The 226,186-nt window shown below is 62.8% G+C and carries 207 protein-coding genes, 1 tRNA gene, 5 rRNA genes and 3 riboswitches (2 of these 216 only partly in view); of the genes, 99 read left to right on the top strand and 114 right to left on the bottom strand.

The window, feature by feature from the left end; genetic code table 11:
• Both LDN82_RS20140 and rrf (LDN82_RS20135) read left to right on the top strand, forming a co-directional pair.
• Positions 1 to 1,977, top strand: a 23S ribosomal RNA gene (locus LDN82_RS20140); it begins 1,179 nt to the left of the window's first position.
• Positions 1,978 to 2,124: 147 nt separating this feature from the next.
• Positions 2,125 to 2,241 (top strand): 5S ribosomal RNA (gene rrf / locus LDN82_RS20135).
• Positions 2,242 to 2,318: 77 nt separating this feature from the next.
• Here rrf (LDN82_RS20135) and LDN82_RS20130 read toward each other — a convergent pair.
• A complete protein-coding gene (locus LDN82_RS20130; protein WP_224165594.1) occupies positions 2,319 to 2,696 on the bottom strand; it encodes a nuclear transport factor 2 family protein in 378 nt (125 codons plus the stop codon).
• A gap of 92 nt (positions 2,697 to 2,788) precedes the next feature.
• Here LDN82_RS20130 and LDN82_RS20125 point away from each other — a divergent pair, with 92 nt between their 5' ends.
• From LDN82_RS20125 to LDN82_RS20090, 8 genes are all read left to right on the top strand, one after another.
• Positions 2,789 to 3,745 carry an RNA polymerase subunit sigma-70 gene (locus LDN82_RS20125; RefSeq protein WP_224165593.1) on the top strand — a complete coding sequence of 319 codons (957 nt, stop codon included), beginning with the start codon at positions 2,789 to 2,791 and terminating at the stop codon, positions 3,743 to 3,745.
• 463 nt (positions 3,746 to 4,208) lie between these two features.
• Positions 4,209 to 5,731 (top strand): 16S ribosomal RNA (locus LDN82_RS20120).
• A 518-nt stretch (positions 5,732 to 6,249) separates the two neighbouring features.
• Positions 6,250 to 9,405: ribosomal RNA gene (locus tag LDN82_RS20115) — 23S ribosomal RNA — on the top strand.
• A 147-nt stretch (positions 9,406 to 9,552) separates the two neighbouring features.
• Positions 9,553 to 9,669, top strand: a 5S ribosomal RNA gene (gene rrf, locus LDN82_RS20110).
• Together the 16S, 23S and 5S rRNA genes form the textbook arrangement of a ribosomal RNA operon.
• Before the next feature lie 81 nt (positions 9,670 to 9,750).
• A complete protein-coding gene (locus LDN82_RS20105; protein ID WP_224089444.1) occupies positions 9,751 to 10,314 on the top strand; it encodes a GNAT family protein in 564 nt (187 codons plus the stop codon).
• A 252-nt stretch (positions 10,315 to 10,566) separates the two neighbouring features.
• Complete coding sequence (locus LDN82_RS20100) at positions 10,567 to 10,854, top strand: HU family DNA-binding protein (RefSeq protein WP_011776355.1); 288 nt, start codon at positions 10,567 to 10,569, stop codon at positions 10,852 to 10,854.
• A 218-nt stretch (positions 10,855 to 11,072) separates the two neighbouring features.
• Positions 11,073 to 13,385 (top strand): cytochrome c oxidase assembly protein, encoded by a 2,313-nt coding sequence (locus LDN82_RS20095; RefSeq protein WP_224167587.1) that lies wholly within the window; start codon positions 11,073 to 11,075, stop codon positions 13,383 to 13,385.
• Positions 13,385 to 15,358: an NHL domain-containing thioredoxin family protein gene (locus LDN82_RS20090; RefSeq protein ID WP_224089442.1), complete on the top strand. Its 1,974-nt coding sequence runs from the start codon at positions 13,385 to 13,387 to the stop codon at positions 15,356 to 15,358. The genes LDN82_RS20095 and LDN82_RS20090 overlap by 1 nt, the downstream gene beginning before the upstream one ends.
• A gap of 359 nt (positions 15,359 to 15,717) precedes the next feature.
• Here the strand turns inward: LDN82_RS20090 and LDN82_RS20085 are convergent, their stop codons facing one another.
• From LDN82_RS20085 to LDN82_RS20070, 4 genes are all read right to left on the bottom strand, one after another.
• The gene (locus tag LDN82_RS20085; protein ID WP_224167586.1) at positions 15,718 to 16,746 is read right to left on the bottom strand and encodes a hypothetical protein; all 1,029 of its coding nucleotides are present in this window, start codon (positions 16,744 to 16,746) and stop codon (positions 15,718 to 15,720) included.
• Between the two features lie 115 nt (positions 16,747 to 16,861).
• On the bottom strand, positions 16,862 to 18,589 hold the full coding sequence (locus LDN82_RS20080; protein WP_224165592.1) for a helicase HerA-like domain-containing protein: 1,728 nt from the start codon (positions 18,587 to 18,589) through the stop codon (positions 16,862 to 16,864).
• 9 nt (positions 18,590 to 18,598) lie between these two features.
• Positions 18,599 to 19,102, bottom strand: a complete 504-nt coding sequence (locus LDN82_RS20075; RefSeq protein WP_224089439.1) for a GNAT family N-acetyltransferase — start codon at positions 19,100 to 19,102, stop codon at positions 18,599 to 18,601.
• Positions 19,103 to 19,158: 56 nt separating this feature from the next.
• A complete protein-coding gene (locus tag LDN82_RS20070) occupies positions 19,159 to 21,105 on the bottom strand; it encodes an FAD/NAD(P)-binding protein (protein ID WP_224165591.1) in 1,947 nt (648 codons plus the stop codon).
• Between the two features lie 265 nt (positions 21,106 to 21,370).
• Between LDN82_RS20070 and LDN82_RS20065 the strand changes: the two genes are divergently transcribed.
• From LDN82_RS20065 to LDN82_RS20035, 7 genes are all read left to right on the top strand, one after another.
• Positions 21,371 to 22,336, top strand: a complete 966-nt coding sequence (locus LDN82_RS20065; RefSeq protein WP_224165590.1) for an amino acid ABC transporter permease — start codon at positions 21,371 to 21,373, stop codon at positions 22,334 to 22,336.
• Positions 22,333 to 23,223, top strand: a complete 891-nt coding sequence (locus tag LDN82_RS20060; protein WP_224165589.1) for an amino acid ABC transporter ATP-binding protein — start codon at positions 22,333 to 22,335, stop codon at positions 23,221 to 23,223. Before LDN82_RS20065 ends, LDN82_RS20060 begins: the two co-directional genes overlap by 4 nt.
• A gap of 8 nt (positions 23,224 to 23,231) precedes the next feature.
• Positions 23,232 to 24,224 carry an ABC transporter substrate-binding protein gene (locus tag LDN82_RS20055; RefSeq protein ID WP_224165588.1) on the top strand — a complete coding sequence of 331 codons (993 nt, stop codon included), beginning with the start codon at positions 23,232 to 23,234 and terminating at the stop codon, positions 24,222 to 24,224.
• A gap of 66 nt (positions 24,225 to 24,290) precedes the next feature.
• Positions 24,291 to 25,124, top strand: a complete 834-nt coding sequence (locus LDN82_RS20050) for a DUF1684 domain-containing protein (RefSeq protein WP_224165587.1) — start codon at positions 24,291 to 24,293, stop codon at positions 25,122 to 25,124.
• On the top strand, positions 25,121 to 26,188 hold the full coding sequence (locus LDN82_RS20045; RefSeq protein WP_224165586.1) for an LLM class flavin-dependent oxidoreductase: 1,068 nt from the start codon (positions 25,121 to 25,123) through the stop codon (positions 26,186 to 26,188). The genes LDN82_RS20050 and LDN82_RS20045 overlap by 4 nt, the downstream gene beginning before the upstream one ends.
• A gap of 9 nt (positions 26,189 to 26,197) precedes the next feature.
• Entirely contained in the window at positions 26,198 to 27,550 is a 1,353-nt protein-coding gene (locus tag LDN82_RS20040; protein WP_224165585.1) for an NtaA/DmoA family FMN-dependent monooxygenase, read from the top strand.
• 17 nt (positions 27,551 to 27,567) lie between these two features.
• Positions 27,568 to 27,711: a hypothetical protein gene (locus LDN82_RS20035; RefSeq protein ID WP_224165584.1), complete on the top strand. Its 144-nt coding sequence runs from the start codon at positions 27,568 to 27,570 to the stop codon at positions 27,709 to 27,711.
• 13 nt (positions 27,712 to 27,724) lie between these two features.
• On the opposite strand, the gene LDN82_RS20030 is transcribed toward LDN82_RS20035, so the two are convergent.
• From LDN82_RS20030 to LDN82_RS20020, 3 genes are all read right to left on the bottom strand, one after another.
• Positions 27,725 to 28,921 carry a VCBS repeat-containing protein gene (locus LDN82_RS20030; RefSeq protein ID WP_224165583.1) on the bottom strand — a complete coding sequence of 399 codons (1,197 nt, stop codon included), beginning with the start codon at positions 28,919 to 28,921 and terminating at the stop codon, positions 27,725 to 27,727.
• Positions 28,922 to 28,991: 70 nt separating this feature from the next.
• Positions 28,992 to 29,432 carry a GNAT family N-acetyltransferase gene (locus LDN82_RS20025; protein WP_224165582.1) on the bottom strand — a complete coding sequence of 147 codons (441 nt, stop codon included), beginning with the start codon at positions 29,430 to 29,432 and terminating at the stop codon, positions 28,992 to 28,994.
• Positions 29,433 to 29,453: 21 nt separating this feature from the next.
• Positions 29,454 to 30,335, bottom strand: coding sequence for an aldo/keto reductase (locus LDN82_RS20020; RefSeq protein WP_224165581.1), 882 nt, complete (start codon positions 30,333 to 30,335; stop codon positions 29,454 to 29,456).
• Between the two features lie 223 nt (positions 30,336 to 30,558).
• On the opposite strand from LDN82_RS20020, the gene LDN82_RS20015 reads away from it, so the two are divergent.
• The gene (locus LDN82_RS20015) at positions 30,559 to 31,440 is read left to right on the top strand and encodes a helix-turn-helix transcriptional regulator (protein WP_224165580.1); all 882 of its coding nucleotides are present in this window, start codon (positions 30,559 to 30,561) and stop codon (positions 31,438 to 31,440) included.
• A gap of 112 nt (positions 31,441 to 31,552) precedes the next feature.
• A complete protein-coding gene (locus LDN82_RS20010) occupies positions 31,553 to 32,482 on the top strand; it encodes a threonine/serine dehydratase (protein WP_224165579.1) in 930 nt (309 codons plus the stop codon).
• 90 nt (positions 32,483 to 32,572) lie between these two features.
• Here the strand turns inward: LDN82_RS20010 and LDN82_RS20005 are convergent, their stop codons facing one another.
• Positions 32,573 to 33,556, bottom strand: a complete 984-nt coding sequence (locus tag LDN82_RS20005) for an ABC transporter substrate-binding protein (protein WP_224165578.1) — start codon at positions 33,554 to 33,556, stop codon at positions 32,573 to 32,575.
• Between the two features lie 282 nt (positions 33,557 to 33,838).
• Between LDN82_RS20005 and LDN82_RS20000 the strand changes: the two genes are divergently transcribed.
• Complete coding sequence (locus LDN82_RS20000; RefSeq protein ID WP_224089414.1) at positions 33,839 to 34,828, top strand: LLM class flavin-dependent oxidoreductase; 990 nt, start codon at positions 33,839 to 33,841, stop codon at positions 34,826 to 34,828.
• Between the two features lie 111 nt (positions 34,829 to 34,939).
• On the top strand, positions 34,940 to 37,576 hold the full coding sequence (locus LDN82_RS19995) for a trehalase-like domain-containing protein (RefSeq protein ID WP_224165577.1): 2,637 nt from the start codon (positions 34,940 to 34,942) through the stop codon (positions 37,574 to 37,576).
• Between the two features lie 79 nt (positions 37,577 to 37,655).
• Here the strand turns inward: LDN82_RS19995 and LDN82_RS19990 are convergent, their stop codons facing one another.
• Positions 37,656 to 38,582 (bottom strand): AEC family transporter, encoded by a 927-nt coding sequence (locus LDN82_RS19990; RefSeq protein WP_224165576.1) that lies wholly within the window; start codon positions 38,580 to 38,582, stop codon positions 37,656 to 37,658.
• A gap of 145 nt (positions 38,583 to 38,727) precedes the next feature.
• A complete protein-coding gene (locus LDN82_RS19985; RefSeq protein WP_224165575.1) occupies positions 38,728 to 39,318 on the bottom strand; it encodes a TetR family transcriptional regulator in 591 nt (196 codons plus the stop codon).
• A gap of 207 nt (positions 39,319 to 39,525) precedes the next feature.
• Between LDN82_RS19985 and LDN82_RS19980 the strand changes: the two genes are divergently transcribed.
• Genes LDN82_RS19980 through LDN82_RS19965 form a run of 4 tightly spaced genes read left to right on the top strand, consistent with a single transcriptional unit; the run spans position 39,526 to position 43,535 of the window.
• The gene (locus LDN82_RS19980; RefSeq protein WP_224165574.1) at positions 39,526 to 40,977 is read left to right on the top strand and encodes an APC family permease; all 1,452 of its coding nucleotides are present in this window, start codon (positions 39,526 to 39,528) and stop codon (positions 40,975 to 40,977) included.
• A 39-nt stretch (positions 40,978 to 41,016) separates the two neighbouring features.
• Positions 41,017 to 41,823: a MoaF C-terminal domain-containing protein gene (locus tag LDN82_RS19975; protein ID WP_224165573.1), complete on the top strand. Its 807-nt coding sequence runs from the start codon at positions 41,017 to 41,019 to the stop codon at positions 41,821 to 41,823.
• 43 nt (positions 41,824 to 41,866) lie between these two features.
• On the top strand, positions 41,867 to 42,199 hold the full coding sequence (locus LDN82_RS19970) for a cupin domain-containing protein (RefSeq protein ID WP_224165572.1): 333 nt from the start codon (positions 41,867 to 41,869) through the stop codon (positions 42,197 to 42,199).
• A gap of 13 nt (positions 42,200 to 42,212) precedes the next feature.
• The gene (locus LDN82_RS19965) at positions 42,213 to 43,535 is read left to right on the top strand and encodes an NAD(P)/FAD-dependent oxidoreductase (protein WP_224165571.1); all 1,323 of its coding nucleotides are present in this window, start codon (positions 42,213 to 42,215) and stop codon (positions 43,533 to 43,535) included.
• A gap of 72 nt (positions 43,536 to 43,607) precedes the next feature.
• Here the strand turns inward: LDN82_RS19965 and panD are convergent, their stop codons facing one another.
• Positions 43,608 to 44,042, bottom strand: coding sequence for an aspartate 1-decarboxylase (gene panD, locus LDN82_RS19960; protein WP_224165570.1), 435 nt, complete (start codon positions 44,040 to 44,042; stop codon positions 43,608 to 43,610).
• Between the two features lie 140 nt (positions 44,043 to 44,182).
• Between panD and LDN82_RS19955 the strand changes: the two genes are divergently transcribed.
• The gene (locus LDN82_RS19955) at positions 44,183 to 46,144 is read left to right on the top strand and encodes an FG-GAP-like repeat-containing protein (protein WP_224165569.1); all 1,962 of its coding nucleotides are present in this window, start codon (positions 44,183 to 44,185) and stop codon (positions 46,142 to 46,144) included.
• Between the two features lie 7 nt (positions 46,145 to 46,151).
• On the opposite strand, the gene LDN82_RS19950 is transcribed toward LDN82_RS19955, so the two are convergent.
• From LDN82_RS19950 to LDN82_RS19935, 4 genes are read right to left on the bottom strand one after another with little or no spacing between them, the layout of a single operon-like run.
• Positions 46,152 to 47,648 (bottom strand): rhamnulokinase family protein, encoded by a 1,497-nt coding sequence (locus tag LDN82_RS19950; RefSeq protein ID WP_224165568.1) that lies wholly within the window; start codon positions 47,646 to 47,648, stop codon positions 46,152 to 46,154.
• Positions 47,649 to 47,655: 7 nt separating this feature from the next.
• Positions 47,656 to 49,695 (bottom strand): bifunctional aldolase/short-chain dehydrogenase, encoded by a 2,040-nt coding sequence (locus LDN82_RS19945; RefSeq protein ID WP_224165567.1) that lies wholly within the window; start codon positions 49,693 to 49,695, stop codon positions 47,656 to 47,658.
• 4 nt (positions 49,696 to 49,699) lie between these two features.
• Positions 49,700 to 50,881, bottom strand: coding sequence for an L-rhamnose isomerase (rhaI, locus tag LDN82_RS19940; RefSeq protein WP_224165566.1), 1,182 nt, complete (start codon positions 50,879 to 50,881; stop codon positions 49,700 to 49,702).
• The gene (locus tag LDN82_RS19935; protein ID WP_224165565.1) at positions 50,878 to 51,243 is read right to left on the bottom strand and encodes an L-rhamnose mutarotase; all 366 of its coding nucleotides are present in this window, start codon (positions 51,241 to 51,243) and stop codon (positions 50,878 to 50,880) included. The genes rhaI and LDN82_RS19935 overlap by 4 nt, the downstream gene beginning before the upstream one ends.
• Positions 51,244 to 51,368: 125 nt before the next feature.
• Here LDN82_RS19935 and LDN82_RS19930 point away from each other — a divergent pair, with 125 nt between their 5' ends.
• Positions 51,369 to 52,385, top strand: a complete 1,017-nt coding sequence (locus tag LDN82_RS19930; RefSeq protein WP_224165564.1) for a LacI family DNA-binding transcriptional regulator — start codon at positions 51,369 to 51,371, stop codon at positions 52,383 to 52,385.
• Between the two features lie 80 nt (positions 52,386 to 52,465).
• Here the strand turns inward: LDN82_RS19930 and LDN82_RS19925 are convergent, their stop codons facing one another.
• The 7 genes from LDN82_RS19925 to xylA all read right to left on the bottom strand — a co-directional run bounded on the left by LDN82_RS19925 (position 52,466) and on the right by xylA (position 61,233).
• The gene (locus LDN82_RS19925; protein ID WP_224165563.1) at positions 52,466 to 53,362 is read right to left on the bottom strand and encodes an aldose 1-epimerase family protein; all 897 of its coding nucleotides are present in this window, start codon (positions 53,360 to 53,362) and stop codon (positions 52,466 to 52,468) included.
• Complete coding sequence (gene araA, locus LDN82_RS19920; protein WP_224167585.1) at positions 53,359 to 54,879, bottom strand: L-arabinose isomerase; 1,521 nt, start codon at positions 54,877 to 54,879, stop codon at positions 53,359 to 53,361. Before araA ends, LDN82_RS19925 begins: the two co-directional genes overlap by 4 nt.
• 35 nt (positions 54,880 to 54,914) lie before the next feature.
• Positions 54,915 to 55,622, bottom strand: a complete 708-nt coding sequence (locus tag LDN82_RS19915) for an L-ribulose-5-phosphate 4-epimerase (RefSeq protein ID WP_224089380.1) — start codon at positions 55,620 to 55,622, stop codon at positions 54,915 to 54,917.
• On the bottom strand, positions 55,619 to 57,322 hold the full coding sequence (gene araB, locus LDN82_RS19910) for a ribulokinase (RefSeq protein WP_224165562.1): 1,704 nt from the start codon (positions 57,320 to 57,322) through the stop codon (positions 55,619 to 55,621). The genes LDN82_RS19915 and araB overlap by 4 nt, the downstream gene beginning before the upstream one ends.
• 130 nt (positions 57,323 to 57,452) lie before the next feature.
• On the bottom strand, positions 57,453 to 58,436 hold the full coding sequence (locus tag LDN82_RS19905) for a LacI family DNA-binding transcriptional regulator (protein WP_224091174.1): 984 nt from the start codon (positions 58,434 to 58,436) through the stop codon (positions 57,453 to 57,455).
• Positions 58,437 to 58,504: 68 nt separating this feature from the next.
• Entirely contained in the window at positions 58,505 to 59,935 is a 1,431-nt protein-coding gene (gene xylB, locus LDN82_RS19900) for a xylulokinase (RefSeq protein ID WP_224165561.1), read from the bottom strand.
• A gap of 110 nt (positions 59,936 to 60,045) precedes the next feature.
• A complete protein-coding gene (gene xylA / locus LDN82_RS19895) occupies positions 60,046 to 61,233 on the bottom strand; it encodes a xylose isomerase (protein WP_224165560.1) in 1,188 nt (395 codons plus the stop codon).
• Between the two features lie 142 nt (positions 61,234 to 61,375).
• Here xylA and LDN82_RS19890 point away from each other — a divergent pair, with 142 nt between their 5' ends.
• The 3 genes from LDN82_RS19890 to LDN82_RS19880 all read left to right on the top strand — a co-directional run bounded on the left by LDN82_RS19890 (position 61,376) and on the right by LDN82_RS19880 (position 64,046).
• Positions 61,376 to 62,578, top strand: a complete 1,203-nt coding sequence (locus tag LDN82_RS19890; protein ID WP_224165559.1) for an ROK family transcriptional regulator — start codon at positions 61,376 to 61,378, stop codon at positions 62,576 to 62,578.
• 132 nt (positions 62,579 to 62,710) lie between these two features.
• Positions 62,711 to 63,826 carry a YihY/virulence factor BrkB family protein gene (locus LDN82_RS19885; RefSeq protein WP_224165558.1) on the top strand — a complete coding sequence of 372 codons (1,116 nt, stop codon included), beginning with the start codon at positions 62,711 to 62,713 and terminating at the stop codon, positions 63,824 to 63,826.
• A complete protein-coding gene (locus LDN82_RS19880) occupies positions 63,807 to 64,046 on the top strand; it encodes a hypothetical protein (protein ID WP_224165557.1) in 240 nt (79 codons plus the stop codon). Before LDN82_RS19885 ends, LDN82_RS19880 begins: the two co-directional genes overlap by 20 nt.
• Positions 64,047 to 64,068: 22 nt before the next feature.
• On the opposite strand, the gene LDN82_RS19875 is transcribed toward LDN82_RS19880, so the two are convergent.
• From LDN82_RS19875 to LDN82_RS19860, 4 genes are all read right to left on the bottom strand, one after another.
• On the bottom strand, positions 64,069 to 64,248 hold the full coding sequence (locus LDN82_RS19875) for a hypothetical protein (protein ID WP_224089363.1): 180 nt from the start codon (positions 64,246 to 64,248) through the stop codon (positions 64,069 to 64,071).
• A 273-nt stretch (positions 64,249 to 64,521) separates the two neighbouring features.
• Complete coding sequence (locus LDN82_RS19870) at positions 64,522 to 65,361, bottom strand: sugar phosphate isomerase/epimerase family protein (RefSeq protein WP_224165556.1); 840 nt, start codon at positions 65,359 to 65,361, stop codon at positions 64,522 to 64,524.
• Positions 65,358 to 66,572 carry a dihydrodipicolinate synthase family protein gene (locus LDN82_RS19865; RefSeq protein WP_224165555.1) on the bottom strand — a complete coding sequence of 405 codons (1,215 nt, stop codon included), beginning with the start codon at positions 66,570 to 66,572 and terminating at the stop codon, positions 65,358 to 65,360. The genes LDN82_RS19870 and LDN82_RS19865 overlap by 4 nt, the downstream gene beginning before the upstream one ends.
• Positions 66,572 to 67,741 (bottom strand): Gfo/Idh/MocA family oxidoreductase, encoded by a 1,170-nt coding sequence (locus tag LDN82_RS19860; RefSeq protein ID WP_224165554.1) that lies wholly within the window; start codon positions 67,739 to 67,741, stop codon positions 66,572 to 66,574. The genes LDN82_RS19865 and LDN82_RS19860 overlap by 1 nt, the downstream gene beginning before the upstream one ends.
• A 197-nt stretch (positions 67,742 to 67,938) precedes the next feature.
• Here LDN82_RS19860 and LDN82_RS19855 point away from each other — a divergent pair, with 197 nt between their 5' ends.
• Entirely contained in the window at positions 67,939 to 68,979 is a 1,041-nt protein-coding gene (locus tag LDN82_RS19855) for a LacI family DNA-binding transcriptional regulator (protein WP_224165553.1), read from the top strand.
• Positions 68,980 to 69,166: 187 nt separating this feature from the next.
• On the opposite strand, the gene LDN82_RS19850 is transcribed toward LDN82_RS19855, so the two are convergent.
• Together LDN82_RS19850 and LDN82_RS19845 are read right to left on the bottom strand one after the other, a co-directional pair.
• Positions 69,167 to 69,940 (bottom strand): TIM barrel protein, encoded by a 774-nt coding sequence (locus tag LDN82_RS19850; protein ID WP_224165552.1) that lies wholly within the window; start codon positions 69,938 to 69,940, stop codon positions 69,167 to 69,169.
• Between the two features lie 63 nt (positions 69,941 to 70,003).
• A complete protein-coding gene (locus LDN82_RS19845; RefSeq protein WP_224165551.1) occupies positions 70,004 to 70,342 on the bottom strand; it encodes a metalloregulator ArsR/SmtB family transcription factor in 339 nt (112 codons plus the stop codon).
• Positions 70,343 to 70,409: 67 nt separating this feature from the next.
• Between LDN82_RS19845 and LDN82_RS19840 the strand changes: the two genes are divergently transcribed.
• Positions 70,410 to 70,535, top strand: coding sequence for an NAD-dependent epimerase/dehydratase family protein (locus LDN82_RS19840; RefSeq protein WP_224165550.1), 126 nt, complete (start codon positions 70,410 to 70,412; stop codon positions 70,533 to 70,535).
• Between the two features lie 26 nt (positions 70,536 to 70,561).
• Complete coding sequence (locus tag LDN82_RS19835; protein WP_346347102.1) at positions 70,562 to 71,338, top strand: NAD(P)H-binding protein; 777 nt, start codon at positions 70,562 to 70,564, stop codon at positions 71,336 to 71,338.
• Here the strand turns inward: LDN82_RS19835 and LDN82_RS19830 are convergent.
• Complete coding sequence (locus LDN82_RS19830; RefSeq protein ID WP_223934726.1) at positions 71,335 to 72,189, bottom strand: LysR substrate-binding domain-containing protein; 855 nt, start codon at positions 72,187 to 72,189, stop codon at positions 71,335 to 71,337. The genes LDN82_RS19835 and LDN82_RS19830 overlap by 4 nt on opposite strands.
• A gap of 153 nt (positions 72,190 to 72,342) precedes the next feature.
• Between LDN82_RS19830 and LDN82_RS19825 the strand changes: the two genes are divergently transcribed.
• Entirely contained in the window at positions 72,343 to 73,728 is a 1,386-nt protein-coding gene (locus LDN82_RS19825) for an MFS transporter (protein WP_224089353.1), read from the top strand.
• A 75-nt stretch (positions 73,729 to 73,803) separates the two neighbouring features.
• Here the strand turns inward: LDN82_RS19825 and LDN82_RS19820 are convergent, their stop codons facing one another.
• The 5 genes from LDN82_RS19820 to LDN82_RS19805 all read right to left on the bottom strand — a co-directional run bounded on the left by LDN82_RS19820 (position 73,804) and on the right by LDN82_RS19805 (position 77,510).
• Positions 73,804 to 74,979: a N(5)-(carboxyethyl)ornithine synthase gene (locus LDN82_RS19820; protein WP_224165549.1), complete on the bottom strand. Its 1,176-nt coding sequence runs from the start codon at positions 74,977 to 74,979 to the stop codon at positions 73,804 to 73,806.
• Positions 74,976 to 75,110 carry a hypothetical protein gene (locus LDN82_RS22605; protein ID WP_263422272.1) on the bottom strand — a complete coding sequence of 45 codons (135 nt, stop codon included), beginning with the start codon at positions 75,108 to 75,110 and terminating at the stop codon, positions 74,976 to 74,978. The genes LDN82_RS19820 and LDN82_RS22605 overlap by 4 nt, the downstream gene beginning before the upstream one ends.
• 83 nt (positions 75,111 to 75,193) lie before the next feature.
• Complete coding sequence (locus LDN82_RS19815) at positions 75,194 to 75,655, bottom strand: nuclear transport factor 2 family protein (protein WP_224165548.1); 462 nt, start codon at positions 75,653 to 75,655, stop codon at positions 75,194 to 75,196.
• A gap of 173 nt (positions 75,656 to 75,828) precedes the next feature.
• Positions 75,829 to 75,902 (bottom strand) — tRNA-Gly (locus LDN82_RS19810).
• A gap of 78 nt (positions 75,903 to 75,980) precedes the next feature.
• On the bottom strand, positions 75,981 to 77,510 hold the full coding sequence (locus LDN82_RS19805) for a M15 family metallopeptidase (protein WP_224165547.1): 1,530 nt from the start codon (positions 77,508 to 77,510) through the stop codon (positions 75,981 to 75,983).
• Between the two features lie 214 nt (positions 77,511 to 77,724).
• Here LDN82_RS19805 and LDN82_RS19800 point away from each other — a divergent pair, with 214 nt between their 5' ends.
• Entirely contained in the window at positions 77,725 to 78,168 is a 444-nt protein-coding gene (locus LDN82_RS19800) for an SRPBCC family protein (protein ID WP_224089345.1), read from the top strand.
• Positions 78,169 to 78,199: 31 nt separating this feature from the next.
• Here the strand turns inward: LDN82_RS19800 and LDN82_RS19795 are convergent, their stop codons facing one another.
• The gene (locus LDN82_RS19795; protein ID WP_263422314.1) at positions 78,200 to 79,378 is read right to left on the bottom strand and encodes a CAP domain-containing protein; all 1,179 of its coding nucleotides are present in this window, start codon (positions 79,376 to 79,378) and stop codon (positions 78,200 to 78,202) included.
• Positions 79,379 to 79,412: 34 nt separating this feature from the next.
• Here LDN82_RS19795 and LDN82_RS19790 point away from each other — a divergent pair, with 34 nt between their 5' ends.
• Together LDN82_RS19790 and dcd are read left to right on the top strand one after the other, a co-directional pair.
• The gene (locus tag LDN82_RS19790; RefSeq protein WP_224165546.1) at positions 79,413 to 79,700 is read left to right on the top strand and encodes a hypothetical protein; all 288 of its coding nucleotides are present in this window, start codon (positions 79,413 to 79,415) and stop codon (positions 79,698 to 79,700) included.
• A gap of 627 nt (positions 79,701 to 80,327) precedes the next feature.
• Positions 80,328 to 80,903, top strand: coding sequence for a dCTP deaminase (gene dcd, locus LDN82_RS19785; protein ID WP_216927188.1), 576 nt, complete (start codon positions 80,328 to 80,330; stop codon positions 80,901 to 80,903).
• A gap of 45 nt (positions 80,904 to 80,948) precedes the next feature.
• On the opposite strand, the gene LDN82_RS19780 is transcribed toward dcd, so the two are convergent.
• The 3 genes from LDN82_RS19780 to LDN82_RS19770 form a co-directional block, all read right to left on the bottom strand.
• Positions 80,949 to 82,148: a cation:proton antiporter gene (locus LDN82_RS19780; RefSeq protein ID WP_224165545.1), complete on the bottom strand. Its 1,200-nt coding sequence runs from the start codon at positions 82,146 to 82,148 to the stop codon at positions 80,949 to 80,951.
• Positions 82,149 to 82,154: 6 nt separating this feature from the next.
• Complete coding sequence (locus LDN82_RS19775) at positions 82,155 to 82,637, bottom strand: cation:proton antiporter regulatory subunit (RefSeq protein WP_216927152.1); 483 nt, start codon at positions 82,635 to 82,637, stop codon at positions 82,155 to 82,157.
• Between the two features lie 65 nt (positions 82,638 to 82,702).
• Entirely contained in the window at positions 82,703 to 84,106 is a 1,404-nt protein-coding gene (locus tag LDN82_RS19770; protein ID WP_224165544.1) for an MFS transporter, read from the bottom strand.
• Positions 84,107 to 84,322: 216 nt separating this feature from the next.
• Between LDN82_RS19770 and LDN82_RS19765 the strand changes: the two genes are divergently transcribed.
• The 6 genes from LDN82_RS19765 to mnhG are packed head-to-tail and all read left to right on the top strand — an operon-like array spanning position 84,323 to position 90,595.
• Positions 84,323 to 87,325 carry a Na+/H+ antiporter subunit A gene (locus LDN82_RS19765; RefSeq protein ID WP_224165543.1) on the top strand — a complete coding sequence of 1,001 codons (3,003 nt, stop codon included), beginning with the start codon at positions 84,323 to 84,325 and terminating at the stop codon, positions 87,323 to 87,325.
• On the top strand, positions 87,322 to 87,822 hold the full coding sequence (locus LDN82_RS19760; RefSeq protein ID WP_224165542.1) for a Na(+)/H(+) antiporter subunit C: 501 nt from the start codon (positions 87,322 to 87,324) through the stop codon (positions 87,820 to 87,822). The genes LDN82_RS19765 and LDN82_RS19760 overlap by 4 nt, the downstream gene beginning before the upstream one ends.
• A complete protein-coding gene (locus LDN82_RS19755; RefSeq protein WP_224165541.1) occupies positions 87,819 to 89,387 on the top strand; it encodes a Na+/H+ antiporter subunit D in 1,569 nt (522 codons plus the stop codon). Before LDN82_RS19760 ends, LDN82_RS19755 begins: the two co-directional genes overlap by 4 nt.
• A complete protein-coding gene (locus LDN82_RS19750) occupies positions 89,384 to 89,950 on the top strand; it encodes a Na+/H+ antiporter subunit E (RefSeq protein WP_224165540.1) in 567 nt (188 codons plus the stop codon). The genes LDN82_RS19755 and LDN82_RS19750 overlap by 4 nt, the downstream gene beginning before the upstream one ends.
• Complete coding sequence (locus tag LDN82_RS19745) at positions 89,947 to 90,225, top strand: monovalent cation/H+ antiporter complex subunit F (RefSeq protein WP_224089332.1); 279 nt, start codon at positions 89,947 to 89,949, stop codon at positions 90,223 to 90,225. Before LDN82_RS19750 ends, LDN82_RS19745 begins: the two co-directional genes overlap by 4 nt.
• Positions 90,215 to 90,595 (top strand): monovalent cation/H(+) antiporter subunit G, encoded by a 381-nt coding sequence (mnhG, locus tag LDN82_RS19740; protein ID WP_224165539.1) that lies wholly within the window; start codon positions 90,215 to 90,217, stop codon positions 90,593 to 90,595. The genes LDN82_RS19745 and mnhG overlap by 11 nt, the downstream gene beginning before the upstream one ends.
• Here mnhG and LDN82_RS19735 read toward each other — a convergent pair.
• Together LDN82_RS19735 and LDN82_RS19730 are read right to left on the bottom strand one after the other, a co-directional pair.
• Positions 90,592 to 90,852, bottom strand: coding sequence for a DUF4235 domain-containing protein (locus LDN82_RS19735; RefSeq protein WP_224089327.1), 261 nt, complete (start codon positions 90,850 to 90,852; stop codon positions 90,592 to 90,594). The genes mnhG and LDN82_RS19735 overlap by 4 nt on opposite strands.
• Before the next feature lie 36 nt (positions 90,853 to 90,888).
• A complete protein-coding gene (locus tag LDN82_RS19730) occupies positions 90,889 to 91,566 on the bottom strand; it encodes an NUDIX hydrolase (RefSeq protein WP_224165538.1) in 678 nt (225 codons plus the stop codon).
• A gap of 205 nt (positions 91,567 to 91,771) precedes the next feature.
• Positions 91,772 to 91,908, top strand: a riboswitch (TPP riboswitch).
• A gap of 79 nt (positions 91,909 to 91,987) precedes the next feature.
• Between LDN82_RS19730 and LDN82_RS19725 the strand changes: the two genes are divergently transcribed.
• From LDN82_RS19725 to LDN82_RS19715, 3 genes are read left to right on the top strand one after another with little or no spacing between them, the layout of a single operon-like run.
• Entirely contained in the window at positions 91,988 to 92,608 is a 621-nt protein-coding gene (locus tag LDN82_RS19725; protein WP_224089324.1) for an ECF transporter S component, read from the top strand.
• Positions 92,608 to 94,206, top strand: coding sequence for an ABC transporter ATP-binding protein (locus LDN82_RS19720; protein ID WP_224165537.1), 1,599 nt, complete (start codon positions 92,608 to 92,610; stop codon positions 94,204 to 94,206). Before LDN82_RS19725 ends, LDN82_RS19720 begins: the two co-directional genes overlap by 1 nt.
• Positions 94,203 to 94,997: an energy-coupling factor transporter transmembrane component T gene (locus LDN82_RS19715; protein ID WP_224165536.1), complete on the top strand. Its 795-nt coding sequence runs from the start codon at positions 94,203 to 94,205 to the stop codon at positions 94,995 to 94,997. Before LDN82_RS19720 ends, LDN82_RS19715 begins: the two co-directional genes overlap by 4 nt.
• Here LDN82_RS19715 and LDN82_RS19710 read toward each other — a convergent pair.
• Both LDN82_RS19710 and LDN82_RS19705 read right to left on the bottom strand, forming a co-directional pair.
• Positions 94,994 to 95,587, bottom strand: coding sequence for a GNAT family N-acetyltransferase (locus LDN82_RS19710; protein WP_224089321.1), 594 nt, complete (start codon positions 95,585 to 95,587; stop codon positions 94,994 to 94,996). The two genes, LDN82_RS19715 and LDN82_RS19710, sit on opposite strands and share 4 nt — an antisense overlap.
• A 114-nt stretch (positions 95,588 to 95,701) precedes the next feature.
• On the bottom strand, positions 95,702 to 97,834 hold the full coding sequence (locus LDN82_RS19705) for a penicillin acylase family protein (RefSeq protein ID WP_224165535.1): 2,133 nt from the start codon (positions 97,832 to 97,834) through the stop codon (positions 95,702 to 95,704).
• A gap of 203 nt (positions 97,835 to 98,037) precedes the next feature.
• Between LDN82_RS19705 and LDN82_RS19700 the strand changes: the two genes are divergently transcribed.
• Positions 98,038 to 99,561 (top strand): UDP-N-acetylglucosamine 1-carboxyvinyltransferase, encoded by a 1,524-nt coding sequence (locus LDN82_RS19700; protein ID WP_224165534.1) that lies wholly within the window; start codon positions 98,038 to 98,040, stop codon positions 99,559 to 99,561.
• Positions 99,562 to 99,669: 108 nt separating this feature from the next.
• Complete coding sequence (locus tag LDN82_RS19695; protein WP_224167582.1) at positions 99,670 to 100,884, top strand: glutamate--cysteine ligase; 1,215 nt, start codon at positions 99,670 to 99,672, stop codon at positions 100,882 to 100,884.
• Here the strand turns inward: LDN82_RS19695 and LDN82_RS19690 are convergent.
• The 4 genes from LDN82_RS19690 to LDN82_RS19675 are packed head-to-tail and all read right to left on the bottom strand — an operon-like array spanning position 100,881 to position 103,370.
• Positions 100,881 to 101,477, bottom strand: coding sequence for a hypothetical protein (locus tag LDN82_RS19690; RefSeq protein WP_224165533.1), 597 nt, complete (start codon positions 101,475 to 101,477; stop codon positions 100,881 to 100,883). The two genes, LDN82_RS19695 and LDN82_RS19690, sit on opposite strands and share 4 nt — an antisense overlap.
• Before the next feature lie 10 nt (positions 101,478 to 101,487).
• Positions 101,488 to 102,696 carry an O-succinylhomoserine sulfhydrylase gene (locus LDN82_RS19685; RefSeq protein WP_224165532.1) on the bottom strand — a complete coding sequence of 403 codons (1,209 nt, stop codon included), beginning with the start codon at positions 102,694 to 102,696 and terminating at the stop codon, positions 101,488 to 101,490.
• On the bottom strand, positions 102,697 to 103,107 hold the full coding sequence (locus LDN82_RS19680) for a rhodanese-like domain-containing protein (protein ID WP_216926789.1): 411 nt from the start codon (positions 103,105 to 103,107) through the stop codon (positions 102,697 to 102,699).
• The gene (locus LDN82_RS19675; RefSeq protein ID WP_216926788.1) at positions 103,104 to 103,370 is read right to left on the bottom strand and encodes a DUF1737 domain-containing protein; all 267 of its coding nucleotides are present in this window, start codon (positions 103,368 to 103,370) and stop codon (positions 103,104 to 103,106) included. Before LDN82_RS19675 ends, LDN82_RS19680 begins: the two co-directional genes overlap by 4 nt.
• Positions 103,371 to 103,384: 14 nt before the next feature.
• Positions 103,385 to 103,496, bottom strand: a riboswitch (SAM riboswitch).
• Positions 103,497 to 103,662: 166 nt separating this feature from the next.
• On the opposite strand from LDN82_RS19675, the gene LDN82_RS19670 reads away from it, so the two are divergent.
• The 3 genes from LDN82_RS19670 to LDN82_RS19660 are packed head-to-tail and all read left to right on the top strand — an operon-like array spanning position 103,663 to position 107,656.
• Positions 103,663 to 104,991: an NtaA/DmoA family FMN-dependent monooxygenase gene (locus LDN82_RS19670; protein WP_309928582.1), complete on the top strand. Its 1,329-nt coding sequence runs from the start codon at positions 103,663 to 103,665 to the stop codon at positions 104,989 to 104,991.
• A 2-nt stretch (positions 104,992 to 104,993) separates the two neighbouring features.
• A complete protein-coding gene (locus LDN82_RS19665; protein ID WP_224165530.1) occupies positions 104,994 to 106,607 on the top strand; it encodes an aromatic amino acid ammonia-lyase in 1,614 nt (537 codons plus the stop codon).
• A complete protein-coding gene (locus tag LDN82_RS19660) occupies positions 106,604 to 107,656 on the top strand; it encodes a cysteine synthase family protein (protein WP_224165529.1) in 1,053 nt (350 codons plus the stop codon). The genes LDN82_RS19665 and LDN82_RS19660 overlap by 4 nt, the downstream gene beginning before the upstream one ends.
• Positions 107,657 to 107,853: 197 nt before the next feature.
• Here the strand turns inward: LDN82_RS19660 and LDN82_RS19655 are convergent, their stop codons facing one another.
• From LDN82_RS19655 to LDN82_RS19645, 3 genes are read right to left on the bottom strand one after another with little or no spacing between them, the layout of a single operon-like run.
• Complete coding sequence (locus tag LDN82_RS19655; protein WP_224165528.1) at positions 107,854 to 108,441, bottom strand: cupin domain-containing protein; 588 nt, start codon at positions 108,439 to 108,441, stop codon at positions 107,854 to 107,856.
• Positions 108,434 to 108,838, bottom strand: coding sequence for a PAS domain-containing protein (locus LDN82_RS19650; RefSeq protein ID WP_224165527.1), 405 nt, complete (start codon positions 108,836 to 108,838; stop codon positions 108,434 to 108,436). Before LDN82_RS19650 ends, LDN82_RS19655 begins: the two co-directional genes overlap by 8 nt.
• The gene (locus LDN82_RS19645; RefSeq protein ID WP_224165526.1) at positions 108,835 to 110,502 is read right to left on the bottom strand and encodes a GMC oxidoreductase; all 1,668 of its coding nucleotides are present in this window, start codon (positions 110,500 to 110,502) and stop codon (positions 108,835 to 108,837) included. The genes LDN82_RS19650 and LDN82_RS19645 overlap by 4 nt, the downstream gene beginning before the upstream one ends.
• Before the next feature lie 431 nt (positions 110,503 to 110,933).
• Here LDN82_RS19645 and LDN82_RS19640 point away from each other — a divergent pair, with 431 nt between their 5' ends.
• Positions 110,934 to 111,422: a carboxymuconolactone decarboxylase family protein gene (locus tag LDN82_RS19640; RefSeq protein WP_224165525.1), complete on the top strand. Its 489-nt coding sequence runs from the start codon at positions 110,934 to 110,936 to the stop codon at positions 111,420 to 111,422.
• Positions 111,423 to 111,521: 99 nt separating this feature from the next.
• Here LDN82_RS19640 and LDN82_RS19635 read toward each other — a convergent pair whose 3' ends face one another.
• On the bottom strand, positions 111,522 to 112,970 hold the full coding sequence (locus LDN82_RS19635; RefSeq protein ID WP_224165524.1) for an amino acid permease: 1,449 nt from the start codon (positions 112,968 to 112,970) through the stop codon (positions 111,522 to 111,524).
• 251 nt (positions 112,971 to 113,221) lie between these two features.
• A complete protein-coding gene (locus tag LDN82_RS19630; RefSeq protein WP_224165523.1) occupies positions 113,222 to 114,163 on the bottom strand; it encodes an aminodeoxychorismate lyase in 942 nt (313 codons plus the stop codon).
• 96 nt (positions 114,164 to 114,259) lie between these two features.
• On the opposite strand from LDN82_RS19630, the gene cls reads away from it, so the two are divergent.
• The gene (gene cls / locus LDN82_RS19625) at positions 114,260 to 115,732 is read left to right on the top strand and encodes a cardiolipin synthase (protein ID WP_224089291.1); all 1,473 of its coding nucleotides are present in this window, start codon (positions 114,260 to 114,262) and stop codon (positions 115,730 to 115,732) included.
• A 3-nt stretch (positions 115,733 to 115,735) separates the two neighbouring features.
• On the opposite strand, the gene pabB is transcribed toward cls, so the two are convergent.
• From pabB to LDN82_RS19610, 3 genes are all read right to left on the bottom strand, one after another.
• Positions 115,736 to 117,769: an aminodeoxychorismate synthase component I gene (pabB, locus tag LDN82_RS19620; protein ID WP_224165522.1), complete on the bottom strand. Its 2,034-nt coding sequence runs from the start codon at positions 117,767 to 117,769 to the stop codon at positions 115,736 to 115,738.
• Positions 117,766 to 118,347 carry a low molecular weight protein-tyrosine-phosphatase gene (locus LDN82_RS19615; protein ID WP_224165521.1) on the bottom strand — a complete coding sequence of 194 codons (582 nt, stop codon included), beginning with the start codon at positions 118,345 to 118,347 and terminating at the stop codon, positions 117,766 to 117,768. The genes pabB and LDN82_RS19615 overlap by 4 nt, the downstream gene beginning before the upstream one ends.
• A 98-nt stretch (positions 118,348 to 118,445) precedes the next feature.
• Complete coding sequence (locus tag LDN82_RS19610; RefSeq protein WP_224089284.1) at positions 118,446 to 119,084, bottom strand: TetR/AcrR family transcriptional regulator; 639 nt, start codon at positions 119,082 to 119,084, stop codon at positions 118,446 to 118,448.
• A 99-nt stretch (positions 119,085 to 119,183) separates the two neighbouring features.
• On the opposite strand from LDN82_RS19610, the gene LDN82_RS19605 reads away from it, so the two are divergent.
• Positions 119,184 to 119,501, top strand: coding sequence for a hypothetical protein (locus tag LDN82_RS19605; RefSeq protein WP_224165520.1), 318 nt, complete (start codon positions 119,184 to 119,186; stop codon positions 119,499 to 119,501).
• A 19-nt stretch (positions 119,502 to 119,520) separates the two neighbouring features.
• Here the strand turns inward: LDN82_RS19605 and LDN82_RS19600 are convergent, their stop codons facing one another.
• From LDN82_RS19600 to LDN82_RS19590, 3 genes are read right to left on the bottom strand one after another with little or no spacing between them, the layout of a single operon-like run.
• A complete protein-coding gene (locus tag LDN82_RS19600) occupies positions 119,521 to 120,492 on the bottom strand; it encodes a ribokinase (RefSeq protein ID WP_224165519.1) in 972 nt (323 codons plus the stop codon).
• Positions 120,489 to 121,952: an MFS transporter gene (locus LDN82_RS19595; protein ID WP_224165518.1), complete on the bottom strand. Its 1,464-nt coding sequence runs from the start codon at positions 121,950 to 121,952 to the stop codon at positions 120,489 to 120,491. The genes LDN82_RS19600 and LDN82_RS19595 overlap by 4 nt, the downstream gene beginning before the upstream one ends.
• The gene (locus LDN82_RS19590; RefSeq protein WP_224165517.1) at positions 121,952 to 123,013 is read right to left on the bottom strand and encodes a nucleoside hydrolase; all 1,062 of its coding nucleotides are present in this window, start codon (positions 123,011 to 123,013) and stop codon (positions 121,952 to 121,954) included. The genes LDN82_RS19595 and LDN82_RS19590 overlap by 1 nt, the downstream gene beginning before the upstream one ends.
• A 159-nt stretch (positions 123,014 to 123,172) precedes the next feature.
• Between LDN82_RS19590 and LDN82_RS19585 the strand changes: the two genes are divergently transcribed.
• The gene (locus LDN82_RS19585; RefSeq protein WP_224165516.1) at positions 123,173 to 124,207 is read left to right on the top strand and encodes a LacI family DNA-binding transcriptional regulator; all 1,035 of its coding nucleotides are present in this window, start codon (positions 123,173 to 123,175) and stop codon (positions 124,205 to 124,207) included.
• Between the two features lie 17 nt (positions 124,208 to 124,224).
• Here LDN82_RS19585 and LDN82_RS19580 read toward each other — a convergent pair whose 3' ends face one another.
• From LDN82_RS19580 to LDN82_RS19570, 3 genes are all read right to left on the bottom strand, one after another.
• A complete protein-coding gene (locus LDN82_RS19580; protein ID WP_224165515.1) occupies positions 124,225 to 124,848 on the bottom strand; it encodes a LysE family transporter in 624 nt (207 codons plus the stop codon).
• Positions 124,849 to 125,044: 196 nt separating this feature from the next.
• A complete protein-coding gene (locus LDN82_RS19575) occupies positions 125,045 to 125,905 on the bottom strand; it encodes a hypothetical protein (RefSeq protein WP_224165514.1) in 861 nt (286 codons plus the stop codon).
• Positions 125,906 to 126,134: 229 nt separating this feature from the next.
• On the bottom strand, positions 126,135 to 126,590 hold the full coding sequence (locus tag LDN82_RS19570) for a hypothetical protein (RefSeq protein ID WP_224165513.1): 456 nt from the start codon (positions 126,588 to 126,590) through the stop codon (positions 126,135 to 126,137).
• A 192-nt stretch (positions 126,591 to 126,782) separates the two neighbouring features.
• Between LDN82_RS19570 and LDN82_RS19565 the strand changes: the two genes are divergently transcribed.
• Positions 126,783 to 127,874: a DNA polymerase IV gene (locus tag LDN82_RS19565; RefSeq protein ID WP_224165512.1), complete on the top strand. Its 1,092-nt coding sequence runs from the start codon at positions 126,783 to 126,785 to the stop codon at positions 127,872 to 127,874.
• Positions 127,875 to 127,897: 23 nt separating this feature from the next.
• Here LDN82_RS19565 and LDN82_RS19560 read toward each other — a convergent pair whose 3' ends face one another.
• From LDN82_RS19560 to LDN82_RS19540, 5 genes are all read right to left on the bottom strand, one after another.
• Positions 127,898 to 128,881, bottom strand: coding sequence for an aldo/keto reductase (locus tag LDN82_RS19560; protein ID WP_224165511.1), 984 nt, complete (start codon positions 128,879 to 128,881; stop codon positions 127,898 to 127,900).
• Between the two features lie 18 nt (positions 128,882 to 128,899).
• Positions 128,900 to 130,120 (bottom strand): DUF6596 domain-containing protein, encoded by a 1,221-nt coding sequence (locus LDN82_RS19555; RefSeq protein ID WP_224165510.1) that lies wholly within the window; start codon positions 130,118 to 130,120, stop codon positions 128,900 to 128,902.
• A gap of 1 nt (position 130,121) precedes the next feature.
• Positions 130,122 to 130,481 (bottom strand): YciI family protein, encoded by a 360-nt coding sequence (locus LDN82_RS19550; RefSeq protein ID WP_224165509.1) that lies wholly within the window; start codon positions 130,479 to 130,481, stop codon positions 130,122 to 130,124.
• Between the two features lie 119 nt (positions 130,482 to 130,600).
• Positions 130,601 to 131,416 carry a class I SAM-dependent methyltransferase gene (locus LDN82_RS19545; RefSeq protein ID WP_224089272.1) on the bottom strand — a complete coding sequence of 272 codons (816 nt, stop codon included), beginning with the start codon at positions 131,414 to 131,416 and terminating at the stop codon, positions 130,601 to 130,603.
• A gap of 29 nt (positions 131,417 to 131,445) precedes the next feature.
• Positions 131,446 to 131,970, bottom strand: a complete 525-nt coding sequence (locus tag LDN82_RS19540) for a MarR family transcriptional regulator (protein ID WP_224165508.1) — start codon at positions 131,968 to 131,970, stop codon at positions 131,446 to 131,448.
• 165 nt (positions 131,971 to 132,135) lie between these two features.
• Between LDN82_RS19540 and LDN82_RS19535 the strand changes: the two genes are divergently transcribed.
• Positions 132,136 to 134,307, top strand: coding sequence for an MMPL family transporter (locus LDN82_RS19535; RefSeq protein ID WP_224165507.1), 2,172 nt, complete (start codon positions 132,136 to 132,138; stop codon positions 134,305 to 134,307).
• Between the two features lie 4 nt (positions 134,308 to 134,311).
• On the opposite strand, the gene LDN82_RS19530 is transcribed toward LDN82_RS19535, so the two are convergent.
• The 4 genes from LDN82_RS19530 to LDN82_RS19515 form a co-directional block, all read right to left on the bottom strand.
• The gene (locus LDN82_RS19530) at positions 134,312 to 136,600 is read right to left on the bottom strand and encodes a PEP/pyruvate-binding domain-containing protein (protein WP_224165506.1); all 2,289 of its coding nucleotides are present in this window, start codon (positions 136,598 to 136,600) and stop codon (positions 134,312 to 134,314) included.
• A gap of 36 nt (positions 136,601 to 136,636) precedes the next feature.
• Positions 136,637 to 137,119 carry a GNAT family N-acetyltransferase gene (locus LDN82_RS19525; protein ID WP_224165505.1) on the bottom strand — a complete coding sequence of 161 codons (483 nt, stop codon included), beginning with the start codon at positions 137,117 to 137,119 and terminating at the stop codon, positions 136,637 to 136,639.
• A 131-nt stretch (positions 137,120 to 137,250) separates the two neighbouring features.
• Positions 137,251 to 137,598, bottom strand: a complete 348-nt coding sequence (locus LDN82_RS19520; RefSeq protein ID WP_224089258.1) for a metalloregulator ArsR/SmtB family transcription factor — start codon at positions 137,596 to 137,598, stop codon at positions 137,251 to 137,253.
• 101 nt (positions 137,599 to 137,699) lie between these two features.
• Entirely contained in the window at positions 137,700 to 138,440 is a 741-nt protein-coding gene (locus tag LDN82_RS19515) for an MIP/aquaporin family protein (protein ID WP_224165504.1), read from the bottom strand.
• A gap of 45 nt (positions 138,441 to 138,485) precedes the next feature.
• On the opposite strand from LDN82_RS19515, the gene LDN82_RS19510 reads away from it, so the two are divergent.
• From LDN82_RS19510 to LDN82_RS19495, 4 genes are all read left to right on the top strand, one after another.
• The gene (locus LDN82_RS19510; RefSeq protein ID WP_224165503.1) at positions 138,486 to 139,160 is read left to right on the top strand and encodes a helix-turn-helix domain-containing protein; all 675 of its coding nucleotides are present in this window, start codon (positions 138,486 to 138,488) and stop codon (positions 139,158 to 139,160) included.
• A 173-nt stretch (positions 139,161 to 139,333) separates the two neighbouring features.
• Positions 139,334 to 139,756, top strand: coding sequence for an arsenate reductase ArsC (locus LDN82_RS19505; RefSeq protein WP_224165502.1), 423 nt, complete (start codon positions 139,334 to 139,336; stop codon positions 139,754 to 139,756).
• A gap of 26 nt (positions 139,757 to 139,782) precedes the next feature.
• Positions 139,783 to 140,772, top strand: a complete 990-nt coding sequence (trxB, locus tag LDN82_RS19500) for a thioredoxin-disulfide reductase (protein ID WP_224165501.1) — start codon at positions 139,783 to 139,785, stop codon at positions 140,770 to 140,772.
• A gap of 26 nt (positions 140,773 to 140,798) precedes the next feature.
• Complete coding sequence (locus LDN82_RS19495; protein ID WP_224167581.1) at positions 140,799 to 142,172, top strand: FAD-dependent oxidoreductase; 1,374 nt, start codon at positions 140,799 to 140,801, stop codon at positions 142,170 to 142,172.
• 3 nt (positions 142,173 to 142,175) lie between these two features.
• Here the strand turns inward: LDN82_RS19495 and LDN82_RS19490 are convergent, their stop codons facing one another.
• The gene (locus tag LDN82_RS19490; protein WP_224089247.1) at positions 142,176 to 143,033 is read right to left on the bottom strand and encodes a prephenate dehydratase; all 858 of its coding nucleotides are present in this window, start codon (positions 143,031 to 143,033) and stop codon (positions 142,176 to 142,178) included.
• A gap of 144 nt (positions 143,034 to 143,177) precedes the next feature.
• Complete coding sequence (locus LDN82_RS19485) at positions 143,178 to 144,590, bottom strand: aldehyde dehydrogenase family protein (RefSeq protein WP_224167580.1); 1,413 nt, start codon at positions 144,588 to 144,590, stop codon at positions 143,178 to 143,180.
• Positions 144,591 to 144,752: 162 nt separating this feature from the next.
• Here LDN82_RS19485 and LDN82_RS19480 point away from each other — a divergent pair, with 162 nt between their 5' ends.
• Positions 144,753 to 145,403: a LysE family translocator gene (locus tag LDN82_RS19480; protein ID WP_224089244.1), complete on the top strand. Its 651-nt coding sequence runs from the start codon at positions 144,753 to 144,755 to the stop codon at positions 145,401 to 145,403.
• A gap of 15 nt (positions 145,404 to 145,418) precedes the next feature.
• Here the strand turns inward: LDN82_RS19480 and LDN82_RS19475 are convergent, their stop codons facing one another.
• Positions 145,419 to 146,009: a TetR/AcrR family transcriptional regulator gene (locus tag LDN82_RS19475; RefSeq protein ID WP_224165500.1), complete on the bottom strand. Its 591-nt coding sequence runs from the start codon at positions 146,007 to 146,009 to the stop codon at positions 145,419 to 145,421.
• A 123-nt stretch (positions 146,010 to 146,132) separates the two neighbouring features.
• Here LDN82_RS19475 and LDN82_RS19470 point away from each other — a divergent pair, with 123 nt between their 5' ends.
• The 4 genes from LDN82_RS19470 to LDN82_RS19455 all read left to right on the top strand — a co-directional run bounded on the left by LDN82_RS19470 (position 146,133) and on the right by LDN82_RS19455 (position 150,802).
• Positions 146,133 to 148,124 (top strand): primary-amine oxidase, encoded by a 1,992-nt coding sequence (locus LDN82_RS19470; RefSeq protein ID WP_224165499.1) that lies wholly within the window; start codon positions 146,133 to 146,135, stop codon positions 148,122 to 148,124.
• 16 nt (positions 148,125 to 148,140) lie between these two features.
• Positions 148,141 to 148,602 (top strand): hypothetical protein, encoded by a 462-nt coding sequence (locus LDN82_RS19465; RefSeq protein WP_224165498.1) that lies wholly within the window; start codon positions 148,141 to 148,143, stop codon positions 148,600 to 148,602.
• Positions 148,603 to 148,710: 108 nt separating this feature from the next.
• Positions 148,711 to 150,015 carry an amino acid permease gene (locus LDN82_RS19460; protein WP_224165497.1) on the top strand — a complete coding sequence of 435 codons (1,305 nt, stop codon included), beginning with the start codon at positions 148,711 to 148,713 and terminating at the stop codon, positions 150,013 to 150,015.
• Entirely contained in the window at positions 149,990 to 150,802 is an 813-nt protein-coding gene (locus LDN82_RS19455; RefSeq protein WP_224165496.1) for a hypothetical protein, read from the top strand. The genes LDN82_RS19460 and LDN82_RS19455 overlap by 26 nt, the downstream gene beginning before the upstream one ends.
• A gap of 51 nt (positions 150,803 to 150,853) precedes the next feature.
• Here LDN82_RS19455 and LDN82_RS19450 read toward each other — a convergent pair whose 3' ends face one another.
• Both LDN82_RS19450 and LDN82_RS19445 read right to left on the bottom strand, forming a co-directional pair.
• Positions 150,854 to 151,747: a sigma-70 family RNA polymerase sigma factor gene (locus LDN82_RS19450; protein ID WP_224165495.1), complete on the bottom strand. Its 894-nt coding sequence runs from the start codon at positions 151,745 to 151,747 to the stop codon at positions 150,854 to 150,856.
• Between the two features lie 17 nt (positions 151,748 to 151,764).
• Positions 151,765 to 152,223 (bottom strand): carboxymuconolactone decarboxylase family protein, encoded by a 459-nt coding sequence (locus LDN82_RS19445; protein ID WP_224089223.1) that lies wholly within the window; start codon positions 152,221 to 152,223, stop codon positions 151,765 to 151,767.
• A 92-nt stretch (positions 152,224 to 152,315) separates the two neighbouring features.
• On the opposite strand from LDN82_RS19445, the gene LDN82_RS19440 reads away from it, so the two are divergent.
• A complete protein-coding gene (locus LDN82_RS19440; protein ID WP_224165494.1) occupies positions 152,316 to 153,353 on the top strand; it encodes a zinc-dependent alcohol dehydrogenase family protein in 1,038 nt (345 codons plus the stop codon).
• 77 nt (positions 153,354 to 153,430) lie between these two features.
• Here the strand turns inward: LDN82_RS19440 and LDN82_RS19435 are convergent, their stop codons facing one another.
• From LDN82_RS19435 to LDN82_RS19375, 13 genes are all read right to left on the bottom strand, one after another.
• Positions 153,431 to 154,657: a pyridoxal phosphate-dependent aminotransferase gene (locus tag LDN82_RS19435; RefSeq protein WP_224167579.1), complete on the bottom strand. Its 1,227-nt coding sequence runs from the start codon at positions 154,655 to 154,657 to the stop codon at positions 153,431 to 153,433.
• Between the two features lie 52 nt (positions 154,658 to 154,709).
• Positions 154,710 to 155,639: a PASTA domain-containing protein gene (locus LDN82_RS19430; protein ID WP_224165493.1), complete on the bottom strand. Its 930-nt coding sequence runs from the start codon at positions 155,637 to 155,639 to the stop codon at positions 154,710 to 154,712.
• Positions 155,640 to 155,693: 54 nt separating this feature from the next.
• The gene (locus LDN82_RS19425; RefSeq protein ID WP_224165492.1) at positions 155,694 to 156,167 is read right to left on the bottom strand and encodes a hypothetical protein; all 474 of its coding nucleotides are present in this window, start codon (positions 156,165 to 156,167) and stop codon (positions 155,694 to 155,696) included.
• Positions 156,164 to 156,730: a phage tail protein gene (locus LDN82_RS19420; RefSeq protein ID WP_224165491.1), complete on the bottom strand. Its 567-nt coding sequence runs from the start codon at positions 156,728 to 156,730 to the stop codon at positions 156,164 to 156,166. The genes LDN82_RS19425 and LDN82_RS19420 overlap by 4 nt, the downstream gene beginning before the upstream one ends.
• Complete coding sequence (locus LDN82_RS19415; protein WP_224165490.1) at positions 156,717 to 159,344, bottom strand: baseplate J/gp47 family protein; 2,628 nt, start codon at positions 159,342 to 159,344, stop codon at positions 156,717 to 156,719. Before LDN82_RS19415 ends, LDN82_RS19420 begins: the two co-directional genes overlap by 14 nt.
• A complete protein-coding gene (locus LDN82_RS19410; protein WP_224165489.1) occupies positions 159,341 to 159,775 on the bottom strand; it encodes a GPW/gp25 family protein in 435 nt (144 codons plus the stop codon). Before LDN82_RS19410 ends, LDN82_RS19415 begins: the two co-directional genes overlap by 4 nt.
• 13 nt (positions 159,776 to 159,788) lie before the next feature.
• On the bottom strand, positions 159,789 to 160,127 hold the full coding sequence (locus tag LDN82_RS19405; protein WP_224165488.1) for a hypothetical protein: 339 nt from the start codon (positions 160,125 to 160,127) through the stop codon (positions 159,789 to 159,791).
• Positions 160,128 to 160,130: 3 nt separating this feature from the next.
• Positions 160,131 to 161,651 carry a phage baseplate assembly protein V gene (locus LDN82_RS19400; protein ID WP_224165487.1) on the bottom strand — a complete coding sequence of 507 codons (1,521 nt, stop codon included), beginning with the start codon at positions 161,649 to 161,651 and terminating at the stop codon, positions 160,131 to 160,133.
• Positions 161,652 to 161,664: 13 nt separating this feature from the next.
• A complete protein-coding gene (locus LDN82_RS19395; protein WP_224089204.1) occupies positions 161,665 to 162,423 on the bottom strand; it encodes a hypothetical protein in 759 nt (252 codons plus the stop codon).
• Positions 162,424 to 163,607: 1,184 nt separating this feature from the next.
• Positions 163,608 to 164,084 carry a phage tail protein gene (locus LDN82_RS19390; protein WP_224089202.1) on the bottom strand — a complete coding sequence of 159 codons (477 nt, stop codon included), beginning with the start codon at positions 164,082 to 164,084 and terminating at the stop codon, positions 163,608 to 163,610.
• Between the two features lies 1 nt (position 164,085).
• The gene (locus LDN82_RS19385) at positions 164,086 to 165,558 is read right to left on the bottom strand and encodes a phage tail sheath subtilisin-like domain-containing protein (RefSeq protein ID WP_224165486.1); all 1,473 of its coding nucleotides are present in this window, start codon (positions 165,556 to 165,558) and stop codon (positions 164,086 to 164,088) included.
• 37 nt (positions 165,559 to 165,595) lie between these two features.
• Positions 165,596 to 166,258 (bottom strand): hypothetical protein, encoded by a 663-nt coding sequence (locus tag LDN82_RS19380; protein ID WP_224165485.1) that lies wholly within the window; start codon positions 166,256 to 166,258, stop codon positions 165,596 to 165,598.
• A gap of 165 nt (positions 166,259 to 166,423) precedes the next feature.
• A complete protein-coding gene (locus LDN82_RS19375) occupies positions 166,424 to 167,377 on the bottom strand; it encodes an NAD-dependent epimerase/dehydratase family protein (protein WP_224165484.1) in 954 nt (317 codons plus the stop codon).
• A 136-nt stretch (positions 167,378 to 167,513) separates the two neighbouring features.
• On the opposite strand from LDN82_RS19375, the gene LDN82_RS19370 reads away from it, so the two are divergent.
• The 3 genes from LDN82_RS19370 to LDN82_RS19360 are packed head-to-tail and all read left to right on the top strand — an operon-like array spanning position 167,514 to position 170,084.
• Entirely contained in the window at positions 167,514 to 168,266 is a 753-nt protein-coding gene (locus tag LDN82_RS19370; RefSeq protein WP_224165483.1) for a TetR/AcrR family transcriptional regulator, read from the top strand.
• 41 nt (positions 168,267 to 168,307) lie between these two features.
• Positions 168,308 to 169,114: an oxygenase MpaB family protein gene (locus LDN82_RS19365; protein WP_224165482.1), complete on the top strand. Its 807-nt coding sequence runs from the start codon at positions 168,308 to 168,310 to the stop codon at positions 169,112 to 169,114.
• Entirely contained in the window at positions 169,107 to 170,084 is a 978-nt protein-coding gene (locus tag LDN82_RS19360; protein WP_224165481.1) for a DUF817 domain-containing protein, read from the top strand. Before LDN82_RS19365 ends, LDN82_RS19360 begins: the two co-directional genes overlap by 8 nt.
• Before the next feature lie 21 nt (positions 170,085 to 170,105).
• On the opposite strand, the gene LDN82_RS19355 is transcribed toward LDN82_RS19360, so the two are convergent.
• On the bottom strand, positions 170,106 to 170,696 hold the full coding sequence (locus LDN82_RS19355) for a hypothetical protein (protein WP_224165480.1): 591 nt from the start codon (positions 170,694 to 170,696) through the stop codon (positions 170,106 to 170,108).
• 232 nt (positions 170,697 to 170,928) lie between these two features.
• Here LDN82_RS19355 and dnaK point away from each other — a divergent pair, with 232 nt between their 5' ends.
• The 6 genes from dnaK to LDN82_RS19325 all read left to right on the top strand — a co-directional run bounded on the left by dnaK (position 170,929) and on the right by LDN82_RS19325 (position 176,335).
• Positions 170,929 to 172,794, top strand: coding sequence for a molecular chaperone DnaK (gene dnaK / locus LDN82_RS19350; RefSeq protein WP_224089174.1), 1,866 nt, complete (start codon positions 170,929 to 170,931; stop codon positions 172,792 to 172,794).
• A gap of 2 nt (positions 172,795 to 172,796) precedes the next feature.
• Entirely contained in the window at positions 172,797 to 173,477 is a 681-nt protein-coding gene (locus tag LDN82_RS19345; RefSeq protein ID WP_224165479.1) for a nucleotide exchange factor GrpE, read from the top strand.
• A 154-nt stretch (positions 173,478 to 173,631) separates the two neighbouring features.
• Positions 173,632 to 174,606 (top strand): DnaJ C-terminal domain-containing protein, encoded by a 975-nt coding sequence (locus LDN82_RS19340; RefSeq protein ID WP_224165478.1) that lies wholly within the window; start codon positions 173,632 to 173,634, stop codon positions 174,604 to 174,606.
• A gap of 10 nt (positions 174,607 to 174,616) precedes the next feature.
• Positions 174,617 to 175,036, top strand: a complete 420-nt coding sequence (locus LDN82_RS19335; RefSeq protein WP_224089172.1) for a helix-turn-helix transcriptional regulator — start codon at positions 174,617 to 174,619, stop codon at positions 175,034 to 175,036.
• A gap of 93 nt (positions 175,037 to 175,129) precedes the next feature.
• Entirely contained in the window at positions 175,130 to 175,897 is a 768-nt protein-coding gene (locus tag LDN82_RS19330) for a carboxymuconolactone decarboxylase family protein (protein ID WP_224165477.1), read from the top strand.
• A gap of 135 nt (positions 175,898 to 176,032) precedes the next feature.
• Positions 176,033 to 176,335 carry a DUF3040 domain-containing protein gene (locus LDN82_RS19325; protein ID WP_224089170.1) on the top strand — a complete coding sequence of 101 codons (303 nt, stop codon included), beginning with the start codon at positions 176,033 to 176,035 and terminating at the stop codon, positions 176,333 to 176,335.
• 85 nt (positions 176,336 to 176,420) lie between these two features.
• On the opposite strand, the gene LDN82_RS19320 is transcribed toward LDN82_RS19325, so the two are convergent.
• Together LDN82_RS19320 and LDN82_RS19315 are read right to left on the bottom strand one after the other, a co-directional pair.
• Positions 176,421 to 176,879 carry a hypothetical protein gene (locus tag LDN82_RS19320; protein WP_224089167.1) on the bottom strand — a complete coding sequence of 153 codons (459 nt, stop codon included), beginning with the start codon at positions 176,877 to 176,879 and terminating at the stop codon, positions 176,421 to 176,423.
• An 86-nt stretch (positions 176,880 to 176,965) separates the two neighbouring features.
• The gene (locus LDN82_RS19315; RefSeq protein ID WP_224089166.1) at positions 176,966 to 177,586 is read right to left on the bottom strand and encodes a hypothetical protein; all 621 of its coding nucleotides are present in this window, start codon (positions 177,584 to 177,586) and stop codon (positions 176,966 to 176,968) included.
• Between the two features lie 109 nt (positions 177,587 to 177,695).
• Between LDN82_RS19315 and LDN82_RS19310 the strand changes: the two genes are divergently transcribed.
• The 3 genes from LDN82_RS19310 (at position 177,696) to LDN82_RS19300 (ending at position 180,359) form a co-directional block, all read left to right on the top strand.
• Positions 177,696 to 178,034, top strand: a complete 339-nt coding sequence (locus LDN82_RS19310; protein ID WP_224089164.1) for a hypothetical protein — start codon at positions 177,696 to 177,698, stop codon at positions 178,032 to 178,034.
• A 484-nt stretch (positions 178,035 to 178,518) separates the two neighbouring features.
• Positions 178,519 to 179,184 (top strand): GntR family transcriptional regulator, encoded by a 666-nt coding sequence (locus tag LDN82_RS19305; RefSeq protein WP_224089162.1) that lies wholly within the window; start codon positions 178,519 to 178,521, stop codon positions 179,182 to 179,184.
• On the top strand, positions 179,181 to 180,359 hold the full coding sequence (locus LDN82_RS19300) for an MFS transporter (protein WP_224165476.1): 1,179 nt from the start codon (positions 179,181 to 179,183) through the stop codon (positions 180,357 to 180,359). Before LDN82_RS19305 ends, LDN82_RS19300 begins: the two co-directional genes overlap by 4 nt.
• A 190-nt stretch (positions 180,360 to 180,549) precedes the next feature.
• On the opposite strand, the gene LDN82_RS19295 is transcribed toward LDN82_RS19300, so the two are convergent.
• The gene (locus LDN82_RS19295; RefSeq protein ID WP_224165475.1) at positions 180,550 to 182,721 is read right to left on the bottom strand and encodes an FG-GAP-like repeat-containing protein; all 2,172 of its coding nucleotides are present in this window, start codon (positions 182,719 to 182,721) and stop codon (positions 180,550 to 180,552) included.
• A 70-nt stretch (positions 182,722 to 182,791) separates the two neighbouring features.
• Positions 182,792 to 186,247, bottom strand: coding sequence for a DEAD/DEAH box helicase (locus LDN82_RS19290; protein WP_224165474.1), 3,456 nt, complete (start codon positions 186,245 to 186,247; stop codon positions 182,792 to 182,794).
• A gap of 165 nt (positions 186,248 to 186,412) precedes the next feature.
• On the opposite strand from LDN82_RS19290, the gene LDN82_RS19285 reads away from it, so the two are divergent.
• Both LDN82_RS19285 and LDN82_RS19280 read left to right on the top strand, forming a co-directional pair.
• A complete protein-coding gene (locus tag LDN82_RS19285; protein ID WP_224165473.1) occupies positions 186,413 to 187,261 on the top strand; it encodes a hypothetical protein in 849 nt (282 codons plus the stop codon).
• A 298-nt stretch (positions 187,262 to 187,559) separates the two neighbouring features.
• Positions 187,560 to 188,510, top strand: a complete 951-nt coding sequence (locus tag LDN82_RS19280) for a hypothetical protein (RefSeq protein ID WP_224165472.1) — start codon at positions 187,560 to 187,562, stop codon at positions 188,508 to 188,510.
• A 92-nt stretch (positions 188,511 to 188,602) separates the two neighbouring features.
• Here the strand turns inward: LDN82_RS19280 and LDN82_RS19275 are convergent, their stop codons facing one another.
• A complete protein-coding gene (locus tag LDN82_RS19275; protein ID WP_224165471.1) occupies positions 188,603 to 189,151 on the bottom strand; it encodes a hypothetical protein in 549 nt (182 codons plus the stop codon).
• Positions 189,152 to 189,302: 151 nt separating this feature from the next.
• Here LDN82_RS19275 and LDN82_RS19270 point away from each other — a divergent pair, with 151 nt between their 5' ends.
• Positions 189,303 to 189,800: a sigma-70 family RNA polymerase sigma factor gene (locus tag LDN82_RS19270; RefSeq protein ID WP_224165470.1), complete on the top strand. Its 498-nt coding sequence runs from the start codon at positions 189,303 to 189,305 to the stop codon at positions 189,798 to 189,800.
• Positions 189,797 to 190,471 (top strand): zf-HC2 domain-containing protein, encoded by a 675-nt coding sequence (locus LDN82_RS19265; RefSeq protein ID WP_224165469.1) that lies wholly within the window; start codon positions 189,797 to 189,799, stop codon positions 190,469 to 190,471. The genes LDN82_RS19270 and LDN82_RS19265 overlap by 4 nt, the downstream gene beginning before the upstream one ends.
• Before the next feature lie 36 nt (positions 190,472 to 190,507).
• Here the strand turns inward: LDN82_RS19265 and LDN82_RS19260 are convergent, their stop codons facing one another.
• From LDN82_RS19260 to trmB, 3 genes are read right to left on the bottom strand one after another with little or no spacing between them, the layout of a single operon-like run.
• Entirely contained in the window at positions 190,508 to 190,990 is a 483-nt protein-coding gene (locus LDN82_RS19260) for an SRPBCC family protein (protein WP_224165468.1), read from the bottom strand.
• Positions 190,991 to 191,380 carry a hypothetical protein gene (locus tag LDN82_RS19255; protein ID WP_224165467.1) on the bottom strand — a complete coding sequence of 130 codons (390 nt, stop codon included), beginning with the start codon at positions 191,378 to 191,380 and terminating at the stop codon, positions 190,991 to 190,993.
• 21 nt (positions 191,381 to 191,401) lie between these two features.
• Complete coding sequence (gene trmB / locus LDN82_RS19250) at positions 191,402 to 192,307, bottom strand: tRNA (guanosine(46)-N7)-methyltransferase TrmB (RefSeq protein ID WP_224165466.1); 906 nt, start codon at positions 192,305 to 192,307, stop codon at positions 191,402 to 191,404.
• 166 nt (positions 192,308 to 192,473) lie between these two features.
• Between trmB and LDN82_RS19245 the strand changes: the two genes are divergently transcribed.
• Positions 192,474 to 193,727, top strand: a complete 1,254-nt coding sequence (locus tag LDN82_RS19245; protein WP_224167578.1) for an MFS transporter — start codon at positions 192,474 to 192,476, stop codon at positions 193,725 to 193,727.
• Between the two features lie 71 nt (positions 193,728 to 193,798).
• On the opposite strand, the gene LDN82_RS19240 is transcribed toward LDN82_RS19245, so the two are convergent.
• A complete protein-coding gene (locus LDN82_RS19240) occupies positions 193,799 to 195,091 on the bottom strand; it encodes an MFS transporter (protein WP_224165465.1) in 1,293 nt (430 codons plus the stop codon).
• 31 nt (positions 195,092 to 195,122) lie between these two features.
• The gene (locus LDN82_RS19235) at positions 195,123 to 196,340 is read right to left on the bottom strand and encodes a M20 family metallopeptidase (protein WP_224165464.1); all 1,218 of its coding nucleotides are present in this window, start codon (positions 196,338 to 196,340) and stop codon (positions 195,123 to 195,125) included.
• Between the two features lie 140 nt (positions 196,341 to 196,480).
• Between LDN82_RS19235 and LDN82_RS19230 the strand changes: the two genes are divergently transcribed.
• Positions 196,481 to 197,518 carry an Lrp/AsnC family transcriptional regulator gene (locus tag LDN82_RS19230; protein ID WP_224089131.1) on the top strand — a complete coding sequence of 346 codons (1,038 nt, stop codon included), beginning with the start codon at positions 196,481 to 196,483 and terminating at the stop codon, positions 197,516 to 197,518.
• 77 nt (positions 197,519 to 197,595) lie between these two features.
• On the opposite strand, the gene LDN82_RS19225 is transcribed toward LDN82_RS19230, so the two are convergent.
• Entirely contained in the window at positions 197,596 to 198,396 is an 801-nt protein-coding gene (locus LDN82_RS19225; protein ID WP_224165463.1) for a class I SAM-dependent methyltransferase, read from the bottom strand.
• A gap of 123 nt (positions 198,397 to 198,519) precedes the next feature.
• Between LDN82_RS19225 and LDN82_RS19220 the strand changes: the two genes are divergently transcribed.
• Positions 198,520 to 200,481 carry an FG-GAP-like repeat-containing protein gene (locus LDN82_RS19220; protein ID WP_224165462.1) on the top strand — a complete coding sequence of 654 codons (1,962 nt, stop codon included), beginning with the start codon at positions 198,520 to 198,522 and terminating at the stop codon, positions 200,479 to 200,481.
• On the opposite strand, the gene soxR is transcribed toward LDN82_RS19220, so the two are convergent.
• On the bottom strand, positions 200,478 to 200,948 hold the full coding sequence (soxR, locus tag LDN82_RS19215; protein WP_224165461.1) for a redox-sensitive transcriptional activator SoxR: 471 nt from the start codon (positions 200,946 to 200,948) through the stop codon (positions 200,478 to 200,480). The two genes, LDN82_RS19220 and soxR, sit on opposite strands and share 4 nt — an antisense overlap.
• Before the next feature lie 68 nt (positions 200,949 to 201,016).
• On the opposite strand from soxR, the gene LDN82_RS19210 reads away from it, so the two are divergent.
• Both LDN82_RS19210 and LDN82_RS19205 read left to right on the top strand, forming a co-directional pair.
• Positions 201,017 to 202,411 (top strand): MFS transporter, encoded by a 1,395-nt coding sequence (locus LDN82_RS19210; protein ID WP_224165460.1) that lies wholly within the window; start codon positions 201,017 to 201,019, stop codon positions 202,409 to 202,411.
• Between the two features lie 290 nt (positions 202,412 to 202,701).
• Positions 202,702 to 204,447 carry a DEAD/DEAH box helicase gene (locus LDN82_RS19205; protein ID WP_224165459.1) on the top strand — a complete coding sequence of 582 codons (1,746 nt, stop codon included), beginning with the start codon at positions 202,702 to 202,704 and terminating at the stop codon, positions 204,445 to 204,447.
• Between the two features lie 17 nt (positions 204,448 to 204,464).
• On the opposite strand, the gene LDN82_RS19200 is transcribed toward LDN82_RS19205, so the two are convergent.
• The 5 genes from LDN82_RS19200 to LDN82_RS19180 all read right to left on the bottom strand — a co-directional run bounded on the left by LDN82_RS19200 (position 204,465) and on the right by LDN82_RS19180 (position 207,840).
• On the bottom strand, positions 204,465 to 205,115 hold the full coding sequence (locus LDN82_RS19200) for an MBL fold metallo-hydrolase (RefSeq protein ID WP_224165458.1): 651 nt from the start codon (positions 205,113 to 205,115) through the stop codon (positions 204,465 to 204,467).
• Between the two features lie 9 nt (positions 205,116 to 205,124).
• On the bottom strand, positions 205,125 to 206,132 hold the full coding sequence (locus LDN82_RS19195; protein ID WP_224165457.1) for an aldo/keto reductase: 1,008 nt from the start codon (positions 206,130 to 206,132) through the stop codon (positions 205,125 to 205,127).
• 227 nt (positions 206,133 to 206,359) lie between these two features.
• Positions 206,360 to 206,743 carry a multidrug efflux SMR transporter gene (locus LDN82_RS19190; protein WP_224089120.1) on the bottom strand — a complete coding sequence of 128 codons (384 nt, stop codon included), beginning with the start codon at positions 206,741 to 206,743 and terminating at the stop codon, positions 206,360 to 206,362.
• A 2-nt stretch (positions 206,744 to 206,745) separates the two neighbouring features.
• Positions 206,746 to 207,060, bottom strand: coding sequence for a multidrug efflux SMR transporter (locus LDN82_RS19185; protein ID WP_224165456.1), 315 nt, complete (start codon positions 207,058 to 207,060; stop codon positions 206,746 to 206,748).
• 9 nt (positions 207,061 to 207,069) lie between these two features.
• A riboswitch (guanidine-III (ykkC-III) riboswitch) is annotated at positions 207,070 to 207,135 on the bottom strand.
• A 57-nt stretch (positions 207,136 to 207,192) separates the two neighbouring features.
• On the bottom strand, positions 207,193 to 207,840 hold the full coding sequence (locus LDN82_RS19180; RefSeq protein WP_224165455.1) for a HutD family protein: 648 nt from the start codon (positions 207,838 to 207,840) through the stop codon (positions 207,193 to 207,195).
• Positions 207,841 to 207,935: 95 nt separating this feature from the next.
• Here LDN82_RS19180 and LDN82_RS19175 point away from each other — a divergent pair, with 95 nt between their 5' ends.
• From LDN82_RS19175 to LDN82_RS19165, 3 genes are all read left to right on the top strand, one after another.
• On the top strand, positions 207,936 to 208,532 hold the full coding sequence (locus LDN82_RS19175) for a phosphoribosylanthranilate isomerase (protein ID WP_224165454.1): 597 nt from the start codon (positions 207,936 to 207,938) through the stop codon (positions 208,530 to 208,532).
• Between the two features lie 309 nt (positions 208,533 to 208,841).
• The gene (locus LDN82_RS19170; protein ID WP_224165453.1) at positions 208,842 to 209,291 is read left to right on the top strand and encodes an SRPBCC domain-containing protein; all 450 of its coding nucleotides are present in this window, start codon (positions 208,842 to 208,844) and stop codon (positions 209,289 to 209,291) included.
• Between the two features lie 68 nt (positions 209,292 to 209,359).
• The gene (locus LDN82_RS19165; RefSeq protein WP_216926600.1) at positions 209,360 to 209,761 is read left to right on the top strand and encodes a YccF domain-containing protein; all 402 of its coding nucleotides are present in this window, start codon (positions 209,360 to 209,362) and stop codon (positions 209,759 to 209,761) included.
• A 71-nt stretch (positions 209,762 to 209,832) separates the two neighbouring features.
• Here LDN82_RS19165 and LDN82_RS19160 read toward each other — a convergent pair whose 3' ends face one another.
• The 3 genes from LDN82_RS19160 to LDN82_RS19150 all read right to left on the bottom strand — a co-directional run bounded on the left by LDN82_RS19160 (position 209,833) and on the right by LDN82_RS19150 (position 212,929).
• Positions 209,833 to 210,597, bottom strand: coding sequence for a 2-phosphosulfolactate phosphatase (locus tag LDN82_RS19160; RefSeq protein ID WP_224165452.1), 765 nt, complete (start codon positions 210,595 to 210,597; stop codon positions 209,833 to 209,835).
• The gene (locus tag LDN82_RS19155) at positions 210,594 to 211,463 is read right to left on the bottom strand and encodes a DUF4031 domain-containing protein (RefSeq protein ID WP_224167577.1); all 870 of its coding nucleotides are present in this window, start codon (positions 211,461 to 211,463) and stop codon (positions 210,594 to 210,596) included. Before LDN82_RS19155 ends, LDN82_RS19160 begins: the two co-directional genes overlap by 4 nt.
• A 131-nt stretch (positions 211,464 to 211,594) precedes the next feature.
• Positions 211,595 to 212,929, bottom strand: coding sequence for an FAD-binding oxidoreductase (locus LDN82_RS19150; protein WP_224165451.1), 1,335 nt, complete (start codon positions 212,927 to 212,929; stop codon positions 211,595 to 211,597).
• Between the two features lie 203 nt (positions 212,930 to 213,132).
• Between LDN82_RS19150 and LDN82_RS19145 the strand changes: the two genes are divergently transcribed.
• From LDN82_RS19145 to LDN82_RS19130, 4 genes are read left to right on the top strand one after another with little or no spacing between them, the layout of a single operon-like run.
• The gene (locus LDN82_RS19145; RefSeq protein WP_224165450.1) at positions 213,133 to 213,543 is read left to right on the top strand and encodes a TOBE domain-containing protein; all 411 of its coding nucleotides are present in this window, start codon (positions 213,133 to 213,135) and stop codon (positions 213,541 to 213,543) included.
• Positions 213,540 to 214,325: a molybdate ABC transporter substrate-binding protein gene (modA, locus tag LDN82_RS19140; RefSeq protein WP_224165449.1), complete on the top strand. Its 786-nt coding sequence runs from the start codon at positions 213,540 to 213,542 to the stop codon at positions 214,323 to 214,325. The genes LDN82_RS19145 and modA overlap by 4 nt, the downstream gene beginning before the upstream one ends.
• A 19-nt stretch (positions 214,326 to 214,344) precedes the next feature.
• Positions 214,345 to 215,163, top strand: a complete 819-nt coding sequence (locus LDN82_RS19135) for an ABC transporter permease (protein WP_224165448.1) — start codon at positions 214,345 to 214,347, stop codon at positions 215,161 to 215,163.
• Positions 215,160 to 216,239: an ATP-binding cassette domain-containing protein gene (locus tag LDN82_RS19130; protein WP_224165447.1), complete on the top strand. Its 1,080-nt coding sequence runs from the start codon at positions 215,160 to 215,162 to the stop codon at positions 216,237 to 216,239. Before LDN82_RS19135 ends, LDN82_RS19130 begins: the two co-directional genes overlap by 4 nt.
• Positions 216,240 to 216,242: 3 nt before the next feature.
• Here the strand turns inward: LDN82_RS19130 and LDN82_RS19125 are convergent, their stop codons facing one another.
• On the bottom strand, positions 216,243 to 216,860 hold the full coding sequence (locus tag LDN82_RS19125) for an MSMEG_1061 family FMN-dependent PPOX-type flavoprotein (RefSeq protein ID WP_224165446.1): 618 nt from the start codon (positions 216,858 to 216,860) through the stop codon (positions 216,243 to 216,245).
• Positions 216,861 to 217,035: 175 nt separating this feature from the next.
• Here LDN82_RS19125 and clpB point away from each other — a divergent pair, with 175 nt between their 5' ends.
• Positions 217,036 to 219,693, top strand: coding sequence for an ATP-dependent chaperone ClpB (clpB, locus tag LDN82_RS19120; RefSeq protein ID WP_224165445.1), 2,658 nt, complete (start codon positions 217,036 to 217,038; stop codon positions 219,691 to 219,693).
• Positions 219,694 to 219,701: 8 nt separating this feature from the next.
• Here the strand turns inward: clpB and LDN82_RS19115 are convergent, their stop codons facing one another.
• Positions 219,702 to 220,589, bottom strand: a complete 888-nt coding sequence (locus tag LDN82_RS19115) for a hypothetical protein (RefSeq protein ID WP_224165444.1) — start codon at positions 220,587 to 220,589, stop codon at positions 219,702 to 219,704.
• A gap of 243 nt (positions 220,590 to 220,832) precedes the next feature.
• Between LDN82_RS19115 and LDN82_RS19110 the strand changes: the two genes are divergently transcribed.
• The 3 genes from LDN82_RS19110 (at position 220,833) to LDN82_RS19100 (ending at position 222,956) form a co-directional block, all read left to right on the top strand.
• Complete coding sequence (locus LDN82_RS19110; protein ID WP_024818182.1) at positions 220,833 to 221,057, top strand: DUF3073 domain-containing protein; 225 nt, start codon at positions 220,833 to 220,835, stop codon at positions 221,055 to 221,057.
• A 349-nt stretch (positions 221,058 to 221,406) separates the two neighbouring features.
• The gene (locus LDN82_RS19105) at positions 221,407 to 222,189 is read left to right on the top strand and encodes a VOC family protein (protein WP_224165443.1); all 783 of its coding nucleotides are present in this window, start codon (positions 221,407 to 221,409) and stop codon (positions 222,187 to 222,189) included.
• Entirely contained in the window at positions 222,186 to 222,956 is a 771-nt protein-coding gene (locus LDN82_RS19100; RefSeq protein WP_224165442.1) for a VOC family protein, read from the top strand. The genes LDN82_RS19105 and LDN82_RS19100 overlap by 4 nt, the downstream gene beginning before the upstream one ends.
• A 131-nt stretch (positions 222,957 to 223,087) precedes the next feature.
• On the opposite strand, the gene purM is transcribed toward LDN82_RS19100, so the two are convergent.
• The 3 genes from purM to LDN82_RS19085 form a co-directional block, all read right to left on the bottom strand.
• On the bottom strand, positions 223,088 to 224,245 hold the full coding sequence (gene purM, locus LDN82_RS19095) for a phosphoribosylformylglycinamidine cyclo-ligase (protein ID WP_224089090.1): 1,158 nt from the start codon (positions 224,243 to 224,245) through the stop codon (positions 223,088 to 223,090).
• Complete coding sequence (gene purF, locus LDN82_RS19090) at positions 224,242 to 225,867, bottom strand: amidophosphoribosyltransferase (protein WP_224089088.1); 1,626 nt, start codon at positions 225,865 to 225,867, stop codon at positions 224,242 to 224,244. Before purF ends, purM begins: the two co-directional genes overlap by 4 nt.
• Before the next feature lie 134 nt (positions 225,868 to 226,001).
• A protein-coding gene (locus tag LDN82_RS19085; protein ID WP_224165441.1) for a hypothetical protein crosses the window boundary here: on the bottom strand, positions 226,002 to 226,186 show its 3' portion. 160 nt of this gene lie beyond the right edge of the window; the window shows 185 of its 345 coding nt (coding positions 161-345); its start codon lies off the right edge, out of view; it ends in the stop codon at positions 226,002 to 226,004.

Genomic DNA, 226,186 nt, shown 5'->3' with positions numbered 1-226,186 from the left:
CAGCCATCCTTGAAAGAGTGCGTAATAGCTCACTGGTCAAGTGATTCCGCGCCGACAATGTAGCGGGGCTCAAGTACACCGCCGAAGTTGTGGATTTCACACAGTACCCTAGCCTTCGTGGTTCAGGGGTGTGGAGTGGTAGGGGAGCGTCGTGTGGGCAGTGAAGTCGCGGTGGAAACCAGCGGTGGAGCCTACACGAGTGAGAATGCAGGCATGAGTAGCGAAAGACGGGTGAGAAACCCGTCCGCCGAATGATCAAGGGTTCCAGGGTCAAGCTAATCTGCCCTGGGTAAGTCGGGACCTAAGGCGAGGCCGACAGGCGTAGTCGATGGACAACGGGTTGATATTCCCGTACCGGCGAAAAACCGCCCATGCCAAGCGGGGGATACTAACCGCCCGGAGCCTGCCCGCCCACCCTTGTGGTGTGTGGGTTTTGGCCGAGCGCGGGACCTGATCCCGGGAGGTAAGCGTATTAACAGGTGTGACGCAGGAAGGTAGCCGGGCCGGGCGATGGTTGCCCCGGTCCAAGGATGTAGGGTCAGGGATAGGCAAATCCGTTCCTGTGTGTTTCGAGCACGATCCTGAGATCTGATGGGACTCCCGTTCGGGGGGATCCGGTGATCCTATGCTGCCTAGAAAAGCATCGACGCGAGGTTTTAGCCGCCCGTACCCCAAACCGACACAGGTGATCAGGTAGAGAATACCAAGGCGATCGAGAGAATTATGGTTAAGGAACTCGGCAAAATGCCCCCGTAACTTCGGGAGAAGGGGGGCCTGCCCCGTGATGGAGACTTGCTCTCCGTGAGCGGGTGTGGGCCGCAGAGACCAGGGGGAAGCGACTGTTTACTAAAAACACAGGTCCGTGCGAAGTCGCAAGACGATGTATACGGACTGACTCCTGCCCGGTGCTGGAAGGTTAAGAGGACCGGTTAGCCCCTTGTGGGCGAAGCTGAGAATTTAAGCCCCAGTAAACGGCGGTGGTAACTATAACCATCCTAAGGTAGCGAAATTCCTTGTCGGGTAAGTTCCGACCTGCACGAATGGAGTAACGACTTCCCCGCTGTCTCAACCATAAACTCGGCGAAATTGCAGTACGAGTAAAGATGCTCGTTACGCGCAGCAGGACGGAAAGACCCCGAGACCTTTACTATAGTTTGGTATTGGTGTTCGGAGTGGCTTGTGTAGGATAGGTGGGAGACGTTGAAGCCCGGACGCCAGTTCGGGTGGAGTCATCGTTGAAATACCACTCTGGTCACTTTGGACATCTAACTTCGGCCCGTGATCCGGGTCAGGGACAGTGCCTGATGGGTAGTTTAACTGGGGCGGTTGCCTCCTAAAAAGTAACGGAGGCGCCCAAAGGTTCCCTCAGCCTGGTTGGCAATCAGGTGTCGAGTGTAAGTGCACAAGGGAGCTTGACTGTGAGAGAGACATCTCAAGCAGGGACGAAAGTCGGGACTAGTGATCCGGCGGTACATTGTGGAATGGCCGTCGCTCAACGGATAAAAGGTACCTCGGGGATAACAGGCTGATCTTGCCCAAGAGTCCATATCGACGGCATGGTTTGGCACCTCGATGTCGGCTCGTCGCATCCTGGGGCTGGAGTAGGTCCCAAGGGTTGGGCTGTTCGCCCATTAAAGCGGTACGCGAGCTGGGTTTAGAACGTCGTGAGACAGTTCGGTCCCTATCCGCTGCGCGCGCAGGAAATTTGAGAAGGGCTGTCCTTAGTACGAGAGGACCGGGACGGACGAACCTCTGGTGTGTCAGTTGTACTGCCAAGTGCACCGCTGATTAGCTACGTTCGGATGGGATAACCGCTGAAAGCATCTAAGCGGGAAGCTCGCTTCAAGATGAGATTTCCATACACAATACGTGTGAGAGGCCCCCAGCCAGACCACTGGGTTGATAGGCCGGATGTGGAAGCGAGGACCAAAGACTCGTGAAGCTGACCGGTACTAATAGGCCAACAACTTACACCACACACAACACACTGCACGCGTCCACTATGTGGTTCCCGAACAACAACCGTTCCAGGAACCAACAACTAAATACACAACACCACAGTTGTAACCACACAGTCTTCCCACCCCACACCCCAAAACCGGTGCGCGGGACGGGTAACAAGGTTACGGCGGTCATAGCGTGGGGGAAACGCCCGGTCCCATTCCGAACCCGGAAGCTAAGACCCACAGCGCCGATGGTACTGCACCCGGGAGGGTGTGGGAGAGTAGGACACCGCCGGACAAACATTAACGGGAAGCCCCGACCACCACGGTCGGGGCTTCCCCACTTTAACCACACCTAACAACCCAACCAGGCGCTCAGGTCCTAACGACGTCGCCACGTGCCAAGGCGAAAGGCAGACGATCGAAGATGATGTGGATCTCGGCGATCTGATCCTTGTGAATGCGATACAGTTCTGCGCCTGGAGCGCTTGGAACTGCCCGATTGGCTGTGTCGTACATGAGCATTGCTTGGTCGTCGGACCCGTAAGCCGCAAGAAGCGCGGATTTTGTGAGGGTAGCAGCGAAGGGCTCCATGAATGCCCGGACAGCGGCATTACCGCTGATGGTGCCGGACGGTGCATGGCAGACGACATCCTCGGCTAAGTGCTTGATTGCTGACTCCAGGTTCCCGGACGTCCATGCCCGGTGGTATGCGATTGCGATGTCAACGGCTATGGCCTGTTTTTCAGACATGGTCTGATTCCTTTCGTAGGCGGATACTCCTGTTTAGACACCACCTCGCAGCAGATCGGAACGCCCTGGTGGGTCCGTGCCAATATTGAACCGTGACTTCAGCCGAGTTGGAGGCTGCCCGGTCCGGTGATGAGGAGGCTTTTGCCTCGCTCGTAGCCCCCTTTCGCCGGGAGCTTCATCTGCATTGCTACAGAATTACAGGATCTGTTGATGATGCAGATGATCTGCTGCAGGAGGTTTTGCTTGCGGCATGGAAAGGGCTGCCTGGATTTGCCGGCCGATCGTCCTTGCGTACGTGGCTCTATCGGATTGCCACTACACGTTCGCTTAATGCTCTGAGGGAACAACGTCGAAGACCTCGCCCGGCCCCTGTACCTCCCTTCGAGCCACCAAACCCGAACGACCGATTCGATCTACCGCATTTGCAGCCTTACCCCGACGCCTTGGTCGACGAGCTTGATCCTGCTGCGCAGGCGGTTGCCCGCGAAAGTGTCGAGCTCGCGTTTGTTGTTGCGCTTCAACGGATGCCGCCGCGCCAGGCTGCAACGTTGATCCTGTGTGATGTCTTGGACTTCACCGTTACCGAAGCTGCTGAGCTGCTCGCGATAGGCCCGACGGCGGTTAAGGGCCTTCTTCAGCGCGCTCGCTCCTCCGGGCCTTCTTCAAGGCCAATCACCACCGGACAACGCCACCACGAATTAGCCCGTAAGTTTGCGGATGCCTTCTCGCGGGACGACGTCGATTCCGTCCTTGAGCTCCTCACAGATCAATGCTGGCTAGCCATGCCCCCGGCCAGCGAACTTTACGTGGGCCGGCACGCCGTCGGGGCTTTCCTCCGTGCCAGTGCGGCTGGCCGGCCTGGCGGCAACTACGCGCTGACCGCTGTCACTGCCGGTGGCAGGCCGGCGTTCGTTTGCTATCTGCAAGGCCGGGCCCGCGGACTGTTGGTGATCGAGCCAACCCAGTCTGGCGACAGGATCGCATCGATCATGCGATTCCTCGACGATGGTCTGCATGGGCACTTCGGAATGCCTGACCTTCTTGCCTGAAGTTGAAGCGCAACTGGCTCATTGACGCGTGCGGAGTAGTGCTCGACGGCGGTGCTGGCGCGGGTTTTTGGGGGTGTGTTTGGGTGTGTTGGGGTGGATTTGCGTTGGGGGTGTGGGGCGTGTATTGTTTTCTGAGTCGCCGGGTGCGAAACGGAAAGCCGGAAGGTGTGTACGGTTCGGTAGGCGGCCAAAAATAACTCTTCTTTTCCAATGGCCCTGTTGGGTGTGCTGCTTTTGTGGTGCGCTGTCCGGGGTGATGTTTTGGAGGGTCTGTTGTTTGAGAACTCAATAGTGTGCCAAGTTTGTTGATGCCGATTGTTTTTTTGATTGGTTGAAATTATATGCCGGATCGTCATGCACCCCCGTGTGTGGTGGTTTGGTTTTCAGCTGGTTTCGAATTTTGTGCAGCCGTGTTCGCCGTTATTTCCGGTGGGTGTGGTTGTGTCTGTTTGATTTTTTGTTTTCAACGGAGAGTTTGATCCTGGCTCAGGATGAACGCTGGCGGCGTGCTTAACACATGCAAGTCGAACGATGATCCCTGGCTTGCTGGGGGGATTAGTGGCGAACGGGTGAGTAACACGTGAGTAACCTGCCCTTGACTCTGGGATAAGCCTGGGAAACTGGGTCTAATACCGGATATGACCATCTGGCGCATGTCATGGTGGTGGAAAGCTTTTGTGGTTTTGGATGGACTCGCGGCCTATCAGCTTGTTGGTGGGGTAATGGCCTACCAAGGCGACGACGGGTAGCCGGCCTGAGAGGGTGACCGGCCACACTGGGACTGAGACACGGCCCAGACTCCTACGGGAGGCAGCAGTGGGGAATATTGCACAATGGGCGAAAGCCTGATGCAGCGACGCCGCGTGAGGGATGACGGCCTTCGGGTTGTAAACCTCTTTCAGTAGGGAAGAAGCGAAAGTGACGGTACCTGCAGAAGAAGCGCCGGCTAACTACGTGCCAGCAGCCGCGGTAATACGTAGGGCGCAAGCGTTATCCGGAATTATTGGGCGTAAAGAGCTCGTAGGCGGTTTGTCGCGTCTGCTGTGAAAGACCGGGGCTCAACTCCGGTTCTGCAGTGGGTACGGGCAGACTAGAGTGCAGTAGGGGAGACTGGAATTCCTGGTGTAGCGGTGAAATGCGCAGATATCAGGAGGAACACCGATGGCGAAGGCAGGTCTCTGGGCTGTAACTGACGCTGAGGAGCGAAAGCATGGGGAGCGAACAGGATTAGATACCCTGGTAGTCCATGCCGTAAACGTTGGGCACTAGGTGTGGGGGACATTCCACGTTTTCCGCGCCGTAGCTAACGCATTAAGTGCCCCGCCTGGGGAGTACGGCCGCAAGGCTAAAACTCAAAGGAATTGACGGGGGCCCGCACAAGCGGCGGAGCATGCGGATTAATTCGATGCAACGCGAAGAACCTTACCAAGGCTTGACATGAACCGGAAAGACCTGGAAACAGGTGCCCCGCTTGCGGTCGGTTTACAGGTGGTGCATGGTTGTCGTCAGCTCGTGTCGTGAGATGTTGGGTTAAGTCCCGCAACGAGCGCAACCCTCGTTCTATGTTGCCAGCGCGTTATGGCGGGGACTCATAGGAGACTGCCGGGGTCAACTCGGAGGAAGGTGGGGACGACGTCAAATCATCATGCCCCTTATGTCTTGGGCTTCACGCATGCTACAATGGCCGGTACAAAGGGTTGCGATACTGTGAGGTGGAGCTAATCCCAAAAAGCCGGTCTCAGTTCGGATTGGGGTCTGCAACTCGACCCCATGAAGTCGGAGTCGCTAGTAATCGCAGATCAGCAACGCTGCGGTGAATACGTTCCCGGGCCTTGTACACACCGCCCGTCAAGTCACGAAAGTTGGTAACACCCGAAGCCGGTGGCCTAACCCTTGTGGGGGGAGCCGTCGAAGGTGGGACCGGCGATTGGGACTAAGTCGTAACAAGGTAGCCGTACCGGAAGGTGCGGCTGGATCACCTCCTTTCTAAGGAGCTGCTAACAACCGTGTCTGGTTCCCGTGCATGCGGGGGCTGGTGGTTGTCAGTGTTGCCCATTGCGCAGGCGTATGTTCTGCGGTGGGTGCTCATGGGTGGAATATCAACGAATCAAACGTTTGTTTGGCATGGCCTTACCGGTTGTGTCCTGGTGTTAGTACGGCAGTGCGTGCCCCCTTGGGGGTGTGTGGTGTTGGGAACGTGCCGGGGCGTGGTTTGTGTGGGTTGTGTTTGGCGCACTGTTGGGTCCTGAGGCAACAGGACCTTTTTGCAGCAATGCAGGGGGACACAGTTCTGGTGTTTCTTTTGTTCCTGCTTCCGGTTCGTACCGGCACCCGTGTTTGTGGGTGTTGGGGGTCTGGTTGACGGGGTTGTTGTTTGAGAACTACATAGTGGACGCGAGCATCTAGAACACGCACATGTTTGTGTGTGTTCTTACAGCAATTTCTTATGAATGAACCTGGCCCTTTGTGGTCGTGGTTCTCTCGAGTAAGTTTTGATCTTGTGTGGTCAAGTTTTTAAGGGCACACGGTGGATGCCTTGGCATTAGGAGCCGAAGAAGGACGTAGGAATCTGCGATAAGCCTGGGGGAGTTGATAACCGAGCGTTGATCCCAGGATGTCCGAATGGGGAAACCCCGCACAACGCTTTTGGGTGATTGTGTGACCCGCATCTGAACACATAGGGTGCGTGGGGGGAACGCGGGGAAGTGAAACATCTCAGTACCCGCAGGAAGAGAAAACAAGAGTGATTCCGTTAGTAGTGGCGAGCGAACGCGGATCAGGCTAAACCGTTTCCATGTGTGATAGCCGGCGGGCGTTGCATGGGCGGGGTTGTGGGACTTTCCGTACTGGTTCTGCCGGACCGGTGGGGTGTGTAGTGCAGGCATAGGTGAACGGTCTTGAAAGGCCGGCCAGAGAGGGTGTGAGCCCCGTAACCGTAATGTTGTGTACCGCCTGGAGAGGATCCCAAGTAGCACGGGGCCCGAGAAATCCCGTGCGAATCTGTCAGGACCACCTGATAAGCCTAAATACTTCCTAATGACCGATAGCGGACCAGTACCGTGAGGGAAAGGTGAAAAGTACCCCGGGAGGGGAGTGAAACAGTACCTGAAACCGTGTGCTTACAATCCGTCGGAGCAGTCGTGAGTAATCACAAGTAACTGTGACGGCGTGCCTTTTGAAGAATGAGCCTGCGAGTTAGTGTTACGTCGCGAGGTTAACCCGTGTGGGGTAGCCGTAGCGAAAGCGAGTCTGAACAGGGCGAGTGTAGTGGCGTGATCTAGACCCGAAGCGGAGTGATCTACCCATGGCCAGGTTGAAGCGACGGTAAGACGTCGTGGAGGACCGAACCCACTTCAGTTGAAAATGGAGGGGATGAGCTGTGGGTAGGGGTGAAAGGCCAATCAAACTCCGTGATAGCTGGTTCTCCCCGAAATGCATTTAGGTGCAGCGTTGCGTGTTTCTTGCCGGAGGTAGAGCTACTGGATGGCCGATGGGCCCTACAAGGTTACTGACGTCAGCCAAACTCCGAATGCCGGTAAGTGAGAGCGCAGCAGTGAGACTGTGGGGGATAAGCTTCATAGTCGAGAGGGAAACAGCCCAGACCACCAACTAAGGCCCCTAAGCGTGTGCTAAGTGGGAAAGGATGTGGAGTTGCGAAGACAACCAGGAGGTTGGCTTAGAAGCAGCCATCCTTGAAAGAGTGCGTAATAGCTCACTGGTCAAGTGATTCCGCGCCGACAATGTAGCGGGGCTCAAGTACACCGCCGAAGTTGTGGATTTCACACAGTACCCTAGCCTTCGTGGTTCAGGGGTGTGGAGTGGTAGGGGAGCGTCGTGTGGGCAGTGAAGTCGCGGTGGAAACCAGCGGTGGAGCCTACACGAGTGAGAATGCAGGCATGAGTAGCGAAAGACGGGTGAGAAACCCGTCCGCCGAATGATCAAGGGTTCCAGGGTCAAGCTAATCTGCCCTGGGTAAGTCGGGACCTAAGGCGAGGCCGACAGGCGTAGTCGATGGACAACGGGTTGATATTCCCGTACCGGCGAAAAACCGCCCATGCCAAGCGGGGGATACTAACCGCCCGGAGCCTGCCCGCCCACCCTTGTGGTGTGTGGGTTTTGGCCGAGCGCGGGACCTGATCCCGGGAGGTAAGCGTATTAACAGGTGTGACGCAGGAAGGTAGCCGGGCCGGGCGATGGTTGCCCCGGTCCAAGGATGTAGGGTCAGGGATAGGCAAATCCGTTCCTGTGTGTTTCGAGCACGATCCTGAGATCTGATGGGACTCCCGTTCGGGGGGATCCGGTGATCCTATGCTGCCTAGAAAAGCATCGACGCGAGGTTTTAGCCGCCCGTACCCCAAACCGACACAGGTGATCAGGTAGAGAATACCAAGGCGATCGAGAGAATTATGGTTAAGGAACTCGGCAAAATGCCCCCGTAACTTCGGGAGAAGGGGGGCCTGCCCCGTGATGGAGACTTGCTCTCCGTGAGCGGGTGTGGGCCGCAGAGACCAGGGGGAAGCGACTGTTTACTAAAAACACAGGTCCGTGCGAAGTCGCAAGACGATGTATACGGACTGACTCCTGCCCGGTGCTGGAAGGTTAAGAGGACCGGTTAGCCCCTTGTGGGCGAAGCTGAGAATTTAAGCCCCAGTAAACGGCGGTGGTAACTATAACCATCCTAAGGTAGCGAAATTCCTTGTCGGGTAAGTTCCGACCTGCACGAATGGAGTAACGACTTCCCCGCTGTCTCAACCATAAACTCGGCGAAATTGCAGTACGAGTAAAGATGCTCGTTACGCGCAGCAGGACGGAAAGACCCCGAGACCTTTACTATAGTTTGGTATTGGTGTTCGGAGTGGCTTGTGTAGGATAGGTGGGAGACGTTGAAGCCCGGACGCCAGTTCGGGTGGAGTCATCGTTGAAATACCACTCTGGTCACTTTGGACATCTAACTTCGGCCCGTGATCCGGGTCAGGGACAGTGCCTGATGGGTAGTTTAACTGGGGCGGTTGCCTCCTAAAAAGTAACGGAGGCGCCCAAAGGTTCCCTCAGCCTGGTTGGCAATCAGGTGTCGAGTGTAAGTGCACAAGGGAGCTTGACTGTGAGAGAGACATCTCAAGCAGGGACGAAAGTCGGGACTAGTGATCCGGCGGTACATTGTGGAATGGCCGTCGCTCAACGGATAAAAGGTACCTCGGGGATAACAGGCTGATCTTGCCCAAGAGTCCATATCGACGGCATGGTTTGGCACCTCGATGTCGGCTCGTCGCATCCTGGGGCTGGAGTAGGTCCCAAGGGTTGGGCTGTTCGCCCATTAAAGCGGTACGCGAGCTGGGTTTAGAACGTCGTGAGACAGTTCGGTCCCTATCCGCTGCGCGCGCAGGAAATTTGAGAAGGGCTGTCCTTAGTACGAGAGGACCGGGACGGACGAACCTCTGGTGTGTCAGTTGTACTGCCAAGTGCACCGCTGATTAGCTACGTTCGGATGGGATAACCGCTGAAAGCATCTAAGCGGGAAGCTCGCTTCAAGATGAGATTTCCATACACAATACGTGTGAGAGGCCCCCAGCCAGACCACTGGGTTGATAGGCCGGATGTGGAAGCGAGGACCAAAGACTCGTGAAGCTGACCGGTACTAATAGGCCAACAACTTACACCACACACAACACACTGCACGCGTCCACTATGTGGTTCCCGAACAACAACCGTTCCAGGAACCAACAACTGAATACACAACACCACAGTTGTAACCACACAGTCTTCCCACCCCACACCCCAAAACCGGTGCGCGGGACGGGTAACAAGGTTACGGCGGTCATAGCGTGGGGGAAACGCCCGGTCCCATTCCGAACCCGGAAGCTAAGACCCACAGCGCCGATGGTACTGCACCCGGGAGGGTGTGGGAGAGTAGGACACCGCCGGACAAACATTAACGGGAAGCCCCGACCACCACGGTCGGGGCTTCCCCACTTTAACCACACAACCAAGGACGCTAGAGTCACAGGATGCCCCTTAACCGAACTTTGGATGTGTCATCCGGGAATGCCGTGAAGGGAAAAGTCCACCTTCGCACTTTGTCCTTGTCCGACGTCGGGCCCTTGGCGGCCGCCTACACCCGGAACGCAGAGTACCTTGCCCCTTGGGAACCACGGCGCAGCGAAGCGTTCTATACCAGGGCAGGGCAGGACGCCGTTGTTCGGGGCAAACTGAACCAATATGCCGCAGGCACGGAGGTGCCGTGGGTAGTTCTCCACGACGGGGATATCGTCGGCCAGATTACCTTGACGGGCATAGTCCGTGGACCCTTCATGAACGCCAACCTGGGCTATTGGGTCGACCAAGCGTTCACCGGCAAGGGCATTGCCACTTCTTCGGTGGAGGCGGTTCTCTCCATCGCGAGTGACGATTTGGGACTCCACCGTGTCCAAGCCGCAACCTTGATGCATAACGTAGCCTCGCAGGCGGTCCTCAAACGATGCGGCTTCGAGCGGATCGGGTTGGCGCCCTCCTATCTCCACATAGCAGGCGAATGGCAGGACCACGTCCTGTATCAGCGCATTCTCTTCTGATCCACGGCGGTTGGATGCGCTGCCGGCGTCGTGGTTTCCTGCGCTGGTTGGGGGCCTCTTCAACGCCGTAGGGTACGCCATGTGCGGTCCACACCCCCAAAAACCTTGAAAAACCGGTGATTTTGGTCAAAAAAGCGCGGAAACACGCGGAATTTGCTGGCCAAGCCGGTGCAAGCTGGTAAGTTTTCGAGCAGTGGCTTGCTCGCATTCCGCTTGAAAGCTCAAAAAACGTATTAGTCCAGGAGGACGTAAATGGCTAAGAACCGTAGTGAACTCGTTGCAGAGGTAGCAGGCAAGGCTGGCACCAGCCAGGCAGCCGTCAACTCCGTGCTCGATGCACTGTTCGAAGTTTTCGAGACTTCTGTTGCCGCTGGCGAGAAGATCACCATCCCGGGCTGGCTCGCAGTTGAGCGCACCGACCGTGCAGCACGCACCGGCCGTAACCCGCAGACGGGCGAAACCATCCAGATCGCCGCTGGCCACAGCGTTAAGCTGACCGCAGGCTCCAAGCTGAAGGCTGCTGTCGCCAAGAAGAAGTAATTCTAACTTCGGCGAACGCTTAAAAGGGGCGGCAACCAACTGGTTGCCGCCCTTTTTTGCTGTTAAGCCCCGCCCACTACTCCTCCCCAAATGGTTCCCGATTCGCAGCCCAGCCATAGGTAACGGACAATGGATAGGTGCCATCAGCAAGAAGCTCCGCAACCGCCCCATCGCCTGTTCCCAAGCCGGGAGCGCGGGGAGGCGATGCCGTCACGGGCATTTCCCTCACGTGGCAGCTTGCTGGACTCGCGGTGCTCTTCCTGACTTTGGCTGCAGCCCTCATCTTTTCCGGTGCTTCTGCTGCCCGACAGGTCTCGGACCCTGGTGCGCTGGTTCGGTGGGGCCTGCCGGTGGCGAAAGCCGTCCACAACGTTTCCATAGCCACAGTTATTGGTGGACTGATCTTCGCGGTCGGAATCCTGCCCAAGAACCTTAGGGCGTCGCGATCCCGTGAAAAGGATCTGGAGGCTCTGGAGCATCCAGCCTTTGCACGCGCCCTTGCCGTTGCCGCCGCGGCAGGTGCCGCCTGGACACTGTCTGCCGTAGCGGTCCTGGTATTGACCTACGCGGACGTGGCGGGTCAGGGGCTCTCCGGCGACGCAGAATTCACCCGCTCACTTGTCTACTTCATGACGGACATAGAAACGGGCAAGGCCTGGCTGGCCATCACTATCATTGCTGCGGTAGTCACCACCGCGCTCTTCGGCGTCCGATCGCTGACCGGCCTCGCTTTTACGCTGCTGCTTGCCTTGATCGGGCTGATTCCGGCCGCGCTGATCGGTCACTCCTCAAGCTCCAGTGATCATGAAGGGGCCATCAACTCGCTTGGCCTTCACTTGGTTGGTGTCTCTGTGTGGGTGGGAGGCATCATCATGCTCGCGGTCCTTTCCGGATTGCTCGCTGGCTCCAGGAGGTCCGGGACAAGCGACATTACGGAACCGACCCTCCGAAGGTTCTCGGCCCTGGCTGGCTTTGCTTTCGTCTTGGTGTTTGCGTCCGGTGTGATAAACGCAGCCATCCGCGTGACGAACCCGGGCGATCTGTTTGGCTCTGCCTATGGCCAGCTCATCCTTGCCAAGGCACTTGCCACCCTCGTGCTGGGTGGCATTGGTTTCATGCATCGTCAGTGGGTCATACCCCAGCTGGGGAAGAGCGGTTCGATGTCTGCCCGGCGGGTGCTGTGGCAGCTGGTTCTGGTTGAGCTGCTGGTGATGGGCGCGACGTCGGGCCTCGCCGTGGCGCTCGGGCGCTCGGCCCCGCCGCAGCCCACGACGTACGCACCGGACGCCTCGCCGGCCTTCATCCTGTCCGGATATGAGGTTCCGCCTGAACTTACGCAAGAGCGCTGGCTTACGGAATGGCGTTTTGACTGGCTGTGGGTTGGAGTCGCCTTATTCGGCGCCGTGTCCTACATCCTCGGGATCATCAAGGTCCGCAAGCGTGGGGATAGCTGGTCCTGGTTCAAGACCGCGAACTGGATGATTGGACTGGTGATTCTCACGTACATCACGTCGGGTCCGCCAGCTGTCTATGGCCGTGTACTGTTTTCTGCCCACATGGTGGATCATATGGCCCTGACCATGGTGGCACCGATCTTCCTGGTGTTGGGTTCACCCGTGACCCTTGCGCTGCGTGCACTGCCTTCCCGGGGTGAAGGCGCCCACGGTTCGCGGGGTCTTCGGGAGTGGCTGCTCTTGTTCGTCCACTCCCGGTTCTCGCAGGTGGTGACTCATCCCCTGTTCGCCGCTGCGAACTTCGCAGGCTCCATCGTGCTGTTCTACTACTCGGACCTTTTCGGCCTTGCCATGCGGGAGCACGTAGGCCATGAGCTGATGAATCTGCACTTCCTGCTGACGGGCTACATTTTTGTACTCAGCATGATCGGCAGTGATCCACTGCCGAGACGTGCGCCGTACCCCATGCGCCTGCTGCTCCTGCTCGCAACCATGGGATTCCACGCATTCTTTGGCGTGGCCATCATGGGCGGTACAGGCCTGCTGGCTGCTGACTACTTCGGCAACCTGGGCAGGACCTGGGGTGCCTCGGCCATCGCAGACCAGCAAATGGGCGGTGCTGTGGCCTGGGGCATTGGCGAAGTTCCCACCTTGCTCGTGGCAATCGGCGTAGCGGTCATGTGGTCACGCTCGGACGAGCGGGAGACCCGACGCGTGGACCGTGCGGCCGACAGGAATAACGACGCCGATCTCAGTGCTTATAACGATATGTTTGCCCGGCTCGCTGACCGCGATGCCAAATTGGCCGGCCGCCCGGCCTCAACCAGACAGACGGCCCTGACTACTGAAACGACTGAAGCGACCCGACCGACCGAAGCCATACCGGGTAGCACTCCAGAGGACAGCACCATCCGAAGCGACAGCACCGTCCCAACCGACAGCACCGTCTCAACTGACAGCACCGTTTCAACTGACGGCGCAGCCCCTGGGGACAACGCTTCAACAGGCCACGCGAGGGGAAGCGTTGACCAAGCAAGCAGCAAGACCGAACGAAACACGAAGCTGGAAGGACGCTGATGAGCGAAACCGTACGCACCCAACTCCGGGTCCGGGCCTCCGAACTGGAGGGCCGCGGCTGGCTCAATACGGGCGGCAAGTCCCTTGACTTGGAATCCCTGCGCGGCAAAATCGTGCTGTTGGACTTCTGGACGTTCTGCTGCATCAACTGCCTGCATGTTCTCGACGAACTCCGGCCCCTCGAGGAAAAGTACTCTGATGTCCTGGTGACAGTCGGCGTGCATTCGCCCAAGTTCGAGCACGAAGCCGATCCTGTTGCCCTTGCTGCTGCCGTGGAGCGTTACGAGATCCATCATCCGGTTCTGGACGACCCTGAGCTGGCCACGTGGAAGGCGTACACAGCCCGTGCCTGGCCCACGCTGGTGGTCGTGGATCCGGAGGGTTACATCGTGGCGCACCTTTCCGGTGAAGGACACGCAGATGGTCTCGCCGTGCTGCTTGAGGAACTTGTTGCTGAGCACGAAGCAAAGGGGACCCTCCACCGGGGCAACGGTCCGTACGTCGCTCCCGTGCCGACGTCGGGCACTTTGCGCTTCCCGGGCAAAACGACACAGTTGGCCAATGGCAATTACCTCGTCGTCGACTCCGGGCATCACCGCCTGGTAGAGCTCCACCCGGACCTGAAAACCGTTGAGCGGGTTATTGGCTCCGGCATTAAGGGGTACGCGGACGGCGACACGGACACGGCCCAGTTCAACGAGCCGCAAGGTATAGCTGTTCTTCCGGCGGAGCTCGCTTCTACGCTCGGTTATGACGCCGTGGTCGCAGACACTGTGAACCACCGCCTTCGCGGGGTGACGTTGAGTTCAGGGCATGTCCGGACTGTTGCCGGCAACGGTGTGCAGCGCTTGCTCGATGCCGGTCCTGCCCGTGTCACCGAGACGGGCGCGGGCGCCTGGTCCGAACACCACGACGGCGGTCCGGCTGACTTTGCTGCCGACGCAATCGACGTCGGGGTGCTTGGCCTTGGTACCGGGGTTTCTCTGTCCTCGCCTTGGGACGTTGTGTGGAGTGCGAAACTGCAGCGTGTTGTGATCGCTATGGCCGGGACGCACCAGATCTTTGCGTTCGATCCCGTGACCAACCAGGTTTCCATCCTGGCGGGCTCGGGCCTGGAGGGGCTGTTGGACGGCGTGGCGGAGGACGCCTGGTTCGCCCAGTCGTCCGGCCTGGCCATTGATGCCGATGACAACATCTGGGTGGCCGACTCGGAGACTTCCTCATTGCGGCGTTTGGTGCTTGACGAAACGGGCGTGACGGTGGAGACAGCCGTCGGCCAAGGACTGTTCGACTTCGGATTCCGTGACGGTGACGCCAGCGAGGCACGCCTGCAGCACCCCTTGGGGGTCACGGTACTTCCGGATGGTTCCGTAGCGATCGCCGATACATACAACGGTGCCGTTCGCCGGTACGATCCCGCCTCGAAGACAGTGTCAACATTGGCGCGTGGCCTGGCTGAGCCGAGTGACGTCGTCGTGGTTAACCACAGCAACAGTGAGCCGCTGCTGGTGGTGGTCGAGTCAAACAAGCATCAGCTGGTTTTGGTGCCGATTCCCAAGGAAGCCCAGCAGGTGGATGAGGGGGCATCCCAGACGCACCGCCCCAAGAGCCCCGTGACACCTGGAATCCTGGAGCTGGCCGTTCGCTTCAAGGCCCCCACCGGGCAGAAGCTCGATGACCGCTGGGGCGACCCCACGCAAATGAAGGTCTCTTCCACTCCGCCGGAACTGTTGGTCTCCGGGGGCGGGACATCGGTGGGCTTGTTGCGAACCATCGAATTGTCGTCCGACGTGCCCGAGGGCATCCTTCACATCACTGCCCGTGCGGCCGCCTGTGACGGACCTGAAACCGAGGACGGCGAGATTCCGGACCACGCAGCCTGCCACCTGTACCAGCAGGATTGGGGCATTCCAGTCATCCTGCAGGCCGACGGCGAATCCGAGCTGGTGTTGGATCTGCGCGGCATGGACTAAGCCTGCTGAACTGGCCCGGGTTTGACCCTTGAGAGGGAGGACCCGGGCCTTTTTCATACCTTCGGCTTTTTCGGAAGTGGGCCAGTCATTGTCGAAATCGACGGGCTGGCATTTCATCTGAATCCTCGCCAGTTCAAGAAGGATTGTGGGAGGGACAATGAGGCGATCCGTCAGGGCTTGCTGGTGCAGGTTCTTCTAGGACGATGTGGTCCAAACGCCGGATGCGATGCTGCGGCACGTTCGTGAGGTCCTTCGGCGGCGGCGCTTGGTGTAACCAGCCCGGTTTTGGGCCCCTCGGAGCCGGCGCGAGCACAGACTGGGCGCCTTAGGTGATGAAAGGTGGGCCAGTGCGGCGCCGCCTAGAAAGTCAGCAGCGGGGTGACAGTCACGGTGTTGTTGTTGGTGTCCAGCTGGGTGGTGAAGCTGAAATCGTGCTCCACGTTGAGGTCGTTGACCAAGCCGGTGAACAAGTTGATCTCTTGGGCGGAAACCCTTGCCTTGCCGTTGAGCGGGGCTACGACCCATTTTCCGCCGAAGGGCTCGATGGTGATCTTGGGGTACTGGGTAATTTCCCACTTGATGGTTCCGTCTACGACGCGCGCGTTGCTGGCGTGGTAGAACGGGCAATCAGGTTGGAGGCGCTGCTGTTCGGTGGCCTGGGCGGCACAGGTATCCAGGAATTCCCGCACTTTACCGGCAACGGCTTCATTCATGGCCTTGGTTGACCTGGTCTGCAGGTTCAAGGGGGCCTGGCCGCCGTCGCGGCTTGAAACGAGGGCTGAGGCAGGAGGAGCCTCGAAGTAGGTGCCATTCAGGCTGGCTTCGTATTTGCCGGGGTAGAACACGGCAAAGGTGTTGCGGCCGTTGGGCATGTTCACGGGGACGCCGTTGAGCGCTGCTTCACTGGAGTTGACCACCGTCACTTCGATGGTGGGCAGCGTGGTGGGAACGAAAGCCCATTTGCCGAAGAACAACCATTGGGTCCCGGTGCGCTCCATCAGGAATTCGGTGTGGAGCCGGTTGCCGTCCAAGGTGTAGTCCATGGGAACGGCAACACGGTTATTGCCCCTGGACTCGGCATTTCCGAGTTTGATGTCCGACAGTTTGGAGGCAGCAGTTTGCAGGGCCGTGCCGTCGAGCATGGCGGCATTCGCATTGGGAACTTTGGCTCGCAGCAGTCCCAGGGCTTGCTCGCCTTCGCCCTTCTGCAAGGCCTCCAGATACTCCCGGACAGGCTGTTGCGGACTGGCCACGGAGGAACTCACCAGGTTGATGCAGACGATGGCTCCGGCGACAGCAAGCATCAGACCGAGCAGCCATCCGGCTGCGGTCCTGACTATCGCTTGACTCAACTGCACGCCCTTTACGTTACCTGCCGTGGCAGCGATAGCTGTGCATGAGGGCGTCAGCGTGACCTGCGAAGACTGCACGTAAAATGCCCGACGGCGGGTGGCACCACCCCGGGCCGCCACCCGCCGTCGGGCTTTTGACAGCCCAAAAGGGCTAGCGGCGGCGCCGCGAGGAGGTACCGAAAACGCCGCGCATGAGGTCGCGGCCAAGCTGTGTCCCCATGGAACGGACCATGCTCTTCAGGCCGCCGCCCAGGGCTCCGCCGAGTGCCCCGGCAAGGTCGCCCAACATGCCGCCGTCCTGCTGCGACGCCCGCTGCGGTGCAGAGGTCGGCGCGGGCGGCGAGGAGGGTGCAGGAAAGGAGGAGGGCGCAGGGGCCGGACGGGAACTCGGGCGGCCAAGGATCTCTTCCTCAATGCGGCGCGCTTCGGCGTCGATGTCGTAGGGCGTACCCCCGGAAGCTCCCGGACCAGGAGAGCTGGCCGGGACCGGCGGCAATCCCGGTGCGGCGTCGCCGGTGGAGGGTACGGCGTTGCTGGTGAGCTTCTCGTAGGCGGACACGTTGTCTACGGCCGTCCCGTACTTGACCAGAAGGGAGGACGAGGCCACGGTGCTGCGGATGAGGTCGTCGGCGCTGGGGCCCATCACGGATTCGGGGGCACGCAGCCGGGTGAGCGCAACAGGTGTGGGCGCGCCTTTTTCGTTCATCACGGTGATGACGGCCTCACCAATGCCTGCGGAGGTGAGTGTCTCTTCGAGGTCGTAATCGCTGACGGGGAATGTGGAGACCGTGGCTTTGAGGGCCTTGGCATCTTCCGGGGTGAAAGCGCGCAAGGCGTGCTGCACCCGGTTGGCGAGCTGGCCCAGGACATCGGCGGGGACGTCCTTTGGTGTTTGGGTGACGAAGAAGATGCCGACGCCCTTGGAACGGATGAGCCGGACCGTGGTGGTGATGGCCTCGAGGAAGGCCTTGGAGGCGTCGCTGAAGAGCAGGTGTGCTTCGTCCAGGAAGAACACCAGTTTGGGTTTGTCGAGGTCGCCGGCTTCGGGGAGGTCTTCGAAAAGGTCGGCCAGGAGCCACATGAGGAAGGTGGAGAACAGCAGGGGCTTGGTCTGCAGCGTGGGGAGTTCAAGGCAGCTGATCACGCCCCGGCCATCGGGCGCCGTGCGGAGTAACTCTGCCGTATCGAACTCCGGTTCGCCGAAGAACCTTTCCATGCCCTGCGCCTCAAGGGTGACGAGTTCCCGCAGGATGACTCCGGCAGTGGCTTTGGAAAGACCGCCAAGATCCTCCAGCTGTTCCTTGCCCTCGTCCGACGTGAGGAACTGGATCACGGCCCGGAGGTCTTTGAGGTCGATCAGTTCGAGCTTGTTCTTGTCCGCGAAGTGGAAGATCAGTTGGAGGCTGGACTCCTGGGTGTCGTTGAGGTCCATGATGCGCGAGAGCAGGATGGGCCCAAATGAGGTGATGGTGGCGCGGATCGGGATTCCGTTGCCGTCCCCGCCCAGGCTCAGGAATTCAACGGGGAAGTTCTTTCCCTGCCACTGCTGGCCGAGGGCCTCGGTGCGCGCCGTGAGTTTCTCGCTGGCAGTTGCTGCCGTGGCCAATCCCGACAGATCACCCTTGATGTCCGCGAGGAAAACCGGCACACCCGCCGTCGAGAGCTGTTCGGCAATCATGTGCAGCGTGACCGTTTTGCCAGTACCGGTGGCGCCGGCCACGAGGCCGTGGCGGTTCATCATGGCCAGGGGAAGCCTGACCTGGGCCTCCTTGTGGATTTCACCATCGACGATCGCCGCGCCCAGCTCGATGGTGGCACCTTCCAGGGCGTACCCCTGCTGGATGGTGGCAAGTTTTTCAGCAGTGGTTTTATTGGCCATGCGCATAGCTTAGCTGGGCAGCACAAGATCCTTGCTGAAGGCCAGATGCTTGATGTCTTCAGGGTCTGCGGCGAGATCGAAGAGCGCTTTATAGCCCGTGGCGAGGTACAGATTCCTGGCCTCCGGCTGGCGTGGGCCGGTGGTGAGGTAGAGCTTCCTGTAGCCCCGGCGTCGTGCTTCATTTTCCAACTCCGTGAGCACCCGCCGTGCCAGCCCGCGCCGACGATGCGCAGAGTGGGTCCAGATTCTCTTGAGTTCTGCGGTGTGCTCGTCGAAGCGCCTGAATGCGCCGCCAGCCACGGATTCGCCGTTCTCCTGGATGATGATCAGTGCTCCGTGGGGTGCAGCGAATTCCTCGGCGGGGTACCTGTTCAGTTCCTCTGCAGCGCCCCCGGTGCCGAAGAGTGTCCCGTAGCGCGTGTCATATTCGACGGCGAGTTCGTCCAGGAGGGGACGGACGCGGGGATCGCGCATGGGCAGGCTGAGGACGGAAAGGGTTGGCGTTGTGGTCATGTCATGCCTTTCGTAGGTTCACCCAAGTAGGTAGCAGCTGAGCTCGTTTTGGGCGGTCAAAACGCGCTTAACTGCGACTCAGTTGGGTGGGTAGTCGCCGCGAGGGTGCCCAGGATCCTTCGGGCCAACGCGTCGTTTTCCCGGAAGGGTGCCGCGTTGGTGTTGGGGCGCGCAAATGCTCCCGCGCCCCAGCCCGACGTCCACGGTCCCACCGCAAACAAAGTGTCCTGTGCTGTACCAACAGGTGACAGGACCTGGTGATTCCCGGAAACCAGAAGTTTGCCCGTGGAGTGCGCACCTTCGGAGGTAAGCAACCTCTGCTCGGTGCCCCATCCGGCGTCGTGCAGGTCTGCCAGGGCGGGATTCGCCGAACGTTCCACGGACGCTGACGGCAACCGTGCCTCTATGTACGCCGAAGCATCCACCACCACGGGTGACTGGAATGAGCCGGCAACAAACCGGCCCGTTGATTCGTCGGTGCGCACCCACATGCCCGGCCCCAGGAACTTCAGGAACCCAGCCCGGTGCAGCGCGAGCATTTCACGGAGACGGTGTGACGGCGGCCCGGAATCCACGAAGCTGAAGAAGCCGTGCCACCATCCGTGGATCGCCTGTTGGGAGCGTGCATTGAGCCGATCCTGCGGGACCAACCGGCCAAGGTCCATGTAGACGAACAACAACGCGGTGAAGAGTGCGAGTGTTTCGGAATGGTCGGGGCTGGTTCGGAGGTCGAGATCGTGTTGGATGTACGCGGCCACCGAGCGCTGCACGGCCTCATGGTCCGCAAACGCGCAACCGCTCAGTGGGTGGTCCAAGGCCTCCAGGTCCAGCCGCAGCGCGGGATCAGGGACGGAGGAGGCAACCAGCTCTTCCCGGGCAGGGCTGTACCAGTCCAAGGCATCGAACCTCTTCTCGAAGCTGGCCCACGTCCCCAAAACCCGCGACGGGTAGCCCGTGAAGAGCTCGCGATAGTAGGCATAACCGGCGTCCTTCGCGATCAAGGGCCACAGTTGTGAGCGGAAGTCGAGTTCCTGATGGCCAGCCAACAACGCATCAACAGCCTCGGCAGTGAAGTACCGCGGACGTGCGATCGGCTCGCCACGCACAACGGAGGAAATTTTGGAGTGGTACGGCACGCCGCGTCGTGAACCTACCCAGAGCCGTGGTTCGGCGCCGGATGGCACATACTCGAGTTCGCCGTCGGGCTTTTCCTCGAAGCGGCCGCCGCGGCCTTCGAACAACAGCACCAACAGGTCGACGAACGCGAGCCCCATTCCGGATACGATCACGTCCTGGCCGGCTTCAATCCCTGAGTAGTCCACGTCCGTTGTGTACGACGGCGGCGCATGGAACCCACCGTGGCGGGCAGCGAAATCGCTGAGGCGGGCGGACTCGTCGTCCGGCAACGAGTCGGTATGGCCCAGGGCGTAAACCACGACGTCGGCCAGCACCTCGGCGCCGGAAGCCAACCGCACGTGGTGCGCACCGGCGTCGGTCCCACCGCCGGCGTCGGAAGAACGCTCGACGGCGGTAGCCGTGTCCCGGTGCACCGTTACCGATACCTCGGGTCCCAGAGCCGTGACTGAACGACGGAAGAACCACTCAAGATATTTGCTTTGGAGCTGCCGCGTCGGAAATGAAGAAGGTGTGAGCGAACGGAGTTGTGCCAGCAAGTGGGGCTCCAGCGTAGGGACGTCGCGGATGCTGCCGTCCAGCACACCTGCCGCCCACGTGGCGAGGCCGGGCCCATCGACGGGAGGACCATCGCACGCCACGGATGCGTCGGTGAACATGGTGACGTCCGCCGCGGTGGAGTTCAGCAGCAGGCCCGGGCTCTGGTCATAGCGCCAGATCCTCCCGGAGCCTGGCTCATACGGCTCCACGACGTGGATGTGCAAGGGGCCTTGGAACAACCTTGGCCGGCTCGCGGCCAGTCTTTCCAGGACGCCGGCCGTGCGCGGGCCGCCGCCGATGAAGGCGATAGCGGGAACTCGTGACGGCATGGGATCTCCTGAAGAACAACGGGTGGTTCAGCCCAATCTAGGGAGGCGGTGCCGCCGCGGTCGAGGAGCGGGTAACGGCCGTTCACCCCGCGTCATCAGACGTTAAGCAGCGCAAAGTCCGGTCTCATATGGCGCTGCGTGAAGTCCCGTGAACCTGCACTAAGTCCAGTGAAGAAGTACAAATTTCTGCCTTGCCGGGCCTCCCGGGCACCCCTAGATTGTCAGCCATCCGATAGTCAACAACCGATCTGAAACGAGGTGGCGCATGAGTGCAGCAGCACCGCCTGCCACAGCGGAAACCGCACCGCCCACCGCGGACTACTCCCACTACAAGCTGGTCCCGGCCCGGCATCCATGGCGATGGGTGGGCACTGTCCTGGTGGCCGCCGGCGTCGCCGCCATTATTTGGTCCCTGGTCACCAACCCGCGCTGGGAATGGGGAGTGGTGGCCGAATGGTTCACCGCCCGGTCCGTGGTCAACGGGCTGCTGGAGACCTTGAAGCTCACGGCGATCTCAGGGGTATTGGGTTTCGTCCTGGGTTTCATCCTTGCCCTCATGCGCCTGTCCGCGTCGCCGCTGCTGGTCTCGGTGTCCTGGACGTTCTCATGGATCTTCCGCTCCACGCCGCTGCTGGTCCAGCTCCTGCTTTGGTACAACCTCGGCTACCTCTACGAGAAGATCAGCCTGGGCATCCCCTTCACGGACGTCCGCTTCTTCGAGGCCCAGACCACCACGCTCATCAGCCAGTTCGCAGCCGCGGTCCTGGGCCTCACCCTGAACCAGGCAGCGTACTCGGCGGAGATCATTCGAGGCGGCATCCTGTCAGTGGACCAAGGCCAGCTCGAGGCTGCGGCGGCCCTGGGCATACCGGCGTGGCAGCGCAACACCCGGATCGTTCTGCCCCAAGCCATGCGGGCCATCCTGCCCAACGCCTTCAACGAGATCATCGGCCTCGTCAAGGGCACCTCGATTGTCTACGTACTGGCCTACTCCGAGCTCTTCTACACGGTCCAGGTCATCTACAACCGGACCCAGCAGGTGCTGCCACTGCTCCTTGTCGCCACACTCTGGTACGTGGTGATCACCTCTGTGCTGAGCGTCTTCCAGTACTACATCGAACGCCACTTCTCCAAGGGCGCGGTACGCAACCTCCCGCTCACCCCGTTGCAGAAGGCCCGGAAGTTCTTCGCCACCCACGTAGCTGTTTCACCCACAAAGGACGCCCGATGAGCATCATCGCCGCACGCAAAGAATCCACGACGGCGGGAAAGGCAGCTCCCGCCGGCGCTCCTGCAAGCACGACGGCGGCCCGGCCCGCCTCGGCGGACAAGAAGGCCACCCGTGGCCAGGTGCACATCACCAACGTTCGTAAGTCATTCGGCACCACCGAGGTCCTCAAAGGTGTTTCATTGTCTGTTCCGCCTGGAGGCGTAGCCGTGATCGTTGGCCCGTCGGGTTCAGGCAAGTCCACCCTGCTGCGAACCATCAACCACCTGGAAAAGGTGGACGGCGGCTACATCACCATCGACGGCGAGCTGGTGGGTTACCAGCTCCGTGGCAACAAGCTCCACGAACTACGCGAGAAGGACATCCTGAAGCAGCGCACCAACATCGGCATGGTGTTCCAGAACTTCAACCTGTTCCCGCATCTCACCGCGCTGGAGAACGTCGCCGAAGCACCCGTGGTGGCCCAAAAGCGTTCCAAGGTGGAAGCCAGGAAGCGCGCGCTGGAGCTGTTGGATCGAGTGGGTCTGAAAGACCGCGCCGACGCTTATCCCAGGCAGCTCTCGGGTGGCCAGCAGCAGCGCGTTGCCATTGCCCGGGCACTCGCGCTCGACCCCAGGATCCTCCTCTTCGACGAGCCAACCTCGGCGTTGGACCCCGAACTCGTCAACGAAGTCCTGGACGTCATCCGTGAGCTGGCCAAGTCCGGGACCACGCTGATCATCGTGACCCACGAGATGGGCTTTGCACGGGATGTCGCAGACACCGTGGTCTTCATGGACCAGGGGCAGATCGTCGAGTCCGGCACGCCGCAGGAAATCTTCGGCAACCCCCGCGAAGAGCGCACGCGCAGCTTCTTCTCCAAAGTCATCGAACCAGCTTTCAACATCTAGGACACCCCATGCTTCGCAAGACCCTCGCCACCAACAAAAGCAAGCTCCTGGCGCTCGCTGTACTTCCCGCCGTCGTACTTCCCGCGCTTGCAGGGTGCTCCGATCCTGGGGCGTCGGCAGCCAAACCGGAATCTGAAGCCGCAAAGAACGGCATCGTTTACAACACTTCTGTGGACCAGAACCGTATCCGCGCGCAGAAAGATGCTGCCGCTGCCGCAAATGTTCCGGCGTCCATCGCCAAGGACGGCAAGCTGACGGTGGCCACTACGGCGGGTTCAATACCGCTGTCCTTCCACGCCACGGATGACAAGACGCCGATCGGCGTGGAAGTGGACATCGCCCAACTCGTGGCAGACAAACTGGGCCTGGACCTGGACCTGCAGGTGACGTCGTGGGAGAACTGGCCGCTCAAGACCCAGTCCGGCGATTTCGAGGCCGTGTTCTCCAACGTGGGCATCAACGCCGCCCGCGTGAAGCTGTTCGATTTCTCCACCTACCGGGCCGCCTACATGGGCTTTGAAGCAAAGAAGAGCTCGAGCTACGACATCAAGGGCTCGGACGATATTTCCGGGCTGAAAATCTCCGTGGGCTCGGGCACCAACCAGGAGAAAATCCTCCTCGCCTGGAACAAGGAGCTGGAAGCCAAAGGCAAGGCGCCTGCCACGTTGCAGTACTACTCGTCCGACGCCGACACCATCCTGGCGTTGTCCTCCGGCCGCACCGACCTGAACCTGGCGCCCTACCCGTCCGTGACCTACCGCGAGAACACCCGCGACGACCTCAAGGTGGTGGGCAAGGTCAACGCCGGCTGGCCTTCCGAGACCCTGGTTGCGGCCACCACACTCAAGGGCAACGGGCTGGCCCCAGCCATCACGGACGCCCTCAACTCCACCATCAAGGACGGCTCCTACGGCAAGGTCCTGGAACGTTGGGGCCTTTCTGAAGAAGCCTTGCCGGAGTCCAAGACCGTCACTGAAACAACCTTTGGGACCGGCAAGTGACTTTCCAGGTCCTGGATATCAGCAACCATCACCGCAGACCACGCCTTGAACAGGAGCGACTCCAATATGCCTACGCACACTGAAACAGCACTCGAGGCCTTTGCCGAGGAGTGGCAGGAGTGGCATTCCGCCCATGAACGCCACCGTGCCCACCCGCACGGCTTTCTCGCCGTGACCCACCTGCACTGGCTGGACAGCAACCCGACCCGGTTGGAAGGCGTCCCCGGCACGTGGAGCGCGGAAGCCGACGTCGTACGGGTTGTCCTGGAGCCCGGCGAAAGCCTGCAGCAGGACGGTGTTGAACTCAAGCCCGACGCAGGTAAATCGCTGGAGTTCGGCCCGATCGAGGAACGCGGCGGCATCAACCTGGTTTCCGGCGATACCGTGATCGAGGTAGCCAAGAGGGGCGGCGAGTACATCGTGCGGCCGCGGAACCCGTCGAATGCCCTCTTGCGGGAGTACCAAGGTACACCCGCTTATGCACCCGACACGGCGTTCGCCGTGGCCGGTACGTTCGTGCCGTTCGAGGCCCCCCGCCCCACAACCGTGGGTGCCGCCGTCGAGGGTATCCAGCACGTCTACGAGGCACCGGGTGAGATCCGGTTCAAACTCGCCGGACAGGAATTGGCTCTGACGGCATTCAACGGCCACGCGCCGGGCTCGCTGTCCGTACTGTTCACAGACCAGACGTCGGGCAAAACCACGTATGCGGCCAACCGCTCGCTGTCCGTGGTTCCTGCAGCCGATGGCACCGTGCAGCTCGATTTCAACCGCGCCGTCAACCTGCCGTGCGCTTACACCGATCTCGCCACGTGCCCGCTTCCGCCCGCGGAAAACCGACTGCCCGTAGCCATCGAAGCCGGCGAGAAGATCCCTTACGAACGGCAGGACCAGAAGTGAGTACTTTCGAAGAACACACGGCCGGGTTCCTGGCCATCGAACTCGACGGCGCCGGGTATGAGGACCTCGCCCGGGCTGTCCTGGCCGCCGAGTCAGCCGGCTTCCACGTGGCCACCTTCGCGGATGCGCCGGTCCCGGGGAGGGTCAATGCTCTCCAGCGTGCAGCCTACGCCGGGCCCGTCACCAGGAATATCGCCCTGGTTCCGGAAGTGGACACCGTCTATACGGAGCCCTTCCACATTTCCACGCAGCTCGCGAGCCTGGACTACGTGTCCGGGGGCCGGGCCGGCTGGATCGCCACCGCAGCGGAGGCACCCGAGGCTGCTGCCGCCGTCGGGCGTTCCTTCGTTGAAGGTGATGCGCTCGCGCAGGAAGCTGCCGCATCCATTGAGGTTGGCCGCCGTTTGTGGGATTCCTGGGAGGACGACGCCGTGATCCGCGACGTCGCCACGGGACGGTACATCGACGTCGACAAGCTTCACTACGTGGACTTCGAAACGCCCGCCGATTTCGCGGGTCCCGGCTATTCCGTGAAGGGCCCGTCCATCATCCCCAGGCCGCTGCAGGGTCAGTTGCCGGTGCTGGCCGCTGCGTCCCTGGTGGGTGACGGTCAGGTTCCGGTGGATGCCGTGGACGCTGTGCTGGTGTCTGCTCCGACGCCCGAACTGCTCGCCGCCGAGGTTCGCCATGTGCGGGCCCGGCTTGGTGCTTCCGTCGCGATTGTCGCGGAGCTCGACGTCGTCCTCGACTCGCGGGGGCAGGCTGCGGCGTCGCGGTCGGACACCTCGCAGGACGACGGCAGGGCGCGTTTCGTCGGCTCGGCAGCCGGTCTCACCGACTACCTCGATTCGCTCCTGAAGGAGGCCGACGGCGTCCGTCTCCACCCGGCGTCGCTCGCCGTCGAGTTGGACGAACTTGCGCGGCTGGTCCTGCCCGAACTGAGGCGCCGCGGGTCTTTGCGTGCGCCGACCCAGGACGGAACGTTCCGTGGGCTGCTGGGCCTTGGACGCGCAGAGAACCGCTACTCGACGTCTGCCGCGGCCGCTGCTGCCGCCGGAAAGTAAGGGATCACCATGACACAGCACAACCGTGCTATTTTCCAGCCGAGTGGGCAGATCCAGTTCGGGATCTTCTTCCAGGGTGTCAACTCCGGCACTATCTGGAAGGCCCCCGAATCGGGTTCGCAAACCGACTTCGAATCCTTCCGCCGCATCGTCCAGACCGCCGAGCGCGGAAAGTTCGCGGCGTTCTTCCTCGGCGAAGGTCTGCGCCTCCGCGAACACCTCGGACGGCCGCACGCCCTGGACGTAGTGGGCCGTCCTGATGCTCAAACCATGCTCGCCGCCCTGGCCGCGGTGACCACGAACATCGGGCTGGTTGCCACGCAAAACACCACATACAACGATCCCGCGGACCTCGCGCATCGATTGTCCTCGCTGGACCTGATCTCCGGCGGCCGTGCCGCGTGGAACGTGGTCACCACGGACAACGCGTGGACCGGAGCCAATTTCCGTCGAGGGGGATACCTCGACCACGCCGACCGCTACAAGCATGCCGAAGCGTTCGTCGAAACGGCCAAGCGTATTTGGGACTCGTGGGAGACTTCTGCCGGACCGGCTCGCCGGGTGCTTCACGAAGGCCGGCACTACACGGTGGACGTCAGCCCACGATTGCCGCGGAGCGCCCAGTACCGGCCCGTGCTGTTCCAAGCCGGCGACTCCCCGGAAGGCCGGAACTTTGCAGCCCGCCAGGCAGATGTGATTTTCTCGGCCCACCCCAAATTCGACGACGCCGTGGAATTCCGGCGCGACATCGTGGCGCGCTCGGTCGATGCGGGCCGTGGGGCCAACGCCGTGCAGATCATGCCGGCCAGCGAGTTCATCCTGGCCGCCACTGACCGGGAAGCGCAGGAGAAAAAGGCCTGGGTTCGCAGCCTCCAGATTGGTCCGCAGCAAGCGATCGCCTACCTGGAGCAGTTCTGGGGCCGCGAGCTCACTGAGTACGATTCCGATGGCCCGCTCCCGGAGATTGATCCTGTAGTCGAGGAGACCTCGGAGACCCGCGGCAGCGGCTTCCACGGTGCGAAGGCCCGGCAGCTTGCGGACCAATGGCGTGCCGAGGCCAAGGACAAGGGCCTCTCAATCCGCCAGTTCGTCACCTCCCGCACCGCACGGGTGGACGCTACCTTCACCGGTTCCTACACCGCCGTCGCCGATCACCTCGCCCAGTTCGCCCGCGTTGGTGCGGTGGACGGGTTCAACATCTCGCCGTGGCTCATCCCCACCGGCTTGGACGACATCGTGAACCACCTGGTGCCCGAACTTCAGGAACGCGGCGTCTACCCCACGGAATACCGCGGCACCACGCTTCGCGAAAACCTGGGGCTGGAGACGCCGGTGCGTTCGAACGAGCCGGTGCAGGTCTGATGATGGCAGGATTGCCGATGAGGAAGCTGGTGCGGTGGCTCGGGTTCCAGCCGGGCCAACGTGAAACAGCGCCCGACGGCGGCGAGGCGGGTGCCGCCGTCGTCGACGTCTCGCGGGGGAACGTCAGTTTGCAGTTGGCTGTGTGGGGGCAGCCGCTCTAGCCGCCACTTGTGTTCAGAGAAGCGCCTTGAACACGTCCCACCCCGTGCCGATGGGGCCGTAGGGGCCATACATGCCTGTAGTTGAGGCGCCAGTGGCATAGGTGATGAGGTCGCCATTCGCGTCAACGGCGACGAGTTCGTTGTACTTCGTGTGGCCGGAGCTTCCAAGTCCGGCCACCTCGGAGAACGTCTGCCAACCAGTGCCAAGCCAGACAGGTTCCTCCCAGCTGCCTTCGCCGTCAGTGGGGTATTGGCGCAGATAGCCATATTGGTCGCGGCCGAATATATCTACGCCCCCGTCCGCGTTCATATCGCCGCCGGTGATGATTTTGTTCATGACCTGCCAGCCCCACCCGACCTGTTCCCGGGGAAGCCAGCCGCCGTCGCCGTCCCCCGGGTAGAGGAACAGACTGCCTGCGGCATCGCGTGCCAGCACATCGTTGGTGCCGTCGCCATTGAAGTCGCCCGGGCCTACGATGGCGTCGAAGATGCCCCATCCTTGGCCAACCTGTTCCCGGGCAAGCCAGCCACCTTCTCCGTCGCCAGGGTAAAGGAAGAGCTTTCCGGCAGAGTCCCTGCCCAGGAGGTCGTTGTACCCATCGCCGTCAAAGTCGCCGGGGGAGAAGACAACGTCAAAGACGTTCCACCCTTGGCCTACCTGGCGGGGTTCATCCCAGGAACCCCAGTACGACGGGCACGGGCCCTCGCAGGCGCCCTTGTAATAGGTGTACGTCCGCGGGTAAAGGATGAGCCTGCCGTCGTAGGTGCGGGCAAGGGGTTCAAAGTTGCCGCGCCCGGTCCACCCCATGGCCCTGCTGGAGGCCTTGATGGGCTGCGTTTCGCTGCTCAGCTGCGTGCCTGTCGGGCAACCCTGGTTCCCTGGCGTGAGGGGATGAACACGCATGGAGATACGGCTGCCCAGGTCTTCCGGCAGGATCCGCAGAGTGTCTCCTTGCCGTTCCTCCGGGAGTGGCTCGCCGTCACGTAGCCATTCCAAAGTGATGGCATCAGACGTTCCGTCCGGATTCCGGCAACCCCAATAGCTGTAGTCGTACTGTCGGCGGAGCTCCGCACCTACGTAAGGGACGCCGTCGATGATGGGTGTTGGCTGGTAGTCGGCCGTAGCGGGCCCTGTCCCGGCCACCGTGGCTGCCAGAGCTATCGCAGCAGCGCTTGCAAGCGTCCAAGCCCGCGCTCGATTTATCCCCATTGTTCCCCCCAGAAGACAGCAGCGATCGTGCATAGGTTTGTGCTGAGGCTACCGCATTGCGTTGGTTCAGTCAGGGGCTGGCTGTGGCCATCATGAAGACGTCGACGGGATCCTCGGATTCCAGCACGAAGCCGTGGCGTTCATAAAGCCGCCGGGCGGGGCTTCCTTGCAGAACGTCCAGGCGGAAGGGCCTCTCGTCCACGGACGCTGCCATGACATGCCGGAGCACGGCACCCCCGAGCCCTTTACCCTGATGCGCCGGGGCCACGTAGAAGTGTTCAATCCACCGCGCATCTGGCTCTGGGCGAACCGCAATGACCCCGGCATCCACACCGCCCGTATGGATCACGTAGGTGTGCTCCGGCTGGAAGCTGTTGAGGAAGCGCTCGCGGACACGGACAGGATCGAATCGCCCGAGCCGTTCCAAATCCGGACGCATCACCACCGCGCGGAGCTCGGCGATCCACGCGGCGTCGGAAGTTACACAGGGACGGAGGACGAAGTCAGCCATGCGAACAAGCCTATGGGGCGATCAGGCTTCGGGGATGACCATGGCAAAGCGCTCTTCCCGGGCTATGTCCGGGTCCGGGCCGTTGCGGTTGCCCGTGTCGAGGGCGTCGATGGCTGCGAGTTCTTCAACGCTGAGTTCAAAGTTGAACACATCGAAGTTCCCGGCGATGCGTGACGGGTTGGTCGACTTCGGAATGGCGGAGCGGCCCTGTTGCAGGTGCCAGCGCAGCATGACCTGAGCCGGGCTCTTGCTGTGTGCCTGCGCAATGCCGGCAAGCGTGGGATCGTCCATGACGTTCCTGCGTTCCTCGCCCCACCCCGGGTAGAACGTGATCCCGCCGATCGGTGACCACGCCTGGGTCAGGATGCCATGTTCGGCATCCGCAGCCTGAACGTCCGGCTGGGTGAAGTACGGGTGCAGTTCAATCTGGTTCACCGCAGGAACAACGTCGGTGGCCGCGAGGAGCTCCTTCAGGTGGTGCGGCATGAAGTTGCTGACACCGATCGCCCGGACGCGGCCATCAGAAAGCAATGTCTCCAGCGCTTTGTAGGCAGCGATGGTTTTCTCGAACCTGTCTGGAGCCGGCTGGTGCAGAATGAGCAGGTCCAAGGACTCGACGCCGAGCTTTCCCACAGCTTTGTCCCATGCGTGCAGGGTCTGCTCGTAGCCGTAGTCGCTGACCCAGACCTTTGTCTCGATGAAGACCTCGGACCTGTCCAGGCCCGATTTGCGGATGCCTTCGCCTACCTCGCGCTCATTACCGTAGGCTGCGGCAGTGTCGATGTGCCGGTAGCCGGTGGCAAGCGCGACCTCCACTGCCGCCGTCGTTTCTTCGGGGGCGCTTTGGAAGACGCCCAGGCCAAGTGCGGGCATAGCGACGCCGTTATTGAGTGTGATGTTCATGTTGCCTGTTCCTGTCGTTGCGTGTGGACGGGTCGTTGCGTGTGGACGGTTGTTAGGTGTGGACGGGCACGTTCTGCGCTTCCCCGGTGGGCGTATTTCCAGTCAACACCGGGCGGAGTCTCCGTGGGAGTGCATGCCATTACCCCCTTGAAGTGGGGCCTGGAAGGTTCAGGGTAACGCCAGAGCCTCCCTCGCCTGGGAGCCGCGGCGTAGCGTGGAGGGCATGACACACAGCGATGATGTGCGGAAGTTCCTGACCTCCCGCCGCGCAAGGATCACCCCTGAGGAGGCCGGGCTTCCCGCGTACGGTGGCAACCGGCGGGTAGCGGGGCTGCGCCGCGAGGAGGTTGCGATGCTCGCCGGCATGAGTGTCGACTACTACATCCGCCTTGAGCGGGGAAACCTTTCCGGCGCCTCGGACAGTGTCCTTGAAGCACTTGGTCGGGCATTGAAGCTCGACGACGCGGAGACCGCCCACCTTTACGACTTGGCCCGCGCTGCCACCGCAGCTCCCCGGGTGCGGCGCAAGCGCAGCCCACAAACAGTGAGGCCCAGTGTCCAGCGCGTCATTGACGCCATCACCGCTGCACCGGCCTGGGTACGCAACGACCGCGGGGACGTCCTGGCCGCCAATGAGCTGGGCAACGCCCTGTACATGGATTTGATGGCCGAAGAAACCAAGCCGCCCAACAGTGCACGCTTCACGTTCCTGAATCCAAAAGCCCGGGAATTCTTCGCCGACTGGGAACGGGCAGCTGATGACATAGTCGCGGTTCTGCGCTCCACTGCAGGGAAAAATCCCTACGACAAGGACCTCACGGACCTGATTGGTGAACTCTCCACCCGCAGCGAAGAATTCCGCATCCGCTGGGCCCGGCACGATGTGAAGTATCACCGCACTGGGCGCAAACGGCTTCACCACCCGGTGGTCGGGGACCTGGATCTCACCTTTGAAGCCCTTGAGCTGCCCGCAGACCCGGGGCTGAGGATCAACGTCTATACCGCCGACCCCAACACCACCTCAGAGGACGCCCTGAAAGTCCTCGCCAGCTGGGTAGCGACCCAACGCGAAACTACGGAAGCGGCAGTTAACGAGAAGAAATGAACCCGTCAACAGTGCTGACCATTCTGCGGGGGTCGCAGGGCAGGTGTCCGCCTGGACCATAGGATGTTCCGCCCGGACCATAGGATGAGACGGACGAAAGGTGCAGCACACGATGGTCACACGTGAAGAAGTAGAAGCGGCATACTCACGGACGGCAGGCTGGGTACGGCACACACCGGTGGTTGAGAGCGGCAACCAGGAGCCGTATCACCTGTGGTTCAAGTGCGAGTACATGCAGCACACGGGAACGTTCAAAGCCCGGGGCGCCTTCAACCGCTTGCTCACGGCGGGGGAGAACGGCGAACTGAACCCGGAGGTTGGCATTGTGGTGGCGTCCGGCGGCAATGCGGGCTTGGCCAACGCCTACGCTGCGTCCAAGCTCGGAGTTCCTGCCACCGTGTTCGTCCCCGAGGCCGCGCCCGCCGCCAAGGTCCACAAGTTGTTCGCCAGCGGGGCCCGGGTAGTCCAAGGAGGTTCTGAGTACGCCGAGGCCTACGCTGCAGCCGTGAAGTTCGCCGAGGAATCCGGGGCGATCTATTGCCATGCCTATGACCAGCCCGAGATCGTGGCCGGCGCAGGTGGCGTTGGCCTGGAACTGCTGGACGAACTGCCCGACGTCGATACCATCCTGGTTGCCGTAGGTGGCGGTGGGTTGATGGGCGGCATTGCCGCCGCGGTTGAAGGCCGGGCCCATGTGGTGGGCGTCGAGCCTGAGACGGTTCCCACGCTGCACACCGCCTTGGCGAAGGGAGAGCCTGTGGATGTGGCGGTCTCCGGGATCGCCGCGGACTCCCTGGGCGCACGGCGAATTGGCGAGATCGGATTCGGCGTTGCCCGTCGCACGGGCGTGCAGAGCGTGCTGGTCAGCGACGAAGACGTCGTCCAGGCCCGCCGCAAGCTGTGGGAGGAGTACCGAATGGTGGTGGAACATGGAGCGGCGGCAGCCTACGCGGCGCTGCTCTCAGGAGCTTACGTTCCCAAGGACGGCGAGACTGTCGCCGTCATTCTCTGCGGCGCCAATACTGATCCCGCACACTTCTAGGACCGTTCAGGGCGTCCGGCGCAAGAATCCCCGCCGGTTGGTGTCCGGCGGGGATTCGACGTCGGCAGGTCTGCCCTGCCACAGCGGTTCCTACTTTTTGGGCAGGCCTGCCGGGTTCAGTTCGGACGCAGGGATGGCCTCGGAGGACAGGCCCCAACGGTCCAGGATCTTGGCGTAACTGCCGTCCTTGATGAGGTGGTTGATGGCAGCCTGCGCAGCCGCAGCAAGGCCGTTGTCCTTCTTGGTAGTGAACGCAATCTCAGCCTTCAGTGGCCAGCCGCCGTTGAGCGTGCCCACTTCCTTGGTCTTGCCATCCTTCGCTGCCTTGTAGGCTGCGGAGGCGTTGGGCCCGAACGTCAGGTCCGCGCGGCCCGACTGGAGGGCGAGCTGGGAGGCGGAGTCGTCGTCGTAATACTGGAACTCAACCGGCTTCAAGCCGTTCTTCTTGTTCTCCTCGTCCCAGCGCACCAGGATCGCTTCCTGGTTGGTGCCTGAACCGACGATCACGCGCTTGCCGGCGACGTCCTTGGCTTCCTTGACCTCTGAAATATCCGAATCGGCCTTGGCATAGAAGCCCAGGAGGTCATTGCGGTAGGTCGCGAAATCGAACTTTTCCTTGCGTGCTTCGGTGACCGTGACGTTGGAGAGGACGGCCTCATACTTGCCCGACTCGACGCCGAGGGGCCAGTCGGCCCATGCCACCGGCAGCACTTCAACCTGCAGGCCAAGGCTCTCGCCGATGGCGTACGCGAGGTCAACCTCGCTGCCGATCAGCGTCTTGTTGTCCGTAGCGAACAGGCTCAACGGTGGGGTTCCACCGGTTGAGGCCACCGTCAGTTTGCCATCGGCCTTGATGGCCTCCGGAACCAGGGCCGCGGCTGCGGAGTCAACGGTCACCTTGATGCGGTCCTGTTCGGGCGACAGGTTGAAGTCTTTGGAGGCGGCGCTTGAAGAAGAGCCCGACGACGGTGCTGTCGCCGCCGTCGCGCCCGGATCCGAGCAGGCGGCGAGCCCCAGTAGGGCCGTAGCGGCCAGCGCCGCGGCCAGGCCGGTCTTGGCTGCAAAACGTGCCATGGTTTCCCCTTATTTATCCCTCACTGGGACGTCAGATGCGTACTTGTGGCTGCAACTATCCAGCAGGGCGGGAACGCGGTCAAAGCATTCTGAAACGCTGGGATACAGGGGGTAATTGCGGTTAATCGGGAGTCGAACGAGGTCACAAACGCTTCCGGAGAAACCGGAAGAAGCCCCTGCGCGACGCAACTCACAGAAATAAGCCGGGGACCGCCGTCGTTGTCGCTAGAGTGCCCGCCATCAACAGTGCGGGTGCCGCGAAACGTACCGAAAGGCATCCCCGTGACTGTTCCTCTTTCCATCCTGGACCTGGCAACCATCGGAAAGGGCCAGACCGTGGCGGAAAGCCTCGCCGGCAGCGTGGCCATGGCGCAGAAGGCCGAAGAGCTGGGCTACCGCCGGGTCTGGTACGCCGAGCACCACAACATGTCAGCCATCGCTTCCTCGGCAACGAGCGTGCTGATCGCTCACGTCGCCGCCCACACCAACACCATCCGGCTTGGTGCAGGTGGCGTCATGCTTCCGAACCACTCGCCGTTGACCATTGCCGAGCAGTTCGGCACCTTGGAGACGCTGCACCCGGGACGCATCGATCTGGGCCTTGGCCGCGCCCCGGGCAGTGACCAGAACACCATGCGTGCGCTTCGCCGCGACCATACGTCCTCGGATGCTTTCCCGCAGGATGTCCTGGAACTGCAGGGCTACCTCACCGGACCCACCCGCATCCAGGGAGTCGAAGCGACGCCGGGCAAGGGCACCAACGTGCCGCTGTACATCCTGGGTTCCTCGCTCTTTGGAGCACAGCTGGCTGCGCAGCTTGGGCTGCCCTACGCTTTCGCTTCGCACTTCGCGCCTGCCGCCTTGCAGGATGCCGTGGCTATTTACCGCAGGGACTTCAAGCCCTCGGAACAGTTGTCCGAACCGCACGTGATCGCAGGGGTTAACGTCACTGCAGCGGACAGCAATGCCGAGGCCCAGGCGATCCACCTCGCCGTGAAGCGGGCCCGTGTCTCGTTGTTCTTTGGCGGCGGCCGGCAGTTCACGGATGACGAAGCGGATATGGTTCTGGATTCCCCGCAAGGCCAGCACATTTCCCAAATGATGAAGTACTCCGCAGTCGGCACGCCGGACGTTGTGCGCGACTACCTTGACGAGTTCGCGAAGCACGCCGATGCGGACGAACTCATCGTTGCCCACCAGAGCATTGGCACACAGGAACGCCTGCGGTCGGTGGAACTGGTTGCCGAGGTTGCGGGGCTTGTCAGCGCGTAGGGCCCGGCATCGAAAATAAATTCGAAAGCTTTACGCATTTGCAATGATTCAGGCATGACGCCGAAACTCCACAGGCGGAGACTATAGCTATCTGCAGTGGAAGGATCCGCTATGCCTACGCCCTTAAACCAATCAGCCGCTGACTCCGCGCTGCTGATGAACTCGTTGCCGCTTGGCCTGCTCCGGACCTTGCTCCGGACGGACGCGCAGCAGGGCATCACACCGCAGTTGATGGCGGAGCTTAGGGCCATTGCGCGCGTCCCGGGCCTGCTGGTGGCGTGCAACTATGGCGGCACTCTTTGCTCAGCTGAAGGGACCTCCACCGAGACCCTGCCGCTGGACAGTGCCGCTGTGGCTCTCCGTGCGCTCGCAGCACTTCCCAATACGCATACCGCCATCATTTCCGGCCGGTCATTGCGCGACCTTGCTGCAGTGTCCAGGCTGCCGGCCGAAGTTCATTTGGTGGGCTCCCACGGCGTGGAGTTCGACATGGGCTATGCGTACACCCTGTCCCTGGCCACGGAAACCCTGCTCCAGCAGGTGGCCACGGCATTGACTGAAGCGGTCGCCTTCGAGAAAGGCATCAGCATCGTCCGCAAGCCGGTGGGCGTTGCTGTCCACACCCGGCCCGCGACGCCGGAAGTGGTGGAACGCGTCATCTTCCGTTCCCAGCAGATTGCCATTGAGTACGGGCTCTACTTCATCATCGACGGCTCCGTGCTGGACCTTACCGTTGAGGAACCGGCCAAGGGCCAGGCCCTGGAGCAGCTTCGCTCGCGCCTGGGTGTGAGCGCTGCCCTTTACGCGGGCGACGCCGAAAGCGACGAAAAGGCGCTCGCCACTTTGCGCGGTCCTGACCTGGGCCTTCACGTCGGGCCCGGGAGTACGACGGCGGCACACACCATTCCGGACCCGGAAGCCTTTGCACGCGTGCTGGCTTTGTTGTTCGAACTGCGGCGGGCGTGGCTGTTCGGCGAGGACGCCGTGGGGCTCGAGCGGCATTCGATGATCGGGAATGGCACGTCGACGGCGTTGCTCACCCCTGACGCCAAGGTTTGCTGGATGACCCACCCCCTGCCGGACTCGGGGTCCCTGTTTGCCCATATCCTGGGCGGAGAGCCAGCAGGCCACTTCAGCATCGAGCCAGTCAAACCCTCGCAGGTACTCGCCCAGCGCTATGTGGACAACACCATGATCGTGGAGACCCGTTGGGCCGACGTCACGGTGACGGACTATCTTGAGCCCGCGCCTGAAGGCATCACCAGCCTGGTCCGTGTTCTGTCCGGCACGGGCACGGCCCGGATAGTCTTCGCGCCCCGGCCGGACTATGCCACTGCCCCGTTCAGCATGGAGATCCGTGGCGAGGAAGTCCACATCATGGGCACCTCGGATCCCATCATCCTCTCGGCGCCCGGGGTTGCCTTCCAGCTCACCAGCGACGGCAGGTACGCCACTGCCACCGCGGAAGTGCCGCTGCAATATGGTCCCGTTGTGCTGAACCTGCGCTGCGGAGACACAGAGCCGCCACCCGCGGACCCGGTTGGAGAGCCGGCGCGGCGTGCCGCCGTCGGGCAGTCCGCCCGGGAGTGGGTCAGGACGCTGCAGCTGCCCACCATCAAGACCGCGCTGGTGCGGCGCTCGGCGCTGGTTCTGAGGTCGCTGGTGCATGAGCCCACGGGTGCTGTCCTTGCGGCGCCAACTACCTCCTTGCCGGAGGGAATTGGCGGGACGCGCAACTGGGACTACCGGTATTGCTGGCTTCGCGACGGGTCCATGACCGTAAATTCCTTGGTGAGCTTGGGCTCTACGGACGAGGCCGACGGGTTCCTTCGTTGGCTTGGCCGCATCCTGGAAACTGCGCCCGGGCCGGAGTGGCTCCACCCGCTGTACTCGGTGACCGGTGCCCCGCTGTCCACGGAAGCGATCGTCGAGAGCCTTCCAGGCTACGCCGGTTCGCGTCCGGTGAGGATCGGGAACGCTGCGGACCACCAGGTGCAGCTGGACGTCTTCGGGCCGATTGCCGAGCTGATTCATGATCTTGGCGAGCGGCGCGGGTACCTGCCGGATGAGCATTGGTTCCTGATGGAGCAGATGGCCCACGCCGTCATTGCCCGCTGGCACGAGCCGGACCACGGAATCTGGGAAGCGCGCCGACCGCCACGGCACCACGTTTACACAAAGGTCATGTGTTGGGTGACGCTGGACAGGGCCTTGCGGGCTGCTGCTTTGCATGGTCGTGTGCCACACGAGGACTGGGCGCCGACAGCCGCCAGGATCCGGAAGGAAGTCCTGCGGAAGGGCTGGGACGAGTCCGCACGGTCCTACACCGTGGCGTACGACAGCCCCGACCTGGATGCCGCAGTGCTGCATATCGGCTTGTCCGGCCTGCTGGATGTCCAGGACCAGCGGTTCCTGGATACCGTAACGGCTGTTGAGCGCGAATTGCGGGTGGGTCCCACCGTCTTTAGGTACAGGTACGACGACGGCCTGCCGGGTTTGGAGGGCGGCTTCCACATCTGTACTACCTGGCTGATCGAGGCGTACCTTGCTGTTGGCCGCTTGGACGATGCCCTGGAACTGTTCAACCAGCTGGTGGCTTTGTTTGGTCCTACTGGCCTGCTGCCGGAGGAGTACGATCCTGCCTCGGAAACGCATCTGGGGAACCACCCGCAGGCGTACTCGCACCTGGGCTTCATCCGGTGTGCACAGCTCCTGGACCATTACCTGGCCAGCGCAGACGTGGAGTAGCCCAACTGAGTCGCAGTTGAGCGCGTTTTGAGCGCCCAAAACGCGCTCAACTGCGACCTAGTTGGGGGAGGCGGGGCGATTAGGTGAGGAGCAGTGCCACGGCGATCATCGCGGGCACGGCGACGATTGTCGTGATGAGCACGGTGTCCTTAGCAACGGTGACGCCCGCACGGTAGCGGGTGGCGGCGACGAACACGTTCTGGGCCGTAGGGAGTGCTGCCGTCACCACCACGGCGAACAGCGCGTGGCCGTCCATCCCCAAGGCAAAACGGGCAAAAACGTAAGCGATTGAAGGGTGCACGAACAGCTTGAACCCGCTGGCCAGCAAAGTGTCCAGGCGGCGGCCGGCATCCTTCTGCAAAGGCCTTGACCCATTCAGGCTCATACCGAACGCCATCAACATGGCCGGAATCGCAGCGCCCCCAATCAGGTGGATCGGCTCCAGAATGAGCGTCGGTACCTGGAAACCCGTTCCTGCCACCAGAAGTCCAAGCCCCGAGCCCACGATCATCGGGTTCTTCACGATCATCAGCAGGAAACGCAGGGGAGTGGTGCGGTGCGTACTCGTGCTCGCGTCCAAGGCCATCAAGTACAGGGGAGTGAAGAACGCGAGCTGGAAGATCAGCAGCGGCGCAACGTAGCTCGCGTCACCCAGGACAAACACCGCAATGGGGATGCCAAGGTTCGCGGAGTTCGCCAATGAAGAACTCATAGACGACATCAGGGCCTCGGGCATAGAGCGCTTCAGCCAGAACTTTACGATCAGGAAAAACAGCAGCCCCGTGATCATGGCCCCCACCGCGGTGACCAGCAAGGGAGCGGCAAACACCTCGTGCAGCTTCGCCTTGCTCAGGGTTTCAAACAGCAGGGCCGGGCTTGCGACGAAGAACGTCAACGAGCTCAACACGGAGCGGGCATTCTCACCCAGGATCCCGCGGCGCCCGACGAACATGCCCACCAGGATGATGGCCCACACCACGAAGAACCCGGACAGGACGCCGATCATGAGGGCGTGCGGGCGGGGAAGCGTTGGGTCACGAACAACAGCCTAGCCACATCGCCGCGGTGAGTAAGCGTTTTCTGGCGAGAGTTCCGTCATACGGACACTCAACGCGCGACGTCGGCACTCACCTGAGCGTCGACGTCGCGCGCTATTTGCTGGCCGCCGGCCCGTTCGTGGCCTCGAGTGCGGATATCAGCCGACCGACCTGGGTAACAGCCGAGCGGATTTTGGTGGCATCGCTGATGGTGAGGAATTGAAGCATGAGGCCGTCCAGGGCAGCGAAGATGGCAAGCGACGCTTCGCCGCTGGTATCGAGCCCCCGTTGGCTCAGTGCTTCTTCCACCGTGCCCACATAATTCGCGTACAGCCGTTCAACCATGGCGCGAATCTGTGGATTGCGCCTGGACTCGAGGATCATTTCGAACTGGAACAGCTGCAGCTCCGGTTCCGCGGAGACCGTGGCTATGAGCGAGTCGGCAAAAGCCTCATCAAAGTCCGCGATCCCTGCCAGCCCGGTTTCCTCGATGGACCGTTGAACTGACCACTCCATGGTGGCGGCGAGGAGTCCCTCAATGGAGCCGAAGTGGTGGGTGACCAAGGCGTGGTTGACGCCGGCGCGGGCAGCAACTGATCGGTAGGTAACGCCGCGCAGGCCTTTCTCCCCAACAACGTCCACGACGGCAGAAAGCAAGGCGTCCCTGCCGTCTCCGTAGGGCAACTTGCGTGCTTCCTGACTCATACAGCGAGTTTAGCGGTGTGGAAATCAGTGAGGGGAACCCATTGACACTCAGAACTATACAAACGTATAGTTCTGAGTGTGGCGGGCGTCACCTCCCGCACCAAGAGCAGCTTCAGCCTCGCCGCCCGGGCATTCGTCCCCAGCCGCAGGGCTCCCTATCCCTCCGCAGTGGCGATGGCGCCAATGCACTTAGGAAAGAACAGCCTCATGAACAAACCCAGCCAGATCGCCGCCGTAGACGGCGTCAAACATTCCGCTCCAGCCGCGGGCCCCGTCCGGCTCAGGGCGGACAAGCTTGGCGTCGTAGCCGTCGCCTTCTTCGCCATTGCGGCGGCAGCGCCGATGGCAGCCGTGGTCGGAGCCAGTCCCGTGATCTTCTCTGCCAGCGGGCCGGCAACCCCGGTCATCTATGTCATAGCCGCCCTGTTGGTAGCGCTCTTTTCAGTGGGCTACCTCAGAATGAGCCAACACATCACCAATGCCGGAGGCTTCGTTGCGTACATAGCCAAGGGGCTGGGCACCAAGTGGGCTACAGGCGGCGCTGGAATCGCAATTCTCACCTATCTCAGCCTCCAAATCGGCCTGTGGTCGCAGTTCGGCGTCTTTGCCGGGCAGCTGGTGGAGAGCCTCACCGGCATTGGGTTGCCGGTCTACTTCTGGGTTGTCGCGGTGCTGGCGCTCACCACTTGGCTGACCATGAAAGGCGTGGACGCCAGCCTGAGGGTGCTCGGAGTGCTCATCCTCGGCGAAACGCTGGTGGTTGCCGTGCTGGTTGGCTCCCTGATAGCCCAGAAAGGGCTTGGAATCTTCACCTTCGCAGGGTTCACGGGAGAGAACATTTTTGGGCCGGGCCTTGGGATCTCCCTGTTGTTCGCCTTTGCCTGCTTCACCAGCTTCGAGGCGACCGTAGTCTTCGCCGAGGAGGCAAAGAATCCACGGCGCACCATCCCGCGGGCTGCCTACCTTGTCATCGCCTTTGTCGGCGTTTTCTACGCTGTTTCCACGTGGGCCATTGGAGGTTCCATCGGGATCGACGGCATCCAGGCGGTGGCCACGGAAAATCCCTCCGGCATGATCTTCGAACTCGCCGAAGCCAGCGCCGGTGCATGGCTCAGTGTCGCCATGCAGGTGCTGGTTGTCACCAGCTTCATAGCGATGCTTCTGGGCCTATCCAACATGTTTTCCCGATACCTGTTTGCGCTCGGTCGATCCGGCGCACTCCCGGCCAAACTGTCTTCTGTTTCGAATTCCGGGGCACCATCCCTCGCGGGTCTGGTCAACTCCCTGGTTGTCCTGGCAGTGATCAGTGCGTTCCTGCTGGCCGGTGCTGATCCCCTGGCCACCGTCTTCGCGTGGTTCGTGGCCCTGGGAACGGCGGGCTTCATCTCCATCCTGCTGCTGACTTCCGCCGCCATCCTTGCCTACTTCGCCAAAAACCGGATTCGGGACAACCTCTGGGTGACCGTCATCGCGCCAGCGCTCTCCCTCCTGGCGTTCATCGTGGTCGCCTACCTGACCTTGGACAACTATGACGTCCTGCTGGGAGGCGCGGGAGACGTAGCACGCTGGCTCCTCCTTGGCGTACCGCTTTTCTTTGTGGCCGGCCTGGTTCGTGGAACGCAAAAGCCCACCATCAACTACGCCGCCGAAATTGTCTGAACACCTCAATCGTCTGACACCCAGGAAAGGGCCAATTACGTGATTACAACCGAACTCCAGGACTACATCCCCGAAGAAGAATGGCCGCCGGTATCAACAATGCTCGACGGCTTTGGGGACCAGACCCTGCCGGCCTCGGACGCGTTGTCCGGCACCACCCTCCGGCTCGCGACGAACCACTCTGAAGTCAGCGAGTACCGCTTCCAGGACGCCACGACCCTGGAATGGTCCGAGCCCACTTCAAGCGGGAGCGCCACCTACAAGGCCATCGAGGCCCGTCCCGGCATCTTCATCATCGATTTCGTCCGCGGACAGCACAAGGAAGAAAAATCCGACGCCGAAAACGTCACCATAATCTTCGACAACAACACCGGTGCCATCACCACCGCCGTGTCCGGATTCGTTATCCGGGATAGCAAAGTCCGCTGCACCACCGAATTCGTGCACTCCAACGTCAACGGTCCCGCTGACGCAATCTACCAACGTTCCCCCGGACTTATCGGAAAACGCATCTTCTACCGTTACAGCGACGTCGAAACCTACGAGCACATCTATTTGAACCAAGGAACCTTCACGTGGCATTGCGTGCGCGGAGGGGAAGCAGGACTGGCTGATACTGACCGTTGCATGACCTGGGCCGTTGCAGAGGACCTGTATCTCTTCTTCTGGACGGAAAAGGTCATGACGGTTGACGCGGTACTCCTGATTGACCTTCGGGAACAGCGCTCCATAGGCCGGATGTTCGGTTGGGATGATCCCGCGGCGGAACCGGTGATTCTGCCGTTCAACTCACGGCTCAGCGTTCTGAACACCACGGGTTACCCCCAGGACACCCACAAGCACTAGTCGCGCACCAACGCAGAACAACCCACGAATCAGGAGCAACACCATGTCCCGGATCTTCCATGCCCATCTTGACCCCACAGCGTTTGAACCCTTTGCGCTCGGCAGCGTCCAATGGCTTCGCCGCCCGGGCGACAACGGGAATGAGTCGTTGAGCGGAGGCATCTGGAAAGTCACCCCGGAGGAGGCACCGGATCCATTCGACCTACCGATTGACCAGGATGAAACCATTTACATCGTTTCCGGCCACCTGCTCATCGAGGTTAAGGGAGGAGAGCGCCTTGAGCTCACGGAGGGTTCCATGGCTTCCCTCTCCAAGGGGGCGATGACCCGCTGGACTGTCCTCGAGCCGACCATCGAATTCTTCGTTTACAGCTGAGTGGGGGAGCCAAGTGGAAACCTCCGACGTCATCATTATTGGAGCTGGCTTTGCCGGGCTCACGGCCGCCCGCGAGCTGTCCAAGGGCGGCCACACCACTATCCTGCTGGAGGCGAGGGACCGGATAGCTGGACGGACGCATCTCGACGAGCGCCTTGGACGAAACCTGGAACTCGGCGGCACCTGGGTGCACTGGACCCAGCCGTACGTTTGGGCAGAGATGGGGCGTTACGGGATCAAGGCCGTTCCTGGTCCGGAGTTCACCAAGGCCTATTGGACGGCGGGCGGCCACCAACACGAGGGCGACGCCGTGAGTTTACTGGAATTGCTGGACGCGCCTAATCGCCGGCTCCTGGCCGACTCACGGCGCTACTTCCCCATGCCGTGGTCTCCTTTGGACAACCCGGACGTGGCGGACATTGACGGGCTCACGCTCTCGGAAGCCATCGATCGCTTGGAACTGCCCGAGGACCAGCGCCAGCTCCTGAGATCATTCTGGACATTGAACTTTAACGGCAGGCTCGATCAAGCCGCCTACACACAGGCACTCCGATGGTGCGCCGTGGCCAGCGGTGACTGGCAGCTCATGTTTGAGGCATGCGCGAGCTTCAAGATCGACGGCGGAACACGTCGTCTCGCTGAGGCGATCCTGGCCGATTCAGCAGCGCAGTTGCGCCTGAACCAACATGTGGCGTCCATCGAGCAGGACGAGGCCGGGGTGGTCGTGACAACCGAAGGAGGCAAGCAATACGCAGCCCGGCAGCTCATTCTCGCCCTCCCGCTCAGCGTGCTGAACGACCTCGAAATCCGGCCTGCTCTTTCGCCCCGAAAAAGGGAGGCGGCGGCCAAGGGGCAGGCCGGCCGCGGCGCGAAACTATGGGTCAAGGTCCAAGGCCGGCAGGAACGGTTCGTCGCTCTTGGCCCTGAGGCAGGGGCACTGAACTTCGTCCAGGCGGAGTACATCGACCACGACAGCACCACCCTCGTCTGCTTCGGACCCGACGCCGGCGCCGTGGACGTGGACGACATCGACGCCGCGCAACGACACCTGGACAGCATTGTTCCGGGGCTGAAAGTGCTCGACGTCGCCGGGCATGACTGGGTTGCCGATGAGCACGCAAGGTCCACCTGGCCCATGCACTACACGGGCTATCTCACCCAGTACTTGGCGGAACTTCAGCGGCCCGAGGGCAGAATCCGTCTCGCGGGATCAGACTTTGCCAACGGTTGGGGAGGTTTCATCGATGGGGCCATCGAAAGCGGCCTCGACGCCGCACGGGAAGTATCGGGGGCGCTCGCGCTCGAGTGTCAGGACACGGCCGCCGTCAGCGGCTAAACCGACCCGAAACGCGCCCGACGTCGGCACTCACTTCTTGAGTGCCGACGTCGGGCCTTTAGCTTTGGCGGTTCAGTTGCTGAGGTGGGCCGCGTTGCTCAGCGCGTGGGGCGGGCGCATGAGCCCGGGGGTGTGGCCCTCCGCGGGGTCGTTGCCGAGCTGCAGGATCTTGTTGTCCTTGCCGACATGGACAACCCTGGGCTCGTAAGCGCGGGCTTCTTCCGTCGTCATCTCGGCATACGTGATGAGGATGACGAGGTCGCCCACATGGACTTGGTGGGCAGCCGCTCCGTTGATCCCGATGACGCCGGAACCGCGCTCGCCGGCGATGGTGTAGGTCTCCAGCCGGGCGCCATTGGTCACGTCAACGATCGAGACGAGTTCGCCCGGAAGGATGTCAGCCGCGTCCAGGAGGTCAAGGTCGACAGTGACCGAACCGACGTAGTGAAGATCGGCATGGGTCACCGTTGCGCGGTGGATCTTGGACTTGAACATTGTGCGGATCATAATGCGATCAGTTTAGCGTGGCACCCTCATCCGGCGCTGTGACGTACCAGACGCCTCTGGTTTTTGGCGCCGCCCATCGATACTGTTTGACGATCGGCGTCGGATGCTCAGATCCGCGACGCCGGAAGCCGGGGGGATTCATGGGTTCAAGTAAAGGGATTTTCCGCGCGCCGAACGTCCGTGTGGGCGTAGCCGCCGTGGTCATGGCATTTGTGATGGTGACAGGACTCATACCCGCAGCCAACGCGGCGCCCACGGTCTTCCCGCAAGCCCTGGCCCCAGGCAACGCCGTTCCGACGGCGACCCTCGAGCCGCCGTCCAGCATTGCCGTGCCTGCCCGTTCCATTGCGTTCAACCGTGACGGTTCGCGTGCCTTCGCGGCGGGCGGCGATAAGTTCCACGCGATCGACGTTGCCAGCGACACCGTCGTTGCGAGTGTGGACGTTCCCGGCGCAGGTGACATGGTCCTCTCACGGGACGAAACGACCGCTTTCGTAGCTGCCGGCATCGGTATTCCGAACGTGACGATCATTGACGTGGCTTCGATGCGGGTCACTGGTGCGGTATCCATGGAAAAGGCCGGGAAACTGGCTGTTTCGCCGGACGGCGCCACCGTGTACGTGTCGGACGAATCCATAGCGGCCGGCTCCGTGGTTGTCATTGACGTCGCTGCCAGGAAAATCAAAACGGTGTTGCCGGTAGGGTCGGGCCCCGGCAGGCCAGTCTTCGTAGCCGGTGGCGCGAAAGTCTATGTCCCGAACTTGTTTGATGACACCGTCACCGTCATCAACGCTGCAACGAACACGGTCAGCAAAACTGTCCCTGTCCCCGTGGGGGTTTACGGCGGAGCCTTGTCGGTGGATGGATCCCGGGTCTACTTCACCTTCAGCAGTACCCAGGAAAGCGGTCTTTCCGTGGTGTCCGTTGCTACCGACGCGTTGATCGGGACCATTAGAACGACGAGTGAGCCGTCCCTTCCCGCACTGACTCCCGACGGCAAAACCGGTTACGCGGTGGACCAGGAACCCGGCAGATACGTCAACGGCCGCTTCGAAGCCGGTGCCTATTTCGTGGTCACGCTGGACCTCGTGAACAACACCTCCACGGCACTCGAGAACGGGTACGCAGGGCGGGACAAGCCCGTAGCGCGGGTCAGTACGGATGGCACCCGGCTCTACATAGTGGGAACCTTTGCCGTGGTCAGGGCCTTGCCTTCGCAGAAATTCCTGGGAACGGAGTTCATGGGTGAGAATCCCGAGAATTTCACCCTCGAGCCGGGCGGAAGCAAAGGCTACGGGACGTTCATCGACGGAAACAGGATCTTAGTTCTCCGCGCCCCGGTCATTGAACATATCCGCAAGGACTACAACTCGGACGGCGCCACGGACGTCCTGGCCAGGGACGGGAACGGTGCGTTGTGGCTCTACCCTGGCAACGCCAACGCAGGCTGGCTCCCACGCAAGCAGGTGGGCTCTGGCTGGAACGTCATGAACCTCATTGCCACCCCGGGGGACTTCAACGGCGACCACCGGCCGGACATCCTGGCGCGCGACGGTGTCGGCGACCTCTGGCTATACCCCGGAAACGGGGCCTCGGACTGGCTGCCCCGGTCCAAGGTGGGTACGGGCTGGAACTCGATAACCACCGTCGTCACCCCCGGAGATTTCAACTTCGATGGCAAGACGGACATAGTCGCCCGTGACGGTGCCGGTGATCTGTGGCTTTATCCCGGCGACGGCACCGGCGGCTGGCTGCCCCGTACCAGGATCGGCACGGGGTGGAACGAGATGACGGCGATCCTCGGTCCGGGCAATACCAATGAAGCCGGCAATGACATCCTCGCCCGGGATCGCGCAGGCACCCTTTGGCTTTACCAACGGACCACAGCCGGGGAATGGCGCAGCAGGATGCTGGTGGGGATCGAGTGGAACGGGATGACCGCCATGGTGACCCCAGGGGACTTCGACAGCGACGACCAGCCAGACCTCCTGGCCCGCGACGGCACCGGAAACCTCTGGCTGTATCCCGGGAGGCCATCGGGCGGATACATGGCCCGAGTGCTGGTGGGGGTTGGCTGGAACGTCATGACGGTCATCGCTTGACCGTTCGTTACACCAGCGCCCCTGCCGGTTCGTACCGCTCCAACTGGGTGCCGGCAGCAACGAGGGCCCGTATTTCCGCCAGCCCACCGGTCACGACGCCCGCCGCGCGGGCCTGGACCAGGACGTTGCCCAGTGCAGTCGCCTCAACGGGGCCGGCGACTACGGGTTTGCCTGTCGCGTCTGCCGTGAGCTGGCACAAAAGACGGTTCTGCGAACCACCGCCCACAATGTGCACCACGTCCACGCCCCGGCCCGCGAGCCGTTCAGCGTCCGCGAGCGTACGGGCATAACCCGCCGCGAGGCTGTCCATGATGCAACGCACGACGGCGGCGGGCCGGTCCGGGAGCAGCGCACCGGTGTTACGCACGGCTGAGCGGATACGATCCGGCATGTTGTCCGGAGCTGTGAAGACGGGATCGTCGGCGTTGATCTGCGGGCCGCCGGCGGGGAGTGCTGCCGCGGCGTCGAGCAACGAAGTCAGCGATTGGCTGAAACCTTGGGCCGCCCACGAGCGTTGGCACTCGCTGAGCAGCCAGAGCCCGCCGACATTCCGCAGATACCGGATAGTGCCGTCCACGCCGCGTTCGTTGGTGAAGTTGGCCTTGCGGCTTGCCTCGCTGAGCACGGGAGCGTCCAGCTCCACGCCCACCAGGGACCAGGTTCCGGAGGAGATGTAAGCAAAGTTCTCTGCTTGGGCCGGGACAGCCGCGACGGCCGAAGCGGTATCGTGCGAACCCACGGCAACCACAGTGGTGTCCGCGGGCAGTCCGGTCCGTTCCAGGATCGCCGGCAGCAGCGTGCCCACTGTTTCGCCGGGCTGGATGAGCGGAGGGAATATGTCTCCGGGCAGGCCCAGTGCGTCCAGGAACTCTGTGGCCCACTCTCCCGCAACAGCGTCAAAGAGGCCTGTGGTGGAAGCATTGGTGGCCTCGGTGCGACGCTCTCCCGTGAGCAGGAAGGCGATCAAGTCCGGAATGAGCAGTGCCTGCAGCCCGTCCAGCTTTGGTTCCGCCGCCAGCTGGTACAGCGTGTTGAACTGCAGGTACTGCAAGCCCGTGGTGGCGTAGAGCCTGGCAGGGTCAATGACAGAATGCACTCGTTGCACGGTGCCGCGGCTGCGTTCGTCTCGATAGCTGTAAGGCACAGAGACGAGTTCCCCGGCCTCGTTCACCAGGCCGTAATCGACGGCCCACGTGTCGATGCCGATGCTCGCGATGCGCTCGCCGTTTTCCTGCGCCACCGCAGCGGCCGCGGCCAGCCCCTTGAGCACCTCAGCGAACAGGGCGTCGAAGTCCCAGTGGAGGCCGCCGTCGAGCTCTACAACTCCGTTGGGGAAGCGGTGGATGGTCTCGAGGGCCACACCCGAAGTGGGCGAGACGCGGCCCAGCATGACACGACCGGAGGAGGCGCCAATGTCGATGGCGGCGAAAACGTGCCTTGCGTGGTGCGAGGACACCGCCCCGGCGCGTGCCGGGGCGGTGTCTGCGGTTGAACTGTTGCTCATGACAGCCCTAGCGCAGGAAGGCAGCAGCAACGCCCGCGTCCACGGGGATGTGCAGGCCGGTGGTGTGGGACAGTTCGTTGCTGGTGAGCACGGAGACTGCGTTGGCAACGTGTTCCGGGAGGACTTCGCGCTTGAGGAGCGTGCGCTGGGCGTAGTACTTGCCCAGTTCCTGCTCGTCCACGCCATATACCGCTGCACGCTTGGCGCCCCAGCCGCCAGCGAAAATGCCGGAGCCGCGGACCACGCCGTCGGGGTTGATGCCGTTGACGCGCACGCCGAACTCGCCGAGTTCAGCCGCGAGCAGGCGGACCTGGTGTGCTTGGTCTGCCTTCGTGGCGGAGTAGGCGATGTTGTTCGGGCCGGCGAACACCGAGTTCTTCGAGGAGATGTAGATGATATCCCCGCCCATGCCCTGCTCGATCATGACCTTGGCCGCGGCTTTGGACACCAGGAACGAGCCCTTGGCCATGACGTTGTGCTGCAGGTCCCAGTCCTTCTCCGTGGTTTCCAGCAACGGCTTGGAGATGGACAGGCCGGCGTTGTTGACCACCAGGTCCAGGCCGCCGAACGCGAGCACGGCTTCCTGGATTGCGGCTGCGATCTGGGCTTCGTCGGTCACGTCAGCCTGGACGCCGATCGCGACGTCTGAGCCGCCCAGTTCTTCGGCGACCTTCTGCGCGTTCTCAAGGTTCAGGTCGGCAATCACGACGCACGCGCCGTCGGACGCCAAACGGGTGGCGATCGCCTTGCCGATGCCCGACGCCGCACCGGTCACCAGCGCGATGCGGGTGGCGTGGGACTTGGGCTTGGGCATGCGGGCGAGCTTGGCTTCTTCCAAGGCCCAGTACTCGATGCGGAACTTCTCGGATTCCTCGATCGGGGCATACGTGGAGATGGCCTCAGCGCCGCGCATCACATTGATGGCGTTGATATAGAACTCGCCGGCCACGCGGGCGGTTTGCTTATCCTTGCCAAAGGAGAACATGCCCACGCCCGGGACCAGCACGATCGCCGGATCGGCGCCGCGCAAAGCTGGTGAATCGGCGTCGGCGTGCCGGTCGTAGTACGCCTGGTAATCCTCGCGGTAGTCCGCGTGCAACTCCTTGAGGCGGTCCACGGCTTGTTCCAGAGGGGCATCGGCAGGCAGGTCCAGGACCAGGGGCTTGACCTTGGTGCGCAGGAAGTGGTCCGGGCAGGAGGTGCCCAGCGCGCCGAGGCGCGGGTGCTCGGCGGACTCGAGGAATTCAAGAACGACGGCGTCATCGCTGAAGTGCCCCAGCTGCGGTTTGTCCGTGGAGGCCAGGCCGCGGATCACGGGTGCGAGGGCGGCTGCCTTGGCTTTGCGCTCAGCTTCCGGGAGGGCGCCGTAGCCCGGGAGCTTGGCACCGAAGGGCTCGGCCTTGCCGTTCTCCGCGATGAACTTCTCTGCCTGGTCGATGATCCACAGCGAGTTGGCCTCGGCCTCTTCGCTGGTGGCGCCCCAGGCAGTGATGCCATGGCCGCCAAGGATGGTGCCGATGGCCTGCGGGTTGGCTTCCTTGATCGCGGCGATGTCCAAGCCAAGCTGGAATCCGGGACGACGCCACGGAACCCACACCACCTTGTCGCCGAAGACCTTGGAGGTCAGTGCTTCGCCATCCACGGCGGTAGCGATTGCGATGCCCGAGTCGGGGTGGAGGTGGTCCACGTGTGCGGCATCCACCAGGCCGTGCATGGCGGTATCGATCGATGGTGCAGCGCCGCCCTTGCCGTGCAGGCAGTAATCGAACGCGGCCACCATTTCGTCTTCACGCTCGACGCCGGGGTAAACATCCTTGAGTGCCTGCAGCCGGTCCAGGCGGAGTACAGCGAGGTTCCCGGCCTTCAGCGTGCCGAGGTCGCCGCCGGAGCCCTTGACCCACAGGAGCTCGACGTCCTGGCCAGTAACAGGGTCCTTCTCGGTCCCCTTGGCGGAGGTGTTGCCGCCAGCGAAGTTGGTGTTCCGCTTGTCCGTGCCGAGGCGGTTGGAACGGGAAATCAGGTCTTCAACAGTCTTGTTCGTGGTCATGCTCTTATGCGCCCCATCCGGCTTGCTGGCCGCCTGCGCGGTCCTCGTTGATCTTCTTTTGGTAGCCGCTGGCCTTGTAGGCAGCGATCGGGTCGGCGGGCAGGCCGCGGGATTCACGCCACTCGGCCAGGACCGGTCGGACGTCGGTGTAAAAGGCATCATTGAAAATGCCGTTGGCGGCCAGGACATCCCCGGCACGCTGCGCTTCAGCCAAGGCTGCGGTGTCCACGAGCAGGGCCCGGGCAGTCATTTCCTGCACGTTCAGCACCGAGCGGATCTGGCCCGGAATCTTCTCTTCCAGGTTGTGGCACTGGTCCAGCATCAGGGCGACGCCGGAATCCTTCCCAAAGCCTCCACCGCGGATGACCTCGTGCATGATGCGGAACAGCTGGAACGGATCAGCCGCGCCCACAATGAGATCGTCGTCCGCGTAGAAGCGGGAGTTGAAGTCGAAGGAACCCAGCTTGCCCAGGCGCAGCAGCTGCATGACGATGAACTCGATGTTGGTTCCCGGGGCATGGTGGCCGGTGTCCAGGCAGACGAACGCCTTCTCGCCGAGGGCCAGGGTCTGGGCGTAGGAGGTGCCCCAGTCCGGAACATCGGTGTGGTAGAAAGCGGGCTCAAAGAACTTGTATTCCAGGACCAGCCGGTGCTCGTCGCCGAGGGCCGCGTAGATCTCCTGGAGGCTTTCCGCGAGGCGGTCCTGCCGGCCGCGCATATCGTCCTGGCCGGGGTAGTTGGTGCCATCGGCCAACCAGATCTTCAGGTCCTTGGATCCGGTGGCGTTCATGATCTGGATGCACTCAAGGTGATGGTCGATCGCGCGGCGGCGCACGGACTCGTTGGATGAAGTCAGGGAACCGAATTTGTACTCGTCATCCTGGAAGGTGTTGGAGTTGATGGTGCCCAGTCCAACACCCAAGCCCGCGGCGTACTCGCGGAGCTCAGAGTAGTCATCTACCTTGTCCCAAGGAATGTGCAGGGCCACAGTGGGTGCCAGGCCGGTGAGTTCGTGGACCTTGGCGGCGTCGGCGATCTTTTCCTGGACGGTGCGCGGAGTTCCCGGGGTGCCGAAGACCTTGAACCGGGTGCCCGAATTTCCGTAGGCCCAGGATGGCACTTCAATGGCCAGTTCTCCCAAGCGGCCAAGCGCCGACTCTGTGGCGGCCGACTCTGTGGTGTTCATGCTTGTTCCTTCTGCTGGGTTGCGACGGTGCTGGCCTTGGCCAGCTGATCCTCAAGATTGAAAACTTCTTCGACGATTTCGAATCCCTGGTCCGGAGGCAGCTCGCTGTTCGCGAACAAGGAGGCCATCTCGGCCTGCCAGCGGGCGTTGACGTCCGTTACGGCCATGCGGGCTTGGACGGCTTGGTAGTCATCGCATTCCAGGTACCCGATCAACTGGCCGTCGGAAGCCAGGAAGAGGGAGTAGTTGTTCCATCCCGCGTGCTTGAGGGCGTGCAGCATTTCCGGCCAAACGGCTGCATGCCGGCGCTTGTATTCGTCCATCAGCTCCGGCTGGACGGAAGATCGGAAACAGACCCTCATGTGCGGTTCTCCAGGTCACTCGTCTTTGAATCGTTTCATTTGTTACGATTCAAATTACCCTCGCAAGAACGGGGGTGTCAAGGCGTTTCCTGCAAATCGATGACAACCAGCGGAGATTGGAAAGCATGTCCCAAACAGCGAGCATCAAAGACGTTGCCACCCACGCCCAAGTAGCCGTGGGAACTGTTTCCAACGTGCTGAATTATCCGGACCGCGTATCGCAAAGGACCAAGGAGCGCGTCCTCAAATCCATCGCCGAACTCGGTTTCGTCCGCAACGACGCCGCCCGTCAACTGCGGGCAGGACAGAGCCGCACCATCGGGCTGATCGTGCTGGATGTGGGCAACCCGTTCTTCTCCTCCGTGGCCCGAGCGGCCGAGGACGCAGCCACAGCTCTGGGCAGCGTGGTGTTGGTAGGGGACAGCGGCCAGGATGCTTCCCGCGAAGCGCATTACATGGACCTGTTCCAGGAACAGCGGGTCCAAGGCCTGCTCATTTCGCCCGTTGGGGATGTTGGCGACCGGATCGATACGCTACGCGAACGTGGCGTGCCAACTGTCCTGGTGGACCAACTTGCTGACACCGACCGCTGCAGCTCAGTCTCCGTGGATGACGTAGAGGGCGGATATCTTGCGGCCCGGCACCTGCTGGACACGGGCCGCCGTCGTCTGGCTTTTGTCGGCAGCCCATCCATCCGTCAGGTAGCCAACCGGCTCACCGGTGCGCAGCGTGCTGTCGCAGAAGTAGCCGGGGCAACGATCGAGATCCTCGATTCCGCCGGGCAGACCGTCCTTGCCGGGCGTCAAGTGGGCAATGGTTTGGTGGAGCGGGCGCCAGCCGAAAGGCCGGAAGCCGTGTTCTGCTCCAACGATCTTCTGGCACTGGGCGTCATGCAGTCGTTGACCATGTTGCGCACTGTGAAAATCCCCGAGGATATCGCCCTCATCGGGTACGACGACATCGACTTCGCGATTTCCGCCGTCGTGCCTTTGTCCTCCATCCGCCAGCCCACCGAGGCCCTTGGCCGCACGGCGATCGAGCTGCTTGCGGAGGAACAAGAGAGCGGCGGCACCAAGCACCGGGCGGTCGTGTTCACGCCCGAGCTCGTGGTCCGCCAAAGCACAGCCGGCGCCGACAGTTAGCGCGCGGCGCACCCAAGTAAGTCGCAGTAGTGCGCGTTTTGACCGCTGAAAACGCGCACAAATGCGACTCAGTTGGGTAATTACAGGGCGTAGATGGTCCAGGACGCGCTATGCGATGCGCCGGGTTCCAGACGGATCAGGTCAGTGCCGCTGTTGAAGGCGTCGGGCGGGCACGTCATGGGCTCCACCGCCAGGCCGAGCCGGTTGGGCAGCGGCATAGGCTTGTCTGCCGTATGAATCTGCAGCCACGCGCAGCTTTCGTCCCAGGACATCCCGACGCCGGTGCCCGCCGGGTCGCGCAGCGAAAGCCGCGCCAAGCCGGCGTCGAACGCTATTCCTGTGAAGGCGTGGTCGATCTCAGTGGTGCCGATGGCGCGCGGGGTCCGGAAATCGAAAGCGTGGCCCTCAACTCCCACAACACCAACGGGCAGCAGCCTGTCAGGGGTGACCTCAAGGAAGCTATCCGCAGAAAAATCGAGGACCCATTGATCCAACGGCGAGGAACCGGCCACAAGATAAGGGTGCGGACACACGCCGTAGGGCGCTGGAGTGTCACCTGCGTTACGGGCAGTTAGCTGCGTGTGCAGCCCGGCCTCGTCCAGCACGTACCGGGCGTCAAGCTCCAGCACGAACGGATATCCCGGCGTGGGCCCAACAGTGCAGGTCAACGTGAGTGAACCGGCGTCGGACTCTTTCAGTACCCAATCCAGCGGGAAGGCGAGGCCGTGCAAGGATGTGCGCCGGTCCGGTTCGTTGACGGGCAGGTGATGCACCTTGCCATCGAAACGGTAGGTGCCATCCGCAATCCGGTTGGGCCACGGCGCCGCGATGATTCCCCGGTAATCCGGGATGGGTTCGCCGGCCGCAAAGGGAACCACGAGGTCGCGGCCCTGGAACTGCAAAGAACGCAGTGCCGCGGCCCGGGCTGTGATGACAGCCCGGTAGCCGCCGGACTGCAGCGTGAATTCCGTGCTCACAGGCCGCCGGCCAGCTTGTAGTAGGCCGCGTTCCAGTTCAGTTCCTTCTTGAACTGCTTGATGGTGGTGTCTTCGTCGATGGTCAGGAGTTCAGTCTTGGCGATTTCGGCGAAGTCCTCGAACACGTCCAGGCCCACCTGCGTGGACAGCACGGTGTGGTGGGCGGCGCCGGCAGTCAGCCAGGCTGCGGCCGACGTAGCGAAATTGGGCTTTGGCTCCCAGAGCGCGCGGGCCACCGGGAGGTTGGGCAGGGGCTGGTCGAGATCGACGACGTCCACCACGTTGGCTACCAAGCGAAACCGATCGCGCATATCGGACAGTGCGACCACAATGCCGGGGCCGGCGTCCGTATCGAACACCATGCGGACGGGATCTTCCTTGCCGCCGATGCCCAGCGGGTGGATCTCCACACGCGGCTTCTTCGCGGTCAGGGACGGGCAAACCTCAAGCATGTGCGCGCCCAGGATCTTCTCCGAGCCGGGCTCAAGGTGGTACGTGTAGTCCTCCATGAGCGAGGCGCCGCCCGGCAGCCCCGCGCCCATGACCTTGGCAGCGCGGACCAGGATGGCGGTCTTCCAGTCGCCCTCGGCGCCAAAGCCGTAGCCGTCGGCCATGAGGCGCTGGACTGCCATGCCGGGAAGCTGGCGGAGTTCGCCCAGGTCCTCGAACGACGTCGTAAACGCGGCCGAGCCGTTCGCCTCCAGGAAGCTGCGGAGACCGAGTTCGATCCTCGCGCTGTACCGCAGCGACTCGTGACGGGCGCCGCCCGCCTGCAGTTCCGGAACCACCTCGTAAAGGCGCTCATACTCCGCAACCAGGGCATCGACGTCGGACTCCGCGGCGCCGTGTACGGCGTCGGCGAGCTCGTTGACGGACCAGGTGTTGACCGAGACGCCGAAGCGCAGTTCGGCTTCGGTCTTGTCGCCTTCGGTGACTGCGACGTTGCGCATGTTGTCGCCAAAGCGTGTCAGTTTCAGTGTGCGGACGGCGGCCCAACCGGCCGAAGCCCGCTGCCACGCGCCCACTTGGCGGGCGATCTCAGGATTGCTGACATGCCCGACGACGGTCTTCCGCGGCACGCCGAGACGGGACTGGATGTACCCGAATTCGCGGTCGCCATGGGCTGCCTGGTTCAGGTTCATGAAGTCGAAGTCGATGTCCGCCCAGGGGAGGTCCCGGTTGGCCTGCGTGTGCAGGTGCAGGAGCGGTTTGCGCAGGGCGTCCAGGCCCTGGATCCACATCTTGGCAGGGCTGAACGTGTGCATCCAGGCGGTCACGCCGATCACGGAGTCGTTCGAGTTTGCTTCCAGCGCAGTGCGACGGATGGCGTCGGAATCAGTGAGGACGGGCTTCCACACGAGTTTGACCGGCACGTCCGAGGAATCGTTGAGGGCGTTGGCAATCTCCTGCGATTGCGAGGCGACCTGCTTGAGGACATCCTCGCCGTAGAGGTGCTGGCTTCCGGTGAGGAACCAGACCTCGTACTGATCAAGGGACGTGTTGTTGGCGCTGGGCATTTTCATTGCTCCTGAAAGTGTGGTGGACGTCCGCTTTAGCGGCCGTAGACGTTTTGGTAGCGGTTGTAGAGCGAGTCGATCTTGGCCTGGTCAATGGGGAGGGGTTCGCCGAGTTGCCGGGAGACGTGGACCGTCTTTGCCACTTCCTCGCACATCACGGCTGCTTTCACCGCGGACCTGGCATCCTTGCCGATGGTGAAAGGTCCGTGGTTCTGCATGAGCACGGCGGGGGAGTGGGAGTTCTTGAGGGTCTCCACGATTCCCTGTCCGATCGAATCGTCTCCGATCAGCGCGAACGGGCCCACGGGGATCGGGCCGCCGAATTCATCGCCCATCATGGTCAGCACGCAGGGGATCTCCTCGCCGCGGGCGGCCCAGGCCGTGGCATACGTGGAGTGGGTGTGCACCACGCCGCCGACTTCGGGCATGTGCCGGTAGACGTACGCATGCGCTGCAGTGTCAGAGGACGGCGAGAGGTCCGGGTTGCCCCAGTCAACGGTTCCGCCGCTTCCGATATTGATGCCCCGGACGGGAGTCCCATAGAGGTCCGTGACCACCATTTGCTCGGGCGTCAGCTCGTCATAGGAGACACCTGAGGGCTTGATGACCATGAGGTCGTAGCCAGGGATCCGGCCGGAGACGTTGCCCGCCGTCCAGACAACCAGCTTGTAGCGGGTCAGCTCGGCGTGGAGGTCGCAGACTTCGCGCCGGACTTTCGCAATGGTTTCAAGGAGCGTGCTCATGCGTTGACCCCTTCTGTGATGGCGGTGTGGGCAGCGCGCTGAATTGCCTTCAGGCGGTGCATGACGCTGTTGGTGCCGCGTCCGAAGTAGTCGTGCAGGGTGCGGTATTCCTGGAAAAGTGCCTCGTAGGCCCTGACGTTTTCAGGGATGGGCGTGTAGACCGCGCCCGGGGCAGCTGCCATGGATGCTGCCGCTTCGCGGATGTCCTTGTACTTCCCGGCGGCTACAGCGGCGTGGATTGCCGAGCCGAGTGCGGGTCCCTGCTCGGAGCCGATGGTGGAGAGCTGGAGGCCGGTGATGTCTGCGTAGACCTGCATCAGGAACTTGTTCTTCAGGAGTCCGCCAGCCACGATGAACTCCTTGACCGGTACTCCGGAATCACGGAATGCATCAACGATGGTCCGGGTGCCGAAGGCCGTGGCCTCCAGCAGCGCGCGGTAAGTGTCCTCTGGCTTCGTAGCAAGTGTCTGGCCCACTACGACGCCGGAGAGTTCGTGGTCCACCAGCACTGAACGGTTGCCTGAGTGCCAGTCCAGGGCGATGAGGCCGTGCTCGCCGATTGCCTGCTTTTCTGCGAGTTCGGTGAGGTATTCGTGGATGCCCAGGCCTTTGGCGGCCGCGGCTTGGTGGTAGTGAGGGGGGACGCCGTTCTTGGTGAACCAGCCGAAGATGTCTCCAACTCCGGACTGTCCGGCTTCATAGCCCCACAATCCGTCCACGATGCCACCGTCCACAACGCCGCACATGCCAGGCACTTCACGCAGGACGTCACCGTTCATGACGTGGCAGGTGCTGGTGCCCATGATGGCCACGAGCTGCCCAGGCTCGACAGCATTGGCAGCGGGTGCGGTAACGTGGGCGTCCACGTTGCCCACGGCTACGGCAATTCCCGCGGGCAAACCGGTCCAGGCCGCAGCCTCTTCCGTGAGGTACCCGGCGGCATCGCCCAAGCGGCCGATGGTGTGCTCAAGCTTTTCCGACACGAAGTCCTTGAACGCAGGGTTCAGCGCCGCCAGGAAGTCCTCGGACGGGTACTTGCCGTCCTGGAAGATGCCCTTGTAGCCGGCAGTGCAAGCGTTGCGTACGTAGCTGCCGCACAGCTGCCAGACGATCCAGTCGGCCGCCTCAACCCAGTGGTCCATGGCGCCGTAAACTTCGGGATCTTCCTCAAGCAGCTGCAAGCCCTTGGCAAACTCCCATTCCGAGGAGATCAGGCCCCCATACCGGGGAAGCCATGACTCCCCGCGTTCCTCGGCGAGCTTGTTAATGCGGTCGGCCTGCGGCTGCGCAGCGTGGTGACGCCACAGCTTGACGTAAGCGTGGGGACGGTCCGCGAAGCGTTCCAGTTCATTCAGCGGAGTGCCGTCCGCCGTCGTCGGGACCATGGTGCAGGCGGTGAAGTCTGTTGCGATGCCCACCACGTTGGCCGGGTTGATCCCGGCATCGGCGACGGCGGCCGGTACCGCGTTGCGCAGGACGTCGCGGTAGTCATTGGGCACTTGGAGCGCCCAGTCGGCGGGCAGCCGCTGGCCGGTTGTGGGCAGCCGGTCGGACACAACGGCGTGCGGGTATTCGAACACGCCGCTGCCGAGTTCGGCACCGTCCGAGACGCGCACGACGACGGCGCGGCCAGACAGGGTGCCGTAGTCCACGCCGATGACGAACTGTTCGTCGAGCGGGAGATTTTCAGTGGTATTCATGGGGTCTCCATCCGGCTGGCCAAGGCCTCATTGCCGGGGGTCGGGGTGGAAGAAATGAAGAAGGTCTGATGCAATTGTTAGCGCTCACAACTTTGATGTCAAGAGAGGGCCGGAGAACTGCGTGCTTCGGTTAGTTCGAGAGGGGCGCCGTGGTGGACCGGACAACGAGCCGGGGCTTCACGGTCACCGGAGTACCCGTAGTGCCGGTCTCCAGGCGATCAAGCAGCAGGCCGATGCAGCGTTGCCCAAGCTCCTCAAAGTCCTGGGCCACGGTGGTCAGCGGCGGGATGAAGTAGGCGGCTTCGGGTTGGTCGTCGAAGCCCACAACACTGATATCCGCGGGGACCCGGACGCCCGCTTCATGGAACGCCCGTAGCACCCCGAGGGCCATTTGGTCGTTGGCGACGAACAGGGCCGTCATGGAACGCTCAGCCGCGATTTTCAGGCCCTCGAGGTAGCCGCATTCAGCGCTCCAGTCGCCTTCGATCAGGGCGGCTGGTTCCAGGCCGGCCTCCCGCAGGGCATCCCGCCAACCCTCGGTGCGGGCAACCGCGTCAATCCAGTCAGCAGGCCCGGAAAGATGCCCGATGTGCTTGTGACCCAACCCGAGGAGGTGCTGTACGGCCAGGCGCGCTCCCTCGCGCTGGTCCACGGTGGCGCCGCTGAGGTGCTCGTCGCCGACAGAGCCCACTGCCACCAGCGGCACTTGAGCGGTGATGTCCTTGAGGACGTCAAAGGTTCCGGGGTGCGGCACTGTCACGACGATGCCGTCTACGCCTTGGTCCATGAAGTGGGCCATGGCGTCCTTGATGGTTTCAGGCGTGACTTCCCGCAAGCCCGCGACGCTGACAAAATAGCCTGCGTCCCTGGCTGCCTGCTGAACTCCGAGAAGGGTGTGGGACGGGCCGTACTGCGCCAACTCGCTTCCCAGCACACCGATGGTCTGGGAGCGCCGGGTCACCAGGCTGCGTGCAGCGGTGTTGCGGCGGTACCCAAGTTCAGTGATTGCCTGCTCAACGCGCTCCCGGGTCTTTGAGCTCACGTTGGGGTGGTTGTTCAGAACACGGGACACAGTTTGGTGGGAAACGCCGGCAACGCGGGCGACGTCCTCCATGACAGGAGGCCTGTTTGCTGCGGATTGTTCAGTGCTCACCCTGTCACGATAGAGCACATACGCGGCGATCAGCCCAAGGCGGCCTTGGCGGCGTAATGGCGGTACCTCGTCAGGAACGCCGGCGTCCCGGAAGTCTTCGACGCAGCAACCTCGATTCCTTCAAGCGGCCAATCGGGCAGCTTTCCCGTAAGGACGCCGGCCGCTTGCCGTGCAGCACCGTTTGCCACGTATTCCCCTGGAGCGGGCACGAACACCGGCAATCTGAAGACTTCAGCCGCAACCTGCTGCACAGCCTCGGACTGGGCGCCGCCGCCCACCAGGATGATGCGGCTGGCCGCCACGCCCTGCGCCTGCAGGGCGGCGAGGCCATCGGCCAAGGAGCACAGGACACCTTCGACGGCGGCCCTGGCCAGATTCGCGGGGGTGTAGTTGGAAACCGTGAGCCCATGGAGGGAACCTGTGGCATCCGGAAGGTTGGGCGTCCGTTCGCCTTCAAAATACGGCACAAGCGTCAGGCCGCCTGCACCTTCAGCGGCGGACAGCGCCAGCTTGCCAAATTCCTGTAAGTCCACGCCAAGCAACGCAGCGGTGGCATCGAAGATCCGGGTGGCGTTGAGCGTACAGGCAAGAGGCAGGTAGTTCCCTGTGGCGTCGGCGAACCCTGCCACCAGCCCGCTCGCATCCTGGGACGGGACCGCCGACACAGCGAACACGGTCCCTGATGTGCCGATCGAAATAACAACATCTCCCACTGCGGCGCTGACGCCCAGCCCTGCTGCGGCGTTATCGCCTGCACCGGGTCCGATCAGGGCACCGCCCGGCGTCTTGCCGGATGCTTCCAAAGGCCCGACGACGGCCGGCAGCACCGGGACATGGCCGAGGGTGCCTTTGAGGACTTCGGGGAAGTATTCGCCCGTTCTGGACGAGAAGTACCCCGTGCCGGAAGCATCGGAGCGATCTGTGCGGAGCAGCTCCAAAGAGGACGGTCCTGTGCCAGGCCCATGACCGGCCAAACGCCACGACAACCAGTCATGCGGAAGGCAAACGGCAGAAGTGCGCCGGGCATTTTCCGGTTCGTTTCGAGCCAACCACCGAAGTTTGGTGGCCGTCAGGGATGCCACGGGCACCGTCCCCGTGCTGGCTGCCCAATACGAAGCTCCGGCCGCGGCATCGCCTTGGCCGGCTTCAAGGATCAACTCTTCGGCGTCCAGCGCGGACCGGGTGTCATTCCACAGCAGCGCCGGGCGAACCACGTTTCCTGATTCATCCAGGCAGACCATGCCGTGCTGCTGGCCCCCGACCGAGACAGCATCGACGTCGTCCAAGCCGCCTGCCTGGCTGATGGCTTCCTGGAGGGCACTCCACCAGTGATCTGGATGGACCTCGGTGCCCTCAGGATGTGACGCGCGCCCCTGCCGCACCAGGGCTCCTGTGTCTGAGTCCCTGATGACCACCTTGCAGGACTGGGTGGAGCTGTCGATCCCGGCTACGAGAGGCATGCGTTTGTTCCTTTGCGGACTGTTCTTTTGGGGGACCGTCGCCGGGACTGGCAGCCCGGAGAAACGAGGAACCTTGTGGCCCCGGCGACGGAATTGCGAATGGCTGGTCTTTAGCGCGCGCCCAGAAGGTGCTCGATGGCGAGCTGGTTGAGGCGGACGAACGCGAACGAGCGCTGGGCGGCCTTGTCGGCGTCGAACGTTTCGAAGGCGCCGGCGTCAGCCAGGAGGTCGGTAGTGGTTTCGCCGGCGTTCAATGTGGGCTCGCCGAGTTCGAAGACGCCCGACGTGGCCAGCGCTTCCTGAACCTCCGGATCTGCGCGGAAAGCGAGGGCGCGTTCCTTCAGGAGCAGGTACATGGACATGTTGGACTTGGCCGATTCCCATACGCCGTCGTAGCCGTCCGTGCGGGAGGGCTTGTAGTCGAAGTGGCGGGGACCGTCGTACTTGGGCCCGCCGTTGGGGAAGCCATTCTCCAGGAGGTCCACCGTAAAGAAGGCGCTGGTGAGGTCGCCATGGCCGAAGACGAGGTCTTGGTCGTACTTGATCCCGCGCTGGCCGTTGAGGTCGATGTGGAAGAGCTTGCCGGCCCAGAGGGCTTGGGCAATACCGTGGGTGAAGTTCAGGCCCGCCATTTGCTCGTGGCCGGTCTCGGGGTTGAGGCCCACAATGTCGCCGTGTTCCAGCTGGGCGATGAACGCAAGGCCGTGGCCAACAGTCGGCAGGAAGATATCGCCGCGGGGCTCGTTGGGCTTGGGTTCCAGGGCAATCCGAAGACCATAGCCCTTCTCCTTGATGTACCCGGCGGCGGTGTCCACGCCTTCCTTCATACGGTCCAACGCCGCGGAGAGATCCTTGGAGCCGTCGTATTCGCTGCCTTCGCGGCCTCCCCACATCACGAACGTCTCGGCGCCCAGTTCAGCGGCGAGGTCGATGTTGCGCAGGATCTTGCTGAGGGCAAAGCGTCGGACGGAGCGGTCGTTTGAGGTAAATCCGCCGTCCTTGAAGACGGGGTGGCTGAACAGGTTGGTGGTAACCATCGGAACCTTGAGGCCCGTTTCGGCCAATGCGCCCTTGAAGTTCTTCAGGATGAGGTCACGCTCGGAGGCGCTGGCGTCAAAGGGGACGAGGTCGTTGTCGTGGAAAGTGATGCCGTAAGCGCCGAGTTCACTGAGCTTATGGACGGCTTCAACGGGGTCCAGGGCTGCCCGGGTTGCAACGCCGAAGGGATCGGCGCCCGTCCATCCCACGGTCCAAAGGCCAAACGTGAAGCGGTCCTGGGGAGTTGGCTGCGGGGTCATTGTTGCTCCTTTGCAAGGCGGCGGGGAGGCCATGGATAAAAAGCACTCCAATTAGTTTTCAATCTGAACTATATGGGGGATGATGGATCATGGTCAATGGAAGCCCGCAAAAATCTTTCAAGCCCTTGAGGAGGCTGCCAGAGTGAATGAGCAAGCGGCCCCGGGGCGCGTTGGTGACGTCCGCCGTCGTAATCTTTCGCTTGTCCTGGATTCGATCGCCCGCAACGGCGACGCCAAGCCCAGTCGCGCCCAGGTGGCGGCTGGAACGGGGCTGACCAAGGCAGCGGTGTCGAGTTTGGTCGCCGATCTCGTGGAGTCAGGCCTCGTCTCCGAGGTGGGCCTGTATCGCGATGGGGAGCGGGGGCGGCCAGGCCAGGGCCTTGAGCTCAGCTCCCGCCGGGGCGTTGTCGGAATGGAAATCAACGTCGACTATCTGGCCGTGGGCTTGGTGGACCTCGGCGGGAACCTGCGATTCAGTTCCACGGTGGAGTCCCGCAACCGCGGGCTCAAGCCGGGTGCCGTCATGGACGAACTGGGCGTGCTGGCCGGTCAGGCGAAAGCCGCAGCCGCCTCTGCCGGCATCACGATCCTCGGTGGTGGTCTTGCGGTTCCCGGCCTGGTTGATGAGCAACACGACATCGTCCTGTCCGCTCCAAACCTACATTGGGAGCACGAGCAATTGAATCCGCGGGCGTTGCTGGAGGACGCGCCGCTCGGTGTCAGGCTGTCCAACGAGGCAAACAGTGCTGCGCTTGGTGAGCTTTGGTACGGCGAAGGCCCCTCGGACTTCCTCTACGTTTCCGGCGAAGTGGGCGTTGGCGGTGGGGTCATCATCGGTTCTGAGCTCTACACGGGACCTGGCGGTTCCGCCGGAGAACTGGGCCACATCGTGGTGCATCCCGAGGGGCCTTCATGTTCCTGTGGAGGGGCTGGCTGCTTGGAAACATTCGCCGGCCAGGAAGCCATTTTCGAAGCTGCCCGCATCCCGGAGGGGTCTCTTGGCAGGCGAACCGAACTTCTGCTCGCCGCCTTGGCCGCCGATGAGCCGCATGCCAAGCGTGCAGTTCGGGACGCCGGACGGTACCTGGGCATCGCGCTCGCCTCTTCTGCGCGTCTGATGGACGTCGAAGCCGTGGTGCTCGGGGGGCACTTTGCCGTCCTCGCCGATTGGTTGAAACCGGCAGTGCTGTCGAGTTTGGAAAGATACGCACCGGGGCTGCTGAAGCCGGAAAGCCTCACAGTTTCGCGTTTGGAGCACAGTGGGACGCTGCTGGGCGCGGCGGGTCAAGTGATCCGCGCTGTCATTGAATCGCCGTCCGAATTCCTGCTGGGCAAACCCGCGTAGGGCACCTTTCCGCGGGGCGGTTTCCGGGATCCGCAGGATCTCTGCGCCTGGTTCTTCCATGCAATTCATCAGCATGCTTACTATTAAGTGGTCAGTTTGTTCGCGCATGCTCAACCCACGAACAGGTGTCCCATGAGTACTCAAAATTCAGCACACACCAGCACGGCGAAGGCGGGCAGTGCTCCCGCCCCTGAAGACGAGCGCAAGCCGGATAGTCTCAACGACCTGGTGAAGCCCACTTGGATGTATATAGCCAAGAGGACGCTGCGGGAGTTCAACAAGGATCAGTGTCCCGATGCCGCTGCCGGCCTCACCTACTATGCAGTGCTCTCCCTTTTCCCCGCGCTTTTGGCGTTGGTTTCCCTCATCGGGATCTTTGGCGACGCCGGGAAAACCACCAACGCGTTGCTGGACATCGTGCAGCAGTTCGCTCCAGGGCCCGGTGTTGATGCCATGCGGCAGCCCATTGAGGAACTGACGCGCTCCAACGCGGCGGGCTTTGCACTGGCCCTGGGCATCCTGGCGGCGTTGTGGTCGGCCTCCGGGTACACCACGGCCTTCAGCAGGGCGATGAACCGCGTGTACGAAGTGGATGAAGGCCGCGGCTTCATCAAACTGCGCGGGACGATGCTCGCCGTGACCGTCGTCGCGCTTGTGGGCGCGGCACTGGCCGCCGCGATGCTCGTCCTGAGCGGACCAGTGGCGGAGGCTATAGGTAAGGCAATCGGAATGTCCGACACGATCCTCACGGTGTGGAATATCGCCAAGTGGCCTGTCCTGATCGTGCTGGTGGTCATCGTCATTGCGGTGCTCTACTACTACACCCCCAACGTCAAGCAGCCCAAGTTCCGTTGGATGAGCCCGGGATCCCTCATTGCCCTGATTATTTTTGCCCTGGCATCGCTCGGTTTTGGCTTCTACGTTGCGAATTTCAGCAATTACAACAAGACCTACGGAACGCTGGCAGGCGTCATCATCATGCTGCTCTGGCTGTGGATCCTGAACATGTCGCTGCTTTTCGGCGCGGAATTTGACGCCGAAATGGAACGCGGGCGGCAATTGCAGGGAGGTATTGAAGCTGAAGAAAGCATCCAACTCCCGCCGAAGGATACCAAGCGCAGCGATAAGCAGCAGAAGCAGGAAGACGAAGTTATCCGCCGCGGGCAGGAACTTCGTGAGAACTACGAAGACGAAACACGCGCCAACGAAGCCCGGGAACGAAACGCAGATGCCAAAGACAAGAAGTGAAGCGCAGCGCGTCAACGGGTCCGGCACCACGCGCAGGAAGCTTAAGGCTGTTCGCGACGGCGACAGTGTGGAAATCCATGGTGAGGTTTTCCGCGTCAGCTCCGTCCAGCCCGAAGAGGGAACCCGGAATATCCGGGTGGAGTTACAAGCCAACGACGGCGGCACTCTCACCTTGATCGGTGTTCCGCGCGCGCAGGTCCACGTGCCCGCCAATCTGTAGCCGGGCTGGGGCTCCGCGCGGATTACGCCCCTGCAGGGAAGCCCTGGTCGGCGTCGTCCCACCAGCCCTCCCAGGCGCTGGACGACAGGCGCTCCGAGGCGAAGGTGGCAGCAGGCGAGTTTTCTTCAGGGGAATCGCCTGAGGAGCCGCTGTGGCTGCTGCTGGCGTCCAGGAAAAAGTTGAGAGTCTTCAAGAGCATCATGGTGGTGTCCTTTCAGTGGTTTCTTGGACCTCTTTGTCCAGGTGAAACCAGCGTAGGTGGCCATTGTTTCCTCTCATCGACGCAATGTTTCAGCTATGTACCACTTATCTAACATGGGCATTCCGCGCCTCCCCGCTGAAACAAAACGGTACGAAAAAGCGAGCCCCTGCCGTGACCGGGCAGGGGCTCGCTTGCTTTGGGGGCGGTCCTCCCGCGGAGCTTAGGGCATCCGCGGGAGGACCACGTTCTTGGGGTGTTGGGGTGTTGGGGTTCTTAGGCGTACGGGAGGACAAGCTCCGCGTAACGCTGCTTCATGGTTTCCAGGACCGTGTCGCCATCGGCGTCCCAGATCTCCTGGTTGAAGATCTCAACCTCAATGTCGCCCGTGTATCCGGCGTCGCGGACCCAGGTGCCGATCGTCGCGAAGTCAATGACGCCGTCGCCCATCATGCCGCGGGATAGCAGCGCGTCTGAAGCGATCGGCAGGTTGAAATCACATACCTGGTAGGAGGCAATGCGCTTTTCGCGCCCGGCACGTTCGATCTGCGCCTTAAGTTCCGGATCCCACCAGACGTGGAACGTATCGACGGCGACGCCCACAGTCCTGGCGTCGTACGGCGCGGCGAGATCCAGGGCCTGGCCAAGGGTGGAGATGAGCGCGCGGTCGGCGGCATACATCGGATGCAGGGGCTCCAGCACCAGCCGTACGCCGTTCTCCGAAGCGAACGGGACCAATTCTTCGAGGCGGTCGGCAACGCGCTGGCGGGCAGCAACCACGTCCTTCTCGCCTGGAGCAAGCCCGCCAACCACCAGGAACAGCTCCTGGGTGTCCAGCGCGACTGCTTCGCGGACGGCTTCGAAATTGTCGGCCAGCGCCGCAGCCTGACCTTCAGCATCAGCCGCCGTGAGGAAGCCTCCCCGGCACAGGGACGAAACCCGGAGCCCGGCGTCCTTGATGAGCTTCGCTGCTTTATCCAGCCCAGCCTCGGCAACACGGTCACGCCACGGTCCGATCGCGGGAATGCCGGCGCGTGCACAACCGTCAACGGCTTCGGCAAGAGTCCACTTCTTGGTAGTTGCGCTGTTCAGCGAGAGTCTGGAAAAATCGCTCATGCGCCCACTCCGTTAATCCTCAGATAATCGGACATCCGGAATGCTGCCAGTGACGGGTCCTTCAACAAGCCGGCCTGATCGGCAAGTTCGAAGGTCTTGGCCAGGTGCAGCACAGATCGTCCCGAGTGCAGTCCTCCAACCATCTGGAACCCGGGCTGCTTGCCGTTGAGCCAGGACATGAACGCGATGCCCGTCTTGTAGTAGAACGTCGGTGCGCTGAAGATGTGCTTTCCGAGCTCACGCGTAGAGTCCAGGATGGCCCGACCTTCTGCACCTTGGCCGGCGTCGTACTTCTGCAAGGCAACCGAAGCAGCGGGGTAGATGGCAGCGAAGATGCCCAGCAAGGCATCGGAGTGGTGCCTCTGGTCGCCGTCGATCAGCTCCGGATAGTTGAAGTCGTCGCCCGTGTAGAGACGGACTCCTTCCGGAAGGTTGGCGCGGAGGGCGACCTCATGGGAAGCGTCCAGAAGCGAGACTTTCACGCCATCCACCTTGTCCGCATGCTCGCGGATCAGGCTGACGAACGTTTCAGTGGCCACGGAAACATCATCCGAGCCCCAGTATCCGGCCAGCGCGGGATCGAACATGGTGCCCAGCCAGTGCAGGATGACCGGTTGGTCAACTTCCTGCAGGAGCGTCGAGTAGACGTGCAGGTAGTCGTCGGCGCCGCTGGCCACCTTGGCCAATGCGCGGGAGGCCATGAGGATAACCTTGGGGCCTGCTTCGCTGACGACGGCGATCTGCTCGCGGTAGGCATCGATGACGGCCTGGATGCCGGCCGCGCCTTCAGGGAGTGCACTGATATCCAACTGGTCCGTACCTGCGCCGCAGGAGACAAGGTCCCGGACGGACTTGCCGGCCGTTGCTGCGTTGCCCGCTGCCACAACGGAAGCTGCCTCGGCACCGGTGCGCTTGATGAGCTGCTGGGTAGCTGCCCAGTCCAGGCCCATGCCGCGCTGCGCGGTATCCATGGCATCAGCCACCCCAAGTCCGTAGGACCAAAGCTCATGGCGGTATGCCAGCGTGGCATCCCAATCAAGCTGCGCCGGAGCGCCGGGGGTGTTGTCAGCAGCGACCTCAGGGATGACGTGGGCTGCGGCGTACGCGCGGCGGGCCGTCAGCGGGGCGCTCGGCTTGACCCACGCAGTGGCGGGCTGGAGGCGGTACTCGCGGGTGCCGCCGTCGTTGGTGGGAAGAATGAGTGACGTCATTAGAGGGTGATCTCCGGGATGTCGATGGTGCGGCGCTCTGCGGAGGACTGCAGGCCGAGCTCGGCAAGCTGTACGCCGCGAGCTGCGGAGAGCAGGCCGAAGCGGTGTTCGCGGCCGGCCACCACGTCGCGCAGGAATTCTTCCCACTGCAGCTTGAAGCCGTTGTCCAGTTCAGCGTTGGCCGGAACTTCCTGCCACTGGCTGCGGAAGGATTCGGTGACGGGCAGGTCCGGGTTCCAGACCGGCTTGGGCGTGTGGGCGCGCTGCTGCGCAACGCACTTGTTCAAACCGGCGACGGCGGAACCGTGCGTACCGTCGATCTGGAACTCGACCAGTTCGTCCCGGTAGACGCGGACGGCCCAGGAGGAGTTGATCTGGCCGATGACCTCGTCGCCGGCCGGGGTTTCGAGTTCGAAGATGCCGTAGGAAGCATCGTCAGCGGTGGCCTTGTATTCCTTGCCGGCTTCATCCCAACGCGCGGGGATGTGGGTGGCGGTCTTGGCGTTGACGCTCTTGACCTTGCCGATGATGCCTTCGAGCACGTAGTTCCAGTGGCAGAACATGTCCGTGGTCATTCCGCCGCCGTCTTCCTTCCGGTAGTTCCAGGACGGGCGCTGGGCTGCCTGGACGTCGCCTTCGAAGACCCAGTAGCCGAATTCGCCGCGGATGGAGAGGATGCGGCCGAAGAATCCCTCGTCCACGAGGCGGCGGAGCTTGACCAGGCCGGGGAGGTACAGCTTGTCGTGCACGACGCCTGCGGTGACGCCGGACTCCTTGCCGATTTGCGCCAGCTCGATTGCTTCCTCGAGGGTCTCAGCCGTGGGCTTCTCGGTAAAGATGTGCTTGCCGGCGCGCATGGCCTTCTTCAAGGTGGCGGCGCGAAGGCTGGTCATTGAGGCGTCAAAGACGATGTCCACCGTGGGGTCGGCGATGACGGCGTCCAGGTCCGTGGACCATTCGGAGACCTTGTGGAGTTCGGCGAGCTCACGGATCTTGGCTTCGTTGCGGCCAACCAGGATCGGTTCCACCTGAACCTTGGTGCCGTCTTCGAGCGTGAAGCCACCGGCGTCGCGGATGGGGAGGATGGATCGCAGCAAGTGCTGGCGGTAACCCATACGGCCGGTGATGCCGTTCATGGCGATGCGGATCGTCTTTGTTTCGTAGCCCATGTTTTCTCCAGGTCCTTGTGTGCCGGCCGCTGTGCGTTGCCGGTGTTTGCAATTCGAGACGTTGGGAAAGCGCATTCCCGTTGCATCGATCATGCACTATGCCCAGCCGGGTTGGCAAGCGCTTTCCCAAAAATGGGTGAAGACTGCCATAATTTCTTTAGCGCCAGTCTCGAAGGCTTGCAGAAAAGGAGGGCCTCGTGGCCGCCAGCACATTGAGTGAAGTTGCCCGTTTGGCAGGGGTCTCCCTTGCCACGGCGTCCCGTGTCCTCAACGGTTCCACCCGTAAGCCCGCAGAGGATATCGCGGAGCGCGTCCGTGAGGCCGCGGAAAAGCTCGGCTACGTCCCCAATGCCCAGGCCCAGGCGCTTGCAAAGTCCAGTTCGGAACTCATCGGACTGATTGTCCACGACATCGCCGACCCCTACTTTTCGGCCATTGCCCGCGGCGTCCAGGAGGCGGCTCGCCAACAGAACCGCATGGTCCTGTTGGCCAGCACCTCCGGCGCTCCTTCGGATGAACGGGAAGCTGTGGCAGCCTTCGCGGCCCGTCGCGCAGATTCAATCGTCATCGCCGGTTCCCGCTCGGCACGGCCCGAGGACGAGCAGGGCAATGTGGAGCTGGCTGCCGAGTTGGATCGCTATTGCCGTAATGGCGGGCATGTCGGCGTCGTAGGTCACCCGATCGTGGGCTCCACTACCGACGAGGGCTACCACGTGGTTGAGGTGCCCAACGAGGACCTCGCCGCGGAGCTCGCTGACCAGTTGGCTGCCGTGCATGAGGGCGCCTTCGTCGTTGTTGGCGGCCCTGAAGGGCTCCTGACCTCCGATGACCGGATCCGCGGCTTCCAGCGCGGACTCGCCGACACCGGCCGGCACCCCGCCGAGGTTATCCGTACAGGCTTCAACCGCGCGGGAGGATACGACGCCGGGCTGGCGCTGGCCGAACGAATCAAGGCCTCCGGCGAACGCCTCTGCATCTTCGCGGTGAACGACGTCATGGCCATCGGCGTGACAGCCGCATTGCGGTCACAGGGCGTGTGGATTCCCCGTGACGCAAACATCGCTGGTTTTGACGACATTGAAACACTGCGGGACTTCCGTCCCGCCCTGTCCACGGTGTATCTGCCGCTGGAGGACATTGGAAGGCTTGCGGCCGGCGACCCTGATGGCGGCTCTGTGGTTGGCTCCGTCAAACTCCGCCGAAGCACCGAGCTGCCTGTGGAGAACCAAACAGCCTAGTTGCTTGCAGTTTTCGTGAGCGTCGCGGTCGCAGGCCGTTGGCCAACCTGGCGCAGGTCCAAGCGTGGATCTGGTTTTCTCGGCGTCGTGCGGTGATTACACATTTGTAGCGATACCGCTAGGAATATGTAATCGGCGCAAGTGATGCCAGTAAGCTTTCGACCGCTCCGAGGCCGTCGAAGTGGCGTTAGTCTTCCCCGAGCGTAATGGTGTGCAGGAAAGCGGCGTCGTTGAGCACGTTGTCCGGAAGGTCATCCTCAACGAACTCCAACATGATGTCCATGTCCTTGCCGTTGCCGCGAAGGACATCGGAGACGGTCTGCCACAGGAGCTTGCGCGACCTCAGCGGATGGCGTTCAGCCTCAGGTCCCCAGGAAAAGCAGTGGACGCCCACCAGATGGGGGAGGACTTCGTGCAACGACTCCAGCGCCTGCTGGTCGGAAAGCCCGACGGCGGGCTGCCAGTAAGTGCCGACGTTGGCGTGGTTCACACGCCGCAGGAGCTCAAGTGTTGTTTCGGGGGAGTCCGTGAGTGTGTTGCCGTGGTACTCGAAGGCGATTGCGGTCCCTCGTGCCGCGGCCAGATCGGCGATGCGCTGCGTGTCCTTAACCACCGCGTCCCAGTGCTCCTGGCTGGCGTCGGTTGAACCAAGCTCCCCGGCCCAGACCCGGATCCGACGCGCGCCGAGCGCGGCGGCGAGGCTGAGGACGGGCTCGAAATCGCCGAAAGCTCCGGATCGGTAATAGGAACCGAGCGACATGACGCTGAGGCCTGCGGCCTCGGTGGCCTCCTTGGCATGGGCAGCGGATGTGGCGTCACTGACATGGACATCAGTGCCCCACTCGATGCCTGCCAAGCCCGCGTCGGCAGAAATGCGCACGACGTCGTCTATCCCCAACTCCCGCAGGGTGACGGAACAAATGCCGGGCGTCAGGTCCGCCAACGTCGTGAAATCGATCATTTGTTCAGGATAACTGGAATGCGCTTACCCAGTAAGGTTGTATCGCCTGTCGAACACATCACTTCAGGCCTCAGATGAAATCGACGACGAGCGTGAGGTGTTGCGCTTCCGGACCTCACGCAACACGATCTGCTCCGGGCAGACGGTCGAGAGGAAGTCGCCGACTGAGAGGGCGAGCCGCTCGCCGACGAGTGAGTACAGGATGCGGTTGGCGTCCCGCCGTTCCGCGATCAGGCCTGCCTGGCGGAGCACGCTCAGGTGGCGGGAAATAGTTGGGCCTGTGGCGCTGAATCTCGCAGCGATCTCGCCCGCAGCCAACTCGCCGTCCTTGAGGTCCTGAAGAATCTGCCGCCTCGTAGGATGCGCGAGTGCGGCGAAGATGTCGGATGCCGTATCTGCCATGTTTGCAATATAGCACGATTGCTATATACAGTTTAGCTTCATTGCTAATAAGCGAAGGAGCAACGTCATGCGTGTAGCTATTACCGGTGGTACCGGGTTTGTTGGCCGTCACTTGGCAGCACGTCTAGGCAGCGAGAACACAGTGGTGATCTCTCGGCGGACAGGAGTGCAGATCGACGATGCGGATGCCTGACGGCGGCATTCTCCGGGTGTGAGGTCGTGGTGCACTGTGCCGGTATCAATCGAGAGATCGGAGACCAGACCTTCGATCGCGTACACGTCGACGGTACCCGGGCTGTGATTGAGGCCGCCCGACGAACGGGTGTGAAGCGGATAGTTATGCTGAGCTTCCTCAGGGCCCGGCCTGACTGTGGATCGCCCTACCACGAGACGAAGTGGGCCGCCGAGGAACTCGTCCGGCGGTCCGGGATCGACCACACCATCCTTAAGGCGGGCATGATCTACGGCCCTGGTGATCACATGGTGGACCACGTGACTCGGGCCGTGCGCACGTGGCCGGTTTTCGCCACTGTCGGCTATCGTGAGCGGACAGTCCGCCCGATACCCGTCGAGGAAGCCGTCAACGTATTGATTGCTGCCCTTGAGGGGCGGATTCCAAGCCCGACGGTCGCCGTTGTTGGAGCCGAAGAGCTGGAACTTGGCGCGGCTGTTCGTCGGATTGCACAAGTCGCAGGCAGGCGCCCTGTCTACTTACCCGTCCCGGTGTGGGCCATCCGCCTACTTGCGCAGCTCACGGAGTGGACAATGGTGGTCCCGCTTGTTGCAAAAGCACAAGCACAGATGCTCGCAGAGGGTGTCAGTGAACCCTCCCCGTTCGCGCCGGAGCTGCCGGAGGAAATTCGCCCAGTTCTGAGGTTCGATGTCGATCGGATCCATGCGGCGCTGCCTGACGGTCGATTCGGTCTGAGTGATCTACGAATCGCACAATGGTGGGCCGGGCAACGCCGTCACCAGGCGGGCCGGCCCAGTCGTTAGTTCGACTTGCTCAGCGCCCGGCCCATGATCGCCTGGGTTAGCGCATCAATGACTTCGGCGTTGGCCAGGGGATTGCGGATAAGCGTGAAGTCGACATCTCCCACGGGAGGCAGGTCGAATCGTTGGGTGATGACTTTGAGGTCTTCGGGAACCAGGGACGCCGGCATCACGGCTACGCCAATGCCCGCCCGGACTGCGGCCAGTACGCCGCTGATCTGCTTGGTGCTGCACGTGATGCGCCACGTGCGCCCGGCGGCTTCCAGGGCGTCGATGGCCAACTTCCGGCTCAGGCTTGGCGCGGGGTATGCGATCAGCGGCACGGGCGCGCCCGGCTCCAGGACGGTTTGCTCAACGCCAACCCACGCGAAGTTGTCATGCCGGACCACGGTGCCTTCCTTAGCGCCAGCCACCCACTTCACGAACACGAGGTCCAGCTGGCCGGCGTTGAGGCGTTTGTAGAGTTGGTCGCTTTGGCTGACGGTCAGTTCCAGGTTGATCTGCGGATACAGTTGCCGGAATTCGCGCAGGATCCGCGGGAGCCCTGTGATGGCGAGGTCATCCGCCGTGCCAAACCGGAGGCGGCCCCGCATTGCGGAACCGGAAAAGTATCGTGCTGCGGAGTCGTGGGCGGCAAGGATGCTGCGGGCAAAACCCGCCATGGCGTCACCGTTGTCCGTCAGCCGGACTTCCCGGGTGTCACGGGCCACCAGGACCCGCTTGGCGGCGGCTTCAAGCTTGCGGACGTGCTGGCTCACTGTTGGCTGGGCCAACCCCAACCGCTCGGCCGCCTTGGTGAAACTCAGCGTCTCTGCGACGGCCAGGAAGGAGCGGAGCTGGACAGGTTCAAACACGGAACTCCTCGGGAGGGTGGAAAAACTGCGAAAGCGCGGGAGCGTCATTGCAATCCGCAATGCTAGTTATAGGCGTAATACGCTTCCATAATTGCTGCTGGCAACCATAGCGTTAAAGGCATCCCACCGAAACTCTCGATCCGAGGACTACCTTTGGCACCCCCACCGCCTTCAGCGGCAAACGTCAGCCAGCCCGTCATCGATTCCCTGTCCGCGCCGCAGACGCCGGACACCGTCACCCAGCCACTCGCCGTCGTAAGCGAAAAGCTGCCCTGGCGGCACACCTTCATCTCCTTGAAAGTACCTAACTTCAGGATCTTTGCAATTGGCCACTTCATCGCCGTGATTGCGATCTGGATGCAGCGCATTGCCCAGGACTGGATGGTGCTCCAGCTCTCTGGTTCCGTCACCGCGGTCGGAATTACCGTGGCGCTGCAATTCATGCCGTCGTTGTTCCTTGGCCCGTGGGGCGGCATGATGGCAGACCGCTTCGCCAAGCGAAAGATCCTCATCATCTGCCAGTCCGCGGCAGCCGTGCTTGCTGCAACCTTGGCGGCGCTTTCCCTCAGCCAGCGCGTAGAAGTCTGGCACGTCTACGCGATCGCCCTGGTCCTGGGCTTCGTGACCGTCCTGGACCAGCCGGCGCGGCAGGTATTCGTCAACGAACTCGTCGGTCCCAAGTACCTGCGCAACGCCATCAGCGTGAACTCAACAACCTTCCAGCTCGGTGGCCTGATCGGCCCGGCACTCGCGGGATGGCTGCTCACCGCCGTGGGTGCTGGTTGGGCATTCGCGGCAAATGCAGTCGCATGCTGCTCCACCGTGGCCATGCTCTTGATCCTCCGCAAAGACCAGCTGCATCTTAGCCGGCCGACGCCCCGCAAGAAGGGCATGCTGCGCGAAGGCCTCCAGTACGCGCTCAGCAAACCCACTATCTACTGGCCATGGTTGATGGCCGGGTTCGTGGCTGTTTTCGCAATGAGCCTCCCGGTGCTGCTGGCGGCCTTCGCGGACCACGTGTACGACGCCGGGGCCGGAGGCTACGGCCTGCTGAACGCGATGGTTGCGCTCGGTGCTCTGATAGGCGCGGTTACGTCCACGCGGCGCCGTCAGCTCCGGTTGCGGTCGGTGGTGCTCTCGGCGGGCTTGTACGGCTTGATGCTCTGCCTATCGTCCGTGATGCCGTCCATGGTCTGGTTCAGCGTCTCCATGGTCCTGGCTGGATTCTGGTGCCTCATGTTCCTCACGGCGGCAAACCAGATGGTGCAGACCAGTTCCAACATGAGCATTCGAGGCCGGGTGATGAGCCTGTACTTAGTTGTGCTCATCGGCGGCCAGGCAATTGGCGGCCCCGTCATGGGGTGGCTGGCCGAGCACCTGGGGCCGCACCTGGCCATTCTTGTGGCTGGCGGTGTGCCGGCAGCGGCGGCGGCTGTTGTCGCCGTCGTGCTGGCCCGGAAGGCTTCCCTGCACATCAAAGTGGACCTGCGTGACCGGCGTCGAGTGCTCCGGATCGTGGACCGGACACAGACTGCATAGCGGTAAAAACCGAAAGCAAGCAGAAAGGCAGTGCCTGCGGGGAGCCGCAGGCACTGCCTTCTTGCTGTGGAGCCTTTAGCTTACGGACGCTTCCGCCGCAGCCGGCAAGTGTGGGTACTCCGCGGAGCGTCCCTGGAACTCGAGCACATCCGTGTTGCGGATGACGCCGTCGCGAATCTCGATCGCACGGGAGATCGTCTCATTGGCCTCCCACGCCTCCGGACCTGCGGCCACAGTCTCCAGGAATGGCAACAAAGCCTCGCTGATCTCCCAGCTGGCCGAGTTCCACAGGTAAGAAGGGCTGTGGTCAACGGCGTAGTAGTTCACGTGCCCGCCCACCCGGAACATGGGTTCATCGAACGTTGTGGACCTTGCCCAGCTGAATCCCATCCCGGGATCGCAGGACACATCCACGATCAGGCTGTCCGGCCGGAAATCGGCCAGGTCCTCTGTCCGCAGATACGTCAGCGGGGAATTCGGATCCTGCAAGGTGCAGTTGACCACAATGTCCGCGGCAGCAAGGAACGGGGCCAACGGCTTGCGACCACCGTCTGTGATGACTTCGCTCAGGAAGGGTGCATTGTTGTCGTGGTCGAACTGCACGATCCTCACTGAGTGGATCGGAGATCCCACCGCGGCGACACCCCTGTTCGTCAGGACCTGGACATCATGGACGCCGTGCGCATTCAACGCTGTCACGGCTCCGCGGGCAGTGGCGCCAAAACCGATGACCACTGCTGTCAGGCGACGACCGTAATCACCCGTTGAGCCGGTCAAAGCCAGGGCATGCAGCACGGAGCAGTATCCGGCAAGCTCGTTGTTTTTGTGGAAGACGTGAAGTCCGAAGCCGCCGTCGGCAGCCCAGTGGTTCATGGCTTCGAAAGCGATGAGAGTTAGCTTTTTATCTATCGCGAGTTGGGTGATGGCCTCGTCCTGGACGCAGTGCGGCCAACCCCAAAGGGTCTGCCCGTCCCGAAGTTCCGCAAGATCCTCGACCTGCGGCTTGGGCAGCAGAATGACGTCGTTCCCGGCGATGAGCTCCTGCCGGGTCCCCAGCCCACCCACAAGCCCGGCGAGTGTGCTGTCCGGAACACCAAAGCGTTCGCCGTAACCATATTCAAGGTGGAGCCGTTGGCGCAGTTCCGGAGCAATGCGCTCAAGATGTTGAGGGTGGATCGGTAGCCGTTGCTCGTTGGGCTTCAGCGAAGAACCCAGGACGCCAATGCTTAGCGGACCTTGCGCCCCACTCACTTTTTATGGCCGGTTGCGGGTTTCGCGGCCGCAGTGTCGGGCGTCTCGGCGGCCCGTTTGTCCGCGCGCTTTTCCTTGATGGATTTACTGGATTTCTTCGATGCAGCTTGGCGCGGTGATTTGTCGCCCATGATGGCTCCCTAGAGCGGAGCCGAAATGGCTCCTGACTCCTGACGATACACCCCGCGCCTGAGCAGCTTGGTATCGGGCTGACTCACTGTGCAGGCTCGACGGCGGGCCGGCCATGCGTTACGCGGTGGCTGACGCGATCCGCGGTGTCGTCAACCCGAACGAAGTGCTCCACAGGCTCCATGTAGAACCGGGCACTGTTGATGACGCCCTCTTCCACGCCGAAAATGATGACGCCGGTGAGCTCATGCGGCGTGCCATCCCGCCACGAGCCCTGCATGTGCAGCTCGGTCCAAGCTTGGTTGCCGGACACGCTATGGGAGACCATTCGAACTCTGATGTTCGGCACTCCTGTGAAGAGCTGCTCCCAGTTGCTGCGGATAGCGTCCCTGCCAGTGAAGCCCCTGGTGGGGTGGGCAGGCGTCTCATTGACGTAGCCAGGCGCGAAGCATTCGGCCAAGGCTTCCAGATCATGCTTGTTCGTGGCTTCCAGCAGGCGGTGGATGACGGCGAGTGGACCCGCCTCAGCATCGTCGGTGAGAGTCATTGGAGGACCTCCCGGATAGGTGGATGTAACTACGAGTTTAGGCTTGGTGGCCGTCGGGGTCGACGGGTGCGGGGCCTTATCTGGTGAGTGCCGGGTTTCACGCGCAAAGAGGGCCCAGGACCACACATGGTTCCCAACAAGATGACCCCCTGCCCGGAGGCAAGGGGTCATGGTGGAGCGGGCGACGGGAATCGAACCCGCGTATCGAGCTTGGGAAGCTAGCGCTCTACCATTGAGCTACGCCCGCGTCGCTCCGGTTATTCGCCGGAGCGAGTCCTAGCTTAGCGCAGTTGCGCGGGTCCTCATGACAGCCGCGCAACCATGTCTACTTGAAGAGCTTCAGGCCGTTCCATCCGGATCCAACCTGCGCGTAGGTGGTCCAGGAACCCCTGCCGAGGCCGTAGTTGTACAGGTTGCCGTCCGCAGTTTGCGCAGTGATGCCGCGCGTGCCTGCACCGGTGAGCCCGAAGCCCGGAAGCAGCATGCGCATGTACTGCCAGCCTGTGCCCACGGTGGTGGCCGGGCCAAAGAAACCAGCCCAGCCGTCTCCCCGGTAATTGATCAGGGATCCGGAAGCTGTCCTCGCCAGGATGTCGTTCGCGCCGTCGCCCTCCCAGTCCGCCATGGTCAGTTCCATGCCGTTCCAGCCCTTGCCGATGACCTGTGAAGCGCTCAGGGCACCGCCGAAGGTGTTGGCGTAGTAGCGCAGCACACCATCCGGAAAATACCCGACGACGCCGGGCCGCGGGTGCGCGTGCGTCCACTTGCCCACGGTGATGGTCATGCGATCCCAGCCACCGCTCCCCACGACAACCTGGCCGGCGAAGCCGCCGCCGGGTAGGCCACGGTAAACGCCCAGGACGCCGTTGTTCCACTGCGCAAGGATGTCGTAAATGCCATCAATGTCCCAGTCCACCACGAAGCCCTGCTTCAAGCCGGTCCAGCCCGAACCGATCTGGACGGGCGCCCCATACCCGCCTGCCGCCGTCGCGGGATAACGCAGCATCCGGCCGGAAAAATCGGCAGCTACGAGGTCGGCGCCGGACTTGATGCTCGCGGCGGCCGCCGGATTTCCGGCGAAATAGTGCTCCAGCGTCGGGAATCCGCGCCTGTTCATATCAGTGGCCAACGCGACGCCAACATAGCGCAAATGCCAGGGCTCGTAGCTGTACCCGGTGGTGCCCGTGTAGCCGTTGGGGTACCGGACGATGAAGCCGTACTTGTGGGCGTTCGCTGCCACCCATTTGCCAGCTGCTGTGTCTCCGAAGCAGGTGCTCAGGCCACAGGAACCGGCAGCATTGCCGATGTCCATGGCGAGGCCGGTCTGGTGTTCGCTGTACCCGGGACGTGCCGAGATGGTGTCCGCATAGGCCTGGCCGTAGATGCTGACGTAGTAGGAGTAAACCTGCTGTTGCTGGGCATAGGACCGGTAGCCGCTCACGATCGACAGGCCGCCGGTCCCAGCGTCCGCCGCGCCCTGGAAGAGGCCATTGAGCCAGGCAGCGGCTTCGGCCCGCATGTACTGGCCGGAGCCGCGGGCATTGATGAGGTCGCTGGGGGCGTAGCTGACGGGATTCAGTGGCCGGGATTTATTGACCAGGACAGAGAAGCTTGCAGGGTTCCCGATGGGATCCACGCTGGGCAGGGGATTCACCGTGGTAGGCGCGGCCACTTTATTCGCAACTCTGGATGCCACTGCCGTAGGGGTTGTTGCTGATGCCGCCGACGCAGGCGCAGCGGCCATGACTCCGCCAGCCACCGCCATGGCGAGGAATGCAGCGCAAGCAGCCAGCCGCCGTCGTGCGTTCCCACGGATAGAGTTCCCACGGACAAACGGATGTTTCAGTACTCGCATTACGCCCCCAATTTGGTTTTGCCAGCGGCACGAACTCTACCCGGCCCGGGACTATGTGTCAGCTGTGTCTCAGATACGCCGGCAGGTAACCATTCGGTCAAGGCTCGTTTGTCGTGTGTCGCAGGCAAGCGCGGCTGACTATTCTGAAGGTGTTAGCTGCAGTGTATGGGGAACCGGGCTACGACATTCGAACCGTACGCCGAAAGAGGTTTCCGTGGCATTTGCAGACTATGAAGTGGTGATCAGCAGGGATGCCATGACCGTCTATGGATTCCTGATGGATGGTATGAACAACTCCCTCTGGCGCTCGGGAGTGCGCAGCATCTCGCTCCGATCCGGTGTCCGTGGCCAGAAGGGCGCGGTCTATCAGCAGACGCTCACTGGCCCGGGAGGACGGCCGATCGCTGCAGACTTCGAGATCACGGAGGCCCGGCCGGGCGCAGAAGTGCGCTTCGCCGTGGTGGCCGGACCCGCCCGGCCCACGGGCGGCTACTACCTCAGCACCGAAGGCAAGACGACGCGGCTCAGGTTCGCACTGGAGTACCACCCCAAGGGCCTGCAGAAACTCATGAACAGCATGATCCAGAAGACCATGGAAAGTGAAGTTGCCCAGTTGGAGCAGCTCAAGACCGTTATTGAGTCCGCCCAGGCGGTTTGATTACCGGGCGATTTGATTACCCGGCGGTTCCCTACTGGGCGAGCTTGAAGCCACTCCAGCCGCCACCGACGCTGACCGGCGTCGTCAGTCCTCCCGAGGTGAGGTCCCAATACTCCAATACACCGTTGGTGCCCAGGCCCGCGATGCCCGTGGTGTTTGCGCCGGTAACTCCTTGAAGTGACCGCAAACCGGTGTAGTCGGTCCATGCCGCACCCACCACTGGCCTGGCCTCCTGCTTCGGAATGGCCAGTCCGCTGCCGCGATACAACCTCAGATACCCATTGGGCTCAACGGCGAGGAGATCCTGGAAACCATCGGCGTTGTAGTCCACCATGCTGAGCCGGACGGCCTTGTTGCCTGTTCCGATCGCCGCCTGGGTTCGTATGTACGTCATTCCGGAATTCTTGTAGAACCAGAGCCCGCCGGAGGCATCCATGGCCACAATTTGCGGGAGGCGGTTGTTCGCACACCAAGTACCCACGGCTATGTTGAGGGACTCCCACCCCTGGCCCAGGACTCCGGGCGATCCGAAGCCGCCAGACTGCCTGCCCGGGTACACAAGGAGCGCTCCATCCAGGTGTTGGGCGATGAGGTCAAAAACGCCGTCGCGGTCCCAATCCGATACGAACAGCTCCTTCAAACCGGTGAAACCGATTCCGATCTTGCGGACCGCGCCGTACTTGGCGTCACCCAAGGACGGATAGGAATAGACCGTTCCGTCCGGGCTGATGGATACAAGGTCTGCAGCGCTGCGGATGGCCGCCGCGCTGAGATTCACGGTAGGCGGCTGGTACTTGCCGCCGGGTTCACACACACCCACTGGATCCGTCGGCGGCGTGACCGTCCCACCCGGGCGCGTAGTGGTTCCGGCGGGCAGCGTGGTGTAACCGAAGAAGTTCACCACGCCCCACAGCGTGTAGCGGTTGGGGGTCGTTTGCCAATTGCCGTCCGTGTAGGTGATCCCGATGCCCATCACATTGAAGCGCGGATCGCGCAGCAGGGCGTCGTGACCGGGAGACCCCTTCCACCACTCCACCAATTGGGCAGCGTCACGATCCCACCTGACAGCGATGACCTCACCGGCACCGTTGTTCGGGTTGAGCGCACGCGGGTCCATCCAGAAGTTTGGCCTGTGCTGGATCACTTCGCGGCTGGCGATGCTGTCCGACCATTCCTGCGCCATGCTCGCCACCGTTGCGTGATACTTCACCGGGGCAAGGCCCAAAGAAGCGCGATAGCTGTTGATGGCATTGAACACGGTCAAGATGGCCGCGGTGTTGTCGTCCGGGAGTAGCGCGAGGGCACCGTTGTCCGGGTCGGCATCGCTGCTGGGGGTCTTGCCGGGGAAAGGGGTGGGTGAGGGGGAGGGCGTGGGCGCGGGTGTGGGTGTGGGCGTGGACGCGGGTGAAGATGGCGTGGGCGTGGCTGGCGTTGGTGACGGCGGCGCCGGCGTTGGTGACGGCGCGGAAGCCGTTTGTGACGGCGTAGATGTTTGGGTTGGTGAGGGTGTTGGCGACGGCGTCGTTGTTTGAGTCGGTGAGGGTGTTGGCGACGGCGACTCCGACGGACCAGGCCCTGCGGCAGGCGCTGTTGGCGTTGGAACGGAGGTGGGGGAAGCCGACGCGCCGGGAGGACCGGGGACGGCTGGCTCGTTGGCTTCTGGACTCCCGGAGGGAGTGCCTTCCGAGGAAGGATCGTCCGGACCCCATGAGGGACCGATGTTCGGCACCGGAGGAGGTGTCTCAACCATCGGATCTACTGCGACCGGCCTGGTCGGCGCTGCACTTTCGGAACCGAAATCCGTCCCCGAACCGGGGCCCGGCGTAGGGTCGCCAGCTGCTTCGCTGGCGGCGGGGGTCGCCCCCAAAGGTGCGGGGTCCGGCGTCGTACTCGTTTCAGGGGCCGTGAGACCGGACGGTACGCTGCCCGAAGAAGTAGTGCCGCCGCTTGGTAGGGCCTCTGTAGCTGGCAGGATTTGGCTGGACGCGGCTACCAATATGGCTAGCGCGCCAGCCAGCACGATAGCCGCAGGCGCTGACAATTTCCCCACAATTACCCCGCGATTGCTCGTTGCCCCCAAGTACGGGCGCGGCTTTACATGTCCGGGAACTATAGTCCCATGGGGCGGCCCGGACAATGCATGGGGTATTTTTGATGCTGTGCTGATCTCTGACCGCGATATTCGTGCCGAAATAGACTCCCAACGGATTGTCCTTGAACCGTACGATCCCGCGATGGTTCAGCCGTCTTCCGTGGACGTACGGATTGACCGGTTTTTCCGGCTCTTCGACAACCACAAATATGCCCACATCGACCCCGCCGAGGAGCAGCCCGAGCTGACCCGGTTGGTGGAAGTGGAAGGCAATGAGCCTTTCATCCTGCACCCGGGTGAATTCGTACTGGGCTCAACGTACGAGACAGTGAGCCTGCCCGACGACATCGCTGCGCGCCTTGAGGGTAAATCGTCCCTCGGCCGGCTCGGTTTGTTGACGCACTCCACCGCAGGCTTCATCGATCCGGGCTTCTCAGGGCACGTGACGCTGGAACTTTCCAATGTGGCGACGCTGCCAATCAAGCTGTGGCCCGGCATGAAGATCGGCCAGTTGTGCTTCTTCCGCCTGACGTCCTCAGCGGAACACCCCTACGGTTCCGGTGAGTACGGTAACCGCTACCAAGGCCAGCGCGGACCCACCGCCAGCCGCAGCCACCAGAATTTCCACCGGACGGCCATCTAGCCGGAACCGGACGGGCGTCAGGCGCTGACCGTCAAGCCCTGACGGTCAGGCAGCGGCGCGCTCGGCAGCCCGCGGCGGTGTGCGGGGACTCCTGCGCAGTGCCTTGACCACAGGCTCCACGAAGCGAGCGGCCAGCGGACCCGTGATGGCCATGATGAGGACATAAGCCGTGGCCAGGGCTGCCACCTCGTCCGGCACGGCTCCCGAGGCCACGGCCAGGCCAGCAATGACGATGGAGAATTCACCACGCGCAATCAGGGCCGCTCCCGCACGGAAGCGGCCCGGCATTGCAATGCCCGCCCGTTTGGCGGCCCAGAATCCGGTGAACATTTTGGTGGCCGTTGTCAGCAGGGCGAGCAGCAACGCCCAGCCCAGGACCGGTGGGATGGATGTAGGGTCCGTGTTGAGGCCGAAGGCAACGAAGAAGATTGCCGCAAACAAGTCCCGGAGTGGTTCAAGGATGCGGGTCGCATTGTGGGCCGTGGCGCCGGAGATGGCGATGCCGAGCATGAAGGCACCCACGGCAGCTGAGACCTGGAGGGCGGAGGCGACACCGGCCACCAGGAGCGCCAGGCCGAGCACGTTCAGGAGGAACACTTCCGAATTCTCGCTGTGAACGGCTTGGGAGACGCGGTGCCCGTGTTTGAGCGCGATCATCAGGACCACCGTGACGACAGCCAGCGCGATGCCCACCGTCTGCAGCCCACCCAGGAACCCGACACCGGCCAGGATGGCAGTGAGAATGGGTAGGTAGATGGCCATCGCGAGGTCCTCGAAAACGAGGATGGATAGCACTACGGGAGTTTCGCGGTTACCGATCCGGCCGAGGTCCGTGATGACCTTCGCCGCGATTCCTGAGGACGATATATAGGTAACGCCACCCATCACGATGGCGCCCACGAGACCCCAGCCCAGAAGAAGGGCAATCCCGGCGCCGGGGAGGAAATTCAGGACAAAGTCCAGTACACCGGCCTGCCACGAACGTCTGAGTCCGGTGACGAGTTCAGATGCGGTGTATTCCAATCCGAGCATCAACAGCAGCAGGATGACTCCGATTTCGCCTGAAAGATGGGCGAATTCATGCATGCCATCCAATCTGACGAAGCCGCCCGCACCGAAGGCCAAGCCACCCACCAGGTAAAGCGGAATGGGAGACATGCCAATTCGGCCCGCTAGCCGAGCAAGGAGACCGAGGCAGAAGACGACGGCCCCCAGTTCAACGAGGGCTAGTGCGAGCGGATCCATGGCGGGTCAGCCGTTGCGGAGGATATCGGCCGCCGAGTCGAGGCCTTCCTGGGTGCCAACCGCAACGAGCAAATCACCCGTGTGAAGTACGACGTCGGGTGCAGGCGAGGGGACGACCTCCCCTTCACGCATAATCGCGACGATCGAAACACCACTCCGGGTTCGGACCTGGGCTTTGCCCATGGGCTGGTTCACGAACGGGGAGTCAGGCGTGATGGAGAACTGGCGGGTCACAATGCCAGGTATCTCACGGTGGGCCTCTGCCAGGCGCATGGCAATGTGCTGCCCGCCGAGGAGATTGCCCAGGGTTGCGGCTTCATCGGCCGTGAGGGGAATGGAAGCCTGGCACGTGTCCGGGTCATCCCATGTGGACACGAAGAGCTCGGTCTCGCCTTCTCGAAGCTCCACGACACCGATGCGACGGCCAGAGGCCGTGACGAAATCCTTACGGACCCCAAGGCCCGGGAGTTCAGTCTCATCCACGTTCATATCTCCACCCTAACTCTGTTGGATCTGCACTGGTACGGCGTTCGCGCTCAGCTGTTGCAGTGAAGTCAGTGATCCGGCACCACGGCGATTTGCGTCTTGCCGGGCGGCTTCACTGGCAGGATCACCAGGAGGCCGGCAAGCAGGACAACCATAATGCCGAGGATGCCCCATCGCTGGGCTCCACCTTCTTCAACAATCGGAGCGGCAATTGTGATGCACAGGGTGAAGAGGGTGGGAGCCAGGAAGCTGACAGCCCTGCCCGTGGTGGCGTAGAGCCCGAAGAGTTCTCCCGACTCGCCATCGGGGGCAAGCCTGGCCAGGAACGCCCTTGACGAAGACTGGGCTGGCCCAACAAAAAGGCACAGCAGCAGGCCGAAGATCCAGAACGTATTGGCGGCAGGCCAGCTGTTTCCAAAGAACACGTAGTTTCCGTTGCCAAGCACCAGGATGAACGTGCCTGCGATCAGCAGACCCATCAGGGAAAGCACGATGACTGCCTTGGGTCCGATCTTGTCGTCAAGGAAGCCCCCGATGATGGCGCCCACCGCTGCCACGACGTTGCCGAAAATCGCGAAGAAGATAACTTCCTTAAGTTCGAAACCAAAGGTCCCGGCCGCGATCACCCCGCCGAACGTGAAGACAGCAGCAAGGCCGTCGCGGAAGATGGCGCTGGACAGCAGGAAATAGATGGTGTGGGGACTGGTGCGATAGATGGCCACGATGCGCCGGAGCAGCAGCCTGTAGGACGCTACGAAGCCCAAGGACGCAGTGTCCTTCTTCACGGAAACTTCAGGAACGGCAAACAGCACAGGCAGGGCGAAAATGAAGAACCACAGGGCCGAGAAAATGGCGACAAGCCGGATGTTCAGGGATTCTTCAGTGGATGCGCCGAACCATTCGAAAGACGGCTGGACGAAGAGTTGCAGGACCAGCAACAACGCCACGATCCCGCCGAGGTATCCCATGCCCCAACCAAAGCCGCTGACCTTGCCGATGTTCTTGGGTGTGGAGATCTGGGCCAGCATGGCGTTGTAGTTCACACCGGCGAACTCAAAGAAAATGTTGGCAAGCGCAATCAGGCAGACACCCAAAAGGAGGAAACCTGGCTGCGGGAACACAAAGAAGCACAGGGCCGTGAGGACGGCTGTGGCCGCAGTGTTGACTCCGAGCCAGAGCTTGCGCCGGCCGCCGGCATCCGAACGTTGGCCTGTCACAGGTGCCAGCAACGCGATGGCCAGGCCCGCGACGGCCAAAGCAGCACCAAGTGCGGCAGAGGCAGCGTCCTCGCCGCCGAAGGCAGACGAGGTCAGGTAAACCGTGAACACGAACGTGGTCATGATGGCGTTAAAGGCAGCGGAGCCCCAGTCCCAGGAAGCCCACGCAAGGATTTGGCCCTTCTTGGAGGAAGCAGGTCCGGAGGCAAGCTCGGATGCTGGGTTGGAGGCTTCGGGAACTGCGGCCGCGTTCATAGCCTGAATGCTATCGGGACTCTGACAGCGACGGGCAGATGACAGACCGCTATGTGGATACCGCTATGTGGATAACGCAGAAAAATTCATCCGCAGGGCCCATCGGCTCCGGCCGAAAACTGTCCGGGCCCCTTGATAAACTGGTCCAACCGAACCCAACGTATGACCGCCTGCTCCAACTTTTGACAATTCGTTTCTGACTTTGCGGAGAAAACAGTGATCACAGTTCTCGCCATCACCTTTGTAGCGGCAACTGTGGCGCCCTTGATCTTCAGCAAACTTGGTCGGAACGCCTTCTATGTCCTGGCCGCGGTTCCCGGGGTGGCCTTCATCTGGTTGGTCCTCCAGCACGCTTCTGTATATTCCAGTGCAGGCATAGAAGAAGTATTCCCTTGGATTCCGAACCTCAAGCTCGAGTTCGCGTTCAGGATGGATGCGCTCGCCTGGGTCATGTCACTGCTCATCCTCGGTGTGGGCTCCCTGGTGCTGGTCTATTGCGCCCGGTACTTCAAGAACAAGGACCCTGGGCTCGGTGGGTTCGGCGCCCAGCTCCTGGCTTTTGCCGGTGCCATGTTCGGCTTGGTGACATCGGACGACCTCCTGATGATGTTCATCTTCTGGGAGCTCACCACGGTCTTGTCCTACCTGCTCATCGGTTATGCTCGCACCCGCCTGGCTGCACGGCGTTCTGCCCTGCAGGCCCTGATGGTTACTACGGCGGGCGGCCTGGCGATGCTGGTGGGGCTCATCATTCTGGGCCAGGCCGCAGGAACCTACCGGATCTCCACAATCCTTGGCCAGGCCGGGACGCTCGTTAACGGCAGCACAAGTGGCATGGTGGGGGCCGCCGTCGTTCTCATCCTCGTGGGTGCCGTGACCAAATCGGCGCTGGTGCCCTTCCACTTCTGGCTTCCCGGTGCCATGGCGGCTCCAACGCCAGTGAGCGCCTACCTGCATGCCGCAGCCATGGTGAAGGCCGGTATTTACATCGTGGCGCGCCTGGCACCGGGTTTCGCGGAATCGCAGTTCTGGCTCCCGATGGTTCTGGGCCTTGGGCTGGCCACCATGTTGATTGGCGGCTACAGGGCCCTGCGCCAGACCGATATCAAGCTCATCCTGGCCTACGGCACGGTGAGCCAACTGGGCTTCCTCACCATGGTGGTGGGCCTGGGCAGACCTGACGCCGCCCTTGCCGGGCTTGGGCTTCTGCTGGCACATGGCCTGTTCAAAGCCGCGCTGTTCCTGGTGGTCGGCATCATCGACCACCAGTCCGGGACACGCGATATCCGGAAACTCTCCGGTGTCTTCCGCTCCTCGCGTGCCCTCGGGGTTGTTGCCGCGATCGCGGCCGCCTCCATGGCGGGGGTGCCGCCGCTTGCGGGTTTCGTGGCCAAGGAGTCCGTCTTTGACGCCTTCGTGCACTATGGAAATGGCCAGGACGCGCCCGCCTGGGGCATCTGGATCCTCGTTGGGCTCGTGATCGGTTCAATCCTCACTTTCGCCTACAGCGCCCGCTTCATGTGGGGTGCCTTTGCCACTAAGCCGGGCATAGAGCGCACACCATTTAAAGCCATCAAGCCCGCCTTCCTGGCCGCGCCCGCGCTGCTGAGTTTCCTCACGATTGTGTATGGGCTGTGGCCCGCACCGGTCGATAGTTGGATCCAGCCTTACGCAGCGCTGTTCGCGGGCAGAGAGGAAGCCGTCGACGCCGGACATCTGGCTTTGTGGCACGGGCTCACTCCCGCTTTGGGCCTCACCGCGATCACCTTTGTGGCCGGTGCCGCGATGTTCTATGGCCGCAACGTCGTTTCACGGGTGCAAAGCCTGGTTCCCGATTGGGTGGATGGCGACCGCGCCTACCAACACACCATTGGCGCCTTGGACGACGTCGCCGTGTGGGTCACGGGCCGCACCCAGCGTGGTTCACTGTATTTCTATCTGACGGTCATCCTCACGGTTGCCTTCGCAGTGCCACTCGCGGCTCTTCTCCTGAACAACAAACCGTTGCCCGACGGCGTCTATTTCATCGACCCGAACTCTCCGTTGCAGTTGATCGCGGGTGTGGGCATCTTGGTGGGCGCCTTGGCTGCTGTCCGCGCCAACAAGCGCTTCCTGGCAGTACTCATGGTCTCGGTTACTGGTTACGGCATCGCGCTCATGTTTGCCCTGCAAGGTGCGCCTGATCTCGCACTGACCCAGATGCTGGTGGAGACCATCGTGTTGGTGGCCTTCGTTTTGGCAATGCGCAGCCTGCCCGCCGAACTGCGGGACCGGACGGGTGGCCGCCTCCGGGTGATCCGCGTGATCGTAGGTGCAGCCTTCGGCATCACCATGATTTTCGTTGCCATCTACGCCATGGGTGCCCGCGTTGCCACGCCTGTCTCCCTCGAATTCCCGCGCCTGGCCTACGAAGGCGGCGGTGGCCTGAACGTGGTCAACGTAACCCTGGTGGACATCCGCGCATGGGACACCTTCGGCGAAATTTCTGTGCTGGCCGTGGCCGCTACGGGCGTTGCAAGCCTGATCTTCGTGCGCAGCCGCGGCGATCGCATCAAAACCTCGGAGGCCGTGCCGGAAGGAAGCGTGGGGCGGCGCACCGGCGTCGACCGTGACTCCCGCGACGGCGCCCGGCTGGCCGTGGCGAGGAAGTTCACGGACGTGACGCGGGATGCCTGGCTAGTTGCAGGCAGGACGCTTGCCCCTGAGCGGAGGTCCATCATCTTCGAAGTGGTCACCCGGCTGATTTTCCACTCGATGATCGTCTTCTCCATCTATCTTCTCCTTGCGGGCCACAACCTGCCCGGGGGTGGCTTCGCAGGCGGCTTAACCGCTGGCCTCGCCCTCACCATCCGCTACCTTGCCGGGGGACGCTTCGAGTTGAGCGAGGCGGCGACAGTGAGTGCCGGCACGCTGTTGGGGACGGGACTTGCGACGGCGGCAGCGTCCGGGTTCGTGCCTCTCCTCCTCGGCGGACAGGTGTTCCAGAGCGCGATCATCGAGTTTTGGCTGCCCGTCTTCGGAGACGTCAAGTTCGTCACGTCCACGATCTTCGACATCGGCGTCTACATCGTAGTGGTGGGCTTGGCGCTCGACGTTCTACGCAGCCTGGGCGCCGAGATCGACGAACATTTTGAAGAGAAGGGCGCGAAGGCCGGAAAGACCAGGGTCGCCGAGCCTGCGCCCGCTGAAACTGCCGCTTCCGGGAAGGGCAACCCATGAGCATCAACCTGACCCTCCTGATCGTCATGGGTGTGCTGTATGCCTGCGGCATTTACCTGATTTTGGAGCGGAGCCTGACGCGCGTCCTGCTTGGCTTGATGCTGCTTGCGAACGCCACCAACCTGCTGATCCTCAGTACAGGAGGGTACGCCGGCCTGGCTCCTTTGTTCGATAAGGAAACAGCCTCCAATGAGTACAACGACCCCCTGCCACAGGCGTTGATCCTCACATCAATCGTCATATCATTTGCCGTCACTGCCTTCATGCTTGGCATCATCTACCGCACGTGGGCCCTGGCACGGCAAGACGAAATCCAGGATGACATCGAAGACCGCCGCGTGGCACGGACTCCGAGCTTCGACGCGGAAGACGACGCAATTGTCCCGCTGGAAACATCAGAGTTCGTAGTGACAGCGTCCACGGCCGAGGAACGGCTGCATCCAGAGGCGACGGAAACACCCAAAACCGCATCCACCCGGGAAGGAGGCAGCGCGTGAATCTCGCAAACCTGTCGCCACTGGCTGTCCTCCTTCCGATCCTCGGCGCTGCCCTCGCGTTCGTGCTGATCCGGCACACGGCTGCGCAGCGGGTAGTCAGCATTGTGATCCTCAGCGCGACACTCCTGCTCGAATGCCTGCTCCTGGCATCCGTGTGGGAGGGAGGCACCACATCCGTCACGCTGGGTGGTTGGCTGCCGCCGTGGGGCGTGGTGTTGGTGGTGGATCAGTTCTCCTCGCTCATGCTGGTGGTTTCCACCGTGGTAAGCCTCGCCGTCCTGATCTACGCCACCGGCCAGGGCATGGCCGACGGCGACCAGGAAGCGCCCGTCTCGATCTTCCACCCCACCTACCTGATCCTGGTGGCGGGCGTGTCCAATGCCTTCCTGACAGGTGACCTTTTCAACCTCTACGTGGGTTTCGAAATCCTGCTAACGGCAAGCTACGTGCTCATGACCCTTGGCGGGACGGGGCCGCGAATCCGTGCCGGCGTCACATACGTGGTAGTGTCCGTGGTTTCCTCGGTCCTGTTCCTCATCGCCATCGCCATGATTTACGGAGCTACCGGGACCATCACCATGGCGGACCTTGCCATCAAGCTGGCGGAGCTGGATCAAGGAACCCAGAACCTGCTGCACGTGATGCTGCTGGTGGCGTTCGGGATCAAGGCAGCCGTGTTCCCGCTGTCATTCTGGCTTCCCGACTCCTATCCAACCGCTCCGGCCCCTGTGACAGCCGTGTTTGCCGGTTTGCTGACCAAGGTGGGTGTTTATGCCATGGTCCGCACCGAGACACTCCTCTTCCCCGGCGATACCCTCAACGTGCCCTTGATGGTGGTGGCGCTGCTGACAATGGTGGTGGGCATCCTGGGTGCCTTGGCGCAGAGCGACATCAAACGTCTCCTGTCCTTCACGCTGGTCAGCCACATCGGCTACATGGTGTTCGGCCTGGCCATGTCATCCGTCACGGGCCTTGGCGCGGCCGTGTTCTACGTGGCGCACCACATCACCGTGCAGACCAGCCTGTTCCTTGTCACTGGCTTGATTGAGCGGCGGGGCGGATCGTCCTCCATTGACCGCTTGGGTGGCCTGGCCAAGCTCTCGCCACTCCTTGCCCTGTTGTTCTTCGTCCCGGCAATGAACCTTGCAGGCATCCCGCCATTCTCGGGTTTCCTGGGCAAGCTCGGGCTCCTCCAAGCGGGCGTGCAACTGGGTACGCCGCTGGCCATCGTTTTGGTAGTAGGCGGCGTCGTCACCAGCCTCCTCACCTTGTTGGCAATTGCCCGCGTTTGGAACAGGGCGTTTTGGCGTAAGCCCGAGGACGCCGAGTACCCGGACCCCGTGCTTCAGACCCCAGGCAATGTAGGGGTACTTCCCCGGACAATGGTGGGTTCCACTGCGGGCCTTGTGGCCTTCGGTGTTGCCCTCACAGTCTTTGCGGGCCCACTCTTCCACCTCGCCGACGGCTCGGCGGAAATAATGTTGGACCGCACTGCCTACATCCATTCAGTCCTGGGGGACTCCGCCCAGGTGCCAGCCGTGGGTCAGCCAGGGGCTGCCAAATGAGCCGAAAACCAATCTCCTTCCGCACTGAACTCCCGCTGCTGGTATGGCTGGTCATCGTCTGGGGCGCCTTGTGGCGGGATTTCAGCCCGGGCAACCTGCTGTTCGGTGCGCTCATCGCCGTGCTCGTGGCCAAGTTCTTCTACCTTCCGCCGGTGGAGCTCAGTGGCAGGTTCAATGTTCTTCGCGCCATTTCGTTCGCCCTGATATTCCTGGGCAAAGTGGTGGCAGCGAGCTTCCTGGTCCTCTACCTGGCCGTAGTTAAGGGGCCAAAGGTGCGTAGCGCCGTCGTCGCTGTTCCGTTGCGCAGCCATTCGGACCTCATTGTGACGGCAACCGGGCATGTTATTTCGCTGATCCCGGGCTCGCTGGTGGTGGAAGTGGACCGCTCGACGTCCACCCTGTACCTGCATGCACTCAATATTTATGAGGAAGCCGGAATCGCCAGGATCCGTCAGGAAGTCCAGAAGATCGAGGCCACATTGATCCGGATCATGGGAACGCGTGAGGAACTCGACGCTCTCCAGGATGAAGCAACCCCGGGCATGGAAGGGGCAGCCCTGTGAAAGAACTCGTTCTGTTGGTGACTGCTGTCATCCTGAGCCTGGCTGCGGTGGGAGCGATCATCCGTATCGCCATTGGCCCCTCCTTGCTGGACCGCGTTTTGGCATCGGATGTCCTGCTGGCCATTCTTGGAGCCGCGCTGGCGATCGATATGGCGATGAACCGGCACCTGAACAACTTGGTGTTGCTCGTGGCTCTCGCCGTGATCGGCTTTGTAGGCTCCGTAACGTTTGCCCGGTTTGTCGCGGATCGGAGGGATCAGAGCAATGACTCCTGAACCTACTGGCGTGGATGCCGTAATCGACGCGGTGACGGCCGTGTTTCTTGTGGTGGGTGCCCTGATGTCGCTTGGCGCAGCAATTGGCCTCCTGCGGTTCCCCGACCTCATGAGCCGCATGCACGCGGCAACGAAGCCGCAAGTCCTGGGTCTTTTCCTGATGCTTGCAGCCATGGGTCTGCAAATGCGCACATGGTGGGTTTGGCCGGTTCTCGTGGTGGCCTGGATATTCCAACTGCTGACCGCACCGGTCTCCGCACACATGGTGGGCCGCTCCGCTTACCGAACCAAGCATGGGCACCGCGAACTGCTCACAAAGGATGAGCTTGAAGCGGTTGTCCAAAGGGCAGCCGGCGACGATTCTACCTAGACGATGTCGTGGGTCTTTGCGAAGCGGGCGATGGCACGCTGGGTGCCACGGCTCGCGAAAACCTGGATGAGCGTACTGACGAAGGCCGAAATCAGCGCGAAGGACAAGGCTGAGCGGAGGCTCGTTTCCATATCGTCGTGGCCCGTGGGCGGCTTGTTGCCGGTGGCCTTTTCCCAGCCCTTGTTGACCAACTTGGTGCCGACGAATCCGGCTGCAAGGCTTACTCCGGCACCCAGCAGCTTGAAAAAGAGGTTCATGCCCCCAGCCTAGCCTCACATGCAGGCGGGTTGGGACTAGCGGCGGTTTTCGCGTTCCTTGAGGAAAGCTGCCATGGAACCGCGTGGTGCCAGGACAGGAACAACATCGTGATCGGCTTCCCAGACGGCATCCACGGTTCCGAGACCGGAAATTTCCTTGAGCAGGTAATACGTGGGCGGCATCAGCTGCAATTTACCGGCCGCCTCGGCCGCCAGGATCCCGTCCACCGGCATCCAGAGTGATTGCCACGCTTCAGTGGTTTGGTGCTGGGGTGCTGCTTCCGGAGCAGGCTTGGCTACATAGAAGTACGTGTCGAAGCGCTTGGGCATGTCCGTGGGCGTGACCCAGTTTGCCCAGGGGCGAAGGTCTGAGGCGTCAAGGCGAAGTCCGGCCTCCTCCCAAACTTCCCGCAGGGCAGCGGTGAGCACCATGCCTGACTTTGCCGGGGCCTGTACAGGATCGACGGCGATGGAACTCAGATGCCAGTCTGCAGCGTGCTGTTCCAGCAGCCGGACAGGGTAATCCCATCCATCCTGGTCAGCGGCATCAACCCGGCCGCCCGGAAAGACCACCATGCCGGCGGCGAAGTCCATGGTGGCAACCCTGTGCTGGACGAAGGCCTCAAGCCCGCCCGGTGCGTCACGGAGCAGGATGACGCTCGCGGCAAGGCGGGGTTGGGGAACTGGCATGTCCGTAATGGGAAGGTCCGTCATGAATTACCCCTTTGCCGCGTCGATTCCTGCTGGATCATTGTCTCAGGTCCTGTTGTGGGGCCCGGTGTGCGTGCTCAGACCGGAGAATGGGGCGCAGAGCCGGCCCCGCAACGCAGGAGAAAGGGGAGCCAACCGCTTTGTGACTAGCCCAAGGAGCCCACGAACACCCACAGGTGTAAACTGAACCACGCCCATAAGGGCAGATTAATAACGACAGGGGAGCGCCGCCGTCGGACCTTGCAGAGATGCAGGTGACGCGAGGGCGCTGAGAGTGCGGACAGCCGCAGACCCTCGAACCTGATCCGGTTAGTACCGGCGCAAGGGAGTCGAGCTTCTCAGAGTGTCCGGATCCGGGCGGCGCAGGCCGGCCGGGGGTTTCCGGGGAGCACTTTCCCCTCCTGTACCTCAGGAGGCAGAAAAAATGACCACGGCAAGCGTGAAGAAGACCAGTTATAACTGGCGTGTTGTAGACATCGTGGTGGCAGCTTTGATTGCCATCGCCGGCGGCGTGATCTTCTGGGCCTGGTCCCAGGGCGCCGCAATCGTATCCATCCCCATGAACGCCACGTATCCGCCGCTCACCGGTTTGATCGCCGGTGGCTGGATGATCCCGGCCGTCCTGGGCATGCTCATCATCCGCAAGCCGGGCGCAGCCCTGTTCTGCGAAGCCGTCGCCGCCACCGGCGAACTCATCATGGGTTCCCAGTACGGCACCACCGTCCTCATCTCCGGCGTCCTCCAGGGACTGGGTGCGGAACTCGTCTTCGCTGCGTTCCGGTACAAGAAGTTCGACCTCTCCGCTGCACTCCTCGCAGGTGCCGGCTCGGGCCTCTTCTGCGGTCTCAACGATTCCTTCCTGCCTTGGGGCTGGAACATCGCCTACGAAGCAATCGACAAGCTGGCTTACATCGCCTTCACCACGCTCTCCGGTGCGATCATCGCGGGCGCGCTGTCCTGGGTTGCCACCCGCGGGCTGGCCAAGACCGGTGTACTGAGCTCCTTCGCGTCGCGGAAGGCTGCTTCGGAGCCCGTCTTCAACTAATGCCTGCCACGCAAAGCAGCGGCCAGGTACGGCCTGCCGCCATCACCGCCCAAGGGTGGGGATGGCGGCATGCCGGACGTTCCACACCCGCCATCCAGGACCTCGATCTCCGGATCGAGCCCGGTGAGCGCGTGCTCTTGCTGGGTCCATCGGGCGCAGGGAAATCGACACTGCTCCACGCCCTCGCCGGTGTGCTGGGTGATGAGGAGGACGATTCCGACGAGACCGGCTCGCTGCTGATCGACGGCGTTGCTCCCCGCGAACAGCGCGGCCGCGCAGGTCTGATGCAGCAGGATCCGGAAACCCAGGTAGTGCTCTCCCGGGTGGGTGACGATGTCGCGTTTGGCGCCGAAAACCTGGCCGTTCCCCGGGAAGAAATTTGGGCGCGCGTCCATGAAGCGCTCGACGACGTCGGGTTGCGCACCGCTGCAGGCGGCGGCTTGGCACTGGAGCACCCGACGGCGGCCCTCTCCGGCGGGCAGAAGCAGCGCCTTGCGTTGGCTGGCATCCTGGCGATGCGGCCCGGGCTGATCCTCCTGGACGAACCTACGGCCAACCTGGATCCGGTGGGCGTGCTCGAGGTTCGGGACGCCGTACAGCGCTGCCTGGACAAGACCGGCGCCACTTTGGTTGTCGTTGAACACCGTGTGTCCGTGTGGAAGGACCTGGTGGACAGGATCGTGGTCCTCCAGCCACCCTCGGCCGGGGGCGGTGTGCTCCTGGACGGCCCCCCGGATCAGGTGCTCACAGAGGCCCGCACCATGTTGATGGCAGCGGGAGTGTGGGTGCCCGGGTACGTTCCGACGACCCGCGCCCGCAGGAGCACAAGTCAGGAGTTGGGCGGCCATGAATCCACGCACCAGCTCCTCCTCGTCGCACAGGACCTGGCTGTTTCCCGTGGGAAGTCCCGCCGCCGCCGTTTCAAGACCATCCCGCCCGTCCCCGTGCAATCGGATATCAGTGCACAAGTACGGGCTGGCCAGGCACTGACCATCACGGGTCCGAACGGTGCAGGCAAATCTACTTTTGCGCTCACATTGGCCGGCCTTCTGGCGCCGGTTGACGGCAAGGTGAGTGCCGCCGTCGAGCTTTCCGAGGGAGCTGGAATCGACCCGTTCAAGTGGAAGGCGGATCAGCTGATTTCCCGCATTGGCACCGTGTTCCAGGAACCGGAGCACCAGTTTGTGACGGGCAAGGTTCTGGACGAGCTGATGTTCGGACCAAAGCATCTGGGCCACGGCGAAGAACGCGTGGATGAATTGCTGGAGCGTTTGCGGCTCACGCATTTGGTGGACGCGAATCCTTACACGTTGTCCGGCGGCGAGAAGCGCAGGTTGTCCGTGGCCACGGTCCTTGCGGCCCACCCTAAGGTGCTGGTGCTGGACGAGCCCACGTTCGGCCAGGACGCCAACACCTGGGCCGAACTGGCATCCTTCCTCTCTGAACTGCTCGATGCTGGAACAGCCGTTGTGTCCGTGACGCACGACGAAGAATTCAGCGCGGTCCTGGGCGGCACCGAGCTCCGGCTGGATCCAGCTACGCCGCAAGTTCCGGACCCGCACAGCGAAGCAGCCCGCCAGGAAGCCGGTGCTGCATGAGGGACGCCCTGAACCTGCGCGGCAACCACGCCCTCCTTACGCGCGCCAACCCCTTGGTTAAGTTTGTGTCCGTGTTCCTCATTTCGCTGGTGCTGGCATTGTCGATCGACTGGGTGTCCGCTTCAACGGCCCTCGTCGCCGAGCTGGCCCTGTTCCCGTTGGCTGGCCTCACGCTGGGGCTTCTATGGCAGCGGGCCTGGCCGCTCATCATCGCTGCAGCGATAGGTGGCTGGAGCACCGCAATCGTGGCGGCTGACAGCGGGGCCGTACTGCTCGACGTCGGACTCTGGTCCATCAGCGAAGGTTCCCTCCAGCTGGGGCTGGGTTTCATGCTGCGCGGCTTGGCGATTGCGCTGCCAGCGATCCTGCTGATGACCTGCACCGACCCCACCGACCTGGCCGACGCGCTGGCACAAAAGGCAAGACTGCCACACCGCTTTGTCCTTGGCTCGCTGGCCGCGATGCGCCTGGTGGGATTGATGGCTGAGGAATGGCAGACCATCGGCATGGCCAGGCGGGCCCGCGGAGTGGGTTCGCAGGGCAGTCCGCTGCAACGGCTCAAGGCAACGCTTGGACAGAGCTTCGGGCTGCTGGTCCAGGCAGTGCGTCGGGCTTCCCGGCTGGCCATCACCATGGAGGCGCGTGGTTTCGGTGGCGGGCAGAGAACGTGGGCCCGGGAATCCACTTACTCCCTCCTGGATGTCTGGGTCCTCCTGGGCGGCCTCGTCATCGCTGCCGCTGCTGTACTGGCGGCCGTCGGCGCTGGAACGTGGAGTTTCGTCTGGCGTTAGCTCTTCCGTTGGATCTTCTCGAACCTTGCCCGGGTGAGGAACCCCAACTGGGCTTCCTTTTCAGCCAGCTGGATGACGGGGCCAAGCTCGAAACACGTGGTCTCGAGGCGGCGAACTGCCTTTGCGTTGCGGGCGTCCGGCTCAACAATGATCCGGTCCTTGCCGGGCAGGGAAAACATGTATCGGATGAGGGACGTGACGAGACGTGGTGTGAAGTTGGGAATCGGACGCCTTGCAGGCGCCAGCAGCAAATGCATTCCGATGTCCTCCTCCCGCGCCGGGTATGCCTCGCCTACCGGATCGTGTAACGGTTCATAAGTCTGGAAGAGCGCCAGCGGCTCGCCATCGACCACCACCAAAAAGGCATGGTGAGTGTCCAAGGAATCAAGGAACCCGTAAATCTCCAGGACGTCCTCGCGCGAATGCTCCAGCATGCCCCAGAACCTGGCACGAGGCTGGCTGACCCAACCATGAATGAGGTCAAGGTCTTCGGCGGGAACCAAAGGGACGATCCGCAGTACGCCCCATCCGTGGAGTTCTTCGGTGTAGATCGTGGTCCGGACAGCGAAGTCCCGGGTGCTTGTGGTCATGATTTCCTTTGGGCTGGGCTGGGCTGGGCTGGGCTGGGGTGGGCTGGGCTGGGCTGGGGTGGGCTGGGCTGGGGAGGGCTTGCTGGGCTTGGTTCGTGCGTATTAGGGGGCGTCTTAGGGGTGGTCGTGACTGAGCTCGCTCCAGTCCGTGACCACAGGGATCATCTTTCCTGAGGCCCAGAGCGGCATCTGGTCTGTAAAATGTGGGTGCTCCGGCCGTCCGGCAGCGCCGAATGGCACAATCCAACGGCTGTTGCTGCGATCGGACAGGTCCCAGACATAGCGGGCCACGGGTCCGCGGAAACTGCGGTCGTCCACACCAGGGAGGCTTTCGGTGCAGAGTACGCATCCGGTATCTCCGCTTAGCTCTGCGGTTGGTGCGGAAGCGGCGAGGTCGCCTGGGAGAACGTGGACCGCCAGGAGCTTATGCCGATCGCCCCATACGGCACCGTCCAGCAAGGAGTCTTCCAAGGCTGCATCCTCGAGTGCGGCCGCGGCCTCCACAGCCATATCGATACCAAGCTGCGAGGCTCTAACCAACAGCGTTTCAAGGGCGAAACCGATGCGTGAAGCCACCGACAGCCAGGGTCCGAACAGAGGGGAGTACCCGGTAGGTTCAGCCAGAGCCGCCAGCGCGGGATGACGGGCTATGCGCTGAACCAAGGCGCCCCGCCATGACGCGAAAACGGCCGCAGTGTGGCTGCCGGCCGCCATTGTCCCGTCCCACTCGAGCAGCAGCGTTCGCAGTGCCTTGGCCTCCCTGGACATATCTGCCGGGTCGAGGTTGCCCAGCACCTCCCGGAACATGGGCCATGGACCGAGCAAGGAATCCATATGGATGGATTGCATGTGGTCCACGGTCAGTTCACCATGCACTTCCTCCAGAAGCTCCCGGATCCGCAGAGCCCTATGGGCGGGGGCGAACTCCATCGCTACGGCCTCGCCGCCGCCTGCAGCACGATCATTGGCGCTGACTGCAAGCCGTTGGACCTCTGTGCGCGGCAGGACAATGTAATCGCCGTCCCAGGCATGCCGTGCCGACAACGCCGGAGCAGGCAACCGACGGTTGGCCGGATTTCGTTGGGGAACCAATCCAGCCACGAAATGCCGTACCGCTCCGGCAGCATCAGCAGTCACGACGCTGTTGACCGGTTCCACCCACGAATCGAAGGCTGCTTCGACGTCGCCCACACTCCCGCTTCTCAGCAGCGGCAGGAGGGCTTCGAAACCGAGCCGCCCCTCAACCTGCGCCGGGAAACGCAAACTCAACGCGGCGCCGTCGGGCGTTTCCGAGATCACTGGACCGCGGGCGGTCTCGATGATCTCCACTGTCTCTGTGCCTACAGAGTCGCCATGACGGATGTGGATGGTTTCGCTACTTACGACGGCGGGTTCCCAGCCTCGCGGGCCGTGCGCCTCGACGCGCTCGCCACCCGCCTCCGGGGCGGGGACGCGGCGCAACTGCTCTTCGAAGAGGTCCTGGTAGTCGGCCATGGCGTTGGTGACGGCCCAGGCGGTCTTTCCGGTGTGGCCAAAATGCGGCAGCCCGGGGACGCCGGGAAACGCGAAGCCGACTGCGTCGAACTCCGGGCACGCAAGCCGAACCTGCTGGTACACACCGGGGAGTTCCATGAGGCGGTGTGGGTCGCCGGCGATCAGGGGGAGTCCGCTCGCGGTCATTGAGCCGTGGACCGCCCACGCGTTGCTGCCGGACCAGACCGGGGCTTCGATGCTGAACAAGCTGATGGCATCGTGGCCCAGCGTCCTGGCCACGTGGGCGCGGAAAAGTTTGTTGGGGAAGGTGGAGAACAGAATGTGATGCACCAGGAACACCCCTAGCGGCGTCCAAGGGTTCCACGGTTCGGGTGCGCTGCCGGAACCGTCAAATTCGGGCCCGCCGCGCAGATTGTTGGCCAGCGCGTGGTTGACGCCTGCAACATACTGGCCAACCCATCGTTGGGTTGCGGGATCCAGCCCGTTGAAACAATGGCGGGCAGTCTCGTTCAGCCGGGACTGGCGGGCAAAACGATCCCACACCACCGCATCGGGCCCTAAAACTTCAGCCATGCGGCCCTCCGAGCGCCAGCGCTCCAGCTCAATCTGCCATGATCGATCCGTTGCTGCGTTCATGCCCTGCAGGAAGGCGAGTTCATCCGCGGACCCGGCCCACAGATGGGGGATTCCCCAGTGATCGCGGTAAACCCCGGAGCCGTTTGGCGGGGCGGGGTTTTGCGTCGGGGGCGTCATTCTCTCAGACCGCTTTCAAGCTTAGGTTAGGCTTACTTAAGTTCAAGATAGGTTGCTTCGGCCCGGTTCTCAAATCGTGGGGCTTTCCATGAAGAAGCTGATTTTGAGGCGGAGTTATCGCACTATGCGGGTACCGTGTGATGTTTGCCGCTGAATCGGCAATTTGTTCAGCAGTTCTAGCTCACTTGTGATATTTCTTGAGTATGACGCAACCTACCGCCGAGAATGTAGGCCTCCTGCTCCGCGACGCGCGAAGCGAAAAGGGCTGGACGCAGGGGCAGTTGGCTTCCGAGCTGGGAACCAGCCAGAGCGCTATCGCCCGGATGGAGCAGGGCAAACAGAATCTCAGCCTCAGAATGATCGAGCGGCTGGAGGCCATCTTCGGCCGTTCCATCGTCAAAGTAGGCAAGCCGCAGATGACTCACCTCCGGGTGGAGGGCGGCCACACGCTGTCCGGCGAAGTGGATGTCAACAGCAGCAAGAATGCCGGCGTGGCTCTGCTTTGTGCAAGCCTGATCAACCGCGGCACCACCACGCTGCGTCGCTTGGCCCGCATTGAGGAAGTCAACCGGATCGTTGAGGTGCTGACGTCCATCGGCGTCGAATGCACCTGGCTCAACGGCAGCGACCTCCGTATCCGCAGGCCCGAAGTGCTTGACCTTGAGTCGATGGATGTGGAAGCAGCCCGGCGCACACGCAGCGTCATTATGCTGCTCGGCCCCCTCCTGGACGAGACCGCCGAGTACCTGCTTCCCTATGCCGGTGGATGCGACCTCGGCACGCGCACCGTTGAACCGCACATGCAGGCATTGCGCCAGTTCGGGCTGACGGTGGGGGCAAAGTCCGGCTTCTACTCCGTGGTGGCACCCCCTGCCGATGGGCACGACCGTTCCTTCGTCCTCTCCGAACGTGGCGACACCGTCACCGAGAACGCGATCATGGCTGCCGCGCACCGCGAGGGCACCACCGTGATCCGCAACGCGAGCCCTAATTACATGGTCCAGGATCTTTGCTTCTACCTGCAGGGCTTGGGCGTGACCATCGAGGGCGTCGGCACCACGACTTTGAAGATCACGGGCCGGTCAGCCATAGACGTGGAGATCGAATACTTCCCGTCCGAGGATCCCATCGAAGCCATGAGCCTCATCACCGCGGGCATCGTCACGAACTCCGAGGTCACCATCCGCCGGGTTCCCATCGAATTCATGGAAATCGAGCTCGCCACCCTGGAACAAATGGGCCAGAAGCTGGAAATCTCGGGTGAATACACGGCCCGCAACGGCCGGACGCGTTTGGTGGATGTCACCACCAAGCCTTCTGAACTCCACGCGCCACAGGACAAGATCCACCCCATGCCGTTCCCGGGGCTCAACATCGACAACCTGCCCTTCTTCGCAGTGATTGCAGGCAATGCCGAGGGCCAGACGATGATCCACGACTGGGTCTACGAGAACCGCGCCATCTACCTGACGGAGCTCAACAAGCTGGGCGCCCAAGTGCAGCTCCTGGACCCGCACCGGATCTACGTCAACGGACCCACCAAGTGGCGCGCCGCGGAAATTGGCTGCCCGCCGGCCCTGCGTCCGGCAGCGTGCCTGCTCCTGGCCATGTTGGCTGCCCGTGGAACGTCCGAGCTTCGCAACATTTACGTGATTGAACGCGGCTACGAGGACCTGGCCGAGCGACTGAACACCATTGGCGCCAAGGTGGAGTACTTCCAGGACTAGGAACTCCTGCAACGCGGGGTCACTTAGAGCCCATGTAAGGCCCTGACATGGGCCGTAAGTGACCCCGCGTTGCTGTAACCCGGATGCCGCATGATGCACACTGGTGCCATGCGGACTTTCGGGGTGGAGGAAGAGCTACTCATCGTCGATCCTGTGACGGGCGAGCCCCTGGCCCTCGCGGATGCTCTGCTCGCAGGGCCGGAAGCGGCGCTTGAAACCGGGATGGGGCTCAGCCACGAACTGAAGCTGGAGCAGATCGAAACCCAGACCCGGCCGTGCCATACCTTCACCGAGCTCCTCCAGCAGATCCGGCGTGGACGTGCCATGGCCGATGACGCTGCCAGGAAGCACAACGCCCGGGTGGCCGCGATTGCCACCTCGCCCCTGGCCAAAAACACCCATACCACCCCGGATCCCCGCTTCGCCGTGATGCTTGAGCGCTTCGGGTTGACGGCCCACGAGCAACTGACCTGCGGTTTCCATGTGCACACCGCAGTGGAGTCACCTGAAGAGGGCGTGGTGGTCCTCGACCACATCCGCGACAAACTTGCTGTCTTGACGGCCATCAGCGCCAATTCCCCCTACTGGCGTGGGTTGCCCACGGGTTTCGAGAGCTATCGGATCCAGGCCTGGAACCGGTGGCCAACGTCCGGGCCTTCTGCCGTTTTTGGCTCGTTGACTGCCTACCGGCGCATGGTCCAACGCCTCCTGGACACCGGGGTTCTCCTTGATGAGGGCATGATCTACTTCGACGCCCGCATCTCCCGCAACCATCCCACTGTGGAAGTCAGGGTGGCTGACGTCTGCCTCCGCTCGGAGGACGCAGCCTTGATTGCGGTGCTTGTGAGGGCATTGGTTGAGACTGCTTCCCTGGAAATGCTCGACGGCGTTGAGCCCGCCTCGGTTCCGACTGCCCTGCTCCGGATGGCGAGTTGGCAAGCGAGCAACTCCGGACTTCGGGGAGACCTCCTGGACTTTGGCGACTTCCGTCCCCAGCCGGCAGCGGACGTGGTCTGGGCTTTGGTGGATTACCTGAGCCCTGTCCTGGATGACCAAGGTGAACTGGAACTGGTGAAGGCCGGAATCGCGGACGTTCTTGAGCGCGGGAACGGGGCCCGGGAGCAACGCGAAGCAGCAGAGCGTTTCAACAACCGGCAACGTGACGCCCGGAATCCGCCAGGGAGTCCGCCGAGCAGGGAGGCCTTGGGGGCGGTGGTTGGGCATGCGGTGAAGGCGACGATTCGTGGTGCTGCCGCAGATGCGCGTAAGGACCCGGCCCACAACCTGACCGCGCCCATCCTGACGAGGGTCCGCAGGCCTTAGGCTACTGCGGAGTCAGTCCCGTCCCATGTCATCAAGTAGGCCCCCGCCAAGCCCTCGACGAGGTAGAACACGAACGGCGGGATGTCCTTCTTCGCCATAAGGATGGCGCCGTAGATGGGCGCGCTGGCTGCGGCCGTGACTCCGATCCACCGTCTGGTGGGCAAGGAAAGAAGGCTTCCACCGAGCGCAGCCAGGGCAAGAACGTGGAGCCCGGAGTAGGCAAGGAAGGGCGCATTCGATCCACGGCCGTAGGCAAAGCGTTCCAGATCCGCGGCCCGGCGGGACAAACTGGAGACAAAGAGCGGAGCACCTGCCAGTAAAGCAGCCGCGGCTGCAACAGCCCAACGCTTCGCCTGTCCGCGCGGAAGACGACGGGCAAAGGCTGCGTATCCCACCGGCACCGCGACTGTTCCAGCAGCAGCGAGGTGCTGACCGATCACCCACCCACGCTGGCCGGCCTCAAGCATACGAAGCCGTTCAGCGGCATCGGGGGTGACGTAGACACGCGATACAGGCGAGATCCCTGCAAACCACACCGCCGTACCGGCAACGATGACTGCTCCGGCACGGCGATGGGGGTGGTTCCCGCTCATGGCAGCAAGGTTAGACCTGTTTGAGGGCCTTCTCCAGATCCAAAATGAGATCGTCCACGTCTTCCAGGCCAACGGACAAACGGACCACGCCGTCGCTCAGCCCAATGGCCGCACGCCCTTCGGGCCCCATGGCCCGGTGGGTGGTGGTGGCCGGGTGCGTGATGAGGGACTTGGAGTCGCCCAGGTTGTTGGAGATGTCGATGACGCGCAGACCGTCCAGCAACGCAAACGCGGCATCCTTGGCCGAACGCCCGGAGGAGGGCAGCAACTCGAAGGTCAGCACGGTACCGCCGGCCTTCATTTGCTTGGCTGCCAGCTCGTACTGAGGGTGCGATTTCAGCAAGGGGTACTTGACCCAGTTAATGGCAGGCTGCTGCTCGAGCCATTCCGCGATTTTCAAAGCAGACGCCGAGCTGTGGTTCACCCGCAGGCCGATCGTCTCCAGGCCCTTGGTCAACACCCAGGCATTGAAGGCGGAGAGTGAAGGTCCGGTGTGCCGCATCAACTGCTTGACCGGGCCGTCGATGAATTCCTTGGTGCCCAGGATTGCGCCGCCGAGGACACGCCCCTGGCCATCGATGTGCTTGGTTCCGGAGTACACAATGACGTCCGCGCCCAGGTCACCGCAACGCTGCAGCAGGGGTGTGGCAAAGACGTTGTCGACGACGACGGTCGCTCCCGCAGCATGCGCCAGCTCGCTGACGGCGGCGATGTCCACGATTTCCTGCATGGGGTTCGAGGGCGACTCGAAGAATACGGCGGTGGTCGGTTCGGAGAGGGCAGCCCGCCACTGGTCGAGGTCGGGACCGTCGACAAACACGGTCTCTACGCCCCAGCGCGGCAGGATCTCGTTGAGGATCACGAAGCACGAGCCGAACAGGGAACGGGCGGCAACCACGCGATCACCGGCAGCCAGGAGGGCACCCAAGGCGGTGAACACCGCGGACATGCCGGACGCCGTCGCGAAGCATGCCTCGGTTCCTTCGAGCAACCGCAAGCGTTCCTGGAACGTGGCCACGGACGGGTTGCCGTAGCGGGAGTAAACGAAGCGTTCGTCCTCGCCGGTGAAGGCGCGTTCGGCGGCGGCAGCGGATTCGTAGACGAAGCCGGAGTTCAGGAAAACGGGTTCGGACGTCTCCTGGAAGTTGGTACGGTCAAGGCCGCCGCGTACTGCCTGGGTGTCAGGGCTCCAGCTGGCGGCATCGGGATTGAAAGTCACTTAGTCGTTCCCCAGGTTGGTTGGCAGGCCGCGGTTCTTCCAGCCGTTGATGGTCCGTTCGCCGTAACGGTCGGGGTCACCTTCGAAGCCCTCAAGCACGTTGTAGGCGGTGAACCCGGCCTGCGTCGCGGCGATGGCGGCCGAGATGGAGCGCTGGCCTGAGCGGCAGATGAAAACGAGCTCCACTCCCTCACCCTCGGGTGCCTGCTGCTGCAGGTCCTCGATGAAGCGGGAGTTGGGAATGCCACCGGCGAGGTTCCACTGAATAAACAGGGGATCATTCTCTGTGGCTTTGGTGTCCGGGATGCCGATGTGGGCCCACTCGGCCTCGGTGCGGACGTCTACCAGGATTGCGCCTTCTTCAAGCTTGGCCCACGCGTCCTGCGGGGTCAGGTCACCTGCGTAGCTCATGCGTGTCCCTCGAATGCTTCTTCGTCGTCGTCGTTCTCCAACTGGTCAACAGCATTCGCGACGGCGGCGTCTGCGTTGGCGATGGCAGCGGGCAGGACGACCGCCTGCGCCACGATGACATCCGTGCCATTGAACGTGGCTGCCGGGCTGCCGTGGAGCACGTAGCCGTCGGCGAGTGCCGTGGTGATCCGCTCGCAGAATTCACGGGTATCCGGACCTGTAATCAGGCGGTAGGAGAGTTTTTCTTCAGTGGGTTCAGGCATTGGCTGGTGCTCCTCAGTCACGCTTGCAGTTCGAAGTGTCGATACGCCGAGTAGTCACCTGAGGCACCCCGCCGGAGAGAGGGTTGCCGACCAGCAAGTCAGGGCTTGGCGCTGGTGCTCATTACTCAAGAAAAACGTAACATCCCGCGGCGGCGGCCCGCACTTGCAAGCGGTTACGCGGTCGTCATGTTGCGTAACCGGCCGGTGCTGGAGTAGCAGCCCAAATGTGACGCCCCGGGAGCATAATTGACGCAGTACGACCCCCTGTAACTTCGCAAGAAATCAGGTCGCGGTGAACGGACAAGGCAGCTCTACACTCAAGCCCATGCTGCATTTTGGATGGTTCGTGGGGCACGGTTTTGGTGTCCAGGGATGGGGAACTCCCGGCTACAGCCTGGGCTACGACTGGAAGAAGCCTGCCCTGTATCAAGACGCCGTCCGCGCGTTTGAGCAATCCGGCCTTGACCTCTTCATCATCGAGGACTCCCTTACTGTTCCCGATACCTATGGCGGCACTGCCGAGGTCTCGCTGGCACACGCCTCCTTTGCGCCCAAACATGATCCTTTGGCCCTGGTGCCGTACCTTCTGTCCGCCACCGAGCACCTTGGAATCGTCCCGACGGTCAGCGCATCGTTCTATCCGCCTTTCACTGCGGCCCGCCTCCTGGCCACGCTGCAGCACTTCTCCGAGGGGCAGTTGGGATGGAACGTCGTAACTTCCGGCAGCGACCTCGCAGCACAGAATTACGGTTTGGACCAGCAGATTGAACACGACCTTCGATATGAGAAGGCGGAGGAATTCGTCGACGTCGTCCGCAGGCTTTGGCGGAGCTGGGAACCGGACGCCGTCCTTGAGGACGTTGAGGCCGGCGTGTTCGCCGACCACACCAAAGTGCACCCCATTAACCACCAAGGCGACTTCTTCAAGGTCCGCGGTCCCCTCAACACCGCACCTCTGCCGGAGGAGCCCGTACTGGTGCAGGCCGGCGCTTCTCCCCGCGGCAAAGCGTTCGCGGGTGGGCATGCAGACGTGGCGATCGCCTTGGCCCGTGGCGTTGACGGCATGAAGGCCTACCGGGATTCCATCCGTGCCGAGGCTGCAAAGGCGGGCAGGAACCCCGACGACGTCAAGGTACTTTTCGTGCTGAAGCCCACCGTGGTTGGTTCATCGGCCGAGGCCGGGGAGTTGCGTGCGCAGCGCCGGGAGCTTACCCAGCGTGATATCGACAGCCAGCTCAATTCGATCTCCTACCTGTCCGTGATCGACTTCAAGCAATTCGACCTTGATGCGCCGTTGCCCGAATTGAGCACCAACAGCAACCAAGGCACGTTGGAGCACTTCGCCAAGGCGGCGCCTCCGGGGTCTACCCTGCGCCAGATCCTTCAGGCACGCAGCGGTGGCGCCGGTGATTCAATCATCGGCACGGTTGGTGAAATCGCGGATTATCTCGAGGAGACCGGCGAGGCTGTGGGTGGCGACGGCTTCCTCTTCTCCGGCTTCGTGGACCCCGTCACCGTGCACGGCGTGTTGGACAAGCTCACTCCCGAACTGCGCCGCCGTGGCCTGTTGAGGAAGAGTTACGGCGACGGTGGCTTCCGCCAGAATCTTCTGGACTTCTGAGCATGTCCTCCGAGCCCCGGACCTTCTTGATCGGCACATCGCCGGTGGACCCTGTGCGCGTAGCGGACGCTGCCTTGGATCCGGCGTTTCACGTGAAACTCAACCATGATGCGTTGTCTTTGATCGGCCGATCACGCGAAGTGCTGGAGCGCGCTGCGAACTCAGGGCAGAGAATCTACGGCCTGAACACCCTCCTCGGATCCGGACGGGATACGGCCGTGGAGGAGAAGTCGGTTCTTGCCTATCAAATCCAAGTCGTCAGATACCACAACAGCGGCGTGGGCGCGCATCTGGACCGGCCCTCCGCCCGCGCTGTGATCCTCGCCCGGCTCATCGGCTTCAGCCGCGGCGGCTCCGGCGTGCGGCCGGAGACAGCGCAGTTCTATGCGGAACTGCTCAACCGTGGGGTTCTTCCCGCCATCCCGCGCGAAGGCTCAGTCGGCTCCTCCGACCTCACCCAGCTGGCCGCCGTCGCCGCCGTCGCCATCGGTGAAGGTGAAGCCATCGACGCGAACGGCACCCTGGTACCCGGGGCGAAAGCGCTCGCCGACGCCGGTCTTCAGCCGCTGCGGCTCGCGCCCGGTGAGGCCCTGGCCATGGTCAGCGCGAACGCCTACTCCGTGGGGGCCGGCACCCTTGCCTTGGTGCGCCTGCAACAGCTGGCGGAACTCGCCGACGTCGCGCTTTCCCTCTCGCTTGAAGCCATTGCAAGGTACGACGGCGGCGGGAACCTCAGCCCGTTTTCGCCGGCTATCCAAGCGGGCAAGGCGGTGGACGGGCAGAAGGACTCGGCGGCCGCCGTCCGTTACCTTTTGCGCGGCGGGTGGTTGGAGGACGTTCGTCCCGAAGTCTCGGTGCAGGATGCTTTGTCATTCCGTTCTGCGCCCCAGACGCATGGCGCTTTTCGCTCCCTGGTTTCACAACTCGGCGCTGCGTTGAGCGTGGAGCTCAACGGGCGTGGCGACAACCCCCTGGTTGATATTGAAAGCGGGCAAATGGTGTCCGGAGGGAATTTCCAACCGATGCAGCTGGCTCTTTCCTTTGAGGGCCTGCGGCTTGCGTTGGCGCACGTGGGGATTTCCAGCGAGCGGCGCATCGCCAAACTGTATCCGCCACAGCGGGTGATCCGGGCCAGACATCTGGAGGCTGCCGCCGGGCACCTGGAGGGTTCGTCGTCGAATGCGATCTCCGGGTCCGGACCGGCCGCGGGCCTTGTGCAGGAGGAGTTGCCCGGGCTGCTCTGGTACTCCGCAGCAGGACTGCTGTCCGAACTGAAGTTCCTGGCAGCGCCGGCGACGCTCGGGGCACCCACCCTCTCGGCCGACGTCGAGGACCACTCCACCTTGGCGCCGCTGGCGTTGCAGCAACTTGAAAGGTCCTTGGAGGCCTTGGAGAAATTGCTTGCTATTGAGGCTCTGACGGCGTCGTATCTGTTGTTCGAAGCGGGGGCCGCCCAACCGCTTGGGAAGGGGACCGGCGCCGTCGCGGGCCGGCTGGCTGATGTCCTGGCGCATCGGCCGTCCGCTCCGGACCTGGTGGAGCGCGCCCGACGTGAATTGCGTGAGGTGGTGGCGTTGGAATTGCCGCCGATGGCTCAAAGGGAGGGGACCACGTGAGTACCGCAATCAGGAAACAGGGCGCACATGCGGCGGCAGGGCTGCCGGATGGCCTGGATGCCTCCGTCCTGGATAAAGTGGGCAACACTCCGCTGGTGAAATTGGAAGCCCTGGGCCGTGGATTGGGCAGCACCATCCACATCAAGCTTGAGTCCGAGAACCCGGGCGGATCCATCAAGGACCGTACAGCGCTGAGCATGGTCCGGGCGGCGGAGCGCTCAGGAGAGTTACAGCCGGGCGCAACCATTGTGGAGAGCACGTCCGGTAATACCGGGATCGGGCTGGCGCTCATCGGGCGGCTGACGGGGCACCCCGTGGTGGTGGTTACGGGCGACACCATCTCCCAGGAGAAGCTCGCCGCACTCCACAGCTATGGTGCGCGCGTGGTGCTGACGGACTGGGGCGCGCCCTCCGAATCGCCGGAGAACGCCCGCGCTGTGGCAGCGCGGATCACGGCCGAAACGCCAGGTGCGTGGCGGCCCATGCAATTCGACAACCCTGCCAATCCTGCCGCGCACTACCAAACTACCGGGCCCGAGATTTGGGAGCAGACCCACGGCCTGGTGACGCATTTCGTGGCCGGCATCGGAACCGGCGGGACCATTAGCGGCAACGGCCGGTTCCTGAAAGAGAAGGTTGCAGCATCGCGGCCGGGCGGGCATCTTGAAGTGATAGGCGCCGACCCCTACGGCTCCGCCTACAGTGGTGGCCATCCTGGGGAGATCCTGGTGGACGGCGTGGGTAACTCCTGGCCACAGGCTGAATGGCCCAAGGCCTTTGACCGCTCCATTGTTGACCGTTTCCTGCGCATCCCCAACGACGAGGTCTACTCCACGGTGCATCGGCTCCTTGACGAAGAAGGGCTGGCGCTGGGTCCATCGTCCGGACTCGCGGTGGCTGCTGCCCTGCGCGTGGCCCGGGCCGCACCCCACGGTTCGGTGGTGGTTGCCATAGCGCCCGACGCCGGAACGAACTACCTGAGCAAGGCCTTCAACCCGGTGTGGCTGGCAGAGAACGGCATCCACCTGGCCCGCGACGCCACCGAATAGCTTGCTCTCTCACTTCCAGCGGCTTTTGGGCGGATCTTCTCTCACTTCCACCGGCTTTTGGGCGGATGTTCTCTCACTTCCAGCGGTCTTTGGGCGGATGCTCTCTCACTTCCAGCGGCCTTTGGGCGGATGTTCTCTCACTTCACGCCCCGCTGGAGGGTGCGCCCTCCCCATACGGGCGCACCCTTCAGTGGCGGTTAGCCGGCCGCGAGCCTCCTGATCAACTCCGACTGACCAGGGAACTGCGCCACGAGTGCCTCCACATCTTCGCTCGTGGGCTTCGCGGAATCGCTCGGTTCATAGCCGGGGGACAGGCTGCAGCTCGCCAGGACAAACCCGTCCCCAGCCAGCTCAGCCCCGAACCATGTGGAATGCGGCGCCGCGCCATGCAGAATCTCACCAGACTCCGGATCCGGACCGAAGACCGTTGATGAGTACCCCTCTGTCTGCGAAAAAACGTGCAGCCGAATGGGGGTGCCCAGATGGAAGAACCACAGCTCGTCCTGCTTCAAAGTGTGCAGCTGGAGGACTTCGCCCGCCTGCAACAGGTACCAGTTGGAGCTGTACAGCGGATGGTCACTGCCAAAGCGAGGTGGCAATGCCCGCCCGGCGATTAGCTCGTCGCTCACCATTGCCGGCGCGAACCAGCCGCCAACGCCCGACGGCGTCATGTCCAACCGCTTGATCCACTCCTTCGCGTCGGGGCTGGCTGCGTTCGGGCTGGCCGCGTCCGGGCTGGCGAAGTGGATGCCTGGGCTCCCGCCTGCCAGATCCACATCAGTCATTGGGGGGATCCGCAAGTGAGAAGCAGACAGTGATCCCGATGATGGCCCCGGTGTCCAGCGACCGGAGGAGCCCCTTCTGGGTCACGATTTCCACGTTCACCGTCCCGCCATCCTTCAACGGAACCTCGATGACTTCGTGGAAATTGAGCAGGGGTTTTCCGCTGGCCATCACCTCCTTGTCATGGGCAACATGGGCTGCCCGCGAGTCCTGATGCCCAATCAACTGGTCCTTGGTCATCCCCACGAGGTCCGCGAAGTTCTGGTTCACCCACAGGAAAACGGAGTTGGCGTCCTTGACCACCCAAAAGACGCCATCCTGCCTGTCCAGGACGTCGGCAACTGTCATCGGCGGCACGTTAGGCAGGACTGCCGGGTCCAGGGCCGGAACCGCGGTCACAGCGCAACTCCCGTGCCGCCGTCGGCCTCCAACCGTTCGGCGAGGTCCTGCGTCAACGCAACCATGGTCATGGTTGGGTTCCAGGACCCGCCGGTCGGCCACAGCGAACCGCCCGCGACATAGACATTTTCGACGCCGTTGAGGCGGTAGTCGGTGCCGACGGTGGAGTCCTCGTCCTCGCCGATGGGAAGGCTGGAGCTCTCGTGCACGAGTCCCGGGACGCGGCGCTCGGGAATGCCGGGCCGGTCCGATCCCCAGGTTCCGGTGTCCGGATCGCCGTGCCAATACTCAACATGATCCGCGCCGTCGGGTGACAGCACGCGTTCCAACATCTGGAAAGTGCCCTCGTCCATGGTGTCCCATGTGGCATCGTCCGTGGAGTTGGCCAGGACCTGAAGAGTCACGTTGTTGGTGGGGTCCGCTCCACCGGAATAGCGCAGGTGGTTTTCCGGGTTATCGATGTCCAGCTCGCCCAGTACCGCGCACACGAACACCAGGTAGTCCTCCGAGGACTGCAATTGGGCCAGCGAGGCGGTGGCAACGACGTCAGGTGCGTAACGCTCGGACTTCTGGGCGTTCTTATCCGGGCTCCGATCCGAGAGCACCGAGAGCTGCACGTGGTACTGCATGCCCGCGGGACTCATGCCTGCCATGTAGATGGCGGCCAGTTCCAACTCGCCCAGGGCCTCGCTGAACTCGAAGTCCTTGCGGGGGACCCTGGCAACGACGGACGTAATGAAGTGGGCGCTGAACTGCTCACCGACTCCAGGCACTTCGGGGAACGAATTGAGGACCAGGGTGGCAGGTGGCAACGTGCCCATGGCAAGCACCAGGTTTGCGTCTCCGATGTTCACCACACCGCGGCTGGTATCGAGCGCTGTGGCCCGGCCGTCCTGCTGGATGATGCTGTTGACAGTGCAGTCCGTAACGATGCGGAGCGGGGATCCCTTGCCTGCTGCTGCCAGCCGTTGCTGCCTGTCCGATAGTTCAAGCAGCACCGATGGCGTTGAGAATTTGGCGAAGTCAATGCCTGAGGTCGCGCCCGAAGCTGCTGCCAATGGTGCTGGCATGGAGCGGGTGGCCGAGTCAATCTTGTGCAAGCCGGCCGCCAGCCGGTCCTGTAGTGCCTTCTGCATGATCCCGTAGACGGGCCGGGTGTTGTTGATGAGATCCACGACGTCGGCAGACGCCCCGGCGTCGATTTGGTCGGCGCTGACCACATTCAGCAGATCCTCTGCAGTGGTGAAGTGCGCTTTTGCGGCATCCATGACTGCGCGTGGCCACCCGCGCATCTCGTCCTCTTCAGGTCGCGGACACCAAGCGCTCCACATAATGGAGCGGCCACCATAGAACGGAACCATTCCGTGCTGCCAGGAGATCTTGCCGGCGGGTTGGTTGGCCGTGGCGGCAGCCAGCCTCCATGGGAATGTTTCAGAAAGTCCGCCCAGGGTCTCGCGATAGGGCAACGGAAGGTTCTGGAAATGCTGGGGCAGGAAGAACGGACCCCGCTCAATAACCAGGATCCTGGCCTGGGGGTTAACGGTCAGGGTCCTCTCCGCGAACGCGTACCCGCAGAACCCGCTGCCGATGACAATATGATCGAATTGTTCCGTTTCGCGGACGTCTTTCCATTCTTCCTGGTTGAGGAAAAATACGTGGTCCATGACCTTCTGCGGGGAAGGATCCTGGGGGCCGGGCGTAGGAAACCCGTGGTTGAAATTTTGGGACGAAGAAACTGCACTCACAATGATGCCCTCCATCAACATTCTGTTCCCACGGCGTAGTGAAAACAGTGTGTCCTGCCGGACAGAGAGGGAGTTCTCCCGCCCCAGCAGGGATCACTGCGCCTCAGTGAACCACTGTTGGAATGAGGGCGCAATAGAAAGTGGAAGCGTATTTATTTGCGTCCTTGGGTGGGTGCTCCATTTGCATCGATTAGTAGTCAAGTCTCATTTCCAGCTTGTGATGAACTGGTCATAAAATGTCGATAATGCGGCTTCCACCGCCCATCTCTATTTGATTTCGAGCCGGTGCTACTCCGGGGGTGGATGCCTCTCACTCCGGCACTCCATACCAGTTGCGCTAGGCTCCAAGCATGCCTGAACAGGAAACAAAAGCACGTCTCGCCGGCTATCTGGATAAGCAACAGCCCGAGCTGTACGCAACGCTGAGCCACTATGCCCAACAGGTGGTTGGAGAAGCCGACCGTACAGGTGTCCCACGCCGGACCATCGAACTTCTGAACTACCTTGCGTCGCAGATCAACGGCTGCGCATTCTGCCTGGACCTGCACCATCGCCGGGCCTTGGGGTACGGCGAAACGGAACAGCGTTTGTCCTTGGTGGCGGTCTACAAGGAAGTGGCGTTGTTTGAACCGGCTGAGCGGGTGGCCATGGAAATCACTGAGCAGATCACCCGGATGAGCACGTCACGGCCGAGCCCCGAACTCTTCGAGCGCGCCCGGGAGCACTACAACGACGAGCAAATCAGTGTTCTCTGCATGGCCGCGATTGGGATCAACGCCTTCAACCGCCTGTCCATCCTGAGCGAGCACCCCGTCAGGACGGCAAAGCCGAAGTCCTGAACTTGGGAGGCCGTTTGGCGTCCTGACCTACTTTCAAACAACATCAGCCCCTGCGCAGCCGGAATGGGTTGCACAGGGGCTGATCTGCCGCCAAAGAAGTCAGGAGGCCACGGGAATCTTGGCGCGTCGTCCGTACTTGAAGTAGAAGAACGCGTAGCAAGCCCCTACGAACGGGATGCCGAACAGCAGTGCCGCTACCTGGTTGGGGTCAAAGGCAATGCCGATCAGGGACACAACGCACAGCGCGAACGCAAGGATCGGAACCAGAGGGAAGAACGGTGCCTTGTAAGGGAGCGTGCTGAGGTCGCCGCCGTTCCTGATAAACGTACGCCTGTACACGAAGTGCGAGGCCACGATGGACATCCACACGCCCACAGTTGCAAAGCCGGCGATCGAGACGAGAACCAGGTACACGGTTGCCGGCGCCACAATGCTGCTGATCAGCGAGGCAAGGCCACCGAGCATGCTGACGCACAGGGCAATCATCGGGATGCCACGCTTGGTTAGCTTCCTGAACGCCTTGGGGGCGTGTCCTTCGTCGGCCAGCGAGAAGAGCATGCGGGCACAGGAGTAGAGTCCACAGTTTCCAGCAGACAACAGGGCGGTGATGATTACGAAATTCATGATGTCCGCAGCGAACGGAATGCCGAGCATCGAGAAGACGGTGACAAACGGGCTTTCGTCAACGCTGACCTTCTCATAGGGGATGGTCGCTGCGATGACGGTAATCGCCCCGACAAAGAAGATCATGAGACGGATGACCGTGGTCCGCATGGCCTTGGGGATGTTGGCACCGGGATTGGATGTTTCGCCGGCGGCCACACCGATCAGTTCGGAGCCTGAGAAGGCGTAGAAGACCGCCAGGCAGGTGACGAAGACGCCCGTGAAGCCGTTGGGGAACAGCCCCTCGGGTGTGCTGAAGTTGCTGGTGAGCGACGGGTAGTCGCCTGCGGCGAGCGGGTGGAAGCCCATCAAAGCGGCGCCACCCAAGACAATCAGGCCGACGACGGCGGCAACCTTGATGAGCGCGAACCAGAACTCTGATTCACCGAAGACACGCGATGAGATGGCATTGAGGGTGAACAGGACGCTGGCGAATATGAAGCACCAAATCCAGACGTCGACGCCAGGGAACCAGCGCTGCATGAGCAGGCCGGCCGCAGTGAATTCCGAACCCAATGCCACCGCCCAGCAAAGCCAGTAGAGCCAGGCCGTGGCGAAACCGGTGGCAGGTCCGATGGTCCGGGCAGCGTAGATATGGAAGGCACCGGAAACGGGGAACGCAACGGCGAGTTCCCCGAGGCATGCCATCACCAGGTAGACCACCACGGCTCCGATAAGGAACGCGAGAACGGCGCCCAAAGGGCCCGCGGTGGCAATGGTGTAACCCGAGCTGACGAAAAGGCCTGAGCCGATGACGCCACCCATGGCAATCATCACCAGGTGCCGGGCCTCCATGGACCGGCGAAGCCCTGTCTGTGAGGCGCCAGTCTCCGACTGCGCCTCGGGTGCCGATGCCTCGGCTGTTGTGGGGGAGCTGTGTCCCATATTCCCTCCGGGAAGTTAGCCAGCAAAGTCTCAAATGGTGTTGGGAGGACGTGATCCAACTAACACGAGAACAAGATTCATCACATGACGGACGCCCATTTCAAGGAGGATAAGGAACGCGATTGAACCCCCGTGAAGGTCACTGCTGAGACCAAGAGTTCCTTATCAATAAGTCATGCGAGCAATTACTCTACTTGTCATCTGCTAGGTTCCAAGCGGAGCAGAGTAGGCCTCAGTCTGGCCGGCCGGAATTACTCGATCCCGGCAAACAGCTCATTCAGTTCGGCAGTGAGCTGCTTCCGGACAGCGGGAGTACCGATCTCGTGGCCGTTGATGTGATTCACGGGCGCGATCAAGCGGATGCTCGAAATGAGCCAAACGGCGTCTGCGTCGAACAGGTCCTGCGGCACCAGCGGCCCATACCCGAGCTCCCAGCCGGCAGCCTTCGCGGCGGCGAACAGCGCGCCCTGCGATGTACCGGGGAGAATGCCGCTATCCAGTTGCGGCGTGATGAGGCGACGAACAGTCCTGACGGAACCCTCGCCGTCGTCCACTGTCTCGAGGTGGGCGAGCAACACAGTGGACGTCGGCCCCTCAAGAACGCGGCCATCCGTGGAGGTGAAGATGGCGTCATCGGCGCCCTGCTTGTGGGCGTAACGCAGCGCAGCCATGTTCACGGCGTAGGAGAGCGTCTTGGCGCCCAGCAGCAGCCACGGCGCACGCTCGCCGGCTTCGGTGTCGAAGCCGCGGTCCAGGAGGACGACGTCGATGCCCGTCTCGCGCTGCCGGCGGCTGCCTGCGGGTGAGGGCGAGGCCTGTACCCAGCATGTGGGGCTGGCCGCACCTTCAACGCCACGGGTCACGATCAGCTTGATGACGACTTCGTCCTCTTCGGGTGTCGGCGCGGGGTGCACCGTGCGGAACTCCGTGATCGCGGTGTCAATCGCCCTTCGCCAGACGTCCTGCTCCGGAATCGACAAGTCCAAGGCAGCTGCGGAAGTGCCCAGCCGGTTCAGGTGTGCCTGAACTTTGCGCGCCCTGCCCTGCACGGCCAGAAGGGACTCGAACACGCCGTCGCCACGGGTAGCGCCCAGGTCCGTGGCCATGAGCTGGGGCTGGCTGGAATCGGCAATGCGGCCGTTTTCGAAGGCCGGGTCCAGGAAAACGAGAACCGTGGGGGCAGGAGAAGTCATGTTCCCAGCTTAGTGCGGCACCCCGGTGCGGCCCTCCTGCACGGCGGGCGGATAGGCTGTGGTCACCGTTAGTTCTTGGACCGTGGGGGTTGTGGAGTGCTTTTTCCTTTTCCGATTGGCCCGGAATGGACCTGGCTTTTAGGTGCTTGGGCCATTGCGGAAGTCATCATGCGCATCGTGCTGCTGGGCATCATTCCCGGAAACCGTCGCCCCACCACGGCCATGGCCTGGCTTCTGGCTGTTTTCCTCGTCCCGACCGTTGGGTTCGTGCTCTTCCTGCTTTTTGGCAATTTCCGTTTGTCCAAGCGCCGGCGTGAGCAGCAGGAACAAGTGAACCATCGAGTTCGCGCTGTCACCTCCGACCTGGCCGACCCCGTCAGCACCTATCCTGGCCCGGAATGGGTGAAGTCCGCGGGTGAGTTGAACCATCGCCTTGGCTCGCTGCCGATGGTCGATGGCAACAAGGTGGAGCTCATTCCTGGCTACCAGGAGTCCATCAAAGCCATGGCCGAGGCAGTGCGGGGTGCTACGGACTACGTCAATGCAGAGTTCTACATCATGAGCAGCGACTTCGTAACGGATGAATTGCTCACTGAACTGGAGAAGGCCGCCGAGCGGGGTGTAACCGTCAGGCTCCTCTTTGACCACATCGGAACCCTGCGCATCAAGGGCTACCGCCGCTTGGTCCGCCGGCTCAAGGCAGGCAAGATCCAGTGGAAGCGGATGTTGCCACTGCTGCCCATCCACGGCCAGTGGCGCCGCCCCGATCTCAGGAACCACCGCAAGATCCTGGTCATCGACGGGACGCTGGCCTTCACCGGCTCGCAGAACCTGATCGAGCCCTCCTATAACAATCCCAAGCATCGCCGTGCCGGCCGTCAATGGGTTGAACTCATGGCCCGGCTTGAAGGGCCGATTGTGGCCACCCTCAACGTAGTTTTCGCAACCGACTGGCTCAGCGAAACCGACGAATCACTCGAGAGCCAGCTTCGCCTTCCCGCCCAGCCCTCCCCGGGACAGGTCACGGCCCAGGTGGTCCCGAGTGGTCCAGGGTTCGCCACCGAGAACAACCTGCGCCTGTTCAATACGCTGATCTACTCGGCGCAGCACAGGATCTCCATCTGCAGCCCGTACTTCGTGCCTGATGACTCCCTGCTCTATGCGATCACTACAGCTGCCCAGCGCGGCGTGGATGTGGAGCTCTTTGTTTCGGAAAAGGGTGACCAATTCCTGGTCCACCACGCCCAACGTTCCTACTACGAAGCACTGTTGGAAGCGGGTGTCCGCATCTACCTGTACCGGGCGCCGTACGTACTCCACGCAAAGCACTTCACGATCGACGACGAAGTTGCGGTTCTCGGTTCCAGCAATATGGACATGCGCTCCTTCTCCCTGAACATGGAAGTTTCGGTGATGCTGCTGGGCGCCGAAACCGTGAACCTCATGCGGGCCGTGGAGTCCACGTATCGCGAGGTATCCCGTGAGCTTACGTTGGACGACTGGATGGACAGACCCCCCTTGGCCAAGTACGTGGATAACGTCGCGAGGTTGACCGCGACGCTCCAATAGTCCTCAGCCGGGGAAGTCGGCCCCGAGCGTCGACAACACGCCAAACGCCTTGGTCCGGATCTCTTCGTACTCGTCGTCGGCCACCGAATCGGCGGTGATTGCCCCGCCGACGCCCAGGCTCAGCTTTCGCCCGCCGTCGTCGTCGGGATTCACCACCAGGGTTCGGATCACGACGGCGAGGTCCGTGGCAGCATTCAGCGAGAAGTAGCCGATTGCTCCCGAATAGATACCGCGGGGACCCGCCTCAAGCTGGTCAAGAATGTCCATGGTGCTGATCTTCGGCGCCCCGGTCATTGAACCGGCCGGGAAGGCCGCAGCCACGGCCTCTGCCCGCGGAGCGCCAGGGCGGAGATGTGCGTCCACGGTGCTCACCATTTGATGCACCGTGGCGTAGCTTTCGATCGCGCACAAGCGGCTGACCGTCACCGAGCCCGGAACGGCGAAATGGCTCAGGTCATTTCGCAGCAGGTCCACGATCATGATGTTTTCGGCGCGGTCCTTCAGCGACGTCTCCAGGTCGCGGCGCAGTTCGGCGTCCTCCGTGGGGTCGGCGGAACGCCCACGCGTGCCTTTGATCGGCTCGGCCCGCATGCCGCCGTCGGAGAGAATCCGCAGGAAGCGTTCGGGCGAAGTGCTCGCGACAACCAGCTCGCCGAACCGAAGGTAACTGGCGAAGGGTGCCGGATTGCGGCGACGCAATGCCCGGTAGCTCTCCCACGGATCAAGCCCGCCGGCAGGGGCTTCAAGCATGGTGGTCAGGCAGACCTCGTATGAGTTGCCTTCGCTTATTTCATGCTGGGCGTCGGCGATTTTGCGCTTGTAGTCCGTCGCGCTGTCACGGCAAGTGAATTCCGGAGCCACCTCGGAAGCCGGCCCGACGGCGGAAACAGGGGCGGCTGAAGCAGCCCCGACGGCGGTTCGAGCCTCGCGGAACCAGTCATCGGCGTCGGGCGCGTCCAAGGCGAGCAGCCACACAGTGTGCTCGCGATGATCCAGCACCACGGCCCGTCCAGCGAAGAGCAGGGCGGCGTCGGGAGTCCCTGCCTGGACGTCGTTCCCCCCGGTTTCCCGCTTGAGCTCGTAGCCCAGATAACCCAACCAGCCGAGCGTGAACTGGCCATCGTAGCCGCGGGGTGCGCGCACGGCCCGGCGTCCCCATACGGAATCGAGCCAGCGGAAGAAGGGTCCGGCGGTTTCCACGGTGGCTGTTCCGACCGTTACCTGGGTGGTTCCCTGACGGTGCTGGACGGACTGTCCGAACGTGCCGCCGTCGTCCGCCAGAATGCTGAAGCGGCTTCGGGCAGCAGCCTGGGACGTCCCAGAAACCGCGGATGCGTTGGAGGAATCCAACCAGACAGCGTTGGCCGAGGAACCGTAAAGGTTCTGAAAGAGCGCCTCGGCGTCAGGAGCGGCGCTGATCTTTTCGGACCGGAGCTGCAGGCCGCGGCGCGCGCTGAGTTCCGGCGAGAGGATCGCTGCCAGCGACGGCAGGTACCGCATGGCCTGCAGGACGTCGTCCGGGGCGTTGCCATCCGCGAGGTTCTGGACACGGATGTCTGCTGCGCCGATGACAGGGTCAGCTTCGAGCCAAAGATCTTCCTGGGCGGCCCAGGTGTCCCAGTAGGGTTCGTAGGTATCTCCGTCACGGGCCAAAGCCCGGCGACGGCGGTCGTCCCCGGGGGATTCGACCCAGACGATGGCGTCCAGCATCGGGCGCGCGGCGTTTGCTGCTGCCCCGACACCCTCGACGATCACGATTTCGGCTGGCAGCGTGACGTGCAGCGCGCCGTCGTAATGCTTTTCCCAATCCCAGCTGACCCACTCTGCTGCCTCGCCTTGGCTCAAGGGCGTCAGGACCGTTGCGATGTATCGTTCGATGCCTGTGGCAAGGCCGTTCCAGCCGGGATAGATGTCTTCAAGATGGAAAAGGGAAACCTTGTGGTGCTCCCGAAGGCGGGCCGCCAGCTCGACGGCCAGCGTGGTCTTGCCCGCGCCGGACCGCCCGTCGACGGCGATGATCACGGGTGCAGGGGTCATGACATAGAGGTTACCTGCTGGTGCTCGGTGGCTCCGTCCCGGACGTCGCTGGCGCTACTCCCGCGGTCTTCCGCTAGGGCAGCGCCCACGTGGCGCACAATGCCTGGAATGGCGGCTTTGATGAGGGTCCAGGTGTTGTCGAAGTCGGTGTGGCCGCCGTACCAGGGATCCTCGATACCCAAATCCAGGGAACTGCGCCCAGCCATCATGGGATCGAAGCTGCGCAGCATCCGGACTTTTGCCAGCGATTCGCGATCCGGTGCGCCCTCCTGGAGCCAGCCGAAATGGTCGACGTCCAGCGCCAGGATGAGATCCCGCTCAGTGAACCACTCTTGCCGCCACTGGCGTGCGACGTGATCCTCGGAAGCGATGTGGTGGGCGGTCAGTTTGCGGGCCGCCCGGGGATCGATCGGGTGCCCCACCTCGTACCCGGTGGTGCCTGCTGAGTCCACGACGACCAGCTTGCCGAGCCCTTCCGCTTCGAAGGCCTCGGTAAGCATGAGCGCTGCCATGGGCGAGCGGCAGATGTTTCCAGTGCAGACCGTGATGATGCGGTATGGGCTCGTCGTTGAGTACATGCAGCAAGCATGGTTGATGGCACCCCTTCTTGGCTAGGGGCCACTTCACAACGAAGTCACTTTTCCTGTCAAAGCTGTCACAGGGTGTATGGGGGCGGCTACTGGGCCACTGAGGCTGGTGCAATTTCTGTGGCCGACGACCCGGCAGGTGCCGCTTCCGCAGCCAGCGCGGAGGCAGTCAGGTAGACGGTACGCACGACGGCGGCGCGTCGCCTTTCGAGGCGGCCGGGGTCGTTCCCGGCCATGAGTCCATCGAGTGCAGGCAGCACGGGCGCGGCATCGCAAAGACTCACGATGGTGATGAGGAGATCGCCGGCGTCTTCCCTTGAGATTCCAGGAAGGGCTGCAATGGTGCTGTTGACCTTGGACGCACAGTTGGCCATCCGTTTGGGCAGGCCCACAACTTCAGCGCCGCGTTCCAGGCCTTCCCAGAAGAGGAGGCGCGGCGCGGTCGCATCTTTTTGGTGGTGGTCAAAGAGCCGGCCAGCGTAGTCAGCCATGGCCTCCGGACCCTTTCCATGAATGGGTACTTCGTCCATGAGGGAGCTGAGCGCCGCGACGATAACCGCGTCAAAAAGGCCGTTCTTGTTGCCGAAGTACTGGTAGATGCGTTCCTTGTTGACACCCGCCTCAGCCGCGATGCGGTCAATCCGGGCCCCGGCAAGTCCGCGCGCGCAAAACTCGGACGTCGCCGCCTCGAGCAGGAGTGACTTGGTGCGTTCTGTGTCCCATGCCATAACTACAGATTACCATTTCCCAACTAACTAGTTGTATTTGCTCCCGAGTGCGGTTATGGTGGGACCAAGCTAAATGCAACTATCTGGTTGGAGAATGCCATGACCACTCAAACAACGCCGGAAATCGCCGTTCAGTCCTCGTCACCCGCAGTCCCGGCTCGCCCGAAAGTTCCCTCCGTCCACGTGAGGGCACTGATCACCTGGCTCGCGATCTTCCCCTTGGTATCCATCGGCATGCTGTTGCTCGGGCCAATCATGGAGCCGTGGCACCCTATCCTTCGGGCACTCCTGCTGACGGCGCTTGTGGTCCCGGCCGCGGTCTACGTTGTGGTCCCCAAGCTCATGGCCGGCCACGGCGCCCTCACCCGCAAGGCAGTGGAGCGCTCGGCCCAACGCGCAGCCCGCAAGTCCCGCTAACCCACCTGGGACGCTGGGACTAAACGCTCCGCAAGCGCTCCACATCCGCGATGCTGGGATAGGCGGCCTGAGTGCCCTTCTTCGTGGCGGCCAACGCGGCAGCCACTGAGGCGAACCCGGCGGCGTCGGCGAGGGAGTCTCCGGCAGCCAGGCGTGCAGCGACCGCCCCCGTAAAAGCATCACCGGCACCCGTGGTGTCGACGGCCGAAACGCGGGTAGGGGCAATGCGCGTGATCTGGTCCTGGGTACCCCGGGCCAAAGAATCCAGCACAACAGACCCGTGGGCGCCCAGCGTTACCAGCACGCGCTGCAAACCCCGGTCAGCAAACTGGCTACGTACCGGCTCCCACGCTTCGGCCTCCGCGTCGGCGGCAGGAACGTCGGCTTCGCCACCAAGGAACAGTGAGGCCTCGTGCGCATTGACCAGCAGTACGTCGCTCAACTCGGCCAGGACCTCCGGCACCTCCGCGTAAGGCGAGAGGTTCAACAAGACGGTAGCGCCGGCGTCGTGCCCTGCTTGTGCAGCGGCGATCACAGTATCGATCGCGACTTCAAGGCAGAGGCAGACCACCGCAGCATTGTTGAAGGTGTCCGCTGCCGCGCGCACGTCCGCCGGGGTTAGAGTCCCGTTTGCCCCGGCCGAGATGATAATGCTGTTCTCGCCGCCGGCATCCACCGAGATGACCGCGACGCCCGTCGCGGCATCCGAGCGTCGGACGCGGGTAACGTCCACGCCGGCGTTGGCGGTCGACTCCAGGAGCATGGTGCCGTTGGCGTCATCGCCCACTGCGCCCACCAGGCTGACCTGGGCACCGAGCTTGCTGGCCGCCACCGCCTGGTTGGCACTCTTGCCACCGGGATTTACGGCGAAACCATTGCCGTGGACCGTCTCGCCGGGCTTCGGGAGGCGGTCGCAGTAGATCGTTAAATCGGCGTTCAGGGAGCCGACGACGACGACCCCCGCCGTGGGTGCTTCGGCTTCTGTGCTCATGCGGTGACCTCTTTCTCGGATGTCTCGTTGTCCGCACCTTCGGTGACTTCGGCATCAACCGGTTTGGGGATCAGCAGTGAGGCTCCGAAGGCGGCCAGGGTGATGGCGAGACCCACCACCACAACGGTGAGGTACGACGCCTTTGCGTCGCCAAGTGCGGACGTTGCAACGAGGACCGCGGGCAGGACCAGGAAGCTCAGGCCGGCGCCGAGGTTGAAGGCGCCCGCGTTCATTCCGGGAAGGAAGCCCGGATTGCCTTGGGGCGAGAGGACCACGCCGAGTCCGTTCAGCATGATGTTGACGGTACCGGCGTACATGATGCCCAGCAAGGCTGTGCCCACGATCATCATCGGCAGGTTGTTCAGGCCGAAGAGCGCGATGATCGCCAAGGCTACGAGGCTGCCCACCAGGCCGATGCGAAGGACCTTCGTGTAGCCGAGGACCGGGGCGAGCCTGCCGCTGATCGGGCCGAAGAGCCAACCCAGCAGTGCGTACGGCGTGAGGATCATGAGTGACATCTCGGTAGGGCCGACGCCGAAGCCGGGTTCGGCCGCCTGAACGAAGGCAGGGACGATCCCATTAATGACGGCGAAGATGCCGGTCATGGTCAGTGTGGTGGTCAAAAGCGGAGCCCACGTGGAACGCTGCCGCAGGTGCACGGTTTCGACCATGGGCTGCTTGGCGCGCTTTTCAACGGTCCAGAAGGCGAAGAACGCGACGGCGGCAACCAGGATGAGGGCGACTGCGAGGGTCAAGGTGCCGGCGTCGAAGGCCGTTGCCAGCTTGGAGCCTTCGTTCAGTGCCGTCAGCAGTGCGCCCACGGCGATCACGATGAAGAAGACGCCCAGCCAGTCCATGGTGGTTCCGGCAGCAGGTTTGCTTTCGCCGGCCAGGACAGCGATCAGAACCGTAGCCACGAGTGCCAGGGCCACCATGAGCCAGAAGATGCTGCGGAATCCGAAGTTCTCGGCGAAGTAGCCGCCCACGAACGAGTCGACGCCGGCCACCCCACCGTTCACCGCGGTGATGAGGCCCATGAGCGTGCCGTATTTGCGGGGGTTGCTCACTGCAGAGCGGAGCATGATGAGGCAGAGCGGGACGGTGGGACCGCTGACGCCCTGGATGATGCGGCCTACGAAGAGCCACGTGACATCGGGTGCGAGTGCGGCGATGACCGAACCAACTGTCATCAGGAGCATCATGCCCACAAGGATCTTCTTGCGGCCCACGATGTCGCTGAGGCGGGGGAGGAAGAGGGAGAACAGTGCGGCGGCCGTGAAGAACCAGGTCTGGGAGAGGCCGATGGTTGCTTGGTCGGTCTGGAGCTCATTGCCCATGGTGACCAAGGCGGGACTGAGCATGGAGGCGTTGAGCTGGAAGGCTACGCAAGCTGCCAGCAGGGCGACCATGAGGGCAGTGACATTGCCGCGCGTGGACTTGGTTTCTGCGGGGATGGACATTACTTGGCCTCTTCTGCTGCCACTGCGGCTGTAGCGTCGGTGACGTCCGCCGCAGCCGTGGCGTTAGCTCCGTCGTCGAGCGTTGGTTCGCCAATCCGTTCGATCGCGTCCGTGACCAAATCCCAGAACTTCTTGTGATCCAGATCCACGGCCACGGACGTGTGGCAGTCCTCCGGGGCGGGCGCGCGGAAGTCGGCAACGGTCATGCCCAGAGTGAGCCTTCCCTGCAGCTCGATGTCGACGGGGACCTTGCGGGTGGTCATCACGGTGGGGTCGATGACGTAGGCGACGGCGCACGGATCGTGGACCGGCGGGAAGTCGAAGCCCTGGGCATCCTTGTAGGTCTTTTGGAAGAAGTCCATGAGTTCCATGACGAACTTGGCCGGCTTGGTGCCGATTTTTGCGATGCGGTCCACTACTTCGTCTGTGGCCAGCGCCTGGTGAGTGAGGTCCAGGCCGACCATCACCACGGGCCACTTTTCGTTGAACACTATGTGTGCGGCTTCGGGATCGATGATGATGTTGAACTCGGCAACGGCGCTCCAGTTGCCCACGTGGTAGCCGCCGCCCATGAGGACGACTTCCTTGACGCGCTCAACGATGCGGGGTTCCTTGCGGGCGGCCATCGCGATGTTGGTGAGGCCCGCGGTAGGGACGAGCGTGACGGTGCCCGGCTCATGCGCCATGACGGTTTCAATGATGAGGTCGACGGCGTGGCGCGGGTCCAGCTCGAGGGTGGCCTCGGGCTGTTCCGGACCGTCCATTCCGGAATCGCCGTGGATGCTCGGGGCAGTCTCGATGGTGCGCACAAGGGGACGGTCGCAGCCGGCTGCGAAGGGAACGCCAGTGATGCCAGCGATCGTGGCTACCGAGAGGGCGTTGCGCGTGACTTTTTCGAGGGTCTGGTTGCCCACGACGGTTGTCACTGCGAGGAGCTCGATGTCCGGGTTGCCGTGGGCCAGAAGCAATGCCACTGCGTCGTCATGGCCGGGGTCGCAGTCAAGAATGATCTTCTTGGGTGCTGTCATGGGGGTGGGGTCCACGTTTCGTCTCCACGTCATTGGGGCCTGCCAGGGTCTTGCCTGAAGCAGGGCGGTAAGCATTCATTGGGAATTCTGGCACTGCTTCCGGTCTCACGTCAAGCGCTTAACGTTAATTGCGTTAAACGCTTGATGCCTTGAGGGGAGTAGTGCGTGCCGCAACAACGCTACGATCGATGCATGGATACCCTGGATCGGCGGAACGCCCGCGCACCCCGTGTAACGGCCGCGATGGTGGCTGCCCGGGCCGGGGTTTCCACCGCCACGGTCTCCTTGGTGGCCAACGGCAAGACGCAAGGACGGGTATCCGAGGACAACATCTCGCGGGTCCGCTCAGCGATCGCCGAACTTGGATATGTGGTGGACAGCATTGGGAGTTCGCTGGCACGCGGAGTCAGCTCCATCGTCATCCTCGTGACGCCCGACGTCTCCAACCCGTTCTTCGCCAACGTCATCGCAGGCGTCCGGGAATCGCTGGGCCCGGAATACCAACTGCTGCTCTCGGTGACCGACGCAGGGGAGTCGCCGCAAGCTGAGGATGTCCGCAAGTTGTTGGCGCTCCGTCCGGCCGGCTTGCTGGTGGGTGCCCCCAGTGCCGGGTTTCTTCAGGACCTGGCCGCGGCCGGTCCGCTGGTGCTCCTGGATGCCCCGGGGCTTGAGTCCTACGCCCCGTCCGTGAACCTCGACGTCGCGCAAGGCGCACGTGAGTTGGCCCGGCATCTGGCTGCGTCCGGACATACGCGGGCCGCCTACGTGGACGGCATTACCGGCACCACCACTTTCCACCTGCGCAGGGAAGCCTTCCTTGAGGAGGCCGCCGCGTGCGGGCTCCTGGTTGCCGACGGGCATGTCATCAGTACCGCGATCGACGTCGGTGCTGCCGCCGCCGCGTTCGCCGACGCCTGGCCCGCGTGGCAGCGTGAGGGGGTGACCGCCGTCGTCTGCGGTACCGATACCCACGCATATGGCGTGCTGCAGGAAGCGCGTGTGGCGGGCGTGCGGATTCCTGCCGAACTGGCTGTGGCGGGCTTCGATGACCTCCCGTATTCAGCCACCAGCAATCCCAGCCTCACGAGCGTGCACCTGCCCGCGACCCCGCTTGGACTCAAGGCGGGGGAGCAGCTGCGCGGGCTCATGGAGGGCCGGGATTTGGAGGAGCCCCACGTGACGCTGGAGAGCTCCTTGGTGGTTCGCGGTTCTACATCGCTGGTCTAGCGCGCCTTTTGGCCCGCTTAGTGGATGGTGGCGAGCAGGATGCCAACCAGGACGAAAAGGCATCCGAAAATGCGGTTGAGGACCCTCTGGCCGCGCTCGTCATGGGTGAAGCGCTGAAATGAACGTGCTGCCAGAGCGAAGAAGAACCACATCACCATGATGTCGATGGCCAGGATCGTGGCGGTCAGCACTGCATATTGCTGGAGCAGCGGCTGCTCTGGCCTGATGAATTGCGGCATGAAGGCAAGGAAGAACACGATTGCCTTGGGATTCAGCAGGTTCACCCAGACGCCCCGTTGGAACATGGACATCGCCGACTCGTTCTTGCGGCTGTCCACCTTTTCCTCGTCCAGGTCCGGCTTGTGCAGGAACTGCCGGATCCCCAGGTACACCAGATACGCGGCGCCTGCGTAGCGGACGACGTTGAATATCACGGGCGAATTGGAGACCAACACACCCACGCCCAAGGCCACGATGACGATGTGGATGACCAAGGCCAATTGTTGGCCGAGGATGCCCCAGATGGAGCGTCGGAAGCCTGAATTGAGCGAATTGCTCATGGTGAAAATGGCACCGGCGCCGGGAGTGAAACTGATCAGGGTGCCGGCGCCAACCAGGGCCAGCCAAAGTGAAAACTGCACCGTCTCAGCTTAAGCCGGTGAGACGGGTGCCCGGGACGCGCTGGGTCAGACCCCCTTTGGCGGCGCCATGTCGGGGCCCGTGCCTCCACGACTCACTTTGGCGCTCTCTGCCGCGGAATGCACCCGAAACAGGTTGATTTCCGCCGGCCTTGGGTTGAAAGTGGGTCGCGGACGTACCGTCGACCCTACGTAGGGATCAGTTCGGCGGAGCTAGGAAATCGCGTGCCGCATCGACGATGGCCACCACCACGGTCGAAGAAGAGATTACTGTAATCCACTGGCGAAGGTTGCCGCTGAGGATGCCGCCATAACGACTCTTAATTCTCATGGAGTGATTCCCTTTATAGACTTCTCGGACTAGACGACTGACTTGCTTGATCATTTCCGAGTTGACATTGCCAGGGTCTTTTCTGCCCTCGTCTGAAAGACTGTTGGCGATTCTTGAGATCCGTTTATTTTCAGCTGAGAACCCAAGCCGTCGGGCAGCCGCTAGGAATGATCCACCCGCGGCGACCAAGGTTCGCTTATCGGCCGCCGTCGAACTTGGCCCGTATTTGTTGGCTAGCAAGACGAGTGTCAGTGCAGTCCCGAGGAGGCGTCGGCGGCGGGATATGAATAACTGCAAAGCAAACACCAGTAGGGCTGCCAGTGCGCCCAACGTCACTCCAAGAGTTGACGCGATTTGAAATCCATTCCAGTTTTGCAGTCGTTCAAATTGCCACAAGGCAGAAAGGAGCAAGTAGAACGCCGTAGCAGTCCCAAATCCGAACGTGCAGATGACAAAGGCCGTAGAAGTGTTTTGTTTCAAATCCAGGATCATCTCGCGGCGATCCCGCGGCATCTTCGGAAGAAAAGGCTCGAGTCTCGCAACCCAACGTCGGCGCAAGTTCGGATAGAACTTCCATGGGTTCGTTGACCGTTCGGCCCGCAGCATCGTTTGTTGAAGAAAGACCGCGACGAGGCCAGCGACGCCAACGCCTGCAAACACAGCCCAAATGACGAAGGCGATGGTCCCCATGGCTTCAGCACCTGCATGTGGCACCTCGATAACTGTCATACCGCGTACTTCTCCTTCTTGGTGGGATTAGTCGTTGTGTTGTGCTATACGAACCGCAAGGCTAGGACCGGATTCAAACACAATTGTCTGTATCACCTCATATAGCGTCGGAGGCGAACGGTACTTTTTGTCCACTACTGTCCTCTGGCCAGGCCTCGTAAAGTATGTGGCGAGATAGCCAGAAACATGACGCTTGGTCGCTGACGGAGCCCTGCCGCAGCCTGTTGAACTACGGACAGTTGCCCAAGATCGAATGACGCCAGTGGAGCATGGTCTCTGGCAGATCCGTGCCGCTTCGGTCAAAGTACGACTGGACGTCTACGTGCATGGAAGATGCTTCGGCGATGCCGAAGCTGCCAATCATATGCAGGCCACTTGCTTCTGCCCGTTTCCTTAATTGCTCCACATCGGCAGAAGTAGGCTGAGCACTTTCAAAGTCATACGCCTGCCAGCTGCCAGCGTACGCGATGGCAAAGTACTTGGTTCCTTCGACGGGAAGGAACTCGAGAATGTCGTCAAAGAGTGGCTCCAGCGGCCCTTCAAATTGAAGACTTGCAACACCGACGCTGCTGAAACACATGTCAGAATCGAGGCCGACCACCACGAGCCGCGTGAGCGGAATCCCATTGGGGACTATATATGGACGCGCGAGCACCTGTATGTCAAAACCACCTTGAATTATCATGCCTTGAGGCTATTGCTGGCTCGGCAGTGATTGGCTGTGGCAATTGGCCTATGTGGACAAACTGGTTGACGGGGCCCCGTACCTCCACGACCCACTTTGGCGGCGCCAAGCGACAAACGCACGCGGAATAGGTTGATTTACGCCGAGGTCGAGTTCAAAGGGGGTCGTGAAGGTACAGCCACCGCCCCGGGGATGGGGCAAACTGGTGCCGTGAGCGGAATCCCGTGGGTGCTGCACGTTGACCTCGACCAGTTCATTGCGGCGGTCGAGGTCCTCCGGCGGCCTGAGCTTGCCGGCAAGCCGATCATCGTTGGCGGCCGGGGGGATCCTACGGAACGCGCTGTGGTGTCCACGGCATCGTATGAAGCCAGGGCGTTCGGCGTGGGTTCCGGAATGCCACTGCGCATAGCTGCCCGGAAAGTGCCCGATGCCGTGATCCTTCCCGTCGACCAGGAGGCTTACCTGGCGGCCTCGCACGTGGTGATGTCCACCCTGCGCGCACAGCCGGGCGCCACGGTTCAGGTGCTGGGCTGGGATGAAGCCTTTGTGGGCGTTGAAACCGAAGATCCTGAGGCATACGCACGACAGATCCAAGCTGCCATCCTGGAGCAAACCCGGCTGCATTGCAGCGTGGGCATCGGCGACACCTTGGTCCGCGCGAAGAATGCCACGGATTTTGGCAAGCCCGCGGGAATCTTTCGGCTGACCAAAGAGAACTGGCTCACGGTCATGGGAAGCAAACCCACCAAGGAACTGTGGGGCGTTGGTCCCAAGGTGTCTGCCCGGCTGGCCAAACATGGGATCACCACAGTCGCCGAGCTTGCCGCGTCCGATCCCCAGGACCTGGTCCCGGAGTTCGGCCCCAAGATGGGCCCTTGGTATGCGCAGCTAGGTCGGGGTGAAGGCTCCAACGAAGTGGACGACACCCCGTGGGTTGCCCGCGCACACGGCCGCGAGACCACGTTCCAGCGGGATCTCACGGAACCCTCACAGATCAGCGACGCCATCAAGGAGCTGACAGCGCGCGTCCTCGAAGACGTGGCAGCTGAGGGGCGGCCGGTGGTGGGGCTGACCCTCAAAGTCCGGTACGCCCCGTTCTTCACCAAGACCTACGCAAGGAAGATCCCGGAGACCTTCGACCGGGACGAAGTCCTGGCGCAAGCCCTGGACGTCACGGCGCGGATCGAGCCCGACCGTCCCATCCGGCTTCTGGGAGTACGCGCCGAAATGTCGATGCCCGACGACGCACGAAAGGGACACACCCCGACGCGTAGCGGATGGTGACATGCACGACGGCGGTCGGCCGGCTACCAGCGCGGGTGGATCGCTTCGCGGAAATAGCGGTCATAGATGTCCTGGACCCCGGCGGTGAGTCCTGAACCGACGTCCTGCATCGCTCCCGCCTCAGCGTTCGCATGTGCCTGCACTGAAGAACGGGCACCGGGGATGACCGTGCTGACACCGTCCTGGGCGATCACCCAGGCGAGGGCCGCTTGGGCGGTGCTGACGCCGTCGGGCACTAATGCGCTGAACTCTTGTGCGGCCTTAACGCCGGTGGCGAAATCGACGCCCGAGAAGGTCTCGCCGACGTCGAATGAGGAGCCGTCGCGGTTGTAGTTGCGGTGGTCGTTCTCCGCGAACCCGGTTTCCGGCGTGTACTTTCCGGACAACAGTCCAGACGCCAGCGGCACTCTGGCGATGATGCCGACTCCGGCCTGCTTTGCTGCCGGGAGAACTTCATCGAGCGGCTTCAGGCGGAAGGCGTTCAGGATGATCTGGACGGACGCGGTATTCCCGCGGTTGATGGCTTCAAGGGCTTCGTCGGTCCGCTCGACACTGACGCCATAGTTGCGGATGACGCCTTCGCTGACGAGCGTGTCCAAGGCGTCGTACACCTCATCCCGCGTGTAGACGGTGGTGGGCGGGCAATGCAATTGGACGAGGTCCAGGGTGTCCTGCTGCAGATTCCGCCGGGAACGGTCAGTCCACGCGCGGAAGTTGGCGAGCGTGTAGTTTTCGGGCACCTGGTCCACGCGCCGGCCCATCTTGGTGGCAACCAGCAGGTCCAGCCCGGGATTGGCGCGCAGGAAGCGTCCGATCAGCTGCTCGCTTCGGCCATCGCCGTAGACGTCGGCCGTGTCGAAGAAAGTAACCCCGCCGTCGACCGAGGCCTCCAGGACGGCAAGTGCGTCTTCCTCTGTGACGTCACCCCAGTCCGCTCCGAGTTGCCACGTGCCTAGTCCAACGGTGGACACCGACCGGCCGGTCTTACCAAGTATGCGTTGTTCCATGGATTCGACTATATGGGGTCAAGACGCGTCCATTCGCGCCACTTTGCCCATCAAGTACCGCCGCTCCTGGAGGCTGCCTGTCTTTTTGGCGGCCACGAGGTAGGCGGCGCGCGCGTCCACATAGGAGCCTGCCATTTCATGCAGGTGGCCGCGCACAGCATCCAGGCGGTGTGAGCGACCGATCGCCGAATCCAGCCCTGCGAGCAGCTCAAGCCCAGCGGTTGGCCCCGTCACCATGGCCACAGCCACAGCACGGTTCAGCGTCACCACGGGACTGGGCGCCACGGCTTCAAGGACCGTGTACAAGGCGAGGATCTGGGGCCAGTCCGTTTCGGCATCAGAGGGCGCCTCGGCATGAACGGCCGCGATCGCGGCCTGGAGTTGGTACGGTCCAGCCGCGCCGCGACCGAGCACGGAAGAAAGGAGCGCGATGCCTTCCTCTATCTGCCCGCGGTTCCATAAACTCCGGTCCTGTTCGGACAGCGGCACGGGCATTCCGTCAGCCAGGGTGCGCGCGGCACGACGGGAGTCCGTCAGCAGCATCAGAGCGAGCAAACCGGTGGCCTCGAACTCGTCCGGCGCCACGCCCACCAGCAGGCGTGCCAAGCGGATCGCTTCGGTGGTGAGGTCTTCGCGCTGCAGTGAGTCGCCCGAGCTTGCGGCGTAGCCTTCGTTGAAAATCAGGTACAGGACGTGAAGTACGACGCCGAGCCTCGCCTTCCGCTCGGACTCCGGCGGCATGTCGAAACGGGCGCCTGCCTTCTGGATCCCCTGTTTCGCACGGCTGATGCGCTGGCCCATGGTCGCCTCGGGGACGAGGAAAGCAGAGGCGATTTCCGCCGTCGTGAGTCCCCCTACGGCCCGGAGCGTCAAGGCGAGCTGCGATGGCGCACTTATTGAGGGGTGGCAACACAGGAACATCAGGGTCAGGGTGTCGTCGGCTTCAGACGCCGTGCTGTCCTGGAAGCTGACCTCCATGGCGGCGACGCGTTCCTCCCGGGCACGGCGCGCGCTTTCACTGCGCCATACATCAACCAGCCGGCGGGACGCGACAGCCAGCAGCCATCCTTTGGGATTTGTTGGCAGCCCGGATGGCCATTGCACCGCTGCCTCAATGAGGGCCTCCTGGACGGCATCCTCGCAGGCATCGAACTGGCCGTGCTTGCGCGCCAGCACGCCGAGGACCTGCGGCGCCAACGTACGCAGCAGGTCCTCGATGTCGCGTGGGGGAACGGCCAAACTAGACCTCCGGGGGACCGTCCGGGATAGCGCGGAGTTCCACCACCTGCGAGTACTTGACGATGCTCGAGCAGATTTCCACGGCGCGTTCCTCGCTGGCCACATCCACCACCCAGTACCCGATCAGCGATTCCTTCGACTCGGCGTACGGCCCATCGGTGGTGATGATGCCGTCCGGGGTCTGCTTGACCAGCTTGGCTGTACCGGGATCGGCCAGTCCGGCGTTGAAGACGAGTTCGCCGGACTGAGTCAGGTCCTTGTCGATCTGGATCATGAACCCGATCATTTGCTTGACCCACTCCGGGTCGGCAGTTTCCATCATGCCCTCGGCGGATCCGAACATCATGATCATGTATTTCATCTCAAACTCCTTATGAAGTGGCGCCCTGTTTGGGTGCTTTCACTCATGGGTCGGAACTGCGGGGCGCTTTTCTACATGGTTCGGCAAAGTTTTTTTTGCGTCAGGACGCCACGCGCAACCTAGGCCCGGGCGATCACCTCGCCGTTGGGAATGAGGAAGTAGCCATCGTCCGTTGCTCCCCAACGGTGCCAGCCTGCGGCGATCCTGGCGAGATCGGCCTCGTTGGCGAAGCCGTATTCGAGGGCTTGCTCGGCAAAGGCGGAGTGGAGGACGCGTTCGCTCCACACGCGGGACTGCCATGCCCGCTGTTGGGCCGTCGCGTAGAGCCAGTTGCTGCTGCTGGGTGCCACTTGTGCAAAGCCTGCCTGCTGCGCCCAAGAGACCAGCCGACGGCCGGCATCCGGTTCGGCACCGTTGCGTCGGGCGATCTTCTGGTAGAGCTCCATCCAGTCATCGAGCTCGGGAACCTCCGGGTACCAGCTCATGCCGTGGAAATCGGCGTCGCGTACGGCCACGATCGCGCCCGGCTTGGCCACGCGGCGCATTTCACGCAGGGCGGCGACGGGGTCAGTCAGGTGCTGGAGGACTTGATGGGCATGGACGAGGTCAAAGGACTCGTCCTCAAACTCGAGATCGTAGATATTGCCGGTGCGGAACTCTACGTTGTCCACGCCGCGGTCCTTGGCCAGTTCAGTTGCCTGGGCGACGATCTCCGCCGAGCGGTCCAGGCCGATGACCTGTGCGGGCGCAACCAGCCCCGCGAAATCGCACGTGATGCTGCCAGGTCCGCACCCGACGTCGAGGACCGACGTCCCCGGAGTTAGATGCGGTATGACAAACGCGGCCGAATTCTCGGCCGTCCGCGAGGCGTGGGCCCGGACAACCGACTCGTGGTGCCCGTGGGTGTAGACATCTTCAGGCTGGTGCGCGTTCATAGGGAAACGCTACAACTTCGGCGGTGGATTTAGGCGGAAGGCGGTGAGGGGCTCTTCTCCGCGGTTTCCGTGCGGGCCGCTACGGTGGCCTGGATCATATCGGTTATGAAGCGTCGGACAACGTCCAGTTCTTCAGCGCTGTAGGCGCCCATGGCCTTGCCCATACGGAGGGCCAACGGCATGAACAGGGCACTTCCATCCCGGTAGGCCTTGGGGGTCATGTGCAGTTGGACCTGCCGGCGATCGGTGCCGAGACGGTCACGGGTGAGGTGGCCGGAGGCGTGCAGCCGGTCAACCAACGCCGTGGTGGCAGGGGAGCTAAGGCGCAGTTCACTTCGGAGGACGCCCGGCGTGACAACCCGGCCGGCGGCAGAATGGCGCATGATCACTGCCAGGGCGTTGAGATCCGTCCGATGCATGTCGTTCCGGCCACCGGCGGCGTCAACATAGTGGTTGGCTTCCAGGGTGAAGTCCTGAAGGAGCCGCACCAAATCCTGGGGTGCCGCGATTTCCGGGCGTTCGCCGCCGGGGTGCGGGCCCGAAGCCTCAGACATCCTGCCCTCCCGCCTACGTTCAACCTTGATTACTGCCCTGTCGGATATTACTCCCCGCCAAACAGGAATCCGGCATCAGCAAATGGTTCACTCTTGGAATAATTCCATCATAAAGATATTCTGTGGTGGAATAAAGAGACTCTCAAGCTTCCGGAAGAAGGACCCATGAACCCGCAGAAGGTACCGTTCTGGCTTCGATGGTTGGTGCCCGTGGTGCTTGTCATCATCTGGCTTGGCATCGCCGGCGTTGGCGGCCCAACGTTCGGGCGCCTGGACGAAGTCTCCTCCAATGACCAGGCCTCGTTTCTCCCAGCAGGCGCCGAAGCGACGGAAGCCGGTAACTGGCAGGCGAAGTTCCGTGATTCCAAGGAGATCCCTGCCGTGGTCATCGTTGAGAACGGGACGGCCCTCACCCCGGCCCAGCTGGGCGAAGCAGCCCAGCTGAAAGCCGACATCGAGGCGCTCAAGCTGGGTGACGCCGTCGTCGGGCCTCTTCCCTCGGAGGACGGCAAAGCTGTCCAGTTCATCGTGCCAATAGCGTCCTCGGATGAGCTGCGCGACAAAATCCAGGAACTGCGCGACGTTGTTCAACCGGGCGCTCCCGACGGGACTCGCGCCTTCGTCACCGGTCCCGCCGGGCTGACCGCCGATCTGGTGAACGCGTTCGGCGGCATTGACGGCATCCTTCTGCTGGTGGCCCTTGGCGCCGTGTTTGTCATTTTGCTGCTCGTGTACCGCTCACTTGTGCTGCCTCTGGCAGTCCTCCTGACATCGGTCTTTGCGCTCTGCGCGGCCATTCTCCTGGTGTTCGCCATGGCCAAACTGGGCTGGATCCAGCTCAATGGCCAGAGCCAGGGCATCCTGTCCATCCTGGTGATTGGTGCGGCCACCGACTATGCGCTGCTGTATGTGGCTCGATTCCGCGAAGCACTGACCCACACCACCAACCGCACGAGGGCAGTGCTCACGGCATGGAAAGCCTCCTTCGAACCGATCCTTGCGTCCGGCGCGACCGTCATCATCGCCCTTCTTTGCCTGCTCTTCTCCGACCTGAACTCCAACAAGGCGCTGGGTCCTGTGGCAGCTGCCGGAATCCTTTGCTCGCTCTTCGCCGCGCTTACCCTCCTGCCAGCGCTCATGGCCCTGCTGGGCCGCGCCGCGTTCTGGCCCTTCCGCCCCAAGCTCCTGCCCGACGACGAACGCGAACCCGAGCTGGTTACTGGACTTGAAGGGCAAAAGGGTCTGTGGCGGGCAACTGCTTCGCTGGTTTCCCGGCGGCCGCGCGCCATATGGGTGGCTTCGGTCCTGCTGCTCCTGGTGGCTTCGGCAGGCGTCCTGCAATTGAAGGCCAACGGCGTCCCCCAAACGGACGTCATCCTCGCGGCCTCCGACGCCGTGGACGGCCAGGACGCGCTGGCGCGGCATTTCGACGCCGGCAGCGGCAGCCCCGCCGTCGTGGTCGCCTCCGAAGATTCCGCGCAGGAAGTGCTGGACAAGGTCAAAGCGGCCGATGGCGTGGGTGACGCCTACCTCCTGGCCGACGGAAATGTGCCCATCACCGGTGCTCCGGGAACTCCGACCGATCCCGTCGTCCGCGAGGGCAAGGTGCTGATCAATGCGACGCTCGACTCTGCCGCCGACTCGATCGAGGCCGAAGAAGCTGTGAAGTCGCTCCGTGCGGCCGTGAAAGATGTCGACGCCGGCGCTTTGGTTGGCGGGGTTACTGCCACGGCGCTGGACACCAACATGACCGCGCAGCGCGACCTGGTGGTCATCATCCCCATCGTCCTGGTGGTCGTCCTCTTCATCCTGATGCTCCTGCTGCGCTCCGTTGTGGCGCCTGTGCTGCTGGTGCTGTCCGTGGTCCTGTCCTATGCGGCAGCCATGGGCGTCTCGGCCCTGGTGTTCAACGGGATTTTCGGTTTCCCAGGTGCAGATGCCACGGTTCCACTCTTCGGGTTCGTCTTCCTGGTGGCATTGGGCGTGGACTACAACATCTTCCTCATGAGCAGGGTGCGCGAGGAATCGTTGAAGCACGGAACCCGGCCTGGAATCCTCCGTGGCCTGGGCGTTACGGGTGGGGTGATTACGTCAGCCGGTGTTGTGTTGGCTGCTACGTTCGCCGCCCTCGGAGTTATTCCCATCATGTTCCTCGTGCAACTGGCCTTCATCGTGGCGTTCGGGGTGCTGCTGGATACCATTCTGGTCCGCTCACTGTTGGTGCCCGCGCTCGCATACGACATCGGACACCGGATTTGGTGGCCAGCTAAGCCCGGCCGGCAGGCTGATGCAGTGGCGCGTCCCCGTGAGGAGGAACGGACGGCGGTGGGACGGTAGTTCGTCATTCGGCCGCGACGACGTAGCCCGCACCTCCGTCCACGGTGACTCGCTGGCCCGTCTTGAGTAGCCGGGTCGCGTTGCCGGTTCCAACGACGGCGGGTATCCCGTACTCCCGGGCAACCAGAGAGGCGTGGGCGGCAAGGGTTCCGCCGTCGGTGACCACGGCGGCGGCTCGAGCGAAGAGGGGCGTCCAGGCTGGTGCGGTGGATCGCGCTACGAGTATCTCGCCATCGAGGAAGCTGTCGAATTCCTCCAGACCTGACATCACCCGCACCCTGCCCGTGGCGCGTCCAGTGCTGGCCGGGTGGCCGACAATTGCACCAGCGGGAACCTCGTGGGTTGTCCTTGCGGCGTCAACTGCGCCCGCCACGGGATCAGCTCCAAACCTGCCGGGCTCGCCAATGATGAGTGGTGCGTCCAGGCGCCGTTGCATCTCCCAGGTTGCCCGGCGGCTTCCTACCAGCTCCCTGTAGTCCGCCGAAGGGTTCATTACTTCACCCAGGTGGAGGAAATGGATGTCCTGCGGGTCCTCGATGGCACCTGCGGCAGCCAGGTTTTCTCCCAGGCGTTTGGCGCAACGGCGCAAGACCGGCCATCCCAGAGTGAGGTAAAGGGATTGTTCTTCCCTTAGGGCGGCGTAGTACTGGGCCATCGTGACGAGGGAATCAAAGTGGGTGAGGACCCTTGGACTATCAAGCAGCACTTCCCTCGCTGCGGCTTCGGCTGCCTTTCGCTGTGCGTCAAGAGCCTCCTTGCCGGCCATGGTTGAAGCCGTTTCAGGGCTTCGGATGCCTGCCTCGCCGAAGGTCGGGTGGTACCAGTCGAGGGAGTAAACGGCCGAGTCCGATGGTGTCGCATTGCTGCGGGTGAGACCTGTGCTGCCAGTAAGGCCTGTGCTGCCAGTGAGTTCTGCGCTGCCCGTAAGGCCGCGGAGCAGGGCCTGATGGCCGAGGCGTCCTGCCGGCGTGTCGCTTAGCGGAGCGGCTAGGTGCTTTTGCCAGAGCCTGGCCAGGGCAGCTTCCATTTTCCAGGCAGATCCGCCCACGACGGCAAATGACCACAGGTAGATTCCCGCCTGCCTGACAATGGCATCCACAAGCTCGATGAGCCTTGCCGGGGAAGCCGTGTCCACCTCTTGCTCTGCATTGCGCACGAGTTCCCGATAGTCGGGCAGCAGCTGGTGTCGCCATTTCAGCTCCAGACCCTTCAGAACAGCACGGTGTGCCGCAGCCGGATTGCTGGAGACGCGGAAAAGGACGTTGAAAAGGAACCACGGCAAACGACCACGGCTTCGAACTATCAACGGCGCCACAATCCGTGGGGACGGAATCGGCGGGGCGTTGTAATACCAGCCATTGACGGAGCCATACCGAAACGGCACCCGCACCTGAATATCGTCCTCCATGCCGTCGAGATACCCGGTCTCGATCCGGCGAAGAAGCCAGTCCTCGAACAATGGCGTCATGGGATCCGGAAGCCATTCACCGAGCCTGAAATTCCTCGCCCACAGGCCTTCGCCCGGAGCTGTCCAAACTGCTGGCGTGGGAAGCGCCGTCATCGGGCGGGCCTGAAGGAGGAACAGTGCGTCGTCATGGTCCAGAGCCCACTCGATGTCCTGCGGGACCCCGGCCCGGTGGTCGAGCCGACGGGCCAACGCCGCTACTTGCCTTGCTTGGTCCGAGGTGAGGATGCTGCCATCCGTGGTGCACGTGGCATCGCTGGCGCGGACTGTCCATTGCTCTCCGACTGCTTCGCCGGACACCAGCGGCTCCCCAAGACCGGCGACGGCCGTGACAATGGTTTCGTCGGGGTCCCCGGTCAGCGGGTTGGCAGTGAACGCAACGCCTGCGGCACGGGGCTGGACCATCTGTTGAACGAGTACCGCCATGGAAGGGCCTGCCGCATCGCCGCGGGCAGCTGCTCCGAGAACAGCCTCATACGCTGCAACTCTATGCTCCGCAGCGGAGGCCAAACATTGCCTGACAGCATGCTCAAGGTCATCCCGCTCAACGTTCAGCAAGCTTTCGTAGAGACCAGCATAGGAAGCGCCTGCGAGGTCCTCGGCGGTGGAAGAGGACCTGACAGCGTAGGGTCCCGGGCCTGTCCTGCCGGCAGCAGCTGTCAGAGCGCCGGCGAGGTTGTTGCCGAGTTGCCCAACCACCTCCGACGTGACGACGAACCCCGCTGGCACGTTGAAACCCGCTGCCCTGAGCTCGGAAAGAGTGGCTGCTTTGCTGCCCAACACCGTCTGGTCCGCGCTCGCAGAGCCAAGCTGCGGAAACTCGCTCATAGCCATGGCTCTCCCTCTTCGCAGACACTTCCGGTTTCAGACAGTCGCGGAGCGTCTTTCGATCATTAGGGTGTCGCGCCACTGCCCCGCGAGTGGGCCAAGAGGCATCCTGGCGATTCGATTCCGCCGGCCGACAACCGTAAAGCCCTCCGCAACATGAAGCCGGAGGCTCGCTTCATTCTCGGGAAAGACACTGGCTTGGATCGTCCAGATTCCTGCTTCTTCAGTGGACGTGATCAGCGCGCGGAGAAGGGCCTTGCCCACACCCAACCCGCGGGCTTCCCCGGCAACGTAAATGGAATGCTCCACGACACCCGCATACGCCGCACGCGAGGAGATGGCGGACACGGCGGCCCAACCGAGGATCCGGCCTTCTGCTTCGGCGACCAGCCTGTGATCGTTGAGTCTTGAAGCGTCGAATTGCTCCCACGCAGGAGCGGAGGGCTCGAACGTGGCGTTCCCGGACTCGATACCTTCGGTGAAGATCTCCCTGACCACCGGCCAATCGGAACGGGTCATTTTGCGGATCCGGACGCCGCTGTTGGGCAATGGCGCCGTAGTCCCTTTAGTCTCCGTTGTGCCTTTAGTCTCCGTTGTGTGAGGAGTCTCGCTCGTCCCTGTAGTCCTGCTTGTCCCTGAAGTCCCGCTTGTCACAAGGTCTCCAGCAGGCCGGAAGTCCGCTCAATGGCACCCGGGACCAAGGAGTAGTACGCCCATGTGCCCCGCTTTTCGCGGTGCAGAAGGCCGGCATCCACCAGGATCTTCAGGTGGTGTGAGACTGTCGGCTGGCCGAGGTCCAGGGGCTCGGTGAGATCGCAGACGCAGGCTTCACCGCCGTCGGCGCTTTTGACGATGGACAACAGGCGAAGCCGGTTGGGATCGGCCAGCGCCTTAAACACGGAGGCGCGGACCTGGGCCTCATAGGCGTCGAGGGACCCTGTTGATGGTGGACAACAGTCCTTGTCCGTAGCCGGTTCGAGGAGTGGCAGCGAGGTCATCTATCCATTATGCCGCAACATTGACATTCATCAATGTATGGTCGTGGCGCCTTTTGCCGTTAAGCTGCGGCCCTTCGCCGGTGAGCTGCTGCCCTTCTCCGTTAACGCTCCGCGCCTTCCCCCGTATGAGGGATGACCACCTCACTGGCGGAGCGCCCGGCGCCTGGAAAGAGCAGGAGCAGAAGCGCAAGGCCCAAGGCTGCGCCGATCAGCTGCGCGGCGATGAATGGAGGCGCGGATGCCGGTGCGATGCCGGCAAACGTGTCGCTGAAAATCCGGCCGAGGGTTACGGCTGGGTTGGCAAATGAAGTTGAGGACGTGAACCAGTACGCGGCGCCGATGTAAGCGCCCACGGCTGGGGCTGCCAGGGCACCCCTATTCGTGGTTGCGAGAGCGAAAATCAGGAGGATCAGCACTGCGGTGGCAACGATCTCGGCCAGTAGGTGCCCGGGTGTCGCGCGTTCCTTCCTGGAAATGTCCGTCCCGATCTCAAACATGGCGTTCGCCAGGGCGCTCCCGCAGATCGCTCCCACGATCTGCGTGGGTATATACGCCCCGAGGTCCCGAAGGGCCAGTCCGGACCCATTGCGCCGCCCCAGGAACCAGTCCGCCAAGGACACTACGGGGTTGAAGTGGGCGCCACTGATCGGCCCGAACACCAGGATCAGCACTGTCAGCCCGAGAACTGTAGCCGTGCTGTTTTGCAGCAGCTGCAGGCCGGTGTCGGCGGGGGACAGCTGTTGAGCGGCAATGCCGGACCCGACAACGACCGCAACCAGCAGGACGGTGCCTAGCAGTTCGGCAATGGCACGGCGCCACAGGGGTGGCTGGGGTGAAGTCATGGGAACAGCTTGACGCAAAGAATTAACTCAGTCAAAATTGAACCAATGAATATTGAATCAGTTGAGGTCTTTCAGGCAAGGGTCGCAAGGCATGCCGCCCTCGCTGATCCAGCGCGCCTGCGCATAGTTGACCTGCTAACCCTCGGGGACTTTTCGCCAACGGAATTGCAGGCTGAATTGGGTATGCCGTCCAACCTGCTCTCCCACCACCTGCGCACCCTCGAGGAATCAGGCTTGGCAAAGCGCCACCGCTCGGAGGCGGACAAGCGCCGCAGCTACTTCCGTCTTGCCAGTGACGCTTTCGAGGGTCTTGTGCCCGGCATCGCCCACGACGCACGCCGCGTCTTGTTCGTCTGCACGCGCAACAGTGCCCGCTCCCAACTGGCCTCTGCCCTTTGGCGGCAGGCCAGCGCGATACCTTCGGTCTCGGCTGGAACGCACCCTGCGGACAGTATCGCCGCGGGGGCTGTCGAGGCGGCCCGGCGACATGGCCTGGATCTGCCCGATGTCGCTCCCCGCGCTCTTGACGAAGTGGCGGATGAAGCCGACTTCATCGTGACCGTCTGCGACAACGCCCATGAGGAGTTGGTCGGCCTCGGTGGGATCCACTGGTCTGTTGCCGATCCGTTGCGGGTGGATACTCCGGCGGCCTTCGATGCAGCCTTCGAGGATATTGCCCACCGCGTCACTGAGCTCGCTGCGCGCGTCGTTGCCGCTTAGAAGCGCGGTCCTCAAAAATCAAATATTGACAATCATCGATATACCGCCCGATACTTCTATGTATCGATCTTCATCAATATCCGTGGATCGATACGGTTTTTCAGAGCTTTACGGTTAGGGCGCATGTCTCCACACCACACACTCGTTCGCACAACACTTCCAGGAGAAAACCCGTGAGCACCGAAACCGCCAAGAAGCCCTCCGTCCTCTTTGTCTGCGTCCACAATGCAGGCCGATCCCAGATGGCGGCCGCGTTCCTAAGCACTCTCGCCAAGGGGGAGATCGAGGTCCGCTCCGCCGGTTCCCAGCCGGCCGACAAGGTCAACCCCGCCGCCGTCGAGGCCATGGCCGAACTGGGCATCGACATGTCCGCCGAAATCCCGAAGGTACTCACCACCGAAGCCGTCAAGGAATCCGACGTCGTCATCACCATGGGCTGTGGTGACGAATGCCCATACTTCCCCGGCAAGCGGTATGAAGACTGGGTCCTGGAAGATCCAGCTGGCCAGGGTGTTGACGCGGTACGGCCTATTCGGGATGAAATAAAGACCCGCATCGAGGGCCTGATCGACTCCCTCATCCCTGCGTCCAAGTAATCCGGCTTCCGGCATAGGAGATCCCCGTGAATAATGACAGCAGCGCCGAACAACTGATTATCATCGGCTCGGGCCCGGCAGGCTACACCGCGGCCATCTATGCGGCCCGGGCAGGACTTAAGCCGCTCGTCCTGGCAGGCTCGGTTACTGCGGGTGGCGCTTTGATGAACACCACCGAGGTCGAAAACTTCCCCGGCTTCCCGGGCGGTATCCAGGGCCCTGAGTTGATGGACGGACTCCAGGAGCAGGCCGAGAAGTTCGGCGCCCGCATAGTGTTCGACGACGTCACGGAAGTCGATCTGAAAGCTCACCTCAAACGGGTGGTCACCGGCGCGGGGGAGACGCATGAGGCGCCCGCCGTCATCCTCGCTACTGGCTCGGCCTATAAGGAACTCGGACTGCCGGAAGAGAAAAAGCTCAGCGGACACGGCGTGTCCTGGTGCGCCACATGCGATGGTTTCTTCTTCCGGGAACAGGACATCATTGTGGTTGGCGGTGGAGACTCTGCCATGGAAGAAGCAACGTTCCTGACACGCTTCGGCAAGTCCGTGACTGTTGTGGTCCGCAAGGGTGAACTCCGTGCCTCGCGCATCATGGCCCAGCGGGCCAAGGACAATCCCAAGATCAGCTTCGCCTGGAACTCCGCCGTCACCAGGATCCACGGCGACACCAAAGTTACCGGAGTGACTCTGACGGATACCCGCACTGGAGAAACCCGCGAACAGGCTGCAACAGGGATCTTCGTTGCCATTGGTCATTTGCCCCGCACCGAGCTTGTCGCCGGGCAGGTGGACCTCGACGCCGAGGGTTACATCAAAGTCGATTCGCCCACCACCTGCACCAATCTCTCCGGGGTCTTCGCCTGTGGCGATGCCGTGGATCACCGGTACCGCCAGGCGATCACCGCCGCCGGCACGGGGTGCGCTGCAGCGCTGGATGCTGAACGATTTCTGGCGGCACTTGAGGACGCAGACAGCATAGCCACGGCACTGGTGGAAGAACCCACCCACGCCTGAGGATCCCAAGGATGAAAGAGGACACCATGGAGACAGCGAAGAACCTTCCCGTCGCGATAATCGGTGCCGGCCCGGTCGGATTGGCCGCAGCAGCGCACTTGATCGAACGTGGCCTCGAACCGGTCATCTTTGAAGCTGGACCCTCCGCCGGTGCGGCCATCGAACAATGGCGCCACATCCGGCTCTTCTCGCCCTGGCGTTTCAACATCGATGCCGCCGCCGTCCGCCTCCTGGAACAATCAGGCTGGGAATCTCCCCGCCCCACGGCCCTGCCTTACGGCGGGGAGCTCATCGACAACTACCTCACTCCGCTGGCAGCGATGCCGGTCATGGCTTCCCGCTTGCAGACGGGCGCCCGCGTTGTTGCCGTTACCCGTCTGGGACTGGACAAGACCCACGTCCGTGACCGGGACACCACCCCCTTCCTGGTCAGGGTGGAGCACGCGGACGGCGAAACCCGTGATCATGTTGTGGCTGCCGTCATCGATGCCTCGGGAACGTGGTCAACCCGCAACCCACTGGGCACCTCAGGCTTGCCCGCCGTTGGCGAAGAGACAGCGGCGGACCGCATCTCCTCGCCCCTACCGGACGTTATTGGGCGGGACCGCGCCGCCTTTGCCGGCCGTCGCGTCCTTGTCGTGGGCGCTGGACACTCGGCTGCGAACACCCTGATCAATTTGGCCGACCTCTCCAAGGACGAACCCAACACGCGGATCCTGTGGGCCGTGCGAGGCGGCTCTGCGGAGAAGGTCTACGGTGGCGGAGCCGCGGACGGATTGCCCGCGCGGGGCCAGCTCGGCGCCAGACTTCGTCGGCTCGTCGAAGCGGGAAGCATAGAACTGCACACACGTTTCGGCATAGCTGGCCTGAAATCGCTCGATTCCGGAGTGAGCGTTGAAGCCGTTGACGGACGCACGCTGGATGTCGATGTCATCGTTCCGTGCACCGGCTTCCGCCCGGACCTGGAGATCCTGCGCGAACTCCGTCTCAACCTCGATCCTGCCGTTGAAGCACCCACGGAGCTCGGTCCACTGATTGACCCCGAATTCCACTCCTGCGGCACTGTTCCTCCACATGGTGCCAAGCTGCTGGCACATCCAGAGAAAGACTTCTACATCGTGGGAATGAAGTCCTACGGCCGTGCTCCGACCTTCCTGCTGGCCACGGGCTATGAGCAGGTCCGCTCAGTCGTTGCTGCACTGGCCGGTGACCACGAGGCAGCGGGTTTGGTACAGCTGGAATTGCCGGAAACGGGAGTCTGCTCCACGGACGCCGGGACCAGCTGCGATGTTCCCTCGACGGTCATCAATGAAGAAGCGGAGTCGGGCTGCTGTACTTCACCGGAACCAGCTTTCATCGGCTTCCCGACCGGGCTCGCGCACGGCCGTTCGGGGATTTAGCCGCTAGGCGTTGACGGTGTTCCGTTGCCGATAGCCATCGGCTGCATAGACGCCCAGGATCCGCACCTCCGTGGTGAAGAATTCCAGCTCCTCCAGCGCCCGGCGGAGACGCGCGTCCGCAGGGTGCCCTTCGACGTCGGAGAGGAACATGGTGGCCGCGAACTCGTTACCCACCATGTAACTCTCAAGCCTGGTCATGTTCAGGCCGTTGGTCGCAAAACCACCCAGCGCTTTGTAGAGCGCTGAGGGGACGTTGCGAACACGGAACACGAAGCTCGTGATCGCGGGACCCGGGAGCTCCTCCTTGGTGGGAATTTCGCGTTCCCGGGCCAGAACCACAAAGCGCGTGGTGTTGGTGGGGTCATCCTCGACGCCGGAGGCCAGCACTTCCAGACCATACAAGCCCGCAGCCAGTGGAGGAGCGAGGGAAAGCTTGCGGGGATCGTTCCAGTCGCGCACTTCCCTGGCTGATCCTGCCGTGTCTCCGGCGATAACCGGCTTGAGGCCGGCTTCCCGGATGATCTTGCGGCACTGGCCCAAAGCGTGGATGTGGCTGTGAACCTCTGTTGCGCCTTCAATGGTGCTGCCCGGAATGCCCAAGAGGTCAAACCGGATGGGCAGGAAATACTCGCCCACGATTTGCAGCTTGGACTGGGGGAGCAGTGCGTGAATGTCAGCCACACGTCCGGCGATGGAGTTCTCGATCGGGATCATGGCGAGGTCCACTTCACCGGTGGACACCAGTTCAAAGGCGTCCTCAAAGCTTGCGCAGGGCACGCTTTCGAGGTCGGGGAACATTTCCTTGCACGCGAGATCCGAGTTGGCTCCCGGCTCACCTTGATACGCAATCTTCTGGGACATGGTGCTCATGGTTTCACGCGGATCCCCCAGCAACCCAACCGGGTCCATCCTGTGACCGACAACCCAACTGAGTCGCAGCAGAGCGCGTTTTGAGGCGTCAAAACGCGCTCAGCTGCGACTCAGTTGGGCCAGGGAAGCGGGAACTCAGCCGTTGATGATCTGCGGTACGCCCAGTGCTTTGAGGCCCTCAGCGCCGAACTCCAGGCCGTAGCCGGACTGCTTGGCGCCACCGAAGGGGATGCGTGGGTCCACGGCGCCGTGCTTGTTGATCCACACGGTGCCGGCCTGGATGCGGGAGGCGACCTCGCGGGCCGCAGCCACGTCGGAGGACCACACGGAGGCGCCGAGGCCGACGTCGAGCGCGTTGGCTTTGGCGACTGCCTCGTCAATGGTGCTGTACCGGATGATCGGCAGGGCCGGGCCGAACTGTTCCTCGGCGACGAGCGGGTTGTCGTTGTCGATGTCGGCAACCAGCGTGGTGGGGTAGAAGTTGCCGGGCTGATCGGCGTCGGGGTTGCCGCCGAGCAGGATGCGTGCACCGGAGTCGCGGGCAGCCTCCACCAGCCGGGCCACGATGTCGTACTGCTGGCGGTTCTGCAGTGGGCCGAGGACGTTGTTCTCATCGAGCCCATTGCCCATCGGCATCGCGGCGGCGACGGCGGCCAGTTCAGTGCACACTGCCTCGTACAGCGAGTCGTGGACGTACAGGCGCTTCAGGGCGGCGCAGGTCTGGCCGGTGTTGATGAAAGCTCCCCAGAACAGCCCCTCAGCAATGGCTTTGGGGTCCGCGTCGGGCAGGACGATGCCTGCGTCGTTGCCGCCCAGTTCCAGGGTGAGGCGCTTGACGGTGTCAGCCGACGAACGGATGATCGCCTTGCCTGTTGCGGTGGAACCGGTGAACATGACCTTGCCGATCGCCTCGTGCGCGGCCAGCGCTTCGCCGACGTCGCGTCCTCCGGAGACCACGCTGAGCAGGCCTTCGGGCAGTTCCTGGTTGATGATCGAGGCCAGCGCGAGCACGGACAGAGGGGTGTATTCGGAGGGTTTGACCACCACGGCGTTGCCCATCCGGAGGGCAGGGGCGATCTGCCAAACAGTGATCATCATCGGCCAGTTCCAGGGGCCGATCGCGCCCACGACGCCGATGGGCCGGTAGTGCAGCTCGGCGCGGGTTTCGCCGTCGTCCACTACAGTCTCAGGGTCCAGCGGAGTGGCGGCAGTTGCGCGCAACCACGCGGCGCACGCGCCGACTTCGAAGCGGGCGTTCGGGCCGTTCAGCGGCTTGCCCTGCTCGCGGGAGAGCAGTTGGGCGAGCTCTTCTGCGGAGCGTTCGACGGCGTCGGCCGCCTTCATGAGCGCAGCGGACCGCGCGTCGTGGCCCAAGGCAGCCCAGCCTGGCTGTGCAGCTGCGGCAGCTGCAACTGCGGCGTCAAGATCTTCAACGGTGTGGACGGGGGCTTCGCCGACCGCCTGGCCCGTTGCAGGGTCAAGAATCGTGCGGCTGTTCTGGCCGGGGGCTGCGGTAATCGAGGCCAGCAAGGCGTCGTAAGTCTCCATTGGTACTCCGCTCGGGTAGTAAGTCTTGGCGGCCGGTGAGGCGCGCGGCGATGATTCCAGTGTGGTTGGCGTCACGCGGAGTCGCCTTGTCTATGCACGAACAGCCCTTGACGGGAAGCGAACGCTTTCCAGCAGCGCCTTTCGTACCGGATAATTTGGCGGGTGACTCTTGCATCCCTCGCTGCCTTCGCCGGTCTCTGCCTGGTCCTGTCCGTAACTCCGGGTCCGGACACCTTTTTGGTCCTTCGCATTGCGTTGAACCGTCCCAGTGCTGGAATTGCTGCGGCGGCGGGGTCGGCCATGGGGGCGATTGTTTGGGCTGCACTGGTGGGCGTTGGCCTCGCGGCCATCCTTGAGCAGTCGGCGGAACTGTTCCGCTGGGTCAAGATCGCGGGCGGCTTGTACTTGCTGTATCTGGGCGTTTCGTCGTTCATCAAGTCCAGGAAAGCGGCCAGGGCGGCCAAAGCAGGCCCAGAGGGAGAGGGTTCCAACGCGCCCCTCCCGTACAGCCGGCTCGCGGCGCTGGGCGCAGGAGCTCTCTCCACACTCCTGAACCCGAAGGTCGGCCTGTTCTATCTCGCCGTGGTGCCGCAGTTCATCCCGCACGGCGGAGACACCATGGGTACCTCACTCATTCTGGGCATCGTGGTTGCCGTCATTGCCTTCGCGTACCTGTCGATGATCGCGGTGGTGGCGTTCAAGGCGATGCGGTGGCTCAAGCGCCCCAAGGTGAGTACCGCCGTCGAGCGTGTCAGCAGCGGGGTGATCGCGGGACTGGGCGTCGGCGTGGTGGCGTCGGGCGCCAGCAGCTAGGCAGCCAGTGGTTAGCTAGCCAGCCAGCAACCTTAGATAGTTGTCCAGCTGCCCTTCAAGGTCCTGGGCAAAGTGCTCGCCGGGGGACAGGGCTGCCACGATCTGGGCGCCCAGCATCATGTTGAGCAGGTGATCGGCGACGGCGGCGTCCCCAATGGGGGCGGCAATCTCGCCGGCCGCGCGGGCTGCTGCCGTGTGCGCCGTGATGGTGGTGTGCCACTGGTTCATGGACTCGCTGTGCAGGGCCGCCATCTCTGCGTCGTTGAGGGCCTTCTGCCAAAACGGGATCACGATGCGGGCTTCGTTGACGCGCTCCTCGTCCAGCGGCAGGACTTCGGCGCAGAAGGCGCGGAGGGCAGCGATGCCGGCCAAACCCGAGGTCACGGCCGCTATGCGCTGGTTGGTGCGGTTGAAAACGTGCCCGAAAGCTGACGTCAGCAGCAGATCCTTGGTCGGAAAGTAGGGTTTGAGGGCGCCGTTGGCAAAGCCGGCTTCCTCGGCAATTTCGCGCATGGTGGCGCCTTCAATGCCCAGCCTTGCGATGATCCGCCAGGTTGCGTCCACTAGTTCGAGGCGTCGTTGATCGTGGTCCACAATCTTTGGCACTGAGCGGGCTCCCTGAAAACTTTTTGGCGGACAGGTCTTGTGACTCATCTTACGTTTTGGTTATTCTCTACACCTATAGAAAATAAATCCTGACCCATCATAGGTCCCGGACAAGAGGCAGCCATGACGCCCACAGCAACCCAGACAGCCACTGACGCAGCCGTTAAGGAAACCCAGTACCGCCTGGCCACAGGTGCCGAAATCTCTGAGGTGCAGCGCCTCCTGCAGGCCGCCGGACACCTCGGCGCCGAGCAGCGGATTGCCTACCTGGGCCTTGTGGATCCGTCCCGCAGCCAGGCAAAGGAAGACCGCCGCTTCCGTGTGTTCATCCACGACATCTCCGGCGGGGCTCCTACCGACGTCCTGGTGTCGGTGACACGTGGTGAGATCCTGTCCGCGACAGAACTGGACACCAAAGTCTCCGGCGAACTCCCCGTGCTGGAGGAAGAGTTCGAGGTCGTGGAGACGCTCCTCGCCACGGACGAGCGCTGGCTCGCCGCCCTTGCGGCACGAGATCTGGACGTGGAAAAGGTTCGCGTGGCTCCGTTGTCCGCGGGCGTCTTCGAATACGACGAGGAACGCGGCCGCCGCATCCTTCGTGGCCTGGCCTTTGTGCAGGACTTCCCGGAGGACAGTGCGTGGGCCCACCCTGTGGACGGGCTGGTGGCGTACGTGGACGTGGTCAACAAGGAAGTCACCCAGGTGATCGACCTCGGCGTCATGCCGATCCCGGCCGAGCATGGAAACTACACGGATCCTGAACTGACCGGACCCCTGCGGACCTCCCAGAAGCCCATCAGCATCACGCAGCCGGAAGGTCCGAGCTTCACTGTCACGGGTGGCAATCACGTGGAGTGGGAAAAGTGGAGCGTGGACGTCGGCTTCGATGTCCGCGAAGGAGTTGTCCTCCACAACCTCGCTTTCCGGGACGGCGACCGCCTCAGGCCCATCATCAACCGGGCATCGATCGCCGAAATGGTGGTTCCATACGGCGATCCCTCGCCCATCCGCTCCTGGCAAAACTACTTCGACACCGGCGAATACCTCGTTGGCCAGTACGCCAACTCCTTGGAACTAGGTTGCGATTGCCTTGGCGACATCACCTACCTCAGCCCCATCATCAGCGATGCCTTCGGCAACCCCCGCGAAATCCGCAACGGGATCTGCATGCACGAGGAAGACTGGGGCATCCTCTCCAAGCACTCGGACCTCTGGACCGGCATCAACTACACCCGCCGCAACCGTCGCCTGGTGATCTCCTTCTTCACCACCATCGGCAACTACGATTACGGCTTCTACTGGTACCTCTACCTGGATGGAACCATCGAGTTCGAAGCCAAGGCCACCGGCATCGTGTTCACCAGCGCATTCCCGGAAGGCGGTTCGGACAACATTTCCCAGCTGGCGCCGGGCCTCGGTGCCCCGTTCCACCAGCACCTCTTCAGCGCCCGCCTGGACATGGCCCTTGACGGCTTCACCAACCGCGTGGAAGAAGAAGACGTGGTCCGCCAGTCAATGGGCGAAGGCAATGAGCGCGGCAACGCCTTCTCGCGCAAGCGGACGCTCCTCACCCGCGAGTCGGAAGGCGTCCGGGAGGCCGACGCCCGCAGCGGCCGGACCTGGATCATCTCCAACCCGGAGTCGAAGAACCGACTGGGCGAACCCGTCGGCTACAAGCTCCACGCAGAAAACCAGCCCACGCTGCTGGCCGACCCAGGTTCCTCTATCGCCAAGCGCGCCGCATTCGCCACGAAGGACCTCTGGGTCACCCGCTATGCCGACGAGGAGCGCTACCCCACGGGCGACTTCGTGAACCAGCACTCAGGGGGCGCGGGCCTCCCGGCTTACGTCGCTCAGGACCGCGAGATAGACGGCCAGGACATCGTCGTATGGCACACCTTTGGCCTCACACACTTCCCCCGCGTGGAGGACTGGCCGATCATGCCCGTGGACACCGTTGGCTTCAAACTGCGCCCCGAAGGCTTCTTCGATCGGAGCCCCGTGCTGGATGTGCCCGCCAATTCTTCAGGTTCGAGCTGCCACAGCTCTGCCGCCACCGCTGCGGATGAACACGGCGATGCGTCCAGCTCAGGTCACCACGACCACTGCCACTAAACGGATCCCCGGACACATGACCATGACGACGGGACGGGTCCGGTCAGCCGGGCCCGTCCTCCATCCCCGGATCTGCGCGGCACTCACGGCTGTGTCATGCGCCGTCCACCTGTGGCTCGCGGCCTCGGGACACCACGGCGCGTGGCTTGGCATCCTCATGATTGCCTTGGCGGCGGTCTGCGTGCCGTGCACAGTCCATATTTGGCGCCACAGCCGCGTCGGAGCACTTCACCAGGTGACGGTTTCCGCTGTGGCAATGATTGCCCTTCATGCCGTCTTACTGCTGGGAGCGGGAGGCCTGTCGGGAGCGGGCGGTGCCGGCCACTCGCATGGTGGGGGACCGACGTCGAACGCTGCTGATCCTTCCGGCGCCGCCGGACTGTTGCTGGTGATCGGACTGGAAATCACGACGGCGTTGCTCGCGGCCACGCTGGTAGCGCGGCTACGGCGTCGGGTGCAAATTGCCGCTGCTTCCTGACCCTGTTTGGCGTCCGTCATAAGCCCAGCAGGAATTCGGCAGGATATTGCCTCGAGCAGGCAGTTTTCCTGCTTGTTGCACCTTGCCCGAACGCTGTTCAGTAGAGAGGTGAGTAGAGCTGTCAGTAATTCGGGTAATCCAGGCCTTGGCTTGTTCAGGGCGACGGGGATCTATGTAGGTGCCATTCTGGGGTCCGGTGTGCTGGTTCTGCCAGCTATCGCCGCCCAGGTTGCAGGACCGGCGTCGTTATTGGCGTGGGCGTTGCTGCTGGTGTTCTGTACACCGGTGGCGTTCAGCTTCGCGGAAATGTCCAGGCAACAGCCCGACGCCGGAGGGATCGCCACGTTCGTGACCCGCGCTTTCGGGCAGCGGGCCTCAGTTGTGGCCGGCTACCTCTTCTACTTCGCCATCCCGTTCGGGGCGCCCGCCACCGCGGTGATCGGCGGGGAATACATCGCGCATGCCATGGGCGGCGGGCGGGAGACGGCCCTGATCGCGGCCGGGTTCATCCTGGCGGCAGGTTTCCTGAGCAACGCGGTGGGGATCCGGGTCTCCAGCAAACTGCAACTCTTCCTCATGGTCTTGCTCGTGGCGTTGCTCGCGCTCGCCGTCGCCGTGGCCGCGCCCTACGCCAAGGCAGAGAACTTCGTTCCCTTCGCCCCGAACGGCTACTGGGCCGTGGGTGGCGCAGCGAGCCTGCTGTTCTTCTGCTTCGCCGGGTGGGAAGCCGTGACGCATCTGGCCGGCGAATTCCGCAACCCCGAGCGCGACTTGAAGCGGGCCACCTGGCTAACGCTTGTCGTCGTGGGTGTTGTCTACATCGGTTTGGTGGCAGCCTGTGTCGCCGTCCTCGGTCCAGGCCTCGCTGGCAGCAGCGTGCCGGTGGCCGAACTGCTGGCGAAAGGACTGGGACCGGCGGCGGCTCCCGTGACGGCTGTGGCCGCAGCCGTGTTGACGTTCGGACCGCTGAATACTTTCGTCGCCGGGGCCAGCAAGCTGGGCGCCAGGTTGGCGTCCGACGGCGTGCTGCCGCGGCCTTTGGCGCGTGGCGTGGCTGCCGGCGAGGTGCCCTCTGTGAGCCTCGGCGCGCTGGCTGTTATGACGTCGTTTTCCTTTGCCCTGGCCGCTGTGGGGCTCCTCAGCATGGAGTTCCAGATCGGCGCCGCGTCGGCGTGCTTCACGGCCGTCACCGCGTTCGGGCTGGCTGCAGGCGTGCTCCTGTTGCCCCGTGGAACCGCAGCCTGGTACGGCGTGATCGTGGCCGCCGTCGTAATGCTGGTTGTCCTGCTGTTCAGCGGCTGGGCCTTGCTGGTGCCCGCCGTGCTGGGTGTTGCGGCATTGTTGGTGGGGCGCTTGTATTTGAAACCCCCGGTGCCACAATTGAGCCATGGCCGCAGCGTGGTCAATTCGTGAGGGGTTCCGCAGCGGGCCTGACCCTGATGCCCTGCGCCGCCCATTCTTCATTGCCGCCGTTGTTGTCTTTGCCCTGGTAGTCCTGGCCGAGGTGGGGATGTCGCTCCTGCTGGGGCAGACCGCCGTCGACCCCGTCTCGGCAAGCGACGCCAACAACCTGGGCGTTCCACTGGATGTCTTCCTCAAGACGCAGCGGGCCGATGCCGAACCGCCGGGCGCGGGCATTGGATTCCTCGCATTCCTGGATGGCTTGCTGCTGTTCACAGTGGTGATGCTGGGGCTTAGCCTGATCATCGATCTTCGGACCTATGGCCGGATCCAGGGGCTCACGACGTTCATCGTGACGCTGCTTTGGGTTATCGCGGCGTTCCTCACCGCAATGTTGGCTTTGGCGAAGCTGTTCCTGATGATCGGGTTGTTCGTGGCTACCCCGTTTGGAACCATTGCCTACCTGGCGCTGTGGGGGAGCTTTCCCACCGGGCAGGCAGCGGCAATCCTGGGACTATTGCTGGTGCTGAAAATCGTGTTCGCAGTGTTGCTGATTCTCAGCCAGCCCAAGTTCCTCAAGGTCACGGGACTCGTGATGCTGCTGGTGGTGTCCGTGCTGCTTCAGATGATCCTGGGGCTGATCCACGGGTTCCTGCCCGGTCCGCTGGTGTCCATTGGAGATCAGTTCTGGGCGCTCATCACGGTGGTGGTGGCGCTCGTATGGGCACTGATCATGCTGATCGCGTCCATCCCGGCGATCATCAACGCCCTGCGCGTGAGCGGTTCGGCGGGGGACTAGCCTTGCCGCCAGTACGGTGACTTCGCGGGAATCCTGCTACTTCGAGCCAACTCACAGCGAAACCCGCGTCAGCTTGTCCGGATTCGAGATCTGCCGCAACCCGCGGATGGTGCCGTCAGGGCCGCCGTCGAGCACCAAGACGTCGGCGCGGCCCGAGTGCCGGAGTACCAGCGCTGGTTCCCCGTTCACAGCGATGAGCTCGGCAGTGACGGGCTGTACGGGATCGAAAACCACCGCTTTGCCGAGGATGCCCGCGAAGAACCGCCCGATCCGCTCCGCCCCGAACACCGGGTTCATTGCGCTCCTGACCTTGCCGCCGCCGTCGGCCCAGAGCACTGCATCCCGGTCGAGCATCGCCACTACCGTGTCAATATCACCCTGCTCGATGGCTCGTACAAGCTTCTCCAAGGCTGCGCGATCCTTGGTCCTCGGAGCGGGAGCGTCCGGGTCGATGTCCAAGCGGCGCTCCGCCCTGGAGATCATTTGGCGTACAGCAGTGGGAGTCTTTTCCAGGATGTCCGCGATTTCCGGCGCGGACATCCCAAAAGCGCGGTGGAGCACCAGGGCAGCCCTCGCCTCCGGCGCCAGCTGCTCAGCCAGGTGAAGCAAGGTCAAGGACAGGAGCTCGCGGTTGGCCACGGCTTCTTCCGGAAGCCTGGAGGTGTCCACCGGCTCCGGCAACCAAGGCACGGTGTAGTCCTCGCGCGCAGCGGCGAGTTGGCGGACCCGGTCAACCGAGCGCCGCACGCACACCGTTGTCAGCCACGCGGGCCAGGATTCCACGCGGTGGCCATCGGCCTTGCGTTCCTGCCGAACGGCATCGATGGCAACCTCGGAGACGACGTCCTCCGCATGGCCGAAATCTCCCAACATCCGGTAGGCGATTCCCAACAAACGATTCCGTTCGCTCTGCCACGCGTCCGTGGCCGACACCGCAAGACTCATGCCCTCCACGCTACCCCTCAGACGATCGGGTTCTTCTCATCTACCGGCGGCTCCATTTGCGTGCTCACGGCAATCCTGTTCCACACATTGATCGTGGAGATGGCCAGGATCAAACCGCCCATCTGGCTGTCGTCGAAATGGGTGGCGGCCGCATTCCAGATCTCGTCGGTGACGGTATCCGGACCGAGCTGCGTGACGGCGTCGGTCAAGGCCAGCACCGCCTGCTCGCGGGCATCGAAGAACACCTTCGAATGCTGCCACGCCGCCACGGCATGCAACTTGCGGGCAGGAATCCCGCGCTTCCGACCGTCAGTGGAATGCATGTCCACGCAGAAACCGCAGCCATTAAGGATGGAGGCACGGAGCTTGATGAGTTCGTACAAGTCGGGATCAACCGACTTCCGGGCGTAGCCCTCCAGCCCGATGACAGCGGCGTAGCCGAGTTTGTTGCTGTGGCCGATATTGATGCGGGTCATGTTGTTTCCCTTCCGTGGTGGTGCCTTACATCAGAGATGTCGTAAGGGGCGGCGGAAGTGTGACAGGGGCGGCTAATTGTTAGAGTCGGTCGATGCGCGCAGTAGTTTTTGATGAGGTCCGGACCCAACCCGACGTTCGGGAGGTCACCAAACCCGAGGCTCCCGCTCGAGGTGTAGTGGTGAAGGTTTTAGCCACCGGCATGTGCCGCAGCGACTGGCACGCCTGGGCCGGCCACGATGACATAGCGGTGCCCCACGTTCCAGGCCACGAGCTCGCCGGTGTCATCGACTCCGTCGGGGAAGACGTCCAGCGCTGGAAGGTCGGCGACCGCGTCACCGTCCCCTTCGTTTGCGGGTGCGGTAAGTGCGAATGGTGCCTTGATGGTGACGCGCAGGTGTGCCCCGACCAGGAGCAGCCCGGCTTCACCCACTGGGGATCGTTCGCCGAATACGTGGCCCTGCACGCTGCCGACAGCAACCTGGTTGCCATACCGGAAAGCGTTGAATTTACGACGGCGGCAAGCCTCGGCTGCCGCTTCGCCACGGCATATCGTGCCCTGGCAGCCCGTGCCCAGGTGAAAGCCGGCGAATGGGTGACAGTTGTGGGCGCGGGAGGCGTGGGCCTCAGCGCTGTGATGATTGCCAAGGCCATGGGAGCCAAGGTCATTGCCGTGGATCGGAACCCGGAGGCCTTGGCCGTGGCTGCACGTTTGGGTGCAGACCACACCGTGCTTGCTGACGGTGCGGATATCCCCGCCGCGGTCAACGTCCTCTCCAACGGAGGCAGCCACGTGGCGGTAGACGCCGTCGGAAGTGAACAAACCTGCGCAGACGCAATCCTCAGCCTTCGCAGGCGGGGCCGGCACGTCCAGATCGGCCTGTTGCCCTCCATTGACGGCAACCCGCAGGTGCCGATGGCCCGCGTGATCGGCTGGGAACTGGATGTCCTGGGCAGCCACGGCATGGCCGCGGTGGACTATCCCGGAATGATGGCCCTCATTGCACAGGGTGCGCTCCGGCCGCAGCTGCTGATCGAACGCACTATCGGCCTGGAAGAAGCAGCGCTCCTATTGCCCGGCTTCGATAAGGCCAGCCCCGCAGGCATGACGATGGTGGACCCGGCGCGCTAACTGCCTGGCACCCCAACTGGGTCGCATTTGTGCGCGTTTTGAGCCGTCAAAACGCGCACAAATGCGACCTAGTTGGGTTAGTCCACCGGGCGGTTCCGGTACGCCGCCAGGAAATGCTCGATCCTGCGCACGGCTTCCTCGATGTCCTCCACGGTCGGCAGGATCACGAAGCGGAAGTGGTCCGGGGTTGGCCAATTGAAGGCCGTTCCGTGCGAGACGAGGATTTTCTGTTCCTGCAGGAGTTGAAGGACGAACTTCTCGTCGCTCTCAATGGGGTAGATCTCAGGATCCAGCCGGGGGAACAGGTACATTGCGCCCGCGGCGGGGACGCACGAAACGCCCGGGATCGCGGTCAACAACTTCCACGCCAGGTCCCGTTGCTCACGCAGGCGGCCGCCGGGACGAATGAGTGCCTCGATGCTTTGGTATCCGCCCAGGCAGGTTTGGATGGCGTGCTGGGCGGGAACGTTGGAGCACAACCTCAGCGAAGCCAGCAGTTCCAGGGATTCGCGATAGGCAGCCGTTGCGGTCAATGGTCCCGTCACGGCAACCCAACCCGCACGGTAGCCGGGCATGCGGTAAGCCTTGGAAAGTCCGCTGAACGTCAGAACCGGGATGTCGTCCGCTACCGCGGCGGTATGAATGTGCGGGGCGTCGACGTAGCGGATCTTCTCGTAGATCTCATCGGAAAAGAGGACGAGATCATGCTTCCTTGCGAGCGCCGCGAATTGCTCAAGGATGTGCCTGGGGTACACGGCCCCTGTGGGATTGTTCGGGTTGATGATCACGATGCCCCGTGTGCGCGGAGTGATCTTTGATTCGACGTCGGCCATGTCCGGCCACCAGTTCTCGTCCTCATCGCAAAGGTAGTGCACGGCTTTGCCGCCCGTGAGCGTCACGGCCGCGGTCCAGAGCGGGTAGTCGGGTGCCGGGATGAGGATCTCGTCACCGTTTTCCATGAACGCCTGCAGGGTCATGGAAATGAGTTCGCTGACGCCGTTGCCGATGAAGACATCCTCGACGCCGATCGTCATCAGTCCGCGCGTCTGGTAGTACTGCGAGATCGCGGTCCGGGCGGAGAAGATGCCCTTGGAATCGCTGTAGCCCTGGGCCCCGCGGATGTGGTGGATCATGTCCACCACCACTGACTCCGGCGCTTCCAACCCGAACGGTGCCGTGTCCCCAAGGTTCATCTTGAGGATGCGGTGTCCCTCGGCTTCCATGGCCTTGGCGGCCTGGAGGATGGGACCACGGAGTTCGTAGCGGACATTCTGGAGTTTGCTGGAGTGCTGCATCGGACGCATGGTTGATCTTTTCATGTCAGCTCCCCGGCAAGGCAAACCCGTCCCGAAATAGTCACGGGTTCAGCCTCACCTCGCAAAGTTGGGGGTTGCTGAGACAAATGTTTACGGGATCAAGGATGATGCTGGACCTCAATTCAGTCCGCACCAAAACGAGTGCGTTGACGTTGACTTTAGTGCCGACGTCGGGATTGACCCCCACCACTATGCAGCGCGTCAGGGAGAGGGGAGGCGAGCTTTGGCAGGCGGAACCCTGGGTGAAGTCCAATTGCAGTTGTGCTGCCTGGAAGGCGTTGCGGGCTGTTTCGATCCGTGATCCCAGGACACTGGGCACGGTGGCCTTCACGGGCACCGCAATTTCCAGGTTGACCGTGCTGCCGCGGCCCACTTTCTCGCCGCCGGCGGGACTCTGGTTGACTACCGTACCTTCGGGCGAGGCGCTTTCGATCTCGCTCGTGGCTGCTTTGAAGCCGGCGTCAGTGAGGATCTGGACCGCCTCAGCTTGCGGCTTGGCTTTTACGTCCGGAACGTTGGCGTCCTTGAACATGAAGTACAGGATCACGCCGATAACGGCCAGCAGCACCACACCCCCGATGATCACCCACAACCAGGGGAATCCCGGCGTCGGCTTCGGTTTCTCGGCGGCCGGGACAGTCAGTGTGACCACATGCGCCTGGTCCGCGTAGTCCTCGGGTGCGTCGTCGGCGGAGTAGGCGATCAGCTTCACCGGGTAGCTCCCCTCGGATGCCCCCGCGGTGTCGAAATTGACCACGTATTGTTCGGTGGCCCCCGCGGCGATGGTCCGCAATGGGTTGGGGATGCTGGTGTACGTTTTCGACGGCGGATTGTTCACCTGCCCGGGGAAGGCTCCGAGCACCACGCGCTCGGAAGTGGTGGAGCCGTTGGTGACGGACGCTGTCAGCGAACCCTTCCCATCTTTAAGGACGACATCCGGGGAGCTCAACGTCATGGTGATGGCAGTCATGGCACAACAACTCCTGGGATCGCGGTTTGTAGTTTCGGCGCACAGCAGCTCATCTCAGCCTCCGGCTTTCTGGATCAGCAACACACAAGTCCCCAGGGGACAGACGATTCCCAGCTGTCCGCCCGAGGTCCCGAAGGTCAGGTCCACGGTTTTCCCTGGGCCTGAATTCTGCTCAGCGCGCGTCCCCTGCACCAACAGCGAGACGGTGACCGCCTGCTGCGGGGCGAGTCTCGCCCGCTTGGTGGGAGGTCCGAAATAGAACAGGCCTCCACCGAATTCCTTCACATCGAACACGCACGCACCCGTTACCACCAGCTGGGTATCCGACGCCGAACACGAACCGCCTTGAGCAGACAGGTCTGCTGAGGTGAGTTGCGCGCCCGCGGCTGCGTCGAAGAATCCGCCCTGCCATTCCCGTGCGGCATCGTTGTTTCCGCCACCGCAGCTGACGCCGAACACCAGCACCAACAGCGCAATCACTCCGCAGGCAATCACCACAAGAATCGGCGTGCGGTTCTCCTTATTCATGCGTCGTCACCGTTCGCCCGCACTTGAACCTCATCCGTCACGTGTGCGGGCTTCATGCCTTTGACGATCCGCCTGACCAACTCCAGCTGCCCACCCGCTTCCGCAGGAACCAGCACCCTGATGTGGAAGGCGCCGGGCACGGATTCGACGTCGAATCCGGGCACCCCCGTGGCCAGGTGCAGGAAGCGGGTGAGCCCGTCCACAGTGCCGCGGCGGGCAGAGAGCTGCGCCGCGGCTGCGATGAGGTCCCGTTGCCGCGCTATGGAAATTGCGCTGGCCACCGGAATGCTCCCGGATCCAGCGCCGGCCTCCGGACCGGGCAGCGTCAGCCAGTCCAGATCCACCCACCGCGAGAGAAAAGGAATCAACGACGACGGCGCGCGGCCGGGATCGGGAACGTTATGGATGCGGTCCAGGACCTGCCGGACGGGCTCATGCATGTCCTCGGCCACGGCAAGCAGGGCCTGCAGGGGAGAGCTGGTATCGGCGGCCACCTGGAAAACTTCCGGCAGGACCTTCAGCAGCTTGGACCCGGATGGCCCCATGGGCTCAGCCCTTGCCATGGACCACCTCGATCCTGTGGTCACCCGAGCAGAACAGCCAGGTGTCGGGCAGCGTCACGACGTCGTCCACCACGCGCCGTGTGCAGCTCTCCCATTTCACGGTGTTGTCAGTGCTGCGGTACACGCCTTTGGGACCGGCGGCGAGGACCAAGGGTTTGCCGTCAAGGATTGCCCCGGACACGGATTTGACCGGCTCGAAGCGGGTGCGGTCCCTCAACGGCAGATTGCAGTTGACGTCCGGCACGCTCCACTGCGCCGACGCCTGGCCCAGTTGCAGGCGCAACACACCGCCGCTCTGGGTAGCGGCATAGGCAGCGTCGCCCATCACGTGGACACCCCAGCAACTTCCCCCGGTCCAGCCAGTGCTGAACTGCTCCCAAGAATCCATGAACGACTCATCGAAATCGGTACGGCCCAGCTCATCGATCTTCAGCCGCAGGCATCCCGTCCCGGTCCCTTCCGGCACTGCGCGGCCGAGCCACACATAGCTCGCACCGCCGTCGTACTGGATGGTCATGCAGCGGATGTCCTCGCCGGCGGCCTTGACCTGCTTGAAGCTGTCCGCGGTACCGGCGTCGGGGGAGAGCCAGACGCCTTCCGAGGCCTCCGCAGCCACCACAACACCTGTCCGCCCGCGGACGTCCACCAAGGCGTCCACCGCGTAAAAGCCACGATCCGGCTGGGACGTATCCACCACGTTCTGCACGGGGATTGCCCCTTGGCTCATGGAAAGTTCGTACAGTCCGCGTTCGCCGGCAAGCAACAGCAACGGCTCGCCTTGACGGTCCACCCAACACAAATCGGCGACGACGAACCCCAGCTCGGCTGCTTTGCGCCAGGATTCGCCGAGGTCCTCGCTGATGTAGATACGGGAACCAGTGCCGGTCACCGTGCTGACGGCCACCATGCCCGGATGCCGCTCCGGACCCACCCGGCCAGGTGCGGGGGAACGGAACGGGGCGATGGCGCGGACGGTTTCTTCCGCCTGGTCGCCGTCGTCGCCAAAATCCGCACAAGCTTCCCAGCCGTCGGCGGCGTTGGTAGTGCGGAACAGGGTGCCGCCTTGGGCCACGAACCACGTCTTGTCCTGGCCTTCAGCCTGGACCAAGGACACGGCATCACTGTCCGGAACTTTGTCCACTTCCAGCCTGACGCGGTCCACATACTGAACGCCAGGCTCGGCCTCCTCCATGGCACGGTACAGATTGGAGACACGCAGTGGCTTCCCAAAGCCGGATCCATAACTGGACGAATCCGGGCTCAGCGGACTGATCCCCTCAGACAGGCGGCCCACGATCCTGGATTTCACGGCCTCGGCGTCCTCATCGGGACGAACAACGATCCGCGCATCCACCAGCACCTGTTTGTAGAGGCCCCAGCGCACTACAGGCTCGGCGCCAACCGTGGACCGCCTGCGGAGATATTGTTCCACTTCAATCCGCACTTCGTCGCGTGCATGTGACGCAAGGTCCGCTGCGCGTAATGGTTGGGCCGCCCCCGCCCTGCCGCCGGGAACGAATGGCACCAACACAATTTCTACTTCGCCGGGCCTGGCAAACGCCCACAGATCCTTCCTCGTGAACGCCCTCGCCCGGCCCACCCCGCCGTGGCGACGTGCCAGGACCTCGTAGTCCCGGACAGTGACTGCGCGGTCGCGGGCTTGAAAATCCTGGGGCGCGCGCCTCAGGGCGTTCTCCAAGGACTCGCCATCGCGGCCCCCGGTGGCTGGTTCAGGATTAGTGACCTTGGCACCTGGAACAGGGGAACGCAACACCGTGAGCTGACCCGCGCCCACGTTGCCGCCCGAACCGCCACCGCTGCGGTACCAGGCGCGAACCTCGGCGCCCGGCCCTGGTACCAACGGCCCCTGCCCGGATTCCGTCCGCCCCTTGGACTCCTCGTCCCACCAAGCGAACATCGCGACGCCGGCACTTCGATCAATCCGCACCGGCATCTCACCCGGCCTTGCGTCAGCAAACGCCTCCACTTCCTTGCAGTACCGGAACGGCTTTCCGTCCACCAGGACAGCCTCGCCACTGCTCAGCCGCGTCCCCGCCGGAACTTCGACGGCGACCGCCAGCCCAGCGCCCGAGACGATCGGCGCGTTCGGGATCACGAAGCTCTGGCCCGGCCTGCCGGTACCGGTACCAATCGGTACCGCGTCATACATGGTGACGTCGGCTGCGGGGACCAGCACGCTGGTCTTGCCGGGCGCCAAAGTGGCTGCCGCCGTCGTCGTAAATACTGGCTGGGGTGAACCCGGAACCCCTGGCGGGCAGCTGACCTGTGTACCCCTGGGGATGCGGATTTCCTGGACTGCGCTTGTGCCTGTGGCGGATGAACGGCTGAATTCCAGCATCGTTTCGGCAGTGCTCGGCGGGTACAGGGACGTGCCGAGGAGATTCAAGTAGACGGCGTAGAGCTTGTCCGGCACACGGTTGAGCCGGTACATGAGCGTGTCCGTGAGGTAGGCGAAGGCCTCGACGATGGTGATGCCGGGATCGTGGACGGAGAGGTCCGTCCATTCAGGGGCGATTTGCTGGATGCGTTCCCGGGCACCGGCCACAAGGTCCGCGAAGCTGCGGTCATCCAGGTTGGGCACGGGAAGACTCATGCTGCACCGCCGGATTCCACGGGCAGGGCGATGGCGATCTCGTCCTCAAACTGGGTGGTGCGGACACGGTATTTCAGCCGTACCTCGAGGACTTCGGGATCCTCCGGAGAGCGTGACGCATCCAGGGAAAGGACCGTGATGCGCCGCTCCCACTGCTCCACGGCCCGGGCTACGTAATGGATAGCCAGGCCTGCCGTAGTGTCGTCGGCCGGAGCAAACGCCAAGCGGAACAAGTGGCAGCCGTACATCGGACGGTTAACGCGCTCGCCGGGCCTGGTGCTCAGCAGCAGAAGGAGGGCCTGGCGGATGGAGGCTGCATCCGTCACAGTCGCCAGCCTGCCTGACGGGGTGATGCGCAGGCCCGGGACCCCTGCCGCGGCGTCGAAGTCCGGATGGATGAAAGCAATCGAAGTGTAGCGTGGGGCGCTCATGCCAGTGCCTCTCTCATGAACCCGACCCCACGAACGTTTGGCCGGGCCGGCGCACGTTGTATTTAACTGCGCCCGGAGGTGTGCCGTCGGTGAAGCCCTCCACAGTGTCCAGGCAGATGGCTTTGCCCCCGATCCTGATGAAGGTTGAGTAGCCCTTGGTGACCGGCAGGGTTTTATTGCACGGTTTGATGTTGATGCCAATATGCGGGCACATGCTGATATCCCGGTCTTGGGGATCCGTCGCCACCAGGATGGGTGACTTTTTGATGCGGACCCACTCCTGCGACGGTACGTTCTCCACTTTGCCGTCGTGCCCACAGCGCAGGATGGCCTCCTTGACCAGGATCCTCATGGCTTAGGCCTCCTCAAAGTCGACTGATTTCGCGCGAATTCTCATGGCTTTACCCGGAGCTTCCAGGACCAGGTCCGTGGCAGCGGTGATTCGAAGCTTGTCCGGCCCCAGCTCCACCGACGAGCCATGTCCGTCCGTGAAACTCACGGTGCGCGCACCGCCGTCGAGCACTATTTGTTGGCCGTCCGCACTGCGGAACGTATAACGGCTCTCCCGTGGTGTGCTGACGTTGTTGTCGGGCGTTTGTTCGCTGCCGTACAGGCCGCCGAGGATGATGGCCTGGGCCGGATCCGTGGCCGGAAGAAGCACCAGGACGTGGTCGCCCGGAGCGGGCGGGGTGACCATTCCCTTCCCGGAACCGGCGGCCGCAGTAAGCACAGGAGCCCACGCGGTCTGGAGATCCGGGTAGGCCGGCAGTTGAACACGGGCACGCCCCCGGGCTTCGGGATCGTCCACGTCAGTGATGATCCCGAGCGTAAAGACGTCCGGTCGTCGTTCAGGGACGGGGCTGGGCGGGCGGGTGGTCAGGGTGGTTTCGTAGCCAGTGCCGTCCAAACGGTGTGAGGCGCTCGCGATCAGGTACGTTCCCTCGATGGATGGCGCCACCCCCTTGATCCTGACGCGCCCACCCGCCCTAAGCCGCGGATTGCCCTCGGCCACGAACACCGCCGTGACCTGGCCGGCCATCCTGACGTCCAGCTCGGACTGCGCCAATCCGTCCGCCTCCTGGGTGGATTCCAGTACCTCGTTGTCCCGCCGGAGTTCGCCGCCCGCGCCCACACTGGCCAACGTCGGGTCAGCTGTGACGCGGGCCTTCGCGTCGCTGCTGCTCGTTTCGGCCTTGTGGACTGTGGCGTCCTCCGCACGCCAGCCGTTGATCATTGCGGACGCGTACGCGGGTTCCTGGCTGACCTCGATCTCTGCCGAATGAAGCGACTCCCCGAGGGTGAGCTCCAAGGGTTCGCCTTCGCCGTCGAGTCCTGTGAGCCTCAGGGCGCCGTCGTGGACCACAGGGTAGGCGCCCACCCGTGCACTTTGTTCAACCAGGAGGCTCAGGTCCGTGCGGGCGCACTGGTACACCCGGCCCAGCTTTGCCCGGCCTCCCACTACGTCCAGTCCGGTGCCCTCGCAAAGTTTCCGTGCGAGGCCTGCGAGATCCACGTCCTCGTGCAGCCTGGTGAATTGGCGCTTCCTCAGACGATGGAGGGCATCGTAGGCACGGATGCGGATTTCTTGTCCGAGGTTGGCCTCGTAGCTGTACTCCACCACGGTCACCTCACCCACGAAGAGCGGAGTCCGATGGCCGCCGAGCTCAACTCTCAGGGCATCACCGGGGGCCGGATCCACGCCACCCCTGGCCGCAGCAGTCCTCCCCGGGCCGGGTCGCCAACTGATGAGGCACTGGGCTGGCCTCGCCAAAGAACCCAGCACCTGGACCGAAACGATGGCAGCTGTTTCTGCGGTTGTCAGTCGTCGTCTACCCAGGCTGACGATGAGTTCGGGAAGGCCCTGGACCTGCCTCATAATGCTTCACGCCTCATGGTGCTTCACCAACCGGCGGAACGGCGAGCGGCCCGCTGAAGTGAGCCGGGTCGTCAATGTCGTTGTACTCCAGGAGCAGCTTCCAGAGCAGGGGCGTCCCGAATGCTTCAACCGAAAGTCGCCCCAACTCAGCCGGCGGCACCTCGGGAAGGAGCTCCCCGCCGTCGGGCATTGCTGCGTCCCTGTCCGTGCTGCCATCGCCCGTGACAGCCAGCGTGTCCACGGGCGGGGCCGTCAGATCCACGGCAGGGAGTCGCTGGGCGAGCTCGTAATTCTCCCCGCCTTCCTCGTCGGCAGACTGGCCCACGCGCACGAAGACCATCCGCATCCAGGACCTGAGCGGTGAACCGTCAGGGGCGAAGCGGTCAAAGCGCTCCGCCACCTCGGTCACGATCCCCGGCACATTCCACGCGCGGCCCCATACAAACCGGACCGACGGCGGTCTCCGCTGGCGCTGAACCTCCGCGCTGTTCTCCGCGAGGGCCCAGATGGGCCTGGTCATTTGCCGCACATCCTGCACATGGAGCGACGCCGGCGCGAGGTCGACGTCGAAGAGCAGGTCCAGCCTCAGCTCGGTGTGGCCGCCTCCCGTAAAAAGCAGAGGGTCATCGGCCAGTCCGCTGCCGCTAAGCTTGCCGCCCGCACTTCTCCGGGGCTCCACTCCGGCCGAGCGCTGCATCACCACCGTTTCCGGGTTGAGCAGGCAGCCAAGGTGTTCCCCGGTGTCCTCGATCAGGAAGGCGACACGTTCCATGTCAGACCGCCAAGTGTTCGTTAGTGAGGCGGGCTTGGCGGGCGATTGCCTGGGTTAGCGGAGCGGTTGCCGGGCTTGATTCGTTGGCGCTTGGAATGGGCCGCGGGGCAAGGTCCGGCCAGGCTCCCTTGAGGGCCGGTGCCGGGGTATGGGTGTTTTGTGGGGCCTGTTGTGCGTCCCGTTCTTGGTTTGAAGGGCGCATGTCGGGCCCCGCGACGGGGGGTGTCTTCGATGGATTAGTGTGTTGGCGCCGTGTGGGGGTGTGTTGTGGGGCCTGCTGTGCGTCTCGTTCTTGGTTTGACTCGTGCATATCTTGCCCTGCAACGAGGGGTGTCTTCGAGTGGGTCGTGTGCAGGTGCAGGGCGGGGGTGTGTTGTGGGGCCTGTTGTGCGTCCCGTTCTTGGTTTGACTCGTGCATATCTGGCCCTGCAACGAGGGGTGTCTTCGATGGATCGGTGTGTAGGCGCAGCGTGGGGGTGTGTTGTGGGACCTGCTTTGCGTCCCGTTCTTGGTTTGGAGCGCCCATATCGGACCCTGCAACGGGTGGTGTCTCCGAGCGATCGGTGTGTAGGCGCAGCGTGGGGGTGTGTTGTGGGGCCTGCTCTGCCTCCCGTTCTTGGTTTGAAGGGTGCATATCGGGCCCCGCAACGGGCGGCGTCTCCGAGCGATCGGTGTGTAGGCGCAGCGTGGGGGTGTGTTGTGGGGCCTGCTCTGCCTCCCGTTCTTGGTTTGAAGGGCGCATGTCGGGCCCCGCAACGGGCGGCGTCTCCGAGCGATGAGGGCGAAGTCGCAGCGTGGGGGTGTCTTGTGGGGCCTGTTTTGCGCGCCAAGAGCGTCCCCAAGCACGCAGAGTGGGCCTCGCAACGGAAGGGGTGTTGGTCGGCGCGGAGGGAGGAACCAACCCGGCGTCGCGCAGTAACTGGACCCAATGCTCCGGTGCGCCTTCCACGTTCAGGCCCCGCACCGGCGTCGAACTTTCCCACGAAGAAGGCTCCGAAACGCCCGCGTCCTTGGCCGAAGGCCCCAACGCGCCCGCACTCAAAACGCCACCTCCAGAAACACCCGCAGCCGGAGAACCCACACCCGCACCCGGAGAACCCGAGTCCCGGCCCGACCGACGATCCAGCCACGCAGCCACAGCCCGCAGCCGATGCGCAGCCGCCCGCCGCCAGGAAAAGCCAGGCTCAGGCGACGGGAGCGCGGGCATCGTCGAGCTCCAGGCGGTCGTATGCGATGCTGAGGGATTCGATGGCGAGGTCCTTGCCCAGTGCGTCAAGGGGTGCGCCGAACCAGTCGCATGGCCAGGCCCCCAGGAGGTTCCAGCGGCGGACTTCCACGGAGCCGGCATCGTTGAGCATGGCGATGGAGACGTTCCGGCGTTCCACCTTTCCGTCCACGGCTTTGAAGAGCCACTGCAGCATCTCGGTGGAGTCCGTGAGCCCGTACTTCAACGTCACCGGGGTGTACTCCACTTGCCCGGGGATGACGCGGACTGTGCTGTTTTCGCCGCCTGAGCGGTAGAGGATCCGGTCGATTTTCAGGCCGAGGCCCTCCACTTTGGTGAAGTGGCCCTGAACTACGCCTTGGATCACGAGCTTGAAGTTGTAGGCCCGGTACGGGTCCACCACGTTGCCCGGTTGGGCGGCAGGTGTTGTTGTCATGTCAGGCTCCTGCGCTCTCTGTCTCGCTGGTGTTGTCCGCCGACTGCATGAGCTTGAAGATCACAAACTCGGCCGGTTTCACGGGCGCGATCCCGATCAGCGTGACCACTTGCCCGGCATCGCGGACCTCTGGAGGGTTGGTTTCTTCGTCGCACTTCACGAAAAATGCCTGTTGAGGAGTAGTCCCGAGCAGGGCGCCGTCCCGCCACACGTTGGTCAGAAACGCCCCGATATCGCGCCGGATCGACTTCCACAGCGTGTGATCATTGGGCTCAAACACCACCCAGCGAGTCCCGTCAGCCACCGATTCCTTGATCATGTTGGTCAGGCGACGCACATTCACGTACCGGTATTCGCTCGCCTCCGGAGCCTTGGTCCTGGCGCCCCAAATCCGGATGCCCTCGCCCGGGAAGTACCGGATACAGTTCACGCCCGCCGGGTTCAGGACCTCCTGCTCCCCGCGGCTCACGCGCCGCACAAGATCGATCGCGCCTTGGATGGGCTCGTTGGCTGGCGCCTTGTGGACGCCACGGGTCGCGTCGACGCGCGCCCAAACGCCTGCAATATGGCCCGACGGCGGTTGCGTCACCTTTTTCCCGGACACGGGATCGATCATCACGATCCACGGGAAATACAGGGCCGTATAGCCGCCGGGGGATTGCGGGGCGCCGAGGTCCTGCTGGCCGCTGGCTTCGATGGCTGACCCCTCCCGGCTGCCGGCGGCGGCGGGTCGCGCTGAGTCGGGCCAGTCGGGGGAATCTGAGGAAACCGAGGAGGAAGACGACGGCGTGCTTTCGCTGGCTTCTGTGCCTGCAGGTTGTTCTGACGTGTCTTCGGCTTCGCTGGCTTCAGCTTCGTCGGCGTCGCCCGAGCCGGCGTTGCCCGAGCCGCCACCACCTGAGCCGGCGTCGTCACCCGGCCCCTCATCCGCCGTCGACCGCTCGTCTGCCGTGCCCGAATCCCGCGCACCTACCGGAACGCCGGACGTCGCGGCCCTGGTGAGCGCCCCGACGTCGTCAACTTTTTCCACTGTGTCCATGATGGCCATGCGGTCCTGGCGGAGCGGGTGCTCCACATGCGCAGCCAGTGCCGCATAGGATTCAGCGTCCGCGAAGCCCGGCGCAGCCACCATGGAGATGTCGTCCACGGCCTCGAAAAGCGTGAGGCCTGTGGGCTTGGTGGCTGTGCCCGTGAGGCTGCCGTTGGTCCCAATGTTCACCACATAACAACGGCTTCCTCCGTTTGAGAAGAAGCCGTAAACAGCGTTGGAGAGCGGTGTGCCCGCTGTCGCGTTGCCGACATATTGGTCAACGAACTGGGTCCAGTTGTCCAGTACACGGAGTTCATCCACCAAGGCGTCCTGGTCCGGGGCTACGCCTACGAACGCTGCGATGCTGGTGTTGACCTGCCCGATTGCGCGTGCGCCGCTGGGCACTTCCTGAACATAGACGCCTGGCGCCTGGTAGTTCGCCATGGTGCGCTCCCTTTCCTGCCCGCGGGTGTCCGCGGATTTACTCCCACCGGATGATGACCGGCAGGCTGCTGGTGCTGGCCGAGACTTCCTTTTCGGTGCCGCTTACTGCCACGGCAAAGTGCTGGAGTTCATCCGCCGAGGCCAGGACCTCGAAGTGGCCGGTCGCATCGCTGACGACTGCCGTGGCGGAAGAATGGGCATGGATGTAGGCGTCGGGGATGCCTTTGTTGTGGACGTCAACGAGCCGTCCGTGGATCCGGCGGGCAACGCCGGTCTTGGCAATGAGCGGTTCAAGGACAGGCGGTCCGGAAGGCTCTTCGAAGCGCAGCGCCACGGGGATCCGGACAAGGAACCCAAGCCCTTGCCGGATGGCGCCTGAATACTCCTCGGGACGGAATTCGCCGGTGGAAACTACCGAGTATTGGCTGTGGCGTTCCACGGCCAGGAGCAGTTGCTCCATATTGTCCAGTTGTTCGGGGCCGTGGCATTCCACTGCCACCCGGAGTTCGAGGTCCAGGACCGGGCCATCGCGACGTGACCTTCCCACGCGGTTGAGCGTGACTGCATGGACGGTGACGGGAGCGTCAGGGGTGGAAACGACGGCGTCGGGGGAACCGTCGTCGAACCTTACGCGCTGCGGAGTGACGGCGTCGGAAAGTACCCCCAGAAGGTCGGTCAACGACGAACGCACATAGCCCACGGCAGAACCCAGAACTCGAAAGGTGACCAGAATTGCAACTGGGACTAGGTTACTCCCGCTGTTGCGTGTAGTCACTGGGGAAACAGGAGTAACTCCATTCGATTGAAGCTGACGCAACTGAGTCGCAGCAGATGCCCTTTTGAGCGCCCAAAAGGGCATCTGCTGCTACTTACTTGGGTGACGGGTGGTGGCAGCTTGCCGGACAGCGTCCCGCCACCACGCCACTGTTGCTGCGGCAGCTTCCGGGAGGGGCGTCGGTTCGAGGCCCAGGAGACGCTGGCTTTGGGAGGAATCCATCACGAACGGCCGCTCGAATTGGTACAGCATCTCGGCAAGCTCCCGCATATCGGTCGAAAAGAGACCCGCCGTCCTCAACACCCACCCGGGAATGGCACTCACCTTCGGAACAGAAACGCCGGCGGCCTCAGCGAACGCCGCAGCAAGTTCGCCTTGGGTCAGGGCTGGGCCGGTCGGAGCATGGAGCACGGTGTTCCAAAGCCTTGGATTCCGGGCCGCCGCGATCATGGACGCCGCGAGGTCCGGGACATACGTGAACGAGTGCGGTTGCCGGGCGCTGCCAATCACCAGGACGGATTTTCCCTCCGTGACAAGCGGAACCATCCGCTCGCCGGCGTGGGCCATCCTCACCCGTGGGCCGAAGAAGTCACCGGCCACGACGCTGACTGTGTTGGCTTTGTGCGCAGTGCGGGCCCTAAGCAGTTGCGTACGGACCCCGCGCTTGCCGCCTGAGGCTTCCCGAGGACCCGCTTCAGTCATCACGCTGTCCGGCTCGCTATAGGAATAGAGGCTCTCTGGAAATACGACGACGGCGCCCGCGTCTGCCGCTGCATCCATCACCACTTGTTCGGCTTGCGGTAGCTCGGCCGCCCACGCTGCGGCGCGGTATGCCGATCCGTGGATGCAATGGAAGACCGCGGCCGCACCGTTGAGTGCCTGGCCTGTTTGCTTGGGATCGGAGGCGTCGACGCGCATCCGTTCAATGAGGGGATGGTCCGGGCCGCTGCCGGAGCGGGTCAGAATGCGAACGTCTTCCCCCTGCTCAGCGAGCTGTTCGGCTATGGTCCAACCAACGGGTCCTGCTCCGGTGACGACGTACATGCTGATCTCTTTCCTCGAAGTCCAATCTAATGAGAGAGCACTGCTCTCTAAATTCAGAATGAACCTCAGCACCGTCAAAGTCAAGAGCAGTGCTCTCATTTGTTGATGGTGCTCTCCCTTGTGGCAAGCTGGTTCCATGTCCTCCACAGCGCCCGGCGCCGAAGCTGCCCCTAAAGCCCAGCCGAAAGCCAAGCCCCCGACTCCCCGCGAGCGTGCACGTGCTCAAACCATCGCCGATATTGTCCGCCTCGGCCGGGAGCACCTCGCCGTCCACGGTGCGGCGGGGCTGTCGCTGCGGGCTGTTGCCCGGGACCTTGGCGTCGTTTCTTCGGCCGTTTATCGCTACGTGGAAAGCCGGGACGAACTCCTCACGCTCTTGCTCATCGACGGCTACAACGAGCTCGGCGACGAAGTGGATGCAGCCGTAGCGGCTGTTCCCGAGAATGATTTCGCAGGCCGGTTCCGCGCCCTGGGCAAGGCTGTTCGTGCGTGGGCGCTCAAGGAACCAGCCAGCTATGCCCTGCTTTTCGGCAGCCCGGTTCCCGGCTATCAGGCACCAGGTGAGCGAACCACGGTTCCCGGAACACGTGTCATCTATCGCCTCGTGGGCATCTTTGAGGAAGCTCATCGCGCAGGCGCCCTGGAGGCGGAAGTGAATCCCGCCGTCGTCATCCCACCAGGCTTGGCAGAAGACATGCGGAACATCCGGACTGAACTTGGGGTCACGGTGCCCGAGTCTGCGCTCGCTCGGGGCGTGCTGGCGTGGACGTCCGTCTTCGGGGCTGTGAGCTTTGAAGTGTTCGGCCAGTATGGGCCGGATACGTTCGCCGCGCGCGACGAACTTTTCGAGCACCAACTGCTGGTCCTCCAGGGCATGGCGGGCCTGTGACCATCGGACCAGCGACCAGGAGCAGACGGTAAAGTATCAAGATGGTTCGAGGGCTTGCTGACATCGGCGCGGAGGGCATATTGCTCGCCGGCGCCGGGCGCGCCATCCTCCTTCAGATCGCTGACCCGAGGGTGGGGCACGGCGTCGCGGACCATAGCGACTTTGCCCAGCGGCCGCAGGATCGTTTGCGGGCCACCCTGACATACGTTTATGCGATCGTTTACGGTTCAGACGAGCAAGTTGCTGCGGTTCGCCGCGCCGTCAACCGCGCCCACGCACCGGTGCGCCGGAACCCGGACGATGCGACAAAGGGCTACAACGCTTTCGACCCCGGTTCACAGCTTTGGGTTGTCGCCACCCTGTACGACACCGCCGTCACCGTTTACGAACAAGTGCATGGACCGCTCGACGACGATACCGCCGAGCGCATGTACCGCGACTATGCACGCATTGGGACGGCATTACAGCTTCCCGCTAACATGTGGCCGCCGGACCGTGCAGCCTTCGCAGGGTATTGGTCTTCGCACTTGGACACGCTGAGGCCGGATGAAAAAGCCCGCAAGATAGCCAAGGATTTGCTGTATCCGGCAGGTGGGCCGGCACTCATGCGCCTGGCCATGCCACTTGCCCGCTTCCTGACCGCCGGCCTGCTTCCGGACCACCTGCGCGAGGGCTTCGGCTTGGAGTGGACTCCCCGCGATGACCGCCGCTTCGAGCGGACCATGCGGTGGCTCGGACGCGTCTATCCCCGGATCCCGCGGCGGATCCGGCACTGGCCCAAGGACTACTACCTCAGCCACCTGGAAACCACCCCGTCCAAGTCGAGGGGCAGGGCAGGGAATGCGTAATTCGACCTCGGTGGAGCAAGCCATCGACGACCTCGCGCACCGCTATCTGCAGCGTACGCATGCCGACATGCAGCACGCCCACGGTGGCCGACTCCGCATGCGCCTTACCGAGTTCGTGGTGTTCGGACTGAAGCAGGCATGGGCCTGCGTCTTCGGTGCAGCCCTGCTCGCGGTGATCATCGCGGCGCGCCTCTGGTACCCGGATGACTCCGGCCTTGCACGGAATGACTTCCTGACCATCGCTGCCGTCGTCATTCAGATCCTGATGATCAGTTTCAAGCTTGAAACGCTTCGCGAGTTGCGGGTGATCCTGCTGTTCCATGCCGTGGGAACAGTCATGGAGCTGTTCAAGACAGACGTGGGCTCGTGGTCCTACGAGGCCGAGGGCTTCCTCCGGATCGGTGCTGTTCCATTGTTCAGCGGGTTCATGTATGCGGCTGTGGGCTCGTACATGGTTCGTGTGTTCCGGCTCTTTGACCTCCACTTCGACCACTACCCATGGCGGTGGATCACGGCTCTTGTGGCTGCCGGGATCTACGTCAATTTCTTCTCGCACCACTACATCTTCGACGCGCGCTGGGTGCTGCTTGCCGCCGTCGTGCTTGTCTACGGGCGGTGTGTGATGCATTTCCGCGTGTTCCGTAAGCGCTTCCGGATGCCGATCCTGGTGTCCTTCCTTTTGGTGGCGCTGTTCATTTGGTTCGCCGAGAACATCGGCACGTGGTCCCACGCGTGGCTCTACCCCAACCAGGTGAATGGCTGGCAGGCGGTCTCGATCGATAAGCTCCTCGCCTGGTTCCTGCTGATGATCATTTCCGTGGTGCTCGTGGCGTGGGTGTACAAACCTGAGCCTCCGCCCTTGGGCCGGTACCCTGCCGACACCCGAATCCCTGCCGACACCCAAGCCCCTGCCGACACCCAAATTCGTGGGGGACACCCGGATATCCGTGTCGCCCGCCCGCCGGAGTGACGTCGGGCCGTTTGCGTGGCATCACGCTTCGCCGCGGGCGGCCTTGAGCGCCGCGCGCCTGGCTTGGAGTAAAGGCTCGACGTCGGGAATCCGCCTGAGGTCCATGGCTTGCGTATCGCTACGGTTGCCCCGCGCATCGATGACGATTCCATAGCTGCCTGCAGCAGCTCCCGCCGCGAACCAGTAGTCGGTTCCGTTCCAGAGGGTGAAATCTGCAGGAACACCGTCCACCATGGCGCTCAGGTGCTCGTGAGTGTGTGCCGCGAAGGTCGCGGATTGACTCTGCAACTCCTCCAGCGACTTCGGCGGCCCGGCGATGGCCTGCCACCGGTTTCGCACCACCTCCAAGGGATCACGCGTAGTTGTGATCACTTCCAGTAGCGGACCAGTGGCTGGATTCGCAGGAAACGCGTTCCCGTGCACTACGCCACCCTCACTGGCGTCCATCTGCCATGAACCCAGCATCAAGGGTCCGCCCCAATCCTCAAGCCGGAACAGGGGGAGGCGCTCGGCAGCATGCCGGACCCTCTCCTCCAGCTCGTCGTTCATAGCCCAGAACGCATCCGGCGGCATGAATCCAGCGAAGTCCATCGCGTAAGTCTGCCAGTTCACGCTGGGCGAAACCAGCCCTCAGAACCGCGTGATTCCGGGGCAAATTCCAGCCCGAAAGTCAAAGTTGAGCGTACCTCACTCAACTTTGGATTGACATTGAAACGAGGCTGAGTACAGTTGAGTGCAGAACGCTCAACTAGCCGATTGTTGAGTGGGCTCCCGATAACCCAACCGCCCAACGGACCGGTGCCGGGGGCAATCTCCAACATCGGCCATTGAAAGGAAACAAGATATGTCACGTGCAGTAGGTATCGACCTCGGAACCACTAACTCCGTGGTCTCTGTCCTTGAAGGTGGCGAGCCCACCGTCATCGCCAACGCAGAAGGCGGCCGCACCACGCCGTCGGTCGTTGCGTTCTCGAAGTCCGGCGAGGTCCTGGTTGGCGAAATCGCAAAGCGCCAGGCCGTCAACAACATCGACCGCACCATCACTTCCGTCAAGCGCCATATGGGCACCGACTGGTCCGTCGCCATCGACGACAAGAAGTACACGCCGCAGGAAATCTCCGCGCGTATCCTCATGAAGCTCAAGAACGACGCCGAGAGCTACTTGGGCGAAAAGGTCACCGACGCCGTGATCACCGTTCCGGCATACTTCAACGACGCCGAGCGCCAGTCCACCAAGGAAGCCGGCGAAATCGCAGGCCTCAACGTCCTCCGCATCGTCAACGAGCCCACCGCGGCTGCACTGGCCTACGGTCTGGACAAGGGCAAGGAAGACGAACTCATCCTGGTCTTCGACCTCGGTGGCGGTACCTTCGACGTCTCCCTCCTCGAGGTTGGCAAGGACGAAGACAACTTCTCCACCATCCAGGTCCGCGCAACCGCAGGCGACAACCGCCTCGGTGGCGACGACTGGGACAACCGCGTCGTCGAGTGGCTGCTGAACCAGCTCAAGATCAAGGGCATCGATCTCTCCAAGGACAAGATCGCCCTCCAGCGTCTCCGCGAAGCTGCAGAGCAGGCCAAGAAGGAACTGTCCTCCTCCACCAGCACCAACATCTCCCTCCAGTACCTGTCCGTCACGCCTGACGGCCCGGTCCACCTGGACGAGCAGCTGACCCGTGCCAAGTTCCAGGACCTCACCAAGGACCTGCTGGACCGCACGAAGAAGCCGTTCCACGACGTCATCGCCGAAGCCGGCATCAAGGTCTCGGACATCGACCACATCGTCCTCGTGGGTGGTTCCACCCGTATGCCCGCTGTTTCCGAGCTCGTCAAGGAACTCGCTGGCGGCAAGGAGCCCAACAAGGGCGTCAACCCGGACGAAGTTGTGGCCGTCGGTGCGGCACTGCAGGCCGGTGTCCTGAAGGGTGAGCGCAAGGACGTCCTCCTCATCGACGTCACGCCGCTGTCCCTCGGCATCGAAACCAAGGGTGGCGTCATGACGCACCTCATCGAGCGCAACACGGCTATCCCCACCAAGCGTTCCGAGACCTTCACCACCGCAGACGACAACCAGCCGTCCGTGGCCATCCAGGTCTTCCAGGGCGAGCGTGAATTCACCCGCGACAACAAGCCGCTGGGCACGTTCGAACTGACCGGCATCGCTCCGGCACCGCGTGGCGTCCCGCAGGTCGAGGTCACCTTCGACATCGACGCCAACGGCATCGTCCACGTGTCCGCCAAGGACAAGGGCACCGGCAAGGAACAGTCCATGACCATCACCGGTGGCACGGCACTGTCCAAGGAAGACATCGACCGCATGGTCCGTGAAGCCGAGGAGCACGCCGCAGAGGACAAGGCCCGCCGCGAAGCTACGGACACCCGTAACTCCGCCGAGCAGCTCGCCTACTCCGTGGACAAGCTGATCGCCGACAACGACGACAAGCTGCCCGAAGAGGTCAAGACCGAGGTCAAGGCCGACGTCGACGCCCTCAAGTCCGCGCTGGAAGGCACCGACGACGCCGCCGTCAAGACTGCGTTCGAGAAGCTGCAGGCTTCCCAGACCAAGCTCGGCGAAGCCATCTACTCGCAGGCAGCCGCAGCTGACGCTCCGGGCGCCGGCGCTGAAGGTGCTCCTGCCGGCGAGAAGACCGCAGCCGACGAAGACATCGTCGACGCTGAAATCATCGACGAAGACGAAGCGAAGAAGTAGCCATGCCCCACCACGGCAACGAAGCAGAGCACTCTGAAGGAAACGGCGACGAGCGCGAAGGCACCCGTCAGCAGAAACCGGTGATTCGGGACAACCGCAAGGTTGACCCGGAGACCGGGGCTGCCCGCCACCCCGAAGGCGAAGCTGCTGCTCCCACCGAAGGCAACGCCGCCCCCACGGAAGGTGACGCTCTCTCCCAGGCTGAGGAAATCCTCAACGGGGTCGAGGTCCCTGCCGAGGAGTCGGTAGCCTCCGGCGCCGCGGCTGAAGCCCAGGCAGCGGAGCTCCGCAACGACCTCCTTCGCCTTCAGGCTGAATACGTCAACTACCGCAAGCGCGTCGAACGTGACCGCGCCGTAGCAGGAGAAATGGCCGTCATTGGCGTCCTGAACTCCCTGCTCCCGGTGCTGGACGACGTCGACGCCGCACGCCAGCACGGTGACCTCGAAGACGGCCCCTTCGCCGCCATCGCCACCAAACTGGAAAACGCGCTGAAGACGTACGGACTGGAACGCATCGCGGAAACAGGTGTCGAATTCGATCCCACCATCCACGAGGCACTCATCCAGCAGCCCGGCGAGGACATCGACGTGGACACGGTCAGCCAGGTGCTGCGCTCGGGATACCGCTCAGGTGAGCGGGTCCTGCGTGCGGCCCAGGTCATCGTCGCGGTTCCGGCGTAGTCTCACCTTGTCGCTCCACCGGATATGGGGCGGTGCCCGCTCCGCGGTGCCCTCCACACCGCCGCCCCATATCCGGTTGCGCGCCCGCTGTAAGCTCGCCTGAGGTGAGCTGACTGCGGCCGTACGCATTGTTTGTTTTAGAAAGGAAACGCTCTTGGCCAGCCAGGACTGGGTTGAAAAGGATTTTTACGCGATCCTTGGTATCGCCAAGGACGCGTCCGACGCGGATATTAAGAAGGCTTACCGCAAGCTTGCGCGGCAGTATCACCCGGATACCAATTCCGGGAATGCTGCTGCGGAGAAGAAGTTTAAGGACATTTCCGAGGCTTATTCTGTCTTGTCGAGTCCTGAGGACAGGCAGCAGTATGACGCGATCCGTGCCATGGGTGGTGCCCGGTTCGCTCCCGGTGCGGGGGCCGGGCGTGGTGGTGCTGGTGCCAATGGTGGGTTCGAGGACCTGTTCGGTGGCTTGTTCGGTGGCGGCGCGCGTCAGCCCTCGGGTGCCGGTGGCATTCCTCCGGAGTTTGCTGACCTGTTTGGTGGCGGCTTTGGTGGTGGCCAGACCGGATTCCAGCGGGCACCGCAGAAGGGCTCGGACCGCACTGCGACGACGTCCATCTCCTTTGCTGGATCCATCAAGGGCACTACGGTAAGCCTGCGCGAAAGCAACGGCCACGTGATCGACGTCAAAATCCCCGCCGGCATCAAGGACGGGCAGAAAGTCCGCCAGCGCGGCAAGGGCAACGTTGGTCCCGCCGGCAACGGCGATCTCATCATCACGGTCAACGTGAAGCCACACGAGTTTTTCCAGCGCGACGGCGACAACATCCGCATCCACGTGCCTGTCACGTTCGCGGAAGCTGCGCTTGGCGCGACCATTGAGGTTCCAACGCTCGACGGCGACACCGTCAAGGTGCGTGTCCCGGCCGGAACACCGTCGGGTCGTACCCTCCGGGTCAAGGGCCGGGGCGTGAAAACGTCCAAGGCGACCGGAGACCTCCTGGTGACTATCGACATCGCCGTCCCCCAGAACCTGAACAAGGAAGCGGAGGAGGCCGTGAAGGCATTTGCTGCCGCGACCACCGACGCCAACCCGCGTCACGACCTGGCCGCGAAGGCCCGGTTGTAAGGAGACGGTCATGGCAATCGACGTCAACCAGCCGATCTTTGTCATCTCCGTCGCCGCGGAGCTTGCCGACATGCATCCGCAGACGTTGCGCCAGTACGACCGCCTGGGCATCGTCTCGCCCAGCCGCGCCCCCGGGAAGTCGCGCAGGTACTCCCAGAACGACGTCGAAAAGCTGCGGGAGGTCCAGCGCCTCTCGCAGTCCGGCGTCTCGCTCGAAGGCATCAAGCGCATTTTGGACCTGGAAAACCAAGTCGCTGCACTGCAGTACCGCGTGGCCGAGCTGACGGAGGAACTGACCCGGCGCCGGAGCCCCTTGGACACCCGCATTTTCGCAGCGGGAGCAGCCGGCGACGTCGTCAGTCTGGCCCGCGGTCAACGACCCCGTGCACGGTCGCAAGCCGTCGTGGTGTGGAGGCCGCGGCCTGAGTAGCAACGCCGCGGTTCGTGGCTGGACCCCCGCGGTGGGGAGCATCCACAGGAACCACGCATTGATGGGAGAGCTCCCACGAAAGAGAGGCCTACGATGGCACCCAGCGAAACGGCACGACGAAATCACGACGAACTGTTCCCCGGTCAGCTTCCGGCCTTGGCGGTTACAGACCCCGAGCTCGTGGAGATTTTCAACAACTTCGCATTCGACGATGTGTTGAGCCACGGAACACTGGATACCAGGACGCGGCTCATGGTTCAGCTCGCCTCCCTTATCGCGTCACAAGGAATGCGGGAATACCGGGCGTTGCTCGGCGCGGCCCTTACCGTTGGGGTAACTCCGGTGGAGGTGAAGGAACTTGTCTACCAAGCCGTCCCGTATGTCGGCATGGGCAAAGTTTCCGATTTCCTGCACGCCACCAACGAAATCCTCAAAGAATTCGGCGTGGAGCTTCCTGTTCCGGGCCAGTCCACCACGACTCCCAAGGACCGGGCGGAGAAAGGGCTGGCTATCCAGAAGGAGATCATAGGTGCACAACGCATCGACGACATGCGCGCAGCTGCCTCAGCTGATGAAATGCACTTTCAGGAGTACCTCGCCGCGAACTGCTTCGGCGATTTTCTGACACGCACCGGCATTGATGTTCCGAGGCGTGAACTCCTCACCTTGTCCATGCTCGTTTCCCTTGGCGGCTGCGAGCCACAGGTCAAGGGGCACATTCTGGCCAATCTGAACGTGGGTAACAGCCGCGGGTTGATGCTTGAGGTCATCACGCAGTTGCTGCCGTACATCGGGTATCCACGTACGCTCAACGCCCTGCGCGTACTCAACGAGACGGTGCCGGCACCCAACGCCAGGTAGGGCTTCCTTATGCTGTGGATAGTGGCCGGAAAAGGACGATAATAATGTCATGGCACGGCAAGAAGTGCACGTGCTGGTGGTTGGCGTGTAGGCGCTGGAAAGCGTCCCATGCTCGTGTAGTGAGGGAAGATTCCGATGTCGTTGTCGGATGAAGAGCGCAGGAGTTTGGAAGAGCTTGAGCGGGATCTCGCTTCATCGGATCCTGACTTGGACCTTCAGCTGAAGTCGGGGCGGCCGCGCGGTGCGGTGGCGCGCTCAGTTTTTGGTGTCCTGGCAGTTTTGGCCGGTTTTGCAATGGTCATTGCCGGGATCATCACACAACTCGTCCTTGTGGGTGTGGTCGGGTTCCTGCTCGCTGGAACAGGCGCCTACTTACTGTTCAGCAGGATGGTCCTTAGGAGAAGGACGCGGCGACACGATGAGGGCAGGCCGGGCTAGCCCAGCACGGGTCTAGCCCAGCTCCGAGCTAGGCGTCCAGCCTCCGAGCTAGGCGTCCCGCCAGCCGGTAGAAATCTGCCGGCTCTTAGTACGTCTCCGGCGGCACGTCCGCAGACGTACCAGCGGGGTCATTGGACGTGGACGGATTCGCCGTTGGCGTGGCCGGCTTGGCAGGGGACGGCTCGCCGGGAGGCACCATCATTCGCCACGCCAGCACCAGGCCCGCGCCGACGCCACCAACTGCCAAAGCAACCAACCACCCGGCACGCGGGGAATTCCGCTGACTGGTTCGACGACTCAAAGTTTGCGTCGCCCTTTTGACCGCTCTGGCTGCGGTGCGCCGAGCCCTCTTTGCGGCTTTACGGTTCCCGGTCAGCGTGAGCATTACGCCGTGCACCACCGACGGGACATCGGCGTGATTGATCCGGGATAACGCCCACCCCACTACTGCGTCGGCTTGCGACGACGTGCCCTCCGCTGCGTGCTTCACCCACTCGGCTGCGAGGTCCTGCACTGCGGGAATGATGTTTTGTGCTTTGTACATATGAACCCCTCACGGAGTAGATGGCCCCGTTGCCAGACTACGCCGCGGGCTGCAGGACCAAAAGGTGCCTGAACGCAGCGCTCTTTTCAGGCCGGGATTATGGCTGCCAGCTCCACGGGGTTCTCCAGTCCGGCCCACTTGCCGCTGAGGGTCAACTCGTTGTGGAGCTCAGCCGCGACATCCACCACCCTGGCAACCTTCAAGCGAAGCTCACCTGCGTCAATGATGGTCACGCCACTGCCCGACACGGGGGCCGAGGCACTCAAGGCGGGGACACCGGCGTCGAGCGTTCCGCTTCCCTTCACATTGACGGAGCTGGGCCGGGGCTCAGGCTCGCCGTCGACGATCAGCGCGGCCTCTTCCTGGCCCGTGAGGATAGCCGTGGCCAGGGCTTTGACGTAAACGGGATCTGCGCAGGCGTCATAGACCCACCGCTTGCCAAGGACGGAGTGGTCCATGGTGCCGATGAGCCATTCCTGGGCGCCGGCCAGTTCGTAGCCCCTGTAGCTCAGGGGTACCTGGTAGATGCGCTCGCCAGCGGCGACCACATGCGTCTCGAGCCCCACCTCGCCGGCGGGGTCGTCAAAACGGTAGGCCCCAATGAGCTCCGGGGCCCCTTCGTGGCTGAACCAGGGCTGCGTCGGCAGGTATCCAGCGATGAGTTCGAGCTTGGACGGGGACAGGGTTGCCTTGTGAATGATCGCCATGTTCTCCAGCCTAGGCCAGGGAGGCGTGCTGTTCGGTAGGGGTCCCAATGCGCGGCCTCGCCCCTGCACTGTTTACAATCGAAGGGACGCGCCGACTATTGAGGGAATCATGAAGAAACTCACCACTGTCCTGATCGCTGCCGGGCTGCTTGCCACGGCATCAGCCTGCTCCTCGCCGCAGCTGACCACCGCAGAAACGTGTGACCGGGTGGGTGTCGCCGTTGCCAGCCTCCCGAGCAACGCCAGCAAGACCGCGACCATTCGCGTCGCAAACGCCATCCGCCCCATTGAACCCGTTGCCTCCAACGAAATGAAGCCCGTGGTCACGGCCATCCTTGAATACTCGGATGAGCTCGTGAAGGAATCCCCGGACGAGAAAAAGATGGGCGAGCTCTCCGCCGCCTACCAGGAAGCCGGCACCAAGTACGGTGAACTCTGCCGCGGCTAATGACGCCCGCTGCCTAACGGCCAATGAACGCGAAGAAGGGGACCAGCTGAGCTGGTCCCCTTCTTGCGTCTGGAACCGGAAAAGACGTTGGGATGTGCGACAGAAACCGATTCGGGTCAGGCAACCCTGGATGCTCTCTCACATCACCGCCCTTAATCCGGGATGCTCTCTCAGATGACCGCCCATAATCCGGGATGCTCTCTCAGATGACCGCCCATAATCCGGGATGCTCTCTCACATGATCGAAGAGAAGTCCCGGACGGCGTCGGCGGTGTGCCCAGGTAAGGCCCGACGTCGAAACTTACCTTGAGCGCCCGGCTTCGGCACCCTTGGCGGACCAGCGAATCAGCGGATTACGCAACGCGGGGTCACTTACGGCCGGTTATCGCCGAGAACATGGGCCGTAAGTGACCCCGCGTTGCGTTGGCTTCGCGCGCAATGTATAGATGTATACAAGTACACACACCCAAGCCAAGGAAGCCGTATGGCCCATCAACAACCACGGAACACAGGGGCACACCTGGTCTACAGCGAGCTCAAACGCCGGATCCTCAGCTTGGAGCTCAAGCCAGGTGAGCGTGTTTACGAGCCGGCCATGGCTACTGCGCTGCAAGTCAGCCGAACCCCGCTGAGGGAAGCTATCCGGCGTCTGATTTCGGAGAGCCTCCTGGAGCAACAGGCAACCGGGGGAGTGGTGGTTCCAGCGCTGGATGAGACGGTGATTGCCGAACTGTACGACGTTCGGGCAGCACTGGAATCGTTGATGGCACGGGAAGCGTGCGCCAAGGCAACTAGTGAAGATATCGAAAAGCTGCAGGGCATTCTTGAACGAAATGCGGCCATGGTGGAATTCGCTGATGAAGCCATGAAATACGGCGTGACATTGCACGCCACCATCGCTGGGATCGCCGGAAATTCCTGGGCACAACGCTTCCATGACCAGATCTCCAGCCAGGTTGAGCGATACCGGCATTTCACCAACAATTCCGGTGAGCGCCGGGAACAGGCCCTTGCCGACCACCGCGTACTGGTGGAAGCCATAGCCTCAAAGAAGCCAGACAAGGCAGCGAAGATCGCGTTCGACCACGTCATCGCCGCCCGTGACGAGACGTTGCGTGCCATTTCAGGCGCGGGCCTTGTGGTCGAATGATTGGCGAACTCGGGCGACGCTCGTCCCTTGCACTTCTGATCCACTCCGCACTCATCCAGGCAGTCACGTTCCTGGTGCGGCCAGCCACCAGCTACCGGGCACTGGAACTCGATGTCCCCGGGTTTGCACTCGGTCTTCTCGCTGCCAGTTATGCAGTCTTCCCGCTACTCCTCGCGCTGCCGATCGGCGGACTGGTGGACCGCCTCGGTGAGCGTCGCCTCATGGCGATCGGCTCCGCCGTCGTGCTGGGTTGTTCCGCTTTTCTGCTGTTGTTCGGAACGTCGGTTCCTGCGTTGGTGGCCGGAACTGCGCTTCTTGGCGCCGGCCAGTTGGCTTGCGTGGTGGGGCAGCAGGCGGTGGTTGCGAACAATGCCAACTCCACCCGGCTCGATTCAGCCTTCGGGTACCTGACGTTCGCCGCGTCGCTGGGCCAGGCACTTGGGCCGTTGGCGATTTCCTTGGTGGGCGGCGCCTCTGTCCGCCCGGATACGAACGCGATCTTCCTTCTCGCGACGGCCATGGGCCTGGTGCTGTTCCTGACCACGTTCGTTATCTCTGGCCAAGTCAGTGGCCGGAGGGACAAGGCCAAAACAGCGGACAGCCCCAACGGCGGTGCCATCTCCTTGTTGAGAACGCCGGGCGTGGTCCGGGCATTGGCAACGAGTGCAACCGTCCTGGCAGTGGTGGATCTTACGGTGGTCTACCTGCCTGCGCTTGGCGCTGAGCGGGGTCTTACCGCGGCCACAGTCGGTCTCATGCTGACTGTTCGCGCCGCGTTCTCGATGGTCTCCCGGATTGGGCTTGGCAGCATGTCCCGGAAGTTGGGGCGGATGAGGTTGCTGGTCCTGAGCCTTGCGGTTTCCACGGTCTCGCTGGCAGTAGCTGCCATTCCGATGCCGATGTGGTTGCTGTTCGTCGTCATGGCTTTCCTGGGCCTCGGGCTGGGAATCGGACAGCCGCTGACCATGTCCTGGTTGTCGGCCCAAGCGCCCGAAGGCCAACGCGGACGTGCGCTGGCCTTGAGGCTCGCCGGGAACAGGGTGGGGCAAGTTGTCCTGCCGAGCGCCATCGGTGTTGTGGCGGTAGGTCTCGGTGCTGCGGGTGTGTTCCTGGCGTCCGCTGTGGCCGTGAGCGGAACGATGCTGTTGCTGCGCGGGGTGCGGTTGGACGACTGACTTTGTTTTGAGCGGCCGCCACTGGCTCCATCCGTCACGTTTTGTGGGTCACGTCCACTGATAGCTATACGGATGTGAGGGGACCAGTTGCCGGAGGCAAAGAAGCGCGTTCAAAATGATGGATCCGGACTCAGTATCGAAGCGCGAGGGTGTACGGCGGCCTCCCCGCGGAAGGCCGCCGTCGATAGTCCTAGAGAACAGCCGTCATGACGCCCCATCCCCAACCAACAGCGAAGCGCGGCATCCAGCCACCCTTGCCGTCGCCGGGGTAGTGCCAGAGGACGCCTTCAATATCGCGGGCCAGGAGGTCGGCTGTGCCGTCCGGTAGGAAGTTGCTGTTGAAGTCGCCGGGACCAACGACGGCGGTCATGGAGTTCCAGCCCGAACCCACCTGGACGCGGGGGAGCCAGCCGCTTGTGCCGTTGCCGGGGTAGAGCCACAACGTGCCCCCGGTATCGATGGCGAAGACATCGTGCTTGCCGTCTCCATTGAAGTCTCCGGGGCCCACGATCTTGTCCATCGCATTCCAGCCTGAGCCGACCGCGACCCGAGGGAGCCACCCGGCAGCACCGTTACCCGGATACAGCCACAATGTCCCTGAAGAGTCCCTGGCTAAGACATCGTGCTTGCCGTCGCCGTTGAAGTCGCCAGGGCCCACGATTGAGGTCATGACATTCCAACCGGCACCGACCTGGATCCGGGGGTACCATTCGCCGTACCCGTTGCTTGGGTAAAGCCACAGGACTCCGGCTGCGTCACGTGCAAGGACGTCCGGCTTGGCGTCACCGTTGAGGTCGCCTGGAGCCACGAGCGATGTCATGGCGTTCCAGCCGGAACCAACTTGAACACGGGGCAGGAAGTGACCGCCTGTGTCGCCCGCGTATAGCCATAGGGTGCCTGCCGAGTCCCGGGCCAGGGTGTCGGCTTTGCCATCGGAGGTGAAATCGTTCTTGGCAGCGTTGACCGTGATCGCGAACCACTTGCTGAAGGCTGAGGGGCTGACACCATTGGACGCAGCCACCTGGACTTTGTAGGTCCCCGCCTTGGTTGCGATGCCGGAAAGAACGCCGGTCTGCTTGTCCAGGGTCAGCCCTGGAGGCAAAGTGCCCGCGTAGACAGAGAATTTAGGTGCTGGCGAGCCCTTCGCTTGGAAGGTGTATTTGTAGGCAGAGCCTACCGTTGCCGCTACGGGCGGCTGGCTTGCCGTAAATGCTGGAGGAGCGTCAGCGCCGTCGATGACTGAAAGTGCGCCGCCTGTCTGGTTTGCGACGTAGGTTTTATTTGTTACCTCGTTGACGGCCGCCACTTGAGGCCAGTTGCCCACCTGGATGATTTCAAAGACGCCAGTGCTGGCGCGAAGTACGATCAGTTTGCCGCGGTTTGGAATGACACCGTAGACCTTGTTGGTGGTTTCGTTGACAACCAGGCTGACGGGGGAGTCCAGGAAGTCGCCGTATTCGAATTTCCTGACTTTGTTCGTTGCTCCGTCCAATTCGGACAGGTAATAGGCGCCCGTTGAAACGTAAACCTTGTTTGTCTTCTCGTTTACTGCAAGGGCGCCAGGTGCGTCAGTGATGCCAATATCAGTAACGGCGTTGGTGACGCCGTCAATGACGTTAACGATGTATCCGCTACTGAGGCTGTTTTGCTCATTGCTCACATAGATCTTGTTGGTCGCGGAGTTCACGGCAACGTGAAAGGGTCGCTCCCCTACCGCCACTGGAGTCGACGTCTTACGGGTCCCGTCGATGACGAAAACTGTGTTGCTGTCCGCATCCGTTACATACGCCTTGTTAGTGACAGGATTCAGGGCCATGTCGGACGAGTAGGTTCCCACCGCCACCGTCGCGGTTGCCTTAGTGGCGGCGTCGAAAATGAGAACACTGTCGGGTCCGCCGCCTCGGGCGAAGATCTGGTTGGTCGTCTCGTTGACCAACAATTTCCCAACGCCAGGGCCCGAGTACACAACGGCGACAGCGTTGCTTGCGCCGTCGATGGCAAGGATTGTCCCGTTCACGGATGCATAGATCTTGTTGGTGACAGTATTGATGGCCAGGCCTGTAGACAGACCGGGGAGCGGGATGCTTGTAGCAACATTGGTGGCCCCATCAACCACCAAGATGTAGGGGCTGCCCAGATGCGAGACGTAGATTTTGTTCGTCACTGGGTTCACTACGGTGGTGTCGGGCCCGCTGCCTGTCACGATGTCTGCGACGCGCACGTCCGCCTGTGCCGGCGACGCCATTCCGAACAGAGCGGCGGCCGTCAGGCTCACGGCAAGCAGCGTAGCGGAAAGAGTCCGCAGGAGTCCCTTCGAACGGGCCCTCAAATGTTCTTGCGTCGAAAACAGCAGAGTGGTCACTGCAGCTCCCCCTATTGATGTGCCAGCGACCACATTCTTGGGCCGGGGAGAGTCTACAGCCAAGCAGCGACTATTCCGCGAACAGCGCCGCCAGGTCCTCCGCCGTCAACGAGCCACCAGCCAGGGCGTCGCCTTCCATCACATCCGCGAACAGCTGCGACTTCTTGGCCTTCAGCGCCATGACCTTTTCTTCGATGGTGTCCTTCGCAACCAACCGGTAGACCATGACGTTGCGGGCCTGCCCGATGCGGTGCGTACGGTCCACAGCCTGTGCCTCGGACGCCGGGTTCCACCACGGATCCAGCAGGAACACGTAATCCGCCTCAGTGAGGTTGAGCCCGAAGCCACCGGCCTTCAGCGAAATCAGGAACACCGGAGCGGCCCCGTTCTTGAACTCGCTCACCACATCGCCACGGTTCCGGGTGCTGCCATCGAGGTAGCAATACTCCACGCCCTCGGCATCCAAACGCTCCCGAACCTTGCCCAGGAAGCCCGTGAACTGGCTGAAAATCAGGGCGCGGTGGCCCTCGGAGATCAAATCCTCCAACTGTTCGAACAGCACATCCAGCTTGGACGACCGCACCCCTGACAAGGAAGAATCCACCAACGACGCATCCAAGCTCAGCTGACGCAGCAACGTCAAGGACTGGAAGATCGTGAAACGGTTCTTGTTGACGTCGTCGATCAGTCCAAGGATCTTCTGCCGCTCGCGCTGGAGGTGCGTCTGGTAAACCTTCTGATGCCTCGGGTTCAGCACGACCTCAAGGACCTGCTCCTGCTTCGGCGGAAGATCCTTGATGACCTGTTCTTTGGTGCGGCGCATCATCAGTGGACGGACACGACGCCGGAGCTTGGCCAACTGCGCCGAGTCACCGTTCTTCTCCACCGGCTTCTGGTAGTTTTCCGCGAACCGCTTGGGACTCGGGAACAGACCAGGCGCCACGATTGACGTCAGTGCCCAGAACTCCATGAGGTTGTTCTCCAGCGGCGTGCCTGTGATGGCCAGTTTGAACCGGGCCGGAAGCTTCCGCGCGCACTGGTAGGCCTTGGATTGGTGGTTCTTCACGAACTGCGCCTCGTCCAGCATGAGCCCCGCCCACTGGAACGACGCGTAGGCATCGTAATCAATGCGGAACAGCGCATAGGACGTAATAACGACGTCGGCACCCGCCAGCGCGTCGACAGGTGACAGCCCGCTCTTGGCGAAAGTTTCACCGACGGTCCTCACAATGAGTCCGGGAGCGAACCGTTGCGCTTCGGCGGCCCAGTTGCTCACCACGCTGGTTGGGGCCACCACCAGGAACGGAGCGCGGGGCGGGCTGTCGGCAACACCGACGTCGGCCGTATCAACGGCAGCAGCCAACTCCTTGGCCGCACAGATCAGCGCGATCGCCTGCACGGTCTTACCCAAGCCCATGTCATCGGCCAACACGCCACCGAGGCTGTGCTTGAAGAGGAAGCTGAGCCAGTTGAAACCTTCAAGCTGATACGGACGCAGCTCGGCGTTAAGGCCTGCCGGCAGCGGCAGCCCGGTCACGCCGTCGTCGAGCAATCCGCCAACAGCTTCGCGCCACGCGGCGGCCTGTTCGTCAACGATGCCGAGTTGCGCGAGTTCGTCCCAGAGCCCGGCCTGGAATCGGCTGATCTGCAGGGTGCCGTCTTTGTTGTCCGGGTTGTCCTGAAGGGAGCGGGCTTCGTCGATCAACGCTCGGAGCTGGTGCAGCTCAGGCAGGTCGAGGGAGAAATAGGCGCCGCTGGGGAGCAGCATGCGGCTCATCCCGGCGGCCAGTGCAGAGAACACGGCGGCGAACGATACCGGTTCGCCTTCGAGGGTGATGACGATGCCGAGATCGAACCAGTCGCCGCTCGCCGTTTCCTTCGTGGAGATGGAGACAACGGGAGCTTCGGCAGCTTCGCGGTAATCAGCGATGTCACCGGAGGTCTCTACGACGACGTCGGGCAGGTCCTTGAGCGCCGGCAGGATCTCCTCGGTGAAAGCCAGCGTGTCCAGGCCGGAAAGCTCAGCCGACGCCGCGAGCCGCGGAGCGCCCCAGCCGCCGGTAGCCGATTCCGCCAACGCCGGAACCACGTCCCACGGCCGACCGATCGAATCCAGGATCCGGGCTTCCTCAAGGTCATCCCGGTAGCCACGGTCATCCGGGTGCCGCCACAAGGGCTGCGCGGTGACCAACGTGCCGGACTTGTAATGCCATTCCCAGTGCAGCCGGACTTTGTGGTCGGTGCCATAGTTGGCGAGCAGGGAAAGCGTGGGGACCGCCAGGGTTGGCAGTTCCACGGATTCATCCGCTGCCTTGACGGGCGTCGACTGCCGCAGCTTCGGGTAGAAGGACGTCAGGAACCGGCTCTCATCTTCGGCCGGAATCAGAAGCGTCTCGCCCTCGGTGACAAACTCGAGCAGTTCGTCAGTGATACCGCCCTCAATCGGGGCGAGCGTGATCAGGTTGTTCTGCTGCGGCACGCCGGGCAAGGCTTCGGCGCCGGAATGCGTGAAGAAAATCCCATACGCGGGCTTGCCCAGGAAGCCCACAGTTCCGGCATCGATCTGCTCACCGCCTACCGTCACCGACGGCGCAAGCTGCAGGCCGCCGTCGGGCGTTTGCTTCCCGTCTTTGCCGTTCAGCGCTTCAAGGCGCGCCAAACTGAGTCCGACGACGGCGGGTTGGGTCTCGACGTGGACAGGCTCGCTACCAGCCGCGTGAATCAGCGGAATGCCGGCTTTAGTTGCATCGGCGAGAAGGGTCCAAAGGTTCTTGGCGGCGAAATCATTCAGGCTCAACCACATGGCGCCCGACGGTTGCTGGCGACCATTGCTGGAACCATGGGCAGCGAGGAAAGTCTGAAGCCACTCGACGTGTGCCTCATTGAATTCGCGGCGGAAACTGATGTAGCTGAGGTTGTTCCAGGAGACGTCGCCGCGGATCCATTTTCCCTTGGCACCCATCATCACGGGCCGGGCCTTGAGCTGCCGGACACTGCGCATGGGATCGCGGCGGCCTGTGTAGGAGAAGTGGGCGGCCGGTTCCTCAACCTCGAACTGCAGGGCGAGCGGAATGCCGGCAGTGCTCGGCGCGGTGCCCGGCTTCGCGATCAGCCTGTTGAGGGCTTGCTCCCAAGCCGGCCGCCCGGCACCGCCCTGCTCGGAGGAACCAAGCCGCGAGGTCTGGATCCCGGGTGCCTGGGACAGGAGCTGGGCACGGATAGTGGGGTGGTCTTCAGCCGTGAAAAGCAGGGCAGCCACATGTTTGCAGTCCTTGCGGACAGGGCAGCTGCAAATACCTACGGTGCAGCTCCAGCCGCTGGGCTTGCGAACCAGCTTGGCCGACGTCGAATATGGTTGCGGACCGGTGCCGCGGACCTTGCCAAGCAGGAGGCCCGTGGCCGAATCGAAAGAAATTCCGCTCACGCGGCTGCCCATGGCATAGGCCAATCCGGCCGCCAGGGAGCGGTCGTTAATGGCAGGAGTCTGAATGGCCAGTTCCCAGGTTTCGTCTGTGTGGGACGGCATGCGTCGGGCTACTTTCGGCAGGAGGTTATCTGCTCAATCTTAGTCAGCAGAAAACGGCTCCCAAACTTCGCCCTCCGTTAACCTCAACCTCGATTGCCGAACCGCTCCCATGCGTACGTTGAAAGGGTCCGGAGCACCAACAGCTTTCAGCAGTGAGGATTTCCCATGACTACCAACGAGTACCCCGTCGTCCTGAACAAGGCCAGCTTCGAAGCAGGCAATGCAGACGTAGTGGATTCCAACGTCAACGTCGTGAACCAGATGTATGCGGAGCTCCTCAACAGCGACGAAATCGCGTCCCCCGCGCTCAACAGCTACTTTGTTGATTTCTACCTGACACAGGCGTTGGCCGGTGGATTCGCCCAGTACGTGTTCACCGCCCCGGAGCGTGAAGAGTTGGACGCCTACGTGCGTGCCGGTTTGGAAGGCATGGGTGCCACCCGGCACCTGGACCTGTTCAACCGCACCGCTGCAGCCTTTGATGCGTTGAGTGAGGACGACGCCGAGGCCTACCTCGACGGCGAGCTGGACGATTCCGAAGCGCCCCTCGAGGCCGTCGTTGTCCTGGACGAGCTCGACGGCGAGTTCGAAGCCTTGCTGGAGGAAGAGGACATCATCGACCTCAACGCCGCTTACCTTCGGAACCAGCCCGGGCTGCTGGTTCTGGCTGACGAGGAGTTGGAAGCACACATCGCCAAGCGCGTTGCCCTGATTCCGGACCTTGCCGAGCGCCAAGCCGAAGCTGACGAAGAAGCCCTCGCCAACGCACCCGAGTTTGAGGTCATCATCCGGGAACTGTGCGACGTGGCCGGCTACGCGCTGCAGAAGATCACCATGGGAGACCCCAACTACGAGCACGACGGCGTGAAGACCCTCGCCTGGCACTTCTCCACCGACCACGGCGACTACATCATGGTGGAGGACGACGAGGAAGCCTTCATGATCCACCCTGAGACCAAGGAAATCATCGCGGCGGTGGAGTTCGAAGAGTCCGACGAACTAGCGGACGCGTAGAGCGCAGCGTTGCAGGCTTCACCCCCGCAGGGCTGAGTTCGCGGGAAAGACCCGCCGGGATCGCCGGAACGCTCCGCAATCGCCGTAGCGTTCCGGCGATCCCGCGCTTTTCGGGCGATTTGGCTGTCACCCCTGCGGTGATGGTAGGCCTGGCGTCTCCTCACTTCGCTGGAAACGTGCGCGTTCATGGGCAAACTTCCGGCGTATTCGCATCGTTCCCGGAGCCTCGGCACTCGGATGTCCACATAGCGTCGCGCACCCCTTTAAGGACTGGATGCTTCGTCGGCATGCTAAGGCCATGGATCCAACATCATCGCCTGAAAGCACCACCCCGTTAGTCCACCTGCTTCCTGTGCGCGGGTACATGTGGAGAACCGACGAGTTACTCCGCTTCGGCCTAAACAGTCGAAAGGTCAAGGCCCTGGTGGACTCCGGTGAGCTGCACCGCTTGAGGTACGGCTGCTACATCAGGGGCAGCAAGTGGAATGCACTGGGTCCGAGGAGACAGGCCAAGGAGCGGATCCTGGCACATGCGCACGCGACGCTGACAACGTCAACAGGCGGTTTCGTCTACAGCCATTTGTCGGCGGCACGACTCCACGGCCTGTTTGTGTGGGGCGTGGATGACAAGGTTCATGTTCTGCACACGACCAGGCCTTCCTCCGACAGATGGGGCAAGGACGTTCGGGGACACACAGAAAGCTTCACTGAGGACGAGGTCGTGCAGGTTCAGGGTTTGCGGGCGACCACACTCGAACGCACCATCTTTGACAGTGCAAGGATGCTTAGCTATCCCAAAGCACTGGTGATTATGGATCATGGACTACGCATCGGCGCTGATAGAAGCAGGCTGACCTCCTTGGCCACGGTCTCCTCCGGGAAGCGGGGTATCCGCACGCTGCGCAAGGCTTTGGACAACGCAGACCCCCGCTCCGAGTCTGCTGGCGAGACGCTTACCCGTGAGTTGATGCAAAGGCTCAGCATCAGGCCCCCACAGCCACAATTCGAGGTGCAGTCCCGATTGGGTCGCCATCGCATGGATTTCGCTTGGGAAGAGCAAAAACTGGCTCTGGAGTTTGACGGTCGCACTAAATACTTCGACTTCAATCCGACAGAGGAGGTCATCTTTCAAGAACGACGGCGGGAAAAGGCACTCGTCGAGGAGGGATGGCGGTTTATCCGGATCGAGTGGAAGGACCTGTTTCAAGAGCGCGCCTTCAAGGAACGCATCCTTCGGGCACTCAGGTGATGCGGCCTGAGCGCGAGTGCGTGGGAACCCTGCCTGTACGCACGTAACCCTTCGGCGACACGGCAGGCTTCCCACGATCTCGGTGTCACGCTTCAGTATCCCGAGGCGGCGCCCTTGATCATCTCGCCGCTGGGGCTTACCAGGTACCAGACGTTCATCACGCCCTGGCCGTTGACGTCGCCCGGAGCCTTGTCCTTGGCGTAGTAGTACAGCGGCATGCCATTGAGTGTGACCTGCTTCTTCCCGTCAGGGGTAGCTATGGTTCCCACGGTGCCACTGACGCCTTCAACAGCCGGCTTGTCCGACGTCGTCGTGAACACCGGCCAAGCGGCCAGGCAGGCGCCCGTGCATGCACTGGTTCCTGAATCCTTGACGTCCTTGGTGAAGAAGTACAGGCTCATGCCCTTGCTGTCCACCACGATCTGCCCGGCGCTGGATGATGCAACTTTCATCTCCGCGCCTGCCGCGGCCGGACTGGACATTGCGTCCGTACTTGGGGACATGGAGGTAGGTGCCGTCGAGGAAGTGGCGGCCGTCGGCGCGGTAGTAGACGTGCCGCTTGTCCCGGGGCTTCCGGCGCAACCGGCAAGAGCCACGGCGAAAACCACTGCGCCGAGTCCAACGCTGAGTCTATTTCTCATCTTTAGCTCCTTTGACGGGCCGGCCGGAATGGGTCGGCGCTAACCCCTACGACGCAGGCGGGGGAAGAATGGTTCAAGGAACTGAACCTTTTCGCTGCACGTGGCGTCGTATGGGGGTAGGGCAGCAGGAAACAAGGCGAAGGAGGTGGCTATGCCGTTGGACGAGGACGTGGTGGCGGCAATCTACCGCGATCACGGCACGGCCCTGAAACGCTTTGTGCTCAGCTGCACCTCGGACACGCACCAAGCAGACGACGTCGTGCAGGAAACCATCCTCAAGGTGTGGCAGCACGCGCCGGAGATCACGGGCAGTCTGCGCAGCTACCTCTTCCGGACTGCCCGCAACGTCATCATCGACAACTACAGGAAGGCCCAGAGGCGCCCTGTTGAGGCAGGCGAGCACGACTTTCCAGACCACGTTGCGACGGAACGCGTTGATGAGCTCCTGAACCGAGTCCTCATGGAAGAGGCGCTCCTGCGGCTCAGCCACGAACACCGCGAGGTCCTTGTGGCCCTGCACTACCAGCGGTTCACCGTCAGTGAGGCAGCGCTGCAGCTGAACATACCTGCCGGAACCGTGAAATCCAGGGCTTTCTATGCTGTGAAAGCCCTCCGAACGATCCTTGATGAAATGGGGGTGGAACGATGAACGGCAACACCGTCCACCAATTGCTGGGCGCCTACCTGCTGGGAGGGCTCGACCCCGAGGAGGCCCGCTCTTTTGAAGAGCACCTCGCCGGATGTGCTGCCTGCCGGCGCGAACTCGAGGAGTTGGAAAGCCTCCCCGCGCTGCTCGACGCCGTTCCTGCCTCCGACGCCGTCGCACTCACCGTGACGGGTACCGCCGGTGCCCTCTCACCCTTGGAGCTGGGCCGGGAAGCATTGCCGCAGAAGATCCTGGTTGACCTTGCGGCACGCAGGAAGAAATCACGACGCCGGTGGGCGGCTTTCGTGGGGGCGGTCGCCGCTGCATGCCTGGCACTTGGCTTCCTTGCGGGCCCGCTGCTGAACCAACCACCAAAACCCGATGCCAGCTACTCGGTCCAGTCCGAAACGGGGCTCCAGCTGACAGTGGGCATGGTCAAGAAGACCTGGGGCACCCAGCTTGAGGTCGAAGGCAAGAGCATGCCGCTCGAAGGAACGCTCTACCTCTGGGTGAAGGGCCGGGACGGGGCGGAAGAGCGCACCTGCGGCTGGACGGCAACGCCGAGTGGCCGCATCAAGATCACTGGCGCTACGCCCGTGCAGCTTGGCGGTATAGCCGGAGTGGAACTTCGGGATGAGGCCGAAAAGACAGTGGCCTCAATATCGGTGCCGTAGATTTCGGTGCCGTAGATCTCAGTGCAGGTCTAGGTCTTAGTGCAGCAGGTTTGCCCGCAGCTCGGTTACGAGGGCTGGGTCTTCGCAAGCCCGTGCAAATGCTTCGATCCGGCGCTCGATTTCGCGGCCCAACAACCAGCTCCCGATTCTCTCTGCCACGGGCTTCACCCAAGCCGGGCGGCAGGAAAAGGTGTACTTCCAGACCGCCCGGGTGCCGCCGTCGTCGGGGGTGAACCGCCAGCCGCCGCCGAAGTTCTCGAAGAACCAAGGCCCGGACACCATGGTCATTCCTACGTTTCGGGGAGGGACGTACGAGACGTACTCGCTGACCATTTTCAGTCCCATACGGGACACGGTTCGTGTGCGGACTCCCTTGCCTGCTTCCTTGGCTCCGTCCACGAAACTTTGGGCCGAAATGAACGGATCCCATCTGAGCCTGAATTCACCAGCGGTCTGCGAGAGTGCGAAGGCTGTTTCGGGATCCAAACGGATGAACCGCTCGGCGCGGACCTGTGGCATTCAGGACCCCTGCCCTGAACCGAGCACCAGGAGCACCATGAAGGCAACGCCAAAAACATTGACCGCCATGATCGCCAGTCCGATGATCCCCGTGATGCGGCCGGCATTCATGCGCCCCGCCCGAAACACGGCGATCAGGCCACTGACGACGGAAACAATGGCAAGAATCACGGCAACCAGCGCCAGAATGAGCGCACTGAACCACCAGACGTCGTTGCCCGGGTTGTAGCGGCTCATCGCCGAAGCGACAGCGGCGACGCCCAGGGGAATGCTGACCACTGCGGCAATCGGCGAGAGGATCGCGGAGACGATGCTTGTGATGCCAGCACCCAACCCCGGTGTCCTGGACCGTTGCTGCTGGTAGTACTCAACCGGTGGCTGATAGCTCATATTTCCCCCAAAGTCCGTGCGCTAGATCTTGCGATACGTGAGGTCGAAAATCATACGCCCGGCCTCGTGGGCTTTGTTTTCAAAGCTGGTGCGGATACGGCCCTCGAACCTGGGGGCCCAGCCGCCTTCCTCGTCCACGCCCTCGTTCGGACCCGTATGTTCAGTGCTGACAGGCGCCCGGCCTTCCCGGACCGGCGCCCCTCCCACAACAGACTCGACGCCGGACTGCCACACTTGCGTCAGAGGGCTCTCCTCGCCCCTGCGCTCGCCTTCGTGCATGTTCTCAAATTCCGTTGAGCCTGCAAGAACCTCGCGGACGTGTACGGCGTAGTTGGACCAGTCGGTGGCAATGCGCCAGTAGCCCCCTTTTTCCAGAGCCTTGGCGGCCACGGAAGCGAAAGCCGGCTGGATCAGGCGGCGCTTATGGTGGCGTGCCTTGTGCCATGGATCGGGGAAGAACACCCAGAGCTCACTGACCGAACCGGCAGGAAGCATCGACTCCAAAACTTCGGGCGCATTGGCTTCCACCACGCGCACATTGGTCAGGCCACGGCTGTTGATCTTGATGATGGTGTTGGCCAGGCCCGGAGTGTAAACCTCGACAGCCAGGAAGTCCTTGTCCGGATTCTGTTCGGCGGCATGGACCACGGCGTCACCCAAACCCGAACCGATCTCGACGATCAGGGGAGCTTTGCGCCCAAACACTGCCTCGGCGTCGAACGTGTAATCGGGGTGGACTGAGGTGTTGGCGACGTGACGCGGAACCTGGACGGCCCAACGCTCGGCGTGCTCCTCCCACGCGGCCTGCCTGCGGCCCTGCAAACGGGTGCCGCGGCGCACGAAACTGACCGGCCGGCCGCCGTACGTTCCGAAGGAAGCCTGGCTGCCGGGCGTGACTGGTCGCGGGGAATCTGGGGTTTCACTCATCCATTCCAGAATACTTGGGTTCCGGTGGGCGGATGGCTGGCCCAGACGAGGCCGTCGCGGTCACATCACGCTCTTGGGCAGCAGATCGGACACGGCTGACAGAATAGGACGTGTGACCTCCTCGAACAGGCCAGGCGTCGCAGATACAAGCGGCCAGGCAGAACCGATCCGCTACCCGGCCCTTCGCCCCGAAATCGCCGTGGATGCCGAGATCGACGACGTCCCGCCCGCCCCACCTACGCAGCTCCGCTCCAAGAGGGGCCTGATCTACCTCGGCATCTGCCTGGTCCTGATCGGCCTGAACCTGCGGACGGTCTTCTCGAGTTTCTCGGCTGTCCTCCCGGAAATAACGTCCGACGCCGGACTGCCGGGCTGGGCGGTGGTGGTCCTCACCACCGTTCCCGTGACATTGTTGGGCGTTTTCGCACCCCTGGCCCCTGTACTGGCGAGGCGGTTCGGTGCAGAACGGGTACTGCTCGGTGCGTTGGCTGTTCTCACGGCGGGACTCTTGCTCAGGCCAACGGAGGTTCCGGGAACCGGGCACCTTCCAGCACTCCTAGCCGGAACGGCAGCGTGCGGAGCGGCCATCGCCCTTTGCAACGTACTCCTGCCGGGCGTGGTCAAGAGAGACTTCCCGCACAGGCTCGGGCTCATGGGCGGCCTGTACACCACGGCGATCTGTGCGTCCGCGGCTCTTGGTGCCGGGTTCACTTTTCCGGTTTTTACGGCAACCGGCCAGTGGACTTCGGCGCTGTGGTCCTGGGCGGTGCCTGCCGGCGTCGTGCTGTTGCTCTTCCTTCCGCTGGCCGTCCGGCAGCACGCCGTTCGGCACCAGGCGGTCCGTGGCGGCGTGAACGTGTGGCGGTCGGGCGTGGCCTGGCAGGTCACGCTGTTCATGGTGCTGCAGGCCATGATGTCGTTCAGCGTGTTCGCGTGGCTGGCGCCGATCCTGAGGGACCGCGGCGTCGATGGCGGAACGGCAGGGCTGATTGTGTCGGTGTCGATCGTGCTGCAGATGCTGGGTTCACTTTTCGCCCCCGCCCTGGCCACCAGGTTCAAGGATCAGAGGGTGATCAACACCGTGGTGGCCCTGATGACCGGCGGTGGCTTCGCCCTCAGCATCTTCGGACCGACTGGGCTGATCTGGATCTGGACCGGACTGCTGGGCCTCGGCCAGGGCTCGCTCACGGCTGTTGCCCTCACGATGATCATGGTCCGCACCCGCGACGCCCATACTGCCGCGCACTTGTCCGGGATGATGCAGGGCGTCGGCTACGGAGTGGGATCGGTGGGAACGCTGCTGGTGGGGCAGCTCCACCAAGCCACGGGCGGATTCGCGGCCGCCGGAATCCTGTTCCTTGTGGTCGGAGCGCTGGCTGCCTTCTTCGGCTACCGGGCAGGTCGCGACAAGTCCGTTTAACCCAAGTAAGTCGCAGCAGATGCCGTTTTGACCGCTCAAAATGGCATCTGCTGCGACTTACTTGGGAGAACCTAGTGGGTTAGGTCCTTGCCCTTGGTCTCGGGGATCGAGAAGGCGAACGCGATGCCGATCACCAGCAGGATCACTGCGTAGACGTTGAACAGGTAACCCTGGCCAACGCTGGCCAGCCAGGTCTGGAGGTACGGAGCAGTGCCACCGAAGGCAGCCACGCAGATGGAGTACGGGACGCCGACGCCAACAGTGCGGATGTGCGTCGGGAACAGTTCGGCGTAGACGGCCGGGACAATCGACGCGCTACCAGCAATGAAGAACAGCATCACGGACATGGACACGGTCAGCTGCCACGGGGAATCCTTGAGCAGCCACGTCATGGGGAAGTGCATGAGCATGGCACCGATGGACGAGCCGATCAGGACAGGCTTGCGGCCAATGCGGTCCGACAGCTTGCCCCAGAAGGGGAGTGCGGCGATGAAGACGACATTGGCGATCACGCCGGCCCAGAGCGCTGCACCGCGGTCCATCTTCAACGTGGTGGCTGCGTAGCTCGGAGCCACGACACCCCAGATGTAGTAGACCACCGTGAGGCCAACCGTCAGGCCGATGACCTGCAGTGCCTGCTTGCGGTACTTGACGATCTGCGGCCACATCGGCAGGCGCTTTTCCTTGGGCGTCTCGGCCTCGAATGCGTGGGTTTCCTTCATCTTGGCCCGCATGAACAGCGCGTAGACGCCCAGTGCACCACCGATGAGGAACGGAATGCGCCAACCCCATGCGCTCATGTCGTCCTTGGTCAGGACAGCCGTGAGGATCGCGCCGAGCAGAGTTCCGGCCAGAATGCCGGCGGTGCCGGACGTGTAGATGAGCGTCGCCCAGAAGCCGCGCTTTTCCTTGGGTGCCATCTCGGACAGGTACGTTTGCGACGACGGCAGCTCACCACCGTGGGCAAGGCCCTGGATGAGCCTGGCGAGCAGGAGCATCACGGATGCGAACGCGCCCACAGCCTGGAACGTCGGAGCGATGCCGATGAGGAGGCTGCCGAGAGCGCCGAGGGCAACAGCTACCGTCATGGACGTCTTGCGGCCGATGCGGTCGCCGATCCAGCCGAACAGGAAACCGCCGAACGGCCGGGCAACAAACCCGACGGCGAAGATCGCCAAGGTGGACAGCACAGCTGATGTTGGGTCTGCCTGGCTGAACAGTGCGCTCGCGATGAACGGCGAGAACGTGGCGTAGATGGCCCAGTCGTACCATTCAACGGCGTTGCCAATGCCTGTTCCTACGAGGGTTCGCAGGTGGGATTTGTGGACCTTGACTTCGGTGGACGTTCCAACGGTGGCGGTCATGTGTTTCTCCAAGGTGGGGTGGGGCTGGGAGTTAGTTGGCGGCGAGGGTCGCGATGCGGGATACGGCGAGTTCGGCGTAGAGGGCAGCGCCGTCGGTGAGGACGCCGTCGTCGAACGTCGCGTACGGCGAGTGGTTGAAGGGCGACGTCGCGTGGTCGGTGCCGGGGGTAACGGCACTGAGCCCGACGAAGGTTCCCGGAACCTCGGCCAGGACGCGGGAGAAGTCCTCGGAACCACCCAGGGGAGTTGCCATCCGGGTGAGTCGGGACTCGCCGAACATGCCGGCGATGACCTTTTCCGCGGTGTTCGTTTCGTCCTCGTCGTTGATGGTGAGGGGGTATTCCTGTTGGTAATCCACATCAACCTCCAAACCGTGGGCTGCAGCGATGCCTTGGAGCAGCTTGGGTACTACCTCCATCATCTTCTGCCGGGACTCTTCGGAGAAGGTCCTGATGGTGGCTTCGATGCGGGCGGTCTCCGGGATCACGTTCCGCTTGGTTCCGGCGTGAAGCACGCCGACGGTGAGGACAACGGGATCGAACATGTTGAACTGGCGGGTCACCATGACCTGGAGGGCGGTGACCATTTCCGCTGCTGCGGTCACGGGGTCCTTGGCTGAATGGGGTGCAGAGCCATGCCCGCCGGCGCCAAGCACAGTCACCACGAGTCCGTCCGAGGAACTGAGCATCACACCGTTCTTGGTGACGAACTGGCCATGGGGTTCCAGCGCGGAGAAGACGTGCATGCCGTAGGCCGTATCTGCCCGTCGGCCGGCAGCATCCAGGACGCCTTCGTTGATCATGTAGCTGGCGCCGTCGAAGCCTTCTTCGCCGGGCTGGAACATGAGGACGACGTCGCCGGCCAGCTGATCACGACGTTCAGCCAGGAGGGTAGCTGCTCCGGCGAGCATGGACGTGTGGAGGTCGTGGCCACAGGCGTGCATCGCGCCATCGACACGGGAGGTGTAGTCAACGCCGGTGGTTTCCTGGACCGGAAGGCCATCCATGTCTGCGCGCAACAACACCACGGGCTTCTCGGCTGACGCATGAGCAGCGCCACCGCGCAGAACCGCGGTGACCGACGTCGTGTCCTTGCCCAAGGTGATCTCGTACGGGAGTCCGTCGAGTGCCTTCAGTACTTTTTCCTGGGTACGGGGGAGTTGCAGGCCGATCTCCGGTTCGCGGTGGAGGTCGTGGCGGAGACGGACGATGTCGTCCTGGAGTTCCTTGGCGTCGGCGGCGATGGTCATGTGTTCTCCTGCTCGTGCTGGGGGTATAGGTTCTTCCTGCAATTCTGTGGTGACTGAACTCACAATTCTGAAAACATCTATAAAAATGCACGAAAGGCCCAGAAACGCAGGATTCATGCACTGTTTGCGAGAATGAACTCATGGAACTCAGTGAAGAGGATTTACGCCTCGTCAATGCCCTGCAGATTTCGCCCCGCATCAGCTGGTCCGACGCCGGCGAAGTCCTCGGCGTCCACGCCACAACCTTGGCCGCGCGGTGGGACCGCCTGAAGGCTGCCGGTGCGGCATGGACCACTGCGCATCTCATGGGCGATCCGAAGAACATGTGCCTTGCCATGGTGGACATCGACTGCGAAATGGATCTCCGGCCGCAGGTCACGGCAGCCCTGGCAGAGCTCCCCGAGGTCATCACCGTCGAAGAAGCGGCCAGCAACCGCGACCTCACACTCACGGTCATCACCCAGGACCTCGATCAGTTCAGCACCAGCCTGCTGCCGCGGCTCAAGGAAGTCCGGGGGCTCACCAAGTACCACACGTCGCTGTGTACACGCATCCACACCAGTGGCTATGCGTGGCGGCTGAATGTGCTCACGAAGGGGGAACAGCAGGCGCTCCGGGCACTGGCGGGGCCTGAATCAGCCAACCCGTCGGCTCCCGACGTCATCGTCGTGCCGCTACCGGAGAGCCATCTGGCCCTCATCCCGTTCCTTTCCCGTGACGGACGTGCTTCTGCTGCTGAGATTGCGCGGGCTCTGGGGCGCCATCCCGCCACGGTGCAACGCCAGTTGGGGCGGGTGCTGAGCAGCAGGATGCTCTCCTTCCGCTGTGAGATCGCCCAAAAATTCTCCGGTTTCCCCATCACCGTTCAGTGGTTTGCAAACGTTCCGGCGGGCCAACACGAAGCCGCCGCGACGGAACTGCGTTCGGTCCGGAATGTCAGGTTCTCGGCGTCCACCACCGGACGCACCAACTTCACCATGATCATGTGGCTTCGGTCGCTGGCCGAGATCATGGAGATGGAACTCGCCATCCAGCAGCGGATCCCGGGCATCGAACTCGTGGAGAGTGTGGTCATGTTGAACACGGCCAAACGGGTTGGCTGGATGCTGAACCCGGACTCGACCGCCACAGGGACAGTGGTGGCACCGTACGGGGAACTGCTGCCGGAAACTGCATAAGTTCTTGCCGGAGCTGACGCCCGGGCCCGAGCTGGCGACGACGGCGTGGCCGGCCTGGGGTGCCGGTTCCGCCAGCATCAGGGGTGCTTCGTGGCCCGCAGGACGGTGTCCAAAACAGTAGCCGCCCCGCCTTCTGGGCCGGTGACGGTGCGTTCCCGGGAAGTAAGGACGTTGACGAACCACGGCTCGCGGTCCAGGCGAAGCGCCCCAGCCAACTGTTCCGGCGAGAAAAACATGCCCGTTTCACGGTGGTGGCTCCACGGAGCGAGCCCATGAGGGTGATGTCCGACCACCAACAACGTCCCGCCCGGAGCCACAGCCGCTGCCGCGGAAGCCACGGAGTCGCGCCACGGCAGGAGGGGGCTGTGGAGGAATTGTGCCGATACGAGGTCAAAGATGGGTTCCGGCTTCCATTCGGCAAGGTCCTGCTGCTGCCAGGTAATCCGGTCGGCGTAACCCGACTCCGATGCGTGGGCTGCGGCCCGTTCAAGCGCGACGGCCGAAACATCCATGCCGGTGACCGTCCAACCCTGCGCGGCAAGCCAGATGGCGTCTGCACCTTCGCCGCAGCCCAGGTCCAGGGCCGTTCCGGCGCGGAGGCCGGCCACTTCGGCGACCAACTGGGGATTCGGATTTCCGCTCCAGACCTTTGGACGCTCCTTGTACATGCCGTCCCACATGTCAGCGGCGTTGTCGGCGTCCTCGTGGAGGTTGAGCCCGCCATGCCGCGGTCCACTGTGGTCAGTGTCCTGATGGGCGTTCTCGTGTGTGCTGCCAAGGGTGCTGCCGGAGGTGCCGTCCGTGGGGTGGGGAGTGCCGCCGTCGTGAGTGTGTTCAGCCATAAGCCAAGCGTGCCGTGAGCAGGCTAGGAAAGGCAACGCCCGTTGCTGCTTCGGCAAAACACACATACGAACAAAATGATCTGGTTTTTCCATTTGATGGTGACTAGCGTTTGAGCCAAGCGCCGGACACAAGTCAGTGGCGCATGAAACGGGGGATTCATGATGTTCCGGACGCCTATATTCACTGCGCGTGCTGCCTTTGTGGCTTTGGCGGCGGCCTTAACGCTTATGGCTTCAGGGTTACCGGCCCAGGCCAATCCGCTAAAGCCCGACGCCGTCGCGGCAGCCACCGTGCCAACCGTCGCACCCATGGCGACTTTCGGGACGCCTTACAGGATCGAGGTTCCCAGCCCCAACTTTGCTGAGGCGAGTCCGGACGGCCGCAAGCTGTTCACAGTGTCCGGCTCCGGGGCGTTCGCCACGATCGACGTTGCCACCAGCACCGTGACTGCGAGTATCGATGTCCGGGATGTTACTGCCATGAAGGTCAGCCCTGACGGCGCCAAGGTTTACCTGGCAACAAGCGAGTCCCAGGAGCACTTCCTGACTGTCGTGGACACCGCCGCCATAACGGTCGTGGACATACCGGTGGACGGCCCGGTCTTCAGCCTCGCATTTACTCCCGACGCGTCCAGGGTTTACGCGGCTGTGTATGGGACGCCGGCGGACACGGGCTCGACGCCGGGCTCGGTTGCGGTCATCGATGTGGCGACGGCGTCCGTGGTTTCCTCGATTCCCGTTGGTCGCGAGCCCACGCAGGTACTTGTGACGCCGGATGGGGCCAAGGTCTTCGCACTGAATCTGCTGGACCAGTCGGTTTCCGCCATCGAGACGTCGACGAACACGGTGACCAGCACCATTCCGCTCGGCGGGACGTCAACCGGAGGATCCATGTCTCCGGACGGATCCAGGCTGTACTATCCCAAGCTCGAAGGCGGGATCGCCATCGCAGGCGTCACCACGAATACCGTGATCGGGGAAGTGGTGACCCAATCCGTGGCCACCGCACCAAGTTTCACCCCTGATGGTTCACGGGCCTTCGTGGTGGACCAGCGCCCCAATGACTATTACGTGGCTGAAGTCGATCTTCAAGGGAATTCACTGAGGCCGGTCAGTCTCTCTGAGGGCCCGGTCATGAACATGGGGCCCCTCACGGTCCAGGTCAGCCCGGATGGCCGACGACTCTATGTGCTTGGCCACAGCATCAATGTCCTCAGCTTGCCGACGCTCAAGCCTGCGGGCGTCATCAACCTGGATGACGGGTTGCTTCCACGTCAATTTGTCATAGTTCCGGACGGCTCCATGGGGTACGTCGTTCCTGGCAACCAGGGCGATTACGTCGTGGCTGTTAGTACAGGACAGCCGGAGAATGTGTGGAAGGACTACAACTCTGACGGCGCCACGGATGTTCTGGCGAGGGACTCCGCCGGCGGCCTGTGGCTGTACCCCGGAAACGGCAATAAAGGCTGGCTGCCCCGTTCACAGGTTGGCTCCGGTTGGAACATCATGAACCTGTTGATGGCCTCAGGCGACTTTGACGGTGACGGCAAACCGGACGTCCTGGCACGCGACGAGGCTGGTGATTTGTGGCTGTATCCGGGCGACGGCAATGCTGATTGGCTGCCCCGCTCCAAAGTCGGCGTTGGCTGGAACGCGATGACCGCCGTCGTGGCCCCAGGCGATTTCGATGACGATGGAAAAGCCGATGTCCTTGCCCGGGACAGTGCTGGTGACCTCTGGCTGTATCCGGGGAACGGCTCAGGTGGCTGGCTTCCCAAATCGAAGGTCGGCACGGGCTGGAACGTGATGACGGCCATCATGGGGCCGGGAAACCTGCGTTCGCCAGGGCGCGATGTCCTTGCCCGGGATACGTGGGGAACTCTGTTCCTTTACGAACCGGACGGCACGGGCGGCTGGCATCAGCCGCTGCTGGTTGGCATTGAGTGGAACGTCATGTCTGCCATCGTCACGCCGGGCGACTTCGACAGCGACGACGTGCCGGACATCCTGGCGCGCGACGCCAGCGGGACCCTGTGGCTCTACCCAGGGCAGGGCTTCGGGGGATACTCGCCGCGCGTGCAGGTGGGAGTGGGATGGAACGTCATGACGGCGATCATCTAATGCGGCTGGCCGGACAGGTTCCAGCGTTGCGCTCCTGCCCCGGTCGCCCCCAGCTCGTCGGCCGGATTCTGAAGCGTGCACGATTTCAGGCTCAGGCAACCGCAACCGATGCAGCCATCCAGATCGTTCCGCAGGTGTTGCAGCGCAGCAATCCGTTCGTCGAGTTCCTTGCGCCACCGCGACGACAACCGTGTCCAGTCCCGTTTGGTGGGCGTCCGTCCGTCCGGCAGGGAGTCCAGCGCCTCGCGGATGTCCTTCAGAGGAAGGCCAACTCTTTGCGATGTTTTGATGAAAGCCACCCTCCGCAGCGTTTCACGCCGGTACCGCCGCTGGTTTCCGGCCGTGCGTTCAGCTGTGATGAGCCCATTTCGTTCATAGAAGTGAAGGGCCGACGGCGATACCCCACTCCGCTCGGAAAGCTCGCCAATGCTCAGGGGCCGATGGGCGCTGCCGGGAACTTGTGGCATGGCTGGTCCTCCGGTGCTGGTCGTGGTGGATTGACCTCAACATTAGTTGAGGTTCTAGGGTAGCGTCCATGACCTCTGACACCTCAACGGCCGGGATACTCCGCCGTCCATACCTGCTGGCTACCGTTGGTGCTTGTGCGCTCGTTTTCCTCAGCGCCTTCGAGTCCCTGGCGGTAACCACCATCATGCCGCTCGTCAGCCGCGACCTGGACGGAGCCACCCTTTACGCGCTGGCCTTCGCCGGCCCCTTGGCGACCGGCGTGATGGGCATGGTCGGAGCAGGTAATTGGTCGGATCGCCGGGGTCCGGCGGCACCGTTGTACGCGTCGGTGGCACTGTTCGTCGCCGGCCTGTTGATCGCAGGAACAGCCGGAAGCATGGAAGTCCTGGTGCTGGGGCGCCTCGTGCAGGGACTCGGTGGCGGTGCCATGACCGTTGCCCTGTATGTGTTGGTGGCCCGCGTCTACCCGCCGGCTCTGCATCCCAAAATCTTCGCCGCGTTTGCCGCATCCTGGGTTATCCCATCACTCGTGGGCCCGTTCGCCGCTGGCATCGTGGCGCAGCTCAGCAGCTGGCACTGGGTATTCCTGGGCGTGGTGGGGCTGGTTGTTCCGGCACTGCTGATGGTGGTGCCGGCTGTGCGGGGAATGACCTCGGAGCCCGCCACCGAAACGGTGCCGTGGGCTTTCGGACGCATGGGCTGGGCGGCGCTGGCCGCCTTGACCGTCCTCGCACTGAACCTGTCAGCAGAGGTGCCGGGCGTGGGCGGGGTGATTGCCGTCGTCGCGCTGGTCCTTGCCGTGGTGGCGGTGCGGCCCTTGGTCCCGCGCGGAACGCTGGTCGCCCACCGCGGCCTTCCCAGCGTGATCCTCACCCGCGGTTTGGCGTCGGCAGCGTTTTTCGGTGCCGAGGTCTACCTGCCGTACCTGCTGACCGAACAGTACGCTTTCACGCCGACGTTTGCCGGGCTCACACTGACCGGCGCTGCGCTCGCATGGGCAGGGGCGTCTGCCCTCCAAGGCCGGTTGGGTTCCAAGCTGCCCGATGCCCTTGCGGTGAAAATTGGTGCCGCGCTGGTGCTGGTGGCAATCGTGCTGGCCCTGGTGACTGCGGCATTGGCGCTGCCGGCGGCCATTGCCATTGGGGGCTGGATCCTTGCCGGCGGGGGCATGGGGCTCATGTACCCACGCCTGAGCGTCATGACGTTGGCTCTCTCGACTCCCGATAACCAGGGCTTCAACAGCGCAGCGATGTCCATCTCCGATTCCCTGGGCGGCGCGTTGGCCCTCGCTGCCACGGGGCTCGTCTTCGCAGCATTTACGACGACGAACCCGTTTGGGGGGGTCTTCGCACTGACGGCGGTGATCGCCGTCGTCGGGCTCGTCATAGCGCCACGGGTCGCCACCCGGGCTGGCGCCTCCACAACGCGGGAAGCCCAACCTGAGCCCTCGCTGCATAAGTAGCCGGACGTACGCATAAGTTGCCCGATGCGGGACTCGACGCCGAACACTGCTAGACTGGGGACACTTGATGTGCGGTGACGCCCTGAAGCAGGTGGCCCAAAAGGCTACGTGACGGGGCATTTTTCATGTGAGAGGCACATCCTGCGTCGATGAACGCGTTCCATTTGGTCCCGGCCAACGCTCCAGCAGCGAACCGGTAGACCACCTGACTTTTCCTCGGCGAACCCCTGGCCCAACCGGCGTCGGGGGCCGATGTCCGCAACTGGACACCGCCCGAAAGACATTAGTAAATGACTACTTTTGCTGCCCTTGGCACGCCCAAGGCCATTGCTGAATCCCTCGCCGCAGTCGGCATCGAAGAGGCATTCCCCATCCAGGTGAAGACCCTCCCGGATACGCTCGCAGGCCGCGACGTCCTGGGCCGCGGCCGCACCGGCTCCGGCAAGACCATCGCTTTCGCCATCCCGCTTGTGGCCCGCCTGGCCGAGCGTGAAGCCAAGCACTTCCGCAAGCCGGGCCGCCCCATGGGCCTGGTCCTTGCTCCGACGCGTGAATTGGCAACCCAGATAAACGCCACCATCGAGCCGCTGGCCAAGGCCATGGGCTTGAACACCACGGTGATCTACGGCGGCATCTCCCAGGCACGCCAGGAAAAGGCGCTGCGCGCCGGCGTCGACATCGTCATTGCCTGCCCGGGCCGTCTCGAAGACCTGATCCGCCAGCGCATCCTGACCCTTGAGGCCGTCGAGGTCACCGTACTGGACGAGGCAGACCACATGGCCGACCTCGGCTTCCTTCCGGTGGTCAAGAAGCTCATGGACATGACCCCCACCCAGGGTCAGCGCCTGCTCTTCTCCGCGACGTTGGACAACGGTGTTGACAAGCTGGTCAACCGTTACCTGTCCAACCCGCTGACGCACTCCGTGGATGACCCGCAGGCTGCCGTCACCACCATGGAACACCACGTCCTGGTAGTCAACGACCAGACCGTCAAGAAGCAGCTCATCGTCGAACTGGCCTCCGGCGCCGGACGCCGCGTCCTGTTCATGCGGACCAAGCACCACGCCCGCAAGCTTGCCAAGACCCTCACCGACGCCGGCATCCCTGCCGTCGACCTTCACGGCAACCTGTCGCAGAACGCCCGCGACCGCAACCTGGCCGAGTTCTCCAACGGTGACGTTCGCGTCCTGGTGGCCACCGACGTCGCAGCCCGCGGCGTGCACGTTGACGATGTGGAACTCGTCATCCACGTTGACCCGCCCACGGAGCACAAGGCGTACCTGCACCGCTCAGGCCGCACGGCCCGTGCCGGTTCCGATGGCACCGTTGTAACGCTGACACTCCCCGAGCAGCAGAGTGACGTCAAGAAGCTCATGAAGGCGGCCGGCGTGGACGTATCGTTCGAGCGCGTCACGGCCAACTCCCCGCTTGTCGCCGAGCTCGTGGGCGACATCGCGGACAAGGTCGACCCCCGCGCACGTGCGGCCCTTCTCGCGGCGAAAGCCCCGCAGGGTGGCGGCACGTCCACTGGCGCCAACGCCCAGCGCAAACGCGCACGCCGGACCGGCGGCCAGGCTGCACCCACGGCGGGTGGCCGTGGCGGCCGCGGCGGCCGCGGCAAGGTGGCAGCTGAGCCGGTTCGCACGGACGTCAACCGCGCCGATCGTCGCGCAGCAATGAACGACGACGTCGCCCGCAGCTCACGTGGTCGCGGCAAGGCTGGCGCAACTCACCGCAACGATGTTCCCGGCTCCCAGGGTCAGGGCGGCCGCAGTGGTCGTCCGGCTTCCGGGCAGCGTGCTGCTACCGGTGGCCAGCGCTCTGCCTCGGCTCCGCGCACGGCTTCCACCACGAGCACCCGTACCAGCGGAAACAAGGCCGTATGGTCTTCCGCTACGGGCGCTACGTCCGGTGGATCCTACGGTTCGGGTGCCTCCGGAAACTCCGCTCGTGGGGGCTCCGGCGCGGGTCGTCCGGCACGCAGTGGCCCACGCCGTGCCTCGGCTCCCGCGTCGAACGAGCGTCGCGGCCGCTAAGTCCCCGCAACGCCTGCTCACCAGCCTCGGGCGCGCCACTCCTCAAGGTGTGGCCGCTCGGCGCCGAGGGTCGTGGGCAATCCATGGCCCGGGTGCACCACGGTCTCGTCCGGATAAACGTCGAACAGCCGCTCTTTCACGTCGTTCAACAGTGAAGTGAAACGTGAAGGATCGCCCTGTGTGTTGCCGACGCCTCCCGGAAACAACGAGTCTCCACTGAAAATGTGGGCTGGCCCGTCCGGATCCTGGTAAACGAAAGCAATCGAGCCCGGGGTGTGTCCGCGCAAGTGGACCGCCGTGATCTCGAAGTCGCCGAAGCGCTCGACGTCGCCGTGACCAAGCCGGACATCCACCGGAACGGGCAGCGCATCGGCGTCGTCCGCTCCTGCGGAAGTGCTGGCGCCGGTCGCGGACACCAGCTCACCCAAGGCGCGGATGTGGTCCCAATGCTGGTGGGTGGTGGCGATTCGGACCAGCTTCGGCACTTCGGAAGTATCCGCTTCGCTGTCCTTGAGGAGTTGCTGAATGGCTGGAAGGTCGTCGGCGGCGTCGATCAACAGCTGCACGCTTGTGGACTTCGAGGTCAACAGATACACGTTGTTGTTCATCTCGCTGACGGAGATGCTCCGGATGGTGACGTCACGCGATGAGTGAATAAGCGAATCCATCGGCTCAGTCTATGCAGTGGTCGTGTTGGCTTCGCGGCCTTGCGACACCCAGTTGGGGTCCGCAGAACGTGAACCCACGACGGCGTCCGCGGCTTGGTCGAGCACCTCAAGTTGCGCTGTTCCCAGTTGCAGGGACAGCGCGCCAAGGTTCTCGTCGATGCGGTGCGTCTTGCGCGTACCGGGGATGGGGACCACCGGCAGCCCAAGGCGCTTGCCCTGGGTGAACAGCCAGGCCAGTGCTACCTGGGCAGGAGTTGCACCCAGGTCATCGGCTACTTCACGAACCGCGGCCACGACGGCCTGGTTTGCATCGAGTGCCTCGTCACCAAAGCGGGGAATCTTGTGGCGGAAGTCGTTTTCGCCCAAGTCGCTCGCGCTAATGGTTCCCGTGAGGAACCCGCGGCCGAGCGGCGAATAGGGCACAAAGCCAACACCGAGTTCCTTCGCTGCAGGAACAACGTTTTGCTCAACATCCCTGCTCCAGATTGACCATTCACTCTGGACCGCGGCAATGGGATGGACGGTGTTGGCCTGCCGAAGCTCCCCGGCTGTCACCTCAGACAGGCCGAGGTGGCGAACTTTGCCCTCACGGACCAGCTCCGCCATGGCCTCCACGGTTTCCACTATCGGAACGCGGAGGTCACGGCGGTGCAGGTAGTAGAGGTCAATGACGTCAGTGTCCAGGCGGCGCAGGCTCGCTTCTGCTGCCTGCCTGACGTAGGGCGCATCGCCGCGAACTCCCGTGTACCCGTTCGCGGCGTTGCCCTCTATCCCGAACTTCGTGGCCAATTGGACCTCGTCCCGCCGGTCTTTCAGGAGCTGGCCCACCAACTCCTCGTTGCTTCCGGCGCCGTAAACATCTGCGGTATCGATGAAGGTGATTCCCGCATCCACCGCATGCCTCAGGGTTTGCAGGGCTTCAGCGGGGTCGATTCCCCCATATACCGGTGTCAGGGCCATGCCGCCAAAGCCAAGGGGGCTGACAGTAAGGCCATCGCCGAGTTGAACTGCAGTCATGAACTTCTCCCATGCGTGTTGGTATTCGAAGTGCCCTTTGTTGGCGTGAACCCCGCCGCGGGCTTGGGTATTCCTGCTGGTTCTCCGGGTGTGGCCGACGCTCCTTCCCAGTTGGTCCGGGTAGCACCCGGCCCGCCTGCTTGCCCGCCCCTGTGATTGCGGGGTTCCTGCCGCTGGACCAGGGGTGCCGGGGGAGGCAACTGGGAAGGAGCGTGGAGGAGTGCTGGCTACTCGGCGGACGCCTGGGGTTTGTCGGACGGCAGCGCCTTCAAACCGGCAGCACAACCCACGATTCCGGCGATAAAGAACAGCTTCAACGGGCTGGCGGGTTCGACGCCGCTGAGCATGGCCCAGCCAACAGTGAGCGCCGCACCGATGCCCACCCATACCGCGTAGGCCGTGCCGAGGGGGATGCGCTTCACGGCTATGCCCAAACCGAACATGCTCAGCAGCGCGGTGACAGCGAAGACCATCGTCGGTGCGAGCTGGGTGAAGCCGTTGGAGAGTCCCAGAGCTGTGGCCCACACGGCTTCGAGGACGGCGGAGGCAAGGAGAACCAGCCAGAAGAGGCCGTTCTTCGCAGAATTCCGGGTGGTCGTTGTTGCAGCCATGGCTACGCCACCACCTTCAGGCCAACCACGCACGCGCCGATACCTGCGAGCAGCAGCAGCCGGGCCGTCGTCGCGCGTTCCACCTTGGTGACCATGGCGTAAGCCGAAGTCAGGAGGACGCCGACACCCACCCACACCGCATACGCCGTACCCGTGGGAATGGATTGCATGGCGATCGCGAGGCCGCCGGTGCTGGCGATGACACTTACCAGGAAAATGACAGTGGGGACTGGCTTGCGGAAGCCCTTTGAGCGGTGAAGGGCAGCCGCCCAAACGGCCTCGAGCGCTCCGGAGAGAATGAGAATTAACCACGACATGACAGATCCTTTGGCCAGTCTTGTCGCGTGCCGGGTACTGAACCGTCGTCCGGAGGTTCCAGAGCGGAACCTTCATTTCAGGCTAGCAACTCCTGCAGACCCTGGCCACTTTGGGTGGCGAAAGTCACCAGCCTAGACGTTCGCGGGGTCCACTTTGTCGATGGAGATCACGGCAACAAAACCCCGGCCCGAGATCTCAGGGCTGCGCGTATCCGAGCCCACCACGGCGTCGTAGCGGTTCAGCTCAACCGGTTCGGCCGCGCTGGTCGCCGGGCTGGCGCCGTCGGACTCATCCTCCACAGAGGCGCCCCCCTCCGGATCCGTGCCAGGAGCGACCGTCGCCTTGCCTTCCAGCAGGACGGCCAACTGTCCCTCGAACACAGGGTGGGCGCGTTTCTTCGAGATCTCGACGATGGACGTGTACCCCTTGAACGCACTTGCGCGGGCGATGACGTTGAGGTCCCGGATGTCGCCGGTGGGCAGCGTGGCCGACGATGCCGCCTCTCCGGAGAAACGGAACGGACGATACTTCTCCAGCGGGTGCTCTTCGCCGTCGACGGTCAGCAGGAGCAACTCACCGTCAATGATGGTGATGACCCGTTCCATGCCCGGAAAATTGGAGAAGTCTCCGGCCTTGGAAACATCGGCGATGCTCACGCGCCAATCCCAAGCCCCGTCCTGGGCCGAGGCGACCTTCGGGTGGCTGGCTAGTTCGCGCGTCACCCCGCCTCCGTTGCGCCACGGTTCGGGGTGGATGTCGGCAAAGCGGATGATCTCCATCCGACCAGCCTAGTGGTGGACACAGCTTCTGCGTTGTCAGCATGGCTTGCTAACGTCATATGTGGAAAACGTGGGAATACGGTTGGAGGCACGGAATGTTCGTCAAAGTTTGCGGCTTGAGCACGCCCGAATCCGTGCGCACTGCCGTGGACGCCGGTGCGGACGCCGTCGGCTTTGTGCTGACTTCGAGCCCACGTGAAGTCACCCCGGACCAGGTGCGTATCCTGCTGCCACTGGTCCCCGCAAATGTTAAGGCCGTGGCTGTTTTCCGGCACGAGCCCGCCGCCGATGCCGTTTCTGTTGCCCGCGCCGCAGGACTCACCTGGGTTCAGCTGCACGGCACCCGGACTGCCGAGGACGTCAAAACAGTGCACGACGCCGGGATGCGGCTCATCCGGGCCGTCACCATGGGTGCCGCTCCGGACGAGTTCAGTGATCTGGGCGAGGATCTGCTCTTGATCGATGCGGCCGTGCCGGGTTCGGGAGAATCCTGGGACTATGCGTCAGTGCGGGCGAAGGGACTCGGCGGCCGGGAGTGGCTGCTCGCAGGCGGACTCGAAACCGGAAACGTGGCCTTCGCTGCCGCAGCGGCCGATGCCTGGGGCGTGGACGTTTCCTCGGGTGTTGAGTCGTCCCGGGGAGTGAAGGACCTGGCGAAGATCCGAGCATTCGTGGAAGCTGCAAAAGCCTGACGTTCTCTCACATCCTGCGGTTTTTGGTGCGTTCTTCTCTCACACCCTGCGGGTTTTTGGTGCGTTCCTCTCTCACATCCTGCGGCTGACGAGGCGTCTCGAACGGTTCATGATGTGAGAGAACGTTGGGCAATTCCGGCGATGATGTGAGAGAACGTTGGGCAAATCGGGTGATGATGTGAGAGAGCATCCGACTTAGCACTGGCACACCCTGGACTCGCTCCCGACGACACGATTCACTGGAACACGCCACTGGACTTTACACACGGAACCAAGCCAACGGACCACACGAAAACCAGGAGTCACACAATGAGCACAGAACAACACACCCTGACCATGACCCGCGAATTCGATGCTCCCCGTGAGCGCGTCTTCGACGCCTGGATGGACCCCGATCAGCTGACCAAGTGGTTCGGGCCGGCCGGGGTTGATTCTCCCCGCGAGAAGATCGTCATTGACCCGCGCGTTGGCGGCGTGTGGCAAGTGGTGATGACCTGGGCTGAGGGCGATGAAACCAAAGAAGGTCCCATCGATGCTGTCATCACGGAGCTCAACCCGCCGGCGCTCCTCGTGGCCTCAGCGAAATCGGGCGAGGAATCCAGCAGCGACGAGCTCGAGATGCGCCTCGAGTTCGAGGACCTGGACGGACGGACCCGCCTGGTAATGACGCAGGGACCATTCGAATCCGAAGAATGGGTTGACATGACGCGCGAGGGCTGGGGAACGTCCTTCGACAAGCTGGACGGGCTCCTGGCTTAGCAAAGTCAGGGCCAATTCAGGGCACACCCCTAGGCTTAATGTCGGTCCGGCAAGGGAGAATTGAGACTATGAAAACGCTGCTCAACATCATTTGGCTGGTCTTCGGTGGTTTCTGGTTGGCATTGGGCTATTTCGCGGCAGGCATTATCTGTTGCGTGCTCATTGTGACCATTCCTTGGGGCATCGCTTCGTTCCGGATCGGCGCTTATTGCTTGTGGCCGTTTGGCCGGATGGTGGTGGAGAAGCCAGGCGGAACGGGTGTCTTCGCGCTTTTGGGCAACGTGATTTGGTTGTTGGTCGCGGGCATCTGGATAGCGATTGGCCACGTGGTCACTGCTTTCGCCATGGCCATCACCATCATCGGGATACCGCTGGCCATCGCCAACCTGAAGCTGATCCCGGTGTCGCTCATGCCTCTCGGCAAGCAGATTGTGCCGACCAACCAGCCGTTCGTCAGTACCTATCGCTGAGGTGATCCGCTCCATTTAGACGACTCGCAGCGCGGCAGACGATTCCTACCGTCTGGCCTGCAGCGAGTCGTCTAATCGGTGGGACGGATGCCCTGAAAAGACCCATCCGTCAGCAGGGCAACCATCGTGCTGCCATCCAACTCGGCCGCGATTGCCACGTCCTCAATGAAGCCCCCATCGATCAGTTCACGACCACTTGAGCAGCCTCGCATCACGGAAGCCAGGTTGGGCTCGGCTGCGTCGAAGGCCGCGGCCGCAGATCCGGCTTCCGGTGAGAAATTACGGCGCCCCGATCCTGCTAGTCCGGCGATGAAGGCTCCTGCTCCTAGCTCGTCCTCCAAAGCGGGCCGCAACGAACCATTGGTCCACTTCTCACCTGCGGCGATGACAGCTATTACGGCGTCATCCGGCAGGTTTGCATGGACCCAGTCGGCGGTCGCGGCGGCGTTGCGTAGGCACACAGCCACTACTTGCCGGGCTGAGTTGGCGAGCTCATGGCTGAGCGTCGAGCCGTTGGGCGATGGCAGGACCACACGCTCCAGGTGCGGCGCATGACGCAAGCTGGCCGGAGACAAACTCAAGCCCTCCCCGCCGCGCGGCCCCGCCAACGCAGCGTGATGATGAGCGGCGAACTCGCTCGCAGCAGCGTCCCTCATCGGGTAGGGGAAAACGGCCGCCCCACGATCAACCGCAACGCTGACGCACGTGGTGAACGAGAGGACGTCCACAACCACCGCAAGGTCAGCATGCGGCACCACTGCACGGGCGCCGTCGAGCCCCCATTCAAACCGCACTGAGTACGGGAGTTGCCGCTGCGGCGCTCCGGCTTCGCTCATGCGAGTTCGGAGACCAGGTTCCGATGGGCGGCGTCGGCCCACAGCGCCTTGGCGCGGTCACCGTGGAAGAGCGGTTCCAAGGACAGCAAATGGCGTACGACGGCGGCGCGCCCTTGGGCGAAATCGGCGTCGCTGACGTGGGCGTAGTCTTCGCGGACGGCGGCCAGATAGCGTGCGTAGGACTGTTTGTCGCCACCAAGGACGGAGAGGTCGGCGTCGCAGAGGAGTGCGCCGGCGTGGTCACCGGGTTCGGGGCTATGCGTGGCGGTCAGCCGGACAAGGCGCGCCACCTCAGCAACATCGTCAGGCGTCAAGCCGGCAGCAGAGAGCCGGTCCTCGGCCAAACGTGCCGAGTCCTCCTCATCCTGGCCCGCGACGCCTTCATACACGGCGTCGTGGAACCAGGCCGCCAAAGACACTGTCCTGGCGGGCAGCGCGGGTTCGGTCAACGTATCCAAGGCTTCAAGTACAGCCAGCAAGTGCGTCCGGCTGTGGTATTTACGGCCGTCTTCGCCCCAACGCTCCAGCAGTTCCAGGCCCAGTTCTTCGTGCCCAGGGTAGATGCTGTTCCAACGCTCCATCAGAGGCACTGTCAAGGCCTTGCTCCGTTCCCGGGCAGGAATTCGAAGGCCGCTGGCGATAAGTTTGCGGACCAGGACCCGGGCTTCCACAGGGATTGCCCCCGCAGCAATGAGGTCATCGTAGCGCCGTTCAGGTACGTCATAGTGGTCACCGTCAAAGGCCCTCTCCGGAACTCCGGCGGCTGCCGCGAACGCGTGCAACTCGTCAAGGGACTTGTCGGACACGAGGTGCGAAAACACCGTCCCGTGAGCAGGCCACAGGGGAGGATCGACGTATACGGCCATGGCCAAAGTGTAAGCCAAACGATCCTTCCCAGTTACCGGTCATCGGAGCGGCTACCGCCGAGCGTCCGCCCCGGAAACACAGGCTTCACTGCCCGTGTGATTCACAGCAACTGGGAAGGAGCGTGGGGAACTCAGCGCTCCGCCGGCAGGATGTTCTGGTTGCCGCGGAACACGTTGTCAGGATCGAACGCGGCTTTGACCTTGGAGAGCCGCCGATAGTTCTGCTCTCCATAGGCCGCCATGATCCGGTCCTGGCCTTCGTCGCCGATGAAGTTCAGCCACACTCCGCCCGTGGTGTGCGGGGCGATTTCCTGGCGGAATTGCTTGACCCAGGCCTTGGCTTCCTGACCGCCCTCACGGGTCTCGGACAAGCCAAACGGGTGGCTGACCCAAGCGGCGCCACGGTGTTGCAGTGGGGTGTTCGCAGCCGCCGGTCCGCTCACTGCTCCTCCCCAGCGTGCAATGAGCTGCTGTGAGTGCGCACCTGGCAGCCGGTTGGCGGAGGCTACGAAGAGATCCAGGGCATCGTCGTTGAGTTCGTTGTGATAGTCGGCGCTCCAATAGTTGTAGTGGTCCGGAGGGTCATCGATCATGCACTGGAAATCGGCGTACTGCATGGGCGAGACGAGGTCTACTGTTGGCCCGAGATCGCGGAATGGTTTCGCATGCTCTTCTCCGGCCTCAAGGTCGCCTGCATACAGGTAGGCCATTCCGACGGTGAGTTTGCCCACCATGTCCTCCGGCACGAACTCTTCCGGCGGGGCGGTGAGGTACACGAGGGCTGTCCCGACGGCGTCGGGAACCTCAAGTGCCAATCCCCGGAAGGCGCGGGACAGGCCTGTGGCTTCCTCGCCGGGGAACAGCATGAGCCCGGCCATGACCGTAGGGCCGAGATCGTGGAGTTGGAAGGTGAGCGAGGTCGCCACGCCGAAATTTCCACCCCCGCCGTGGAGTGCCCAGAACAATTCCGAATTCTCGCCGGCATTGGCAGTGATACGTTCGCCGGACGCAGTCACCAGGTCGACGGATAACAGGTTGTCGCACGCGAAACCGTAGGAGCGTTCAAGCCAGCCCGAGCCACCGCCCAAGGTGAAACCGGAAACGCCCGTGGTGGATGCGCGACCGCCCGTGACTGCGAGCCCATGCTGCTGCGTGGCGCGGTCGAACTCACTCCACGTCACTCCGGCGCCCACCGTGGCAGTTTTCGCCTCGGGGTCAACGCTGATGGATTTCATGGGACGGACGTCCACTACCAATCCGTCGTCATTCGTAGACATGCCAGCCACTGAATGCCCGCCGGAACGCACAGCGACATCCAGATTGTGGGTCCGCGCATAGCTGAGCGCTTCGGCCACTTCGGCGGGATCTGAACACTTTGCAATGACGGCCGGCCTGCGGTCGATCATCGCGTTGAAGAGCTTACGGGCTTCGTCATAATCCGGGTTGTCCGGACGAATCCATTCCATGGGACGCTCCTTCGCGCCTGAGACTCTCTCCCTAGAACAGAGTACGGCTGCGGCCCCCGGCGGGCTATGGGTAATGCTTACGGAAGGCTTTCGCTTCGCCTCACGCGGTTCGCCCACTGCGTTCGACGGCAACCACGAAGTCATATTTCGTTTGCGGTGAAATCATGACCCTTAATCCGCATATACGGATCTAAACTCGTCTCATGCCGCAAATACGAATTTCCGAAGCAGCCCGGTTTTTGGGAGTCAGCGATGACACAGTGAGGCGCTGGACGGAGAACGGGACCCTGACCGCCCAAAAGGACGCATCGGGCAGGCTGGCTGCGGATGGGCTGGAACTCGCCAAGCTTGCACGCGACCAGTCGCACCTCCCTGATGACCCTGCGCGGTCTGGAAGTTCGGCCCGCAATCGTTTTGTGGGACTGGTTACGGGTATTACGGCGGACAAAGTCATGGCCCAGGTAGAGCTTCAATGTGGACCGTTCCGCGTCGTTTCCCTGATGAGCAGCGAAGCCGTCCGTGAACTCGGGCTCGAACTTGGCTCAGTCGCTACTGCCGTGGTCAAGGCCACCACCGTCATCATCGAAACACCCCAAGGAAAGAGCATCGTATGAAGCGCACACGCACGACAAGCGCGCTCTTTGCCACAGTAGCCTTGGCGGCAACCATGGCCGGCTGTGCTTCCAGCACCACGGGCCCATCGGCAACCGGGAATCAGCCCAGTGGCACGATCACCGTCTTTGCTGCGGCCTCCCTGAAGGCAACGTTCACCAAGCTGGCCAGCGACTTTGAGGCGAAGAACCCCGGCACCAAAGTCACACTGAACTTCGCCGGTTCCTCTGACCTGGTCACGCAGATTACCCAGGGTGCACCGGCTGACGTCTTCGCATCCGCCGACACCAAGAACATGACCAGGCTTTCTGATGCAAAATTGGTCGACGGCACTGCAACCAACTTTGCCACCAACGTCCTGGAGATCGCCGTCCCGCCGAGCAACCCGGCGTCGATCGCTTCCTTTGCCGACCTCGGCAAGCCGGGTGTAAAAGTAGTGGTCTGCGCGCCGCAGGTTCCGTGCGGGTCTGCCGCCGAAACCATTGAGAAGGCGACCGGAACAACGCTGAAACCGGTCAGCGAGGAGTCGTCGGTAACCGACGTGCTCGGCAAGGTCACCTCGCAAGAGGCCGACGCCGGCCTTGTCTACGTCACAGACATCAGAAACGCGGGCGACAAGGTCAAGGGCATCCCTTTCCCGGAGTCGGACAAAGCCGTGAACACCTACCCGATTGCTACAGTGGGCGCGAGCAGGAACAAGGAACTCGCCACGGCATTCATCGGCATGGTTACCAGCAGCGAGGGCAAGAAGGTACTGAACGACGCCGGATTCGGCACCCCGTAAGGATCCCGGTAAGGACTTCATGAACCGTCGCAGTGGCACCGGCTACACCGGCGTTCCACCATGGATTTACGTCATCGCAGCAGCCGGGGCACTTTTTGTCCTGCTGCCGATGGTGGCGATGGTGGCCAAGGTCAACTGGCCGCAGTTCATTCCACTGATCACGTCGGATTCCTCAGTCACTGCGCTCGGGCTGAGCCTCCGCACGTCAGCGGCGAGCACGGCGTTGTGTATCGTCCTGGGCATTCCGCTGGCGTTGGTTCTTGCGCGCAGCCCCTTCCCGGGCCAACGGTTGCTCAGGGCGTTCGTCCTGTTGCCGCTGGTGCTGCCGCCCGTCGTCGGAGGTATTGCCCTCTTGTACACGTTCGGCCGTCAAGGCCTGCTGGGGAAGTCGCTCGAAGTGGCCGGTATCCAGATCGCCTTCTCCACCACCGCCGTCGTCCTCGCCCAAACCTTCGTGGCTTTGCCGTTCCTGGTGGTCAGCCTCGAAGGGGCGTTGCGAACAGCCGGGAACCGTTACGAGTTGGTCGCCGCAACCTTGGGCGCGCGTCCCACAACCGTCCTGCGACGCGTGACCGTGCCGCTCGTCTTGCCGGGATTGGCTTCAGGGGCGGTGTTGTCGTTCGCCCGGAGCCTGGGCGAGTTTGGCGCCACGCTCACGTTCGCCGGCAGTTTGGAAGGCGTAACCCGAACCCTTCCGCTGGAAATTTACCTCCAACGCGAGACCGACGCCGATTCCGCTGTCGCATTGTCGCTGGTCCTCGTGGCAGTCGCCGTGGCGGTTGTAGGACTCAGCTACGGTCGTCGCGATGCTGGCGCCCGGGTGGAGGTTCAACCGTGAGTTTTGAGCTGCGGGCACGCCTTGCTGCCAGGGATTTCGACATGTCCCTGAGCCTCGGTCCTTCGGAAACCGTGGCGGTTCTGGGGCCAAATGGTGCGGGCAAGTCGACGTTGCTTGGTGTGATTGCCGGGCTGCTGCGGCCGGATTCCGGCACTGCCCGGATCGGTGACTCGCAGTTGTTCGAGCTCGACGGCGGCGCTCGGCTCTGGAGGGCGCCGCACCTTCGCGGCACGGCGCTGTTGGCCCAGGAAGCCCTGTTGTTTCCGCACCTTAATGCCCTGGACAACGTGGCTTTCGGCCCGCGCAGCACCGGTGCATCGAAGGTTGTGGCGCGGGAAACGGCCCGCCATTGGCTGGCCGAAGTCGACGCACTGCAGCTCGCGTCGCGGAAGCCCGCCCAGCTGTCCGGCGGGCAGGCCCAGCGCGTGGCGGTGGCGCGCGCACTAGCGGCCGATCCAGCACTCCTGTTGCTCGACGAACCCATGGCAGCCCTGGACATTCACGCAGCTCCGTTGCTGCGCAGGGTGCTCAAGCGGGTCCTTTCGGGGCGGCAGGCCATCATCGTCACGCACGATGTCCTGGATGCTTACATGCTCGCCGACCGCGTCATCGTCGTTGAAAATGGGCGGATTGCGGAGGAAGGCCCAACCCGGCAAGTCCTGGAACGCCCCCGCAGCCACTTCGCCGCCGGACTTGCGGGGCTCAACCTCGTCAGCGGAATCATCACAGAGCAGGGAATCACGACGCCGGATGGCCGGTTTTTCGCCGGACAGCACGATCCCGTGTGGTCACCCATGCACGGCCAGGCCGGCGTGGCGGCGTTCCCGCCGTCGGCCGTCTCCGTCTTCCTGGGCGATGTGCACGGTAGTCCCCGCAACTCGTTTCCCGTCACCATCACGGACCTTGAGCCCCATGGGGACCAGATCCGTGTCAGGGCGGCGGGACCGGGCTGGGGGGAGCTCAGCACCTTATCCGCCGATATCACTCCTGCGGCCTCTGCCGATCTCGGACTGGCACCGGGCCTGGACGTGCGGTTCGTCGTGAAGTCCGCGCTGGTTTCGATCTATCCTGCCTGAGGCCTACTCCCGGTAAAGACGCTCAGCGTAAGCGGACCCGTAGTAGGTTTCAAGGTCCTCCAGCGGAGCCTCGGGCTGGACATAGGTTTTGGAGAGCATCGCGATGCTCGGCAAGCCCTCCGAGTCCCAGGTTGCCGGTTCCCACAAGCCGCTGCGCATGAACGCTTTGCCGCAGTGCGTGAATACTTCCTCTACGGAGACCACGACGGCGGCGCGCGGCCGGTGGCCTTTGACTGTCATCTTCCCGAAGAAGTCGGCGTCGCTGACGATGCGTGCCGTTCCGTTGATTCGCAGCGTGTCAGTGCGTCCCGGAACCACGGACAGAATCCCGACGTTCGGGTTTTCCAGTATGTTGCGAAAGCCGAAGGCGAGCTTGTTTCCGGGGCGTTCCGGGATGGCAATCGTGGAGTCATCCAGGACCTCGATGAATCCCGCAGGATCGCCCTTTGGTGACGCGTCCACCCGGCCTTGGGCATCCGCCGTCGAGATGACGCAGAAGGGACTGGCGGCCAGCCACTGCCGGTCGAAATCGCTCAGTGAGGTGCGCACTTTTCGGCGCACCCGGTCCAGGGGTAGGCCGATCAATTGTTCCAGTTGTTCCACAGTGGAGATTGATTCCATGGCCTCAGCCTACGGGTGATGGCTTCTGGCCTCCTGTTATTCACATAGCCGTCGTTAGGTCTGGACACCTGTTTCGCCGTGGGCAAACATGGAACACAGTGGATCAAAAAGCAAAGTTGAGCGTAGTAGACTCAACTTTGAAAGTATTGGTCACACTCCAGAAAGGGAGCTCTCTTTGGACGTCAAATTCACCACCAAAAGCCAGGAGGCCCTTTCTGCGGCCGCCATGAATGCCTCCACTGCGGGCAACCCGCAGTTGGAGCCGGCGCATCTGCTCAAGGCCCTCATGGACCAGCGCGAGGGCGTCGCTGTCGCTCTCCTGCGCGCCACGGGTGCTGATCCGGACGCCGTGAGCGTTCAGGCCAGTTCGGCCATCAAGTCGCTGCCGTCCTCTTCGGGCAGCTCGGTCCAGCAAGCCCAGCTGTCCCGGCAGTCGATGCAGGCCATTCAGGCTGCCCAGAACGAGGCCGACAAACTCGGCGACTCCTTTGTCTCTACGGAGCACCTGCTGTTGGGGCTTTCGGCCGGCAGTGACGCCGTGGGCAAATTAATGCGCGACGCCGGGGCCTCCCACGAAGCGCTGCTTGCCGCCCTGCCGGGTGTCCGGGGCGATCGAAAGGTCAACTCGCCGGATCCCGAAAATACGTTCCAGGCCCTGGAGAAGTTCGGCACGGACCTCACTGCCATCGCCCGTTCAGGGAAGCTGGATCCCGTTATCGGGCGCGACAGCGAGATTCGTCGCGTGGTTCAGGTCCTGAGCCGCCGCACCAAGAACAATCCTGTCCTCATTGGTGAGCCTGGCGTGGGTAAGACTGCCGTCGTTGAAGGCCTGGCCCAGCGGATGGTTGCCGGCGATGTTCCGGAGAGCCTCCGTGGCAAGACCCTCATTGCCTTGGACATGGCCTCCATGGTGGCGGGCGCCAAGTACCGCGGTGAGTTCGAGGAGCGGCTCAAGGCGGTTCTGGAGGAGATCAAGAACTCCAACGGCCAGATCGTCACGTTCATCGATGAAATCCACACCGTTGTTGGAGCCGGTGCCACGGGTGATAGTGCCATGGACGCCGGCAACATGCTCAAGCCGATGCTGGCCCGCGGCGAGCTGCGCCTCATTGGTGCCACCACCTTGGATGAGTATCGCGAAAACATCGAGAAGGACCCTGCCTTGGAACGCCGCTTCCAGCAGGTCTACGTGGGCGAGCCGAGCGTCGAGGACACCATTGGCATTCTTCGCGGCCTCAAGGAGCGGTACGAGGCCCACCACAAGGTGGCAATCGCCGACTCCGCCTTGGTCGCAGCAGCAACCCTCTCCAACCGTTACATCTCGGGCCGTCAGCTTCCGGATAAAGCGATCGACCTTGTGGACGAGGCCGCGTCACGGCTTCGGATGGAGATTGACTCTGCGCCGGAGGAGATCGACCAGCTCCGCCGTTCCGTCGACCGCCTGACCATGGAAGAACTGGCGCTTCAGGGTGAGACTGATCCTGCATCGGTCGAGCGCCTGGCGGCACTCCGCGCCGACATGGCGGACAAGAAGGAAGCACTCAGGGCCCTCAACGCCCGTTGGGAAGCTGAGAAGGCCGGACTCAACAGGGTGGGTGACCTTAAGGCGAAGATCGACGAGCTGCGATCTGCCGCCGAAAAGTACCAGCGCGAAGGCGACCTTGAGTCAGCGTCGCGGATACTTTATGGCGAGCTTCCTGCCCTTGAACGTGAGCTCAATGCGGCTGCCGAGGAGGAGTCTGCCCGGGGCGATGCAAAGCCCGAGCTCATGGTCGCAGAGGAAGTGACTGCGGACGACATCGCCGAGGTCATCTCCGCCTGGACCGGCATTCCGGCTGGGCGCATGCTGCAGGGTGAATCCCAAAAGCTGCTGCACATGGAGGAGGAACTCGGCAAGCGCCTGATTGGCCAAACCAAGGCTGTGCAGGCAGTTTCGGACGCCGTCCGCCGTGCGCGGGCCGGCATTAGCGATCCCAACCGCCCCACGGGCTCGTTCCTGTTCCTCGGCCCAACCGGCGTTGGCAAGACCGAGCTGGCAAAGGCCTTGGCCGACTTCCTCTTTGACGATGAGCGCGCCATGATCCGGATCGATATGTCCGAGTATGGAGAGAAGCACTCTGTAGCGCGCTTGGTCGGTGCCCCTCCGGGATACGTTGGCTACGAAGAAGGCGGACAGCTAACGGAAGCCGTTCGTCGTCGCCCATACTCTGTTGTGCTGCTCGACGAGGTTGAAAAGGCCCATCCGGAGGTGTTCGACATCCTCCTGCAGGTTCTGGATGATGGCCGGCTCACAGACGGTCAAGGACGGACGGTGGACTTCCGCAATACGCTCCTGGTGCTGACGTCCAACTCCGGAAGCCAGTTCCTGGTGGACCCGTCCCTGGATGCCAAAGCCAAGCGCGATGCCGTCATGGCGGTGGTACAGGCCTCGTTCAAGCCGGAGTTCCTGAATCGTCTGGACGAGATCGTTCTGTTCGATCCACTGTCAGTGGAGGAGCTTGCCCGGATCGTGGAGCTCCACGTTGCCGAACTCACCAAGCGACTGCGGGACCGCCGCTTGACCCTCGAAGTGACCGATGGAGCCCGTGCCTGGCTCGCGATGTCAGGCTATGACTCCGCGTACGGTGCGCGACCCCTGCGACGCCTCGTCCAGCGCGAAATCGGAGACCGCCTGGCCAAGGAGATCCTGGCCGGCGAGATCAGCGACGGCGATACTGTCCTGGTGGATACCGCAGCCGACCTCGACGAACTCACCATTGAGGGATTCGAGGCGCTGACAGGTCCCGACGGCGGCCCGACGGTGGGCACTGGACTACTGGTTCGTAAGAAGTAGGCCGGGCGCTATCTGCTGAGGAGGTCTTCCTTGATGGTGTTGCCCGAATCCACAACGATGAAGCAATCAACGCGGCGGTCGCCCCGATCCCAACTCGTGGTGCTCGGGTAGACGTTCTGCTGAAGCAGCACGTACTTATCGGCCACCTCGTGATTCAGCTTGACGTTGCCGCAGACTTCGCGGCCCTTGTCCTTCAGCGCATTGGTGCCGGGGAAGGAATCATCCGCTGGATATATGTGGACGGCGCCTAGTTGGGCTGAATGCTCCGTGTCACAGGGAACGGCCCTGGCCTTGGGGGCATTGGGATCGAAGTCGGCAAAGCAATCACCCACCTGGAAATCCTTGGCTTCGGTATCCCGCGGTAGCGGGCCAAGGCTTGCGGTCGGGCTCGGTGTGGTGACAACAGCTTCCGGGCGCGTCCCCAGCAGATTCAACAGCACCCAGATCACGACGCCGATAAGCACCAGGACGCCCACCACAATCGCGCCGATGACAAACCGCTGGCGTTTTACAGGGTCCCCGTGTGGAGTGTTTGTGGGTTCCTGCGCGGGATCCCCGGGCTGGTAAGGATCCCCCGGCTGGTAGGGGCCGGCTGGTTGGCCCGGGTACTGTGGCTGGCCAGGATATTCTGCCTGGCCTGAGTGCTCGGGCTGGCCGGAGTCGGGCGGCAGCGCAGGATCGGGCTGGTCGCTGGGATTAGGCACGAAGTCCGGGTCCAGATCCGGCGCAGGGTCCGGCTGCAGGCCTGAAGCCTCGGGCTGTGTTCCCAAAGGTTGCTTCGGCTGCTGTCCCGGGGCCTGCGGCGGCGTGGGCGGTACCTTGGGTGCAGGTGGCACCCCGGCCTCGCCTTTATCGCGCGTTGAATCATCACGTGGTGGGGTGGTGTCCTCGCTCATATCCCGGAGTCTGCCTTCCTGCTCTGGAGCCGCATTGAGGCAGACTCTACCCAATTTTTGGGTGTATTGGAGGTGGTGGGGAGCGGTTTGGGCTGCAGTTGTACCCGACGCAGGTCCAGGGTGGCACGCAGGCACCCCTGAAAGCATGTAATCTAGACATACGACAAATTGACCAAACATTCCGGGGCCTCACCGATAGCCAAGGTGACCACCTCCGGTCCAAGTACAAAAGGGGGTCACGCCATGGGGCGCGGCCGTCAAAAGGCAAAAGCTACCAAGCAGGCTCGGGACATCAAGTACTACTCCCCGAACACTGACTATTCGGCACTTGAGCGTGAGCTCACGGGCCCATCCAGTCGTGTAAAAAGCCACTTCCCCGAAGATCCCCCGGAGCCGGACTACTCGGCATATGAGGACAAGTACGCGGAAGACGATGACGACGAGGTAGACACCCGCCGTATCGGATAGCTGTCGCAAATAATCGGTGCCTGTGGCACTGACTTGCGTACCGCCGTCGTACATTAAGGTCGTCGCGCATCTCCGGATGCCGAATATCTCTGAAAGAGGCCCGCAGGCCACGCCATTCATTGGCGTACCCTGCGGGCCTCTTTTTTGTGTGGGAATTTGGATCTTGCCGTGGCTCCCATCGGGCAGCCGAACCCGTTCGGCTGCCCGGGTAACCAGGCGCACGTCTGGCGAAAGGAGCGGAAGCGCCATAGCGTAGTCCCCATGGACTCCGACGCGGGGTCACTTAGGGCCCAATCCAGGCCTCAACATGGGCCGTAAGTGACCCCGCGTTGCTAGGAAAGGGAACGGCATGCCGGTGGTCGAGAGGTACAAGCAGGGGACACCATGTTGGGTGGACCTGTCCTCCACCGACGTTGAGGTTTCCAAGAAGTTTTACAGCGGGCTCTTTGGCTGGGAGCTGGATCCCATGGACGCCGGTAACGGCATGACCTACTACATGGCCTCTCTCCATGGCCGCAAAGTCGCGGGCATGATGCAGCAAATGCCGGATGCTCCAGAGGGAATGCCGTCCTATTGGGCCAACTACATTGCCGTGGACTCCGTGGATGACGCGGCCCAGCGGGCTGTGGCCGCCGGCGGGTCCATCCTGTTCGAGCCTGACGACGTGCCGAACGGCAGCGGACGGATGTTCTTCGCCATTGATCCCACGGGCGCGCAGATCGGCTTCTGGGAAGCTGGAACCCACCCCGGGTCCGGCTTGGTCAATGAGCCGGGCACCATGATCTGGAATGAACTACAGACTGACGACGTCCCCAAGGCCGTGAAGTTCTACGAGGCCGTGACGGGATGCAGCAGCGAAACTGCACCCGCAGGTGATCTTCAGGAGTACACCAGCCTGCTGGTGGACGGAAAGAGGATTGCCGGTGCCCTCAAGCTGCCGATTGAAGGACTCTCGCCTTTCTGGATGACGTACTTCGGCGTCGAGGACGTGGACGCGGCTGTGGCGCAGGCTGTTGAGCTTGGAGCTCACGTGATCGCTCCGGCTTTCGATGTTCCAGGAATCGGGCGTATGGCTGTGCTCATGGACCCCGCCGGCGCAGCGTTCAGCATCATGACAGGACTCGCAGCATGACTTCCCGGACCCATTATTCAAGTGGTGAACCCTGCTGGGCCGATCTGCAGACCCCGGATGTTTCCGCAGCCAAGGCCTTCTACGGCAAGTTGTTCGACTGGACGTTCACGGATCTGCCTACGCCTGACGGCCGCAGCTACGCTCAGGCCTTTGTGGGCAAGGACCTGGTGGCGGTTATCGCTCCGCAGAATCCCATGCAGGAGGCTGCCGGCAAGCATGGCCAGTGGAACATCTATCTCGCCGCAACGGACGCTGAGGAGATAGCGGAAGACGCCGTCCATGCTGGTGGGAAGCTCGCGTTCGGCCCGGAGCAGGTGGCCGATACCGGCGTCCTGGCCTTCATCGAGGCGCCCGGCGGCGGAACCACAGGGATCTGGCAAGCGGGTACCCACATTGGAAGCCACCTTTTCAATGAAGCTGGCGCCCTGGCTTGGGCTGAGCTGCTGACTCCGGAACCGCAGGGAGCCATCGCGTTTTTCCAGCAGCTTTTCGGGCATGAAGTCACCGAATACCCGCAGGACGACGGCGGCAGCTACAGCACGCTGATAGTGAAAGGCGATGAGGTGGCGGGGGTTGTCCCTGCCGAAGAGGGCGAGGAAGCCGGTTGGCAGATCTATTTCGGCGTGGCGGATATTCGTAAAGCCGCCGAAGCAGCGCTAGCTGCGGGTGGGGTGGTGCTCGTGGAGCCGGAAGACAGGCCGGAAACAGGATCTCTGGCTACCATCCAGGATCCCCAAGGCGGCGTTCTCAGCTTGATCCAGATCTGACCATCCTGGCGTCGGAGGGCAAACTCCGGAACGATCAAAACAGGTCAGGAACCTACAAGCAGCAAAAACAAAGAGCGGCCGGGCAGTTGAGATCAACTGCCCGGCCGCTCTTTGACTAAGAGGAAACGCGCTTAGGCGTAGGCGTTCACCAAACGCACGGCACCGCCGTCGACACCCTTGGCACCCTGGACGTAGTCCGGGCCGGTCTTGTCGATCGAGTCGGAATCCGCAGTAACCGTACCCATGATCCAGGACGGCAGGCCGCGCTCGTTGAGGCGTGCCACGGCAGCGTCAGCGGCTTCCGGGGACACGATGGCCACCATGCCGACGCCGAGGTTCAGCGTGCGCTCAAGGTCGGCGAGGGGCACGTTGCCCAACTCGGAAACCAGCTTGAAGATAGCGGGCAGCTCCCAGGTGTTGCGGTCAACCGTGGCGACAAGGCCCTGCGGGAGGACCCGCGCCAGGTTGGCAGCGAGGCCACCACCGGTGACGTGGCTGAAGCCGTGGACGGCTGCGCCGGCTGATACGGGGAACGTGCGGGCGAGGTCCAGGCAGTCGGCTGCGTAGACGCGCGTCGGCTCCAGCAGCTCCTCGCCAAGGGTGCGGCCGAGTTCGGAAACCTGGCGGTCCAGGGCCCAGCCGGCGTGGTTGATGACGCGGCGTACCAGGGAGTAGCCGTTGGAGTGGAGGCCGGAAGATGCCATACCGATCACGACGTCGCCGGCGCGGACGCGGTCCGGGCCGAGCAAAGCGTCAGCTTCGACAACACCGGTAGCGGCACCGGCGACGTCGTATTCGTGCTCACCCAGCAGACCCGGGTGCTCAGCGGTCTCGCCGCCAACCAGGGCGGTGCCGGCCACAGAGCAAGCAGCTGCGATACCACGGACGATGTCTGCGATACGCTCCGGGACAACCTTGCCGCAGGCAATGTAGTCGGTCATGTAGAGGGGCTCAGCGCCGACCACAACGATGTCGTCCACAACCATGCCCACGAGGTCGAAACCGATGGTGTCGTGGATGTCCATGGCCTGCGCAATAGCAACCTTGGTCCCCACGCCGTCAGTGGACGTGGCCAGCAACGGCTTCTTGTAGGTGAGCAGCTTCGAGACGTCGTACAGGCCTGCGAAGCCGCCGACGCCGCCAATCACCGAGGTGTTGTGCGTCGCCTTCACGGCGTCCTTCATGAGCTCGACTGCGCGGTCTCCCGCTTCGACGTCGACACCCGCGGAGGCGTAGGTGATGCCCGTTGAATTCGGGGTGCTTCCAGCGGCGGGGGTTGCGGAGGTCATACAGACTCTTTCTTGTCGGCGTCGGTCAAACGATCAGCGTCGGTCAGCAGGTTCTCGAATTCAGCATCCGGGCCCGGATCGCAGCCCGTAGCTCCGGGCTTTTCGGCCGGATCCTCGGAGTCGGCGGGGGACTCAGCAACAGGTGGCAATCCGCCGAGGTCCGTGCGCTCCAGCAGGTTCTTGCCCAGCTTGTCAGCATGCGGCAGCTCAATCGGGTACTGGCCAGTGAAGCACGCGGTGCAGAGGCGTTCGCGCGGCTGCTGGGTTGCACCGATCATGCCGTCTTCGGAGATGTAGGCCAGCGAGTCGGCGCCGATTGCCTGGGAGATCTCCTCGATGGTGGCGCCGTTGGCAATCAGCTCCGCTCGGGAAGCGAAGTCGATGCCGTAGAAGCAGGGCCACTGGACCGGCGGAGAAGAAATCTTCACGTGGACAGCCGCGGCACCTGCTTCGCGGAGCATCCGCACAATGGCCCGCTGCGTGTTGCCGCGGACGATCGAGTCATCCACCACAACAACACGCTTGCCGCGGATCACGGATTCAAGGGCGTTGAGCTTGAGGCGGATGCCCAGCTGGCGCAGGGTCTGCGACGGCTGGATGAACGTGCGGCCAACGTAGGCGTTCTTGACGAAGCCGTGCGCGAAAGGGATGCCCGACTGCTCGGCGTAACCGACTGCTGCCGGGGTACCGGATTCGGGGACCGGAATGACGATGTCGGCCTCGTGGGTGTTTTCCCGGGCCAGCTGGCGGCCCATCTCAACACGGGCTTCGTACACGGAGCGGCCTGCGATGGCCGCGTCCGGACGGGCGAGGTAGACGTACTCGAAGACACAGCCGGCGGGCGTTGCCTCGGCGAAGCGCTGGGAGCGGACGCCGTCCTCGTCGATGGCAATGAACTCGCCGGGCTCGATCTCACGGATGAAGCTCGCACCAACGGTAGCCAGGCCGGCCTGCTCGGAAGCGACAACCCAACCGCGGTCCAGCCGTCCCAGACACAGCGGGCGGATGCCGTACGTATCGCGGGCAGCGTAGAGGGTTCCTTCGTCCATGAAGACGAAGCAGAAGCCACCCTTGATCTTGGGCAGCAGCTCCAGTGCGGTCTGCTCCAGGGTCTTGCCCTCTTCACCCTCAAGGAGGGCTGTCACGAGGGCAGTGTCAGAGGTGTTGCCCTGCTTCATTTCACCGGTCAACTGGCCATCGTTGCGCTCGAGGATCATTTCCCGGAGCTCAGCAGTGTTGGTCAGGTTGCCGTTGTGGGCCAGGGCAACCGTGCCGGTCGCGGTTGCGCCCAAGGTGGGCTGCGCATTGGCCCAGTGGCTTGCACCAGTGGTGGAGTACCGGCAGTGGCCAACGGCCAGGTGTCCGGTAAGGGTGTTCAGGGTCGTCTCATCGAAGACCTGGGACACAAGGCCCATGTCTTTATAGACATTGATGCGCTTGCCGTCACTGGTAGCAATACCAGCCGACTCTTGTCCGCGGTGCTGCAGCGCATACAGCCCGTAATAGGTGAGTTTTGCTACTTCTTCACCGGGAGCCCAGACCCCAAAGACGCCACAAGCGTCCTGAGGGCCTTTTTCGCCGGGGAGAAGATCATGAGAAAGTTTTCCGTCGCCACGTGCCACTGGTCGATTGTCTCATGTTGTGGCCGTGGTAAGTTCCCGCTCCGGCTTTGTGACCCCATGAACAGGCCCGATTCGGCCAAAATGCGGTGTGTCTCACAGCGGCACCCCTGAAAGAGGTGCGCTGGGCCAGCTGCCTAGCGGCCGCCGTCGTACTCTGGACCCTCATCCGGAACCGAATCCGGAACGGCCTCCACTACTGCCCGCTTGGTCCGCTTGACGCTGATCCGGTCCAGAACCAGGGCGAGGATCGAGAACAGGATGACGCCGCCGGAAACGCAGGCCACCAGGAAGAAACCGAAGACGGTGCTGGCGTCGAAGG

This window comes from Arthrobacter sp. StoSoilA2, from assembly GCF_019977195.1.
Classification (GTDB): domain Bacteria; phylum Actinomycetota; class Actinomycetes; order Actinomycetales; family Micrococcaceae; genus Arthrobacter.
The sequence above is the reverse complement of the archived record's forward strand: the minus strand, read 5'-3'. Positions and strand labels throughout refer to the sequence as shown.

Excerpts from the sequence above, each read along its gene's own strand:
- LDN82_RS20130 (WP_224165594.1), bottom strand. The coding sequence starts at position 2,696 with ATGTCTGAAAAACAGGCCATAGCCGTTGACATCGCAATCGCATACCAC.
- LDN82_RS20105 (WP_224089444.1), top strand. The coding sequence starts at position 9,751 with ATGCCCCTTAACCGAACTTTGGATGTGTCATCCGGGAATGCCGTGAAG.
- LDN82_RS20100 (WP_011776355.1), top strand. The coding sequence starts at position 10,567 with ATGGCTAAGAACCGTAGTGAACTCGTTGCAGAGGTAGCAGGCAAGGCT.
- LDN82_RS20090 (WP_224089442.1), top strand. The coding sequence starts at position 13,385 with ATGAGCGAAACCGTACGCACCCAACTCCGGGTCCGGGCCTCCGAACTG.
- LDN82_RS20080 (WP_224165592.1), bottom strand. The coding sequence starts at position 18,589 with ATGGCCAATAAAACCACTGCTGAAAAACTTGCCACCATCCAGCAGGGG.
- LDN82_RS20075 (WP_224089439.1), bottom strand. The coding sequence starts at position 19,102 with ATGACCACAACGCCAACCCTTTCCGTCCTCAGCCTGCCCATGCGCGAT.
- LDN82_RS20070 (WP_224165591.1), bottom strand. The coding sequence starts at position 21,105 with ATGCCGTCACGAGTTCCCGCTATCGCCTTCATCGGCGGCGGCCCGCGC.
- LDN82_RS20065 (WP_224165590.1), top strand. The coding sequence starts at position 21,371 with ATGAGTGCAGCAGCACCGCCTGCCACAGCGGAAACCGCACCGCCCACC.
- LDN82_RS20060 (WP_224165589.1), top strand. The coding sequence starts at position 22,333 with ATGAGCATCATCGCCGCACGCAAAGAATCCACGACGGCGGGAAAGGCA.
- LDN82_RS20055 (WP_224165588.1), top strand. The coding sequence starts at position 23,232 with ATGCTTCGCAAGACCCTCGCCACCAACAAAAGCAAGCTCCTGGCGCTC.
- LDN82_RS20050 (WP_224165587.1), top strand. The coding sequence starts at position 24,291 with ATGCCTACGCACACTGAAACAGCACTCGAGGCCTTTGCCGAGGAGTGG.
- LDN82_RS20040 (WP_224165585.1), top strand. The coding sequence starts at position 26,198 with ATGACACAGCACAACCGTGCTATTTTCCAGCCGAGTGGGCAGATCCAG.
- LDN82_RS20035 (WP_224165584.1), top strand. The coding sequence starts at position 27,568 with ATGAGGAAGCTGGTGCGGTGGCTCGGGTTCCAGCCGGGCCAACGTGAA.
- LDN82_RS20030 (WP_224165583.1), bottom strand. The coding sequence starts at position 28,921 with ATGGGGATAAATCGAGCGCGGGCTTGGACGCTTGCAAGCGCTGCTGCG.
- LDN82_RS20025 (WP_224165582.1), bottom strand. The coding sequence starts at position 29,432 with ATGGCTGACTTCGTCCTCCGTCCCTGTGTAACTTCCGACGCCGCGTGG.
- LDN82_RS20020 (WP_224165581.1), bottom strand. The coding sequence starts at position 30,335 with ATGAACATCACACTCAATAACGGCGTCGCTATGCCCGCACTTGGCCTG.
- LDN82_RS20015 (WP_224165580.1), top strand. The coding sequence starts at position 30,559 with ATGACACACAGCGATGATGTGCGGAAGTTCCTGACCTCCCGCCGCGCA.
- LDN82_RS20010 (WP_224165579.1), top strand. The coding sequence starts at position 31,553 with ATGGTCACACGTGAAGAAGTAGAAGCGGCATACTCACGGACGGCAGGC.
- LDN82_RS20005 (WP_224165578.1), bottom strand. The coding sequence starts at position 33,556 with ATGGCACGTTTTGCAGCCAAGACCGGCCTGGCCGCGGCGCTGGCCGCT.
- LDN82_RS19995 (WP_224165577.1), top strand. The coding sequence starts at position 34,940 with ATGCCTACGCCCTTAAACCAATCAGCCGCTGACTCCGCGCTGCTGATG.
- LDN82_RS19990 (WP_224165576.1), bottom strand. The coding sequence starts at position 38,582 with ATGATCGGCGTCCTGTCCGGGTTCTTCGTGGTGTGGGCCATCATCCTG.
- LDN82_RS19985 (WP_224165575.1), bottom strand. The coding sequence starts at position 39,318 with ATGAGTCAGGAAGCACGCAAGTTGCCCTACGGAGACGGCAGGGACGCC.
- LDN82_RS19980 (WP_224165574.1), top strand. The coding sequence starts at position 39,526 with ATGAACAAACCCAGCCAGATCGCCGCCGTAGACGGCGTCAAACATTCC.
- LDN82_RS19970 (WP_224165572.1), top strand. The coding sequence starts at position 41,867 with ATGTCCCGGATCTTCCATGCCCATCTTGACCCCACAGCGTTTGAACCC.
- panD (WP_224165570.1), bottom strand. The coding sequence starts at position 44,042 with ATGATCCGCACAATGTTCAAGTCCAAGATCCACCGCGCAACGGTGACC.
- LDN82_RS19955 (WP_224165569.1), top strand. The coding sequence starts at position 44,183 with ATGGGTTCAAGTAAAGGGATTTTCCGCGCGCCGAACGTCCGTGTGGGC.
- LDN82_RS19950 (WP_224165568.1), bottom strand. The coding sequence starts at position 47,648 with ATGAGCAACAGTTCAACCGCAGACACCGCCCCGGCACGCGCCGGGGCG.
- LDN82_RS19945 (WP_224165567.1), bottom strand. The coding sequence starts at position 49,695 with ATGACCACGAACAAGACTGTTGAAGACCTGATTTCCCGTTCCAACCGC.
- rhaI (WP_224165566.1), bottom strand. The coding sequence starts at position 50,881 with ATGAACACCACAGAGTCGGCCGCCACAGAGTCGGCGCTTGGCCGCTTG.
- LDN82_RS19935 (WP_224165565.1), bottom strand. The coding sequence starts at position 51,243 with ATGAGGGTCTGTTTCCGATCTTCCGTCCAGCCGGAGCTGATGGACGAA.
- LDN82_RS19930 (WP_224165564.1), top strand. The coding sequence starts at position 51,369 with ATGTCCCAAACAGCGAGCATCAAAGACGTTGCCACCCACGCCCAAGTA.
- araA (WP_224167585.1), bottom strand. The coding sequence starts at position 54,879 with ATGCCCAGCGCCAACAACACGTCCCTTGATCAGTACGAGGTCTGGTTC.
- LDN82_RS19915 (WP_224089380.1), bottom strand. The coding sequence starts at position 55,622 with ATGAGCACGCTCCTTGAAACCATTGCGAAAGTCCGGCGCGAAGTCTGC.
- araB (WP_224165562.1), bottom strand. The coding sequence starts at position 57,322 with ATGAATACCACTGAAAATCTCCCGCTCGACGAACAGTTCGTCATCGGC.
- LDN82_RS19905 (WP_224091174.1), bottom strand. The coding sequence starts at position 58,436 with ATGGAGGACGTCGCCCGCGTTGCCGGCGTTTCCCACCAAACTGTGTCC.
- xylB (WP_224165561.1), bottom strand. The coding sequence starts at position 59,935 with ATGCCTCTCGTAGCCGGGATCGACAGCTCCACCCAGTCCTGCAAGGTG.
- xylA (WP_224165560.1), bottom strand. The coding sequence starts at position 61,233 with ATGACCCCGCAGCCAACTCCCCAGGACCGCTTCACGTTTGGCCTTTGG.
- LDN82_RS19885 (WP_224165558.1), top strand. The coding sequence starts at position 62,711 with ATGAGTACTCAAAATTCAGCACACACCAGCACGGCGAAGGCGGGCAGT.
- LDN82_RS19880 (WP_224165557.1), top strand. The coding sequence starts at position 63,807 with ATGCCAAAGACAAGAAGTGAAGCGCAGCGCGTCAACGGGTCCGGCACC.
- LDN82_RS19875 (WP_224089363.1), bottom strand. The coding sequence starts at position 64,248 with ATGATGCTCTTGAAGACTCTCAACTTTTTCCTGGACGCCAGCAGCAGC.
- LDN82_RS19870 (WP_224165556.1), bottom strand. The coding sequence starts at position 65,361 with ATGAGCGATTTTTCCAGACTCTCGCTGAACAGCGCAACTACCAAGAAG.
- LDN82_RS19865 (WP_224165555.1), bottom strand. The coding sequence starts at position 66,572 with ATGACGTCACTCATTCTTCCCACCAACGACGGCGGCACCCGCGAGTAC.
- LDN82_RS19860 (WP_224165554.1), bottom strand. The coding sequence starts at position 67,741 with ATGGGCTACGAAACAAAGACGATCCGCATCGCCATGAACGGCATCACC.
- LDN82_RS19850 (WP_224165552.1), bottom strand. The coding sequence starts at position 69,940 with ATGATCGATTTCACGACGTTGGCGGACCTGACGCCCGGCATTTGTTCC.
- LDN82_RS19845 (WP_224165551.1), bottom strand. The coding sequence starts at position 70,342 with ATGGCAGATACGGCATCCGACATCTTCGCCGCACTCGCGCATCCTACG.
- LDN82_RS19840 (WP_224165550.1), top strand. The coding sequence starts at position 70,410 with ATGCGTGTAGCTATTACCGGTGGTACCGGGTTTGTTGGCCGTCACTTG.
- LDN82_RS22605 (WP_263422272.1), bottom strand. The coding sequence starts at position 75,110 with ATGGGCGACAAATCACCGCGCCAAGCTGCATCGAAGAAATCCAGTAAA.
- LDN82_RS19815 (WP_224165548.1), bottom strand. The coding sequence starts at position 75,655 with ATGACTCTCACCGACGATGCTGAGGCGGGTCCACTCGCCGTCATCCAC.
- LDN82_RS19805 (WP_224165547.1), bottom strand. The coding sequence starts at position 77,510 with ATGCGAGTACTGAAACATCCGTTTGTCCGTGGGAACTCTATCCGTGGG.
- LDN82_RS19790 (WP_224165546.1), top strand. The coding sequence starts at position 79,413 with ATGGCATTGAACACGGTCAAGATGGCCGCGGTGTTGTCGTCCGGGAGT.
- LDN82_RS19780 (WP_224165545.1), bottom strand. The coding sequence starts at position 82,148 with ATGGATCCGCTCGCACTAGCCCTCGTTGAACTGGGGGCCGTCGTCTTC.
- LDN82_RS19775 (WP_216927152.1), bottom strand. The coding sequence starts at position 82,637 with ATGAACGTGGATGAGACTGAACTCCCGGGCCTTGGGGTCCGTAAGGAT.
- LDN82_RS19770 (WP_224165544.1), bottom strand. The coding sequence starts at position 84,106 with ATGAACGCGGCCGCAGTTCCCGAAGCCTCCAACCCAGCATCCGAGCTT.
- LDN82_RS19760 (WP_224165542.1), top strand. The coding sequence starts at position 87,322 with ATGAGCATCAACCTGACCCTCCTGATCGTCATGGGTGTGCTGTATGCC.
- LDN82_RS19750 (WP_224165540.1), top strand. The coding sequence starts at position 89,384 with ATGAGCCGAAAACCAATCTCCTTCCGCACTGAACTCCCGCTGCTGGTA.
- mnhG (WP_224165539.1), top strand. The coding sequence starts at position 90,215 with ATGACTCCTGAACCTACTGGCGTGGATGCCGTAATCGACGCGGTGACG.
- LDN82_RS19735 (WP_224089327.1), bottom strand. The coding sequence starts at position 90,852 with ATGAACCTCTTTTTCAAGCTGCTGGGTGCCGGAGTAAGCCTTGCAGCC.
- LDN82_RS19730 (WP_224165538.1), bottom strand. The coding sequence starts at position 91,566 with ATGACGGACCTTCCCATTACGGACATGCCAGTTCCCCAACCCCGCCTT.
- LDN82_RS19725 (WP_224089324.1), top strand. The coding sequence starts at position 91,988 with ATGACCACGGCAAGCGTGAAGAAGACCAGTTATAACTGGCGTGTTGTA.
- LDN82_RS19720 (WP_224165537.1), top strand. The coding sequence starts at position 92,608 with ATGCCTGCCACGCAAAGCAGCGGCCAGGTACGGCCTGCCGCCATCACC.
- LDN82_RS19715 (WP_224165536.1), top strand. The coding sequence starts at position 94,203 with ATGAGGGACGCCCTGAACCTGCGCGGCAACCACGCCCTCCTTACGCGC.
- LDN82_RS19710 (WP_224089321.1), bottom strand. The coding sequence starts at position 95,587 with ATGACCACAAGCACCCGGGACTTCGCTGTCCGGACCACGATCTACACC.
- LDN82_RS19705 (WP_224165535.1), bottom strand. The coding sequence starts at position 97,834 with ATGACGCCCCCGACGCAAAACCCCGCCCCGCCAAACGGCTCCGGGGTT.
- LDN82_RS19700 (WP_224165534.1), top strand. The coding sequence starts at position 98,038 with ATGACGCAACCTACCGCCGAGAATGTAGGCCTCCTGCTCCGCGACGCG.
- LDN82_RS19695 (WP_224167582.1), top strand. The coding sequence starts at position 99,670 with ATGCGGACTTTCGGGGTGGAGGAAGAGCTACTCATCGTCGATCCTGTG.
- LDN82_RS19690 (WP_224165533.1), bottom strand. The coding sequence starts at position 101,477 with ATGAGCGGGAACCACCCCCATCGCCGTGCCGGAGCAGTCATCGTTGCC.
- LDN82_RS19680 (WP_216926789.1), bottom strand. The coding sequence starts at position 103,107 with ATGAGCTACGCAGGTGACCTGACCCCGCAGGACGCGTGGGCCAAGCTT.
- LDN82_RS19675 (WP_216926788.1), bottom strand. The coding sequence starts at position 103,370 with ATGCCTGAACCCACTGAAGAAAAACTCTCCTACCGCCTGATTACAGGT.
- LDN82_RS19665 (WP_224165530.1), top strand. The coding sequence starts at position 104,994 with ATGTCCTCCGAGCCCCGGACCTTCTTGATCGGCACATCGCCGGTGGAC.
- LDN82_RS19655 (WP_224165528.1), bottom strand. The coding sequence starts at position 108,441 with ATGACTGATGTGGATCTGGCAGGCGGGAGCCCAGGCATCCACTTCGCC.
- LDN82_RS19645 (WP_224165526.1), bottom strand. The coding sequence starts at position 110,502 with ATGGACCACGTATTTTTCCTCAACCAGGAAGAATGGAAAGACGTCCGC.
- LDN82_RS19640 (WP_224165525.1), top strand. The coding sequence starts at position 110,934 with ATGCCTGAACAGGAAACAAAAGCACGTCTCGCCGGCTATCTGGATAAG.
- LDN82_RS19635 (WP_224165524.1), bottom strand. The coding sequence starts at position 112,970 with ATGGGACACAGCTCCCCCACAACAGCCGAGGCATCGGCACCCGAGGCG.
- LDN82_RS19630 (WP_224165523.1), bottom strand. The coding sequence starts at position 114,163 with ATGACTTCTCCTGCCCCCACGGTTCTCGTTTTCCTGGACCCGGCCTTC.
- pabB (WP_224165522.1), bottom strand. The coding sequence starts at position 117,769 with ATGACCCCTGCACCCGTGATCATCGCCGTCGACGGGCGGTCCGGCGCG.
- LDN82_RS19615 (WP_224165521.1), bottom strand. The coding sequence starts at position 118,347 with ATGTACTCAACGACGAGCCCATACCGCATCATCACGGTCTGCACTGGA.
- LDN82_RS19610 (WP_224089284.1), bottom strand. The coding sequence starts at position 119,084 with ATGGCATGGGACACAGAACGCACCAAGTCACTCCTGCTCGAGGCGGCG.
- LDN82_RS19605 (WP_224165520.1), top strand. The coding sequence starts at position 119,184 with ATGACCACTCAAACAACGCCGGAAATCGCCGTTCAGTCCTCGTCACCC.
- LDN82_RS19600 (WP_224165519.1), bottom strand. The coding sequence starts at position 120,492 with ATGAGCACAGAAGCCGAAGCACCCACGGCGGGGGTCGTCGTCGTCGGC.
- LDN82_RS19595 (WP_224165518.1), bottom strand. The coding sequence starts at position 121,952 with ATGTCCATCCCCGCAGAAACCAAGTCCACGCGCGGCAATGTCACTGCC.
- LDN82_RS19590 (WP_224165517.1), bottom strand. The coding sequence starts at position 123,013 with ATGACGTGGAGACGAAACGTGGACCCCACCCCCATGACAGCACCCAAG.
- LDN82_RS19585 (WP_224165516.1), top strand. The coding sequence starts at position 123,173 with ATGGATACCCTGGATCGGCGGAACGCCCGCGCACCCCGTGTAACGGCC.
- LDN82_RS19575 (WP_224165514.1), bottom strand. The coding sequence starts at position 125,905 with ATGACAGTTATCGAGGTGCCACATGCAGGTGCTGAAGCCATGGGGACC.
- LDN82_RS19570 (WP_224165513.1), bottom strand. The coding sequence starts at position 126,590 with ATGATAATTCAAGGTGGTTTTGACATACAGGTGCTCGCGCGTCCATAT.
- LDN82_RS19565 (WP_224165512.1), top strand. The coding sequence starts at position 126,783 with ATGGGGCAAACTGGTGCCGTGAGCGGAATCCCGTGGGTGCTGCACGTT.
- LDN82_RS19560 (WP_224165511.1), bottom strand. The coding sequence starts at position 128,881 with ATGGAACAACGCATACTTGGTAAGACCGGCCGGTCGGTGTCCACCGTT.
- LDN82_RS19550 (WP_224165509.1), bottom strand. The coding sequence starts at position 130,481 with ATGAAATACATGATCATGATGTTCGGATCCGCCGAGGGCATGATGGAA.
- LDN82_RS19545 (WP_224089272.1), bottom strand. The coding sequence starts at position 131,416 with ATGAACGCGCACCAGCCTGAAGATGTCTACACCCACGGGCACCACGAG.
- LDN82_RS19540 (WP_224165508.1), bottom strand. The coding sequence starts at position 131,970 with ATGTCTGAGGCTTCGGGCCCGCACCCCGGCGGCGAACGCCCGGAAATC.
- LDN82_RS19535 (WP_224165507.1), top strand. The coding sequence starts at position 132,136 with ATGAACCCGCAGAAGGTACCGTTCTGGCTTCGATGGTTGGTGCCCGTG.
- LDN82_RS19530 (WP_224165506.1), bottom strand. The coding sequence starts at position 136,600 with ATGAGCGAGTTTCCGCAGCTTGGCTCTGCGAGCGCGGACCAGACGGTG.
- LDN82_RS19525 (WP_224165505.1), bottom strand. The coding sequence starts at position 137,119 with ATGACCCGTTCCGATTGGCCGGTGGTCAGGGAGATCTTCACCGAAGGT.
- LDN82_RS19520 (WP_224089258.1), bottom strand. The coding sequence starts at position 137,598 with ATGACCTCGCTGCCACTCCTCGAACCGGCTACGGACAAGGACTGTTGT.
- LDN82_RS19515 (WP_224165504.1), bottom strand. The coding sequence starts at position 138,440 with ATGACTTCACCCCAGCCACCCCTGTGGCGCCGTGCCATTGCCGAACTG.
- LDN82_RS19510 (WP_224165503.1), top strand. The coding sequence starts at position 138,486 with ATGAATATTGAATCAGTTGAGGTCTTTCAGGCAAGGGTCGCAAGGCAT.
- LDN82_RS19495 (WP_224167581.1), top strand. The coding sequence starts at position 140,799 with ATGGAGACAGCGAAGAACCTTCCCGTCGCGATAATCGGTGCCGGCCCG.
- LDN82_RS19490 (WP_224089247.1), bottom strand. The coding sequence starts at position 143,033 with ATGTCCCAGAAGATTGCGTATCAAGGTGAGCCGGGAGCCAACTCGGAT.
- LDN82_RS19485 (WP_224167580.1), bottom strand. The coding sequence starts at position 144,590 with ATGGAGACTTACGACGCCTTGCTGGCCTCGATTACCGCAGCCCCCGGC.
- LDN82_RS19470 (WP_224165499.1), top strand. The coding sequence starts at position 146,133 with ATGACGCCCACAGCAACCCAGACAGCCACTGACGCAGCCGTTAAGGAA.
- LDN82_RS19465 (WP_224165498.1), top strand. The coding sequence starts at position 148,141 with ATGACCATGACGACGGGACGGGTCCGGTCAGCCGGGCCCGTCCTCCAT.
- LDN82_RS19455 (WP_224165496.1), top strand. The coding sequence starts at position 149,990 with ATGGCCGCAGCGTGGTCAATTCGTGAGGGGTTCCGCAGCGGGCCTGAC.
- LDN82_RS19450 (WP_224165495.1), bottom strand. The coding sequence starts at position 151,747 with ATGAGTCTTGCGGTGTCGGCCACGGACGCGTGGCAGAGCGAACGGAAT.
- LDN82_RS19445 (WP_224089223.1), bottom strand. The coding sequence starts at position 152,223 with ATGACCCGCATCAATATCGGCCACAGCAACAAACTCGGCTACGCCGCT.
- LDN82_RS19440 (WP_224165494.1), top strand. The coding sequence starts at position 152,316 with ATGCGCGCAGTAGTTTTTGATGAGGTCCGGACCCAACCCGACGTTCGG.
- LDN82_RS19435 (WP_224167579.1), bottom strand. The coding sequence starts at position 154,657 with ATGCGTCCGATGCAGCACTCCAGCAAACTCCAGAATGTCCGCTACGAA.
- LDN82_RS19430 (WP_224165493.1), bottom strand. The coding sequence starts at position 155,639 with ATGACTGCCATCACCATGACGTTGAGCTCCCCGGATGTCGTCCTTAAA.
- LDN82_RS19425 (WP_224165492.1), bottom strand. The coding sequence starts at position 156,167 with ATGAATAAGGAGAACCGCACGCCGATTCTTGTGGTGATTGCCTGCGGA.
- LDN82_RS19420 (WP_224165491.1), bottom strand. The coding sequence starts at position 156,730 with ATGGCAAGGGCTGAGCCCATGGGGCCATCCGGGTCCAAGCTGCTGAAG.
- LDN82_RS19415 (WP_224165490.1), bottom strand. The coding sequence starts at position 159,344 with ATGAGTCTTCCCGTGCCCAACCTGGATGACCGCAGCTTCGCGGACCTT.
- LDN82_RS19410 (WP_224165489.1), bottom strand. The coding sequence starts at position 159,775 with ATGAGCGCCCCACGCTACACTTCGATTGCTTTCATCCATCCGGACTTC.
- LDN82_RS19405 (WP_224165488.1), bottom strand. The coding sequence starts at position 160,127 with ATGAGGATCCTGGTCAAGGAGGCCATCCTGCGCTGTGGGCACGACGGC.
- LDN82_RS19400 (WP_224165487.1), bottom strand. The coding sequence starts at position 161,651 with ATGAGGCAGGTCCAGGGCCTTCCCGAACTCATCGTCAGCCTGGGTAGA.
- LDN82_RS19395 (WP_224089204.1), bottom strand. The coding sequence starts at position 162,423 with ATGGAACGTGTCGCCTTCCTGATCGAGGACACCGGGGAACACCTTGGC.
- LDN82_RS19390 (WP_224089202.1), bottom strand. The coding sequence starts at position 164,084 with ATGACAACAACACCTGCCGCCCAACCGGGCAACGTGGTGGACCCGTAC.
- LDN82_RS19385 (WP_224165486.1), bottom strand. The coding sequence starts at position 165,558 with ATGGCGAACTACCAGGCGCCAGGCGTCTATGTTCAGGAAGTGCCCAGC.
- LDN82_RS19375 (WP_224165484.1), bottom strand. The coding sequence starts at position 167,377 with ATGTACGTCGTCACCGGAGCAGGACCCGTTGGTTGGACCATAGCCGAA.
- LDN82_RS19370 (WP_224165483.1), top strand. The coding sequence starts at position 167,514 with ATGTCCTCCACAGCGCCCGGCGCCGAAGCTGCCCCTAAAGCCCAGCCG.
- LDN82_RS19365 (WP_224165482.1), top strand. The coding sequence starts at position 168,308 with ATGGTTCGAGGGCTTGCTGACATCGGCGCGGAGGGCATATTGCTCGCC.
- LDN82_RS19360 (WP_224165481.1), top strand. The coding sequence starts at position 169,107 with ATGCGTAATTCGACCTCGGTGGAGCAAGCCATCGACGACCTCGCGCAC.
- dnaK (WP_224089174.1), top strand. The coding sequence starts at position 170,929 with ATGTCACGTGCAGTAGGTATCGACCTCGGAACCACTAACTCCGTGGTC.
- LDN82_RS19345 (WP_224165479.1), top strand. The coding sequence starts at position 172,797 with ATGCCCCACCACGGCAACGAAGCAGAGCACTCTGAAGGAAACGGCGAC.
- LDN82_RS19335 (WP_224089172.1), top strand. The coding sequence starts at position 174,617 with ATGGCAATCGACGTCAACCAGCCGATCTTTGTCATCTCCGTCGCCGCG.
- LDN82_RS19330 (WP_224165477.1), top strand. The coding sequence starts at position 175,130 with ATGGCACCCAGCGAAACGGCACGACGAAATCACGACGAACTGTTCCCC.
- LDN82_RS19325 (WP_224089170.1), top strand. The coding sequence starts at position 176,033 with ATGTCGTTGTCGGATGAAGAGCGCAGGAGTTTGGAAGAGCTTGAGCGG.
- LDN82_RS19320 (WP_224089167.1), bottom strand. The coding sequence starts at position 176,879 with ATGTACAAAGCACAAAACATCATTCCCGCAGTGCAGGACCTCGCAGCC.
- LDN82_RS19315 (WP_224089166.1), bottom strand. The coding sequence starts at position 177,586 with ATGGCGATCATTCACAAGGCAACCCTGTCCCCGTCCAAGCTCGAACTC.
- LDN82_RS19310 (WP_224089164.1), top strand. The coding sequence starts at position 177,696 with ATGAAGAAACTCACCACTGTCCTGATCGCTGCCGGGCTGCTTGCCACG.
- LDN82_RS19305 (WP_224089162.1), top strand. The coding sequence starts at position 178,519 with ATGGCCCATCAACAACCACGGAACACAGGGGCACACCTGGTCTACAGC.
- LDN82_RS19300 (WP_224165476.1), top strand. The coding sequence starts at position 179,181 with ATGATTGGCGAACTCGGGCGACGCTCGTCCCTTGCACTTCTGATCCAC.
- LDN82_RS19290 (WP_224165474.1), bottom strand. The coding sequence starts at position 186,247 with ATGCCGTCCCACACAGACGAAACCTGGGAACTGGCCATTCAGACTCCT.
- LDN82_RS19285 (WP_224165473.1), top strand. The coding sequence starts at position 186,413 with ATGACTACCAACGAGTACCCCGTCGTCCTGAACAAGGCCAGCTTCGAA.
- LDN82_RS19280 (WP_224165472.1), top strand. The coding sequence starts at position 187,560 with ATGGATCCAACATCATCGCCTGAAAGCACCACCCCGTTAGTCCACCTG.
- LDN82_RS19275 (WP_224165471.1), bottom strand. The coding sequence starts at position 189,151 with ATGAGAAATAGACTCAGCGTTGGACTCGGCGCAGTGGTTTTCGCCGTG.
- LDN82_RS19270 (WP_224165470.1), top strand. The coding sequence starts at position 189,303 with ATGCCGTTGGACGAGGACGTGGTGGCGGCAATCTACCGCGATCACGGC.
- LDN82_RS19265 (WP_224165469.1), top strand. The coding sequence starts at position 189,797 with ATGAACGGCAACACCGTCCACCAATTGCTGGGCGCCTACCTGCTGGGA.
- LDN82_RS19260 (WP_224165468.1), bottom strand. The coding sequence starts at position 190,990 with ATGCCACAGGTCCGCGCCGAGCGGTTCATCCGTTTGGATCCCGAAACA.
- LDN82_RS19255 (WP_224165467.1), bottom strand. The coding sequence starts at position 191,380 with ATGAGCTATCAGCCACCGGTTGAGTACTACCAGCAGCAACGGTCCAGG.
- trmB (WP_224165466.1), bottom strand. The coding sequence starts at position 192,307 with ATGAGTGAAACCCCAGATTCCCCGCGACCAGTCACGCCCGGCAGCCAG.
- LDN82_RS19240 (WP_224165465.1), bottom strand. The coding sequence starts at position 195,091 with ATGACCGCCACCGTTGGAACGTCCACCGAAGTCAAGGTCCACAAATCC.
- LDN82_RS19235 (WP_224165464.1), bottom strand. The coding sequence starts at position 196,340 with ATGACCATCGCCGCCGACGCCAAGGAACTCCAGGACGACATCGTCCGT.
- LDN82_RS19230 (WP_224089131.1), top strand. The coding sequence starts at position 196,481 with ATGGAACTCAGTGAAGAGGATTTACGCCTCGTCAATGCCCTGCAGATT.
- LDN82_RS19220 (WP_224165462.1), top strand. The coding sequence starts at position 198,520 with ATGATGTTCCGGACGCCTATATTCACTGCGCGTGCTGCCTTTGTGGCT.
- soxR (WP_224165461.1), bottom strand. The coding sequence starts at position 200,948 with ATGCCACAAGTTCCCGGCAGCGCCCATCGGCCCCTGAGCATTGGCGAG.
- LDN82_RS19210 (WP_224165460.1), top strand. The coding sequence starts at position 201,017 with ATGACCTCTGACACCTCAACGGCCGGGATACTCCGCCGTCCATACCTG.
- LDN82_RS19205 (WP_224165459.1), top strand. The coding sequence starts at position 202,702 with ATGACTACTTTTGCTGCCCTTGGCACGCCCAAGGCCATTGCTGAATCC.
- LDN82_RS19200 (WP_224165458.1), bottom strand. The coding sequence starts at position 205,115 with ATGGATTCGCTTATTCACTCATCGCGTGACGTCACCATCCGGAGCATC.
- LDN82_RS19195 (WP_224165457.1), bottom strand. The coding sequence starts at position 206,132 with ATGACTGCAGTTCAACTCGGCGATGGCCTTACTGTCAGCCCCCTTGGC.
- LDN82_RS19190 (WP_224089120.1), bottom strand. The coding sequence starts at position 206,743 with ATGGCTGCAACAACGACCACCCGGAATTCTGCGAAGAACGGCCTCTTC.
- LDN82_RS19185 (WP_224165456.1), bottom strand. The coding sequence starts at position 207,060 with ATGTCGTGGTTAATTCTCATTCTCTCCGGAGCGCTCGAGGCCGTTTGG.
- LDN82_RS19180 (WP_224165455.1), bottom strand. The coding sequence starts at position 207,840 with ATGGAGATCATCCGCTTTGCCGACATCCACCCCGAACCGTGGCGCAAC.
- LDN82_RS19175 (WP_224165454.1), top strand. The coding sequence starts at position 207,936 with ATGTTCGTCAAAGTTTGCGGCTTGAGCACGCCCGAATCCGTGCGCACT.
- LDN82_RS19170 (WP_224165453.1), top strand. The coding sequence starts at position 208,842 with ATGAGCACAGAACAACACACCCTGACCATGACCCGCGAATTCGATGCT.
- LDN82_RS19165 (WP_216926600.1), top strand. The coding sequence starts at position 209,360 with ATGAAAACGCTGCTCAACATCATTTGGCTGGTCTTCGGTGGTTTCTGG.
- LDN82_RS19160 (WP_224165452.1), bottom strand. The coding sequence starts at position 210,597 with ATGAGCGAAGCCGGAGCGCCGCAGCGGCAACTCCCGTACTCAGTGCGG.
- LDN82_RS19155 (WP_224167577.1), bottom strand. The coding sequence starts at position 211,463 with ATGGCCGTATACGTCGATCCTCCCCTGTGGCCTGCTCACGGGACGGTG.
- LDN82_RS19150 (WP_224165451.1), bottom strand. The coding sequence starts at position 212,929 with ATGGAATGGATTCGTCCGGACAACCCGGATTATGACGAAGCCCGTAAG.
- LDN82_RS19145 (WP_224165450.1), top strand. The coding sequence starts at position 213,133 with ATGCCGCAAATACGAATTTCCGAAGCAGCCCGGTTTTTGGGAGTCAGC.
- modA (WP_224165449.1), top strand. The coding sequence starts at position 213,540 with ATGAAGCGCACACGCACGACAAGCGCGCTCTTTGCCACAGTAGCCTTG.
- LDN82_RS19135 (WP_224165448.1), top strand. The coding sequence starts at position 214,345 with ATGAACCGTCGCAGTGGCACCGGCTACACCGGCGTTCCACCATGGATT.
- LDN82_RS19125 (WP_224165446.1), bottom strand. The coding sequence starts at position 216,860 with ATGGAATCAATCTCCACTGTGGAACAACTGGAACAATTGATCGGCCTA.
- LDN82_RS19115 (WP_224165444.1), bottom strand. The coding sequence starts at position 220,589 with ATGAGCGAGGACACCACCCCACCACGTGATGATTCAACGCGCGATAAA.
- LDN82_RS19110 (WP_024818182.1), top strand. The coding sequence starts at position 220,833 with ATGGGGCGCGGCCGTCAAAAGGCAAAAGCTACCAAGCAGGCTCGGGAC.
- LDN82_RS19105 (WP_224165443.1), top strand. The coding sequence starts at position 221,407 with ATGCCGGTGGTCGAGAGGTACAAGCAGGGGACACCATGTTGGGTGGAC.
- LDN82_RS19100 (WP_224165442.1), top strand. The coding sequence starts at position 222,186 with ATGACTTCCCGGACCCATTATTCAAGTGGTGAACCCTGCTGGGCCGAT.
- purM (WP_224089090.1), bottom strand. The coding sequence starts at position 224,245 with ATGACCTCCGCAACCCCCGCCGCTGGAAGCACCCCGAATTCAACGGGC.